The organism is Mesorhizobium sp. P160927, from assembly GCF_057766385.1.
Map to the genome: position 1 here is coordinate 395,705 of NZ_JBYMDW010000001.1, position 222,845 is coordinate 618,549.

Below are 222,845 nucleotides of genomic sequence, written 5' to 3' on the forward strand. Positions count from 1 at the left end.
CGGTCGGTTTCGACCTGACGCATGGCTCGCTGTCGGTATCGCACCATCCCTTCTGCGGCGGCGTGCCGAGCGACGTGCGCATCACCACACGTTACAAGACATCGGATTTCCTGTCGGCGCTGATGGGCGTGCTGCACGAGACCGGCCATGCGCTCTACGAACAAAACCTGCCCAAGACGTGGTCGCACTGGCCGCTGGGCAAGGCCCGCGGCATGGCCGTGCACGAAAGCCAGAGCCTGTTCGTCGAAAAGCAGATCGGCCGCAATCCTGCCTTCTGGCGTTGGGCGCTGCCGGTGGTGGAGAAGCATCTCGGCGAAGCCTGGTCGCTCGACGATATCCTGCCGCATGTGCATCGTGTCGAACGTGGCCTGATCCGCGTCGACGCCGACGAGGTGACCTATCCCTTGCATGTCATCCTGCGCTACGAACTGGAGCAGGAGCTTGTTTCGGGCAGCCTCGAAGTGGCTGATCTGCCCGAAGCCTGGGATGCCAAGATGCGCGACTATCTTGGTATCTCGACCATCGACAACCCCGCCGACGGGCCGATGCAGGACGTCCATTGGCCGGGTGCCGCCTTCGGCTACTTCCCGTCCTATACGCTGGGCGCGATGATGGCGGCGCAGCAATGGGCCGCGCTGACGCGCGAGCATCCTTCAGCCGACGAAGACCTTGCAAAGGGGAATTTCGAGGCGATCAACGGTTGGCGCCGCGAGAAGATCTGGTCGCAGGGATCGCGCTGGTCGACGCCGGACCTGCTTGAGCGCGCCACCGGCGAGAAGCTCAACGCAGTGTATTTCGTCAATCATCTGAAGCAGCGCTACGGCGGATGAGATGCCGCCTGGATGACAGTTTTCGTTTCGCCGAGACGAACTGAACCTGCTACTCCGCCGCGCCCCTGAAGGCGCTGGCGCCGGTCTCGAACTGCAGCTTGGCGAGCCTGGCATAAATGCCACCCTTGGCGACCAGGCTCTGATGCGTGCCTTCCTCGACGATGCGGCCGCCATCCATGACCAGGATCCTGTCGGCCTTCAGCACAGTCGCCAGCCGGTGGGCGATGACGATGGTGGTGCGCCCCTGCATCAGCCGCTCGAGCGCGGTCTGCACCAATGTCTCGCTTTCGGCGTCGAGGGCCGAGGTCGCCTCGTCGAGCAGCAGGATCGGCGCGTCGCGCAGGATGGCACGTGCGATCGCCACACGCTGGCGCTGGCCGCCGGACAGCGTCACGCCGCGCTCGCCGACCTGGCTGTCATAGCCGTTCTCGAGCCTGAGGATAAACTCGTCCGCCAATGCGTCCTTGGCCGCCGCCTCGATCTCGGCCTTGCTGGCACCTGGCCGGCCAAAACCGATATTGTCGCGCGCGCTCGCGGCGAAGATGGTGACGTCCTGCGGCACGATGGCGATGCGCTGCCGGACCGCGACGGGATCGGCCTCGCGCACGTCGACGCCGTCAATCAGGATCTTGCCTGTCTCGGGATCGTAGAAGCGCAGGATCAGCGAGAACACCGTGCTCTTGCCGGCACCCGAGGGGCCGACGATGGCCACCGTCTCGCCGGGCATGACTTGAAAACTCAGGCCGTGGACGGCGGCGCGATCGGGCCGCGCCGGATAGGAGAAGGAAACATTCTCGAAGACGATCGCGCCCTTGGCAACCGCCGGTAGCGGCTTCGGATCGGCCGGCGCCTGGATCGCCGGCGTCTCGGCCAGGATTTCGGTCAGCCGTTCGGCGGCACCGGCGGCCTGCGCGAGTTCGCCCCAGACTTCCGACAGCGCGCCGAGCGCTCCGGCGGCGAACACCGAATAGAGGAGGAATTGGCCAAGCGTGCCAGGCGATATCGTGCCGGCGAGCACGTCGCGCGAGCCGAACCACAACACCGCCACGACCGAGGAGAAAATGGTGAAGATGGCGAAGAACGTGAGGAGGGAGCGCGCGAAGATCGAGGCGCGCGCTGCCTCGAAGGCGGCTTCCACCGCGCCCGAGAATCGTCCGGTGACCAGTCTCTCATTGGTGAAGGCTTGCAGCGTGCGCACCGCGCCGATCTGCTCGCTCGCATAGGCCGTCGCGTCGGCAAGCGTGTCCTGGGCCTGCCTTGACTTGCGCCGCACCGAGCGGCCGAAGGCGACCAGCGGCAGCACGATCACGGGGATCGCCGCAATGACTAGGCCGGAGAGTTTCGGGCTGGTGATGACCATCATGCCCACCGCGCCGAGGCCGAGGATGACGTTGCGCAGCGCCACGGATGCGGTAGCGCCTACCGCCGACTTGACCTGCGTGGTGTCGGCGGCGAGCCGTGACACGATTTCCCCCGACTGGGCGGTGTCGAAGAAGGCCGGCGACAGCGTCGTCACATGGGCAAAGACATCGCGCCTGATGTCGGCGACAACGCGCTCGCCGAGCGTGATGACGAAATAGTAGCGGCCGGCCGACGCCGCAGCCAGCACGGCGGCCATCGCCACGAGGGCGCCGAAATATTCGGCGATGAAGGTAGTGCTGGCCGACGAGAAACCGTGGTCGATCATGCGCCGGACGGCCAGCGGCAGTGCCAATGTCGTTGCCGCCGCGATGGCCAGTGAGATAAGGGCGCCGATGACCAGCGTGCGATATCCGGCGATATACGGAAACAGGCGTCTGAGCGGCTTGAGCGAGCGTCGGCGCTCGTCTGCGCTGCTTGATTGCGCCATCTCGGTGTTTCCTCTAGCCACTTCAGCTCATGCGCTTCAATATGCGCTTGCCGCGGCCTTGTGATTCAATTCCGGCTGATGTATAGGCACGCCGACCGTTTTAGAAGCCGTGGCTCCTCAATAGCTGCGGCTTCGAGTTTTAAAAAGAGGCGCATCGACGCAGGCTTATGCCCGTCCGCCGCGCCGGCAAGCCAGGAACAGAGCCATGAAGAGCGCAATCCATCCCGACTACCACACCATCAAGGTCGTCATGACCGACGGCACCGAATACACGACCCGTTCGACCTGGGGCAAGGAAGGCGATACGATGAACCTCGATATCGACCCGACCACCCACCCGGCCTGGACCGGCGGCCAGCAGACCCTGCTCGACCGCGGCGGCCGCTTGTCGAAATTCAAGAAGCGCTTCGAAGGTTTCGGCCTCTAAGGCGAAGAGTTTTTTCGCGGATCAAGAGCCCGCCCTTGTGGCGGGTTTTTTGTTGCTTGGCCGAAGGCTGGGTTTTCGGCCCCTTATTCGGCCAGCAATTCCCTGAGTGCCATGCGCTTGTAGGCCGCGACCAGCCTGTCGCCCTCCTGCCGCTCGACCGAGATCGCCAGCCGCATGGCCGCCTCGCCCATCTGCCAGACCAAGAATGCCGTCGTGTCGAGCGCCACCGGATCGGCGTCGGGCCGCAGGCGCTTGAGCACCGCCATCAGAAATTCCGCGTTCGCGCGGCTGTCGGCGAGTTCTAGCTGGCGCAGCGCCTTGTCGGCCTGTGTGCCCGACCAGATATCGCGCATCACCGGCTCGGCCAGGAACAGGCCGTAATAGATATCGACTAGCTCGGAAAAGGCCCGCTTCAGGCCTTCGGCGTCGCTGATATCCTTCAGTGCCGCCGAAATGCACGCCTGGCTCTCGGCCGTGTAGCGTTCGGCCAGCGCCCAGACGATCGCCCGCTTGTCCGGAAAGAACTGGTAGAGCGAGCCTATCGACACCCCAGCCCGCTCCGCCACTTCCCCCATGCGCATGGCATCGCTGCCTTGTTCGGCAATTAGCGCCGAGGCGGCCGCAAGCATGCGCTCGACTCGCTCGCGGCTGCGCTGCTGGCTCGGCGCCCGGCGCGGCGAAGCGATCTGCTCGTTGGCCGGCGTTGCCCCCATGACTGTCTCCAACAAACGCGTCCGGTAAAATCACCGGGAATGACTTGACTTATAAAATACGAGGGTTTATCACATTCTGCAAATGTGAGACATACTCACATTTGCGGAGAGCAAACCGCCGCAACCAGCGTCTGGAGCAACTGAAATGACGAAGCTTCTTCCAACCCTCACCTTCGTCGCCGCGATCGGCTCGGGCGTCGTTGGCGGCGTGTTCTTCGCCTTTTCCACGTTCGTCATGGCAGCCCTTGTCCGGCTGCCCGTTCCAACCGGCATCGCAGCGATGAATTCGATCAACATCACGGTGATCACCCCGACCTTCATGACCGCGCTTTTCGGCACCGGCCTCATCTGCCTCGTCCTCATTGCCGCCGCTCTCTTGGGCTGGAGCCATTCGCGCACCTACTGGTTGTTTGCCGGCGCGGTGCTCTATCTGGTCGGCAACCCTATCGTGACCATGGCCTTCAACGTGCCGCTCAACGATGCGCTCGCCGCCGTCGATCCGGCCAGCAGCAACGGCGCGGCCGTGTGGGCGAACCACCTGAGCCAATGGGTGATGTGGAACCACGTCCGTACCATCACGGCCATCGTGGCGATGGCCTGCTTTATCTTCGCATTGCTCTAAAGAGGCTCTGCGAAACGCAAGAGGCCTTGCTCACGCCGGATCTTCTTGCGTGTCGCCCTTCGACCTATGGCCTTTGCGGTCGGCGTGACCGAGATCCCGATCCGGATCGATCACGTCGCGGACCAGCTGCTTGAGTTTCGCCGCGTCCGGAAAGCCGCCGTCGCGCTTGCGATCCCAGACCAGCACTTCATTGCAGGAGATGGTGAAGATGCCGCCGGTGCCCGGCACCAGCGTCACCTCGCCGAGATCGGTGCCGAAGGTGGAGAGCAGCTCCTGCCCCATCCAGCCGGCACGCAACAGCCACTGGCATTGCGTGCAGTAGGTGATGCGGATGGCCGGCAACTGAGCTTTACTCATGTCGGACGACCTTCGCTCACGCCGCGCTGAGCTTGGCCATCGTCTCGTCGTCGACTTCGAAGTTGGCGTACACGCTTTGCACGTCGTCATCGTCCTCGAGCGTCGCAACCAGCTTCATCAGCGACTGCGCCCGCTCTTCGTCGACCGGGACATTGTTCTGCGGCTTCCAGATCGCCTTGACCGATTCGGCCTCGCCGAGCGAGGTTTCAAGCGCCTTGGACACCTCGCCGAGAGTCTCGAAGGCGCAATAGATCGTGTGGCCTTCTTCGTCCGATTCGACATCGTCGGCGCCGGCTTCGATGGCCGCATCCATGATCTTGTCGGCGCTGCCAGCCGAGGCCGGATAGTAGATTTCGCCGGCACGGTCCCACATGAACGACACCGATCCTGTTTCACCGAGCGCGCCGCCGGCCTTGGTGAAGGCGGCGCGGACATTGGACGCCGAACGGTTGCGGTTGTCGGTCAGCGCCTCGACGATCACGGCCACGCCACCCGGCCCATACCCTTCGTAGCGCACGGCTTCGTAGTTTTCGGCGTCGCCCATCGAGGCCTTGTTGATGGCGCGCTGGATGTTGTCCTTGGGCATCGACACCGCCTTGGCGTTCTGGATCGCCAGCCGCAAACGCGGGTTCATCGATGGATCCGGCGTTCCGCTCTTGGCGGCGACGGTGATTTCGCGCGCCAGCTTGGCAAATATTTTCGACCGCACCGCGTCCTGACGACCCTTGCGGTGCATGATGTTCTTGAACTGTGAATGGCCAGCCATGGCACCCCTGTCGTGTTCGGCTAGAGCGTCTTGCCGCGAGATGCGTCATCTCGCCTTTGCAAAAGGCTCGAATTCAATTTCAGAGCGTCCCGATGCGTCCGGATGAACGTACGGCGCTCTGTGTCGGAATGGCCGGCTTATAGATAAATCGGCTCAATTCGTCCAGCCGCGCCGCGTTGCCGGGCACTCGGCATGCGGCGGCCCGGCAAGCAGGTTTCGCCCGGCCTTTGTCCTACCCTTCGAGATCGGAGGCCTACCCTTCCAGATCGGACATCAGCCGGTCGATGATACTGAGCGCATGGCCGTCATACTGGCTGATCAAGCGGTCGTGAATCTGCTTGATCGGCAACGCATTGAGATGTTTCCAGCGCTCGCGTCCGTCGCGGCGCGCGACGTTCAGGTCCGCCTCCTCCGGGGGCATTAGCCTCGCCCCGCGCCGATCGGTCTCAGTGCCGGTCGCCGGTTTTCGCTTTCTTGCGCCGCCGCGCCAGCATGTTGAGCCCCTCGACCAGCGCCGAAAAACCCATCGCCGCGTAGATGTAGCCCTTGGGCACATGATAGCCCATGCCGTCGGCGATCAGCGTCATGCCGATCATCAGCAGGAAGCCCAGCGCCAGCATGACGATGCTCGGATTCTTGGCGATGAAGTCCGCCAGCGGTCCGGCCGCCAGCATCATCACGGTCACGGCCGCGATGACCGCGATATACATGATGGCGATCTCGTCGGTCATGCCGACGGCGGTGATGATGGAATCGATGGAGAAGACGAGGTCGAGCAGCAGGATCTGGAAGATCGCGCCGGCAAGCGAGATCTTAAGCGTTTCGCCCAGCATCGTGTCCTGATGATCGTCGGGATCGACCGTGTGGTGGATCTCCTTGGTCGCCTTCCACACCAGGAACAGACCGCCGGCGATCAGGATCAGGTCGCGCCAGGAGAAGCCGTGGCCGAACGCCGTGAAGACCGGCGTCGTCAGTTGGACGATGATGGAAATGGTGGCGAGCAGCACCAGGCGCATGACCAGCGCCGCCGAGATGCCAAGACGCCGCGCGCGTGCCCTCTGCTCCACGGGCAGCTTGTTGGTCAGGATCGAGATGAAGATCAGATTGTCGATGCCGAGCACGATCTCGAGCACCACCAGCGTCAGCAGCGCGACCCAGGCGGTCGGGTCGGAAACGAATTGAAAATGCGGCGCCAGGAATTCGATAAGCTGCATGGAGGTCGTCCCCTACGATCTAGAGCAGTGTCGCCGGCAATTAGGTACTGCGAACCCCTATATCAATGTCACGCCCAGAAGGACGGAGCCGTTTCTTCAAGCCTTGGCCCGCGACGAAACGGCGCGATCTTCTCGGTGAGCCCCGTGCGGTCGGAAATATCGACGCCGACGCCGCACAATGTCGCCGGTCCCGTCGCTGCCTCGAAACGCCCTTTCGGCACTTTCGACAGGAACCGGTTGAGCGGTTCTTCCTTGTCCATGCCGAGCGATAAATCATAGTCACCGCACATGCCGGCATCCGACAGGTAGCCGGTACCGCCATTGAGGATCTGATGGTCGGCGGTGGGCTGGTGCGTGTGGGTGCCGACGACGAGACTGGCGCGTCCATCGACGAAATGCGCGAAGCACATTTTTTCCGAGGTTGCCTCGGCATGGAAGTCGATCACCACCGCATCCGCCTGCTCGCCGAGCGGACAGGCGGCAAGCTCGCGTTCGCCGGCCTGAAACGGGTCGTCGAGTTCCGGGTGCATGAACACCCGGCCCATAATGTTGGCGACTAGCACGCGCGCGCCGTTTTTGGCGATGTAGACACCGGAGCCGCGCCCCGGAGTGCCTCTGGGGAAATTGGAAGGCCGCAGGAACCGCTGCTCGCGCGGCGCGAAGGCCAGCGCGTCGCGCTGGTCCCAGACATGGTTGCCGGTGGTCACGACATCGCAGCCCGCCGAGATCGTCTCACGCAAGATCTCTTCGGTGATGCCGAAGCCGCCAGCTGCGTTCTCGCCGTTGACGATGACGAAATCGAGTTTGAAGTCGGAGATCAGGCCAGGCAGTTGTTCCCACACCGCGGTGCGGCCTGTCTTGCCGACCATGTCCCCGAGGAAAAGAAGTCGCATCTATGCGTGATCCCGAAAAGTTGCATGACTTTTCGGCAAAGATCATGCGTTTCAAAGAACTATCTACAATTTTGGCGCAAAGCGGCGCAACCCGCTCTCGGTGAGTATTTCCGGGATGACCACATCATGGGGTTCGTCTGGAACTTGCGAAACTTCTTGGCAGTCGAAGGCGATGCCGATGAGCCGGGGCGCGAACCCCTTGTCGACGAGCTTGCCGATCGCCCGATCGTAATAGCCGGCGCCATAGCCGATGCGGTGACCGCGCGCGTCGAAGGCGGCGAGCGGCACCAGCATGACTGCGGGATCGAGTACCTCGGCCTCCGCGTGGGGCCCGACCGTGCCAAAGCCCGTATCCACCATCGGCGCGCCGCGAACCAGTTCGCGAAAGACGATGGTGGTCTTGTCGAGAATGGCCGGCAGGCAGAGCCGTGCGCCCTTCTCTCGCAAGGCGAACATCAGCGGCCTGACGTCGACCTCCGAGCGCATCGGCCAGAAGCCGGAGACGATCTGACCGGGCCCGATCTCCAGATGGTCGCGCGCCGTCTCCGCCATTTCGAGCGCAGCCTCCACTCGCCAGAATGCATCGAGGCCGTCGCGGCGGGCGAGTGCCTCGAGACGCAGCTTTTTTTTCAGGTCTTTGGGAGAGGTCATGCGGCCAAGGTAGAAAAGGTCAAAGCTGTGCGGAGCCTCAAGTGCGACGTTTCCCACCGCATCATCCACCAAGATGCGTGGGACGCCTTGCGATAAGTGACGATCCACACAACCGGTGGAGAGAGCGATCCCGGGAACCTACAAAGTAGGTGGGCGCCGTGTGAGAAAACCCACGGGTCTTCCCAGGGACAGCTCCCTAAGGATCGTTAAGGCCCCGGGGAAAATGTTCTCCTGCCGGGAAGCACAGACCGTCCCCCCCAATATAGGCCGCTGGTGGCTCAAGCGCCAGAGAGTTGGCCCGTCCCGCTGGCTTTATTCACGACGTGCCTCTGCCACCAGACCAGCGCCGGCACCGCCATCAGTTCGACGAAGAGACCGGCGACGTGCCCCAGCGATGGCGCGCCGACCAACAGCAGCGAGACAAGCCGTGCCAAGCCACCGGCAAACGTGCAGGCGGCAAGCAGCCGGAACCGTTCCGCCTTGGTCTCGATGCTGGGAATGCAACTGTACCAGGCCAAGCCAATGGCCAGGAAAAACCCGGACAGGAAGCGGAAATGACTGTCGAGATCGACAGGCCATGGTGCGGCGACATGCAGGAATTCCGGGCCGGACACGATACCTTCCACGCCCACCAGAACCGGCGTTGCCGCCAACAGGCCAACCACGACCTGGAGCGCCGTCTTGCCTGACATCTTTTCGTTCATGCTCCCCGCCCCTCGGCCTGCCGAGCGGCCGTGCGCAGCAACGGGAATTTTTCGTCTCGGGTTTCAAGCCATTCGTCGCATCCGGCGCAACCCTTGCACAGCCGCGGCGGCGTCCTTACGGTCGCGTCAACCAACCAAGGAGCAAAAATGCGTTTCGAAGGCACGGCGGCCTATGTCGCCGACAAGGATCTGATGGTGGCGGTCAACGCGGCGATCGCACTGGAGCGGCCCTTGCTGGTCAAGGGCGAGCCCGGCACCGGCAAGACGGAACTCGCCCGCCAAGTGGCGGCGGCACTCGGCCTCGACCTGATCGAGTGGCACGTCAAATCGACGACGCGAGCGCAGCAAGGCCTCTACGAATATGATGCGGTGTCGCGGCTGCGCGACAGCCAGCTCGGCGATGTCAGGTTCAACGACATCAAGAACTACATCAAGCGCGGCAAGCTTTGGGAGGCATTCGCGGCCGGCAAGAAGGTCGTGCTCCTGATCGACGAGATCGACAAGGCCGACATCGAATTCCCCAACGACCTGCTGCAGGAACTCGATCGGATGGAGTTCTTCGTCTACGAGACCGGCGAGACCATTCACGCCTCCGTTCGCCCGATCGTCATCATCACCTCAAACAACGAGAAGGAGTTGCCGGACGCTTTCCTGCGCCGCTGCTTCTTCCACTACATCCGCTTTCCCGACGTCGACACGCTGCACAGAACCGTCGACGTGCACTATCCCGGCATCAAGCAGAACCTTGTGCGCGCGGCCCTCACCCAGTTCTATGAAATCCGCGACGTGCCAGGCTTGAAGAAGAAGCCATCGACCTCCGAGGCGCTCGACTGGATCCGCCTGCTGGTCGCCGACGACATCGCGCCGGAGGATTTGCGCGCCGACCCGAAGAACGCATTGCCCAAACTGCATGGCGCCCTGTTGAAGAACGAGCAGGACGTGCATCTATTCGAGCGGCTGGCCTTCATGGCGAGAAGACAATAGGCAGAAGCAGCGCTTTCCCCGGCCGTGGACCGTTGCCGCGGGCCGAAGAGAAGGTCAGTTTCGGCCAGAACCCTTCGGAGGAGATAAAATGTCTGAGATCGTTGTCCGCCCCCTCGCGCAATCCGACCACGCCGACTGGCACCGCCTGTGGACCGATTATCTAACCTTTTACGAAACCAAGCTGCCGGAAGAGGTCTATGCCATCACCTGGAAACGATTGTTCACCGAAGGCGAGTTCGAGCCCAAGGGTTTTATCGCCACCTCGGGCGGCAAGGCCGTCGGCCTCACCCATTATCTCTACCACCGCTCCGGCTGGTCGGAGAAAAACAACTGCTACCTGCAGGATCTGTTCGCCGATCCGGATGTGCGCGGCAAAGGCATCGGCGCTGCCCTTATCGAGGCGGTGAAACAGGAGGCCGCCAAGATCGGCGTGAAGAACGTCTACTGGATGACGCACGAAACCAATGCCACCGCCCGCAAGCTCTACGACCACGTCGCGCGCAGGACGGGCTTTATCGAGTATGATTTGCTGTAACCGGCCATGTTCATCCCCTTCTTCCTCGAGCTGAAAGCTGCCCGTGTTCCCGTTTCGCTCAGGGAATATCTGTCGCTGCTGGAGGGGCTGGACGCCGGGCTGGTCGATTACGACGTCGAGGGTTTTTACTATCTTGCCCGCGCCGCACTGGTTAAGGACGAGCGCCATATCGACCGCTTCGACCAGGTCTTTGCGCATGTCTTCAAGGGCGTCGAGGCGCTGGGCGGACCGGATGCGGTCGACGTCGCCAATATTCCCGAGGAATGGCTGCGCCGGCTGGCCGAAAAGCACCTGACCGAGGAAGAGAAAAAACTGGTCGTGGCGCTGGGCGGTTTCGACAGGCTGATGGAGACGCTGAAGCAGCGGCTCGAGGAACAGAAGGGCCGCCACCAGGGCGGTTCGAAATGGATCGGCACCGGCGGCACCTCCCCCTTCGGCGCCTATGGCTACAACCCCGAAGGCGTGCGCATCGGCCAGCACGAAAGCCGCAACCGTCGCGCCGTGAAAGTCTGGGACAAGCGCGAGTTCCGGAATTTCGACGATGCCGTCGAACTCGGCACCCGCAACATCAAAGTCGCGCTGAAGCGCTTGCGCCGCTGGGTGCGTGAGGGCGCGGAGGAAGAATTCGACCTGCCCGGCACCATCCACGCCACCGCCGAGCACGGCTATCTCGACGTCAAGACCAGGCCCGAGCGCCGCAATGCGGTGAAGCTCCTGATGTTCTTCGATGTCGGCGGCTCGATGGACGACCATATCAAAAGCGTCGAGGAGCTGTTTTCGGCCGCTCGCGCCGAATTCCGCCAGCTCGAATATTTCTACTTTCACAACTGCCTCTACGAAGGCGTGTGGAAGGACAATCGTCGCCGCCATGCCGAGACGATTTCGACCTTCGACCTCATCCACAAATATGGCCCCGACTATAAGGTCATCGTCGTCGGCGATGCCTCGATGAGCCCATACGAGATCGCCCAGCCCGGCGGCTCGGTGGAACACTGGAACCCCGAGGCCGGAGCCGTCTGGCTCGGCCGGCTGCTGCGGCAATGGCCGAACGCGGTGTGGCTTAACCCCGAGAGCGAAAAGAACTGGGGCTTTACCCATTCGATCGCGATGATCCGTGACATCTTCGGCGGCCGCATGTTCCCACTGACACTGACCGGATTGGAAGGCGCCACCAGGCAATTGTCGCGCAAACATTGAGAGTCCGAAGCGCTCGGGACTGGGCAGGTCTGTAACAAACCCCTATCTTGTCGCGAATATCCGGTTGCAACCAAGAACGAGCCGCCAAGGCTGAGGAGATGAAATGGACACCCATACCTACCCCGTCACCCGCACCGACGCCGAATGGCGCGCCAGGCTGACGCCGGAGCAATACGCCGTCATGCGCAACCATGGCACCGAGCGGCCGGGAAGCTGCGCCCTGCTGTACGAGAAGCGCGCCGGTACTTTTTCCTGCGTCGGCTGCGACCAGCCTTTGTTCCAATCCACGCTGAAATTCGAGAGCGGCACCGGCTGGCCGAGCTTCAACGATCCCGTGCCGGGCTCCGTCGAGAACACCGTCGACCGCAGCTACGGCATGGTCCGCACCGAATGCCATTGTGCCCGTTGCGGCAGCCATCTCGGCCATGTCTTCGAGGACGGCCCGCCGCCGACCGGTCTGCGTTACTGCATCAATGGCGTGGCGCTGAAATTCGAGCCGGCCGTCTGAACAAGGCGTCATGAATGCTTGCCAAGGGCGGCTCTGGCCGCCCTTTTTTCGTAAGGGCGGCTTCGTCAGACGACGATCGTGGCGATCAGCCAGAGCGCTGATCCCAGCATGAAAAGCGAAGCCTTGGCGCCACCTGCCTTGTCAGCCGTGCGCCAGACCGCCAAAGCCAGGAAGATGCTGTAGCCCACCGGTGCGAAATGCACCGCAAGGACAAGGCCGAGCGGCATCTTCAGTCCAAGCAGGATCAGCGCCGCGGCAGACGACGCAATATTGATCGCGGTTCCGACAAGCATCAGGTCGCGCCAGAACAGCCGGTCGATCGGCACCTCGCCAAGCCAACGCGAGCGGAAGAAATCCGAGATCACTTACCCCTGCCTCAGCACTTCGGTCACGGCGCACTCGACCCGCGAGCATTCCGTCACCAGCCAGTCGGTCATGGCAGGCCAGTTGTCCTCGGCAAAGCAGTTGACGCGCCACATCGAATTGATGCCAAGGCCTTCGCAGCTTTGTTCCGGCCGAAGCTTCAGCCTGTCTTCGATCGCCGGCCGGAACGGCTCCAGCCGCGACCAGCTTTGCGTGGCGCCGAACTTCTCGTTGCGGCCGAAGAAGACGCCGACATGGTTCTGCGCCGGCGCGACATACATGGAAAGCACCAGTGCGAAGTCGGGGAGCCCGCGCTGCCAGAACCAGGGCCCGCGCCGCGCTAGCCGGGCTCTTTCTTCCGGATGCCGTTCGGCAAACAGCGACCAGAAGCCGCGATGGCGGAATTCCAAGGCGCGGCGGCCGCCGAAGTCGAATTCGCTCATGGTTCGAACCGTTGTCTCCGGCAACCGCGTCGGGCACCGGCCGGTTAGTCTTACACCATGCCGAGGGCGGCCATGTACAGATCGAGGATGGCGTCCTCCTCCTGGCGCTCGGCCTGGTCCTTCTTGCGCAGACGGATGATGGTGCGGATTGCCTTGGTGTCGAAGCCGGTACCCTTGGCTTCGGCGAAGACTTCCTTGATGTCGTCGGAAATCGTCTTCTTTTCTTCCTCGAGCCGCTCAATGCGCTCGATCAAGGCACGCAGCTGGCCGGCGGCAACAGTCTGGCTGGTCTCGGTGATATCGTCGGCCATGTTTTTCTCCAAATCGGTTCCGCGCCGCGACTCGGGGAACGTGCCGCAGCGAATTTCAGCGGTTCGATGCCCGACCGGGGCCGGCGGGTCAAGCCGTTATCGAACAGCTCGCCAAGGCCTGCCGCCAAGCCGACGCCTGCCCGTTCGTTGCGAGCTCTCAGTTGAACGCGATCAGGAGATCCTTCGCATCGATCTGGTCGCCGGCCTTCACCAGCACCTCGGCGACCGTCCCGTCGCGCTCGGCGTGCAACGCCGTCTCCATCTTCATCGCTTCGATGGAGAGCAGCACGTCGCCAGCCTTGACGGCCTGGCCGGCGGCGACCGAAAGTGCGGAGACCACACCCGGCATCGGCGCCCCGACATGCGCCTCGTTGCCGGGCTCCGCCTTGCGGCGCGCCTTGGCCGCTGACGCACCATGCGCGCGGTCGGGCACCTTCACGCGCCGGGGCTGGCCGTTGAGCTCGAAGAACACCGTGACCATGCCCTTGTCGTCGACATCGCCGAACGCCTGGCAGCGCACGACCAAGGTCTTGCCCCTTTCGATATCGACGAAGATCTCGTCTTCCGATCTCATGCCGTAGAAATAGGTCGGCGTCGGCAGAACGCTGACCGGGCCGTATGTTTCCTGCGCGGCGACGAAGTCGGAAAACACCTTCGGATACATCAGCCACGAGGCGAACTCGTATTCCGACAGCTTGCGCTCGAGCTTGTCCTCGATCTCCTTGCGGCTCTTCTCAAGGTCAGCCGGCTTGAGCAATGAGCCGGGGCGCGCCGTGATCGGCTTGTCGCCCTTGAGCGCCTTCTTCTGCAGCGCCTGCGGCCAGCCGCCCGGGGACTGGCCAAGATCGCCGCGCAGCATCGAAACGACGGAGTCCGGGAAGGCGATGTCGCGGCCCGGGTTCTCGACGTCGGCGACTGTCAGGTCCTGGCTCACCATCATCAGCGCCATGTCGCCCACGACCTTGGAGGACGGCGTCACCTTGACGATGTCACCGAACATCAGGTTGACGTCGTGATAGGTCTGCGCCACTTCGTGCCAGCGTGTCTCGAGCCCCAGCGAACGCGCCTGTTCCTTCAAATTGGTGAACTGCCCGCCCGGCATTTCGTGCAGGTAGACCTCGGAAGCCGGGCCTTTCAGGTCGCTCTCGAAAGCAGCGTACTGATTGCGAACGGCTTCCCAGTAGAATGAGATCTTGCGGATCCATTGCGGGTCGAGGCCCGGATCGCGCTCGGTGCCCTTCAGCGCTTCGACAATCGAGCCTAGGCAAGGCTGCGACGTATTGCCGGAGAAGGCGTCCATCGCCGCGTCGATCGCGTCGACGCCGCTCTCCACCGCCGCCAGCACGGTTGCCGCCGACAGGCCCGACGTGTCGTGGGTATGAAAATGGATCGGCAGGTCGGTCGCCTCGCGCAGCGCCTTGAACAGCACACGGGCAGCACTCGGCTTCAACAGGCCGGCCATGTCCTTGACCGCGATGATATGGGCGCCGGCGGCCTGCAATTCCCTGGCGAGCCCCACATAATATTTCAGGTCGTACTTAGCCCTCGCCGGATCGAGAATGTCACCGGTATAGCACATCGCCGCTTCGATCAGCTTGCCCTCGGCGCCGACCGCGTCCATGGCGACGCGCATGTTCTCGACCCAGTTCAGGCAGTCGAAGACGCGGAACAAGTCGACGCCGCCCGACGCCGCCTGCTTGACGAAATGCTGTACGACATTGTCGGGATAATTGGTGTAGCCGACGCCGTTGGCGCCGCGCAGCAACATCTGCAGCAACAGGTTGGGGGCAGCCTCCCGCACCAGCGACAACCGCTCCCATGGATCCTCGGTGAGGAAGCGCATGGCGACGTCGAAAGTGGCGCCGCCCCAGCATTCGAGCGACAGCAACTGCGGCAAGGCGCGCGCATAGGTGCCGGCGATGCCGGCAATGTCGTGCGTGCGCACGCGAGTGGCCAGCAGCGACTGGTGGCCGTCGCGCATCGTCGTGTCGGTGACCAGCACTTCCTTCTGCTCGCGCATCCAGGCGGCGAACTTTTCCGGCCCGAGCACGTCGAGCTTCTGCTTGCTGCCGCTTGGGACATTGCCGTTGAGGTAGGGCACCACGGGCGCCGCCGCGTCGGCCTTTGGCGTCGGCCGGCCGCGCGTTTCGGGATGGCCGTTGACGCTGACATCGGCTAGGTAGTTGAGCAGCTTGGTGGCGCGGTCCTGGCGCTTGACCTGCTGGAACAGCTCCGGCGTCGTGTCGATGAACCTCGTTGTATAGGAATTGTCGGCGAAGTTCGGGTGATTGATGATCGCTTCGAGGAAGGTGAGGTTGGTGGCGACGCCGCGGATGCGGAACTCGCGCAGAGCGCGGTTCATGCGGGCGATCGTCTCGGCCGGCGTCGGCGCCCAGGCCGTGACCTTCTCCAGCAGCGGATCGTAGAAGCGGGTGATGACCGCGCCGGAATAGGCGGTGCCGCCATCGAGGCGGATGCCGAAGCCGGTGGCGCCGCGATAGGCGGTGATGCGGCCGTAGTCCGGAATGAAATTGTGTTCGGGATCTTCCGTGGTGATGCGGCACTGCAAGGCATGGCCGTTCAGCCGGATATCCCTCTGCGCCGGCACACCCGATTCCGGCGTGCCGATGACGAAACCGTCGAGGATGTGGATCTGCGCCTTCACGATGTCGATGCCGGTCACCATTTCGGTGACGGTGTGCTCGACCTGGATGCGCGGATTAACCTCGATGAAGTAGAACTTGCCGGTATCGGCGTCCTGCAGGAATTCGACCGTGCCGGCGCCGATATAGCTGGTCTCGCGCGCGATCTTCAGCGCGTAGCCGCAAAGCTCCTGGCGCAGGTTCTCGCTGAGATAGGGCGCCGGCGCGCGCTCGACGACCTTCTGGTTGCGGCGCTGGATCGAGCAGTCGCGCTCGAACAGGTGGACTGCATTGCCGTGCGTGTCGCCAAGCACCTGCACCTCGACATGGCGGGCGCGCTCGATCAGCTTTTCGAGATAGACCTCGTCCTTGCCGAAGGCGGCCTTCGCCTCGCGCTTGCCTTCCATGACCTCGCGGGCGAGGTCGGCCTCGGAGCGGATGGCGCGCATGCCGCGGCCACCGCCACCCCACGAGGCTTTCAGCATGACCGGATAACCGACCGTCTTGGCGAGTTCCTTGACCGCCTCCATGTCGTCCGGCAACGGATCGGTCGCCGGCACCACGGGCACGCCGACCTCGATGGCGAGATTGCGCGCGGCGACCTTGTTGCCCAGCCGGCGCATCGTGTCGGGCTTCGGGCCGATGAAGGTGATGCCCGCTTGCGCGCAGGCTTCGGCGAATTCGGGACTTTCCGACAGCAGCCCGTAGCCGGGGTGGATGGCATCGGCGCCCGAAAGTCTGGCGACGCGGATCACCTCCTCGATCGACAGATAGCTCTCTATCGGCCCCATGTCCTTGCCGAGATGCGGGCCGCGCCCGACCTGATAGCTCTCATCGGCCTTGAAGCGGTGCAGCGAGTATTTGTCTTCCTCGGCCCAGATCGCCACGGTTTTGAGGCCCAACTCGTTGGCCGCGCGAAAGACGCGGATGGCGATTTCGGACCGGTTGGCGACGAGTATCTTCGTGATGGCCAAGGACTGGGCTCCAGCAGCGGAAGGAACAGGAAATCGGGGCAATGATTAGCGGGAAAATGCTGCAGTGCAAACAAAATCGACGCTCATTTAAACCGATTTAGATCGATTATCCGGCCAACACTCGCACGCATCAGTTCGTACGGACGGAACAATGGCGACAATTTCGATCCTGGATGCGATCTTCCTGGCTAAGGAAGGCTCACCCACGACGCAACCTGGCTGCCGGCGCGCATCAAAGAAAATGCCCGGCGCGAGGCGCCGGGCATCGTTGGTTTCGTATCCGAATGAATTACGACTTCGGGAACCAGGAATACTTCCCGTCGTCCTTCTTCTTCCATTCGTACATGATGTAGCCTGGCAGCTTCGGATCGCCCTTGGCGTCATAGGCGAGATCGCCCAGAACGGTCGGGAACGGTCCGCTTTCATGCATCGCCTTGGCGACTGCCTGCGGATCGTTCGTCTTGGCGGCAGCGGCCGCCTCGGCGACCACCTGCACGGCGGCATAGGCGTAGAGCGTGTAGGCTTCCGGCTCGAAACCCTGCGCGCGGAACTTCTCGACGAGTTCCTTATTGGCCGGGATCAGACGCGGGTCGGGGCCGAACGTGTTGAGGGTGCCGGCGACGGCGTCGCCCGCAATGGCGGCGAGTTCGTCCGTCACGATGCCGTCACCCGACATCATCGGGGCCTTGAGGCCCTGGTCCGCCGATTGACGGATGATCAGGCCGGCTTCGGTGTGCAGACCTCCCCAGTAGATCAACGTGACGCCGGCTTCCTTCATCTTGGCGATCAGCGCCGAGAAGTCCTTGTCGCCGACATTGACGCCTTCATACATCACTTCCTTGACGCCCGCGGCGTTCATCGCCTTCTTGGTTTCGTCCGCGAGGCCCTGGCCATAAGGGGTCTTGTCATGGATCACGGCAACCTTGGCATCCTTGAAGTTAGCCGCGATATAGGCGCCGGCGATGCTGCCTTGCTGGTCGTCGCGTCCGCAGGTACGGAACACATTCCACAGGCCGCGCTCTGTGAACTTCGGGTTGGTTGCGGCCGGGGTGATTTCGACGATATTGTTTTCCGCGTAGACCTCGGAGGCCGGGATCGACACGCCGGAGTTGAAGTGGCCGATCACGAACTTGACGCCGTCGCCGACGAACTTGTTGGCGACCGAGATGCCCTGCTTCGGATCAGAGACGTCGTCGCCGACTTCGAGCTTGATCTGCTCGCCATTGATGCCGCCCTTGGCATTGATATCGGCGACGGCCGCTTCGGCGCCCTTCTGCAGCTGTGCGCCGAAGGCAGCGTTCGGGCCGGTGATCGGGCCGGCAACGCCGAACATTACATCAGCCCACGCGTTGCCGCCGAACGCGACTAGCGCGGTCAGGGCCACGGCGGACAAGAGTGACTTTTTCATTTAAACGCTCCCATTAACGGAGTGGGCGTGGATGAAGCTTTCATGCGATGCCCACCCTTATCGCAGAAAGCATAGTTTGCCGATTTTCAGGCACTTGTCACGCCGATTCATCCCTGACGCGGCGTTAATGATGAACGTCAACCTTTCGATTTCCAGCTCAAGATTGAAGCTCTTTCGTAGAGCCAATTATACTGTGTGACCATCTGGTTGGTTCGTGTGTATTGATAGCCGACGAAGCCTAGTATCATCAGCACGACGGTGTCGACGATATAGTAATGCAGCGAGAACATCGTGCCGTCGAACAGCGCGTGATGGATGAAGCGGATGCCGATGCCGAGCCCGAGCAGATAGGCAAACAGCTGGATGAAGCTGCGCCATGTCTGGGCACTGGCCTTGCCGGTCATCCATGCCGCCCATCCGCCGAGCAGGCAAGTGACGAAGAAGAACTGCCAGATCGACGGTTCCTCGTAGAGAATGCCTTGCATGGGAAGTCTCCTGAACTCAGTGATGTCCGCCTTCGAGATAGGCGGCGCGCACTTCCGGATTGGCGAGCAGCTCCTTGCCGGTGCCGCTCATCGTCACATTGCCGTTGACCATGACATAGCCGCGCGTGGCGAGCTTGAGCGCGCCGAACGCGTTCTGCTCGACCAGGAACACGGTCAGCCCTTGGGTGCGGTTCAACTCGCGGATGGCATCGAAGATCTGCTTGACGATCAGCGGCGCCAGACCCAGCGACGGCTCGTCGAGCAGAAGCAGTTTCGGCCGCGCCATCAGTGCGCGTCCGATCGACAGCATCTGCTGTTCGCCGCCCGACAGCGTACCACCACGCTGGGCGATGCGCTCCTTCAGCCTGGGGAACAGCGTGAACACCTTCTCGACGTCCTCGCCATAATATTTGAGGTTGTCGAGGCTGGCGCCCATCTGCAGGTTTTCCATCACCGTCATGCGCGGAAAGATGCGCCGGCCCTCGGGTGACTGGGCAATGCGCATGCGCGCGATTTCGTGTGTCGGCAACTGGGTGATATCGGTCCCGTTGAAAGTGATGGTGCCCGTGCGGGCGCGTGGAGCCCCGAAGATGGTCATCATCAGCGTCGACTTGCCGGCGCCGTTGGCGCCGATCAGCGCCACGATCTCACCTTGCTTGACGCTGACATTGACGCCGTTCAGCGCACGGATGTTGCCGTAATAGGTCTCCACGCCCTTGATATCGAGCAGCGTTGTCGTGGCCATCACTTGCCCCCTCCACGCTTGCCCTGAACGGGCTTGGCTGTGCTCGCCTTGGCTTTGCCGGAAACATGACTGGTCGCCACCTTGCCTGCATCGACGCGGCGTGAGAATTCCGTATCCTTGCCTTGGCCGAGCAGCTTAGCCTGCTTGACCCACTCCTCGCGCGCTATGCGTCCGTCAAAGGCGAGATAGGCCTCGACCGCTTCGACGTCCGCCTTCTTCCAGGCGCCGATCTGGTCGAAGTGGAAGATGCCGTGTTCGTTGAGCTTCTTCTCGTTGACCGTGCCGATGCCCTTGATGCGGGTCAGATTGTCGGCCTTGCCGCCACGGGGGGCAGCGAGCCGGTTCGAAAGGCCTTCGGCCTTCGCGGCGGGCGCCTTGGCGGCCGTCTTCCTTGGCGCCGCTTTCTTCGCGGCGGGCTTGGCCTGTGCCGGTGTCGGGGCGACAGGCCTGCTTGCCACGCTGGCGGCGCGGGCATCGACCTGCGCTGCCTTCGAGGCGCCTTTCGACACGGTTACGCGTTCGCCTTGGCTATGGCCGACGGTGTCGCTCACCGGCCCGGCCAGATACGAGGATGATGTCCCCGGGCCATGCGCGGAGTCGGGACCGATGTCGAGCTGTTCGATGACGTCCTCGTCGCCGACTTCGGTAAGTACGGTCTCGACTTCCTCGTCGTCGACGCCAAGATAGGCAGCGATGACACGCGGGTCGGTGCGCACCGACTGCGGATTGCCGTCGGAGATCTTGCGGCCATATTCCAGCACCACGACATGGTCGGAGATCTGCATGACCACCGACATGTCGTGCTCGATCAGGAGGATCGAGGTGCCAGTCGTGTGCTTGATCCCCATCAGCAGTTCGTTGAGAGCCGCCGATTCCTTCGGGTTGAGACCGGCCGCGGGTTCGTCGAGGCACAGAAGCTCGGGACCGGTGCACATGGCGCGCGCGATCTCGAGCCGCCGCTGTGCGCCGTAGGGCAGGTCGCCGGCCGGATCGTCGGCTCGATCGACGAGATCGGCCTTTTCCAGCCAGTGCTTGGCAAGCTCCACCGATTCGGCCGAGGCCTTGCGGTAGCCGCTGAAGCCGAACAGGCCCAGGATCGTATACCCGGATGCCTTCATCAGCTTGTTGTGCTGGGCGACGAGCAGGTTCTCCAGCAGCGTCATGCCCGAGAACAGGCGGATGTTCTGGAAGGTGCGCGCCACCTTGGCGCGCGCCGGGATCTCATGGTTGGGCAGCCGTTCCAGCAGGTAGCTGGAGCCATCGGCCCGGTTGAGCGTGATCATGCCTTCCGACGGCTTGTAGAAGCCGGTGATGCAATTGAACACGGTGGTCTTGCCGGCGCCGTTGGGGCCGATCAGCGCGGTGATTTCGCCGCGCCTGGCGGTGAAGGACAGGTCGCCGATGGCGACCAGGCCGCCGAACTTCATCGACAGATGATCGACCTGCAGGATGGAGTCGTTCATTTGTGCGTTCGCATTCATCAGCCGTGACCCTCCTTGGTGAAGGAGCTTGAGACAGCCCTGCGCTCCTTGAGGAAGGCTGTCGGTTCACGACTGCCGACAAAGCCGCGCGGCTTCCACAGCATGACGATGACCATGGCCATGCCAAACAGGAGCATGCGGTAGAGTTCGGGGGTGAAATCTTGCCCGAAGACCTGCTTGAGGAAGTCGAGCTCGCGCAGCGCCTCGGTGCCGCCGATCATCACCATGGCGGCGACGGCGATGCCGACCAGCGACCCCATGCCGCCAAGGACGACGATGGCCAGGATGATGGCCGATTCCAGGAAGACGAAGGATTCCGGGCTGACGAAACCCTGCCGCGCGGCGAAGAACGCCCCGGCAAAACCGCCGAACATGGCACCCGTGGCAAACGCCGTCAGCTTGGTCGTGGTGGTGTTGATGCCGAGCGAGCGGCAGGCGATCTCGTCCTCGCGCAGCGCTTCCCAGGCGCGCCCCACGGGCATGCGCCTCAGCCTGATGGTGACGAAGGCGGTGAGCATGCAAAGCGCCAGGATCAGGTAATAGAGGAATATCTTGTAGTAGGCGCTCGAGGTCGCGAGGTGCAGGACCTTGGCGATGTAGTTGGGGTCCGAGACGTTGAAGGTCATCAGGCCGAAAAAGGTGACCTTCGGAATGCCGGAGATACCGGCCGAACCGTTGGTCACATCGCGCCAGTTGATCAGCACCAGCCGGATGATCTCACCGAAGGCAAGGGTAACGATCGCCAGGTAATCGCCGCGCAGGCGCAGCACCGGAAAGCCGAGCAGCACGCCCCAGAAGGCGGCCATGGCGCCAGCCGCCGGAAGCAGTATCCAGAACGACAGGCCGTAGGTTGTGCCAAGCAGCGCATAGGCATAGGCGCCGACGGCGTAGAAGGCGACGTAGCCGAGATCAAGCAGGCCGGCGAGGCCTACGACGATGTTCAGCCCCCAGGCCAGCATCACGTAGATCAGGATCTGGATGCCGAAATTGTCGACCCATTTCAGCGAGCCCTGCAGTCCGGTGGCGACCGACCACGACATCAGCGACAGCACGACGACGACAAGGATCGGATAGAGCACCAGCGCGGCAATGCCGAGCTTGGTGAAGTTGGCGTGGATGAAGCCGCGGAAATAGTAGATCACACAGGCCAGCGCATAGATGATTGCGAGCGCGCGCAGGAACTGCAGGTAGCCGGCCGCCTCTGCTCCGACCCATCCGGCAAGCGAGCCGTTGAACACGAACAGCAGCACCACCGCGATGATCGCCACGACAAACGCCGGCAACAGGAAGAAGCGCGACGCCGCGCTGGCCGGCAACAGGCCGGTGGCGACATCGGCGATCTTCTGGTTGGCCATGAAGGGCTGACCATAGGCGACATAAAGGAAACGCCCGACAGCCGTGGCGATCACCACGGCGGCCAAGAGGCCCCAGCGCTTCACCAAGACCAGTTCGTTGGAGATGTTCTGGTCGGTCTTGAGGCCGATGAACAGCACGAACAGGCCAAGCGAGATGGCGCCGGCATAGAAGCCCTCGCGCAGCGCGCGCTGCATGGGGCTGGCGACAGTGTCGCGCTCTGGAGATACGGTCACGGCCATGGTCTCAGACCTTTTCGACTTCTGGCCGGCCCAATATGCCGGAAGGCAGGAAGATCAGCACGATTGCCAGGATCGAGAACGCGGCGACGTCCTTGTAGTCGATCGAGAAATAGGCCGACCACATGCTCTCGATGAAGCCGATCAGGAGGCCGCCCAGCACCGCACCTGGCAATGAACCGATGCCGCCGAGAACCGCCGCCGTGAATGCCTTGACCCCGGGGGTAAAGCCGTCCGAGAAGGCGATGACGCCGTAGTACATCAAGAACAGCGTGCCGGCGACGGCGGCAAGAGCGGCGCCCATGATGAAAGTGATCGAGATGGTGCGGTCGACGTCGATGCCCAGCAGTGCGGCCATCTTGCGGTCCTGCTCGCAGGCGCGTTGCGCCCGGCCAAGCGAGGTCTTGTTGACCAAGTACCAGAACAGCGCCAACAGCAAAGCGGTGACGATGACGATGATGATCTGCTTAAGCGACACGCTGACGCCGTTGATGTTGTAGACTTGGCTGACCATCGGCGGGATCGGCTTGTTGCGCGGGCCTTGCGTCACCTGGACGAAGTTCGACAGCGCGATCGACATGCCGATGGCGGTGATCAGCGGCGCCAGCCGGAACGAACCGCGCAGCGGCCGGTAGGCCACTTTCTCGATCGTCCAGTTGTAGAGGCTGGTGAGCAGCATCGCCACGATCATCATGACCAGCAGCGCGATGACCACGGGTACCGAATAAAACAGCGCGCCGAGGATGAGGAAGACGATCAGCGCCGAGAAAGCGCCCACCATGAAGATGTCGCCATGGGCGAAATTGATCATGCCGATAATGCCGTAGACCATCGTGTAGCCGATCGCGATCAGCCCATATATCGATCCCAGCGTCAGCCCGTTGATAAGCTGCTGGACAAAGTACTGCATGTGTACATGGCTCCCCTGGAATGTCGCCCATGCAGACGCATTCCTTTTCGTATTTCCCCTAGTCGTAAAGTTTCGAGCCCGGATTGCAACGTGATTTTTTTGACCGCCCCGCGTGTTCGCAAGTCACGTCTTCCCGATCGCCCGTTTTCGCACCCAGCCCCTGGACTATCGCGGACCCTATCATTGGCATAACGCAATGTCTTTGACGATTGAGCCGCATCGTGCGCTCGCTTTCGAAGAAATCACCGTCAAGATTAGGTGATGAGAGGAATCGTTGCGTTCCTGACACGTTTCGTTTTTCGTCACGCTCCTTTCCGCAGCGTCAGGATTCTCCTACTTGACCACGAAACCATGCGCGAACGGATCGCGGTCGTCGATGAAGATCGTGTTCAGTCCAGTCATGCGGGCCCAGCCGCCGATCGAAGGGATGATCGCCGGCTTACCGGCGACCGTGACGTCCTTTTCAACCTTGCCCTTGAACAGCGAGCCGATGATCAATTCATGGACAAACGCATCCCCCGCCTTGAGCTTGCCCTTGGCATGGAGCTGCGCCATGCGCGCCGAGGTGCCGGTGCCGCATGGAGAGCGGTCGATCGCCTTGTCGCCGTAGAAGACGGCATTGCGGGCATCGGCTCCCTCAACCGTCGGCTTGCCGGTCCACAGCATGTGCGATAACCCGGTGATCCCGGGATTCTCCGGATGCACGAAGGAATACTTCTCGTTGAGCCGCTGCCGCACCACCGGGCTCCAGGCGATGAAGTCGCCGGCGGAATAGTCGGCCATATCGCGATAGTTCGCCTGCGGCTCCACGATGGCGTAGAAATTGCCGCCATAGGCGACATCGACGGTGATCTCGCCGAGACTTGGACATTCGACCGTCAACCCTTCGGCGTGCAGGAAGGAGGGCACGTTGGTGATGCGTACTTCCTCGACATATTCGCCGACCTGCTTGTACTCGGCGATGACCAGCCCGGCCGGCGTGTCTAGCCTGAGCACACCCGGCGTCTTCGGCTTGATCAGCCCGTGCTCGATCGCCATCGTCACCGTGCCGATGGTGCCGTGGCCGCACATCGGCAGGCAGCCGGACGTCTCGATGAACAGGATGGCGATGTCGCAATCCTCGCGCGTCGGCGGGTAGAGGATCGAGCCTGACATCACGTCATGGCCGCGCGGTTCGAACATCAGGCCAGTGCGGATCCAGTCGTATTCGGCCAAGAAATGCGCCCGTCGCTCCATCATGGTCGAGCCCTGCAGCAAAGGGCCGCCGCCGGCGACCAGCCGCACCGGATTGCCGCAGGTGTGGCCGTCGATGCAGAAGAAGGATTTCTTGGCCATGTCGCTCCTTGAGATCAAAACCGTTGTGGACTGAAGGGGGCCAGATCAACGGACGAAGTCTGCCCCAGAACGAATTCCCTGATCAACCGCCCGGTTGCCGCGGCCTGCGTCAGGCCGAGGTGGCCGTGGCCGAAGGCGTAGATCACCGACCGGCTTCGCGCCGCCTTGCCGACGACGGGCACCGAATCCGGCAGCGAGGGCCGGAACCCCATCCATTCGCGCCCGCCCGAGGGATCGAGCCCCGGCAGGAATTCCCGCGCCTTCCGCAAGAGCGCTTTCGACCTGTTGAAATTGGGCGGCCGCTCGATGCCGCCGAGTTCCACGGCACCGCCGACACGCAGGCCGGTTTCGAGCGGGGTGATGACGAAGCCATGGCCGGAAAAGATCAACTGTCGCCTCACGTCGAAGGCGCTCGTCGGCAGCGTCGTGTTGTAGCCGCGTTCGGTCTCCAGCGGAATGCGATCGCCGAGCTGCCGCGCCAGCAGGTGCGACCAGGCGCCCGCGGCAATGATTATGTGTCCGGCTTGCCTGCTCGTGCCGTCGGCCAGTGTCAGTGTCGGGCCATCCTGATCCGCCGCGATGCGGTCGATGCGGGCCATCTCGAAGCGGGCCCCCTTGGACTGCGCGTACGCCCACACCGCCTTGCCGAGCAGTTTTGGATCGGCGACCGTCTTCCATCCAGGGACGAAAGTGCCTTTGACGAAGCGCGGTGACAGCCCCGGCTGCAGGTCCGCCAGGTCCTCGCCCTCGACATGGCGGAAGCCGATGCCGAAGCGCTCGCGCGCCGCCCAGCCCGACAGCGAGGCGCGGAACTCGGCCTTGCCTTCGTAAAGTTCGAGCGAACCGTCCTCGCGCAGCATCGGCCGGGTGCCTGAGCGATCGAGCAGATCCATCCATTCGGCCTCGGCAAGCTTCATCATGCCGGCCTGCGCCGTCAGGCTCGCTTCGTATTTCCCAGGCGCGCCGGCGCGCCAGAATCGGATCAGCCAGGGCAGCAGCTTCGGCAGGTAGGCGGGCGGAATGCTGAGCGGGCCGAGTGGATCGGCGAGCCATTTTGGCAGCTGCCGGATCATTCCCTTGTGCGCCAGCGGCAGCACGTCGGAGAAGGCAAAGGCGGCGGCGTTGCCGGAGCTCGTCTCCTCGCAGATGCCCGTGCGGTCGAAGACCGTGACGTCCAGTCCTGCCTCGGCAAGGAAGGCAGCAGCGCAAATGCCGATGATGCCGCCGCCGATGATGGCGATGTCTCTCCCTTCTCCTCGTTCACGGGGAGAAGGTGCCCGAAGGGCGGATGAGGAGCGCCGCCCCTCGTCTGTCGATTTGGACTTTCCTTGCACCTGGGCGCTGCCTCTCATCTGGCTGCCGCCATCTTCTCCCCGTGAACGGAGAAGAGAACCCTCTTTAGAACCGCGGCAGTGTCGGCCGCGCCGCCAGCGCATCCTTGATGATCTTCTCGACCGCTTTGCGGCGTTCGCCCGACAGCGGCATGCGCGGCATGCGCACGCGGTCATTGGTGTTGATTGCGAACACTTCGGCAAGCTTGATGTTCTGCACCAGATAGGTCGAGACATCGAGGTCGAGCAGCGGCCGGAACCAGCGGTAGATGGCGAGCGCCTCTTCGCGACGTCCCTGCTTCATCAGCTGGTAGATGGCGACGGTCTCGCGCGGGAAGGCGGTGACCAGACCGGCCACCCAGCCGATGGCACCCACGGACAGCGCCTCGAAGGCCAGATTGTCCACGCCGGTGAACAGGTCATAGCGGCTGCCCAGGCGGTTGATGATCTCTGTCGAGCGGCGGATGTCGTCGGAGGATTCCTTGATGGCGACGAAGCGCTTGTCCGATGCCAGCTCCTCCATCTGGTCGACGCTTACATCTACGCGGTAGGCGAGCCGGTTGGAATAGATCATGACCGGCACGTCGCCGGCTTCCGCCACCGCGCGCAGCGCCGCCACCGTCTCTTCCGCGTTGGTGTGGTAGATCGGGCTCGGCACCACCATCAGGCCATTGGCGCCTTCCTTGGCGGCGCGCTTGGCGATGCTGGCCGCCTCGCGAGTGCCAGCCTCGTTGACCGTCAGCAGCACCGGCTTCTTGCCAGCGATCTTCTGCGCGGTCTTCAGCACCTCGATCTTCTCGTCAGGTGACAGCATCGGTCCCTCGCCGAGCGAGCCGCAGACAATGATGCCATCGCAGCCGGCATCCATTTGCAGGCCGAAGCAGCGCTCCATCTCGGCGTGGTCGAGCCGATCGTCGGCGGTGAATTTGGTCGTGACGGCGGGGAAAACTCCGGTCCACATGGCTATCTCTCCATCTGATATATCAGCCGTATATCTGTTAGGAAAGCTGCTGTCAATACGGAATTTGTTATGATATATTCTAGATATATCAGGAGAGCACCTTTGATATCCATGGAAGCAAGCACCGTGTCCGAACCCGCGGCGACCAGGGCCTATCGCGTCCTCGAACACATGATCGTCACGCTCGAACTGGCCCCGGCGAGTTTTGTCACCGAGGGTTCCCTGATCGAGCGGCTGGCGCTCGGCCGCACGCCGGTGCGCGAGGCGATCCAGCGGCTGGCCTGGGAGGGATTGCTCGATGTCAGGCCCCGCGCCGGCATCGCGATCGCGCCACTGCACCCCGGCGACTGGCTGCGTGTGCTCGACGCAAGGCGCGGCGTCGAGGTGGTGCTCGCCCGTTCGGCCGCACGCTTCGTCACCCGCGAGGCCGCCGACATGTTCCACGAGGCGGCGCTCGCCATGCAGAAAGCAGTGATATCAGGCAATGTGCTCGCCTTCATCCAGGCCGACAAGGCGCTCGACGAGGCGCTGGCGCTGGCCGCCGACAACCCGTTCGCCGCCCGGTTGGCCGCCCCGCTGCAGACCCACAGTCGCCGCTTCTGGTTCCGCTACAAGGCCGACACCGGGCTGGCGGAATCCGCCGAGCACCATGTTGCATTGATCCGCTCGATCCTGGACGGCGACGAGGAAGGCGCCGCCAAGGACGCCAAGAAACTGATGACACTGCTGCGGGGCCATGCCGAGGTCGCCGCCACGCGCTAGTTGCAAGAGCGCAAAGGCAAATCGCTCAGGCGCCCGGCAAGGCCGCCTTGAGTGTCGGGCTGTCCCAGCCTTCGCCGACCGACAGGATACAACTCTGGCCTTTCGTGTCGGACGCCAAGACCGTCCAGCTGCCTTGTTCCGAAACGAAGACCTCGAGGACCACATTGGGGTTGATCAGGCCGCGCCCGGCTTCGCTTTCGTGGAAGTTCTCGCCGAGCGCTTTCACGATATCGGCGCGTGCCGCGCATTGCCCAGCTGCATTTGCCTGGGCAGCACCCAAGCACATCGCCATCGCCGCAACGAACATTGTCGCCGTAAGACGTCGTGTCATTTGACACCTCCTTGCGCCGGACGATGCAATGCCACCGGCCCGCCGTCGGCGCCCTGGTTGTCTGCCGCGCCTCCTCCACGGCAGGATTGCAGCCCTAAGTCGCGCAATCCCCACCGGTTCCATCACATTAGCGTTTGCAAAAACAAAAGGCCTAAGTCCGGAGACTTAGGCCTCAGGTTCAATCGATCTTCTCATCCGCCTTGCAGGGAGGAAGACCAGATAAAAAAGCGTCCGGTCAATTCATCGTGGGGATAACGAACTCGGCGCCGTCCTTGATGCCGGACGGCCAGCGCGACGTCACCGTCTTGGTCTTGGTGTAGAAGCGGAACGCGTCCGGGCCATGCTGGTTGAGATCGCCGAAGGAAGATGCCTTCCAGCCGCCGAAAGTGTAATAGGCGATCGGCACCGGGATCGGTACGTTGACGCCGACCATGCCGACCTGGACACGGCTGGCGAAGTCGCGCGCGGCGTCGCCATCGCGGGTGAAGATGGCGACGCCATTGCCCATCTCATGGTCGTTGGCGAGCTTGATGGCGTTCTCATAGGTCGGCGCGCGCACCACCGAGAGCACCGGCCCAAAGATCTCTTCTTTGTAGATGCGCATATCGGCCGTGACATTGTCGAACAGGCAACCGCCCATATAGTAGCCGTCCTCATAGCCCTGCATCTTGAAGCCGCGACCGTCGACGACAAGCTTGGCGCCTTCCTTGACACCGGTGTCAACGTAACCCTTGACGCGCTCCAGCGCCTGGGCGGTAACCAGCGGGCCGAAATCCGCTGCCGAATCCGTCGAGGGACCGACCTTCAGGCTTTCGACGCGCGGGATCAGCTTTTCCATCAGCCGGTTGGCGGTGTCGTTGCCGACCGGAACTGCCACCGAGATAGCCATGCACCGCTCGCCGGCCGAGCCGTAGCCGGCGCCGATCAGCGCGTCGACGGTCTGGTCCATATCGGCGTCGGGCATGATGATCATGTGGTTCTTGGCGCCGCCGAAGCACTGCACGCGCTTGCCGGCCGCCGTGCCGCGCGAATAGATGTAATGCGCGATCGGCGTCGAGCCGACAAAGCCGATGGCCTTGATGTCGGGATCGTCGAGGATGGCGTCGACGACATCCTTGTCGCCGTTGACGACATTGAGGATGCCGGCCGGCAGACCGGCCTCGATGAACAGTTCGGCAATGCGCATCGGCACGCCCGGATCACGCTCCGAAGGCTTCAGGATGAAGGCGTTGCCGCAGGCGATCGCCGGCGCGATCTTCCACAACGGGATCATCGCCGGGAAATTGAACGGCGTGATGCCGGCGACGACGCCGAGCGGCTGGCGCATCGAATAGACATCGATGCCGGGGCCGGCGCCGTCGGTGAACTCGCCCTTCATCATGTGCGGAGCGCCGATGCAGACCTCGACCACTTCCAGGCCGCGCTGGATGTCGCCCTTGGCGTCGGCGATGGTCTTGCCATGTTCGCGCGCGAGGATCTCGGCCAGTTCGTCATAGTCGCGGGCGACCAGTTCGAGAAACTTCATCAGCACGCGCACGCGGCGCTGCGGATTGGTCGCGGCCCATTGGGGCTGTGCGGCCTTGGCGTTCTCGACCGCCGCGCGCAATTCCGCCTGCGAGGCCAGCGCCACCGTGCCGCGCACCGTGCCGTCCATCGGCTGCATGACGTCCTGCTTGCGGCCGCTGGTGCCGGCGACACGCTTGCCGCCGATGAAATGACCGTAGTCGATCATGATTTCTCTCCCTGGTTTGTGATGTCGCATTGTCCGCCTTTGGCTGGCCGATGGCAACGCGAGGGAGAACGCAACCGTTGTGCGTAAAATAGATATCGTTTGACGCGTGAGCATCAATTCTCGCAAATACTCGCCTGGGATCGCTATCAGGGGAAGGCCATGAACTGGGATGACGCCCGCATCTTCCTCGCCGTGGCGCGGGCCGGCCAGATCCTTGGCGCCGCCAGGCGGCTTGAGCTGAACCACGCCACCGTCTCGCGCCGCATCGCGGCCCTTGAAGGCGCGTTACGCACGAAACTCTTCCGCCGGCTGACCACCGGCAGCGAACTGACCCCGGCCGGCGAGCGCTTCCTCGACATCGCCGAGCGCATGGAAGGCGACATGATCGCCGCCCGCTCGACCATATCGGGCGAAGGCGACGATGTTTCCGGAACCGTGCGCATCGGCGCACCCGACGGCTTCGGCGTCGCCTTCCTGGCCAAGCGGCTGGGCGAACTCACCGCCCAGCACCGCGAACTCACCATCCAACTCGTCCCGGTGCCGCGCTCCTTCTCCCTGTCGCGGCGCGAGGCCGACATTGCCATAACCGTCGAGCGGCCGACCGAAGGCCGGCTGGTGGCGGGGAAACTGGTCGACTACTCGCTCGGCCTGTTTGCCTCCCGCGGCTATGTCGACGCGCATGGCCTGCCCAAAACCGCCGCCGAACTTGGCCAGCACACCCTTATCGGCTATGTGCCTGACCTGATCGTCAGCCCGTCGCTCGACTACGCCGCCGAATTCAGCGCCGATTGGCGGACCAGCTTTGCCATCTCCTCCGCACTTGGCCAGGCCGAAGCCGTGCGCTCGGGCGCCGGCATCGGCATCCTGCACACCTTCGTCGCCCGCTCGATGCCGGAGTTGGTGGCCGTCGATGTGGTCGCGCCCATCCGCCGCGCCTACTGGCTGGTCTATCACGAATCGGTGAGGCCGCTGCGCCGCGTCCAGATCGTCGCCGGCTTCATCACCAAGGCGGTGGAACGGGAGCGGGGGTTGTTTACCTGATTTCCCTCAAATGCCTGCGGGTTTCGCGCCCTTCAGGCAGGGTGCCGACATCACAATAACGCGGGCCTGGATCACGCACGCCGCCTTTTCCTTGCCACAAAACCGACCAGTGTGGCATCAGGCGTGCGGTCGCCGGCCATGGGACAGGTCGTGGTGGGGCATCTTTCAGAAAGCTGGCGCGGATAGACATGCGAGCCGTTCTTGCCATCCTGCCGCTGCTGTTCGTTTCCGCATGCGCCAACCCGTGGACAAAAGTCCCGGAAGCCGAATTGCCGAAACCGATCCGCTTCGCCATGGCGCGTCCCTCGCCTTTCGTCATCGGCAATTATTGCGGTCCCGGCACCCGCACCGGCGATCTGTCGGCCCGACCTGTCGATCGCCTCGACGCCGTTTGCCGAACTCATGACGCCTGCTACATCGCCCGCCGCAACCATTGCGACTGCGACGGCGCCCTTGTCGCCTCCGCGAGGGCGATCCGCGATGACATGACGGCGCCGCGCAAGATGCGCAGCGAGGCGGAACTGCTGATCGCCACCTTCGCCATCCCTGTCTGCAAGGTTTTCCCGCAAGGTTTCATGCCGCCCCGCGACCCGGCGCAGTTGAGCGTCATGAAGACCGAGGCGGCGGGGTGAACATCAGCACGGCCATCCTCGCCCTGTTCGGGTTGGCCGCCCTTGCCGGCTGCGGTGCGGGCCGCAATGCCTGCGAGCTCCCGGCTGGGCAGGAGGCTTGCGCGCGGCCCTCGCTGTCGGCTGGCACGCCCGGGTCGCGGATCGCGGCTGAGCAGTTCTTCGGCAATGACGGCGGCAGCGACTATGAAAGACGGTTCCTGGCACTGCTCGCCCGCAACCAGCTCGGCGCCATGGACCGTGCCAACGGCACCGGCCCCTTCGGGCGCAACCGCCTCGATGTCCAGAACCGCGATTTCCAGGCGACCTATTCGACGCTCCAGCACCTGGCCGGACCGGTCGCCAACGCTCATCTGCCGCCGGCCGGTGGAGGCAGCGGCGACGGTTATTTCGAGGGCCGCTGGCGGGTGTCGCGGCAGACGCTCTATATCGATGCGGCGGCGCGGCCCTCGGCCCCAAGGATTTTCGATTTCTCCGGCTTGCAGACACACAGCACCGAGATCGTCGTGCGCCAGGCGGGCAAACAGCCGGCCGACATCGAAGGCAGTTGCGACGGCGCATTGGCGCTCCGCGCTGGCGCGGCCACACGCACCATCGCCGCCGGCGCGGCATTCGGCTTTCACCTCTCCGGCGAGGACGACTCGGTCAGCCTGTTCCCGGGCGACGGCCTGAACCGGTGCACGGCGAGGATCCGCTCCAGCCTTGCGCCCGCCAGTACACCGCTCACCATCCGGCGCGAAGAAACCGCGGATCCGGCGCTTGCCAGCTTGGACAGCCGCTACCAGCGCTGCCCAGTCCCCGGCGATGCCGGCCTCGATGCGCTCGAGCGCGCCTTCTATGCCAGCCGCTGGCTGTCGCAGACCTGCGCCATGCCGATCGGCGAGCCCAGGCTGCTGCGCAAGTCGCGCGACGGCTTCAACGCCAAGGTCGAGGCGTTAATGGGCGCCCCGCTGTCAGATGCGGCAATAGACAGAGGCGATCCGGAACTGCCGCTCGATTTCTCGAAGGCGCCGAGGCTGAAGCTGATCTATCTGTCCTCGCTGGAATTCAAGGCCGACTTTTCCGGCCGCGTCATCGAACGGCTGATCCGCCATCATGCAGCGCTTGGCACCAAGGTGCGCATCACGGTCACCGACGTGCTGGAGCGCGACAAGGACGACGCCATGCTGCACCGGCTGGCCGCCGAATTCCCCAATGTGGAGCTGCAGGAATATCGCTGGCGGGCGGACCACGGCGCGCCGATCGACGAGCAGATTTCACAACTGCACAAGGTGCATCATGTCAAGATGCTGGCGACGCTGGCGCAGGACCCCGCGCGCTCGCGCGTCATCATCGGCGGCCGCAACATCCATGACGGTTTCCTGTTCCACCAGCCGATCGATCTGACGCGCTATCCGGATCTCGAGCAATACGGCAAGACCGACGGGTTTTCGCTGAACTACTATTCGAACTGGAGCGACTTCGACATCGAGTTCGCCGACCGGGCGACGGTCGAGACGCTCGCCGCGCAGCTGTCGACGATATGGCTGCGCGACGCAGACACCAACCTGGCGCGCCCCTTCTCCATCCCGGTCCGCGGAGATGGCCCTCGGGGCAATGCCCGGCATTTCATCTCGGTGCCCTATGAGGATGACCATGCGCTGGAGGCCTATTTCGTCGAGCTGGTCGATGCCGCCCGGCACCATATCCAGATCGTCAACCCCTACCTCAATCCGACGCCGAGCCTCGCCAAGGCTTTTGACCGGGCACTCGCCCGCGGCGTCAGGATCGACATTGTCGGCCGCATCGACCTCAAGGGCGATATCGGCGGCAAGTTCCTCACCGCGCTCAACAAGCTGTTCGTCGAGAAATATGGCGACCGTATCAATATCCGCGAGTTCAAGGCGCCTGACGTGGTCCTGCATTCCAAGATCATGATGATCGATGAAAGGCTGGTCGCCATATCCTCGGTCAACCTCAACAACCGCAGCTTCTTCCACGATTCGGAGAACGGCATGATGGTGCTCGACCCCGCCTTCTACGCCAGGATGAAGCCGGTCTATGACGACTACCTCGCCCACTCGAACCCGGTCGCCACCAATGTGACGATCCCGTGGGCGTACCGGCTGCTGTTCGACGAGGCGTGGGTCAGCCAGGCGTTCTGATATCGCCCCGGTTCCGGGGCAACGATACAAGCACGAAAGGCGCGGCTGCTATTTCAGGTAACGCTCCTGCGCCAAGGCACGCACGTCGATGTCAGGCACCCGGTTCGAGATGATGTCGGAAAGCACCTTGGCCGAGCCGCAGGCCATGGTCCAGCCGAGCGTTCCGTGGCCGGTGTTGAGATAGAGGTTGGACAGCTCCGTGCGGCCGATCAGCGGCGGTCCGTCCGGCGTCATCGGCCGCAGCCCGCACCAGAACGTTGCCTCCCGCATCGCGCCGGCGCCCGGAAAAAGGTCGCCGACCGAGTGTTCGAGCGTGCGCCGGCGCAATTCATGCAGCCTGAGGTCGAATCCGGAAATCTCGGCCGTGCCGCCGACGCGGATGCGATCGCCGAGCCGGGTGATCGCGACCTTGTAGGTTTCGTCCATCACGGTCGACACGGGTGCGGCGGCGGCGTCCTTGATCGGCACCGTGATCGAGTAGCCCTTGACCGGATAGACCGGGATCGGTCGCTTCATCCGGCGCATGAAGTCCGCCGAATAGCTGCCCAGCGCCATCACATAGGCGTCGGCGGTCAGCCAGCCCTTGCTGGTGCTCATACTGTTGACGCGGTTGCGGCTGCGGATGACGCGCCATATCGTCGTGTCGTATTCGAACTTGACGCCGCGCGCCACGCAGAGCTCGGCCAGCCTGTCGGTGAACATCTTGCAGTCGCCGGTCTCGTCATGCGGCAGCCTCAGGCCTCCGACGAATTTCTCGCGCACCCCGGCCAGCGCCGGTTCCGCCGCGATGCAGCCGTCGGGATCAAGGACCTCATAGGGCACGCCATATTTCTTCAGCACCTCGACATCGCCTGATGTGCCGTCGAGCTGCTTTTGCGTGCGAAACAGTTGCAGCGTGCCCTGCGTCCGCTCGTCATAGGCGATGCCGGTCGCCTCGCGCAGCGCCTTAAGCGTGTCACGGCTGTATTCGGCCAGCGGCACCATGCGCGATTTGTTGATCGCGTAGCGCTCGGCGGTGCAGTTGCGCAGCATCTTGACCAGCCAGGTCCACATGTGCGGGTCGAACGCCGGCCGCACCACCAGCGGGCCATGCTTCATCAAGAGCCACTTGATCGCCTTGAGCGGAATGCCCGGGCCGGCCCAGGGCGAGGCATAGCCGGGCGAAATCTCACCGGCATTGGCGAAGCTGGTTTCCAGCCCCGGCCCTTTCTGGCGGTCGATCACAGTCACCTCATGGCCGGCCTCGGCAAGATAATAGGCCGTGGTCACCCCAATGACGCCACCGCCCAGCACCATGATCTTCATCGCATCACGCTCCACGCCGCCACGGACACCGGGCATGCCATCCACTGTCTGCCGGATTTTGCCGCACCCGCCAAGGGGTTAGTCCCAAGGGTTACCCGCCGATATAGCGCCGGTGAAACCGCGTTCCGAGGCTGGCCAGGATTTCGTAGCCGATCGTGCCGGCATGGCCGGCGGCGTCGTCGACGCTTTGCGAAGGGCCGAGTAGTTCGACGAGATCCCCTTCGCGAAGCTTGCCGGGCGGCAGGGCCGAGATGTCGAGAATGATCGAATCCATCGACACGCGTCCGAGGAAGGGCAGGCGCGTGCCCTCGAACCAGGCGGCCGACGCGGACCGGCGCAGCCAGCCATCCGCGTAGCCGAACGAGATCGTCGCCAGGCTGAGCGGCCCTTCCGCATGGTAGGTGTGGCCATAGCCGATGCCGGCGCCCTTTTCGACGCCGCGCGTCTGCGCCACCTTGGCCTGCAGCCGCACCACGGGCAGCATCGGGTTGGGTTCGGCAGGCGTCGGATTGATGCCGTAGAGCGCGGCGCCAGGGCGAGCGAGATCATAATAATAGGATGGTCCCAGAAAGATGCCGGAGGAATTGGCGAGCGAGGCGGGTGCCCCGGGCAGCATGGCCCGCAACCGCTCGAAGGCCCGCCGCTGCTGTTCGTTGGCGGGATGGTGCGGCTCGTCGGCGCAAGCCAAGTGGCTCATCAGATATCTGACGCCGATGCCATCGAACGCGGCGGTGTCGCCGGCCATCGCCTCGACGTCGGGCGGCGCCATGCCAAGTCGCGACATGCCGCTGTCGACCTGGATCGCGGCCGGAAGTCTTTGGCCAACGCGGTGTCCCGCCGCGCGCCAGGCTCTCAACTGTGCGCCACTGTTGATGACCGCGCGGAGACCAGACGCGACCGCTTCCCCCTCGGAGCCTGGCGGCAGACCGTTCAGCACATAGATCTCGGGTCCCGTCCCGATCGCCTTGCGGAGCGCAATTCCTTCGGCCAGCAGAGCGACGAAGAAGATGTCGCAGCCTTCTTTCATCAGCGCCCATGCCACTTGGCCCGCACCTAGACCATAGCCGTCGGCCTTGACCACGCCGGCACAGCGTACGCCACCCAGCCTTGCATTCAGCCGCCGGTAGTTTTCGCGGATCGCACCGAGATCGATGGTCAGGATCGCCCCGGCTGCCGCTTCGCTGATTGGCCCACCGGTGGCGGTTTTCGAAGCATCCCCGTTGACGGCGTCGTTCATGGCGAGCCTCGTTGCATCGACGACCAATACGACCACCGCACCGGCGCGGCAACCTCGGCCAGGGCCGCGCGGCTATCGCGCCAGATGTCTGAACGCCGCCACCACATCTTCATAGACCTTGCGCTTGAACGGCACGATCAGGTCGGGCAGGTCTTGCATCGGCCGCCATAACCATTTGTCGAATTCGGCTGTGTGGCCGCCCGGCGGCGGATTGATCTGGATCTCGCTGGCATCGCCATGGAAGCGGAAGGCGTACCATTTCTGCGTCTGGCCGCGATACCGCCCCTTGAAGGCGATACCGACCAGGTGGTCCGGCAGGTCATAGTTGATCCAGTCCGGCGCTTCCGCCAACAGCGAGACGCTGCGCATGCCGGTCTCCTCATAGAGCTCGCGCTCGGCGGCCTGCAACGGCTCCTCGCCCTTGTCGATGCCACCTTGCGGCATCTGCCAGAGCTGCGTTGTGCCGGCGAACTCGCTGTCGGGTTCGGCAATGCGATGCCCGACCCAGACCAGCCCTTCGCCATTGAGGATCATCAGCCCGACACAGGGTCGGTAGGGCAGCGTTTCGCGGTCGACTTTTTTCGTCTGCGGCATCACTCAGTCTCTCCAGTCGCCTTTCCGAAGGCCTTGGCTAACCCTTTTGCGGATCGACGGCCACCGCTGAAATCGGCACGATCTCAATGCCGCGCTTCTTGGCCTCGGCCACCCATGACGACACCGTGTCGACCGTCAGGTCGAAAGCCGAGCCGATGCCGACGGCCGTGCCTTTGGCACGCGCGGTCGCTTCGAGACTGTCGAGCTTCTTCAGGATGGCGCCGCGATCCTGCACCGCGTCGATCGCCGTGTCGCCGGCGACGAAAGGCACACCATTCCTCAGCGCCATGTCCGGAGCCAGGCTGCGCGCCGACGAGCCGTCGTCGATATAGGCGAGGCCCCTTTTGCCAAGTTCGGCCATGAACGGCTCCATGGCCGCGGAGTCGGCGGAAAACCGCGCGCCCATATAGTTCATGACACCGGTATAGTTCGTCGTCCGCGACAGCGCCCAGTGCAGGTTTTTCAGGTTTTCTTCCGCGCTCGCCGCCACCGTCAGCGTGTTGCGGCCGGGGTTGACCTTGGGATAGTCGAACGGCTCAAGCGGCACCTGCATGACGACCTCGTGGCCGCTCTGCCTTGCGGCCTGCATCCAACGGCCGATGCTATTACCCTGTGGCGCGAAGGCCAGCGTCACTTCCGCCGGCAGCTTGGCGATCGCCGCCTGGGTGCCGGTCTGTGAAACCGCGAGCCCGCCGATGATGATCGCCACACGTGCGCCACGCGTGCCGGACCATGGCCGCGCATAGACGTCGAAGGGTCGCCTTCCGTCGGCGGAGCGCATCGGCAAGGGCCCGGTTTCACTGGTTTCTATCATCGCCCTGTCGGGAATATGCGCGATCTTGAGGTTCTGGCCGACGGTCGATGGATCGCGAATGACAATTGCCGCCTTTGGCGAGCCATCGCCTTCTTCGGTCTGCACATGAATGATTTGCGGACCGCCCGTCTTGGCCGGCATCTCCACTTTTGGCGTCGCCGCCGGGGCCAATGCGGGAGGCGACGCGGCGGGCTCGGCCGCCGCGGTCACTTTCGGCGTCGAGACGGCGACTTCCTGCGGCTTTCGAAAGGGCTTTTCCCTGAACGCGATCGCGGCCGAGACGCCGACCACGGCAAGCACGATCGCGCTCATCGCGATCACACCGACGCTGATCTTGCCGGCGGCGCGAGGCGCCTGGACGGCCTGTCCAAGCGGGCGTTCGATGTCCTTGCCGATATCAGCCAAGCCCTGTCCCCGATGCACGGTTCCGAAGGCGACCTCCTTCCGCAACACATGCACGAATTCATCAATCCTGGCGCCCCTTGGCGCCGTATCTGGAGGCTTGGTCCTGCCCCCCGAATCAAACTGCCGGAACCTTTCGGTCCCGGCAGCATCGCATTGCTTCGTTCAACCGGCCAGACCGGTTGCCTTACTGGTTGAGCACGGCCTTTTCCGGATTGGGCGGGAAGGCCGGATCGGTCTTCTGGCCGCGCAGCAACTGCTCGGCATAGATGAGCTGCAGGTCGTCCTTCGGATCCGGCGGCACATAGGCTGCGGAACCCGAGCCGGTCTTGCTCTCGTCGGCGCCCTTGATATGGCCCTTGAGATCGGATTCGCCGCGCGTCAGATCCCTGCCCTGCAGTTCGGGCGGCAGCGGCTGGTCGACCTTGATGTCGGGCGTGATGCCCTTGCCCTGGATCGATTTGCCCGACGGCGTGTAATAGAGCGCCGTCGTCAGCCTGAGCGCGCCATTCTCGCCGAGCGGGATGATGGTCTGCACCGAGCCCTTGCCGAAGGACTGCGTGCCGACCACCGTGACGCGGCGCAGGTCCTGCAGCGCGCCGGCGACGATTTCCGAAGCGCTGGCCGAGCCGCCATTGACGAGCACGATCATCGGCTTGCCGTTGATGTCGTCGGTCTGCTTCGGCTTGGCGTCGAAGCGGGTGACGTCCTTTGGATCGCGTCCGCGCGTCGAGACGATCTCGCCGCGCTTGAGGAAGGCATCCGACACGCTCACCGCCTGGTCGAGCAGGCCGCCCGGATTGAGGCGCAGGTCGAGCACATAGCCCTTCAGCTTGTCGTCCGGCACCTGCTTCTTGATGGTCTCGATGGCGTTCTCGAGGTCGTCATAGGTCTTTTCGGTAAAGGAGGTGATCTTCATGTAGCCGATATCGTTCTCGACCCGGAACTTGACCGCCTTGACCTTGATGATGTCGCGCACCACCGTCAGCTCGATCGGCTTGTCGGCGCCCTGGCGCAGGATGGTCAGCTTGATCGGCGTGTTGACTAGGCCGCGCATCTTGTCGACCGCGTCGTTGAGCGTCAGGCCGCGAACCTCCTCGCCGTCTATCTTGGCGATATAGTCGCCGGCCAGCACACCAGCCTTGGCGGCCGGCGTGTCGTCGATCGGCGTGATCACCTTGACCAGGTCATTCTCCATGGTGACCTCGATGCCGAGGCCGCCGAACTCGCCCTTGGTCTGCACGCGCATGTCCTGCGCCTGTTCGGCGTTCATGTAGGAGGAGTGCGGGTCGAGCGAGGAAAGCATGCCGTTAATGGCGTTCTCGACCAGCGACTTGTCGTCGGGCGGGGTCACATACTGCGCCCGCACCCGCTCGAAGATGTCGCCGAAGATCGCCAGTTGCTTGTAGGTCTCCGACCCCGCAGCGTTCGCCGCCGAGCCGGGTGCGCCATAGACAAGGCTCATGGCGGACGCGCCCATCAGCGCACCGGCAAACAGAAGCGACAGTTTCCGCATCATTTCACGTCCTTCCAGAAAAACGGTCCGCCCACCATGGGGCCGGATCGACGGGTTTTCCATCCTTGCGGAACTCGACATAGAGCTCCGGCGTGGCATTTCCATTCTTCGAAACCGAGGTGCTTGCCACCCGGGCTTCTCCCATCGCGCCGACCGGCTCTCCTGCAAGCACCGACTGGCCAGTCGCGACGCTGATTCTGCTCATCCCAGCCAAGACGACATGATAACCGTCGCCGGCATTGAGGATCAAGAGTTGACCGTAGGAGCGAAACGGCCCCGCATAAAGCACATTCCCATCCGCCGGCGCGGTGACGATGGCTCCCGATTGTGTCGCAACCATGTCCCCAAGCATCAAGGCGCCGTTACCGTCGTCGGCGCCAAACCTGCGTTTGATGCGACCGGTGACCGGCAGGGCGACCTGTCCTTGCAGCGCCGAGAAAGGCGCCGCGGCGGTCAACCTGTTGCCTTCGGGAACCGGCAGCGATGCCGTCTGGTCGCCGCCGGGCTCGGTGCCGCCGGCCTGGCCAGCGGCGGCTGTCTTCGCGGCGTCCGCGGCCCTGCGGTTCTTGTCCGCCTGCGCTTCGAGCGAGGCGATCAGATCCTTCAGGCTACTGGCTTTGGCCGCCAATTGCTCGGAACGCTGCTGTTCGGCCGCCATCTGCGCCTTCGTGTCGGTCTCGAGCTTCTGCTTGGCTTCGAGCAGCATGCCGAGCCGCTTCTTTTCCGCCGTCTGATCGCCGACCGCCGCCGTCAGCCGCGCCCGTTCGGCCTCGATCGAAGCCGTCACCCGGGTCTGCTCCTTGAGATCGGCCAGCAGGCTGTCGGTCTGCTGGCGCAGCTCCGGCACCACGGCGCCTAGCAGGATGGCGCTGCGCACCGACGACAGCGCGTCTTCCGGCTTGACCAGGATCGCCGGCGGCGGGTTGAGCCCCATGCGCTGCAGCGCACCCAGCACTTCGGCCAGCACGTCGCGTCGCGCCGCCAGTGAAGCGCGAATCTTCTGCTGCTGGCCCTTCAGCCCTTCCAGCTTGGCGCCGATGTCCTCGATGTCCTGGCCGAGCTTCTGCTCGGTCATCGCCGACTGGATGAGTGCCGCCGTGATCGAGGCGTGGTCCTTCTTGACCGTTGCGATATCGGCGGCGAGCTTGGCCAGCCGTTCGGACGACAGCGTTATTTCCTTCGAAACCTGCTCGTATTCGGCACGGCTCTGGTCCGGATCGGGCGCCATATCGAGCGTATTTTCGGCCCGCACCGCATGCAGCGACAGAAGCGCCGCCGCGGCGGCGATACCGCAGCGCACGCGCCAGGAGCCCCCCGTCGATGAGCCCGTCGTCGATTTCCAGCCTTCAGACATTCGCGATCGATTCTATCCGCGCCTTCGTTAACGAATCATCAACCATGTTAGCGCCTTCGCCCAAAGGGTTCGCAATAACGCAATGCAACGGAAAAACAGGCCCACGTCGAATCTTGCGCGGCATTTGGGGCCAAATTCGGTGCGATCCGGTGGCTTTCAGGATCGGTGATAGGGATGACCCGACAGGATCGTCGCTACCCTGTAGAGTTGTTCACCCAGCATCACCCGCACCAGCTGATGCGGCCAGGTGAGCGCCCCGAACGACATCACCAGCTCGGCCTGGCCGCGCAGCGACGGATCGTGGCCGTCGGCGCCACCAATGGCGAGGACCAGCGCCTTGCGTCCGCCGTCGCGCAACTGTCCGAGACGGCCGGCGAAATCCTGTGAAGACAGGCTCTTGCCTCGCTCATCGAGCAGGATGAGGGCCGTGCCTGGCTGCAGCTGTGCCTGCAGCCGCGAACCTTCGTCGCGCTGGCGCTCGGTGGCGCTCTGCGCGCGGCCCTCGGCGATCTCGGTGATCCCGGCGAATTCGAGCCCCACGCCGGGGCCGCTCTTGGCGAAGCGCTCGAAATAGCGGTCGGCCAACTCCCGCTCGGGGCCGGCTTTCATTCGGCCCACGGCATGAACTGAAATCTTCATCCTCGCCTCTATAGCCGCTAATGCATGTCACCCGACAGAGGGAACCGGTTTACGGCAACGACATGCATCGAACACAATCGGCTTAGTGGAGGGTCTCTTCCTCGAGATCCGGCGCCTGCCACATCTTTTCGAGATTGTAGAATTCGCGGACTTCGGGACGGAAGACATGGACGATGATATCGCCAGAATCGATCAGGACCCAGTCGGCGCCTGACAGTCCCTCGACGCGCGCGGTGCCGAGACCGGCATCCTTGAGCGCCTTGAGGAGATGATCGGCGACAGCCGCGACATGACGGTGCGATCGGCCCGACGCAACGACCATGTAGTCGCCGAGGCTCGATTTCCCCTGAATGTCGATTGAGACAATGTTTTCGGCCTTGGAGTCTTCCAGACTGGCAAGGACTGTCTTGATGGCACGGGACACGGCGTCGTCTACGCTGATCCTGGCCGGCGAAGGCACGATGTCGGCCTTCTTCCGCAGTGCTGTTCTCAGTGTATTTCCTTTCGCAGCAAGAACAACCAAATCACCCCTTAAAGCAGGTGACACCACTTAGATAGGCAGAGTTCCGTTGCAGTTTCAAGACGGAGCCCCGATCGACGCGAACTCGCCGACTGGAATGTTGTTCCACGCGAGACGCAAAAACATCGGAACCCAGCCCTTCCGCAGCGATTACCGGCTGACCGACCAACCGGAATCCCGCCATGCCGATCGACCCGCAAAACACCTTTCTCACCGTCCAGACCGGCCTCGCGCAGCTGAGTACGCTGATCGTCTCCTATTCCTTTTCCGCCCTCGGCGCCGTCATCCTCCTGGTGGTCGGCTACAGCGTTGCCAACCTTGCCGAGCGCTCGATCTCGGCTGGCCTCGGCCATATCCATGGTTTCGACGCGACTCTGCGGCATTTCTTTTCGAAGATCGCGCGCTACGCCATTCTGATCCTCGTCGTCATCATGGTGCTAGGCCAGTTCGGCGTGCAGACGGCATCGATCATCGCCGCGATCGGCGCCATCGGCCTCGCCATCGGTCTGGCCCTGCAAGGCACGCTGCAGAACATCGCCGCCGGCATCATGCTGCTTGCTCTGCGGCCATTCCGCATTGGCGAATCCGTTGAGGTCGGTTCCATTGCCGGTTCGGTCGAGGAAATCGGCCTATTCGCCACCAAGCTCAGAACCGCCGACGGCATCTACATATTGGCGCCCAATTCGACGCTGTGGAATCAGCCGGTGCGCAATTTCACCCGCAACGGCGTGCGCCGCACTGACATCACACTCAGCATCGGCTCCTGGAACGACATGGACGGCGCCCAGAAGACATTGCTTGCCATTGCCGGTGCCGAGAAGCGCATCCGCCGCGAACCGGCGCCGATCGCCTTCGTGGCCGGGCTCGGCGATACGACCGTTTCGCTCACCTTGCGCTACTGGACCGCGGCGGCGGACCATTTCGCCACCGACATGACGAAACGCGCCAAGCAGGCCTTCGACAGCGAGGGCATCTCGATCCCGCAGCCGCCTCCGGAGGCACCGCCACCCGAGGCCCGCAAGCAGTAATCAGTCGCCCCTGTGGCGGACCGCTTCGTCCGGCGCGAAGGCGAGTTCGACCGGCAAGGGCGCATGCGCCGACATCGGCGCGAAACTGCCCGTGGCGGCCGCCGGAACGCGGCCAGCCGCGATCACCCGCCACAGCACGAAAAGGCAGAATACCGAGGCGATGACGATGCCGACATAGATGAAGGTTGCCGTGCCGAAGACGGCGGAAAGCGCCGTGACGATGCCTGGCACGATGAAGCCGGCGAGCGACCAGGCAAACAGCATCGAGCTCGACAGCGCCAGCAGTTCATCCTTCCTGGCGCGGTCGGCGGCATGTGCGCTGGAGAGCGCATAGATCGATTCCGCCGCCCCGTCCCAGATCAGGTAGATCACCACCAGAGCCATCAGAGCACCGCCGTCGAAGGCGATGGCGAGCACGCTGGCGACGACCGCCAGCGCCGCGGCGCCGGCAAGCACGTAGCGCCGATCAGTACGGTCGGAGAGCCAGCCGAGCGGTATCTGCAGGATCAGCGTGCCGACCGGCATTGCCGACAGCAGCAGCGCGACATCGGCTTGGCTGTAGCCCTTGGCCGTGGCGTGGATGGGCGCGAAGCCGGAAATGATCATCGACAGGCCGCCGACCGCCAGCATGCCGGCGACGCCGACCGGCGAAATCCGCCAGGCTTGGCGCAACGCCACCGAAGCAGCCTGCGGCGCCGGCGGCTGGGCAAGGCGTGTCATGCCGACAGGCAGGATCGACAGAGCGGTAAAGGCGATGCCGATCAGCGACGCGGCGGCCGTGTGAATGTCAATCACGGCAAGCGTCGCATAACCAACGCCAAGACCGGCAATGTAGGCGACATAGAACACAGCCATCACCCGGCCCCGGACGGCGTTCGGCAGTGCATCGTTGAGCCAGCTCTGCGCGACGATGAACAGGCCGCATATCGCAAAGCCGTAAAGCGCGCGCGCCACGATCCACAGCAGCGGGTGCGGTCCGGCGCCGATGGCGGCATTGGACAGCGCGATCAGCGCCGACAACACCATGAAGGCACGTGCGTGGCCGACCCTGCGCACCAGCGGGCCGGTCAGGATACAGCCGGCGAGGCCGCCGGCCGACAGGCCGGTGACGATCAGCCCTGCCCAGACTGGATCGAATCCCTCGATGCCGAGCCGGACGGGGATATAGGCGAACATCAGCCCGTTGCCGATGGCAATCAGCGCCATCGACACGATGACACTGGCAATCGCGATCAGCGGCGCAGGCGTGTTGCCCTGGTCGGGGCCGATCGTGGGATGGGTTTGCTTCTGAATCGCCATGGCTGATCAGCATCGCCCATGGGTCAGGCGGACGCCGCTGTAAAAACGACATGGCCGGATGGACGAGACGCTCAACCCTTCGTCATTTGCCGAATGGCGCTCGACGACAGCGAGGAACGCGGCCCGTGAATGAAGGTCCAGGCCGGCGCCTTCATCCGCGCCAGCCTTGGCGCGTCGCCTTCGTCGATGCGGGCGTAATCGAAGGTCTTGGCGACAACCGACGACAGAAAGGACAGCGTGGCGCCCGGTCGGTCGATGACCGCGATCGGAAAGGTCATGACGATCTCGCGCCAGCGCTGCCAGCGATGGAAGTCCCGCAGGGAATCGGCGCCCATGATCCAGACGAAGTCGACGCCGGGATTGCGCGCCTTGACCAGCGCCAGCGTGTCGGCGGTGTAGCGCACATTGTGTGCCGCCTCGAAGGCTGTGACCTTGATCTTCGGGTTCTTGGCGATCTTCTCGGAAAACGCGATGCGCTCGCCCAGCGGCGCCAGCTCGCGTGTGCTCTTCAGCGGATTGCCTGGGGTCACCATCCACCAAAGCTGGTCCAGCCCCAGACGCCGCAAAGCGATTTCGGCGACCAATGCGTGGCCGGCATGAGGCGGGTTGAACGAACCGCCGAACAGGCCGACGGCAAGGCCCTTCTCGGCATGCGGCATTTTCAGATAAGCGGAGGATATTGCCGGTTCAGAAGACGCCAGCATCGCCTCAGGCTCTAGCAACGAAAGACGTCAAGGCCTCACCTGTCCCGACCCGCGCACGCGGTATTTGAACGAGGTCAATTGCTCGACGCCGACGGGCCCGCGCGCGTGCATCTTGCCGGTGGCGATGCCGATTTCGGCACCCATGCCGAACTCGCCGCCATCGGCGAACTGCGTCGAGGCATTGTGCAGCAGGATCGCCGAATCGATCTCGTTGAAGAAGCGTTCGACGGTGTTGGCATCCTCGGCGACGATCGCCTCGGTATGATGCGAGGAGAAGGTTTCGATATGCTCGATCGCGCCACCGATGCCGTCGACCAGCTTCACCGCGATGATGGCGTCGAGATATTCGGTCACCCAGTCGGCATCGGTCGCCGGCTTGGCGTCGAAAAACACCTTCAGTACCTCGGCATCGGCATGGATCTCGCAGCCGGCGGCGCGAAGCGCGTCGAGGATCGGCATCAGATGGGTGGCGGCGACCGCACGGTCGACCAGCAGCGTTTCGGCGGCACCGCAGACGCCGGTGCGCCGCATCTTGGCGTTGACGGCGACCCGCACCGCCATGTCGAGCTCGGCGGAGCGGTCGATATAGAGATGGCAGATGCCTTCGAGATGGGCGAAGACCGGCACCCTTGCCTCGCCCTGCACCCGCCCAACCAGGCTTTTGCCGCCGCGCGGGATGATCACGTCGAGCGTGCCGCCAAGGCCCTTGAGCATCTCGCCGACCGCGGCGCGATCGGTGGTCGGCACCAGCTGGATGGCATCCTCAGGCAGACCGGCCGCCTTCAGTCCTTCGACAAGGCACGCATGGATCGCCGAGGAGGAATTGAGCGAATCCGAGCCGCCGCGCAGGATCACCGGATTGCCAGCCTTGAGGCAGAGCGCGCCGGCATCCGCCGTCACGTTCGGCCGGCTTTCATAGATCACGCCGACGACACCGAGCGGCGTGCGCACGCGCTCTATGTGCAGACCGTTCGGCCGCTCCCACGCGGCGATGACATCACCGACTGGATCGGGCAGGGCAGCGATTTCGCGAATGCCGTCCGCCATCGCGCGGATGCGTGCCGGATCGAGCTTCAGCCGATCCATGAAGGAGCCGGAAAGTCCGGATTCGTGGCCATCCGAGACATCGATGGCGTTGGCGTCGAGAATGTCCCGCTCGCGGGAAATGATCGCGTCGGCCATAGCGACAAGCGCGGCGTTCTTGTCGGCGGCGGTGGCGATGGCCAGCGGTCGGGCGGCAGCGCGAGCGCGGCGGCCGATATCGGCCATCAGCGCCACGGTGTCGTCCCCGGATTTTTCATGCAGCTTCAGCATGGCTCATCCTCCGCCTGTGTCGTCGCCGGCGTGACTTACGACGAGATCGTCGCGGTGGATCATCGCCGAACGCGCCTCGTAACCGAGCACGGTCTCGATCTCGCCCGTCTTCAGGCCTGCGATCCTTACGGCATCGGTGGCATCGTAGGCAACCAGCCCGCGCGCGATCTCGCGGCCCTCGGGCGACAGGATCGCCACCGTGTCGCCGCGGGAGAAATTGCCGCTGACCAGCTTGACCCCGGCCGGCAGCAGCGACTTGCCCGAAATAAGCGCCCCGATGGCGCCGGCATCGACGGTCAGCCGCCCGGCCGGTTCGAGCTGGCCGGCAATCCAGGTCTTGTAGCCCTTCACCGGATTGGCGCTGGGCTTGAAGAATGTCGCGCGCTCGCCGCGCTCGATCGCCATCAGCGGCGACAGCCTTGTGCCGGAGGTGATGATCATCGCCGTGCCCGCCGCGGTGGCGATCTTGCCCGCATCGAGCTTGGTACGCATGCCGCCGCGCGACAGCTCGGACGCGGCGGCTCCGGCCATCGCTTCGATGTCTGATGTGATGCGCTCGACCACCGGAATGAACTTCGCACCGGGGTCCAATGCTGGCGGCGCGGTGTAGAGCCCGTCAATGTCGGAGAGCAGCACCAAAAGGTCCGCGCCCATCATGGTGGCGACACGGGCCGCCAGCCGGTCATTGTCGCCATAGCGGATTTCGGAGGTCGCCACCGTGTCGTTCTCGTTGATGACCGGCACCGCCTTCATCTTGAGCAACGTCGATATGGTGGCCCGCGCGTTGAGATAACGCCGGCGCTCCTCGGTATCGCCAAGCGTCAAAAGGATCTGGCCCGATTTCAAGGCACCCTTGCCGAGCGCGTCCGACCATGCGCCGGCGAGCGCGATCTGGCCGACGGCGGCGGCGGCCTGGCTCTCCTCGAGCTTCAGGGCGCGCTTGCCAAGGCCAAGGATGGTGCGGCCGAGCGCGATGGCGCCCGACGACACGACGAGGATTTCGGCTCCTCCCTGGGCAAGCACCGCGATGTCGTCGGCGAGCGAGGCCAGCCAGTCGCGCTTCAGGCCGCTCGCGCGGTCGACGAGCAACGCCGAGCCGATCTTGACGGTGATGCGCCGGTATTTCCTGAGCGGCTGCATGACCTTACTTTTCCCAGCGCGTCTCGACCACGGGTGTGGTCTGCGCGCGCGCCTCCGCGATGACAGCCATCAACGCCCGCTGCACCGCCTCGACGCCTTCGCCGGTGACCGCCGACAGCAGCATCGGCGCGCGGCCGGCGGCACGCTTCAGCGAGGCGACTTTCTTCTTGCGCGCGTCTGCGTCGAGCGTGTCCACCTGGCTCAGCGCCAGGATCTCGGCCTTATCGGTCAAGCCATGGCCGTAGGCGTCGAGCTCGGCCCGCACGGTCTTGTAGGCCTTGCCCGGATTCTCCTCCTGCGCCGAAACCAGGTGCAAAAGCACGCGCGTGCGCTCGACATGGCCGAGGAAGCGGTCGCCGATGCCGACGCCCTCATGCGCGCCTTCGATCAGACCTGGAATGTCGGCGATGACGAATTCGCGCGCATCGATGCGGGCGACACCGAGGCCCGGATGCAGGGTCGTGAACGGATAGTCCGCGATCTTCGGCTTGGCCGCGGTGACCGCGGCCAGGAATGTCGACTTGCCGGCATTCGGCAGCCCGACCAGCCCGGCATCGGCGATCAGCTTCAGCCTGAGCCAGATATTGAGTTCTTCGCCGGGAAGGCCGGGATTGGCGCGTCGCGGCGCCTGGTTGGTCGAGGTCTTGAAATGCTGGTTGCCGAAGCCGCCATTGCCGCCCTTGGCCAGGAGAAAGCGCTGGCCGACGACGGTGAGGTCGCAGATCAGCGTCTCATTGTCCTCTTCGAAGACCTGCGTTCCGGCCGGCACTTTCAGCGTGACATCGGCGCCCTTGGCGCCGGTCATGTTGCGGCCCATGCCGTGGACTCCGGTCTTGGCCTTGAAATGCTGCTGGTAGCGATAGTCGATCAGCGTGTTCAGCCCGTCGACCGCTTCCAGCCAGACATCGCCGCCGCGGCCGCCATCGCCGCCATCCGGCCCACCGAACTCGATGAACTTCTCGCGCCGGAACGACACCGAACCGGCGCCCCCGTCACCGGAGCGGACATAGACCTTGGCTTGATCGAGAAATTTCATGGGACTGCGGTTTCTTTTATTGGCCTTGCGGCATTGCTCTAAACCTTGGGCCTTGCTCTAAACCAAGGCGCGGCGAAGGGCGAGGCCGTTTTGTGACGATGGCCGCGCGGGGTTGGCCGGAGAGACGTCGGAATGAAGCTTGTAACCTACAACATCCAGTACGGCATCGGTCTCGATGGACGCTACGATGTCGGGCGCATCGCCGACGCGGTGCGCGGCGCCGACGTCATCGCGCTGCAGGAGGTCACCCGCAACAATCCCCGGAACGGCAGCCGCGACATGGTGGCCGAGATCGGCGAGGCGCTGCCCGATTATTTCGCCGTCTATGGCAGCAATTTCGAGGCCAATATCGGCTCGCGCATCGAGGACGGCCGCGCCATCACCACGACCTTCCAGCTCGGCAACATGGTCTTGTCGAAAACGCCCATTCATCTGTCGCGCAACCTGTTGTTGCCGCGCAGCCGCAGCTTCGAGATGATGAACTTCCAGCGCGGCGCGCTGGAAGCCCTGATCGAGACGCCGCTTGGGTTCATCCGCTTCTATTCCATCCATCTCGATCACCGCAGCCCGATCGAACGCGCCAGCCAGATCCAGTTCCTGCGCCGGCGTCTGTTGAACTACGCGCTCGAAGGCGGCGCGCTGTCCGGCGTTGCCGAGATCGGCCTGCCGGAACTGCCGCATCCGGAAGCCTTTGTCGGCATGGGCGATTTCAACATGCTGGCCGGCTCGCCCGAATATGTCGAACTTGCCGGCCGGCCAGACCATGAATTCGGCATGCCGCTGACCGCCGATTTCGCCGTCGATGCCGCCCTGCGCCTCGATGTCGCTGGCGACGATCTCGTCTCTTGGGTCGATCCCAAGGACCCCACCAACGCCAGCCGCCACAAGCGCATCGACTACGTCTTCACCAGCGCATCGCTTGCTCGGTCGCTGAAGCGCCTGTGGGTCGACAGGCAGTCAGTCGGTTCCGACCACCGGCCGGTCTGGGTCGAACTGGGCTAAGCCCAAGTCTGCTCCCCAGCTGATTTTGTCCTGTTCCGCCCCATGTGCCAAGAGTGCCGAGATTCAGGTCAGGCCGGCCTCACCTGAATATCGACGCACCTAGAAGTGGATCCAATTGCGCAGGCTCGTCCAGGTTTTCCTGTCGAGCCGATAACGCTCGACGGGCACCTGGCCGGCAACGATCGAATTCAGCATGCCCTGGCCGGCATATTGGAAACCGCATTTGTGGATGACGCGGCGTGAAGCCGGATTGATGACCCTCGTCGAGGCCTGCAGCACCTGGATCGACGTCTTCTGGAAGGCGAGGTCGACCAGTGCGTGCGCTGCCTCCGTCGCGTAGCCCCTCTTCCAGTGGGGCTCGCCGATCCAGTAGCCGAGCTCAAGGCCGCGATCGGTGGTGTTCAGCCCGGCGCAGCCGACGAAAGTGTCGGTGCCTGCCAGCGTCAGCGCATAGGCGATGCCGGCGCGCCGCGCCTTGGTCATGGCGAGGAAAGCACGTCCCTCGGCCTCCCCATAGGGGTGCGGCATGCGCGCCAGCATCTCGGCAACGTGGCGGTTGTCGGCAAGCTCGACCAGTTGCGCGATATCCCGCTCATCGGGAGCGCGCATCACCAGCCGCTCGGTGACCAGCACCGGGCAATCTATCGCGTAACTTTCGTCTTCTGAGTCTTCCGCTTCGGCAACCATTTGAAGTCCTCCAGGCACAAGAAAAAGGGGAGATGGAAACCCATCTCCCCTGATCCTTTTCCTGGTTTTGCCAGACACCGGTCCCGAGATGGGCGCCGGTGTTTCTAGTGCGGAACCGGCTACTCCGCGGCTTTGGTAATCGGGTTGACCGATACGTAGGTTCGGCCGTTGGCTTTTTTGTTGAACGTCACGGCGCCGGTTTCGAGCGCGAAAAGGGTGTGGTCCGTGCCCATGCCGACATTGACACCGGGATGCCAGGTGGTGCCGCGTTGACGAATGATGATGTTGCCCGGGATGACGGCTTCGCCGCCGAACTTTTTCACGCCCAGACGCTTGGAATGCGAGTCGCGACCGTTGCGCGACGAGCCGCCAGCTTTCTTGTGTGCCATCTAACTAACTCCGATGCGCCCATGGGCGCTTGAATGGTCTTATGAACGCGTTCGCGTTCCGTTTCAAGTCCGATCCGGCGACGTTTCGCGCCGGTTCGCCTTACTTCTTAGCCAGTTCCTTGGCCTGCTCGCGCCAGTCCTTGATCTGGTCGGTGCTGAACGGCATGTTCTCGTCGATCTTGGCAACGTCCTTCTCGGTCAGCTTGGCGAGCTGCGCGAAGGTGATGATGCCCTGCTCGGCGAGATCCTTGGCGGCGACCGGGCCGATGCCCTTGATCACGGTCAGGTCGTCCGGTTCCCCCTTCGGCGCCTTGAACAGCGGCGCGGCGACGGCCTCGGCCTTCGCGTCTTCCTTGGGGGCGGCGTCCTTCTTGGCTTTGGCTTCCTTCGGCGCCGCCTCGGGAGCGACCGCAGCCTTGGCTTCCGCCTTGACGGCCGCCTTCTTGGCGGGCTTGGCGCCACCCAGCAGGATCTCGGAGATCCGCACGGTGGTCAAAAGCTGGCGATGGCCGATCTTGCGGCGCGAATTCTGGCGGCGACGCTTCTTGAAAGCGATGACCGTGCGGTTCTTGCCCTGCTCCACGACTTCGGCGGTCACCACGGCGCCATCGACGAACGGCGCGCCGAACGTGACATTCTCGCCCTCGCCATGGGCGAGCACGTGGCCGATCTCGACGATGTCGCCGACATTGGCTTCGACTTTTTCGATCTTCAGGAGATCGTTGGCGGCAACGCGATACTGCTTACCGCCCGTTTTAATGACTGCGAACATTTTTTGCCTTTCGCTGTTCGGTCGGCCTTGATGAACCGCCTCTAGCGGTTCGGCCGTCTTTTTGTCAGTCTGCGGGTTCAAAAAACAAGCGGCGTGGAAGAACCCTCCACGCCGATTGCGCGCTGTCCCTAACCGAAGGTTGCGTGGGAGTCAAGGCAGACAGCCGCGGAACTGTTATTGGCGGCCAAGCACGGGCCGGGTCGAGAAGACCGCACGACGCTCCCGTCCCCTGCAGCGCGAGGATGCGGGACGGCGGGAAATCCGCACCGGCCCCGCCGCAAGCACCGCTGTGAATCCGTGGCTTTTCCGGAAAGCCAAATAACTCACGGATTTGGCCTTGTAACCTGCCCGTTCAGCCGTTATCTAGTGCGCCGCGCCGGCAACGGCCGACCATGACCGCGGAGAGGTGGCAGAGTGGTCGAATGCACCGCACTCGAAATGCGGCATGGGTGCAAGCCCATCGGGGGTTCGAATCCCTCCCTCTCCGCCATTCCCCCAAGTTAAAAATGCCGCCGGCATCGGCTCACGCCAATTCGCTGGCTTGTCCCTGATTGGAGACAGGCGCTGGCATGCGTGCGGCAGGACGCGACCGGCTGTCGCGGATCGGAAAATAAGAAGCGATGCCGAGGAACCAAAGCATGTCCCTCAAGTTCGATATCCGTTTCCACGGAGATCGAGTTCAGCATGCAAGGTCGAGGGCCAATCAAGGCAGCACTTCGAGCACAGGCCGATGAGGTTCGCCTCCACATCGGCATTCTGCAGCAGGAGCTGACCACCAACCGCAAAAGCGTGGGAGGCACATTGCGGTTGGGGTACGAGATAAAGTCCAGGAAAGTTCTGCTCGCGCGTCTGGAAAGGGTATTGGCGCAGTACTCGCCGGGCTGCCTTGAGAACGTCCCGACGCTGGGGCGCTCCGAGAAAGGCCCGCGATCGCAAGGCTCCCATTGCAACCTCTGACGCTTCAGCCATTCGAGACAATGCCCAACCAATACGGATGGTCAGGGCCTGATGGCTCCCGCCAGACAACCGTGCTGCACGGCAGCCTTCGCCGACGCGCTCGCGGGAACCTGCGTTACCGTGGAAAGTTCCTGCTGATGGCAAATCACCCCATTACCGGCGCCCTCACCTCGATCGGCACGTGGACCTCCCGTCCGGCAGCATTCCTGGTTCTGCTGGCCTATGCGATCTTCTGGATCGTTTTCGATCGGCAAAGCTTGAACTGGCATGGCGCGGCCACACTCCTCACCTGGGCCATGACGCTCTTCATTCAGCGGGCTGAACATCGCGATACCCAGGCCATTCATGCCAAGTTGGACGAAATGCTGAGATCAAACAATTCTGCTTCGACCATCACCCGCATCGACGATGAAGAGCCCGAGGACATCGAAAAACATCGCGATCGCAAGCAGCAGGGCGACTGACATGCGCGCTACCGGTTTCGTGGCGTTGCTGAGAGGCGCGAAGCCAACGCGGTTGGGCCGAAAGTTCAGCCCGCTGCTCAAGACACTAAGCTATGTGGCCGTTGCGGTTGTCGCCGGTCTGGTCACGTTGGCGGCCATAAACCTGACCCCTGAACCGCGCGTTTTGCGGACGATCGTCGCGCATCGTTTCGACGCATCGGACCCCCAGTTCGCCAGGTCGATGAGCAGCTACTCGCTGGGACAGATGTCAAACGCGAACGCGGTGCAGACCCTTGTGAACGGCGACGAGATTTTTCCTTCGATGCTCCAGGCGATCGGCGCGGCCCGGTCCACCATCGATTTTGAGACCTATATATATTGGTCTGGGGACGTCGGAAATGAATTCGCACAAGCCTTGGCGGCCAAGGCGCGGCAAGGTGTCGAGGTCCGGGTGCTTGTCGACTGGGTCGGCAGTCTGCCTTTCGATGAAGATCTCATCCACATCATGACAGGAGCCGGCGTGAGGTTCCAACGCTACCGGCCGATCCATTGGTATACGTTGGACCGTGTGAACAACCGGACCCATCGCAAACTGCTCATCGTCGACGGACGGGTGGCTTTTACGGGTGGCGTCGGCATCGCCGACAATTGGCGCGGAGACGCCCGCAATCCGGATGAATGGCGCGATACGCACTATCGGATCGAAGGGACCGCCGTGCCTGCTTTCCAGGCGGCTTTTGCCGAAAATTGGTTGGAGACGACCGGTGAGGCATTGCAAGGTCAAAAGTTCTACCCTCCGCCCGAACCCGCGGGGTCGCTCGGCGCCCAGCTGATACTTTCTTCGCAGCCAAATGGCTCGGAGAACATGGAATTGATGATGCTGGCCGCGATAGCCGCCGCCAAGGATCACCTGCGGATCGGAATGGCCTATTTCGTCCCCGACGACATCGCCCTCCAGCAGATTCTGGACGCCAGGAAGCGAGACGTGTCTGTCGATGTGATCGTTCCGAACGCGCTGACGGACGTGCCATTGGTTCGGAAGGGCTCGCGCTATTTCTGGGGCGACTTGCTTAGGGCCGGTGTGCATATCTACGAGTTTCAGCCCACCATGTATCATCCCAAGCTGCTGATCGTTGACGACGTCTGGACGAGCTTTGGTTCCACCAATCTGGACGAACGCTCCTTGCGGCTGAACGATGAAGCCAGTCTGAACGTCTACGGCAGGGATTTCGCAAACACGCAGATCGACCTGTTCAACCAGGACCTTGGGAGATCCCGGCGGATCACCCTGGCTGAATGGGAAGCGCGTCCCCTGCGGGAAAAAATTTCGGACTGGCTGGCCAGCAGGCTGCGCTCCCAACTTTGATAACCTAGCCTATACTGCTCGTTGGATCAGCCAGATCAGCCCTCGCCGTCAAGCTTTCAACCAGCCTGTTGCGCCGCGATCGCGGCCAGAAAAATCGCGCCAAACTCCTTGAGCTTCGCCCCTCCCACGCCATTCACTTCGGCAAACGCATCGAGGTCGCGCGGGCGGCGGGCGGCCATGTCGATGAGCGTGCGGTCGGAAAACACCACATAGGCCGGCACCTGGCGCTCCTTGGCGAGCCGCAGCCGCAGCGACTTGAGCGCCGCCAGCAGCGAAGCATCGACGCCCTCGGCTTCCGCGGCGGCGCCTTCCCCGGGACGCTTCCTGCCCCGCACGAAAGGATCCCGCGTCTCGACGCGATACTGGAATGCAATCTCGCCACGGCCGAGCGCGCGGCCGCTTTCGGAGATGGCGAGACCGCCATGGCCCTCGGGATCCGGCATGAGGAACCCGCCGGCTACCAGTTGCCGGATCAGCGACAGCCACACTGTCTTCCTGTGCGCGGCGCCGGCGCCAAAACTGCTGAGTGTTTGATGAGCTCTCGCCAGCACCTTCTCGGTCTCGTGGCCAAGCAGGATATCGATGACATGGGCCGCGCCGAAGCGCTCACCGCTCTCTGCAATTGCCGCGAGGATCTTCCGTGCTTCGGTACTGCCATCGGCGCGCGGCGTCTGATCGAGGCAGTTGTCGCAATTGCCGCAGGCTTGAGCCTCTTCGCCGAAATAACCGAGCAGCACCTGGCGGCGGCATTGCGCGGTCTCGCAATAGCCGATCAGCGTGTCCAACCGGCGGTGCGACCGCCTCTTGTGCTCTGACGAGGCATCCTCGTCGTCGATGAACAGCCGGCGCATGCGGATGTCGCCAAGGCCGTAAAGCATATGCGCCTCGGCCTCGCGTCCGTCGCGGCCGGCTCGGCCGATTTCCTGATAGTAGGCTTCCAAGCTGCCCGGCATATCGGTGTGGAAGACATAGGCGACGTCAGGCTTGTCGATGCCCATGCCGAACGCGATGGTCGCCACCATGACGACGCCGGACAAGGTCATGAAGGCGTTTTGATTGGCTTCACGCGCCTCCTTGTTCATGCCGGCGTGATAGGCGAGCGCGGTGACGCCGTTGCGCTTCAGAAAGGCCGCCATCTCTTCGGTTTTCTTGCGCGACAAGCAATAGATGATGCCGCTCTTGCCCGCATGGCGCTCGATGAAGCCGAGCAGCTGGCGCTTGCTGTCCTGCTTGGGCGCGATGGCCAGCTTGATGTTGGGCCGGTCGAAACCCAGCACCAGCGTTTCGACCTGCTCGGCGAACAGGCGGGCGGCGATGTCGGTGCGCGTACTCTCATCGGCCGTCGCCGTCACCGCGACGATCGGCACATTGGCAAAGATACCGCGCAACCGGGAGAGATCCTCATACTCGGGCCGGAACGCCGGACCCCATTGCGAGATGCAATGCGCCTCGTCGATGGCGATCAAGCTGACGTGGAGCCTGGAGAGGGCGTCCAGCATGCGCTCGGTCATCAGCCGCTCCGGCGCCAGATAGAGCAGCCGCGTCTGGCCAGATGCCACACGGCGCCAGGCGGCGACGTTGGCCTCGCGGTCGAGCGAGGAATTGATCGTATCGGCCGCCACGCCGGCAAGCCGCAGCGCCGCGACCTGGTCCTGCATCAGAGCCACCAGCGGCGAGACGACGAGAGTGAGCCCGCCCAGAACCAGCGCCGGAACCTGGTAGCAGAGCGATTTGCCCGCGCCCGTCGGCATGACGGCCAGCACATGCCGCCCGGCCAGCAGCGCATCCATCACGTCGGCCTGGCCGGGACGAAAATCGTCGAAGCCGAACACGTCCTTCAGGACGCGCCGCTTGGAATCGCCGGCCAGCATGCTCGCCGCCTGTGCCGGCATCAGGCGGCCACCTGGCGGCAAGCGATATTTCGCGTACGGGAGAGATCGGGGAAGATGGTCAAGGGCGACTCCTTGTGAGGCATTGGAGTAGCCCACCGCTCATCCCACCACAACCGCCCGTCAATGCCCTCGGCAACACTGCCGGCGCCGCCTTCCCCAACGGCACACGCACCTCTGGTGGATTCCGCCACGTTGCGATGTAAGCTTGCCTTTGCCGACACGCCAGGGAGGGCGCGATGCTGCAGGTGAGACAGGATTTGCTGGGCGAACGGTTCCGGCTGCAGCGCGTCGCCTTCAAGGCACAACCATTTCCCGACCTTGGCGTCCGCAAGGATCGGCTGAAGCGCCTGCTGGCGCTGACCGAGCGGCACGAGACTGAAATCTGCGCGGCGATCGACGCCGACTTCGGCGGCCGCTCGGCGCATGAAACCCGCCTGGCCGAACTGTTCGTCGTGCGCGCAGGCATTCGCCATGCGCTCGCCCATGTCGGCGGCTGGATGCGGGAGCGCCGGATTGCCACCACCTTGCCGTTCCTGCCAGGCAGGAACCGCCTCGTGCCGCAGCCGCTCGGGGTCGTCGGCATCGTGTCGCCCTGGAACTATCCCTTCCAGCTCGCCGTCGCGCCGGTTACGGCAGCGCTTGCCGCCGGCAACCGCGTGCTGGTCAAGCCGTCCGAACTGACGCCGGCCTTCTCTGGGTTGCTGGCCAAGCTGGCCGGCGAACATTTCGCCCCGGACGAACTCAGCGTCATTTCCGGTGATGCCGATACGGGGAAGGCCTTCGTCTCGATGCCGTTCGATCATCTGCTGTTCACCGGTTCGACCGCGGTCGGCCGCCAGGTCGCGATCGCCGCCGCCGCCAACCTGACCCCCGTCACACTCGAACTCGGCGGCAAGTCGCCGGCGATCCTCGATCCCTCCTGCGATCTCGACACTGCGGTCGCCAGCGTCGCCTATGGCAAGTTGTTGAATGCCGGGCAGACCTGCATCGCGCCGGACTATTTGCTGGTGCCGAAGGGACAAGCCGGTACGGTCGCCGCGAAGCTCGCCATCGCCATGGCGCGGCTCTACCCCTCGCTGCGCGACAACCCCGACTATACCGCCATCATCAGCGACCGGCATTACCAGCGCCTGCGCGCCATGGTCGCGGAAGCCCGCGAGGCCGGCGCCGACGTCACCGAAATAAATCCGGCCGGCGAAGCGTTCGGCGCCACGAGCCGGAAGCTCCTGCCGACCCTGGTCAGCAACGCCGGCCCCGATCTGCGGCTGATGCGCGAGGAGATTTTCGGCCCGGTGCTGCCGATCGTCGAATACGCCACGGTCGACGATGCGATCGGCCATGTGAACCGGGCCGACCGGCCGCTGGCGCTCTACTGGTTCGGCAACGACAGCGGCAACCGCCAGCGCATCCTGCGTGAGACGGTCGCCGGTGGCGTCACCATCAACGACTGCATGCTGCATCTGGTGCAGGAGAACCAGCCCTTTGGCGGCGTCGGCGCCAGCGGCATGGGCGCCTATCACGGCGAATGGGGTTTCCGCACCTTCAGCAAGGAGAAACCGGTGTTCCTGCAGTCGCGCTTGAGCGCGGGGAGCCTTCTGCGGCCGCCCTATGGCAAGACGTTCGAACGGCTTTTCGGCCTGCTCAGGCGCATCACCTGACGTTCATTAAGTCTATCTTCACCATGATGCGGTAGCTTTCGCACCTGCGGTGATGTTTGGAGTACCGCGGGCTCCGTTGGCGCCCAGGCAACAAACCCGCGCTTCCTTGGAGGCGCGGGTTTTTTCGTTGGCCGAGAAATCGTCGGCGACGCGGTCAGGCGAGGAAATCGGCGCGGTGCGGCGTAAAACTGTCGACCAGCCGCCCCGCCTCGAGCGCCTTGACGCCGTGCACCAGGCCGGACGGCACGATGAAGCTGCCGCCGGTCTCGACGATTTCGGTCCGGCCGTCGATGGTCACCTCAAAGCGGCCTTCGGCGACATAGCTCGCCTGCACATGCGGATGCGAATGCAGGGCGCCGACACCACCCTTATCGAAACCGAATTCGACCATCATCAGTTCGTCGGTGGAGAGGAGAACCCGCCGGCGATTGCCGTCCGGGGTCGGGGTCCAGGCACCCTGGCCGGCATGCGCGAACATCTTCGGCTCGGTCATCGTCTTCTCCTCATCGCGCAAGCCATCCCCCGTCCACCGGCACCACCGCGCCATGCATATAGTTCGAGGCCGGCGCCAGCAGGAAGACGGCGGCATCGCCAATGTCTCCGGGCTCGCCCCAGCGGCCGGCGGGAATGCGCCCAAGGATGGCCGCGCTGCGGTCGGGATCGGCGCGCAGCGCCTGTGTGTTGTTGGTGTCGATATAGCCCGGCGCTATGCCGTTGACGTTGATGCCCTTCGCCCCCCACTCGCAGGCGAGCAGCCTAGTGAGGCCGAGCACGCCATGCTTGGAGGCCGTGTAGGACGCGACGCGGATGCCGCCCTGGAAACTCAGCACCGAGGCGATGTTGACGATCTTGCCCTGGCGTCCACCGGCAAGGACGCGCCGCGCAAAGGACTGACACAGCAGGAAGACGGACTTCAAATTGACGTCGATCACGTCGTCCCAGTCGGCTTCGCCGAGATCGACGGCATCGGCTCGCCGGATGATGCCGGCATTGTTGACCAGCCCGTCGATCGGACCGTTTTGGTCCCAGACGCGGTCCAGCATCGGTCCGACTGCTGCCGTGTCGGCAAGATCGATGCTCATCGCCTCGAATTGGCCGCCCACCGCGCCGACCTTGCTCACGGTGTCGTCCATCGACGAGCGGCCGACGCCGATCACGGCGCCACCGGCGCGCGCGATCGAGACCGCGATGCCTTGGCCGATGCCGGTGTTGGCGCCGGTCACCAGGATGCGCTTGCCGGCCAGGCTGAAGGCTGTGAGGTCGCTCACCGCAGCATGTCCATCGCCACCGGATCGACATCGGTGTAGTCGACATTGTCGCCGGCCATCGCCCAGATAAAGGCATAGTTGGAGGTGCCGGCGCCAGAGTGGATCGACCAGCCCGGCGCCAGCACCGCCTCCTCGTTGCGCATGACGATGTGGCGTGTCTCGTCCGGCTCGCCCATGAAGTGGAAGACGCGCGCCGCCTCGTGCAGGTCGAAATAGAGGTAGGCCTCCATGCGCCGGTCATGCACATGGCACGGCATGGTGTTCCAGATGGAGCCCGGCGCCAGCTGGGTCATGCCGACGACGAGCTGGCAGGTCTTTGTTCCCCCGGCATGGATGAACTGGAAGATCGAGCGCTCGTTGCAGGCCTCCTTGCTGCCGAGATCGAGGCGCTTGGCGTCATCGAGGCGGATCAGCCGGCTCGGATGAGCCTGATGCGCCGGCGCGCTGAGCAGATAGAACTTGGCGGGGTCGTTCTTATCGGCGGAAGCGAAGGAAACCGTGTCAGCGCCCATGCCGAGATAGAGCATGTCGCGCGCCCGCAGGCCGAAGGACTGGCCGCCGGCTTCGATCGTGCCGGCGCCGCCGATGTTGACGGCGATCAATTCGCGCCGGTCGAGAAACCCGTTGGTGCCGGTCGGCTTGATCGCTTCCAATGGCAATGCCGTTCCCACGGGCATGGCGCCGCCGACGATCATGCGGTCGTAGTGCGTGTAGGTCAGGCTGATGCGGCCGGGCTGGAAGAGGTCCTCGATATGGAAATTATGGCGCAGCTCATCCGTTCCCATGGCGGCGGCGGCCGCCGGGTCGATGGCGAAGCGCGATGTATAGTCGGTGTGGTTCTGGCTCATCTCTGTCCTGGCTTTCGGTGGATCATTCGCCCGCGGCCGCCTTGACCGAACTGGCGTAATAGGCCTGTCGCGCCTGCAGGCGCGCGCGATAACGCTGCTGGCTGGCGCCGAGATGGGCGCGCATCGCCTCGCGCGCGGCTTCGGCATCGCCGGCCGTGATCGCGTTAAGGATTACCAGATGCTCGCGCTGCAGCCCGCGCTGGTAGCTGTCGGACTGCGCCAGTTCGGTCGACCAGGGCGAGGTCACGTCGCATGGAATGGCGCGCCGGCCGAGCACATCGAGCATCTCGACATAGAACGGGTTGTTGGTGGCGCTGGCGATGGCGCGATGGAAGGCCAGGTCGGCCGGGCCGGTCGGCTGGCTGCCGAGCAGCAGCCGCTCGAACTCGAAGAAGGCTTCCTGGATCGCCGCCTCCTGCGCGGCGTTGCGGCGGATGGCGGCGAGCCCAGCCGATTCGATCTCGATCGCCAGCCGCACCTCGAGCACGTTGAGCGCGACCGAATCCTTGGCTCCCATGTCGGCGGCCAGCGCCCCGAACATGGTCGAAATATGCTCGGTGACGAACACCCCGGCGCCCTGCCGCGGCTCGACCAGACCGTCGGCGGCAAGCTTGGCCAGCGCCTCGCGGATGACTGTGCGGCTGACGCCGAAGGTTTCGGTCAGCTGACCCTCGGTCGGCAGCTTGTGGCCGGGCAGGATCTCGCCCACCTGCAGCTGCTTGCGGATCGCCCCCATGACGGTTTCCGACAGCTTGGGTTTTCTCTCGACCCTGAGGTCGTTTGCGGTATCGGACACCTCGGTGACCTCCTAAAGCAATTGCAGGACAAGCGCGTAGCGGTTTTTTCGTCGTGAATTGCGTAAAAACAAAGAGTTACGGTTCAGCGATTCTAACGATCGCTGAACCGCTCTAATGGAACAGGCCCGGCAGCCACAATGAGATTTCCGGGACGTAGGTGACAAGCATCAGCACGGCGAAGGCGGCGCCGTAGAATGGCCAGATCGAGCGCATCGCGGTCCAGATCGGAATGCGGCCGATCGCGCAGCTGACGAACAGAACCGCGCCGACCGGTGGCGTGCAAAGCCCGATGCCGAGATTGAGGATGAGGATGACGCCGAAATGCACGGGATCGACGCCATAGGCCATGACCACCGGCAGGAAGATCGGTGTCGTGATGATGATCAGCGGCGACATGTCCATGAAGGTGCCGAGGATAAGCAGGACGACGTTGATCAGCAGCAGGATCACCAGCTTGTTGTCGGACACCGACTGCAGAAAGGCGACCAGCGCCGCCGGCACCCTGAGATAGGCGAGCAGCCAGCCGAAGGCCGCCGCGCAGCCGATGATCATCAGCACCATGGCCGTGGTGCGCACCGAGGCCGTCGTCGCCGCGACGAAATCGCCCCAGCTCATCGAGCGGTAGATGATCAGCGTCACCAGGAACGCGTAGACGATGGCAATGCAGGAGCTCTCGGTCGCGGTGAAGACACCGGACCTGACGCCGCCGAAGATGATGGCGATCAGGATGAGCCCGGGAATGGCGGCGACAAGCAGCTGCAAGGCCCGGCCGAAGCCGGCGAAGGGCTCCGTCGGATATCCCCGGCGGCTGGCGACCCAATAGGCCGTTATCATCAGCGACAGCGCCAGCAGCAGACCCGGTAGCACGCCAGCCGTGAACAGGTCGGCGATCGAGATACGGCCGCCGGCGGAGATCGAATAGATGATCATGTTGTGGGACGGTGGAATGAGAAGGGCGATGATGGCCCCGACAGAGGTGATGTTGACGGCATAGTCGATGCCGTAGCCGCGCGCCTTCATCTGCGGAATCATCAGCCCGCCGACCGCCGACGCATCCGCCACGGCCGAGCCGGAGATGCCACCGAACATGGTCGATGCGGCGATGTTGACCTGCCCCAGACCGCCGCGCAAATGACCGACCAGGGAGCCTGCCAGCGCGACTAGCCGAGCGGCGATACCACCGCGCACCATCAGGTCGCCGGCGAAGATGAAGAACGGGATGGCCATCAGCGAAAACACGGCGACGCCGGAATTGAGCCGCTGGAACACGACGACCGGCGGCAGGCCAAGCGTGAGGATCGTGGCGAAGCTGGCGACGCCGAGACAGAAGGCGATCGGCGTGCCGATGACCAGCAGGAACACGAAGGTGCCGAACAGGACGATCAGGGCCATGGTTCAGGGCTCCTCGCCGGTTGCATGAATGTCGGCGTCGACGGGCAGGCCGGCAAAGCGCCCGGCCAGCCGTTCCAGCGAAAACAGGCAGACCAGCGCCCCACCCAGGATGACCGGCAGGAAGCTGGCGCCGCCCGGCAGGGCAAGTGACGGCATGACCGTGTTCCAGGTCAGCCTGGCCAATTGCACGCCATAGACGATCATGCCGGCGCCGAAGGCCAGCACGACAAGGTCGGAAATGCTGCGCAGCACCGCCTTGGCCGAAACAGGCAGGACATAGAGCAGCACGTCGAAGCCGAGATGGGTGCGTTCGCGCACGCCGACGGCGGCGCCGAGAAAAATGAACCAGCCCATCAGCAGTACCGAGAAGGGTTCCGTCCAGCTTGGCGAACGGTTCAGCACATAACGCGAGAAGACCTGCCAGAAGATGATGATCGTCATCAGCGTCAAGCCGGCGCCGCTGATCCAAAGCGCCAGCCTGGCAAGTCCCGACAGGACCCGCTCCGCACCCAGCCAGAATCCTCGCATGGCCGACGCGTCCGAAGGCAGCGCGGAGGTCTCCGCGCCGCTCGATCCATTGCCCCTGCCGTTCATTTCTCGGCCTGTATGCGGGCGGCCAGGTCCTTCAATTCAGGCGTCGACAAGTACTTGTCGTAGACGGGCTTCATCGCGTCGATCAGCGGCTGCTTGTCGATCTGGCTGACCTTGACGCCCGCGGCCTCGACGATGCCGCGCGACTTCTTCTCCTGCGCGTCCCACAGTTCGCGCATCTTGACGACGCTGTCCTTGGCTGCCTGGCGCACGATCGCCTGGTCTTCGGGCGAGAGCTTGTCCCAGCTTGCCTTCGACATGACCAGCACTTCCGGCACGATCTGGTGTTCGTCCATCGTGTAATGCTTGGCCACTTCGTAGTGCTTGGCGGATTCGAAGCTCGGCCAGTTGTTTTCGGCGCCGTCGATGACGCCGGTCTGCAGCGCCGAATAGACTTCGCCATAGGCCATCGGCGTGGCGTTGGCACCTAGCGCGTTGACCATGTCGACGAACACATCGGACTGGATGACGCGGAACTTCATGCCTTTCATGTCCGCCATCGAGGTAATGTCCTTCTTGGTGTTGTAGAAGGACCGAGCACCGAAATCGTAGAAGGCGAGGCCGACGAGATCATGCGCCTCGAAGGCCTTCAGGATCTGGTCGCCGACACCGCCGTCCATGACGTGGCGCATGTGCTCGACGGAGCGGAACATGTAGGGCAGCGACGGCACGGCGGTCTCCGGCACGATGCCGTTGAACGGTCCCATCGAGACACGGTCGAGGTCGATGACGCCGGCCTGGGTCTGCTCGATCGTGTCCTTTTCCTCGCCGAGTTGCGCCGAGTGATAGACCTCGATCGAATAGCGGCCGGCGGTGCGCTGCTTGATCAGGTCGCCCATGTACTTGACCGCCTCGACGGTCGGGTAGCCGTCTGGATGGGTATCCGAGGATCGCAGCACGGTTTCGGCGTTGGCAGCGCCGATCAGCAGCGAACCGATGGCGAATGTCGCGGCCGTCAATTTCGAAAAATGCAACATGACTTCCTCCCATTGAAAATCGAAACGCCCGGCTCAGAGCCGGTACGCATTCTTGGCAAGCGTGTAGGCAAGCTCCTTCGCGAGTTCATGCGCCTCCTCCTCACGCAGCCTGTGCTCGGCGACGAGACGCGCCAGGAACGCACAGTCGACCCGCCGCGCCACGTCATGGCGGGCCGGGATCGACGGAAAGGCGCGGGTGTCGTCGTTGAAGCCGACCGTGTTGTAGAAGCCGGCGGTCTCGGTGGTCATCTCGCGGAACCGGCGCATGCCTTCCGGGCTGTCGTGGAACCACCAGGCCGGCCCGAGCTTCAGCGCCGGATAGACGCCGGCCAACGGCGCCAGTTCGCGCGCATAGCTGGTCTCATCCAGCGTGAACAGGATGACGGTCAGGTCACGCTCCAGCCCGACGCAGTCCAGCAATGGCTTCAATGCCGTTGCATAGTCGGTCCGGGCCGGGATATCGAAACCCTTGTCCCTGCCGAATTTCTGGAAAGCAGAAGCCGAATGATTGCGCATGGAACCGGGATGGATCTGCATGACCAGCCCGTCGTCCCGGCTCATCTTGGCCATCTCGGTCAACATCTGCGCGCGAAACAATTTTCGCTCGCGCTCATCCTGCGAGCCGGCGCGGACCCGGTTGAACAGCTCCTGCGCCGCCGCGTCGGAAAGATTGGCGGTCTCCGCCGTCGGATGACCGTGATCCGACGACGTCGCGCCGAAGCTCTTGAAGAAGGCGCGCCGCTGGCGATGTGCGTCGAGATAACCGGCCCAGGTCCCGGTGTCGCAGCCGGTGATCTCGCCGAGCCGATCGAGATCGGCCGAAAAGCCTTCGAAATCCGGATCGACGACGGCGTCCGGCCGATAGGCGGTGACAACACGGCCCTCCCAGCCGCTGTCGCGGATCATCTGGTGCCATTTGAGATCGTCGAGCGCGCCTTCGGTCGTCGCGATGACCTCGATGTTGAAGCGCTCGAACAGCGCCCGAGGGCGGAAGTTCTCCCACTGCAGCAGCGTTGCGATCGTATCGTAATGACGGTCGGCGGTCGCGGCGCTCAAAGGCTCTTCGATGTCGAACAGATGCGCAAGGACATGGTCGAACCACAACCGGGTCGGCGTGCCACGGAAGAGGTAATAGTGTTCGGCGAACAGCCGCCAGATCGCCCTGCCGTCGGTCTCGACGGGCGCACCATCGAGGGTCGGCACGCCGAGAGCCTCCAGCCGCACGCCCTGACTGAACAGCATGCGAAAAATATAGTGGTCCGGCACGATGAGCAGTTGCGCGGGATCGGGGAACGGCTCGTTCAGCGCATACCAGCGCGGGTCGGTATGGCCGTGCGGACTGATGATGGGCAGGTCCTTGATGCCGGCGTAGAGAGCGCGGGCGACCGACAGCGGGCGCGCCTCGGCTGAAAACAGCAAATCCGCATTGGTCAGTGCCACGGCCATCCTCCGGCTCCATGGGTAGGATCGGTCAGAAATAATGTCAACATACAAAAATCTGGTTGTTGTATGATGACTCCTAAGCGAAGCTAAGCATTGTCGGCGGACGCCGTCAGTGTTACCCCGCAAACCGTTCCATGAGATGAGTGCCGAATTGATGACAGACCGCCGCCTTTCCAACCGCACGGCGCAGGCATTGCCGGTCAAGGTCGCCGCGCCTCGATATGATCGTGGCGCGATCACGCCGGGCATCGTTCATCTGGGCGTCGGCGCCTTTCACCGCGCCCACCAGGCCGCTTATATCGATGAATGCCTGGCGGCCGGCGAAACGGACTGGGGCATATCAGGCGTGTCGCTGCGCAGCGCCGATACGCGCGACGCGCTGGCGCCGCAGGACGGGCTATACACCTTGGCGGTGCGCGGCAGCGGCGGCGAGAAGCTGCATGTCATCGGCTCGATCGGCTCGCTGCTGGTGGCGCCGGAAGACCCGGAAGCGGTTCTGGCGGTGCTGGCCGATCCGCGGACCCGCATCGTGACGCTGACGATCACCGAGAAAGCCTATTTGCGGGCGGCCGGAGGCGGATTGGACGCGGCGCATGCCGACATCGTCCACGACCTTGACAACCCGCGAACACCGAAGACGGCGCATGGTTTTCTGACCGAAGCGCTCGCCCGGAGGCTGGCTGCTGGCACACCGCCCTTTACCGTGCTTTGTTGCGACAACCTGCCGGCCAACGGCGCCACCTTGCACCGGCTGCTGATCGAATTCGCCACGCGGCGCGATGCCGGTGCCGGTTCGGCGGCCGATGCCGGAATGGCCGACCACATCGCCGGTCACGTCGCATTTCCGTCAAGCATGGTCGACCGCATCGTGCCAGCCACGACCGATGCCGACAGGGCGCGGATAGCGGGCGAACTTGGTGTCGACGACGCCTGGCCGGTGATGACGGAACCCTTCCGCCAGTGGGTGATCGAGGACGATTTCCCGACGGGCCGGCCGGCCTGGGAAAAATTCGGCGTCACCATGGTTGGGGATGTCGCTCCCTTCGAGGACATGAAGCTGAGGCTGCTCAACGGCGCGCATTCGGGCATCGCCTATCTCGGCCTGCTCAGCGGCCACGCGACGGTCGACAGCGCCTTCGCCGATCCGGCGATCCGGCGGTTCGTCGACGCGCTATGGCAAGAGGCCATAACAACGTTGCCGGACGATGCCGGCCTCGACCCATCAGCGTATACGGCTGAGCTTGCGGAGCGTTTTTCAAACACGGCACTTGCCCACCGCACGGCGCAGATCGCCAATGACGGCAGCCAGAAACTGCCGCAGCGCATTATCGCCTCGGCTGTCGAGTGCCTCGAAGCCGGCACCGAGCTGGTCCATCTCACGCTGGTGGTGGCTGCCTGGATCGCCGCCTGCGCGGCGCGCGGAAAGGCGTTGCCGGAAGGCCATTTCACCGATCCGCTCGATGCGCCGATGACCGCGCTTTTGGACCAGCAGCTGCCGGCGAACGAAACCGTGACGGCGGTGTTTGACATGGCCGGCTTCGCCCGGGATCACGCCGAGCGCCAGACGCTGATGGAACTCGTGGCCGTCCATCTCGTCCACCTGCGACGAGACGGCCCGACTTTGACCTTCGCCGCGCTCGGCATAGAAGCTGAAGGACAGCAAGGCGCGAGCGGTACAGAACCTTGATTCGTCGTGCACCTCCAGCACCGCCGCCACACCAACTCTCACGCCACAATAGCCCGACAAACAAAAAAAGCGGGGCAAGGCCCCGCTCCAATCCGTCACCTTGAGACGAGTTTCAGGCCGGCAGGATCGCGCCTTCCAGCGTGGTGAGCTGGCTAAGGAATTGTTCGGCCTTGCTGCGCGACTGATCGTCCTTGGCGTCCGCGGCATCTTCCCTGGCTTCCTGGATGCGGCGGGTGAGATCGGCGCGGTCGACGTCCTTCACCGCGACAGCCGATTCCGCCAGCAGCGTGCAGCCGGCCGGGACGATGTCGGCGAAGCCGCCGAACACGACATAGCGTTCCTCGCTCCCCGAGGCGCTCTTCACCGTGACGACACCCGGCTTGATCGTGGTCATGACCGGCGCGTGATGAGCCATGACGGTCATCTCGCCTTCGGCGCCTGGAATAACGACGGATTCGACCTCGGCGGAAACCAGCAGGCGTTCCGGCGAAACCAGTTCGAACTTGAAAGCTTCAGCCATGTCAATTTAGCGGGTAGGGAATAGTGAGTAGTCGATAGTGATGGGAGCACGAAACGCCCAGGTCACGCCGCTATTCTCTTCTCGCTGCCCACTACTCCCTATTCGCTTGATTTACGCCGCTTCTGCCGCGAGGCGCTGTGCCTTCTCGACCGCTTCCTCGATGCCGCCGACCATGTAGAAGGCGGCTTCCGGCAGGTGGTCGTAGTCGCCGTTGCAGAGGCCCTTGAAGCCCTTGATGGTGTCGGCGAGGTCGACGAGCTTGCCAGGCGCGCCGGTGAACACTTCGGCGACGAAGAAGGGCTGTGACAGGAAGCGCTCGATCTTGCGGGCGCGGGCCACCGTCTGCTTGTCCTCTTCCGAGAGCTCATCCATGCCCAGGATGGCGATGATGTCCTGCAGCGACTTGTAGCGTTGGAGGATCGACTGCACCTGGCGGGCGACGCCATAATGCTCGTCGCCGACGACCAGCGGGTCGAGCATGCGCGAAGTCGAGTCCAGCGGATCGACGGCCGGATAGATGCCCTTCTCGGCGATCGAACGGTTGAGCGTCGTCGTCGCGTCAAGGTGAGCGAACGAGGTCGCCGGTGCCGGATCGGTCAAGTCGTCGGCCGGCACGTAGATCGCCTGCACCGAGGTGATCGAGCCCTTGGTGGTGGTGGTGATGCGTTCCTGAAGCGCGCCCATGTCGGTGGCGAGCGTCGGCTGGTAGCCCACGGCCGACGGGATGCGGCCGAGCAGCGCCGACACTTCGGAACCCGCCTGCGTGAAGCGGAAGATGTTGTCGACGAAGAACAGCACGTCCTGGCCCTGGTCGCGGAAATATTCGGCGACCGTCAAGCCGGTCAGGCCGACACGGGCGCGCGCGCCCGGCGGCTCGTTCATCTGGCCGTACACCAGCGCTGCCTTGGAGCCTTCGCCGCCGCCCTTCTTGTTGACGCCGGATTCGATGAACTCGTGATAGAGATCGTTGCCTTCGCGGGTGCGCTCGCCGACGCCGGCGAACACCGAGTAGCCGCCATGCGCCTTGGCGATGTTGTTGATCAGTTCCTGGATCAGCACGGTCTTGCCGACGCCGGCGCCGCCGAACAGGCCGATCTTGCCGCCCTTGGCATAGGGCGCCAAGAGGTCGAGCACCTTGATGCCGGTGATCAGGATCTGGGCTTCCGTCGACTGCTCGACATAGGTCGGCGCCGGCTGATGGATCGAGCGCATTTCGATTGCGTCGACCGGGCCTTCTTCGTCGACCGGTTCGCCGATGACGTTGATGATGCGGCCGAGCATGCCCGGGCCGACCGGCACGGTGATCGGAGCGCCGGTGTCGCGCACTTCCTGGCCGCGCACCAGACCTTCGGTGGAGTCCATCGCGATGCAGCGCACGGTGTTTTCACCCAGATGCTGGGCAACTTCGAGCACCAGGCGGTTGCCGACATTGGTCGTCTCGAGCGCGTTCAGGATCGCCGGCAGGTGATCGCCGAATTGCACGTCGACAACGGCGCCGATGACCTGCCGAACCCTGCCGACAACGCCGGTGGCTTTCGTGACCACGGCCTGCGTCTTGGCAACCACGGCCTTGGCCGGCGCTGCTGCTGCCTTGGCCGGAGCAGCTTTTGCCGCCGCCGCCGGAGCCCTGGCCGCCTTCACGGGGGCTGCTGCCTTGGGGGCTGCCGTCTTCGGAGTTGCCTTCTGGGGGGTCGCTGCTTTCGCCATCGTCTTTACCCTTTTCGTCCTTTGTTTCTCACGCGGTCCGGTTCGCGGGAAAGTCTCCCGCGGACCGCGCCTAGAGCGCCTCGGCGCCCGAAATAATTTCGATCAGTTCCTTGGTGATCTGCGCCTGCCGCTGGCGGTTGTAGGTGATCGACAGCTTGTTGATCATCTCGCCGGCGTTGCGCGTCGCATTGTCCATGGCGCTCATCTTGGCGCCCATTTCGCCGGCGGCGTTTTCGAGCAGCGCCCGGAAAACCTGCACGGAGATGTTGCGCGGGATGAGGTCGGAGAGGATTTCGCCCGGCTCCGGCTCATATTCATAGACGGCGCTGCCGCCATCCACCGCCGCGGCCGGAGCCGAAGCGACGCCGGCCGGGATGATCTGCTGCGCGGTCGGGATCTGGCTGATCACCGACTTGAACTGCGAATAGAACAGCGTGCAGATGTCGAAGGCGCCCTCGTTGAACAGATGAATGACCTTCTTGGCGATCGCGTCGGCATTGACGAAGCCGAGCGTCTTGACCTCGCGCAGATCGACGCGGTCGATGATCATCGATGCATAGTCGCGGCGCAGGATGTCGAAACCCTTCTTGCCGACGCAGATGATCTTGACCTGCTTGCCATCGGCCAGAAGCCGGCGGATGTGATCGCGGGCAAGACGTGCGATCTGCGAATTGAAACCGCCGCACAGGCCGCGCTCGGCGGTGCAGACCACGAGCAGATGCACGGCGTCCTTGCCGGTGCCCGTCATCAGCGCCGGGGCATCGCCGCCACCGCCGATCGCTTGGGTGATGTTGGCCAGCACGGAACCCATGCGCTCCGAATAGGGGCGCGCCGCTTCCGCCGCCTCTTGCGCACGGCGCAGCTTCGCCGCGGCGACCATCTGCATCGCCTTGGTGATCTTCTGCGTCGCCTTGACCGAGGCGATACGGTTACGAAGGTCTTTTAATGAAGGCATGCTTCAAACCTGATCCCGTCTTGTCTCATCCGGACTGGCGCTTCGCTCAGGCGAAGGTCTTGGCGAAGGCGTCGATCTCGGCCCTGAGCTTGGCGCGCAGATCGTCCGAAAGCGCCTTTTCCTTGCGGATGGCGTCGAGAACGTCCTTGCCCGCCGCACGCATGTGGCTGAGCAGGCCGTGCTCGAACTTGCCGACCTGGTTGACCGGCAGCTTGTCGAGATAGCCGTTGACGCCGGCGAAGATCACCGCGACCTGCTCTTCCGTCTTCAGCGGCGAGAACTGCGGCTGCTTCAGGAGTTCGGTCAGGCGCGATCCGCGGTTGAGCAGGCGCTGCGTGGCGGCATCGAGATCCGAGCCGAACTGCGCGAAGGCCGCCATTTCGCGGTACTGCGCGAGCTCGCCCTTGATCGAACCGGCAACCTGCTTCATCGCCTTGATCTGCGCGGCCGAGCCGACGCGGCTGACCGAGAGGCCGACGTTGACGGCCGGACGGATGCCCTGGAAGAACAGGTTGGTTTCGAGGAAGATCTGGCCGTCGGTGATCGAGATCACATTGGTCGGGATATAGGCCGACACGTCGTTGGCCTGCGTCTCGATGATCGGCAGGGCGGTCAGCGATCCGCCGCCCAGATCGTCGTTGAGCTTCGCGGCGCGCTCGAGCAAGCGCGAGTGCAGGTAGAAGACGTCGCCGGGATAGGCTTCGCGGCCTGGCGGGCGGCGCAGCAACAACGACATCTGGCGATAAGCGACGGCCTGCTTCGACAGATCGTCATAGCTGATCAGCGCATGCATGCCGTTGTCGCGGAAATATTCGCCCATGGTGCAGCCGGCGAACGGCGCCAGGAACTGCATCGGCGCCGGGTCGGAAGCGGTGGCGGCGATGATGATCGAGTATTCGAGCGCGCCGCGCTCTTCCAGAACCTTGACGAACTGCGCGACGGTCGAACGCTTCTGGCCGACGGCGACGTAGACGCAGTAGAGCTTTTCCTTTTCCGGGCCGTTATCGTGCACCGACTTCTGGTTGAGCATCGTGTCGAGGATGATGGCGGTCTTGCCGGTCTGGCGGTCACCGATGACCAGCTCGCGCTGGCCGCGGCCGACCGGGATCAGGGCGTCGATGGCCTTGAGGCCGGTTGACATCGGCTCGTTGACCGATTTGCGCGGAATGATGCCTGGTGCCTTGACGTCGACGCGCTTGCGTTCGGTCGCCTTGATCGGGCCCTTGCCGTCGATCGGGTTGCCAAGCGCGTCGACGACGCGGCCGAGCAGGCCGGGGCCGACAGGAACGTCGACGATGGCGCCGGTGCGCTTGACGATGTCGCCTTCCTTGATGTCGCGGTCGGCGCCGAAGATGACGACGCCGACATTGTCGGCTTCGAGGTTGAGCGCCATGCCGCGGATGCCGCCTGGGAATTCGACCATTTCGCCGGCCTGGACATTGTCGAGGCCATAGACGCGGGCGATACCGTCACCGACGGACAGCACCTGTCCGACTTCGGAGACCTCGGCCTCCTTGCCGAAATTCTTGATCTGATCTTTCAGAATTGCGGAAATTTCCGCGGCGCGGATGTCCATCAGCCGACCTCTTTCAGTGCAAGCTTGAGCGAATTGAGTTTGGTTTTGAGCGACGTATCGATCTGGCGCGAGCCCATCTTGACCACCAACCCGCCGAGCAGCGATGGATCGACGGTGACGGAAATGGCCACGTCCTTGCCGGCAACGCCCTTCAGCGCGGCCTTGAGTTCGGTCTGCTGGGCCGCGGTCAGCTCATGAGCCGACGTCACCTCGGCGGCAGCCTCGCCACGGTGCTCAGCGGCGATCTGGCGGAATGCCTTGATCATGCCGGGCACCGCGAACAGGCGGCGGTTCTTGGCGACGACGCGCAGGAAATTGCCGGTCAGACCGATGATGCCGGCCCTGTCGGCGATCGCCCCGATGGCCTTGGCCTGGTCCTCGCTGGAGAATACCGGGCTGTTGATCAGCCGGGTGAGGTCGCCACTGCCCGCGAGCATGGCCTCGAAACTGGTGAGATCGGCCTCGACCTTGGCGACGGAATTTGCCTGCGATGCCAGTTCGAACAGCGAACCGGCATAGCGTTCTGCGACACCTGAGATTGGCGATGACGATTGAGCCACGGACCGTCTTTTCTCTTGTCTGACAGGCCGCAGATTGTTGGCGCGAGCGAAAACTCTGGCTAAATCTTTGACCTTACTGCATTTTTTTAAGCACGGAGGCGCGGCTTCCGCTATCCCCGGCCGAAAGTCGATTGCCGTCTAGCACAGGCATTTTAAGACCGCAATGCGTCGTTCCGCATGGTTTTCAGGCACTATTGTCGCATCCGGCGAAAGATCAGCGTCCCGCGCGCCTGAATACCCCAGGATTCAGGGCACAAAGCCGAAGGCAAAGGCGAGCGGCAAGGCCGCGAGCGCCAATTCCACCACAATGGAAATCCAATTGAAAGGTGTATTGGCGCCATCCGACATCATCGACAGCAGCCGGCCGAAGGCGGTGAACAGCCATGAAAATCCGAGCGCCATGTAGACCAGCGGCTGCGCGAGCAGGATGCAGCACAGGCCGACTCCGAGATAAAAGCCCGACATGCGGCCGCGCCCCTCGGCGATCGCCGCCGCCTTCTCGGGTTTCGCCTGCAGGCGCAGGATACGGAACGCCAGCCCCGGCGCCAGGAAAAACAGAAGGCCGAGCAGCACGGTGAAGACCGCGCTCGACCAGGCCAGCCATTCGCCCTGGCTCGTCGGCCATGGAAGCGCAAAATCCATCGTGTCCCCTCGAAATGCCTGTTTTGAAAATCGCCGACATTCTAGCGAAGGAAAGACCCTGCGCCAGATGGCTTCAGCCACTTTAGGAAACGCGCATCAACCCAGTGCGAATTCCACCGCCGCCTCGGCATGGATGCGCGTCGTGTCGAAAACCGGAATGTCGAAATCCTCCTGGCCGATGAGCATGGTGATCTCAGTGCAGCCCATGATCAGGCTGTCGGCGGCTTCGTCGCGGCGCAAGCGGTTTGCCTCGGCGACATAGGCCGCCTTCGAGGCTTCTGTGACGATGCCCTGACAGAGTTCTTCGTAGATGACGCGATGCACCATGTCGCGCCCGGCCGAATCTGGCACCACTGGCGACAGGCCATATTTGTCGGCAAGCCGGCCCTTGTAGAAGTCCTGCTCCATGGTGAACCGCGTTGCCAGCAGCGCTGGCCGCCGCAGGCCGGCCTGCCTGACCGTGGCCGCGGTTGCGTCGGCGATATGGATGAGCGGGATCGACACAGCCGCCTGCACCTGGTCGGCCAGTCTGTGCATGGTGTTGGTGCACAGAAGCAGGCCCTCCGCACCGCCGGCCTCAAGTTTGTGCGCGGCATCGATCAGCAGCGCGCCGGCACCGTCCCAGTCGCCATCATGCTGCCGTTCGGCAATCTCGGCGAAATCGAACGACCAGAGCAGCAGCCTCGCCGAATGCAGGCCGCCCAGCCGCTCGCGCACGATCTCGTTGAGCAGGCGGTAGTAGATGGCACTCGATTCCCAACTCATGCCGCCGAGCAGGCCAAGGGTTTTCATGTGATCTTCCGATTCTCTCGTCGAGACAGCTGGAGTTGAATTCGCGTTCCTACAAAAAGCTTTGCGGATCGATGTCGACCTGCACCCGAACCGAGCCGCGCTGTTTCGGCCCGTTGGCCAGCATGGTGCGGATGAACCCCTGCATGTCGGCGCGCCGTTCGCCCTGGATCAGCAGGCGGAAGCGGTGGCGACCGCCGAGCAACGATAATGGCGCTTCCGCCGGCCCTAGCACGAACAGATCCGACGCCTCCGGTGCGGAGCGGCGCAGGCCGCGTGCATGGCCTTCCGCCTCCGCCCGCGTCACCGCGCTGACGATGACGCCGGCCAGCCGGCCGAAGGGCGGCAAGGCAGCGCGTTCGCGCTCTGAAATCTCGCGCTGGTAGAAAGACTCGGCATCGCCGGAGACGATCGCCCGCATCACCGGATGGTCGGGCTGGAAGGTCTGCAGCAGGCCAAGGCTCTTCTTGCCGGTGCGGCCCGCACGGCCGGTCACCTGGCTGAGCAGCTGGAAAGTGCGCTCGGCGGCGCGCGGATCGCCATTGGCAAGGCCTAGGTCGGCATCGACGACGCCGACCAGCGTCATGTTCGGGAAATTGTGACCCTTGGCGACCAGTTGCGTGCCGATGACGATATCGGCCTCGCCATTGGCGATAGCCTCCAGTTCCAGCCGCAACCGCCGTACACCCCCCATGATATCCGACGACAGCACGATGGTGCGCGCGTCCGGGAAATGCGTGACGACCTCTTCGGCGATGCGCTCCACCCCCGGCCCGCAAGCGACCAGATGGTCGAGCGTGCCGCATTCGGGGCAGGCTTCCGGCCGGCGCTCATTGTGACCGCAGTGATGACACACCAACTGGCCGCGAAAGCGGTGTTCGACCAGCCAGGCCGAGCACACCGGGCAGCCGAAACGGTGGCCGCAGACCCGGCATAGCGTCAGCGGCGCATAGCCCCGCCGGTTGAGGAACAGCAGCGATTGCTCCTTCTTCTCCAGCGTCTTGCGCATATGGTCGATCAGCACCGGCGACAGGAAGCCGCCACGCGCCGGCGGCGCGCGGCGCATGTCGATCGACTTGAGATCGGGAAGTGCCGCCTCGGCGAAGCGGGCGGAAAGCACAGCCCTGGCATAGCGGCCCTGGCTGGCGTTGACCCGGCTCTCGACCGAAGGCGTTGCCGACGCCAGCACGACGGGAAAGCCGCCAATATGGCCGCGCACGACAGCCATGTCGCGCGCATTGTAGAAAACGCGGTCTTCCTGCTTGTAGGCCGGGTCGTGCTCCTCGTCGACGACGATCAGGCCGAGCTGCTTGAACGGCAGGAAGAGCGCCGAGCGCGCGCCGGCGACGACACGCACGCCCCCTTCCGCCACTTGCCGCCAGACTTTTTCGCGCATCCTGGGCGGCAGGTCGGAATGCCACTCGGCCGGCTTGGCGCCAAAGCGCCCCTGGAACCGTTCGAGGAAAGCATGCGTCAGCGCGATTTCCGGCAGCAGGATCAGCACCTGTTTGCCCTGATCGAGCGCGGCGGCCACCGCCTCGAAATAGACCTCGGTCTTGCCCGAACCGGTAACACCATCGAGCAGCGAGACATTGAACGCGCCGGCCGCGACATTGGCGCGCAGCATCGACGCGGCGTCGTTCTGGTCCGGCATCAGGTCCGGCAGGGCATAGCTTGGGTCGGGTGCGGCCACCACAGGGCGCGGCGGGATCATCACCGTTTCGAACACGCCTTGCGCTTTCAGCCCCTCGATTACGGTCGACGACACGCCGGCGGCGTGCGCCAGCCCCGAGCGCGTCCAGGCAAGCCCTCCTTCGGCTGTCTCCAGCACCCGCGTCCTCGCATCGGTCATCCGATCCGGCATGACGAGTGTCCGCTGCAGCCCTTCGATCCAGGGTTCGGGATCGAAAGCTTCCGGCGCACGCAACAGCATGCGCGCCACCATGCCCGGCGCCGACAGCGTGTATTGCGCCACCCAGTCGACGAAGCGGCGCATGGCGCGGTCGATCGGCGGACAGTCGAAAACCTGTTCGATCGGGCGCAATTTCCTGGCATCGACCTGCTCGACCACGCCGTCCCAGACGATGCCGGCGACCTGGCGCGGCCCAAGCGGCACGCGCACGATCGAGCCCGGCACCACCCGCATGCCGGCCGGCACGGCATAAGTGTAGGGGCGTTCGGCCGGCATCGGCACCAGCACCGGTGCGGCTGCGACAAAGGGCGAATCTTCGATCATGAGGCGTGACCTTGCCCCGACTTTGGTCTAGATCAAAGAGCAAGGCTGAACGTGCCTTCCCAAGCACGACGAAATCGTCAGGAGACCCGCCATGAAATTTTTTGTCGACACCGCCGACGTCAAGGATATCCGTGAGCTGAACGATCTGGGGCTGCTCGATGGCGTCACCACCAATCCGTCGCTGATCCTGAAATCCGGCGGCAAGATCGCCGAGGTCACCAAGCAGATCTGCGACATCGTCAAAGGTCCGGTCTCGGCGGAAGTCGTGGCGAGCGAGTACAAGCAGATGATGGCCGAGGCCGAGGTGCTGTCCAAGATCGCGCCCAATGTGTGCATCAAGGTGCCGCTGACGCTGGACGGCTTGAGAGCCTGCAAGACGATCCGCACCGAGATGAACCGAATGGTCAATGTCACGCTGTGCTTCTCGGCCAATCAGGCGCTGCTCGCGGCCAAGGCCGGCGCATCCTTCATCTCGCCTTTCGTCGGCCGCGTCGACGATACCGGCGCGGACGGCATGGAACTGATCCAGGAGATCCGCCAGATCTACGACAATTACGATTTCCAGACCGAGATCCTTGTCGCCTCGGTGCGCACGGTGAACCATATCAAGCAGGCGGCGCTCATCGGCGCCGACGTCGTGACCGCACCGCCGGCGACACTGAAGGCATTGGTGAAGCACCCGCTTACGGACAAGGGTCTGGAGCAGTTCACCGCCGACTGGGCCAAGACCGGCCAGAAAATCGGCTGAGACTATTCAGCTCCAATGAAAAAGGCCGGGCAACCGGCCTTTTTGTTGGCGTCATGACAGCCTCCGCTCAATCCGCGTCGTCAGTGTCAGGCACGGCCGCCGGCTGGCGTTTGCCTGCCATGATCTCGCGCTTGCCGACATGGTTCGGTGCGCCGACCAGACCTTCCTTCTCCATCCGCTCGACCAGTGAAGCGGCGCGGTTGTAGCCTATGCCGAGGCGGCGCTGGATGTAGGACGTCGAACATTTCTTGTCGCGCAACACCACCTTGACCGCCTCGTCATAGCTGGAATCGCCATCCTCCGCGGCAACGGCTCCCTTGTCGAAGACCGCTCCCTGGTCGTCTTCCTCTTCCTCTTCATCCTCGTCGGCCGTAACGGTCTCCAGATATTCCGGGCGGCCCTGCGCCTTCAGATGCGCCACGACATGCTCGACCTCTGCGTCGGACACGAAGGGGCCGTGCACGCGGGCGATGCGCCCGCCGCCCATCATGTGCAGCATGTCGCCCTGGCCGAGCAGCTGCTCGGCACCCTGCTCGCCCAAAATGGTGCGGCTGTCGATCTTGGAGGTGACCTGGAATGAGATTCGGGTCGGGAAGTTGGCCTTGATAGTGCCGGTGATGACGTCGACGGAAGGCCGCTGCGTGGCCATGATCAGGTGGATGCCGGCGGCGCGCGCCATCTGCGCCAGGCGTTGGATGGCGCCTTCGATCTCCTTGCCGGCGACCATCATCAGGTCGGCCATCTCGTCGACGATGACGACGATATAGGGCATCGGCGCGAGGTCGATCTCCTGCTGTTCGAACAACGGCTCGCCGGTGCCCTTCTCGAAGCCGGCCTGCACGGTCATGACGACCGTCTCGCCCTTGTCGCGGGCGGTGGCGGCGCGCTCGTTGTAGCCGTCGATGTTGCGCACGCCGAGCCGCGCCATTTTGCGATAGCGGTCCTCCATTTCGCGCACCGCCCATTTGAGCGCGGTGACCGCCTTCTTGGGATCGGTGACGACGGGGGTCAGAAGGTGCGGGATACCGTCATAGACCGACAGTTCGAGCATCTTCGGGTCGACCATGATCAGCCGGCATTCTTCCGGTTTCAGCCGGTAGAGCAGCGACAGGATCATGGTGTTGATGGCGACCGACTTGCCGGATCCCGTGGTGCCGGCGACAAGCAGATGCGGCATCTTCGCCAGCTCGGCGATGACAGGTTCGCCGCCGATCGTCTTGCCAAGGCAAAGCGCGAGCTTGCAGCTGGTCTTGCGGAAGCCCTGCGATTCGATCAGTTCACGGAAATAGACGGTCTCGCGGGTCTCGTTCGGCAGCTCGATGCCGATGACGTTGCGGCCGGGCACCACGGCGACGCGCGCCGAGACCGCCGACATGGAGCGCGCGATATCGTCGGCGAGACCAATGACACGGGAGGATTTGACGCCGGGCGCCGGCTCGAACTCATAGAGGGTAACGACCGGACCAGGGCGAACATGGATGATCTCGCCTCGCACGCCGAAATCCTCCAGCACGCTTTCCAGAAGATCTGCATTCTGCTCGAGCCGCTCCTGCGACATGTAGAAGCCCTGCCCTTCCGGCGGTTGCTGTAGCAGCTCCTCCGAGGGAAGCTCGTAGCCTTCGCCCGTCACCCGCTGCACAACCTTGCCAGCCATGGGCAGCGACGGACGCGCTGCGAGATTGGTTTCCTCCACACGTTGCGCAAATGGCGCCCGGGCGGCGCTGGCTGCGGCAGGCGCCGTCGCGGCCGTTGTCCGAGCCAGCCGGGCGGTCCTGCCTGCCGGGACGCACGGCTCGACCACCACTTTGTTGGAGTTGGCCGGAAAGACGTCCGGCAGGGCGGGTGGAACCTGGCCAGGAAGGCATTCGATGACGCGGAACAAGGCGGTGACATCGGCCACCACCGGTCCGGAGTCACCGGCCCGCACGGCGGCAACCGGCGGAGCCGGGACCGGTGCACGTGGGACCGGGCTGACTTGGCGGGCCGGGGCCACGTCGACCAGAAGCGGCGCCAAGCCCTCGAAGAAAGCATGATCCGAAAGATAGGGCCGCCGGGCTTTTTCAGCGGGGGCTGCTTTGACCGGCGCGCCATTCCCGACAACGGGCGCCGGGCGCGTGGCCGCTCGTGCCGTTGCTGGCGCCTTTAGAGCCGCCGGCGCAACGCCTTGCGCCGTCTCCCCGCTACGCGCCGGCTGAGCGGGCCCGGCCGATGCCGGTCCGCGATGCATGACGCCAGGACCGACCTGCTGCGTCGGGAGCGCCTGCGGGTCGTCCTGCCCGGCAACTTCGTCCTGCGGTTGGCGGTGCTTTGGCTCATAGTCCGGCGTGCGTGTAAAACGCACATTGGGTGCAAGGAAAAAATACTCTTGCCAGGCAGGGCTTTCGGTGTCGCCACCCTGCGGGAAAGAAGCACCGGACTGGCGGACGTCGACCTTGCCGCGCGGGCCGCCGGAACGCTCTCCTTGGGGGTCATCGGGCGCAGCTGTGTGCAACGAATTGATCCGAGAAAAACGCCTGGCTTCCATGCTCAAGACTCACTGTGAAACGACTGCCGAGCAATAGGGAGCGAGTGGTTAACAGTTGCTTCCTGTCAGCGTCGCTGGAGCGATCGAGGCACATCTTTCGCGGCGAAGCGCTTGGCTGAAAAGCGGGCTAACCCTGGCCACGTGAAAACCCGCGGTCAGGCTTCGCATGGCCCCAAAGCCCGGCTGCCGGCGCGTTTCCATCGCCCTGACACAGGATAGGGATACCGAGAGAATGAGAGAGGGCGTTCGGCCCTCTTTTGAGACGGCGACCGTGCTAGCTGGCCGCCTTGCCGTGCCGGGCCAGATCCTGGGCGATCGACAGCTGCAGGGCTTCAGCCAGCTCGCGCGCGGCGCGGTTCTCGGCGTCGATCTGCGCCCGGTAGGAGGCAAACTCCTGACGCGGCCTGTCGAAGGACGAGGTGATCGCCCGCTTGCCGACGGCGATCACCGCGCCGGTTTTCGCATCGGTCAGTGTGTAGCCCGCGGTCAGTGTCACCGACCCAGCCGTCGGCTCGTCTTGATCGGTTCCATTCTGTACCAGCGCCGAGGATTCAACGCCTTCGGTCACGCCGAGGTCGAGCGAATAAAGCGGCGAGGCGGGCTCGCCGGCGCCGCGCCCGAACCCGAAGATCAGATTGTTACGCACCTGCTGGGCATAGCGCGTCCGGACCGGCTTGATGGCGATCGATGCCATCTCGGCATTGGCGGTCGAGCCCGTCGACAACGGCGCGCTCGAATAGAGCGGCCGCACCTGGCAGGCCGAAATGAACGCCAGCGAGCCGACGAGGCCGGCAAGCGCGATGCGGCGCAGCAGACGGCCCAGCTCTGTCTTTTCCCGGTCAGGCAACGACATTGACGATCCTCTGCGGCACGATGATCACCTTGCGCGGAGCCTTGCCTTCAAGTGCTTTCTGCACGAAGTCGAGAGCCAAGACCGCTTTTTCGACCGCACCTTGGTCCGCGTCGCGGGCAATTGTCAAATCCCCCCGCTTCTTGCCGTTGACCTGCACCGGATAGGTGACTTCGTTGTCCACGACCAGCGCCGGATCGAAGACCGGCCAGGGCCGTTCGGCCACCAGATCGACGCCGCCCAGCGTCTCCCAGCACTCTTCAGCCAGGTGCGGCATCACGGGCGCGATCAGATGCACCATGATCTCCACGGCCTCGCGGCAGGCGCTTTTCAGCGCCGGAACGGCCTTGCCTTCCGCCACTTCGTTAAGCGGGGCTGTCAGCGCGTTGGCCAGTTCATAGATGCGAGCAATGGCGCGGTTGAAGGCGAGCTTCTCGATGTCTTCGCCAACCGCCTTCAGGATCTTGTGCGCGGCCTTGGAAACCGCCCCGGCCTCGCCATCATTGGCCGCCTTGGGCGTGACCCCTACCAGCGTCTCGGCCGCCGTCGACACCAACCGCCAGATGCGCTGCATGAAACGATGCGCGCCGGCGGCACCGTCGTCGGTCCACTCGACATCGCGCTCGGGCGGCGAATCCGACAGCATGAACCAGCGCGCCGTGTCGGCGCCGTAGCCATCGGTGATGTCTTCCGGGCTCACCGTGTTCTTCTTCGACTTCGACATCTTCTCGAGCGGGCCGATGGTGACCGCCTCGCCGGTGGCGACGTCGATGGCGCGGCGCTTGCCGTCGACGTCTTCCAGACGCACCTCGGTCGGCGCCAGCCAGCGCCCATTCGACGCCGAGCCGACACGGTAGGTTTCGTGGACCACCATGCCTTGCGTGAACAGGCCCTTGAACGGCTCGGCCAAGGCAACATGGCCGGTCTCGCGCATGGCGCGGGTGAAGAAGCGCGAATAGAGCAGATGCAGGATCGCATGCTCGATGCCGCCAATATATTGGTCGACCGCCAGCCACTCGTTCGCTGCCTTGGGATCGGTCGGCTCATGCGCCCAGGGCGCGGTGAAGCGGGCGAAATACCAGGACGAATCCACGAACGTATCCATCGTGTCGGTTTCGCGCCGCGCGTCCTTGCCGCATTGCGGGCACTTCACATGCCGCCAGGTCGGGTGACGGTCGAGCGGATTGCCTGGCCGGTCGAAATCGACATCGTCGGGCAGCTTGACCGGCAGATCGGCCTTCGGCACCGGCACCACACCGCAATCCTCGCAATGGATCATCGGGATCGGGCAGCCCCAGTAGCGCTGGCGCGAAATGCCCCAGTCGCGCAGGCGGAAATTCACCTTGCGCTCGGCCATCGGCCGGTTGCCGATGGTCTTTTGCTCCAGCAGCCTGGCGACTTCATCGAAAGCTCTGTCCGGCGTCATGCCGTCGAGGAAGCGCGAATTGATCATCGCGCCATCGTCGACATAGGCCTCGTCGACGATCTGGAACGTCTTGGGATCGGCTCCGTCAGGCATCACCACTGGCACCACCGGCAGGCCGTATTTGTTGGCGAAATCGAGGTCGCGCTGGTCATGCGCCGGGCAACCGAAGATGGCGCCGGTGCCGTATTCCATCAGCACGAAATTGGCGACGTAGACAGGCAGCATCCAACTATCGTCGAAAGGATGGACGACGCGGATGCCGGTGTCGAAGCCTTTCTTCTCGGCCGTCTCGAGCGCCGCCACCGAAGTGCCCATATGGCGTACTTCGTCGATGAACTTCGCCAAGGCTGGATTGGTCTCCGCGGCCTTCTTGGCCAGCGGATGATCGGCGGCGATTGCCATGAACGAGGCACCGAAAATGGTGTCGGGCCTTGTCGTGTAGACTTCCAGCTCATGCTCGCCGGCGATTTCCGAGGCCAGCGGCCAGCGGATCAGCAGGCCTTCCGAACGGCCGATCCAGTTCTGCTGCATCAGCTTCACTTTTTCGGGCCACTCGTCGAGACCGTCCAACGAATCCAGCAAGTCTTGGGCAAAGTCGGTGATCTTGAAGAACCATTGCGTCAGCTCGCGCTGTTCCACCAGCGCGCCGGAGCGCCAGCCGCGCCCGTCGATGACCTGCTCGTTGGCGAGCACCGTCATGTCCTCCGGATCCCAGTTGACCTTGGAGGATTTGCGCGTCACCAGCCCCTTCTCGACGAAGTCGAGGAACAGCATCTGCTGGCGGTGGTAGTAGTCGACGTCGCAGGTGGCGAATTCGCGCGCCCAGTCCAGCGACAGGCCCATCACCTTGAGCTGCTCGCGCATGGCGGCGATGTTCTGGTAGGTCCATTCCTTGGGATGCACCTTGTTCTGCATCGCGGCGTTCTCAGCCGGCATGCCGAAGGCGTCCCAGCCCATCGGGTGCAGCACGTTGAAACCCTTGGCGCGCTTATAGCGGGCCACCACGTCGCCCATCGTGTAGTTGCGGGTATGGCCGATATGGATGCGCCCCGACGGATAGGGGAACATTTCCAGCACGTAGTATTTCGGGCGCGGATCGTCATTGTGCGCTTCGAAAAGCTTCTTCTCGGCCCAGGCCTTCTGCCATTTGGGTTCTGACGCGCGCGGGTTGTATCGTTCGGTTGCCATGGGACGTTTTTCACTTAAAAGCATGCGGACTGCGGGCAAGAGCCCGGCAGTTCATGAAATGTGGTCCGGGTGTTCACCATGGTTTGGCAAACCCGTCAACCATATGGACATCGCGGCTGACAAAAACGCGGATCAAAACAGCGGGATTTGCACATGGGCGACACCGTTCAGCAGTTTTTCACGGTCAAGGCGAAGATCGCCGCCGCCGAGCGGGAGGCGGGCCGTGAAGCCGGCGCGGTGACGCTGGTGGCGGTCTCCAAGACCTTCGACGCCGCCGACATAGGCCCGGTCATCGAGGCCGGCCAGCGCGTCTTCGGCGAAAACCGCGTGCAGGAAGCGCAAGGCAAATGGCCTGAACTAAAGGAAGCTTTCCCCGACATCGAACTGCACCTGATCGGCCCGCTGCAGTCGAACAAGGCGAAGGAAGCGGTGGCGCTGTTCGAGGTCATCGAGACGGTTGACCGCGACAAGATCGCCGTGGAGCTCGCCAAGGAAATTATCCGGCAAGGCCGTGCGCCAAAACTCTATGTCCAGGTGAACACCGGTTCCGAACCGCAGAAAGCCGGCATCGAACCGCGCGAGGCGGTCGCCTTCGTCAGACGCTGCCGGGAAGTGCACGGCCTCGGCATCGAAGGCCTGATGTGCATCCCGCCGGCGGACGAGAACCCCGGCCCCCACTTCGCCTTGTTGGGGAAACTCGGCGATGAAGCCGGTGTCGCCAAGCTGTCGATGGGCATGTCCGGCGACTACGAGACCGCGATCGCCTTTGGCGCCACTAGCGTCAGGGTGGGTTCGGCGATTTTTGGAAGCCGGTAGGCCGAATTTCAAGCTTGCCGCGTCGTGCGTCAATACTATATCTAGCCAGGCTAGCTAGGAGCATTCCATGAACTGGCACCTTCAGGACGCAAAAAACAATTTCTCCAAGCTGGTCCAACGCGCGCGCAGCGAGGGACCGCAGACGGTAACGCTGCGCGGCGAGCGTGCCGCGGTGGTACTCTCCGCCGAGGATTACGACCGCCTGGCTGGAAAGAAGAAATCCTTGGCCGAATATCTTTTGACAGGTCCGGTTTGGGACGATGATTTCGCCGAGGAGGTCAACCGGCGTCCGGAAACGATGATCCGGAACGTCGATCTCTGATGTATCTGCTCGACACGAACATCATTTCCGATCTGCGGAGGCAGCAACCCAGGCCGACTGAATGGCTGGCTTCGGTGGATCCAACATCAGTGAACCTCAGCGTCATTACCCTTGGTGAGATCGAGCGTGGGATCGTCAAGCTGGGCAAGGTCGACCCCGGAAAGGCGGCACGCCTCGATCTCTGGCTACGGGAGCTTCGGCATGACAACGCCGACCGTATTCTTGCTGTCACGGAAGATGTGGCACTCACTTGGGGCCGCATCACCGCCGGCCGAACACGAGGCAGCGCTAACACGCTCATCGCGGCAACCGCACTTGTCCATGATCTCATTCTGGTGACTCGCAATGTCGCCGACTTTGAAGACATTGGCTTGACGGTGCTCAACCCCTGGGCCGTCTAAGCGTCCCTATCTGCCCGGAGCGCGCCATTTTCGCCATGGCATATCGCTGGGCCTGATCCACAAGCGCCATTATACCAGCGCTATACCAGCGCTTGAAACGAAACGTACCGTTCCTATTTGCTTTGATGTCACCACACATCCTCCTGGAGTCTCACGATGCGTTACAATCAGCTTGGAAACACGGGGTTATTCGTCTCCGAACTTTGCCTCGGCACCATGACCTTCGGCGCCGCCGGCCAAAATGCCCAATGGGGCCTGATCGCCAGCCTCGACCAGAAGGGCGTCAACGAGATCGTCGGCCGCTCGATCGCCGTCGGCGTCAACTTCTTCGACACGGCCGACGTCTATTCCGTCGGTGAGTCCGAACGCCTGCTTGGTCAGTCGCTTAGGGACCTCGGTGTTGGCCGGTCAAACGTGGTCATCGCCACCAAGGTCCACGGCGCCATGGGTGAGGGACCAAACCAGCGCGGCTCCTCGCGCGGCCATATCATGGATTCGGTCGACGCCAGCTTGGAGCGGCTGCAGCTCGACCATATCGATCTCTATCAGTTGCACGGCACCGACGCGGTGACGCCGATCGACGAGACACTGCGGGCACTTGATGATCTCGTCTCCAGCGGCAAGGTCCGCTATGTCGGTGTCTCCAACTGGCAGGCCTGGCGCATCGCCAAGGCGCTCGGCATCGCTGACCGCAAGGGCTTTGCCCGCTTCGAAACCATCCAGTCCTATTATTCGATCGCCGGCCGCGACCTCGAACGCGAGATCGTGCCGCTGATCAACGAGGAGAAGCTCGGCCTGATGGTGTGGTCGCCGATGGCCGGCGGGCTGCTTTCCGGCAAATACGGGCCCGGCGCGCCGGGCAATGGCGAGGGCCGCCGCGCGTCCTTCAACTTCCCGCCGGTCAACGAGGAGCGTGCCTGGGCGGCGGTCGCCGTCATGCGCGAGGTCGCCGAGAAGCATGATGTCGGCGTCGCGACCGTGGCGCTCGGCTATGTCCTGGCCAAGCCTTTCGTGATGAGCGTGATCATCGGCGCCAGCCGCATGGACCAGCTCGAGCAGAACCTTGCCGCCACCAGCCTCAAGCTCGATGCCGACGATCTCGCCAAGCTTGACGAAGTGAGCGCACTACCCGCCGAATATCCCGGCTGGATGGTCGAACGCCAGGGCGCCGGCCGTCATCCGGCGCCTTTCGTGCCGAAGGCATAGCTCGTACCGCTGGCAAGCCAGTCCTTTGCAACGCCGCGCGTCGCATCGACGCGCGGCTTCGACTACAGCCGAACGGTCTCGGCAAGAAAGTCGAGAAAAGCCCGCACACGTGCCGGCAGGTGTTTGCCCTGGCCGACATAGACTGCATGCGTCGGCTCTTCGTCGCCGGGGTTGAAATCTTCCAGCAGCGGCACCAGCCGGCCGGCGGCAATGTCGGGCTCGACATGCCAGCGCGCCAGTCGGGCAATGCCGGCCCCGGCGACGGTCGTTTGGCGCATCGCCTCGCCATCGGTCAATGTCAGGTTTCCGACAACCGGGGTGATCACCGGCGCGCCTGCCGTATCGATAAAGGGCCAGCCGTCGATATGCCGCGCGAAACCGAAAGCGAGCATGTTGTGACGCCCGAGATCGGACAGCGTGCGCGGCGTGCCGTGTGCTTCGAGATAGGAAGGTGCCGCGACCACCACCATTCGGCTTTGACCGAGCTTGCGCGCCACCAGCCTCGATTCGCGCAGCGGCCCGGCGCGGATCGCGACGTCGGCCCGCTCTTCCAGCAGGTCGATCACGCTGTCGGTCAGCACAGCCTCGACGAAAATTTCGGGATAGCGCTCCAGAAAGCGCGGCAGCAGGTCCATCAGCCGGTGTTGGCCGAACGGCACGTAGCTGTTAACCCTCAGCCTGCCGCGCGGCGCGGCTCCTGCCGCGGCTTCTCGCTCGGCCTTATCCATGTCGGCGAGCACGCGCACGCCGCTGTCGTAGAACGCTGTCCCTTCCGGCGTGAGCTGGAGTTTGCGCGTCGAGCGGCTGACAAGCCGCGCCCCAAGCCGGGTTTCGAGCCGCGCTATCAGCTTGCTCACCGCCGATGGCGTCATCCGCAACCGCCGCGCCGCGGCCGAAAAACTGCCCGCCTCGACGACGCGCACGAAGACTTCGATCTCGCCGGAACGGTTGATTTCGGGCCTGGCCATCTGTGAATCTATTTCACAAGAAGTATGCCTTGGGCAAGTCTGGTTCACAACATGGCGGATCACGATCTTCCGGGCCAGGGCGCGGACTGAGCGTTCCTTTGCCGACAGATGGGACCATCGCCATGCCTCTTGCTCTTTATGCCCTCGCCGCCGGTGCTTTTGGCATCGGTGTTACCGAATTCGTCATCATGGGCCTGCTCATCGATGTCAGCAAAGACCTCGGCGTGTCGATCTCCGCCGCCGGCCAATTGATCTCGGCTTATGCGCTCGGTGTCGTCATCGGTGCCCCCTTGTTGACCATCGCCACAGGCAACTGGCCGCGCAAAACCGTGCTGCTTGCGCTGATCGCGATCTTCACGATTGGCAACCTCGCCTGTGCGCTGGCGCCCGACTACTGGACACTGATGGGTGCCCGCATCATCACCGCCTTCGCCCATGGCACCTTCTTCGGCGTCGGCTCGGTCGTCGCCACTGGTCTGGTCGCGCCCAACAGGAAGGCTTCGGCGATCGCGCTGATGTTCACCGGCCTGACCATAGCCAACATCTTGGGCGTGCCCTTTGGCACCTGGCTCGGCCAGGCCTTTGGCTGGCGTGCCACCTTCTGGGCGGTGACCGCCGTCGGCCTCGCGGCCTTCGCCGTCATCCTGGCCCTGGTGCCGCGCGGCCAGGCAGCGCCGGAGAAGAGCGATCTGCGCACCGATCTCGCCGTGCTTCGCCGCACGCCCGTCCTGCTCGGCCTCGCCACCACGGTGCTCGGCTATGCCGGCGTGTTTGCCGTCTTCACCTATATCGCCCCGTTGCTCACCGAGATCAGTGGCTTCAGCGAAGCCGCCGTATCGCCGATCCTGCTCGTCTTTGGCGGCGGCCTCATCGCCGGCAATCTCGCCGGCGGCAAGGTCGCCGATCGCTGGCTGGTGCCGGCGGTGCTCGGCAGCCTCGTGGTGCTGGCGCTGGTGCTTGCCACGATGAGCTTCGCCATCCACAGCCAGGTCATGGCCGTGATCTATGTCGGTCTGCTCGGTGCCGCCGCCTTCGCCACAGTGGCGCCGCTGCAGATGTGGGTGCTGGAAAAGGCGCAAGGCGCCGGCCAGAGCCTGGCCTCATCGTTCAACATCGCCGCCTTCAATCTCGGCAATGCGGCCGGCGCCTGGCTTGGCGGCGCGGTCATCGCCCATGGCCTTGGATTGGGTTCGCTCACCTGGGTCGCCGCCCTGTTGCCGCTCGCGGCACTCGCCGTGGCCGGACTGGCGCTGCGCCTTGATGGTGGCACCACATCAGGTGCGCCTGTCTCCGTCCGGTCGTGACGCCAGCCGACATCCGTATCGTCCGACCTCTTCACAAACCACCAGGAGCAAGAAAATGGACTATCGACGTCTCGGCGCATCGGGCCTGAAAGTCCCGGTGCTTTCATTCGGCGCGGGCACCTTCGGTGGCTCCGGCCCGCTGTTCAGCGCCTGGGGCAACAGCGACGCGCAGGAAGCGCGGCGGCTGATCGACATCTGTCTCGAGGCCGGCGTCAACCTGTTCGACACCGCCGACGTCTATTCGAACGGTGCCTCGGAGGAGGTGCTCGGCGAAGCGATCAAGGGCCGTCGCGACGCGGTGCTGATCTCGACCAAGACGGCGCTGCCGATGGGCGACGGGCCGGGCGACCACGGCTCCTCGCGCTCGCGGCTGATCAAGTCGGTCGACGCCGCGCTGAAGCGCCTCGGTACCGACTATATCGACCTGCTGCAACTGCACGCCTTCGATGCCGGCACGCCGATCGAGGAGGTGCTGTCGACGCTGGATGACCTTGTTCGCTCCGGCAAGCTGCGCTACGTCGGCGCCTCCAACTTCTCCGGCTGGCAAGTGATGAAGTCGCTCGGCCTGGCGGAGAAGCACGGCTATCCGCGCTATGCCGCGCATCAGGTCTACTATTCGCTGCTCGGCCGCGACTACGAATGGGAGCTGATGCCGCTCGGCCTCGACCAGGGCGTCGGCGCGCTGGTGTGGAGCCCGCTTGGCTGGGGCCGCCTGACCGGCAAGATCCGCCGTGGCCAGCCTCTGCCGGAAAAGAGCAGGTTGCATGAGACGGCTGATTTCGGGCCGCCGGTCGGGGACGAGCATCTCTACCGGGTCATGGATGAGCTCGACGCGGTGGCGCAGGAAACCGGCAAGACGGTTCCGCAGATCGCCATCAACTGGCTGCTGCGGCGCCCGACCGTTTCCTCCGTCATCATCGGCGCTCGCAACGAGGAGCAACTGCGCCAGAACCTCGGCGCCGTCGGCTGGACGCTGACGCCGGAGCAGGTGAAGAAACTCGATGAGGCAAGCGAAGTCACCGCGCCCTATCCGTACTTCCCCTATCGACGTCAGGAAGGCTTCGCCCGGCTGAACCCGCCGGCGGTTTGATGATGCGGCCGCTAACAGGCTAAGTCGCTGGACGGCGCCTGCCTAAACAGCCATCGCCGTCTTGCCATCTCAATGCAGCACGAACTCGCCATCCACCTTGCGCCATTCATTCGGCGCGATCAGCTTCTGGTGCGTGTAGACCACCGAATGCAGTGGCCCGTCGAGTTTGGCTTTCCAGAATTCGATGAACCGGATCAACACCGGAAACTTCGGAGCGATGTCGTAGTCCTGCCAGACGAAGCTCTGCAGGAGATGCGGGTGGTCGGGAAAATGATAAAGAATCTTGGCCGTGGTCAGGCCGTAGCCTTTGAGGATCAGGTCCATTTCAAGATGGTCGCGCATTATGGTCCCCTTGGGCGGTCCCCTGGTTGATTCTCCTTTCCTCCCAGCTGCCAATTGTGCGCGCCGTTACTTAACTGTCTATTGATTTTTCTTGATCTCAAAGGGAACTTTACCCGCGAAAACATGCGGTTAGCAGCGAACATCGTCGAGTGCTGACAGTTTCGAAAAGCGCCCCTGCGGCATCCCGCCGCGCGAATCCAACGTCTAATGTTGCCGTCGCGACGGAACTGGTAATAATGCCGCCGAATTCGCGGCTGCGTAGCTGCGATCCCGCAGGCGTTTCAAGCCGGCGGACTGGTTCGGGAGGAAAGCCAAGAATGTCCGAGGTTCATGTCCATCGCGTCCAGCCGGCGTGGAAGAAGAACGCCCTGATCGACAATGACACCTACCTCAAATGGTATGCCGACAGCATGAAGAACCCGGACAAGTTCTGGAGCAAGCACGGCAAGCGCATCGACTGGTTCAAGCCCTTCTCCAAGGTCAAGAACACCTCCTTCGACGGCAAGGTCTCGATCAAGTGGTTCGAGGATGGCCAGACCAATGTCTCGTACAATTGCATCGACCGCCACCTGAAGAAGCGCGGCGACCAGACCGCCATCATCTGGGAAGGCGACAACCCCTACGACGACAAGAAAATCACCTACGCCGAACTCTACGGGCACGTCTGCCGGCTCGCCAATGTGATGAAGAAGCACGGCGTCAAGAAAGGCGACCGCGTCACCATCTACATGCCGATGATCCCGGAAGCGGCTTATGCGATGCTGGCCTGCACGCGTATCGGCGCTATCCATTCGGTCGTCTTCGGCGGCTTTTCACCGGATGCCTTGGCCGGCCGCATCGTCGATTGCGAATCGACCTTCGTCATCACCGCCGATGAGGGCCTGCGCGGCGGCAAGCCCATCCCGCTCAAGGAAAACACCGACAAGGCGATCGACATCGCCGCCAAGCACCATGTCAAGGTCAAGACCGTCGTGGTCGTGCGCCGCACCGGCGGCAAGATCGGCTGGGCGCCGGGACGCGATGTCTGGTATCACGACGAAGTCGCGACGGTTAAGTCTGATTGCAAGCCGGAGAAGATGAAGGCGGAGGATCCGCTCTTCATCCTCTACACGTCGGGCTCGACCGGCAAGCCGAAAGGCGTGCTGCATACCACCGCCGGCTACCTCGTCTATGTCTCCATGACGCACCAATATGTCTTCGACTATCATGACGGCGACGTCTATTGGTGCACCGCCGATGTCGGCTGGGTGACCGGCCACAGCTACATCGTCTACGGGCCGCTCGCCAACGGCGCCACCACGCTGATGTTCGAAGGTGTGCCGAACTACCCCTCTCAGTCGCGCTTCTGGGAAGTCATCGACAAGCACAAGGTCAACATCTTCTACACCGCGCCCACGGCGCTGCGCGCGCTAATGGGTGCCGGCGACGCGCATGTGAAGAAGACCTCTCGCAAGTCGCTGCGCGTGCTGGGCTCGGTCGGCGAGCCGATCAACCCGGAAGCCTGGGAGTGGTATTTCAACGTCGTCGGCGACGGCAGGGTCCCGATTGTCGATACGTGGTGGCAGACCGAGACCGGCGGCATCCTGATCACGCCGCTGCCGGGCGCCACCGACCTCAAGGCAGGCTCGGCGACACGGCCCTTCTTCGGCATCAAGCCGCAGTTGGTCGATAGCGAGGGCAAGGTGGTGGAAGGTGCGGCTGACGGCAACCTCTGCATCACCGATTCCTGGCCCGGCCAGATGCGCACCGTCTATGGCGACCACGACCGTTTCGTGCAGACCTATTTCTCCGCTTACAAAGGAAAATACTTCACCGGGGACGGCTGCCGCCGCGACGCCGATGGCTACTACTGGATCACCGGCCGCGTCGATGACGTCATCAACGTCTCCGGCCACCGCATGGGCACGGCCGAGGTCGAATCGGCCCTGGTCAGCCATGACAAGGTTTCCGAGGCCGCCGTCGTCGGCTATCCCCATGATATCAAGGGTCAAGGCATCTATTGCTACGTCACCCTGATGGCCGGCGAGCAGCCGAGCGAAGATCTGCGCAAGGAGCTTTTCGCCCATGTCCGCAAGGAGATCGGCGCCATCGCCACGCCTGACAAGATCCAGTTCGCGCCCGGCCTGCCCAAGACGCGTTCGGGCAAGATCATGCGCCGCATCCTGCGCAAGATCGCCGAGGATGATTTTTCCGCGCTCGGCGACACCTCGACGCTTGCCGATCCGGCCGTGGTCGACGACCTCGTTGCCAACAGGCAGAACAAGAGGGGCTGATGCGGGAAGACGCGGCATTGGGCACCGTCACCCAGTTGTGGCGCTATCCGGCAAGTTCGCTCGCCGGCGAGCGCCGGGACACCATCCTGGTTGGACCGGTTGGCATCGAGGGCGATCGCCTGTTCGGTCTCGTCGATGTCTCGGACAATGAGATCGCCCGGCCCGATCGTGACGCCAAGTGGCACAAGGTGCCTCGCATCCGCACCCGGCTGGGCCGCGACAGCGAACTGGAAATAGCCGTTCCCGATGGCGACTGGCTTGCCGCACCCGGCGCCGAATGCGACCGCGCCGTGTCGGCCTATCTCGGCTTCGGCGCGTCGATCCGACCGTTCCGGGGGGAGAGCGCGGCCGGCTACGCCGGGCCGCTGACCGCGGAGCGCTACCGCAAGGCGCCGATCCATCTCCTGACCACGGCCTCGCTGGCACGGCTGAAGGCGCTCCATCCGGAGGGGGCCGCCGATCCGCGCCGTTTCCGTCCCAACATCGTCGTCGACATGGCCTCGGTCGACGGCTCGTTTCCCGAAACCGAATGGATCGGCAAGAAGCTCGCCATCGGCGACCTCGTCCTGACCATCTCCGAGCCGTGCCGCCGCTGCGGCTTCACCATCATCGCCCAGGATGGTTTCGACGATGATCCGGGCATCCTGCGCAATCTGGTCCGCCACAACGCCCACAATCTCGGCGTCTACTGCACCGTCGACCGGCCCGGCGGGGTCGGGATCGGCGCGCCGATGCGGTTCGTCTGACCTTCCGGCCCAAGCCTATCGATAAAGATCCGCCCGCGTCGGTGGCAGGCCGCTCGGGCCTCGCGCGCGTTTGGTGGCGACAGTCTGGAATATCTGCGCCGAGGCGCGTTCAAAGGTGATGGAGCAGCCGCTCAGGTAAAGCAGCCACAGCCGCGCCTTGGCTTCGCCGACCTCGGCGATCGCCTCGTCGAACCGCGCCTGCAGACGCTCGGCCCACAGCCTGCAGGTGCGGGCATAGTGCTCGCGCAAATTCTCGACATCGTAGACGAGGAAACCGTGTGCTTCGAGATTGCCCAATGTCATGCCGATCGTGTCGAGTTCGCCGCCCGGGAAGATGTATTTGATCAGCGCCTTGTATTCAGGCCCCTTGCGCAGGGTTTTCTTGATGTCGCCCTTGCTGCGCCTTGTGATGGCGTGATGCAGATAGATGCCGCCCGGTTTCAGCAGCCGGTGGACGGCGGAGAAATAAGTGTCATGGTTTGCCAGGCCCAGATGCTCGAACATGCCGATGGACGATATCTTGTCGAAGGTGCCGGTGAGTTCCGCGTAGGACTTTATCTCAATGGTTATCTTGTCCTCCAGACCCTCGGCGCGAATGCGCTCGCGGGCGAGTGAGGTCTGGGCTTGCGACAGCGAGACGCCGTGTCCGACGACACCATGGTTTTTCGCGGCGTGGATCAGCATCGCGCCCCAACCGCAGCCGATGTCGAGCAATCTTTCACCGGGTTTCAGCCGAAGCTTGCGGCAGATATGGTCGAGCTTGTCGACCTGCGCCTCGTCGATGCTGTTTGCGAAATCCTGGAAATACCCGCAGCTATAGACCATGCGCTCGTCGAGAAAGAGCCCGTAGAAGGCATTCGAGATATCATAGTGATGCTGGATCGCCTCCTTGCTGGAGCCGCTGACGAACGGGTTGCGACCGGCGAGATCAACCCGCGACGCCATCTGCTTTCTCGAAAACAGCACCGCCGGCAAGTCACGCAGAAGCGCCCGTTTGGGCAACGCCTTCAGCTTCGATCGCAGCTTGCCCGTCGAAGGCAGGGCATAGAAATCGAACAGCGATCCGTCCTCGATGTCGACTGCCTTGGATATCCACATCTCGATAAGGGTCGACAGGGACGGTCGGCGAACGATCTGCCAGACAATGTCATGGTCGTTGATGATCAGCACGGGGCCGGTGGCGGGGCCGATCCGCTCACCGGTCCACAGCCTGACCGCGAAGCCGGGCTTGACCGCCTCGACTACCGTTCGAACGATGCGCGCAGCTCTTTCGGTGGCATCCATGCCCTTCCCCACGGTCGATGACGCGATGTTGTCCTTTTGGGCCGCGGATCGCAAGCACGTCACGCTTTTTCCATCCGGCATCTTGTCATTTGCTGCAATGCACCCCATCATGAGTGTGTGTTCAACAAATCGAAAGGAGGTGATCCGATGTCGAGTGATTTCGTTTTCCAGAACGTGGGCTCAGCGGATTGCACTTTCGGGAAGCAGTCTTCCCGTTAAGGCGCGAGATGCGCGGTCGGTGACCTAAGCGTCACTACCATTGAGCCGCGCCATGGACGGAAACACGGAAGGCCGCCGGCTTGGAAAGAAGCGGCGGCCTTTTCCTTTTCACGGATTATTGGGTCAGTACGACCTTTTCGGTGTTGCGGATGATTTCCTGAAAGGCATCATCCAATTCCAGGCCGGTGGACACCTCGAAATAATGCCTCTCGGCGGCGGAGGCGTCTTTCGAAGAACAATCCTTCAGCACCGCCTTTGCCTGGTCCCTCTCGGTTGCCGACATATCCTTATCGTTCAGGTCGAAGCCGATGGTGAAAATCTCGATGCCGTCATTTTTCATGTTGCCGCACACCGTTTCAGCATTGCCGCGCGCAAGGTTGCCTTGGCTGTTGTATCTCCCAGCAACACCCGCGAAGGCGGTATTGAACTGGCCGTCGGTCATCAGGATCGCAACCTTGGCGACCTTCTTCGCATCGGCGTTCGAAGCGCCGTTGCCGAGACCGGCGTTCTTGATCGCAGCGCGCCATTGCGGCGACAGCATGTAATAGGTCCACTGAATGGCGATCGCGCCAGCCGTATAACCATCGGCCTGGAAGTCGTCGATCGAATCAAGCAATGCCTCCGAATCCGCGGTCAGCGGGATCACTTGCGCGTCAGGACATTTGTTCATTCCCTCGTCGCTGAGATGATCATCCCGATTTACCAGGGCATAATATTTCTTACCGTTCCTGTCTGTGCGAACCGTGTCTGGACCATCCGCGCTCAAGTCGGCATCGCCGTTCTTGCTTTTGCGCTCTGTAGCGCAGTTGTCCGGGTGTGGCATGGCCGCCCCAACAATGGAGATGTAGTCGCTGAAGGACGGCAGCAGATTTTTGCCCGTCTTGGCAACAAGAAGCGAACTGCCGGCGACGGGTGGCAGTTCAGAACTCCCTTGCTTCTCGGCATAGACGTTTTCGGCCAGTTTTCCGGCGTTCACGCCAGATGCATAGGGCACAATCGCGACCCGGACGCGGGGGTTCTTCGGGTCTTGGTTCTCGAGCATCGTCTTGACGGCATTCGTCGCAGCGACTTTCAGGTCGCCGATCTTATTGACGTTGCCCCGCTTGGCCATCGATCCCGTTATGTCGAGCATCATGGCCACCTCTATCTGCTTGTCGGAATAGAGCGCTGTGGTGGAAGCGCCGACGCGCTGCATGTCACCGGTGCTGAACAACGGGAAGTAGAGGCCGACATCGACATGGGCATCGGCCTGGACCGTGTTGGCGGTCCTGTCGACGATCAGCCTGTCGAGCACGATCTGGCCAGCGTGCAGAATGCCCGCCGCGCCGTTGGCGTCGAGAAAGGCCTGCACGGATTTGGTTGCGTCGGCCTCGTTGATGGCGCCGGTGGTCAGGTCACGTGCCGTCGATGTCACCGCCGCGTCGATGACGCCCTGCAGGCTCGATCTGGCGTTGTAGAGCTGCGTAATATTGACCGAGAAGCCCGCGGCCAGCGCCAAGACCGAGGCAGCAAAGCCGAACAGAACCGCGAAATTTCCACTGCGGTCTCCGGCGAAGCCGCCGACCGCGTGAACAAGACCCCCGTAATTCCGCATCCAACAGCCTCCACTTGCCTCGGCCTCGTCGCCGCATCGGGGGGAATGCAGGATTCCAGCCGGAACGAGAGGCGACCCGATCCGCGATCGGGAATTAACCAGCAGAACATTGTTTTTATTGGATTTTCACGGGGTAAGAAGGTGAACGGCTGGTAAACGTCAGCGAATATTACCGCGCACCTTTACCGGACGCTTACCATGCCCAGATCGATGTGCTGGTCCGGTGTCGGCGATGTCTTGTTGCGGCACAGCATCTTTGTCCCGAAGCGGGCCAACTGTCCCAGGATTGCGAAGCACGCCGGGGCACAAACTCGGACACGTGTGTTGAGATCCAGGTCAGGCCAGCCATTTGCCAGGCCGGCCTCCCCTGGATATCAACGTAGCTAGGCCAGCATCCGCGCGCTGACCGTCCTGTCAATGCCGTGATAGGGTGGATTGGACAGCCTGCCTTCCTGTTCGTAGGTCCATACCTTGAACAAGCTGAGTCGGTGCGGGCCGAAACTGTGCAGCAAGGGAACGTCGGTGGCGTCGCGGCCGCGCGCAATGACGACGCGACCGGTCCTTGGCCGGTTGTGGCGCGGGTCGAACGTATACCACTTGCCGTCGAGGAAGGCCTCCATCCAGGCCGAGAAATCCATCGGTGCGGGATCCGCCGGCACGCCGATATCGCCGAGATAGCCGTTCACGTAGCGCGCCGGAATGTTCATGCAGCGGCAGAGCGTGATCGCCAGATGGGCAAAGTCGCGGCATACCCCGACACGTTCCTCGTGCGCCTGCGCGGCGGTGCGGGTCGAACGCGCATAGCCGTAGCCGAAGGACAGGCGGTTATGGACATAGTCGACGATCGCCTGCACCCGCGCCCAGCCGGAAGGAAGATGGCCGAAAAGCTGCCAGGCGAGGTTGCTCAGATGGTCTGTCTCGCAATAGCGGCTGCCCAGGAGGTAGAAAAGCACCTCGTCGGGCAGCTCGGCGACCGGCATTTCCCGGGCCAGCGTGTTGACCTCATCCGTCTCACCGCTGTCCTCCACGACGGCGTCATAAAGGATGCGAAAGCCGCCGGCCGGCGCCGTAAAGCGGCGGCAGGCATTGCCGTGCAGATCGTGGTAGAGCCTGGTCGGCACCGAAGGCGAGGTCAGGACCCGCGTCTGCCGCTTGATGTCGGCCTGCCTGTCCTTGTGAATTTCGAGCAGCGAAATGACCGGAGTGGCCTCGGCGCATTCGATGGCAATCTCATAGCCGAGGCGTATCAGCATGGGTATCGTCCCTTGGTTCGCGTGGTGGGAATTGTACGTTTGAAACGTTGCAAGGTGACGGTGGTTCCCTGCATCGCCCCCCAAATGCGCTCGCGCGCCTTTTCATGTCGGCGGCTTGGCGCTACGGTTGCGTCCTCCCTCGACCCCTCCCCCGCACTTCAAGGAAAATCATGTTTGCTGGCAGAAAATTCGCCGCCTTCCTCTTCGATATGGACGGCACGCTCATCAATTCCATCGCCTCGGCTGAGCGGGTCTGGGGCGATTGGGCGCGGCGTCACGGCCTCGACGTTGCGGCCTTCCTGCCGACGATCCACGGCGTACGGGCCATCGAGACAATCACCGCCCTGGCGCTTCCGGGCGTCGACCCGAGACACGAAGCGGATCAGCTGCTGAAGGCCGAGGCCGACGATCTCGAGGGTATTGTCCAGATCCCCGGCGCCGTGGCATTCCTCAATTCGCTGCCGCCGGAGCGCTGGGCAATCGTAACCTCGGCGCCACGCTCCCTGGCGCTTGCCCGCATGAAGGTCGCCGGCATTCCTGTCCCCGCGGTCCTCGTCGCGGCGGAGGACGTTTCCCGCGGCAAGCCGGCGCCCGATTGCTTCCAGCTCGGCGCAAGACGGCTTGGCTTCGACGCGCGCGACTGCCTGGTGTTCGAGGATGCCCCGGCCGGCATCGCGGCGGCGGAGGCGGCGGGTGCTTCGGTCATGGTGATCAACGCCACGCACCAGCATCCCCTGGCAACACAGCATGCCGCGATGTCAGGTTATGACGCAATCGGCATCACCGTCGACGAGCGAGGCTGCGTTGCGCTCGAGCAGCAGCGCAACGCAGCTTGAGATCAGTCGCTAGAAATCACTGGCCAGGCCTTTGACCTCCCAGTCACCATAGCGGCCGGGCTCCTTGCCGCCACGGCCGCCGATCTCCCGCGGAAGTGCTGCTTCCTTGCGGCGGTAGTCATGCCGCCTTGCTTCGGCTTCCTGCAGCGCGCGGCGGGCGGCGGGCGTCAGCTCCTGTGGCGGCGTGCCATCGTCCGTGCCGGGCGGCGTTTTACTGGTTTCGTCGTTCATGCGATATTTCCAGTGGATTGAAACGGGAACGGGCGTTTCCCATCATATAGCGATGACCTCGCGAGGATCGACCCTTTTTCACCACCATCCGGACAGGAGCAGACGATGAACACCATTCGCACCGCCATGCTTCTCGCCGCAATGACGGCGCTGTTCATGGGCGTCGGCTTTTTGATCGGCGGTTCGGGCGGCATGATGATCGCCTTGCTGGTCGCTGCCGGCACCAATTTGTTCAGCTACTGGAATGCCGACAAGATGGTGCTGTCGATGAACCACGCCGTCGAGGTCGACGAGAACAATGCGCCGGAATATTACGCCATCGTCCAGGCGTTGGCCAAGCAGGCCGGCTTGCCGATGCCCAGAACCTATCTGATCGACAATCCGCAACCGAATGCCTTTGCCACCGGCCGCAATCCGCGGAACGCGGCGGTCGCCGCCTCCACCGGCCTGCTGCAGCGACTGACCCATGAGGAGGTCTCCGCCGTGATGGCGCATGAGCTTGCCCACGTCGAGCACCGCGACACGCTGACCATGACCATCGTCGCCACCTTTGCCGGCGCCATCTCGATGCTCGGCAATTTCGCCTTTTTCCTCGGCGGCAGCCGCGAAAACAACAATCCGTTCGGCTTTGTCGGCGTGCTGGCGGCGATGATCGTGGCGCCCTTCGCCGCCATGATCGTGCAGATGGCGGTCAGCCGTACTCGCGAGTACGAGGCCGACCGGCGCGGCGCCGAAATCTGTGGACACCCGCTGTGGCTGGCCTCCGCGCTTGACAAGATCGCCCGCGGGGCCGAACGCATTCCCAATCCCGATGCCGAGCGCAATCCGGCTATGGCGCACCTCTTCATCATCAACCCCCTGCATGGCGAGCGCATGGACAGTCTGTTCTCCACCCATCCGAGCACCGACAATCGTATCGCCGCGCTGCAGGCGATGGCACAGCGGATGGGCGAAGGCGCTCCCCGAGCCACGCAGCGCCAGGCGCCGATGTCAACGCAGGCTGACGAGCCGGAGATGACCGGACCGTGGGGCAAGCCAACCGCGCCAGAACCGGCGACCGAGCCGGCCAGGCCAAAATCCAATCCGTGGGGTCGCAATCCGACCGGGCCCAAGGGCCGGTGGTCGTGAGCGTCGCGGGCAGGGCGGCACCTCGACGCACGGTTTCAGGCGATCAGGATCACAATGCCGGCGGCGAATTCTTTGCCGGCCTCGCCGCGCGCAAGGCGGCGGCACGGCTGCTGGCCGCCGTCATCGACGCTCGCACGCCGCTCGACGGTCTGACCGATCACGAGAACGGCCATCCGCAATATAAGGCGCTCGACCTGCGCGACCGTGGCCTGGTACGCGCCATACTGGTCACCGCGCTGCGCTACCGCATGACCATAGCGGGGCTCCTGGCGCGGCGCCTGGAAAAGCCGCTGCCGCCCAACGCGACCGCCTTGTCGCATATTCTGCATGTAGCGGCGGCGCAGATCCTGTTCCTCGATATTCCCGACAGCGCGGCCGTCGACCTCGCGGTGACGCACGCCAAGTCCGATCCGCGTACGCAGCGCTTTTCCGGCCTGGTCAACGGTGTGCTGCGCACGCTCGCGCGGGCCAAGGAATCCGAGCTTCCGGCCGCGCTTGCCGCCGCCGACGAAGCGCCGAAATGGTTTTCCGACCGGTTGAAGGCCGCCTACGGCGCCGAGAAGGCCCGGCAGATCCTGGCTGCCCACCGCCACGAGGCGCCGGTTGATTTCTCGGTCAAGGCCGATCCCGAACTCTGGGCCGAAAAGCTTGGCGGCATTGTCCTGCCGACGGGCACGGTTCGGGTGGAGAAGCTTGCCGGCGCCGTCACCGAATTGCCGGGCTTCGCGGAGGGTGCATGGTGGGTCCAGGACGCGGCGGCCAGCTTGCCGGCAAGACTGTTCGGCGATGTCAGCGGATTGCGCGTCGCCGATCTCTGCGCCGCGCCCGGTGGCAAGACCGCGCAGCTCATTCTCGCCGGTGCCAAGGTCACCGCCCTCGACACTTCGAAGAACCGGCTGGCGCGGTTGACGCGGAACCTTGCGCGCCTCGGCCTCTCCGCCGAAATCGTCCAGGCCGACCTGCTCAAATACGAGCCGGCGGAGTTGTTCGACGGCGTGCTTCTCGACGCGCCATGTTCCTCGACCGGCACCGTGCGGCGACATCCCGACGTGCCGTGGACCAAGACGGCGGCGGACGTCGAAAAACTCGCCGACCTGCAACGCAGGCTGCTAGCCCGCGCCGTTATGCTGGTCAGGCCCGGCGGCCGGATCGTCTTTTCCAATTGTTCGCTCGATCCGCGGGAAGGCGAGGAACTCTGCCGCGCCTTCCTGGTCGACAATCCGGGGGTGACCACCGATCCGATCCGGCCGGGTGAATTTGCCTGTCTCGACCAGTTCCTCACATCTGATGGAGCGCTGCGCACCACGCCCGCCGACATGGTGCTGGGCGCACCCGCGATTTCCGGCCTCGACGGCTTCTACGCAGCCCGCATGCGACGCGTCGGCTAAAGCAATCCCAGGAAAAGTGTGTGACGGTTTTCCGTCCGGAATTGTGCGATAACAAAGAGTTAGAGCAGGCGGCGATCCCATCGAACGCTGAACGCTCTAGACTAAAGCATGTCATCAAGGCTCCAATGATTGCCCCAGCGGGCATCGATTTCGTCGTCGACATTCTGGTAGCGGATATCCGTCGACAGCCGGATCAGCCCATCGAGGCTTTGGTTGGTCGTGGAGGCATGGATCATGTAGGGCGAGTGAAGGACGATGTCGCCCGCTTCGAAATCCGCCATCAGCCAGCGCGTGTCGAACCGCTCCGCCATATCGGGCAGGTCCTTCGACACCCAGCCGCCCTCACTCATGTTGCGATTATAGGCACTGATGCGCTCCTGCGAACTGAGAGCGGAATTGTCCTTGTTGAACTGTCTCTCCAGGGCGGCGCCGACGGCATGTGATCCCTCCAGGTAGACCAGACCGCCCATGTCGACGGTCGTGTCGCCGATCGGTATCCAGGTCGTGACCACCCGGTTGGTGCCTCCGCGTAGATAGACGAGATCGTAATGCGCGGGCGTCGCTATGGCCGTTCCGGGCAAGGTGAAGCGCATGATCTTGCGTTTGTGCAGATAGGATAGGCCGCCCACGAAAGCGTCCATCAAGCGCGCTAGGCGCGGCTGCGCGCAAAAGCCCTCATAACCGGTTGACCGAACCACCGACATCAGCCGGCGCTCGGCGTGCTGACGGTCGACGGCACGACCCGAAGCGATGCCCAGCGAGGGATCCGTACCGGGTTCCAAAAGTCCGCTCTCGGCAAGATGGGAAAGCACCCAGCCACGAAAATCAATCACTTCCCTGCGGGGCAAAAGGCCCTTCAGCCAGACATAGCCTTGGGTCGTATAAAGATGCCGGATGGCTTCAATGCCGACGGACGGGTCGGTCGCGGAAAGGTATCCGAGCCTGTTCGGCATTGTCGACAGCCGCTTGCCGTCGGCTGTGAGGGCAACCGGCGGGATGTCCGGAAATGCCTGCTCATCCGTTGATACCGACATCTCATCACCTCGATCGTTTCGACCTTGGCCGGAGAATACCTTATCATTCGGACCGCTCCCATGGATAGGAAACCGACCTCTGTTTGTTCACGCCTTTCAGCCCTGCATCCTGTTCGCCGGGCAATTGCTGGCGGTATCGATTCGATCGAAACGGTTGCGACGAGGGTCGGGATCGGCGATGCCTTCCGCGTCCCGCGGCTCTTTCGGGAGCGCGAAAACGGCTGGCCCAGCGCGTTTGGCCGCCTCGCCAAGAAGACATAAGTTGCAGGGCAACCGGCTGTATGGCCCGGAAAAGACGTGACTTTTTTAGGGGCGACCCGGCCGCGGCCCCGTTAGGCGCCTTACCGAGGCGAAATCCGCCTTCGCATAAGTTCTTGAATCATATAAGCTTGTGCTTGGGATAGAGGACGACCAGGAGGGGTTTTGGCACTTGCTGCCGGCAACACGACGCGTCTGTGGACGCTGGTCGCGAAGGAGTTCTGGCGCAAGACGCGCCGGCGCCTGCGCGCCGGGCCGGTCTATCGCTGGCGCTATTCGGGCCGCACGCCCGAACGTGTCCTGATCGCACCGCCGGACCTGCGCCTCGCCGATCCGCAGATCGCGCTCGAGATCTACTACGGCCGTTATCCTCTGTCCGGCCACCTGGTCGAGACCGGCGGCAAGTCCCCTTTCCAGATCAATGTTCCCAACCACGGTTGGCAAAAAACGCTGCATGGCTTCCGCTGGTTGCGCCATATGCGCGCCGCCGGAACCGAGCTTGCCGCCGCCAATGCCCGTGCCCTGGTTTCGGACTGGATCGCCATGCATGGCAATCATATTTCGGGCGTTGCCTGGGAGCCAGGCACGACGGCCAAACGCATCATTGCCTGGCTGCAGCACTCCTCCATTGTGCTGCAGGGTGCCGAGTTCCCCTTCTACCGCGCTTTCCTGAAATCGCTGGCCATGCAGATCCGCTATCTCAGGTCGATGGCGCGCGAAATGCCCGACGGCAAGGACCGGCTGCGCGCCCGCATCGCGCTGGCCTTCGCGGCGCTGTCCCTGCCGGCGCCGGCCTCGGCGCTGCGCGGCGCCACCCGCAACCTCGCCGGGGAACTCAATCGCCAGATCCTTGCCGACGGCGGCCACATCTCGCGCAACCCGATGGCGGTGCTGGAAATCCTCGCCGACCTCCTGCCGCTGCGCCAGACCTATGCCAACCAGGCCGAAGCGCCGCCGCAGGCGCTGATCGGCGCCATCGACCGCATGCTGCCGGCACTGCGCTTCTTCCGCCACCAGGACGGCAGCCTTGCCCGCTTCAATGGCATGGGCGCCACAATCCATGACCGCATCGCCACCATCCTGCGCCATGACGACACCGCCGGCGCGCCGCTGCTGCATGCGCCGCATTCGGGCTATGAGCGGCTGGCGATGGGCGGCACCACCGTCATCGCCGATACCGGCCTGCCGCCACCGGTCGACGTGTCCAATGCAGCGCATGCCGGCTGCCTCGCCTTCGAACTGTCGTCGGGCCGCCAGCACTACATCGTCAATGCCGGCATCGACACCTACGGCGCCGCCGAGTTCCGGCCGCTGGCCCGCGCCACCGCCGCGCATTCGACAGCTACCATCAACGACACGTCTTCGGCGCGTTTCACCCACGCGCTGCGGGTAAACGACCAGTTGGGTTCACCGTTGATCGGCGGCCCGCAGCAAGTGCAGTGCAAGCGCATCGACCAGAAGGGCGTCCACGGCTTCATCGCCCGTCATGACGGCTATCTCCAGCGTTTCGGCTTCCTGCATGAGCGCGAGCTGAAACTCTCCTCGGACGGCAATGTGCTGGCGGGCCGGGACCGGTTCCAGCGGCCCGGCAGCACTGCGATCCGCAACAATGGCCGCGATTTCATCACCGTGCGCTTCCACGTCCACCCCGACATCAATCTGCTGCAGGACGAGCAGGAGCGGCTGGTCCTGACCGGCGATCAGGCCGATACGTGGGTGTTCACCTCTAGCGAAGTGGCGCCCGAAGTTGAGGAATTGATCTATTTCGCCGGTCTTGGCGGTCCGCGCCGCAGCCGCCAGATCGTGCTCGCCTTCAAGGCGTCCGAAGTTGCCGAAGTCCACTGGCAGCTGACCCGGACAAAGATCGCCGGTTATCCCGAGAACAATTGAGCTTGCGGCGGCAATGGCACGCCGCAAAATAAGCCAACGCTTGATTTCCGAGCCTCATGTGCTACGGCGCGGGCACGCTCCTCCAGACATGAAAGGCCGCCAGCCATGGCCGTTCCTGCCAAGAACATTCCCGCCCCCGACCTCGTTCCGGTCCGCCGTGCGCTGCTCTCCGTCTTTGACAAGACGGGCTTGATCGACTTTGCCAGGGCACTGGCCGCGGCCGGCGTCGAGCTGGTCTCCACCGGTGGCACGGCAAAAGCGATCGCCGAGGCCGGCATGGCGGTGCGCGACGTCTCCGAGCTCACCGGCTTCCCCGAGATCATGGATGGCCGCGTCAAGACGCTGCACCCGTCCGTGCATGGCGCGCTGCTTGGCGTGCGAGACGACCCCGAGCACGCATTGGCGATGCGCAAATACGGCATCGAGCCGATCGATCTCGTCGTCTCCAATCTTTACCCGTTCGAGGAAGTCCGCCGCTCCGGCGCCGACTACGCGTCGATCGTCGAGAACATCGACATTGGCGGCCCGGCGATGATCCGCGCCTCGGCCAAGAACCACGCCTATGTCGCCATCGTCACCGATCCCGGCGACTACGCCGCGGTGCTCAACGCGCTGGAGATGAACATTGGCTCTCTGTCGCTGGATTTCCGCAAGAAGCTGGCGGCCAAGGCCTTCGCCCGCACCGCCACCTACGATGCGGCGATCTCGGGCTGGTTCGCCGAGGCGCTGGAGATCGAGCATCCAACATGGCGCGCTTTCGGCGGCAGGCTGGCCGAGGTGATGCGCTACGGCGAGAACCCGCACCAGGGCGCCGGCTTCTACGTCAATGGCGACAAACGGCCAGGCGTCGCCACGGCGCGGCAGCTGCAGGGCAAGCAGCTATCCTACAACAACATCAACGACACCGACGCCGCCTTCGAACTGGCCGGCGAATTCGATCCGAACCGCTCGGCCGCCGTCGCCATCATCAAGCACGCCAACCCGTGCGGCGTGGCCGAAGGCACATCGCTGAAAGCGGCCTACGCCAAGGCGGTCGCCTGCGATCCGGTCTCGGCGTTCGGCGGCATCGTCGCCTTGAACCGCACCCTTGACGCCGAGGCAGCCGAGGAAATCGTGAAAACCTTCACCGAGGTGATCATCGCGCCCGACGCCACCGACGAGGCTGCGGCAATCATAGCTGCCAAGAAGAATTTGCGCCTGCTCGTCACCGGCGGCCTGCCGGACCCGCGAACGGCCGGCACGACGGTCAAGTCGGTTTCGGGCGGCCTGCTCGTCCAGGGCCGCGACAATGCCGTGGTCGACGACCTCAACCTGAAAGTGGTGACGAAGCGCGCGCCGACGCCGGCTGAAATGGCCGATCTCAAATTCGCCTTCCGCGTCGCCAAGCACGTCAAGTCGAACGCCATCGTCTACGCCAAGGACGGCGCCACGGTCGGCATCGGCGCCGGCCAGATGAGTCGGGTCGATTCCTCGCGCATCGCCGCGCGCAAGGCGATCGACGCGGCGGAGACCGCAGGCATGGCGGAGCCGTTGACTAAGGGCTCGGTGGTCGCTTCGGACGCCTTCTTCCCCTTCGCCGATGGCCTGCTGTCGGCCATCGAAGCCGGTGCCACCGCCGTGATCCAGCCGGGCGGTTCGATGCGCGACGACGACGTCATCGCCGCCGCCGACGAACACGGCATCGCCATGGTGTTCACAGGCGTGCGGCATTTCCGGCACTAACCTGCCGCTCGGCGTTGAGATGCTTCACGAATTCGCTCCGCTGAGTCGACTGGTGCGGTTTTCGAGAACCGAGCGGAGCGGACATTGGTATCCGTGAGCGCGGAAAATCGCGGCAGGGCGGCCAGTATGGTGAATTATCGAAGGGTCTACTCCGGCCGATCCGCCGGATACGGTGTGCGAACCAGGATCGCCATGCCGATGGCCAGGAACAAAATAATCGCCGCCATGCCAAGCCGGGCCGAGCCGCTGGTTGCGGTAATCGTCGCCACCATGAACGGAGCCAGGAAACTGGTTGCCCGACCGGCCAGCGCGTAGATGCCGAAATAGCGGCCGGATTCGGCTGCGGTCACGCTGCGCGCCATGTAGGAGCGCGACGAGGCCTGCACCGGCCCGAAGGCCAGGCCAATCAGCAGGCCGTACATGATATAGGCCTTTTCGGCCGCCGTACCGAACAGGCCGCCTGAGTCGGCGGTCGAAAGCTGGATCAGGCCGAGCAGCGTGAATCCAGGCCCGGTCGAGACCACGCCGATGGTGGCGATGGACAGCATGACCAGCGAAATCATCACCACCGCCTTGGAGCCCAGCGCGGTGTCCAGACGGGCGGCGACCCAGCAGCCGAAGATGGCGACGACATTGAGGATGATGCCGAACATCCCGATCTCGGTGATCGACCAGTGGAACATGCCCGCCGCGAAGGTGCCGCCCAGCGCCAGCAAGGCATTGACGCCATCCTGGTAGATCATGCGGGCGACGAGAAAGCGGAAGATGCCGCCCCGCTTGCGCACCTCGGCCAGCGTCGATTTCAGCTCCGACAGGCCTTCGCGCACCGCCGGCCCGATCGGGATGCCCTTGATGGCATCGGGCGTAAAGAAAAACATCGGCAGGATAAACAGGAAATACCAGCCGGCCGACAGCGGCCCGGTGGCGCGGGCATCCTCGCCCAGCTGCGGATCGAGCCCGAACAGCGGGGTGATGCCGATTATCGTCTTGCCGGTCTCCGGCGAGCCGGCCAGGCACGTGACGACGAAGATCAGTGCGATCATGCCGCCAAGATAACCGAGGCCCCAGGCCACGTTGGAGACGCGGCCTATCTCGCTCTTCGGCACCAGCCGCGGCATCATGGAATCGTTAAAGACAGTGGAGAACTCCGCTGCCACCGACGCCAGCGAGAACAGCGCCACGACCAGGAACAGGTTGGAACCCGGCGCGGCGAACCAGAGCAAGCTAAGACTGGTGACCTTGATCGCCGCGAAAAACGCGATCCATGGCTTGCGCGGCCCTGTCTGGTCGGCGATCGAACCGAGGATCGGCGACAGCACCGCGATGACCAGCCCAGCCGCGGCGATGCCATAACCCCAGACGGCTTGGCCCGTGGTCGGATCGTCCGCCATGCGCGAAACGAAATAGGGGCCGAAGATGAAGGTGGTGACGACCGTGAAGAACGGCTGCGCCGCCCAGTCGAAGAACATCCACCCCCAGATGCCGCGCCCGGATGCCCGCTGCACTGTCTCTACCGCCATAGTGATTCCCTCGGCGTCCGCTCCGCCCATTTCGGGCGCCATGTCTGCATGTTTCGAATGATCATGCAAACGGACAACCGCTGGCTCACATCCCCGTCAGATCGCTCATTAGCCCCGACGCAACCGACAGTCGCGACACGGTGATGTCGCCGCCCTCCGTCAACGCCTGCAGCCGTTCGCGGATGCGCGCCACCCGCTCGCCACCCGCTTCCAGCCAGGCCGCCACCGGATCGGCCGCCTTACTATGGCCGGTAAGCGCGGCGATAGCGATGCCGCGCCGCGCCGCGCCGATCGTGTCGGTGGCGCGGGACAGAGCGAGCTGGTCATAATAGTCCGATGGCGTGATCGAGCGCGCCGCATCCTCGACGCGCGGGATGCGGAAGGCATCGCTGACGGCGAAGAACGCCTTGGCCGCCGCGACAATATCGGCACCGGCGGTGCGGGCCGTCAGCGCGACGTCGGGGATGAGCTCCGCCGCCTCGCTCATCGCCAACTGCTCGGCCAGCTTTTCCGGGGCGCCCGCCTTGAACAGCCCGTGCCGCTTCTCCTCGATCCGCTCGCGCGAAAAAGCCGGCAGCAGCGAAACAAGCTTGGGCTCCAGCGCCGTGCGCGCATCCTGCAGTTCGGCTATGCGCTGGCCGAGCGGTGCCGTCCCGGCATCGTTCTTCAGATACCAGCCGCTGCTCATATAGATAAGCCGGCTCAGCATCTGATAGAGATCGAGTTGCACCTGGCCGTCGACTTGGTTGTCGAGCGCGTCGATCTCGCGATAGAGCGCGGGCAGCGCAAAGCCATCGCGCACCACGGCGAAGGTGCGCACCACATCGGCTGCGGTGCGCCCCGTCGCTTCCTGCAGCCGGTTGACGAAGGACGGCCCGCCGCGATTGACCAGGTCGTTGGCGACGACGCGGGCGATGATCTCGCGGCGCAGCCGATGGCCGTGGATCTCGGAAGCGTATTTCTTCGCCATCCGGTCAGGGAAATAACCCATCAGGTCGCGGTCGAAATGCGCATCGTCAGGCACGTCGCTGGCGACGATGTCGGAAAACAGCACGATCTTGGCATAGGCGAGCAGCACGCCGAGCTCGGCCCGGGTCAACGGCTCACCGCGCGCCTCGCGCTCGGCAAGGGCTGCCGGCGACGGCAGTGTTTCCACGACACGATCGAGCAGGCCGCGCGCCTCCAGCGCCGTCATGAAGCGGCTCTGATGCGCGATGTCGGCGAGGCCGCGTTTGCGGGCGATCGAAAGCGCCAGCGTCTGCTGGTAGTTGTTGGACAGCACCAGGGAGCCGACCTCTTCGGTCATCTCGGCTAGCAGCTTGTTGCGCGCCGGCCGCGTCAGCGATCCCTTGCGCATCGCCGACGCCAGCGCGATCTTGATGTTGACCTCGACGTCGGAGCAGTTGACGCCACCCGAATTGTCGATCGCGTCGGAATTGCAGCGGCCGCCATTCATGCCGAACTCGATGCGCGCCCGCTGCGTCACGCCCAGATTGGCGCCCTCGCCGATCACCTTGGCGCGCACATCCAGCGCCGTGATGCGGATGGCATCGTTGGCGCGGTCGCCGACCTCGGCATTGGTCTCGGTCGATGCCCTAAGATACGTGCCGATGCCGCCGAACCACAAGAGGTCGACCGGCGCCTTGAGGATGGCGGTCATGATCTCGACGGGTGTAGCGGTCGTCTTGGCGAGGCCTATCGCCGCCGCCGCGGCAGCCGGCAAGGTGATCGATTTCTGGCTACGCGAAACGATCACGCCGCCGTCCGACAGCTTGGTCTTGTCATAGTCCTGCCAGCTCGAACGCGGCAACGCGAACATGCGCTCGCGCTCTCCCATCGAGGCCGCCATATCGGGATCGGGATCGATGAAGATGTCGCGATGGTCGAAAGCGGCGATCAGCCGCGTTTTCGGCGACAACAGCATGCCGTTGCCGAACACGTCACCCGACATGTCGCCGACGCCCACGACAGAGAAGGGCGAGGTCTGGATGTCGCGGTTGATCTCGCGGAAATGCCGCTTGACCGCTTCCCAGGCTCCCTTGGCGGTGATCCCCATCTTCTTATGGTCGTAGCCGGCCGAACCGCCGCTTGCGAAGGCGTCGTCGAGCCAGAAGCCGTGCTTTTCGGAGATGGCGTTGGCGGTGTCGGAGAAGGTTGCCGTGCCCTTGTCGGCGGCGACGACGAAATAAGGATCGTCCTGGTCGCGGCGCACGACACCCGCCGGCGGAATGACGCCGTCGAGGCCGATATTGTCCGTGATCGACAGCAGGCTGGAAACGAAGTTCTTGTAAGCCGATGTGCCGGCCTCGAAGATCGCGTCACGTCCGGCGCTCATCGGCAGTTTCTTGGGATAGAAGCCGCCCTTGGCGCCGACCGGTACGATGACGGCGTTCTTGACCTGTTGTGCCTTGACCAGGCCGAGCACCTCGGTGCGATAGTCCTGGGCGCGGTCGGACCAGCGCAAGCCGCCACGCGCCACCGGGCCGAAGCGCAGGTGCAGGCCTTCGACCTCCGAGCCGTAGACGAAAATTTCCCGCCATGGCCGCGGCGCTGGCAATCCCTCGACCGCCTGCGACTCGAGCTTGATCGCCAGCGATTGGCCTTTTTCTTTCGTATCGGCAACGAAATGATTGGTGCGCAGCGAGGCTTCGATCAAGTTGAGGTAGCGGCGGATGATGGTGTCGTCGTCAATGTTGGGCACATCCTCCAGCGCATCCCTGATCTTTGCCTTGAGGTGCTTTGCCGCCACCACGCCTTCGGTTTCGGCCGTGGGACCGAGCCGGGCGATGAACAGCGCGTGCAGGCCGCGCGCGATCTCGGGATAGCGGTTGAGTGCGGCGGCGATGAAATCCTGGCTCTGCGGGATGCCGACCTGCTGCAGGTAACGGCCATAGGCACGCAGGATGGTGATCTCGCCCGACCACAGGCCGGCGGTCTGGGCAAGGCCGTTATAGCCGTCATTGTCGACGTCGCCGCGCCACACCGACAGGAAAGCGTCCTCGAACAGCGCGCCGCCGTCGGCGAGGTCGATCGGCTTGCCGTAGCTGTTCTCCAGTTCCATGTCGTGGATGAAGACCAGGCCCGACTGGTCGTCGCCGACTTCGAAAGTCCGCTCGCTGATGACGCGGAAGCCTATGTTCTCCAGCACAGGAACGCGCCGCGACAGTGCCACGGGGCTGCCATGGTGATAGATCTTCAGCGCCGCCTGGTGGGGCTTCTGCTCGGCATGCCGGTAGTAATCGATGGCGATCGGATTGCCGGCGCTGATCTTGGCGATGCGTCCGGCATCGGCCAGCGCAACGCCAGCGCTGAACGTATCCCGGTAGCTCTCTGGCAGCCGCGCGGCGATGGCTTTCAACGCCGGGTCGCTGCCGCTGGCTTCGGCCGCATCGGCAAGCGCATCTTCCCAGGTGCGCACGATGTCGCGGATCGCCGCCTCTATCGTCGCCTGCTCGACCTTCGGCGTCTTGCCGCCGGAGCGGCCGATGATGAAGTGCACGCGCGCCAGCCCGCCTTCCGGGAAAGCCGGGTAATAGGCCGACAGCCGGCCCTCGAACGCGGTTTTCAGATAGGCGCCGATCTTCTCGCGCACGACGCTGTCGTAGCGGTCGCGAGGCACGAAGACCAGGATCGAGACGAAGCGGTCGAACTGGTCGGCGCGCACCAGCGCCCGCACGCGCGGCCGCTCGACCAGGCCGAGAATGGCAGCGGCATGCTTGCGCAGGATCGGCACCGGCACCTGGAACAGCTCGTCGCGCGGATAGCTTTCCAGCACGTTGATCAGCGCCTTGCCGGAGTGGTCGTGGCGGTCGAACCCCGACTTGGCGATGATGGTTTCGGCCTTGGACCTGAGATACGGGATCTTCATCACCGAGCGTGTGTATGCGGTCGAGGTGAACAGTCCGACGATGCGCAGTTCGCCCGCCAACGCACCCTTGGCGCTGTAGGTCTTGACGCCAATATAATCGAGATAGATGCGCCGGTGCACCAGCGACTTGGCATTGGCCTTGGTGACGATCAGCGGCTCCGGTCCGTGCAGGAAGGCGCGGATTTCAGGCGTCGTCGTCACGGCCTCGGTGCCGCGCCTCAGCACCAGCACGTCCGGGTCGGTCAGAATGCCGAGGCCCGGTTTTTCGGCGCGCTCCAGATTGCCGCTTTCCTCGCCGCCGGTGTACTTGAATTCACGCATGCCGAGGAAGGTGAAATTATCGTCGCGCAGCCACTCCAGGAAAGCGATAGCCTCGGCGACGCTCTTCTTGTCGAGCGGCACCGCCGAATAGCGGAATTCGGAGATGGCCTGATCGAGGCGGGCCAGCATCGGTCGCCAGTCGTTGACGGCGGCATGCACCTGGCCGAGCATCTTGCGCAGCCGCTCGGTCAAGCCATTTGCTTGTTCGGGCGTCAGCCGGGGAATATGCACATGGATCACGCTCAGCCGGTCGTGGCTGCCGTCATCCCTGGCGAAATTGCCATCCCCGAGGATTTCGTCGACGCCCGTCTTGCCGTGGCGAACCGTGACCACCGGATGGGTGACCAAGGTCGGTTCACCGGCGGTTTCTGTAACCTCGCCGAGAATGGAATCGAACAGGAAGGGCATGTTGTCGTTGACGACCGTGATGACGGTCACCGGGCGGCCTTCGCGAACCACGCCCGAATCGGCTTCGACGGCGACGACGCACTCACCCTTATTGTGGGCGGCGACCGCCTGACCGGCCAGATCGGCGGCACGCTCGAGGTCGGCCACGTCATAGGCGGCGATATCCTCCGCCGGCGCGCGGGCGAGCAGGTAATCGGCGAGCCTGGCCGGCCTGTCGTCGGCCTTAGCCGCAGGTGCCTTCTTCTTCGACTTAGCTGCGGACTTCACGCTGGCCATGACGCTTCTTCCCTCCCGTCGCATGCTTTTGCGACTATGGTAGCAGATGACCGCTGTTTGGCGACAAAGGTTTGACGGCTTGCCAAGAATTCTCGGAATTCGGCGGCAAGGCTTCGCATGACGAGGAGAAATGACACGATGACCGGCAAAATCACCGCGCTAGACCTGGCCGCCGGAGAGCTGATCGAGCCGACAAAAGCCTATTTCGCCAAATGCGAGGAAAAGCTCGGCCTCGTCCCCAACGTGCTCAAGGCCTATGCCTTCGACGACAAGAAGCTGCGGGCCTTCACCGACATGTACAATGACTTGATGCTGGGCGAGTCCGGCCTGTCGAAACTGGAACGCGAGATGATCGCGGTCGCCGTCTCCTCGGTCAACCATTGCTACTATTGCCTCACCGCGCATGGCGCGGCGGTGCGCCAGCTCTCGGGCGATCCCCTGCTTGGTGAGATGATGGTGATGAATTTCCGCGCCGCCGATCTTTCGCCGAAGCAAACGGCAATGCTCGAATTCGCCGTCAAGCTTACCGAGGAGCCGGCCAGGATCGTCGAGGCCGACCGCGCTGCCCTGCGCCAAGCCGGCTTCAGCGATCGCGACATCTGGGATATCGCCTCGACCGCGGCCTTCTTCAACATGTCGAACCGTGTCGCGTCCGCGATCGATATGCGGCCGAACGACGAATACCACGCCATGGCGCGATAGGGCCACGCGCGTTCCACCATCGGTCCTACTTCGCATCAAGCGTTGACAGGCGAATGCCGCCAGCTAGTTTTCCGGAAACAATATTTCCAAGGGGTGAAACTTGATGCCCGAGGCCAACGCTTCGTGAATGGGATCCCCTATGCTTGATGCAATTGCCAAACCCGGGATTTTTCTCCGCGCCCTGAGCATGACGCTGGCGCTCGCCGCTCCACCCGCTCACGCCTTCGAGGCGTCATCCGTCTACCAGCCCATTTTCGAGACAGCGGCGGCCAAGACAGTAACCTTGACCGGCCACGACCTGACCGTCGAACAGGTCATCGACATCGCCCGCAATGGCGCCAAGGTCGAGCTCAGCCCCGAGGCGCTGCAACGTTCGACGGACGCTTATGGCCTGCTGCTCGAAGGTGCCGCCGAGGGTATCACCATCTACTGGTTCAACCGTGGCGCCGGCGACCAGCGCGAGACGGTGATCTTCTCGGGCGATCCGACGACGCCCGAAAACAGCAAACTGCTCAAGGATCAGCAGCTCGCCCGCTTCAAGGGTGGCGTCAACAGAGGCTACGGGCCGGAGCTGCAGGAAGAAGCGCTGGTGCGCGCCATCATGGCGATCCGCGCCAACACCATGTCCTACGAGGCTGCCAGCCCGCAGCTGACGCACCTGCTGGTCGACATGCTGAACAAGCGGGTGACGCCGGTCGTGCAATCGCGCGGCACGTTAGGCGAAGGCGACCTCGCGACGCTGGGCAATATCGGTGCGACCATGGTCGGCGAAGGCGAAGCCTATCTCGATGGCGTCCGCATGCCGGCCACACAGGCCCTTTCCCAGGCCGGTCTGAAGCCTCTCGAACCTTTCGCCGCCGACCAGGCCGCGCTGATCAGCACCAATGCCTACGCACAGGCACAGGCGGTGCTTTTGCTGGAGGACGCGCGAAAACTGCTGGAGTGGACCGACCTCAGCTACGCCATGGGGCTGAACGGCATGAATTCCAGCGTGACGCCGATTTCCGCACCCGTGCAATCCATGCGGCCTTACCCATGGCTGACATGGGATGCCGCGCGGGTCATGGACATGATCAAGGGCAGCTATCTCTTCGATGAGGACCAGACCCGCATCATCCAGGATCCGGAAAGCATGCGTGCCTCCAGTCAGCGCCAGGGCTCCGCCTGGCAGGCCTGGGCGGATCTGCGTCAATCCGTGCTGCTCTCCATCAATTCGTCGGATCACAATCCGGCCGTGCTGCCGGGCCTGACGCCGCAGAGCTCGCCTGAGCTGAGCACGCCGCAATTCATGAAATATTATATCAAGGGCGGGCCGCTGAGTGGCGGCAAGTCCGGCTATATCTTCTCCAACGCCAACTGGGATCCTTATCCCATGGCCAATCAGGTCGAGGCTTTCACCATCTCGCTCACCAATCTCGGTGTCGCGGTGGCGCAGCGCATCGAGCGCTTCCGCAACCCCTTCTTCACCGTGGTCAAGCCGGCCGATGTGCTGAAGCCCGACGAGCGCAAGGACATCCCGACCTTCGATGGCTATCTGCCGACCGATCTCTGGCAGGAACTGGCCGACCTGGGCACGCCGGTGACGCCGAATGGCCAGGCGATCGTCGCCACCGTCGAGGACCTGGAAGGGCAGACCCGCATCAAGACGCAACGCGCCCGCGAGGCGGTCGACATATCCTTCCATCTCTTGGCGCAGGACCTGTTGACGGCGAGCTATTGGATGGAAATCCGCAAAGCGCAGAATCCGCAGCGGAAATTCGGTGAGGCGCCAACCGCGGCGCTCGAGGCGCTGCGCCAGGTGATCCCCTGGCATCAGGAGGCATCGGAACGGCAAAAGCGGCCGCTCGGCATGGTCGCCTACGATTTCATGCAGGAGAACCCGGCCTCGAAATTCTATTCCGGCGGACCGCCGGCACCGACGGCCGCCGCCATGCCCGCGGCCGGCGTCTTGCCCAGATAGCCTTACCGCGCCGCGATGGCCGCCGCCGCACCGGCCATCGTCGTGGCGCTGACGCGGTTGGCGATCTTCATGGCGCGCTTGCTCCTGAGGAGCTTGCGCGCCTGCGAGGCGGCGAGCACCCAGGCGAGATCGATGGCGATCAGCACCACCGCCATGGTCGCCGTCAGTTCGACCCAGCCGACGAGACTAACCGAAGCGAGGTCGATGATGGTCGGCAACAGCGCCAGGTAAAACATCATGATCTTGGGATTGCCGAGCGTGACGGCCATGCCGGCGAAGAAAAGCTTGCCGGCCGAATCCTCACGCGGCATCTCGCCGTCCTTGGCGTCGACCGGCGCCGTCCACATCTTCCAGGCAAGATAGGCCAGGTAGAGAACGCCGACCCATTTTACGACGACGAAAGCGAGATGGAAGGTCTGTGCCACCACGGCCAGCCCAAACACCGCCAGCGACAGCCAGATGCCTTCGCCGATCCACATGGCAAGCAGGAACGGAAACACATCGCGAAACCCCTTCGAGATAACGCGCGCGACAAGCGCCGCGATCGATGGGCCAGGCGAACCGGCGGCCACGAACAAGGCGGCGGCGAAGATCAGCAGCGAGGCGAGGTGCATGGCGAGGGTCTCTGCGTCAGGGCTCCATCAATCACAATAACCCGACAGCTGGGTCTCTGGCAAAGGCAAGACAATATGGACCATGGCCGCTGTCTCTACAGCGTGGCTTGGGGAGCCCCTTGCAGCCCCAGCGTCACGCCGCTAGAAGGGCCGCCGCGAAACAATTTCGAGCTTCACTTTGCCCCAGTAACCACCGGTCTCGTCAACTCCCCCGACACACCTGCATGGCGCCGGATCAGCGGTGCCCGTTTGCAATTTTCATGTGTTCCTCTGGGCGGCGGTTCGAGACCGGTTTGGCATTGCTGAACCGCTGTCGCTCGGCTTTCCGCTAGCGACACCTGACATCACAATCTCCGCAGCCACCCGCCACGCCGCGCCCACATGGGCATCTCGATAGCGCCGACCGGATGAACTTCCCAACGGGAAGGACTTACCGGCATGTCTTCGGCCCTGCGCATCCACTGGACGATCGCGCCTGAAATCGCACCACGCCCCCTGATCAACTGCAATCGCTGCGGCTTCGTGAAAGCCTATCGCTGCAGCGAGAAATTCCGCGTCAACGCCAACGGCAAGCGCATCGACGTGTGGCTGATCTATCGCTGCGTCGACTGCGACAATTCCTGGAATTTCGGCATTCTCGAGCGCTGCAACCGGCGCGATATCGCGCCGGCACTGCTGGCGGCGCTCGAAAGCAATGATCCCTCACTGGTCCGGAGCCATGCCTTCGACATCGTCGCCCTGCGCAACCAGGTGGGACGCGTCGAAGAGTTTCCTGACGCCGTCGTGCGCAAGCGGGTGATCGGCGGGATTAAGCGAGGCGCGATGGCGCTGGAACTTCGGCTCGGTCTGGAAGTACCGGTATCGTTGAGGCTCGACCGGCTGCTTGCCAACGAACTCGGCATCTCGCGGTCGCGGCTTCAGGCGTTGGACGAGCGGAGGCTGCTGACCATCGAGCCGGATGGAGCAAAGGCCCTGCGCAAACCGGTCCGAGAGGGAGTGACAATCCGCATCGATCTCGCCAGCGAGCCCGACCGGCGGACCATCATCTCGGCCGCTGGTGGATGAACGAAAGAAGGCGGAGCACAAGTGCTCCACCCTCTCAAACTCGGAAAAGCAAACCTTACGCCGCGCCGACCGCCTTCGACGACTTCTCGAAACGCTTGCGCTCGTTCGGGTCGAGATAGAGTTTGCGCAGGCGAATGGTCTTCGGCGTCACTTCGACCAGTTCGTCGTCCTGAATCCAGGCCAGCGCGCGCTCCAGCGTCATGCGGATCGGCGGGGTGAGCTTGACCGCCTCGTCCTTGCCGGCGGCGCGGATGTTGGTCAGCTTCTTGCCCTTCAGCACGTTCACTTCGAGATCGTTGTCCCGGCTGTGGATGCCGATGATCATGCCCTGATAGACCTTGACGCCGGGATCGATGACCATCGGGCCGCGGTCTTCGAGGTTCCACATGGCGTAAGCCACCGACTCGCCCTGTTCGTTGGAGATCAGCACGCCGTTCGTGCGACCAGGCAACTCGCCCTTATAGGGCTCGTAGGCATGGAACAGCCGGTTCATCACGGCGGTGCCGCGCGTATCGGTCAACAGTTCCGACTGGTAGCCGATCAGGCCGCGCGTCGGCGCGTGGAACACGATGCGCTGGCGATTGCCGCCCGAGGGACGCAACTCGACCATTTCGGCCTTGCGCTCCGACATCTTCTGCACGACGACGCCGGCATGCTCCTCGTCGACGTCGATGACGACTTCCTCGACCGGCTCCAGCAATTCGCCGTTCTCGCCCTTCTGCATGACGACGCGCGGACGCGAGACGGCGATCTCGAAACCTTCGCGGCGCATGGTCTCGATCAGGACGGCGAGCTGCAATTCGCCGCGGCCGGAAACGAAGAACGAATCCTTGTCGGGCGATTCTTCGATTTTCAGCGCGACATTGCCTTCGGCCTCGCGCAGCAGACGGTCACGGATGACGCGGCTGGTGACCTTGTCGCCTTCGGTGCCGGCCAACGGGCTGTCGTTGACGAGGAAGGACATGGTCACGGTCGGCGGATCGATCGGCTGTGCATGCAGCGCCTCGGTCACCGCCAGGTCGCAGAACGTGTCGGCGACGGTTCCTTTCGACAGGCCGGCAATGGCGACGATGTCACCCGCCTGCGCTTCTTCGATCGGCTGGCGCTCGAGGCCACGGAAGGCAAGTATCTTGGAGATGCGGCCTGTCTCGATCTGGGTGCCGTCATTGTGCAGCACCTTGACCGCCTGGTTGGACTTCAGCGTGCCGCTCTCGATGCGGCCGGTGATGATGCGGCCGAGGAACGGGTTTGCTTCCAGGATGGTGCCGATCATGCGGAACGGGCCGGGATGAACGGTCGGCGCCGGCACATGCTTGATGACGAGGTCGAACAGCGGCGCAAGCTGCTGGTCCTTCGGGCCTTCCGGATTTTCCGACACCCAGCCATCGCGGCCCGAACCATAGAGGATCGGGAAGTCGAGCTGCTCGTCGGTGGCGTCGAGCGCGGCGAACAGGTCGAACACCTCGTTGACCACCTCGACATGGCGCGCGTCCGGCCGGTCGATCTTGTTGATGACGACGATCGGCCTCAAGCCCACCTTCAGCGCCTTGCCGACGACGAACTTGGTCTGCGGCATCGGGCCTTCGGCGGCATCGACCAGCACGATTGCCGAATCCACCATCGACAGGATGCGCTCGACCTCACCGCCGAAATCGGCGTGACCGGGCGTGTCGACGATATTGATGCGCGTGTCCTTCCAGTCGACCGAGGTCGCCTTGGCCAGGATGGTGATGCCGCGCTCCTTTTCGAGATCGTTGGAATCCATGGCACGCTCGGCGACGCGCTGGTTGTCGCGGAAGGAGCCGGACTGTCTCAAAAGCTGGTCGACCAGGGTGGTCTTTCCATGGTCGACGTGCGCGATGATCGCGATATTACGGAGGTTCATGATCTGGTCTCGGAAGCGTTGCAGGCAGCAGGCCAAAGGCGCTGCCTCTTTCGGTTGCGCGGCTCATACAGGGTTTTTCGCAGTTGCGAAAGGGGACGCGCGACACCAAATACTCATCAAATCTTAAGCATCTGCGTGTGAAATGATTTTGTTAACCAAGGCGGGAACCTTTTCAGGGCCCGGACAGTTCGAACGTCATGACCGATAGACTCAACCGATTTTGGCCGCTTATCGCTTCCGCCGCCTTTGCGATGCTGCTGGCGGCCAACGCCGCGCAGTCGGCCGCGACGCTGAAGGAAACGCGGCACGTCTTGCCGGATAACTCGCCTTCCGCGCAGCAGGCCTTTGCCGACGCGCCTGACGGCGTCGACCCGGTGGTGACCGGCCCGGTCAGTGCCGCCTTCAAGCAGAGACAGGCCAGCGCAAACTGCGATAGCGCGGTTTGGCCCAACATTCCAATGGTCTGCTACCCCGATTGATCGTTCGCGCCTGTCCTTAGACGCTGAGATGTGTTGAGGTTCAGGTCAGGCCGAGCCGAAAATGGTGGATTAGAGAACCGGAGCGGAGCGTACATTTTGTACGTGAGCACAGTTCTACTGCAACGCAGTAGAACTGGAAGCGCAGGAAGCCGCCGTTTGCAGGCCGGCCTTACCTGAACATGGACGCGCCTCAAGCCGGCTGCGGTTCCGGATCGAAGGCCGGCCGGCTGGTGTTGATCAGGAGCGAAATACAGGCCGCCGCGATCGCCGTCATGCCGGCGATCAGGAACGCCAGTTCGTAATTGCCTTGCAGTTCACGCATCGTGCCGCCGAAGGCGGCGGCGGTGGCGGCACCCACCTGATGGCCTGCCACGATCCAGCCGAACACGATCGGCCCGCTGCGGTCGCCGAAGGCTTCGTTGGCGAGCCTTAAAGTCGGCGGCACGGTGGCGATCCAGTCGAGACCATAGAGCACGGCGAAGATGATCAGGCTGGTTGCCGAGAAGCCGGAATAGGGCAAATAGATCAGCGACAGGCCACGGATGGCATAGTAGACGCCGAGCAGTTTGCGCGGATCGTAACGATCGGTGAGCCAGCCGGACAGCGTCGTGCCGATCAGGTCGAAAATACCCATCATCGACAACAGGCCGGCCGCCTGCACCTCGCCGATGCCCATGTCGCCGCAGAAGGCGATCAGATGCGTGCCGACCAGCCCGTTGGTGGTGAAGCCGCAGACGAAGAAGGTGGCGAACAGGTACCAGAAAACCCGCGTCCCGGCGGCGCGGCGCAGCGTGTTGAGCGTATGCGCCAAGAAATTGCCCTGTGACGCGGGCGAAGTCGGCGGCACATCATCCGCCTCGGCGCCATAACGCACCATGCCGATCGAGGACGGGCGCTCTGGCACCAGCAACCAGACCAGAGGGATCAATGCCGCGGTGGCGATCGCGACAGCGATGACGACAGGCCGCCAGCCGCCTGTCTGGGCAAGCGAGGCGATCAGCGGCAGGAAAATCAGCATGCCGGTGGCGCTGGAGGCCGACATCAACCCCATGACAAGACCGCGATTGGTCTTGAACCAGCGGTTGACGATGGTGGCACCAAGGACGCTGGCGACAGCGCCGGATCCGATGCCGGAAAAAACGCCCCAGGTGATGAACAGATGCCATGGCTTGGTCATCAGCAGGCTGAGCGTGGTCGAGGCCGACATCACCACCAGTGACGCCAGCAGCGTGCGGCGCAGGCCAATGCGTTCCATGAGCGCCGCGGCGAACGGACCGGTCAGCCCATAGAGCAGGATGCCGACGCCCGCGGCGAGCGAAATGACGTCGCGCCGCCAGCCGAAACTGTTTTCGAGCGGCAGCATCATGACCGAAGGCGCCGAGCGCAGGCCGGCCGCGATCAGCAAGCAGAGGAAGATGACGCCCACCACGACGAAGGCGTAGCGCTGGCCAAAGGGACGGGATTGAGCTATCATGTTACTGACCGGTACGTTGCAAGGTGGGAGCATGTATACGTACCGACCGGTAACATTGTCAATCGGGTCCCATCATGCCAAGCGACAAAAATATTGAACCGACCATCAGCGACGGTCATGCGTCGGCGCCACCCAAGGCCGCTAAGAAGATCCTCGACGTGGCCTATGACCTGTTCTACCGGCGCGGTATCCGGGCGATCGGCGTCGACGAAATCGTCAAACGTGCCGGCGTCACCAAGCCCAGCCTCTATCGCAGCTTTCCCTCCAAGGACGAGCTGGCTGCCTCCTACCTCAGGCAATACGATCTTGAATATTGGGAGCGTTTCGACGAGGCCGTCGCCGCCAATCCCGGTGACCCGCGCGCTCAGATCAAGGCTTTTCTGACCCGCATCGGCAAGCGAACGCAAGTGGCGGACTATCGCGGCTGCGGAATGACCAATGCGGCGGTCGAATATCCCGACCACAGTCATCCGGCTCGCGTCGTCAGCGAGGCCAACAAGCAGGAATTGCGCCGCCGCCTGCGCGCCATGGCGGCTGCGATGGGCGCGCAAGACCCTGACACGCTGGGCGACGGGTTGCTGCTGCTTATCGAAGGCGCCTATATCAGCGGCCAGCTGTTCGGCCTCGGCGGACCCGCGCAGTCGGTTGCCCGCAACGCCGACTTGCTGATCGAAGCCAGCTTGAAGAAATAGCGATTGGCGATACGCTGGGGCGACCTCCAAGAGAGATCTCCGCCATGCGCAGCCTGTTGATCCCGCTCACCTTCGCCGGCCTTTGCCAGGCGGCACAGGCCGGCGACATATCCAGCACCTACACCGACCTCGACTGGAAGAAGGACTGCGTGACCTATGCGCGGGCCGAGCAGGGCGACGGCGACTGGGCCGACCTCGCCTGCTCCGGCTATCGAGGCTATCCCGTACTGGTCGGATATGACGACGCCCGCGAATCGCTGTTCTATGGTTTTCCGCCCGGCGGCGACATGACGTCCGCCTGGGAAAGTTTTTCCGCCTTCAATTCGTCCGGAGCCAAGGTCGAGTGGCGCGTCGAAACCAATGGCGACAAAGCCGTGCCGTTCGCGGCCATCCACCGTCGCTCGATCAGCAATGGCGAGGACGAGACCAAGAAGACCGAGGTGCTGCTCGTCGCCAAGGTCGCCCAGATGGACGCCCGCGAAGGCTGCACCGTCGGCCTGGTGCTGGCCACCGGTAACCCCGCCGCCAATGACCAAGCGCGCAAGATCGCCGACGAGAAGGCAAAAGGCTTCGCCTGCGGCAAGGACAAACGCGTGGTTATTGGCGACGTGCCGGCTTTCGGCCGGGTCGATAACTGACCGCTCGAGCTACTTGCTCGTCTTCGCCCGGTCGATCGCGTCCATGATCATCTTCTTGGCGTATTTGGAATCATGCCAGCCTTCGATCTTGACCCATTTGCCAGGTTCCAGATCCTTGTAGTGCTCGAAGAAGTGCTGCACCTGCTGGCGCGTGATGTCGGGCAGTTGCGTGTATTCGGTGACGTTCTCGTAGCGCAGTGTCAGCTTCGGCGACGGCACCGCGATGATTTTTTCATCCTGGCCGGCATTGTCTTCCATGATCAGCACACCGATCGGCCGCACGTTGATCACGCAGCCCGGCACAAGGGCGCGTGTGTTGCAGACCAGCACGTCGATCGGGTCGCCGTCGCCCGACAGCGTGTGCGGCACGAAACCGTAATTGCCGGGATAGCGCATCGAGGTGTGCAGGAAGCGGTCGACGAACAGCGTGCCGGCCTCCTTGTCCATCTCGTACTTGATCGGCTCGCCGCCGATCGGCACTTCGATGATGACATTAACGTCCTCAGGCGGATTCTTTCCGGTGGCTATGGCTTCGATGCGCATGTCTTTTGTCCCTCTCTCGATTGGCAGGAGATAGCGGGCGGCGCAAAATGGTGCAATGCGGCGAATGGTGCTTACATGCGTCCGGCGAGACGCGATGGCGTTCGACGAGTTCAATCATCGGCACAAGATGTTTCAGCGTCGTGATGTGCGTGAGCCCGCGACCACGCCTTCCGCGATCATCCCCCAGGCGGTCAGTCCCAGACGAAGGCGACCTTCTTCAGCGCCTTCTGCTCGAAAATCTCGACCCCTTCGGCGATGTCGCGGCCGCCGGCCCCGGCATAGAAGGCAAGTGCGTTCTGGTTGTCTTCCAGCGCCCACACCACCATGCCTTTCAGTCCATGGTCGGCGAGACGAGCCCTGGCCGCCGAAAACAGCCGCCTGCCGAGCCCTATGCCCTGATATTCAGGGCGAAGGTACAATTCGTAGATCTCGCCCTGCTGCTTGAGCTCCTTGGCGCGGTTCTTGCCGATCGTCGCATAGCCGGCGATCGTGCCGCCGATCTCGACGACGAGGACGGTGGCGGCGCGGCGGATGGCGTTGGCCCACCAGTCGCTTCCGCGACGGTTGATCATCGATGTCAGCGTGCGGTGCGGAATGATTCCGCTATACGCGCCGCGCCAAGCCTCGAGGTGCACTTCGGCGATGGCGCCGGCATCGCGCGGGTCTGCCTTCCGAATGTCGATCGTCAGCGTATTCATGATTAGTTAACCATAAACCCGCATCGCCCGATTGCAAGAGTCCGGGCGGCCCATGGTCCGCTTTCGCACAGACGATCATGACACTGCCGACATTGGCCAAAGCCTGCCTGAAAACGCGCTCAGCCGAGGCGGATGGCGTGGCTTTCGAGTACCCGGAGCGCAGCGGACTTTTAGGGTTTGTGGCATCGGAAGCCCAGAAAGCCGCGTCGGGCGTTCGGCTGAGTAGCATTTGCTAGGTAGGCTTTCAGATTTCGACCAGATGGTCGTCGAGCTCGTTGGTATCGCCCGAAGTAACCGGAAAGTGCTCGGCCAGCACTGCCCCGACCCGCTCGATCGCCTTGACGAAACCGTCGGCAAGCCGATCGTCGCCGGCATGCGCGGTCAGATCGCGCACCACGCCGTCCCAGACATGCTGGCCGACCTTGGCGTCGATGCCCGAATCGGCGACCACTTCGGCGTAGCGCTCGGCGATCGATACGAAGATCAGGACGCCGGTGCGCGCCGTGGTGCGATGGACGTTGCGGGCGAGGAACTGCTTGACCGCATTGGCGTGCGCAGCCTGATAGCGCAGCCGACGCGGCACCATATGGATGCGCAGGCCGGGGAGCGCCCACAACAGGGCCAGCACGCAGGCCAAGGCCAGCAACTCAGCGATGACGAAATGCGGCAGGCGGATGGTGAGCCACCAGGCCTCCAGCCCATAGGCGACCGCCAGGCTGACGGCCAGCATGCCGAGTGTCGCCATCAAGGCCGCGGGAGCTAAGTAGCCCTCGCTGGCATGCGCCACGACGCAGTAGATCTCGCCGTCGGTTTGCGCTTCGGCCGCGCGGATCGCAGCGGCGATGCGCTCATGATCCTGCGGGCTGATCGGTCGTGTTGCCATGATCTTGTCTCACCAGCTTCCTGAAGAACCGCCACCGCCGGACGAGCCACCGCCACCGGAAAACCCGCCGCCACTGCTTGACCCCGACGACCAGCCACTGCCGGAACCGCCCGAGGACCAGCCGCCGCCCGACCACCTCGTCCAACCGCTGGTTCCGGATGATCCACTCGCACCCTGGCCATAACGAAACGTCATGCCCAGCCATCGATACACGCCTGGCGACAGCTTTGTGCCGAACATCGGCGGCAGGAAGGCCATTGCCAGGCCACCCAAGAACATCGTCGCCCACAGGATCAGGAACACCGCGACGACCGGATCCATGGGAGTGCTGCTGCCGGAGGGATTGCGCTGGCCGCGCGCCTCCAACTCCTCCGGATTGCCGTTCAGCACCATGATCATGTCGTCGACGGCCTTGGAGATGCCGCCCGGGAAATCGCCGGCGCGGAAAGCCGGCACCATGTCGTTTTCGATGATCAGCTTGGTGTGCAGGTCGGTCAGCGTGCCTTCCAGCCCGTACCCGACCTCGATGCGCATCTTGCGGTCGTTTGGCGCAACCAGGAGCAGGACACCGTTATTCTCCTTGGCCTGGCCGAGCTTCCAGAATCGGAACAGCCGGTTGGCGTAGGGCTCGATCTCCTCGCCGCCGAGGCTGGGGATGGTGGCGACGACGATCTGGTCCGAGCCCTTGGTTTCGAGGTCGGCGAGTTTTTGGGTGAGCGTGGCACGTGTGCCGGCATCGATGATGCCGGCATTGTCGACGACGCGACCTGTCAGAGCCGGATGGTCGGCAGCGAAGGCGGCGATCGAGGCAAGCAGCACAGACGCCAGGATGATTAAGGCCAGGCGCAGCCGCGAAGCGCATTGGCACATTGAAGAGACGGCAGCTCTGACCATGGCGTTACCAGCTTCCCGAGGAGCCGCCGCCGCCGGACGAACCGCCGCCGCCCGAAAAACCGCCACCGGAGGACCCTCCGCCGGAGGACCAACCGCCTCCACCGGACGACCAGCCGCCGGACGATGATCGCCGGTGCGGCTCGAAGGTCATGCCAAGCCAGCGATAGCGCCCGGGCCCTAGTTTCTGGCCGAAGATCGGCGGCAGCACCGAGGCCGCGATGCTGCCGAAGAAAATGATCGCCCAGATGCCGATGAAAATGGCGAAGAACAGGTCGTCGGAATTGAACGGTGCTTGCTCGTTCCGTTTGCCGCGCGCTTCCAGTTCTTCCGGATTGCCGTTCAGCACCATGATCATGTCGTCGACGGCCTTGGAGATGCCGCCCGGGAAATCGCCGGCGCGGAAAGCCGGCACCATGTCGTTTTCGATGATCAGCTTGGTGTGCAGGTCGGTCAGCGTGCCTTCCAGCCCGTACCCGACCTCGATGCGCATCTTGCGGTCGTTTGGCGCAACCAGGAGCAGGACACCGTTATTCTCCTTGGCCTGGCCGAGCTTCCAGAATCGGAACAGCCGGTTGGCGTAGGGCTCGATCTCCTCGCCGCCGAGGCTGGGGATGGTGGCGACGACGATCTGGTCCGAGCCCTTGGTTTCGAGCTCGGCGAGTTTTTGGGTGAGCGCGGCACGTGTGCCGGCATCGATGATGCCGGCATTGTCGACGACGCGACCTGTCAGAGCCGGAAGGTCGGCAGCGAAGGCGGCGAACGGGAGGAAGAGGATGCCGGCAAGAAGGCCAAGGAAGGAAAGGTAGGCGTTCCGCAGCGCCCCGCGTGAGGGGGAGATGTGCAGCAGGACAGAGGGGGGTGTTTGCACGCCGGCGGTCCGTCTTTTAGCGGAATTTGTTCCGGTGACGGTCGCCGTTCACCCGCCCTGCTTCGTGCCGAAATCGACCTTCGGCGGCTGCATCTTGTCCTCGTCGACAGTGAAGTTGGCGAAGGGCTCGTTGCCGCGGAACCAGAATGTCGCCCACAGCACCGACGGGAAGGTCTTCAGTGTCAAATTGTAGTCCCTGACGGCCTGGATGTAGTCGCGGCGGGCAACGGCGATGCGGTTCTCCGTCCCTTCGAGCTGCGCCTGCAGCGCCAGGAAATTCTGGTTGGCCTTAAGGTCGGGATAGGCTTCCGACACTGCGATCAGCCGCGACAGCGCGCTAGTCAGCCCGGCCTGGGCATCCTGAAACTTTTTGAGGGCTTCCGGGTCCTTCAGCGTTTCCGGCGTCACCGTGATCTGCGTTGCCTTGGCGCGCGCTTGGACAACGGCGTCGAGCGTGTCCTTTTCATGCGAGGCATAGCCCTTGACCGTCTCGACCAGATTGGGAATGAGGTCGGCGCGTCGCTGATACTGGTTCAACACCTCGCTCCATGCCGCCCTGGCGTTTTCTTCCGCCGTCGGGATCGTGTTGTAGCCGCAGCCGGCAAGCAGCGGCAGCACGATTGCCATCATCAGGAAGGCGGGCAGCGTGCGAAATGTCGATGGTCGAGCAAGGCGCTGGGCAAGCATGAAGGGATCCCTCGATAGAAAGTTGCATCCGAAGCATTACCACAATCGGCGCGCAAGAAAACGGACTCGGTCTCTGAAGCAGACTCGGCATGAATTGTGCCCCGCCCCAAGGCCCTGTGATTGGCCCGGTGAACACGATAAGGTTCGATCAGAACGGGATATCACCATGGCGAAACGCCAGGACAGCGACAGTGAATCGCGCCGTATCCTCCAGCGCGTCGCGCAGGAGACCGATCCGGCCGGCAATTCTTTCGTGGCACGGACGACGAAAGGCGTGCGCGACCACGTCTCGGCGGCCGATGCCGACCGCACGGATCCGATTGAAGTCTGGGGCACGCGCGTTGGCAGGATACTCGGCCTGCTTCTGGCGCTGGGCCTGATGGTCTGGCTCGTGCTTTTCCTCACCCGGGGCAGCTAGGAATCAAGAAACAATGAGCGCCGAAAAAACCGACGCGCCGCGCGCGGTCATCGTCATATCCAGCCATGTCGCCCGCGGCTCCGTCGGCAACCGCGCGGCCGTCTTCGCGCTGGAGACACTGGGCTTTCCGGTCTGGGCCGTACCTACGGTCACCCTGCCCTGGCATCCCGGCCATGGCCGCGCGACTCGCATCGTGCCGCCGCTCGACCAGTTCAAGGCGCTCATGGCCGATCTGGAGCGCGCGCCGTGGCTGGGCGAGGTCGGGGCCGTGCTGTCGGGTTATCTCGGCGAGGCCGGCCAGGCCGAGGCGGTCGCCTCGCTGGTGGCCGCGGTCAAGGCGAGGACGCCCGATGCCGTTTATATCTGCGATCCGGTGATGGGTGATTCCGGCGGCCTCTACGTGCCCGAGCCCACCGCCGCCGCCATGCGCGACTGGCTGATGCCGATCGCCGACATCGCTACCCCCAACCGCTACGAGCTGGAATGGATGGCCGGCGCGCCGCTGGCCGATCTGAAATCGGTGATCTCGGCCGCACTCCATGCCGGACCGTCGACCATGCTGGTCACCTCGGCACCGTCGATGATGTCAGGCGGCACCGGCAATCTGCTGCTCGACGGCACCCAGGCGCTGCTGGCCGAACATCGCCTGATCGACAAGCCGCCGAACGGCCTTGGCGACCTGACCGCGGCGGTCTACCTGGCGCGCATCCTGTCCGGCCAGCCGGCGATCAAGGCCCTGCAGTCCACGACGGCGGCGGTCTACGAGATCCTGGCGCGCACGGCAAAACGCGGCGGCGACGAGTTGCAGCTCGAAACCGACGCGCAGAGTTTGTCGCACCCGATGGCCATGGTCCAGCTTCGTCACCTCACGCATCCGGGGCGGGACCGCCGGGCGTGACCCCGGCCAAGGTCGTGCTCGTCGGCGCCGATGGCTGCAAGGCCGGCTGGATCGCCGTGCGGAGCGAACCCGGGCCGACACTTCGTAACCCGGACGCCGCGCCTTCGGTCGATGTCTTCCCTTCGTTCGCCGCCCTGCTGGCGGCGATCCCCGATGACGCGATCGTCGCCGTCGACATGCCGATCGGTCTACCGGAATTTTCGCAAAAGGGCGGGCGCGGGCCGGAAGCGCTGGTGCGGCCGCTGCTTGGGGCTCGCCAGTCCAGCGTCTTTTCGATCCCGTCCCGGGCCGCGCTCTATACCGACACCAGCGGCTTCACCACGATCAAAGCCTGGTACGCGGCGCATATCAGGGCAAGCGAAGTGGCCAAGGCCACATCCAACCCGCCGCGCGGCGTTTCCATCCAGGCCTTCGGCATCTTTTCGAAAATCCGCGAGATCGACACATTGCTGATCGTCCGGCCCGAACTGCGCGGTCGCATCTTCGAATCGCATCCGGAAGTCGCGTTCTGCCGCCTGAACGACGATCAGGCCATGCGGTTGCCGAAGAAGATCAAGGGCAGCGTCAATCCGGCCGGCATGGCGGAGCGCAAGGCGCTGCTTTGCCGGCATGGCTATGACATGGATTTCCTCGACCGGCCGCCGCCAGGTGGTGCGGCCGCTGACGATTTCCTCGATGCGGCCGCCATGATGCTGATTGCCGGCCGCATCGCCAGCGGCGACGCGAAGCCGTTTCCCGACCCGCCTAGCGCTGACGGTTTTGGCATACCGGTCGCTATCTGGGCGTGACAATGTCAGCGCGCGTCCCGCTTTGGCGCATGGCATTTATGGCTAGCTCCTACAATTCCGCATTGCTCGTAGCGGGCTTTTGCCGTTAGAGGCTTTCCTCGACCGCAACGAGCTGCCGCCTCCAACCCGGAAAGGCCTTAGCCGCCCATGCCTCATCTTCCCGAACACCTCCTCGCCGGCTACCGCAATTTCATGAACGGCCGCTACCTCACCGAGAGCGGCCGCTATCGCGAGCTCGCCCGCGAAGGCCAGGCGCCCGAGACCATGATCGTCGCCTGTTGCGACTCGCGATCCGCGCCCGAGGCGATCTTCGACGCCGGCCCCGGCGAACTCTTCGTCTTGCGCAATGTCGGCAATCTGGTGCCGCCTTACGAGCCGGACGGCGAGTTCCATTCGACCTCGGCCGCGCTCGAATTCGCCGTGCAGAGCCTCAAGGTCAAGAATATCGTGGTCATGGGCCACGGCCGCTGCGGCGGCATCCGGGCCGCGCTCGACCCCAACTCCGCGCCGCTGTCTCCCGGCGACTTCATCGGTAAATGGATGAGTCTGATCGCGCCGGCCGCCGAGACGGTGTCGGCCAGCACCTTCATGACGGCGACGGAACGCCAGACCGCCCTGGAGCGCATTTCGATCCGCTACTCCCTCGCCAATCTCAGGACCTTTCCCTGCGTCTCGATCCTCGAGGGCAAGGGGCGGCTGTCGCTGCATGGAGCCTGGTTCGATATTTCGACCGGCGAGCTCTGGGTGATGAACAAGGAGACCGGCGATTTCGAGCGGCCGGTGCTGGAATGAACGGTACGGCGCGCCAGGCAATGAACGTCCGGCCGGTCGTTTTCACGGCGGCCGCGCTGATGATAGCGATCGTTGCTGCTCGCGCCGATGACCGCGCCATTATAAGCCGCTGGTATTCGGCGCTGCTGGTCGCCGATCGCACCGAGCTGGCGGACCTGCTCGCCGACGACGTCCGCATCAAGCTTGACGACCTCGGCGTTGTCCAGAGCAAGCAGGAATTCATCGCCTCGCTCGACGAATGGAAAGGTGCGGTTGCGGGAGCCGCGATCCGCCATCGCATCGAGAGGACCGAAAGCGGGGTCACCACCGTGATCGCCTGCTACGACTTCCCCAACAACGACATGCTGGTGCAGGAAACCTTCGCGGTGAGCGACAACCGAATCACCGCCAATTCTCAGGCGGCAATCGCTGAAAACTGCGAGGGCTACTGAGGCGCAGCGGCCACTGGCATATTGCGGGCTCGCGAAGCGCGCCCTACATCGGTGACACCCTCCTTCCTGACGCCAGCGAAAGACCCTCCATGCCCTCTACGAATGCCGTCGATCTCGCCGCTCATCCGCTGACCGCGTGGCGAGGGCCGCTCGGCCTGCCCGATTTTGCCCATATTGGCGACTGTGATTTCTCCGCCGTCTTCGACGCCGCGCTGAAGGCGCATGAGGCCGAGATCGACGCGATATCAAGCAACAAGGCTACGCCGAGCATCGAGAACACGCTTGCCGCGCTTGAGCTCGGGGGCGAGGCGCTGGATCATGTCTCGTCGATCTTCTGGTGCCGCGCCGGCGCCTACACCAACGAGACCATCCAGGCGCTGGAGCGTGACATTTCGCCGAAGATGTCGCGGCACTTCTCGGCCATCTCGATGAACGAGAAGCTGTTTGCCCGCATCGACGATCTCTACCAGCGCCGCGAGAGCCTAAACCTCGATCCAGAGACGCTGCGCGTCCTGGAGAAGACCTGGAAAGGCTTCGTCCGTTCCGGCGCCAAGCTCGACGCCGACGGCAAGACGCGGCTGGCCAAAATCAACGAGGAGCTGTCGTCGCTCGGCACGACTTTCGGTCAGAACGTGCTGGCCGATGAGCGCGACTGGGCGCTGTTCCTCGACGAGGCCGATCTCGCCGGCCTGCCGGATTTCGTGAAGAGCTCGATGGCCGAGGCCGCCGAGATGCGCGGCCGGAAGGGCCGCTACGCCGTAACCCTGTCGCGCTCGATCTATGAGCCGTTCACGACCTTCTCCGACCGCCGCGACCTGCGCGAGATCGCCTATCGTGCCTTCACCATGCGCGGCCAGAACGGCGGTGCGTCAGACAACACGTCCGTGGTGCGCGACATGCTGAAGCTGCGCGCCGAAAAGGCGAAGCTGCTCGGCTACGCCTCCTTCGCCGCGCTCAAGCTCGACGACACCATGGCCAAGACACCGAAGGCGGTGCATGCGCTGCTCGACCCGGTCTGGGAAAGGGCACTGGAAAAGGCCGCCGCCGACCAGAAAGAGCTGGAGCGTCTGGCCGCCGAGGCCGGCAGCAACGAAAAATTCGCCGCCTGGGACTGGCGCTTCTACCAGGAGAAGCTGCGCGCCGAGAAGTTCGCTTTCGATGAGGCGGAGCTGAAACCCTATCTGCAGCTCGACCGCGTCATCGACGCCTGCTTCGACGTCGCGACACGGTTGTTCGGTATCACGTTCGAGGAGAAGAAGGGCATCGCCGCCTGGCATCCGGACGCGCGCGTCTTCGTGGTCAAAAATGCCGACGGCAGTGAGCGCGGCCTGTTCCTCGCCGACTATTTCGCGCGGCCGTCAAAACGCTCCGGCGCCTGGATGAGCGCGCTGAAGTCCGGTTATAAGCTTGGCCATGGCTCGAAGCCGGTGATCTACAACATCATGAACTTCGCCAAGCCGCCAGCGGGCGAACCGGCCCTGCTGTCCGTCGACGAGGCGAAGACCTTGTTCCACGAATTCGGCCATGCGCTGCATGGCATGCTGACCGACGTCACCTGGCCATCGGTGTCGGGCACCTCGGTCAGCCGCGACTTCGTCGAACTGCCCTCGCAGCTCTACGAGCACTGGCTGACGGTGCCGGCGGTTCTGGAAAAGCACGCGCTGCATGTCAAGACCGGCAAGCCGATGCCGAAAGCGCTGCTCGACAAGATGCTGGCCACGCGCACCTTCGGCGCCGGCTTCGCCACCGTCGAGTTCACCGCCTCTGCCTTGATGGACATGGCCTACCATGCACGGCCCGACGCGCCGGAAGAGCCGCTTCGTTTCGAGGCCGAAACGCTTGCGACCCTGCATATGCCGGATACCATCGCCATGCGCCATCGCACCCAGCATTTTGGCCATGTCTTCGCCGGCGAGGGCTATTCGGCCGGCTACTATTCCTACATGTGGTCGGAGGTGCTGGACGCCGATGCTTTCGCCGCCTTCGAGGAAACCGGAGACCCCTTCAACCCGGCGCTGGCCGAGCGGCTGAGGAAGAACATCTACGCCGCCGGCGGCTCGAAGGATCCGGAAGAGCTCTACACCGCGTTTCGCGGCAAAATGCCGTCGCCGGCAGCGATGATGGTCAAGCGCGGATTGGTGTGACTAGCAATCATGCCGTTCGTGGGGGAGATTGGCAGCGTCGCCCGCGGCACCCTTCCAGGGATCGGCCACCCTTGGCCACACTAGCCGCGCCAGCTTCGTGTAATTCGTCGCCGCCGGATTGCTGGGATAGGAACTCGGCGCCGCGACATAGATGATCTCGGCGGCGATCGGCTCGAAGCCGGCGTAGAAATGGTTTGTCGACTTGATCAGCAAAATGTCTTTCGACAGCGGATCGATGCCGATGTTGGAGAAGACATCTGGCTCGAAGGTCTGGGTGCGATTGGTATTCAGGATCACATCGACTTCGGTGCCCTCGATGCGCACCACCGCTGATGGCCCCAATGTCACTCGGCTCGGGCCGAAACTCTGCCAACCCTCGGCAACCGCTTTCAGCACCTTGACGCGTGCGTCGATCGGTTCGCCCGCCTGGGCGCCAGCTTTGCCGCCGAAGCGCAGGTCGATGACCGCGCCCTCGCCGGCAGCCTGACAGAAAGTCACCGCGATCGGATCCCAGATCGTCGCCACGCCGAACTTGTCCAGGCCCCGCGCCAGCATCTGGCGCAGCACGACGGTGCCGTCGCCGGGAACGCCGCCGCCGGGATTGTCCCAGATATCGGCAATGACCACCGGCTTGCCCGGCTTTTCCTTGCGCACGGCCAGAGCCCGATCGATGCCGTCGGCCGTACTCAGCATCGTCATCGCGGTCGTTTCGCGCATGGCATAGAGCTCGCGTCCAAGCCGCTCCGCCAGCGCATCGCCCTTGGCCTTGTCATTGTCGGTGACGACAAGGAGACGCGTGCCCATTTCGGGCACGTCGGCGGCCATGAAGCCGTGGATGACCGAGACCGACAGCACGCCGTCCTTGCCGTGCAGCGCCTTGATGCGGTCGACGAAGGAGCGCATCGGTTCGCGGCTGGTCGGCAGCACCTGGATCATGCGGCAGTCGAAAGTTGAGATGACCGGCTTGATTTCGCCGCGCGCCGCAGCCAGGCCAAGCTCGACGACATGCTCGCCGCGCTCGTAGAAATCAGTGTGCGGGAATTCGAGGAAATAGGCCATGATGTCTGACGCCGCCACGCGCTTCGGCGTCAGATGGCTGTGCGGATCGAACTCGCAGGCAATCACCACCTCAGGCCCGACAATGCCCCGCACGCGCTCCAGCAGGTCGCCCTCGCAGTCGTCATAGCCTTGCGCCACCATGGCCCCGTGCAGGCCCAGAATAACGGCATCGACCGGCAATGCAGCCTTCAGTTGATCGAGGATCTCATCGCGCAGCGCCTCATAGCTCTGCCGCTGCACGAGGCCGCCAGGCTCGGCCCAGGTGGCGGTGCCCTCGATCACGGTCAGGCCTTCGGCGGCCGCGCGGCGGCGCAGCGCCACGATCGGCGAGGAGCACAGGGTCGGCGTTTCCGGATGCTTGCCCGGCCCGGCATAGAACGCCATCTCGAAAGAGGCCCGGTCGGTTGGCACAGGCGAGAAGGTGTTGGTTTCCGTCGCCAGCGAGGCGGTGAAGATACGCATGAAAACTCCGTGGACTTCTTGTTGTTTCGCAATTCCGGACGGAAAACCGCTGGGCACTTTTCCTAGAGGTGCTGGGATTGCTATTTGACAGCCCCGAGCGCCAGCCCCCGGACGAGATAGCGCTGCAGCCAGATGAACAGGATCGCCACCGGCAGCGTCGCCAGCAGCGTCGCCGCCATGACGTGGTGCCATTCGATCGTGTAGCGCCCGGCAACCAGCGAGAACACCTGGATCGGCAGCGTATAGCTCTCCTGGCTACGCAGCATGGTGAGCGCCACGACGAATTCGTTCCAGGCATTGATGAAGGTGAAGATCGCCGTCACCGCGATCGCCGGCAGGCAGAGCGGTAGAAACACTTTTCGTAGCGTCAGCCAGCGGCCGGCGCCTTCCATCCAGGCCGCCTCCTCAAGGTCGCGCGGAATGGTGTCGAAATAGCTCTGCAGCATCCAAACGGTGAAGGCGACGTTGAAGGCCATGTAGATGAAGCCGAGCGCGGTGGTCAATTCGACCAGTCCCCAGGCAGCCATCAGCCGGAACAGGCCGAGCACCAGCACGATCGGCGAGATCATCTGGGAGATCAGCAGGAACTGGCGGAACGCTCCATAGCCGGCAAAGCGGAAGCGCGACATTGCATAGGCCGCCGGGACGGATATGAGGATGGCGCCGACGGTGGCGATGACAGACACATAGAGCGAATTGGCCAGCGCCCGGCCGAAGCCGGTCGCCACCCACATGTCGGCAAAATTCGACCACCGGAACTCGCTCGGCCACCAGGTCGGCGTCAGCACTTCGGTACGCGGCTTGACCGCTGTCAGGAACATCACCGCGAAGGGAAAGATCGTCACCACGATCAAGGGAGCCAGCAGCAGCCAGGCGATGACGGTGCGCTTCAGCTTGGCCTTCATGCGCGTTGCTCCCGCATGGCAAGGCGCACATAGATCATGGTGAAGATCAGCAATATGGCGAACATCACCAGCGAGACCGCCGAAGCCTCGCCGAGCTTGCCGATACGGAATGCCAGCTTGTAGAGGTGGGTGACCAGGATGTCGGTCGAGTTGGCCGGCCCGCCCTGCGTCATCACCCAGATGATCGGGAACGAGTTGAAGACGTAGATGGTGTTGAGCACGATGGCGATGTTGATGAAGGGTTTCAGAAGCGGAAAGGTGATCTCGCGGAACTGCTGCAGCGGCGTTGCCCCTTCGAGCGCCGCCGCCTCATAGAGATCGTCCGGGATCGAGGACAGGCCGCCGAGAAAGATCGTCGTGGTGAACGGCACCGTCACCAATATGCCGATCAGCACCTGCATTGGAAACGCCGTCTCGGCGCTCGCAAGCCACTGGATGTTGTGGTCGATCAGGCCAAGTCCGATCAGCGCCGAATTCAGCATGCCGCTTTCACCGCTCAGCGCCCAGCGCCAGACCACGGCCGTCATGGTCAGCGACACTGCCCATGGCAGCATGATGATGACGCGGGCAAGGCCACGGCCATAGAAATCGGTATTGAGGATCATCGCCACCGGGACCGAGAGCAGCAACGCGCCGCAGACCACCAGCACCGTCCATAGCCCTGTGCGCCAGAGGGCGGCGACGAAGTCGGGATCGGCTGTCAGCGCGGCGAAATTGGCAAGACCGCTGAACTCGCGCAGCTGACCAAAGCGATTGACGTCATGCGTGGCGATCTGGATCAGGTCCCAGACCGGCCAGAAGATGACCACCGCCGCCAGGAACAGACTGGGCAAGGTCAGGAGATAGGGCAGGAGGCGATTTTGCATCGGCTGATTTTGGGACCATGTTGCGAGGTATTGGTGGCGCTGGCTCGCCCAGTTGGCCCTAGGCGCTCGGTTTCGAACTCTTTCCGACGTCAGTGCCGCCCCTCACCTGCCTGCCGGCATCCTCTCCCCGTATAGTGACGGGAGAGGGGCGCCGTCGCCACCGCTTTCGCCAATCTCCGGCCTCGCAGGAATGGCGCCGAGGCTGCCGCCAGGCCTTTCTCCCAGTCACTATACGCGGAGAAATGCCCGGCAGTGCAATGAGGGGCGGCGCCGACATCGCCGATTTTGTCCTTTGCCTGAGGGATTGCCCTATCGACCTTCGTCGCTTGCACGCGGCGAGCCGTTGCATGTTAGAAGAGTGGCGCGCCCCGCCTGAATTTGGCGCGCGCCACGGACGCAGGGAGATACGCCCTACTTCTTCAGCACTGCGTTGGCCTTGGCCGCCGCTTCCTTCAAGCCTGCCTCGGGATCGCCGCCAAGATAGATCTTCTGCATGGCATCCGACGTGATCTGGGCAACTTCTTCCCAGCCCGGGATGACCGGCGCGAAGCGGGCATCAGGCAAGAGCGCGGTGAAGGCGGCCAGATCCGCGTTGTTGATGTAATAGTCCATCTTGGCCTCTTCCTTGTTCACCGGCAGGAATCCTTCGCCCTGCGTGAACTTGGCGCGCTGTTCCGTGGTGAACAGGAAGTCCATCAGCTTCCAGGCCTCATCCTTGTTCTTGGAGTTCTTGAACATGATCATGGAGTCGGTGACGCCGTAGGTGCCGCGCGCACCGGTAGGACCGGCCGGGATGGCGGCAACGCCATATTTGAGGCTCGGCGCCTCGTCCTTGATCTGGTTGGACAGGAAGGGCGCCGTGATCATCATGCCGACCTTGCCCTGCTTGAACAGGTTCTGCACGTCCTCGCGATTGTTGGAGGTGACGCCGGGCTCCGTCAGCCCCTCGTCGATCATCGACTTGTAGAGCTTCGCCGCTTCGAGCGCGCCCGGCGTGCTCAGGCCCGACGTGCCGTCCTTGTTGAGGATCTCGGTGCCCTGCGACCACATCGCGTAGTAGTAATAAACGTCGGTCTCGATCTCCTTGCCCTGAAGGCCGAAACCGAAAGCACCCTGCGCCTTGATCTTGCGAGCATCCTCCTGCAATTCGGTCCAGGTTGCCGGTGGCTTGGCTATGCCGGCCTTCTCGAACAACTCCTTGTTGTAATACATGGCGCGCGCCGAGGCGGCGATCGGCAGGCCGTAGGTCTTGCCGCCCATGATCGAGGGCGACAGGAAGGTGTCGATGAAGCGACCCTTGAAGTCAGGCGTGATGTAGCTGTCGAGCGGCTCGGCGACGTCCTGCTGGACGAAGTCGATCAGCCAGCGCGTGCCGATAATGGACAGATCGGCGTTGGTGCCGGCGGTGAGGTCGGTGGTTAGCTTCTGCAAGAGCACATCCCATGGCACCACCTCGAACTTGACCGTGATGCCAGGGTTCTTCGCCTCGAACTCCTTCTTGACCTGCTCGAAATACGGACCGGTCTTGGCGCTATATTCGGCGACGGTGACCCGCACTTCGCCGGCCTCTGCCTGCGCCGCGAAGGCCAGAATGCCCATTCCGGCCATCAGGCCGGCAGTCCATTTCGCAAGGTTCATCCGATCTCTCCCATTGTTTCGCGCATTCGCCGCCGGCACAAGATTTATGTGACTTTCCTACATTATCGATGAATTCGCCGCGCGCAAGCGGATTAATATGTTGCTAAATTACATCCTGGTCTTTAGCCTCTCCGGCATCTACGTGACTTGAGGAGGAGCAAGCGCCGTGGTTTCGAGAGCCGAATTCGAAGGCAGGACCGCCGTCGTCACCGGCGCCGGTGGCGGCCTTGGCTCTGCGATTGTCGCAGTGCTGGCCGGCAGGGGCGCGCGGGTGGTCGGCTGCGACCAATCCGGGGAGGCGCTGGCGAGCCCGCACCTTGCCTCGCGGCATGTTTTCGACCTTCTCGACCGGGCTTCCATCGAGGCGGGGATCGCCGCTGTTCTCGACCGGGACGGCGTGCCCGATATCCTGATCAACAATGCCGGCTGGACGCGCGCCGAAACGCTCGATGCGCTGACGGCGGACACGATCGAACATGAGCTCGACCTCAACCTGACCGGTGTGATGACTTTCGCCGACCCGCTGGTTAAGGCGATGGCTGCACGCGGTTCGGGCAGCGTCGTCTTCATTTCTTCCGTCAACGCCATCGCGCATTTCGGCAATCCGGCCTACGCCGCCGCCAAGGCCGGCATCAACGCCTATGCCAAGTCGATCGCCGTCGAACTCGGCCGTAGCGGCGTGCGCGCCAATGTCGTCTGCCCCGGATCGATCCGCACCGCCGCCTGGGACCATCGCCTTGCCAAGAACCCTGACATCATCGGCAAGCTGCAGCGGCTCTATCCGCTCGGCCGCATCGTCAACGCCTCGGAAGTCGCCGAAGCGGTGGCTTTCCTTGCCTCGGACCGCGCCTCGGGCGTAACAGGCGTGGTGATGCCCGTCGATGCGGGATTGACCGCCGGCTGCCTGCCGTTCATCGACGACATATTGGGAGCGTGACCATGACCGACGTCCTGTTTCGCAACCTCTCGAAATCCTTCGGCCAGCACAAGATCCTCGAGGAGATCAGCCTCGACATCAAGAGCGGCGAGTTCGTCGTGCTCGTCGGCCCGTCCGGCTGCGGCAAGTCGACCTTGCTGCGCATGCTGGCGGGCCTGGAGACCATCAGTTCCGGTGACCTCCTGATCGGCGGCACGCGCGCCAACGACCTGCCGCCGCAGCAGCGCAACATCGCCATGGTGTTCCAGTCCTACGCGCTGTTCCCGCATCTGAAGGCTTCCGACAATATCGGCTTCGGTCCGAAAATCCGGGGCGAGAGCCGCACCGCCATCGACCAGAAGGTCAAGAAGGCGTCCGGCGTCCTCAACCTGTTCTCCTATCTCGACCGGTATCCCCGCCAGCTCTCGGGCGGCCAGCGCCAGCGTGTCGCCATGGGCCGCGCCATCGTGCGCGAACCCTCGGTGTTCCTGTTCGACGAGCCGCTCAGCAATCTGGACGCGCAGTTGCGCGTGCAGATGCGCACCGAGATCAAGGCGCTGCACCAGCGGCTGAAATCCACCATAGTCTACGTCACCCACGACCAGATCGAGGCCATGACCATGGCCGATCGCATCGTCGTGATGGACCGCGGCAGGATCCAGCAGGTCGGGCCGCCGCTGGAGCTCTATGACAGGCCGGCCAACAAGTTCGTCGCCGGCTTCCTCGGCTCGCCGTCGATGAGTTTTGTGTCCGGGGCACTGAAGACGACGCCCGGGACGACCTGGTTCGAGTCGGTCGGCGGCGGCCGGCTTGCGCTTGCCGGGGACCCGGTGCCGGCAGGCAGTGCCGTTGAGGCGGGCATCCGGCCGGAGCATTTCATCGTCGGTGAAGCCACTGATACCATGACGCTCAAGGTTGACGTGGTCGAGCCGACCGGTTCCGAAACCCATGTCTACGGCGCCATTGGCACTGATCCGGTGCGCGCCGTGTTCCGCGACCGGGTGCCGGTGCGGCCGGGCGACCTGCTGCCGGTCTCGGTCGACCCAGGCAACATCCATCTGTTCGACACGGCGACGGGCCTGCCGCTGAGATGACGACGGAAACTCGGACATGAAGACGCCGGCCGACATCATCACGCGGCTGCAGCTGATGTCGCAGGACGGCACCAAGTCGGATCGCCGCCTGGCAAACCTCGTCCTGTCCGACCTCGACTTCGCCTCCAAGGCCGCGATCTCCGACATCGCCGCGCGGGTCAGCGTCAGCGAACCGACGGTCACCCGCTTCTGCCGCAATCTCGGCTGCGAGGGGTTGCGCGACTTCAAGTTCTATCTGGCCCAAGCCATCGCCATCGGCGGCCAGGATCTGTCGCCGGAGCCATTGAGCCGCGACGCCCGCGAACAGCGCATTGCGTCGGCCATCACCGAAGCGGCTGTTTCAGCCATCCAGCGCGCCAGCGAGAACCTCGACATGACGACGCTGGTCGACGTCGCCGCGCGCCTTGCGGCATCAGGCAATGTGCTGTGCATAGGTTCGGGTGGCATTTCCTCGATGATGGCGACCGAAATGCAGAACCGGCTGTTCAGGCTCGGCCTGTCGGTTCTGGCACAGATCGACGGACAGCTGCAGCGCATGTATGCCGCCGTTGCCACGCCAGACACCACCGTGGTCGCCTTCTCGGTCTCCGGCTATGCGCGCTCGGTCATTGAGGCGGTGCAGGTCGCGCAACAATATGGGGCCGCCACGGTGGCGGTCACCGCGCCCGACTCCGCACTGGCCAAGGTCGCCGACACTGTCATCCAGCTACAGCCGTTCGAGGACGGCAACATCTACAAGCCGACATCGTCACGTTACGCGTTGCTGGCGATCGTCGACATGATCGTGACCTCGGTCGCCGAGACACGCGGCCCGAAGGTGCTGGAGAACCTGCGCCGCATCAAGCAGAGCGTGAACACGCTGAAGGTCGACGACCCGCGTTTGCCGCTGGGCGACTGACGAGCCGGCGCCGAAAAAATCTGCCAATTCGCCCCAAGCGGGTGAGGACTGGTCCGCGCAGTGGACGGAAAGCCAATTGGCTTGCTTTCCGAACGACGAACGCCCGGAGCGACAGCGCAGGACCGCGTCCGGCAGGACGGAGGGGGCGCTGTCCCGCCTGCATCTCAATTTTGGAAAAGCGCTCCGACAGCTGTCACCAGCGCCTCCGGATCGCCCAATATCCGCAACGTCTTGAGGCGGGCCGTACCGCCGGCAACGACCGAAACGGCCGATGCCGGAACACCCAGCGCCCTGGCGACCAGCTTCTCCAGCGCTTGATTGGCGGCGCCATTTTCCGGCACGGCGCGGACCCGCGCCTTCACGTGACTGCGTCCGTCCGCCAATGTTTCGACGAGGTCGAGCCGGTCCATGGAAGACTTAGGCGTCAGCCGCACGAACAGATCGACGCCGTTCTCGCGCATGCGGAACGGCGCGCTCATGCGATCGTCAGGCCAGCAGCAGCGGCGCGATCGTGGTGAGAATGAACTGCCTGAGGAAGAACAGGATCAGCAACAAGATGATCGGTGAGATGTCGATACCGCCAAGGTCGGGCATGAAGCGGCGGATCGGCCGCAGCGCCGGCTCGGTCAGGCGGTAGAGCATGTTCCCGATGCTGCCGACGAACTGGTTGCGCGAGTTGACGACGTTGAAGGCATAGAGCCAGGAAAAGATCGCCGAGGCGATGATGACCCACCAATAGAGGTCGAGCGCCATGACGATGGTTTGAATGAGGGCGAGCATGCCGGACTCCAATTGTTGCCGACATGTAGCCATTACGCGCCAAACCGGCAAGGGCAGGGTTCCGCCACGCGACCGGCAGCCGGTTTTTCAGTGAAGCGCCGCCTTGACAGGAAACCGCGGCGCCCGATAAATGCGCCATCCGCTGGACGGGGCTGTAGCTCAGCTGGGAGAGCGCGTCGTTCGCAATGACGAGGTCAGGAGTTCGATCCTCCTCAGCTCCACCAGCGGAATTTAGAAGGCATATCTCACAGTAAAATCAGTAAGATAGCCGAAAGGGCCTCTTTCGTTTGGCCCACGTTTCAGGCCATCCCGGCTCCATCGTCGCCGGTGTGTGCCCTTCGCCTTTGTTCCAACCACTCCGAAATCCTATCAGGCATTCAACAATTTCTCTGTCTATGATCACCGGCATATCGGATCAATCGCGAGGCAAGTCATGGCAAATTGGGATTTGCGGCGTCAGGTCAGGATGTGGCTGCTGATCGGTGTGCCTCTCGTCGTGGGCGGCACTCTTATTCGACACTACAGTTTTCACACCTTCGAGCTTGTCATGTTCGGGTTCTCGTTCGCCATGACCCTTTTCTCAATCTGGCTTGTCTACCGTAGTTGGCCCAGCAGAGAGCAACAACTTGAAAGCAAGACCAGCGCTGCCTATGGAGGCGTGATCATGGCCTCATTCCTTCTTATTGTGTCCCTCTACGGCAACTACATCGTACTACCCGTGGTAACCGGCTAAAGCGCGACCTCTACGGGCAGGAGACGATTATCTCAACTCGCTAAGCCTCTCCCACCTCAACGAACCTGACCGGCAACCCTGCGGCGATCTCCTCAGCCATCCCCGGCAAATGCCGTTCAAGGCCCTGACGGGTCCGACAGTAGGACTGAGGTCGCCATGAGGGGTGACCGCCGCGCGTTCCTGACTTGTACTGAATGATCCATTGGATTTGGTTGCGACACTCGATGATTCGGGTCGCCTTGGCCTCGCTGAAGTCCCATCTCAGGACCACGCGGGAATAGTTGTCTGCTTCCTCGCAAGTCGGGTTAAGAGCGCGCGGGGTTCTGCTTCTGCTCACTGTCTGAATTACCTTCCTGTTGAATTGATGTTTCCCGGCCCACCGAGGCTGCGCTGAACGTGGTGAAGCAATCTGGGCGCACGATGTGCCTCCAGACCAAAGCGCCGCTGCGCGCAGGGTACTTGCCTGTTAGGGGAGAGCCCGAAGGGGGCTGTGAGCTTGGGGCAAATGGTTCACCGGAGATGGCGACCTAACCCCCCTTCGGGATGGTGGTGCTGCTATATGCCGAGGTCGAGACGCATCTTCGCAGCAGCCTGAGCATGTCGGGTGAGCAACGCCCAGTCCCCACGCACAACGGCCCGCCTGAACTCTGGCAACTCGGCCTCGTCGATGTGCTCAGACCAGCTTTCGAGGGTCAGCCCGAGTGGCGCAAGGACTCTCCTAACGAGCCGTGAACGCAGCCTCGACCACCTGGGCCTCAAGCTGGTCCACGCCTGCCGCTTCAAAGTCGATGACCCCTGTTTCCGCGAAGGTGTCGACCACGGCCTGTTGAACTTCAACCGGCTGCGCTTCCGCCCATCGGTTCAAGGCCCTGTCAGCGCCATCAGAAAGCTCTTGATGGGTCTTCTCCGCCTTCTGCTCTGGCGTCAGGTCGTCGCCCGCGTCGTCATCAGCATCATGCTCAACCGCCACCTCGGGATTGTCACCCCGAGGCTGTTCTTGGACGGTCGAGCTTATCGGAAAGACCCATAGCCATAAGGCGCAACGGCCCGCGCGACCGCCTCGCCGTAGTCCTCCATGCTGATCTCGCCATCTTCAGCCATCTGCCGGGCCTGCTTGGTCCAAGCTGAATGCCGCCGATGGTCACCCGAAGGCTGTCGACAAAGGCGCGCGGCGGGACGGCAAAGGCGCTGCTATTGGAGGGAGGAGCCTTGGCATTAAGCTGCTCCACAGTGGTCTGGCCGTTGGTGACGGAGACGCGCTGGCTGAGTTGGCCCCGCTGCTGTGCCTGATACCAATGGTTGCCGGCTAAAGAGACCTCGGTCGCTGCTGCAATCTGGGCCTTCATGCGGGCCTCTTTCTCTAGGTGGGTCGCTCGGGCCGCGTCATAGCGCATCCGGTCAATAAGCTCCTCTCGCTGGGTCGTGGACATCGCCATCAAGGCTCGTTCCTGCTCGGTCGGTTCGCTGTAGGTGTGGCGTGCGCTGCCGCTCATCTGTTCTTCGCTGTATCTGGACATAGGTTGTTCCTTCAAAGTTGGTGGTCCCCGCGACATGATTGTTGCGAGGTTCTGGTAAGTCATGGTGGTGGTGTTGGAGCCGTCAGCGGCGAGGCTGGAGACCATAGCCATGAGCGGGTGGTGCTGGAGTGTGATCGGCCTCTGGAGGCGCTGGGGGAAGCAAAAAGTGTCCATTCGCGAGAACCTCGCTGCAAATCTCAGGCGGCTCTGCAAGGGCCAAGCTGATCTGCGACTACCTGCACGTCGAAGAAGCCGAACTGTACCGGGACCCCGGCATCCCCGAGCCGGCGGCTCTCGGCCTGCCGCCGATTTTCGAAAGCCTGTCACCCAGATGATCCGCCCACCCGCCCCGTCGATCGCCGGCGGCATCTATCTCACCTATTTTTCAATTCCGACCCGCTCCGATCTGCTGATGCGGTCGGTGACCTTCGTGCGGCGTGAGGCCGAGCTGGGCACGTTCCGCAGGGTCACCGGATGGTCGGAGCATCGTGGCTCGGCATGGGCGCGGGGACGCGGCAATCATTGTGGGGTGGCGATCTCGCGCCTTAACTGGATCTATTTCAGCGGCGTCAACCGCCGCCAGACAGGCGAGCCGTCGCTGATCTCGGTGCAATGGGCGCCTATCGCCGAACCGGTGCTGACGGGCAAGGCCATGCTTCTGACCGAAGCCGGGCCGGCATTCGTGTCCGTCATCATGCGGCAGGATAGGTCCAATATCAGGCCCAGGCATGCGATCCGCATGGCGCATGCCGTCAGGCTCGACGATCCCAGCCTCGACCAGCTCGTCGTCGGCCTCGCTCGGGACGGGCTGGCCTAGCCGCTTGCTTACGCTGGATAAGAACAAGAATATCCCGAAAAAGCGTATGCTAGCGATTGCCTACTCCATGGCCGAGTAAAATCGATTTTTTTAGACTTTCCCACAAGAAAGATATTTTAGCTGATATTGGATTTACTACAATTTTAACAGATCATTAACTCTCCCGACCTTACCTTTCTTCTCGCGGATCCCTTTCCGGGATCTTTCGACAAATCCCTTGGGGTCGGGAAATGTGGGAAAATGACCAAGAAGTGAACAACGCGCCATGCCCGTGCCTGATCCTGCGTTATGCCAGGCTCGACCGCACGATGTGGAAACATGGTGACGCCAACGCCCACCGCGTCGTGCTGATCGAGGCGGGCCACATTGGCCAGAACATGATGCTGGCGGCGACCAGGCACGGCTTGTCGGCCTGTCCGACGGCGGCGCTGAGCCATTCGGCGGTCAAGCGCCTTCTGAGCCTCGACCGCCTCACCGACCCGCCCATTCAGTTGACCCTCTCAACCCCGGAACTTGACACCGCATTCGGCCGGTCGACTAGCCGACCTAATATGTCCAGTTCAGCCAGTACGCATTCCTAGAGTTCCATCCGATGACAGGAGCAGAACATGTCAAATCAGGCCTTACGTCAGTCAGAGCTCGATAGTCTTCAATATATCGCGACGATGACCAATGAGCTGGTGCAGATGGCCGAAGCAAGCCGCTTCCCCATGATCTCCTATCTGCTCGGCATGGCCTATGCCGAGGCCTTCGACGTCTTGCGCGGCGCACGGCCAGCACGACATGCGCAACTCAGCGGCAACCCGATGCACCCCAAGGCACACGCGAAAGACAACCACGCTCAGCCAAGAACAGCGTAGCGAGACGCAATTGTCGGCCTTGCGGCACGGCTGGCTCGCGGCCGAGCCGTTGGGAGACGCTCGATACGCTGCAAAGCTTGCTGCCGCTGCTGAGAAACGCGGCCGCCGACCCACATGCATTAGTCCCGCAAACTGAACACGAATGGCGCTGTACGGCTGACGCGCGGGCCGAGTTCCGCCGGCGGCGCCGGCACGGTCGCGCCCTGCAGCACCGCCAACGCGGCTCGGTCGAGCTCGGCATCGCCGGACGAACGGGCGACCCGGGCCGACAGGACCCGGCCGGATGGGGCCATTGTGAAAGTCACGTTCACATTCCCCTGCGCGCGCCGGGATTTCGCGGCGCTTGGGTAGCGCTTGTGGCGATTGATCCACGCCGTCAGCCGCGATTCCCATTTGGCCGGACTGACACCCGAGAACCCGGCCGCCGATCTCGGCGCCGCCGCCTTGGCCGCAGGCTTGGCCTCGGCGCTCGCGGCACTTGCCGTCTTCGGTGGCTCGGCCTTTTTCTTCTTCGGCCTTGGCCTTGGCTTGTCGACCGGCTTTTTGACCTTGGCTTCGGCCGGTTTCTTTTGCTTGCGCCGCTCCGTCGGCTTTGCCCGCGGCAGCGGAACGACAGCCTCCGGCGCGACGGTCTCGACAATATCGGGGACGACCTCTTCCAGCGGCGGCTGTTCGACCGGTTCGGCCTTCGTCATCTCCGTGGGCTCATTGGGCGGGACCATCTCGGCCTCGGCAACAGGCTCCGCTTGCTCGGCCACCTTGTCAGGCTCGGCCTCGGCTGCCTTCTCGGTCTCTTCGACCGGCTCGGTCCGGTCGGGAATGGCCGCGTCGGGGATCGCGGCCTGTTCGGGCACCACCGGCGTTACCATCATCGGCGCCATTTCGATCACCAGGGCCGGTGGCGCTCCGCCATCCGACAGGTCGACCGGACTGAAATTCCGCACGGCATAAGCGACCGCGAAATGAGCCCCAAGCACAAGCACCGCCGCGGATGCCCATAGGCCAAGGTCGCGCCAGTCGAAGCGCGACAGCACCACCGTGGGCGAGGCGGCCGATTGCGTCATGGAGCGGCCGTTTTGCCTGGCGCCGGCGCGGCGATATCACCGGTCGGCGCGGCCTCCAGACCGACCAGCGCGATCTTCAGATAGCCGGCTGCCCGCAGCAGGTTCATCGCCTCCATCAGGTCGCCATAGGCGACCGCCTTGTCGGCGCGCAGGAATATCCGCGTCCGCTTGTCGCCCTTGGTACGGCTGCCGAGCGTGGCGGCAAAAGCCGGGCGCGGCACCGTGTCGTTGCCGATCGTTAGGCTGAGATCGTCCTTCAGCGTCAGGAACAGCGGCGTCTCCGGTCGCGGCGCCGGCGTCGCGGTCGAGCCGGGCAGGTCGACATTGACATCCACCGTCGCCAGCGGTGCGGCGACCATGAAGATGATCAGGAGCACAAGGATGACATCGATGAAGGGCGTGACGTTGATCTCGTGGCTTTCCTCGAGGTCGTCGTCCAGCGTCTGTCGAATTCTGCTCCTCATGGCGTCGCTCCCGCTACTCCGCCGCCAAGGCTGTCGCCGGCGCTATCGCGCGGAAGTCGAGGTCGCGGCTGACCAGCCGTTCGACGCCGGCCGAGGCGTCGGCGAGGATCTGCCGGTAGCCGGCTATCGAGCGGGCGAAGACGTTGTAGATCACCACAGCTGGGATGGCCGCGACGAGACCCATCGCGGTGGCCAGCAGCGCTTCGGCGATGCCCGGCGCGACCACGGCGAGATTGGTGGTCTGGGCCCGCGAGATGCTGATGAAGGCGTTCATGATGCCCCAGACGGTGCCGAACAGGCCGACGAAAGGCGCGGTGGAACCAATCGTCGCCAGAAGGCCAGTGCCGCGCGACATGCGCCGCGACGCAGCCGCCTCGATGCGCGACAGGCGCGAGCTGACCCGTTCCTTCAGTCCGTCACCGCCGACATGGTCGAGCGCATCGGCCGAAAGCGCGGCCTCTTCTTCCGCTGCCCGCACCAGGAGCGCGCCGGGGCCGCCACCGCGGTCGAGCGCGCGGCTCGCCTGCTTCAGCGTCGCGGCATCGCCGATCGCCAGGACGGCACGGCGGAGGCGCAGCTTGCCGTCGAAAATCTCCAGCGATTTGGCCAGCCATGTCGTCCAGGTGACGAGCGACGCGAAGGCCAGTCCAGTCATCACCGCCTTCACGATGATGTCGGCCGCCTTGAACATGCCCCATGGCGACAGGTCATGCGGCAGGTTCAGGTCCATCGCTCCGGCAGGCGCGGCCTCGGCCGGCGCTGTCGCGCTCGGCTGGCCGGCTGGCTGCGCGGGCGCCATGGCAGCTGGTGCTGCTTGTACCGGCGCGGCAGGGGCCTCAACCGCTGGAGAAGAGCCGGCCGGTTGCTCCTGGGCCATCGCCCCGGTTGTCCCCAGGATAAGCGATGCGACCACCGCCGCCAACAAACCATGTCTCGACATGAGCTTCTTCCTTGTTCTCACGGCGGCCAGCCGCTTGCTTGGTTCCTGCAATCGCTGGCGACGACTTCACCGCACATGGCCGACGGGTTGGCCGGTGACGGGATGCGCGAACACACCTATCTCGACGCAGAAAATGTCCTTGAGCACATCGCTCCGCATGATTTCGTCCGGTGTGCCGCGCGTCAGCAGCTTGCCGTCCTTCAGCGCGATCAGCTCATCGCGGTAGCGCGCCGCCATGTTGGGGTCGTGCAGCACCACGACGACGCACAGGTCGCGCTTGCGGCTGAGCTCCCTGACCAGGCCCAGCACCGCGACCTGATGTGCGAGGTCGAGCGCCGAGATCGGCTCGTCGAGCAGCATGACGCCGAAACGCCCAAGCGCGCCGTGCCATGGATAGCGTCCAAGCGTTGCCAGCTCGCGCACGGTCAAGCCCGTCGCCGCCGGCGTCGTCCGCGGCAGATAGGCAAGAGCCCGCGCCAGCTCGCGCGCGCCCCATTGGGATAGCGGCCGCGCGGCGAAAGTGATGGCGCCGGAGCTTGCCGGCTGCTGGCGCGCCAAAAGCTTGATCAGCGTCGATTTGCCCGAACCATTATGGCCGATCAGCCCGTAGACGCGCGTGCGCCGCAATTCGAGCGAGACCGGACCGAGCAGCGTCCGCCCGTTGACGGCGAAACACACTGCATCGATATCGAATGCTGTCTGGCTATCGGCTTCGCCCATGGTCACGGCATTTCTCCAGCCCGGCCGCCGCATTCCGATCCTGGCTGCGGAGGCAGGTGCCCGGTTGACTATGAAACATGAACTTGATAGTCAAGATTTAAGGTGACCGCAACACTCGGCAATTTGGGAATGCGCCGCAAAACTGAAACGCTCCAGGGCGGGCGTCATTGTTGCCGCGTACGGACCGTCGTTCGCGCAGCCGGCCGATCCGCGCCGGCGATCTCCGGCCCGGGCCGCATGTCGGCACCAGGTGTCGCCGCATCGATGCGGACGCGCTAGGGTGAGCCGGCGGCAAGGAGCTCCGGATGATCAACGCGACACCCTTCGACTACCCTTATGACGGCCGGCTGGTTGCCGAAAACACCGCGCTGGTCGTCATCGACCTGCAACAGGATTTCCTGTCGACATCGGGCTATTTCGCCAGGAAGGGGTATGACCCCTCGCCGCTGCGGGCGATCCTGCCCGTCGTGAACCGCCTGATCGCCGCCGCGCGCAAAGCCGGCGTCAGGGTCATCCACACCAGACAGGGTTACCGCGCCGACATGGCCGACATGATGCCCTACGAGAAATGGCGCCGCAAGCGTTCCGGCCTCGACGGCACCGACGTCCTGCTGCGCTCAGGCGCTGGGTTCCAGATCGTTCCGGAGATCGACGTCGCGCCGCACGACATCATCGTCGACAAGACCTGCAACAGCGCCTTCACCTATACGGATTTCGAGCTTGTGCTGCGTGCGCAAGGCATCACACATCTGATGTTTTCCGGATGCACGACGGATGTCTGCGTCCACACCACGCTGCGCGAGGCCTGTGACCGCAATTTCCAGTGCCTGACGATTTCGGACGCCTGCGCCAGCGGCGACAGACAAGCGCATGAAGCGGCGTTGCACATGGTGACGGTCGAGGACGGCGTCTTCGGCGTGCTGGCCGATTCGGACGCTGTCATTAAGGGCCTGTCGCGGCTTGGCGACAGGCCTGAAGCAACAGACGATTGATGGGCTTCACCCCGCTGCTCGCGTCTCCAATCCTGGGCGAGGCGCATAAGCTCCAGGCTGGAACTCGCTGGCCTCCCGGCGCGCCAGCGAGTTGCGCAGCAGCGCCAATGTTTCCCGGCCGGCCGTCGCGATCTCGCGCGGCGTGTCGACGCCGACGATCATGAACTCATCGATTCCGAGCCCGGCATAGGCGAGCAGCGACAGCGCGACCTGGGCCGGCGGGCCGGATAGGTCCACGGCCTTGTGGCCGGCGGCGGAAACACCCTGGTGGATCCTGACCGGAAGCGCGAAGCGCAGTTTGCCGGCACGGCCATGTTCGGCCGCGGCGCCACGTGCCCGCTCCATTAATTGCCTGATATCGTCGATCGGCCCCGGCGCCAGTTCGAAGACATCGGCATGCCGGCCGGCCACCTTCAGCGCCGTTCCGGATTGCCCGCCCATGCGCACCAAGAGGTCGGCGCCATGTGGGCCCTTGCGCGGCACATAACCGTTTTTGATGCTGTAGAACGCGCCTTCGTGATCGAAGGGCCGGTCGTTCGACCACAGCCGCTTCAACAGCACCAGATATTCGTCGATGCGCTGCCAGACGACGCCATGTCCGACCGGCCGCGTCTCGGCATCGTCGTCGTTCAAGGGCTCGCTGATCATCCTGAGCGCCAGCCGTCCGCCGCTCTGCCTGTCGATGGAGGCCAGCTGGCGGGCAGCCACCGTCGGTTCGATCACGCCGGCCCAGTGGGTGAGCACCACTTCCAGCGAAGCGGTGCGGTTGAGCACCTGCGACGCAAGATCCATGTTGGTCAGCAGCCCGGCCGAATCGTCGACGACGATCTTCTGGAAACCGCCGTCCTCGATCAGCCCGAGCTTGGTCGAGGTCTCGGCGAAGTCATAGAAAAAGGGAACCGCCGCGTCGGCGGTCTTGCCGGGTATATGCGTGAATTCGATCGGCATTGTCATCTCCTCCATCACTGGAATCACTGATGCTGTGAAATGCAAATCCTCAGGCGCGCGAAAACGCTCCGGGATCCGGCTCATTCAACTCCGATTGCCTGCAACTCCGATTGCCTGAAAGCTGTGGGGCAGCAGCCCCTGTCGATCCCGTGCCTTAGGGAATAAGGCCCAGCACGACTGCCCCGGTGAACACGAACGCAAGGGCAAAGACGAGATAGGCGAAAGCGCCGGCAAAGGCCGGGCGAAAGCCCTGGGCATTGGCCACTCGCTGGCCGTTGCTGTCGGTCTGGGCGTTCTGCAAATAGGACATGTCGACCTCCGTCTTGCCGATTAATCTATAAAATTTGTAGACTTTGTCGATTGCTATTTTCGCGCAACTGGCAGAATTATTTTCTCATAGAGAGCCAAAAATTGGTGTGAAGTTGCTGTTGGCATGGGTCCCGGCAACCGATCGGAAGAGCACGGCGGCATCGCTCCATGCGCATGGAGGGACCTATGTGCTTGTCATTGCTGCGCCTATTCGTGCATTGGCCAGTCGGTTCAGGAGGGGATAGCATCGCTGCCAGTCAACCTGATTATCCAAACGAGTGGGAGCAGAAAAATGGGCACAAGACTGGCCGGCAAGGTCGCCATCATTTCGGGCGGCGCGACGGGAATGGGGGGCGCGGCCTCGGAACTGTTCGCCGCCGAAGGCGCCAAGGTGGCGATCATCGACCGCAACGGTGCGGCCGCCGCGGCAACCGCGGCCGCGATACGCGCGCGGGGACACGTAGCCGAACACTGGGTGGCCGACGTGTCTGATGAGGCCCAGGTCGCGGCTGCGGTTACAGGGGCGACCGAAAAGCTCGGACCTGTCACCGTGCTGTTCAACCATGCCGGCACCATCGTGATTAAGCCGTTCCTGGAGACGACGGTTCAGGAATGGGACTGGCTGCACGCCGTCAATGTGCGCTCGATGTTCCTCATGACGCGTGCCGTGCTGCCCGGGATGATCGCGGCGGCCGGGGGCTCGATCGTCTGCACCTCGTCGATCTCGGCGGTGGCGGCAACGCCGAACGAAGTGCTCTACGACACCACCAAGGGCGCCTGCCACATGTTCGCCCGCGCCATCGCGGTGGAATTCCGCGACCGCAACATCCGTTGCAACGCGGTTTGCCCCGGTTTCATCCGCACGCCGCACGGTCTGCGGGAAGTTGCCGATCTCGGTAAGCTCGGCGTCGATGTATCCGATGCCGCACTTGCGGCGCAGCAGGGCCGCATCGGCGAGCCTGAAGAGGTGGCGAAGGCAGCGCTTTACCTGGCCAGCGACGAGTCCAGTTTCGTCAACGGCACGCATCTGTTTGTCGATAATGGGTTTACAGCGATGTGAGGCGTCCCAAGGTCCAGTCTTCATCCCGGGACAGCTTGACGCCCTTCCTCTCCCCCTCCGGAGGGATAGGAAGGACACCCAATCCTGAGTCTATCGCTCTTCCCTTCGAAACGGCTTGAGCAGCGCTGACGGCGCCATCGCGTTGCGCGACATGACGGCCATGGCGACGATGGTGAAGATGAACGGCAGCATCAGGAACGCCTCGTAAGGGATGTGGCCGAGGCCGCTCGCCTGCATGCGCAATTGCAAGGCATCGACGAAGGCGAACAGCAGCGCGGCCCCTGCCGAGCGCCAGGGATCCCAACGGCCGAAGACGACCAGCGCGATCGCCACCCAGCCGCGCCCGGAAACGACGCCGAAGGTGAAGGCGTTGAACTGCGCCATCGAAAGGAAAGCACCAGCGAACCCCATCAGGGCGCCGCCGAGAATGACGGCCTGGAAGCGCGTGGCAATCACGCTGACGCCGGCAGAGTCGGCCGCGCGCGGGTTCTCGCCGACCATGCGCACCGACAGCCCCCACGGGGTGCGGTAGAGGATGAAGGCGGCCAGAGGAACGGCCAGGATGGCCATGTAGACCAACACAAACTGATTGAACACCGCGGGTCCCAGCACTGGAATGTCCGAGAGAACCGGGATCGGCAGCGTCTGAAAACCCTTGATGCTCGGCGGCACCGGTTGCTGGCCGAAGATCAGCCGGTAGAGGAAATAGGCCAGCCCCGACGAGAACAGCGTGACGCCGATGCCGCAGACATGCTGGCTGAGGCCGAGCACCACCGTGAACAGCGCATGCAGCGCGCCCATCAGCATGCCGGTCAGCACCGCCACCAGCACACCGAGCCACAGGCTTCCACTGAGGCTGGTGGCGGTGAAGCCGGTCATGGCGCAGAGCAGCATGATGCCTTCGATGCCGAGATTGAGCACGCCGGCCCGTTCGGAGAACATTTCGCCGAGCGTCGCAAAGGCTAGCGGCGTGGCGATGCGGATGATGGCGGCGAGAAAGCCGACCTGAAAAATCTGTTCGAACACCGCGCTCATCCGACGGCTCCGACGCGACGGATGCGATAGGCCGTGAACAGCAGCGCCACCAGCATGGCAAGCAGCGCCGTGCCCTGGATGACGTCGCTGAGGAAGGCCGGCACGCCGGTGGCGCGCGACATCGCCTCGGCGCCGGTCATCACGGCTGCGAGGAAGATCGCCGCCGGCACGACGCCGAGCGGGTTGAGCCGCGCCAGCATGGCGACGACAATGCCGGAATAGCCGTAGCCCGGCGAGATATCGCTCATCACCTGGAAATGCACGCCGCCGACCTCGCCGACGCCGGCCAGCCCCGCCAACGCGCCCGACAGCAGCGCCGTCGACAGCAGCACGCGCTCGACATGGATGCCGCCATAGCGTGCCGCTTCCGGGTTTTCGCCGGTGACCCTGATCCGGAAGCCCAGCGTCGTGCGCACGATCAGGAACCAGACCAACGGGGCCGCGATAAGCGCCGCGACGACACCGAGATGCAGCCGCGTGCCTTCGACCAGCACCGGAAAGTTCGCCGAATCCTCGATCGGCGGCGAGATCGGATAGCCGCTGAAGCTGTCCTTCCACGGTCCCTCGATCAGCGCCATCAGGGCATAATAGATGACCGAATTGAGCAGCAAGGAGCTCACGACATCGTCGACCTTGAACTTTACGCGCAGCGTCGCAGGCACCAGCGCGACCGCCGCGCCCGCGGCCGCGCCCGCCAGAGCCATGAAAAGCATGGCAAGCGGTCCTGGCATCGGGATCGCACCGACGAAACAGCTCGCCACCGCGCCGGCCAGCAATTGCCCTTCCGCGCCGATGTTCCAGAACTTTGCGCGGAAGGCGACCGCCACCGCCAGCCCGGTAAAGATCATCGGGGCGGCACGGACCAGCGTTTCGGTGATGGCGTAGCTGTCGCCAAGCGAGGCCGTGAACATCACGCCGTAGGACTCGAACACCCCCGCCCCGGCCAGCGCGATCAGGCCGCTGCACAGGATGAGCGTAGCGACAATCGCCAGCAGCGGCAGCGCGAGGTTGAACCAGGCGGGCGTGGACGTGCGGACTTCGAGGCGGAACATCAGTGGCCCTCCGCGCCCGTCATCAGCAGGCCGAGCCGGGCGACGGTCGCGTCGGCACTGTCCAGCGTGCCGACGATGCGGCCCTCATACATCACCGCGATGCGGTCGCACAGCACCAGCAGTTCCTCCAGATCCTCGCCGATGACGATGATGCCGCAGCCCTTGGCGCGCATGTCGAGGAATTTTTCATGGATGAAGCGCGCCGCACCGATGTCGAGGCCACGTGTCGGCTGTGAGACGATCAGCACCTTCGGATCGAAAGCAAGCTCGCGCGCCAGAAGCGCCTTCTGCAGATTGCCACCGGACAGCGCGCCGGCGCGCGTCATCGGCCCGGGACATCTGATGTCATAGGCCTTGATCTGTTCTTCGGCGAAAGCGCGGATCGCATCCGGCTTGAGCAGGCCCTTGGCGGAAAAGGCTGAAGTACCGATGCGCGGCAGCACCATCGAATCGGCGAGCGGCAAATTGGTGACCAGCCCCGTCGTCATGCGATCTTCCGGGATGCGGCCAAGGCCGAGTGCCTGCACTTCGCGCGGCGAGAAGCGCACGACCTGTTTGCCGGCTATTGTCATTTGACCGCTGTCGGGCGCACGCGTGCCCGAGATAGTCTCCGCGAGCGCCCGCTGACCATTGCCGGAGACGCCGGCGATGCCGAGGATTTCGCCGGCACGAACCGCGAGTGAGACATCGCGCAACGCCGTGCCGGAATGCTTCGAGGTTGAAATGCCTTCGAGCGTCAGCACATCGGCGCCGGGCGTCGACGATCCTCTTGCCGGCGGCACGATCTCATGGCCGCACATCAGTTCAGCCATTGCAGCCGACGTCGTGTTGGCTGGGTCGTCGACACGGCCCGCGACGCGGCCATGCCGCAGCACGGTGCAGCGATGGGTCAGCGCCCGCACCTCGTTGAGCTTGTGCGAGATGAAGATGATGCCCAGGCCTTGCGCCGCCATCGAGCGTAGGGCCGAAAACAGTCCGTCGACCTCGCTCGGCGCCAGCACCGCCGTCGGCTCGTCAAGGATCAAGAGCTTGGCGCCGCGAAACAGCGCCTTGACTATTTCGAGCCGCTGTTGCTCGCCGACCGACAGCGCCGAGACCGGCTGATTGGGATCGAGAGTCAGCCCGTGCTGGCTGCTGATTTCAGCAAGCCGCGCCAGCCCGGCGCTGCGGTCGATTCGTCCCGATTTGCCAGGAATACCGATGAGCAGATTTTCCAGCACGGTGAGCCGTGGCGCCAGATGAAAATGCTGATGCACCATGCCGATGCCCGCGGCCAGCGCATCGGCCGAGCTGGGGATCCTGACTGGCTGGCCCTGGATCAGGATCTCACCGGCATCCGGCGCGTAGGCACCGAACAGCACGTTCATCAATGTCGTCTTGCCGGCGCCGTTCTCGCCGAGCAGCCCGAGGATTTCGCCCGGCGCCACGCTGAGATCCACAGCCTCGTTCGCCTTGACGGCGCCGAAGGTCTTGGTGATGCCGCGCATTTCGATGAGTAGGGCGGACGTCGGCAAGGGGTCTCCTGACTTTGCGATCCAGCTTAGCCCCCCGGAGAGCGGCGCTGCACCCCCTCTGGCCTGCCGGCCATCTCCCCCTCAAGCGGGGAGATCAGATGTCACTTCGGCTCTCGGCACCACCAGCGTTTGGAGAGACAAGCACTGCCGGCGAGCTGCAATCTCCCGCCTTGAGGGGGAGATGGCCGGCAGGACAGAGGGTGGCGCCACGCGCCAGCCCCTCAACCATTAGCGTCAATCCGAAACCGGCGTGTTCTCGTCGACGTCGACGCGGAAATTGCCTTCCAGGATCTCGGCCTTCTTCTTCTCGACCAGATCCTTGACCTCGGCGGGCAAGGTCTTGTCGAACTTGTGGAAGGGCGAAAGATACGAACCGCCCTTGGCCATGCGCGAGAAATCGCCATAATCCTGCGCCGTGTAGACACCGGCCTTGACCAGCTTGATCGCCTGCTCGACCGTCGGGTACATGTCCCAGACCGGACCGGTGATGACGGTGTCGGGGCCGAGACTCGACTGGTCGGACATGTTGGAGATGGCGAAGATCTTCTTTTCCACCGCCGCCTCGATGACGCCGAAGCGCTCGGCATAGATGACATCGACCCCGGCATCGATCTGCGCCACCGCGGCTTCCTTGGCCTTGGGCGGATCGAAGAAGGAGCCTATGAAGGCGACCTTCTTCTTGACGTTCGGGTTGACCTCCTTGGCGCCGGCGAAGAAGGCGTTGACCAGCCGGTTCACTTCCGGAATGCCCATCGCCGCCACCGCGCCGACCGTGCCTGACTTCGACATCTTGCCGGCGATCATGCCGGAGAGATAGGCGGGCTCGTGGATCCAGTTGTCGAACACGCCGAAATTCGGCTCGGCCGGCCCGGCGCCAGAGCCGAACAGCCAGGCTGTCTTGGGAAACTGCTTTGCCGTGCGGCGCGATTCACGCTCGGCGGCGAAGGCATCGCCCAGCACCAGCTGGTACCCGCCCTGCGCACATTCGCGCATGACGCGGCTGAAGTCGGCGGTCTGGACCTTTTCCGACCATTTGTATTCGATGCCCAATTCCTTCTCGGCCTTCTGCAAGGCGACGTGGATCTGGTTGTCCCAGGGTTCCTCGATCGGCGTGGCGAAGATCGCCGCAACCTTCAGTTTTTTGCCCGCCGCGAAGGCCGCACCCGGCAGCATCGTCGCGGCCAGGCCAAGCGCGCCGAGCTCCAGCACGTTGCGCCGCGACAGCCCTTCGCGCATCGAATGAGATCTGTTCTTCCGGTCTTCCATTGAAGTGCCCCTCTGTTTGACAGCCGTGTCGAGCCGGCCGTTCCTGAAATCAGACAGGGAACTATGGAACGGGTCCGGACTTTTGTCCACATGGTCAAATTTGGCAGGCTCGAGCATATCCACTCTCCTGGCCCAGCCAGGAAGGGCGATTGTTCAGGCCCGTTCGAGCGCGATGGCAATGCCCTGGCCGACGCCGATGCACATGGTGGCCAGCGCGTAGCGGCCGCCGCGCTCACGGAGCTCCAGCGCCGCCGTGCCGGATATGCGCGCGCCCGACATGCCCAGGGGATGGCCAAGTGCGATGGCGCCGCCATTCGGGTTCACGTGCGGCGCATCGTCGGCAATACCGAGCTGGCGCAGCACGGCGATGCCTTGCGAGGCAAAGGCTTCGTTGAGTTCGATGACATCGAATTGTTGCGGCGTCAGGCCAAGCCGCGCGCAGAGCTTCTGCGTCGCTGGCGCCGGACCGATGCCCATGATGCGCGGCGCGACCCCGGCGGCGACCCCGCCAAGAATACGGGCGATCGGCGTCAGCCCGTATGTCTTCACCGCCGCTTCCGAGGCAACGATCAGTGCCGCCGCGCCGTCATTGACGCCCGACGCATTGCCGGCCGTCACCGTGCCACCTTGCCGGAACGGCGTCGGCAATTTGGCCAGCGCCTCGACGGTTGTGCCGGCGCGAGGATGTTCATCCTTCGACACGATGACCGCATCGCCCTTGCGCTGCGGGATGGTCACCGGGGTGATCTCCTTCGCCAGCCGGCCATTGGCTTGTGCGGCGACAGCCTTGTCCTGGCTGTGCACGGCAAAGGTATCCTGGTCCGAGCGGGAAACCGCGAAGTCTTCCGCCACATTCTCGCCGGTCTCCGGCATGGAATCGACGCCATACTGCCTCTTCATCAGCTGGTTGACGAAGCGCCAGCCAATGGTGGTGTCGTAAATCTCGGCATTGCGCGAGAAGGCAGCGTCGGCCTTGGGCATGACGAACGGCGCGCGGCTCATCGATTCGACACCACCCGCGATCATCAGTTCCGCCTCGCCGGCCTTGATGGCACGCGCCGCGATGGTCAGCGCATCCATGCCCGAGCCGCACAGGCGATTGACCGTCGAGCCCGGTATCTCCTTCGGAAGTCCAGCCAGCAGCAAGGCCATGCGTGCCACGTTGCGGTTGTCCTCGCCGGCCTGGTTGGCGCAACCATAGACGACGTCGTCGATCCGCTGCCAGTCGATGCCGGGATTGCGTTCGGCCAGCGCCTTCAAGGGGATGGCAGCAAGGTCGTCGGCACGAACCGAAGACAGCGAACCGCCGAAGCGACCGATCGGCGTGCGGATGTAGTCGCAGATATAGGCCTGGGCCATTTTATGCAGCCTTTGTTTTTCCGGTTCCCTCATGCGCCGCCTTGGTGCGGGCCTGCAGGTCGCGCAATGTCGCGAGTTCGAGTTCGCTTGGCGCCGGTGTTTCGTCAAGCGCCTCGGCGAACTTAACAACCCAGCCACAGCTCTCCTGCACCTGCTGACGGGTGACCCCGGGATGCAGAGAGACAACGGTGAATTCCTTGGTCACCGGATCCGGCTTCCAGATGGCGAGATCGGTAATCAGCAATGTCGGGCCGGATGTATGGATGCCCAACCGCTGTCGGTGGTCGCCGCCCTCGCCATGGCCGAAGGAGGTGAAAAAATCGATCTTCTCGACCATGCCGCGCTCGGTTTGCGCCATGGTGATGTAGATCTCCTTCGACGACGTCGCGATCTCCGGTGCGCCACCGCCGCCGGGCAGTCGGGTCTTGGGATGGAAATAGTCGCCGATGACCGTGGTGTTGATGTTGCCGAACTTGTCGAGTTGCGCCGCGCCCAAAAAGCCGATCGAAATGCGGCCGCCCTGCAGCCAGTAGCGGAACATCTCCGGCACGGCTACGGTGGTGACGGCGGTTTCGCACAATTCGCCATCGCCGATCGACAGCGGCAGCACGTCGGGCGCCGTCCCGATCGTGCCGCTCTCATAGATCAAGGTCATGTCGGGCGCATGCGTCAGCCGCGCGACGTTGCAGGCCGCGGACGGCGCGCCGATGCCGACGAAGCAGACGTCGTCATTCCTCAGCGCCCGGCTTGCGGCGATGGTCATCATCTCATTGGGGGTGAAGCCGAGATGATTGTCGCTCATGCCGCTTTCCTCAAATGATCCACCCGGGCCGCGAAATCGTCGGCGCTCTTCTCGATCACGTTGGCCTGCATCCAGGCCCGGAATTTTTCGCGGTCGGCGGCAATCTCGTCCCATTCGAGATAGGCCGCGTTGTCGCGCGCGTAATAGCCATGGGCATAGGAGGGGTGCGAACCGCCCGGCACGACCGAGATCGCCGCGATCGCCCAACGCGGCAGCACGGTCAGATTGGGATGGAGATCGTCAAAATTGTCGACCACCTCCTCGACCGTCACCACGGCGCGTTTGGCCGCCAGGACCGCTTCCTTCTGGATGCCGATGATGCCCTCTACCAGCACATTGCCTTTCCGGTCGGCTTTCTGCGCATGGATGAAAGTGGTATCGGGCCGGATGGAAGGCACGGCCGCCAGCACCTCGCCGCTGAACGGACAAGTCACCGATTTGATGTTCGGATTGACATCAGTCAGCCCGGTGCCGCGGTAGCCGCGGAACACCGCGCAGGGCAGGCCGGCCGCGCCCGCCTCATAGGCATTGGCCATGCCGGCATGGCTGTGTTCCTCGACCTCGATCGACCGGGGAAACCCGTTCTCGATCGCATCGCGGGCGCGCCGCAGCAGGCCGACACCGGGATTGCCGAGATAAGAGAAGACGATCTTCTTGGCCATGCCCATGCCGATCATCTGGTCGTAGATCAGGTCCGGCGTCATGCGGATCAGGGTTAGGTCGCGAAACCCCTGGCGGATCGCCTCATGCGCTGCGGCTGTCGGGATCAGATGGGTGAAGCCTTCGAAGGCGACCACGTCGCCATCGTTGAGGTTCTCCGCAACGGCCTGCTTGAGCGGCAGGAATTTGACCATTGATCGGGCTCCGATTCAAAAAGGCCGTCCCGCCAGGGTCTGAAAGTGGCGAAACTACACACCCCTCAATGCTTGATCCTATCCCGCATCGCGTACCAAAGCATGCCCAGCACATAGAGCGGCCCGCGCAGCGCCGTGCCTCCCGGGAACGGCATTGGTGTCAACGTCGAGAACAGGTCGAGCCGTGAGGCGTCGCCGGTGATCGCCTCGGCCAAAAGCTTGCCCGAGAGCGTCGACAGGATGACGCCCTTGCCGGAATAGCCGTGCGCGAAATAGACTTCGCCATAATGCCCGACATGCGGCAGCCGCGAGGTCGTTACCGACACCAGCCCGCCCCAGGCATGATCGATGCGGCAGCCCTTGAGTTGCGGAAAGGTGCTCTCCATGTGCGGCCGCACGAAACCGGCAATGTCGGCCGGCGGTGACGGCGTGTAGCGCTCGCCGCCGCCGAACAGCAGGCGTCCATCCGCGGACATCCGGTAATAGTTGACGACGAAGCGTGTATCGGACACCGCGACATTGGCCGGGATGACGTTTCGCGCGCCCTCCAGCGGCTCGGTAGCGACAATGTAGTTACCGACCGGCATGATGCGGCTGTTGACGCGCGGCTCCAGCCCGTTGAGCAGCGCGTCGCCCGCCAGCACGACATGTCGGGCCCGCACCGATCCCTTTGCCGTCGAGACCCGGATCGAGGGTTCGCGCTCCAGCTTCACGGCCACCGAATTTTCGTGGATGAACACGCCGGCCGCCACAGCCGCGCGGGCAAGCCCAAGCGTGTAGTTGAGCGGGTGCATGTGGCCGCCGAGCGGCTCATACATGGCGCCATGATAAGGCGTGTCGACCTTGGCCCGAGCCGCCGCCGCCGAGAGTATCTCGACCTCGCGGAATTTCATCGCGCTCTCGAGGCACTTGGCCTCTTCTTCCAGATCCCTGAGATCGGATCCGTTGACCGCGCCGACCAGATGGCCGGTCAGCCTTAGATCGCACTCGATGGCATTGCGCTCGATGAGCTCGAGCACCAGGCCGCGCGCTTCGAAAGCGAGATCGAACAGCATCTTGGCCCGCTCGGCTCCGTAGATCTTGACCAGACCCTTGGCGCCTTTGCGCAGGCCGGGGATCATCTGGCCGCCATTTCGGCCCGATGCGCCCCAGCCGATCTTGCCGCCTTCGAGCAGCACCACCTTCAGCCCGCGTTCGGCGGCGTGAAGGGCGGCCGACAGCCCGGTGCAGCCGCCGCCGACGACGACCAGGTCGGTTTCGACATCGCCGACGAGCGCCGGATGGTCCGGCGCCGGATTGGCGGTGGCGACGTAGTAGGATTTGCCGATATCGAGACCGGAATTGAACCCCGTTAAAGATTCCATCATCACACCTTCAGCAAGAGGTGATCGCGTTCCCAGCTCGTCACCACGCTTTGGAATAGGTCGAGTTCGACGCTCTTGACGCGCAGATAGGTCTGGAAGAAGTCCTCGCCGAGCAATTCGCGTACCGGGCCGCAGGCGGCGAAGCGGTCGAGTGCCTCCTCCATGGTCTTCGGCAGCGTGCTCCTGATCTTGTAGGCGTTGCCCGACGCCTCGGCCGAGCGCGCCAGTTTCTGCTCGACGCCCAGATAGCCGGCAAGCAGAGACCCGGCGATCGCCAGATAGGGATTGCAATCCGCCCCAGGCAGCCGGTTCTCCACCCGCCGCGCGGCGCGTCCTCCCGCCGGCACGCGCAGGCCGCAGGAGCGGTTGTCGTGCGACCACTCGATATTGGCGGGTGCGCTGTGGTTGGGCCTTATGCGGCGGAAAGAGTTCACGTTTGGCGCGAACAGCGGCATGATTTCCGGAACATATTTCTGCAAGCCGCCGATGAAGTGTCCAAACATCCCGGTATCGGCATCGTCGCCGCTGGCGAAAAGCGGGTTGCCGGCCTCGTCGACGACCGACATGTGCAGATGCATCGAGCTGCCGGCTTGCGCCGTGATCGGCTTGGCCATGAAAGTCGCATGCATGCCGCATTGCTGCGCGGCCTGCCGCGTAAACCGCTTGAACAAAAGCACCTGGTCGGCCAGCGGCAGGGCGTCGCCATGCAGCAGGTTGATTTCCAGCTGCGCCGTGCCCGATTCATGGATCAGCGTATCCAGCGGCAGACCGGCCGCCGCTGAATAGTCGTAGATGCGCCGGATCACCGGCTCGAATTCTTCCAGCGCTGCCATGTCATAGGGATGCTGCACACCCTCGGCGCGACCATTGGCGCCGACCGGGGCGGTCAGCGGTTTGTCCGGATCGGGGTTCGGCGCGATCAGATAGAATTCGAGTTCCGGCGCCACCACCGCGCGCCAGCCGCGCTGGCGATAGAGATCGAGCACGGCGCGCAGCACGTGGCGTGGCGAGGCCATCCATGGCCTGCCGTCCATGTGGAACGCGTCGGCGAAGACATAGGCCTTGCCCGCCCCCGCACCCGGCGCCAGGCACAGCGTCGAGACATCGGGCACCATGCGCATGTCGGGGTCCGAATAAGCAAAACCCTCGTCGATAGAGCCGGAATAGCGACCGTCGATGCTGACCAGGAAGGCGCTGCTCGGCAGATAGAGCGCGCGGTCTTCCAGCGCCTTGAGGAGTTTGGCGGTCGGCAGCGCCTTGCCGCGCAACACGCCGTTCATGTCGGGCACCAGGCATTCGACCTCGGTGATGCCGTGCTGCGTGAGCCAGGCCTTGGGGTCGTTGGTCGCGGTGTTAGTGTTTTTGTCGGGCATTTCGTTCAAGTCCGTATCAGAGAGAGAGTATGGCTTGCGCGGCCATTTCCGTTCCGGGTTGCAGCGCCATCCGGGCTGCATTGTCCCTGAGGCGGGCGCGCATGGCGTCATCGGCCAGCAGGCCGAGAATGGCTCTCTTCAATCCCCCTTCGGTCCAGCCGTCGCGGCCGATATGATCGCCGACGCCGGTTTCTCCGGCGCGTGGCGCATTGTCGTGCCCGTCCCAGCAATAGGGCATGATCAGCGACGGCACGCCGAAGCGCAGCGCCTCGCAAAAGCTGTTATTGCCGACGTGGATGAACAGGTCAGACTTCGGCGCCACCGAGGGCTGCGGAACCCAGGCGTCGACGTAGACATTATCGGGCACCGCGCAATGGTGGATGAAGGCTGGACGCCCCGGGCGCGCAAGGCCTGTGCGATGCCAATGCAGTTCAGCGCGGCGCCAGGGCCCGCCTTGGAAAACAGCGCGACGGTCGGGCTGGCTTTACGCGTCAATTCATCCTCTTCAATCCGGCCGGCTGATCACGCCGAACAGTGCGGCTCCGTGCCTGGCCGCCTGCGGTCGCCGGCTGCGGGAGAGGCGCAGGTGGATGCGAAACAGATCGGCACCCAGTTCATATCGCCGGTTGTCGAGATGGTCGAGTGTATTGAGGTGCTCGCGCAACGATTGCTTCAGCCGGAAGACGTTGATGCATGAGTCGGAGCGGCTGGGTGTGTGTAAAACCGGCGGCGCGGCAGAGCCGCGCCGTTCGACGTCGCTCCGGCTCGATCCGGTCGAGTCTCGTCGCCGTATCGCCGATCGAACGCAGATAGGTCGTCAGTCGCGGCAGTGCGCCAAGGACGCCGGCAGCAGATTGGCCGCGCCATGCAATTGCAGGAAAAATGTCTAGCGATTTTCGCCGGCAATCGGGCCGAAGCGAGGAGCGGTTCTGCGTTGTCGTTGAACGGCAGCGGCTCCAGGAGGACAACAATGCCGCCGGGCCAAGCCCAGCGGCATCTCCTTTGGTGACTACTGCCTTTTCAGCGACGAACCGCTACGGCGTCGTTCCCGCCTGAAGCTTGGCCGCCGTCTGGTCGATCTTGCCGGCAAGAACACCTTGGGCCCAGGCCGTGACCCCGGCGTCGACCGGTTTGTTGGCCATGTCCGTCAGCGCCGCGTCGAGCGATGCATCATCGGTGCCTACCGCTGCAGCGGCAGCCGCGGCCACGGCCTCATCGGCCGCCGTATTGTCGGCGTCGACCACCGCCTGCTGGGCGGTGATGTCAGCCTGCAGCGCCGATATCTGGCCGGGCAGGGCCGCCTGCTGTTCAGGTGTCATGGCGTCGATTTCGGCCTGAGACAGCGACGTCAGTGCGCTCAACTGCGAATTCAGCGTATCCAGTTGAGCCTGGGCCGCAGCAGCCGTAGCAGCGGCCGCCGCAGCCGCGGCCTGCGCATTCTTGGCTTTCGCGGACTGCGTCACGAATGCCTGAATGGCGGCGAACTTCTTGCTCTTGGAGTGCGTATAGGCGTTGACGTTGCGCTGCAGCGAGTTCAGCCGGCCGAGCTTGGCGTGGATGTTCTTGTCCTTGGGTACGGATGAGACCTTTGTGTCCGTGTCAACCGTGGTGTCGGCCGTTGTGTCCGTTTCCGTCTTGCCTGCCCGGCCCGGTGCCGACGACGACTTGCCGTGCGAAGCACCGCTGTTGCCGTTGCCATTCCCATGGGTGCCGCCATTGCCATTGCCATTGCCGCCGCCATTGCCTCCAGCATTGCCGCCGCCATTGCCATGCCCATTGCCGGCGAGCGCCGGAGACGCCAGAAGCGCCAATGCGGCAACGGCCGCGAACAGTGTTTTCCGGTTTGTCATGGTAATCTCCTCGGGAATCGCCGCACTCGCCCACCGCTGAACCACCTGCGTATGAGAAATCGCTAATGATACCCGGTAAACTTTAGACAAATGCGGTCTCAATCCGAGAGCGCGCGCTGTGCCGTACGCATAACAAGTTGAAAAGAAACAGAAAAACACCCTGTGACCTAGCATGGCACTGAAGTCCCATGCCCGCTAGACCTTGGTCTTGTGCCGTCCGGCATCCAGCGAAACGACAGAAAAAGCGGCTTAAATGGAAAGGTCGATCGATGAAAGCAGCGTCAGCCGATGCTCTCGCCGCCATCTATCACCAGCGCCTGCCCGGTCATGAAGGATGAACGGTCCGAGACGAGGAACAGGATCGCCTCGGCGATCTCTTCGGCCACCGCCCAGCGCCCCATCGGGATCTTGGTGCGGACATAGGTTTCGATCGCCTCGCGTCCGCCCATCTGGGCGATGAACGGCTCGTTGAATGGGGTGTCGACCCAGCCCGGGCAGAGCGCGTTGACGCGCACATTGTGCCGGGCATAGTCGAGCGACATCTGCCTGGTCATCGCCACCACCGCGTGCTTCGACGTCGCGTAGGCGATCATCTCGCGGTCGTAGAACACACCCGAATTCGAAGCCGTGTTGAGGATGACGCCGCCGCCTTGCGCGATCATCGACGGCATGACGATCCTCGCCGCGAGGAATTGCGCCCGCACATTGACCCGCCAGGAGGCGTCCATGCCGGCGGTCTCGACCTCGGTCAGCGTGCCGCCGACCTGGATGCCGGCATGATTGTGCAGGATGTCGATGCGTTGATATCTGTCGAGCGTACCGACGATGAGCTGGTCGACCGCATTGTCGTTCGAGACGTCGGTCGCGATCGCCTCGGCCCGGCCGCCTGCCGCCCGGATATCCGCGGCCGTTGCCTCGCCGGCGGCCTCATCCCTGTCGGCGATAATGACCACCGCGCCTTCCCTGCCCATGATCATGGCGCCGGCACGTCCGATGCCGGAGCCGGCGCCTGTCACCACGGCGATGCGGTCTTTGAGGATCATGGAGCGGCTTTCAGTTTGACGGCTTGCGCTGGCGCAGCTGCCATTGGGCAAGCACCACGAGCAGGACGGAGGCGACGAGCACGATCGTCGCGATGGCGTTGATCTCCGGCGTTACGCCGCGCCGGATAGAGGCAAAGACATATATCGGCAGCGTCGTCTGCGCGCCGGCGACGAAGAAGGCGACGATGAAGTCGTCGAAGGAGAAGGTGAAGGCGAGCAGGAAACCGGCGACCACCGCCGGCATGATCTGCGGCAGGACGATCGAGCGGAAGGTCGTCAACGGCGTGGCGTATAGATCGCTGGAGGCCTCGACCAGATTGCGATCGAGGCTGCCGAGCCGCGTGCCGACGATCATCGTCACCAGCGCCATCGAGAACAGGCCATGCGCGGCGATGATCGAGCCGTAGCCGAGCGACAGGCGCGGCGGCTGGTCGCCCGGCCAGACCGAGGCGAGGAACGGATTGACGACCGCGAACAGCTGAACGAGTGCAACCAGCGTCGAGATCCCGATGACGACGCCCGGAACGACGATCGCCGCGCCAAGCAGCCCGTCGAAGACCGCGCGGGTTCTGGCGCCGACACGCGCCAGGCCAAGCGCCGCCGCGGTGCCGAACACCGCCGCCAGCAGGGCGCTGGTGGTGGCGATGAACAGGCTGTTCTTCAGCGCCTCGACCAGGAACGGGTTGGACAGGGCCTTGCCGTACCACTGCACCGAGAAACCGGTGAACTCGCTGGCATGGTGGCCGGCGTTGAAGGAAAACAGCACGACCAGCACGATCGGCAGGTAGAGGAACGCAAAGACGGCAATGACGAAGGCGCGCATCAGATGAGGTCCACCCGGCGAGCGCCCGCAACGCGGTTCGAAATGCGGTTGGCGACAATCAGCACCACCACCGAGACCAGCACCAGCGTGATCGCGATGGCCGACCCGAACGGCCAGTTGCGCGACTGCAGGAAGAGGTCGACCAGCGCGTTGCCGATGAAGAACACCTTGCCGCCGCCGAGCAGCGTCGGGATCAGGTATTCGCCGAGCAGCAGGATCATGACCAGCGAGAAGCCGGTCATCACGCCCGGCAGCGACAGCTTCAGGGTCACGCCGACAAAGGTCGACAACGGCGTCGCGCCGAGATCGGCGGAGGCCTCCAGCAGCCTTCGGTCGAGCCGTTCGAGGCTGACATAGATCGGCAGGATCATCAGCGGCAGATAGCCGTAGACGATGCCGAGCAGGACTGCGCCCGGCGTGTTGATCAACCTGACATCCTCGATGCCGGCAAAGGCGAGCAGCGCCGGGATGCCGCGTCCACCCAGAATGTACATCCACGCATATGTCCGCATCAAAAGGCTGGTCCAGAACGGAATGACGACCAGCGCGAGCAGGATCAGCCGCCAGCGCTGCGGCGCCTGCAAGGCGAGGTAATAGGCGACCGGATAGGCGACAAGCAGGCAGGCGAGCGCGCCAACTGGCGCCAGCACCATCGTGTTCCAGAACGCGGTCGCCCGTGCCGGGAGATTGGCATATTGCGCCAGCGTGAAGGCTGCCTGGTAGCCGCCCTCCGGCGCCCGCTCGCCGACGCTGAACACGGCGATGGCGATGAATGGCAGCACCAGGAACACCACCAGCCATGCCGTCGCCGGCGCGAGCAGCAAGGCGGTCAGAAAATTACGCCGAAATCTGTTGCCGTGCATCGAAACCGCCCCGGTGCCGGCGGGCATGGGCCCGCCGGTCGATTGTCTTTATCCAGGCCACTCTCAAGCCGATTTGAAGCGCGCCATCAGTTCGGCACGGCCCGGGTCGGTCAGCGTTGCCGCCGCGCCGAATTCGAGCGGCGTCAACAGCTCCACCGCCGGATAGAGAATCGGATTGTCGAGCACTTCCTTGGGCAGCAGCTTGTTGACGCGCGCATCCGTCGAAGGCGCGCCGTTGGCGAGGTGCTCCTTCACCGCGACCTGCGGGTTCATCAGATAGTTGAGCAGCGCATAACCGGCGGGCTTGTTGGGCGCGTCCTTCGGGATCGCATAGAAATCGGTCCAGATCTCGCCGCCCTCCTTGCCCAGCACATAGGCGATCTCGGGAATGTCGCGATGCAGCTGCGCGCCGTCATTGGTCCAGCACATCGTCATCCACGCGTCGCCCGCACGCATACCGGGCTGGTAGTCGGACGAGACGGCGAACAGATGCGGCTTGACCTTCAGCAGCAGTTCCTCTGCCTTGGCGAGCTCGTCCTGCTTCAGAGAATTGAACGAATAGCCGTAATATTTCAGCGCGTTGCCGATGGTGGTGAGCTGGTAGTCGTGCACCATGGTGCGGCCATCGCCCTCGGCCATGGCGGTATCCCAGAACTCCTTCCAGCTCGTCATCGGCTTGGTCAGCTTCTTGGTGTTCACTGCAAAGCCTGTGGTGCCCCAGTTCTTCGGCACGGCGTAGATCACCTTGTCGATCGTGCCCTCGGAGGTGAAGCGCGGATCTTCCTGGGTGCCGTCGAAATTCGGCAGCTTCGCCATCTCCAGCGGCTCGATGATGCCGAGCTTCTTGTAGGTCGAGATCGTATAATTGGTCGGCACGAACAGGCTCCAGCCCGAGGCGCCGGCCTGCAGCTTGGCCAGCATCTCCTCATTGGAGCCGAACACGTTGACCTCGACGGCGACGCCGGTGTCCTTCTTGAAGTTCTCGAAGGTCTGCGGGTCATGGTAATTCGGCCAGGTGGCGATCGACATGCGGTCGCCAAGGCTTTCGGCGGCGAAGGCAGGCGTCGGCATGATGCCGATCTCGCGCGCCATCACCGCCGTTGCGATGCCAAGGCCGGTGAGGCCAAGGAAGTCGCGGCGGCCGATCGAGCCGCGCTTCAGGCGCATCAGCTGGTCGACGAAATTCTCCGGGCTTATCGGCAGTCCGTCACGATATGATTTCGACATGTTTGTTTACCCTCTGGTTGGTCCCGTTGTTCTTGGTTTCCGGAAACGCCAGCGGCGTTCCCGTGGCATAGCCGATGGCGACGGGTTCACCCGGCTTGAAGAGATTGCCTTGGCCGATCAGGTGATCAGCCTTGGCGAGCAAAGTGCCGATGCCCTGCACTTCGATCGCGTATTCCGCGGTCGAGCCGAGGAATATCCGGTTGCGGACGATGCCCTTGAGCGGACCGCTTTCGGGAGCGCCAAGGCTGAGCAATTCAGGGCGCAGACTGACCGAGACGGTCTCGCCTTGTAGAAGCGCGGTTCGCTTGCGCGCCGCGACCACAGTGCCGTCCGCCAGCGCCACGTCCACCAGGTCGCCCGTGTGCCCGGCGACGGTGCCGCTCAACAGATTGGTCTTGCCGACGAAATCGGCGACGAACAGGTCGGCCGGCTCATCATAGATCTCGCTCGGCTGGCCGAGCTGGACGATGCGCCCGCCATTCATGACGCAGACGAAATCGCTCATCGACAGCGCTTCCTCCTGGTCGTGGGTCACCAGCACGAAGGTGATGCCGATCTCGCGCTGCAGGTTCTGCAGCTCGATCTGCATGTCGGTGCGCAGCTTCTTGTCGAGCGCCGCAAGCGGCTCGTCGAGCAGCAGCACCGCCGGCTTGTTGACCAGCGCGCGCGCCAGCGCGACACGCTGCTGCTGGCCGCCGGACAGTTCGTGGATCTTGCGGCCGCCATAGCCGGCGAGCCGCACCATTTCGAGCGCTTCGCCGGCCCGCCGGCCGATATCGCGCGACGACAGCCGTGGCCTTGCCTGGCGCAGCCCATAGGAAACGTTGGCTTCGACATCGAGATGCGGAAACAGCGCGTATTGCTGGAACACCATGTTGACCGGCCGTCGGTAGGGCGGCGTGCCGGCCATGTCCTGGCCACGGATGAACACCTGGCCTTCGCTCGGCTGTTCGAACCCGCCGATCATGCGCAGGCAGGTGGTCTTGCCGCAGCCGGACGGTCCAAGCAGCGCAACGAAGGCGGAGGGCGGCACGGCAAGGTCGATGCCGCTGACCGCGGTCACCGCGCCATAGCGCTTGGCGACGCCGCGAAATTCGATGTCGGGCACTGCGGTCAAGGCTGCGGGCTCCAGGACGATGCGATTTCAAGACGCTACCAGAGCCAATGGCATCTAGTATATACCTCGTAGGTGGTATATCTGATCTATTTTCCCGTTTAAGGGGGTATTGGATTGAGCGTTTCCCGCAGCGACGAATACAGCCGGCTCGCCACCCTTGTCGCGGCGACGCGGGAGACGAGCGGGGATCTCTTCGGTCAAGCGATGGTCGATTGGCTGCGGCAGCATGTCGGCTTCGACCATTGCGTGGTCTTCGGCTATCGGGGTGCGGCGCGCCCGCCACTGCTGTTCGAGACCTTCACGCCGACCGAAAGCCACGTCTTCGTCGCGCTCTACCAGGAAGGCCCCTACCTGCTCGACCCCTTCCATCACGCGGCGGTCGAGCGCAAGGAAGGCTTCTGGCGCATGCGCGAACTGGCTCCTGATCGCTTCTACGCCAGCGAATATTTTCGCTCCTATTACAGCCAGACCAGACTGGCCGAGGAAGTCGGCTTCTTCGTGCCGCTGCCGGGCAAGGACGCGCTGGTGCTGTCGCTGATGCGGCTAAGCGCTTCCGGTCCGTTCGGCACCGCCGATGCCAGGCTGCTGCGCGACATGGCGCCGGCGGTGATCAGCTTCACCAGGCTGCGCTGGCCAACCCTTCCCACCGAGGAACCGGCCGAGACGAAGCAGGACGAGGAAATCACCGAGGTCAACGAGTTCGACCGCGCCCATATCTGGAAAAGCCTGTCGCTGACGCCACGCGAAAAACACGTCGTCGACCTAGTGCTGCAGGGCCATTCGACAGAATCGATCGCCAGGGCCATGCGCATCGTGCCGGGAACCGTGAAGGTCCATCGCCGCAACATCTACCGCAAGCTCAAGATCAAGTCGCAGGCCGGCCTTTTCGCCCGCTTTGTCGAGATCATCGATGCGCGGATACGGTGATTCCCGCAGGCCGCTGACTACCTCGGATCAGACTTGCCATGAGCCGGTTTCGGCCATCCGCTCGAGCAAAGGAGCCGGTTTGAAAACATCCTTGCCTGTCCGCTCATGCCAATACCTGAGTCGCCCGACGATCCTGGCCGCGCCTTCGAGGCCGGCCCAGAACATCGGGCCGCCCTTGCCGACGGGAAAGCCATAGCCATTGACCCAGACGACATCGATGTCGGACGCACGGGCAGCGATTCCCTCCTCCAGAATCTTCGCCCCCTCGTTGATCAGGGGATAGAGTGTGCGCTCGATGATTTCGTCGGCGCCTATCGTGCGCGGCACGATGCCCTTTTCCGCCGCCTTGCCGCGAATTAGCGCCTCGACCTCGGGATCGGGCACCGGCATTCGCGAACCGTTCTCGTAGAGATAGAAGCCACGGCCGGTTTTCTGGCCGAAACGCCCCTGTTCGCACAGTGTGTCGGCGATGACGGCCGTCAGGCCCCGCGCCTTGCGGTTGCGCCAGCCGATGTCGAGACCGGCAAGGTCGCCCATCTGGAACGGACCCATTGGCCAGCCGAAATCGGTGAACGCCTTATCGATCTGGCTGGGGGTAGCGCCTTCGAGCAGCAGCGCCTCGGATTCCGAGCCGCGCGCGGCCAGCATGCGGTTGCCGACGAAGCCGTGGCAGACGCCGACGACGACAGCCACCTTGCCGATCCGGCGTGCAAGGTCGACCACGGTCGCCAGCGCATCGGGTGCCGTTTTTTCGGCGCGTACGATCTCCAGCAGTTTCATGACGTTGGCCGGCGAGAAGAAATGCAGGCCGAGGACATCCTGCGGCCGCGAGGTCGAGGCGGCGATTTCGTCGATGTCGAGATAAGAGGTGTTGGTGGCGAGGATGGCGCCCGGCCTCGCCACCGCGTCAAGCTTCCCGAAGATTTCTTTCTTGACCGCCATGTCCTCGAACGCTGCCTCGACGATCAGGTCGCAATCGGCGAGATCGGCATGGTCGACCGTGCCTTTGAACTGGGCGAGCCGCTGCCGCTTGGCATCCTCGCTCAAGGAGCCGCGTGCAACCGAGACGGTGTAATTCTTCTCGATCGTCGCCAGCCCGCGCCGCAGCGCCTCCTGGCTGGTTTCCAGCAAGGTGACGGGAAAGCCGCCATTGGCGAATGCCATGGCAATGCCGCCGCCCATTGTGCCGGCGCCGATGACACCGACGCGGGCGATCCTGCGCTTGACGACATCCTTGCCGGGAAGCTTGGCCGCCTCGCGTTCGGCGAAAAACAGATGCCGCTGGGCGCGCGACTGGTCGCTGGCGACGAGCTTGACGAACAGCGCCCGCTCCTCCGCCAGCGCCTCGTCGAAGGGCAGCGTGACGGCATTGCGCACCGCCTGCGCACAGGCAACAGGCGCTTCGAGGCCACGCGCTTTGCGGGCAAGATCCGCGACCTCGGCATCGAAGGCGGCAAGGTCGGTTTCCTTGAGGACGTCGTCGCGGTCGCGTACCGGCGTGAACGGACCACCCTTGCGGGCCATCTCGCGGACGAAATTGACGACGTGGGTGGTCAGATCGCCTTCGAAAACGGCATCCACCAGGCCGGCGCCGTATGCCTCATCGGCACCGATCGGTGTACCGGAAACGATCATCTTCAATGCCTTGGCGGCGCCAACTAGGCGCGGCAGCCGCACCGTGCCGCCGCCACCGGGCAGGATGCCGAGCTTCACCTCGGGCAGGCCGAGCCTTGCGCCTTGATCGGCAACGCGGAAATGGCAGCCGAGCGCCAATTCCAGCCCGCCGCCGAGCGCGGTACCCTGGATGGCGGCGACGGTCGGCTTGGCAATGGCTTCCAGCACCGCCACGATGGCGCGCAATTCCGGGTGCTGCATCGGCTTGCCGAATTCGGTGATGTCGGCACCGGCAACGAAGGTCCGGCCGGCGCAAGCAATGACGATTGCCGCGACCGATGCGTCATCGCGCAAAGCGGCCAGAGCCTGCATCAGCGGTTCGCGGACGTGGAAACTCAGCGCGTTTACCGGCGGATTGTCGATGGTGACGATGGCGACGCCACCCTCGTTCGCGACGCTGACAGAACTGGACAAGTGGGGGCCTCCCAAGACCGACTGAGATCGGGGACCGGTTTACAAGGCCACGCCGCGAATGGGAACCGGCTGGTCCAATCGTTGGCAAGACAGGCTGCGGTCGCGCCGGAGACGTTGCGGTCAGCGCACCGCCTTCTCGCCGCCCGCAGCCGTGATCACCCCTACGATGATAAGCCCGGTCAGCAAGAGCCGCACCCCGGCGCTGACGCCGAATGTGTTGAGCATGGTGAGCAGCAGCACCAGGAACAGCGCCGCCCCCCAGACGCCGGGCACATTGGCCTTGCCGCCCGCCACCGACGTGCCGCCGATGACGACCACGGCGATCGAAGCGAGCAGGTATTCGTTGCCGATGTCGACGTTGGCGCCGCGGAAATAACCGGCGAGCAGCGCGCCGTCGATGCCGCCGAGCGCGCCCGACAGCGTATAGGTGAGGAAGCGGATGCGCCCGACATTGACACCGGCGAGCCAGGCGGCGCGGATATTCTGGCCGATCGCCAGCACCGAGCGGCCATAGATCATGCGCTGCAAGGCGATGGCCGCTGCGATGGTGAACAGCACGGTGAGGATCGCCAGCACGGGTACGCCCAGCACCTGCCAGTTGGTGAAATCGGCGAAGCCAGGCGGCGGCTTGATCTGCAGTCCGCGCCCATAGCTGATGTCGACCGACTGGATGATGAAGCTCGCTGACAGCGTGGCGATGATCGGCGGGATGCGCAGCGCCCAGATCAGTAGATAGTTGATGGCCCCGATCGCGGCGCCACAGGCGAGCGCCGCCAGCAATCCGACCAGGATCATGGCATCGCTGCCGCCCATCACCTTCATGGCGACCGCGCTGGCGAGGCCGATATTGGCCGGCAGCGACAGGTCGACATTGCCGGGTCCAAGCGTGATGACGAACATCTGGCCGACACCGACGATGACGGTGAACACGGCAAGCGACAATGCCGCCGTGACCATGCCGCCGCCGCCATAGCCCCCGGTGAAGGCAATCGTCGCCAGCCACACCAGCAGCGCACCGACAAACGACCAGATCCAGGGTTTTGTGAGCAGGGTCTTCAGCGAAGCCATCGCTTACCTTTCCCTGCGGCTGATCAGCACCCGCGCCGCAAGCACGATGATCAGGATGGCGCCGTTGGCGGCCACCTGCCAGTCGGGCGGAATGTGCATGAAGGTGAGCAGCGGCGAGGCGGCCAGCGCCAGCGTCAGCGCGCCGATGACGGCGCCGATTGGCGAGACCCTGCCGCCGACGAACTCGCCGCCGCCGAGGATGACCCCGGCGATGGCCAGCAGCGTGTAACCATTGCCGATATTGGCATCGGCGGAGGTGGTGATGCCGATCAGCGCCATGCCCGACAGAACGCCGAACAGGCCGGCCAGCGCAAACAGCACGATCTTGGTCCTGAGCAGCGACCAGCCGGCGCGCTTGAGCGCCGCCGGATTGCCGCCCGAGCCGCGCAGGATCACCCCATAGGAGGTACGCATCAGGCCGAAATGCACGACGGCCGCGATCAGCAGCGCGGCGATGATCGGAAACGGAATGAAAGGCGGCTTGAACGACATGATCGCCAAAAGCCAGTCCGGCGCCTTGCCGCCCGGTTTTGGCAGGACGAGAATGGCGAGGCCCTGCCAGACGAAGCTCATGCCGAGCGTCACCACGATGGAGGGCAGGTTGCGCAGATGGATCAGCGCGCCGAGCAGCGCATAGATGCCGATCGATCCGGCGAGAATAAGGACTCCAATGAGTGGCGCATCCTTCAGCCAGGTCGCGGTGACGCAACCGACAAAACCGACAAAGGTGCCGATCGAGAGATCAAGCTCGTTGCCGGCGATGACGAACATCTGCGCAATCGTCGCCAGCGCGATCGGAATCGCCAGGTTCAACATCAGGCTGAAGCCGAAATAGCTGATGGCGCGCGGATTGAGCCAGGCGATCGCGAGCAACACCAGCGCCAGGGATAGCGCGGGCAGCAGGCCGCGCAACAGCCGCGCCCGCGCCGCCGCATTGCGTGCCGCCGATCCCTTGAAGCCATTGTCGATTGGCGTCGCCGTCATCTCAGGCCGCATCGCCGAAGGAGGACTGGATGATCTTCTCTTCGGTCAGCTCGTCGCGCGTCAGATTGGCGACGATGCGGCCGTTCTTGAAGACATAGATGTGGTCGCAATTGTCGAGCTCTTCGGTTTCGGTCGTGTACCAGAGGAAGGAGCGTCCGCGGCCCGCCTCCTCGCGCACGAGATCGTAGACCTCCAGCTTGGTACCGATGTCGACGCCGCGCATCGGGTCGTCCATCAGCACGATCTGGGCATCGGAGCCGAGCGCCCTGGCGAACAGCGCTTTCTGCTGGTTGCCGCCCGAGAGCGAGAAGATGTTGTTGTTCATGTCAGGCGTGCGGATGCCGATCTTCTTCTGCCAGAACGCGGCCAATTCGGCCTCACGCTGGGGTGAAATCAACAGCCCGTTGCGCAAGCGCGCCAGCGAGCGGATGCCGATGTTTTCGGCAACCGACCATTGCGGGAAAATGCCATCGGACTGGCGGTCGCCCGCCACCAGCGCGACCGGCGCCGTCACCTCGATGCCGGGCTTGGCGCGTGCGGCGGCGTCGAAGATACGCAGCAGCAAGTCGGTCTGTCCGTGACCGGCCAGCCCGGCAAGGCCGATGATCTCGCCCGCGCGCGCGACGAGATCCTTGCCATCCGCCTGTCCGGCGGGCCGCGCCCGGACGCGAAGCGGATTGGCGCCTGTCTTGGCGGCAGCGGCCTGCGCGGCGGTCTTCGCGCGCGCCTCGGCTCCGCCCATCACGGTCACCAGCCGGTCGCGATCGAACGCACCAGCCGCTTCCGACGCCACCACCTTGCCGTCACGCATCACCACGATCCGGTCGGCGTTCCGCAGCACCTCGCCCAGCACGTGCGAGATCAGGATGCAGCTTTTGCCGCCGGCGACGAAGCGGCGCACGAAGGCCAGCAACTGGCCCGATGTGTGCGCGTCGAGCGACGAGGTCGGTTCGTCGAGGATGACCAGGTCGAGCCGGTCCTGAGTCACGGTGAAGGCACGCGCCACCTCGACCATCTGGCGCCGGCCGATCGACAGATCGCTGACAACGTCCCAGGCCGAGATGCCATGGTCCGGAAAAATTTCGTCCAGCTTGGCGGCGATCAGCTCCGCCGCCTTGCGCCGCCAGCCGAAGCCGGTGAGCGAAGCATGATTGATGCGCGTGTTTTCGGCGACGCTGAGATTGGGGCACAGCGACAGTTCCTGGAACACGCAGCGTATGCCAAGCTGCTGCGCCCGCGACACCAAGTAGTTGTCCTCGATGCCGCCATGCACGGTGATCGTGCCGCCGTCGGGCGTCGAGGTCCCGGCCACCATGTGCATCAGCGTCGACTTGCCGGCGCCATTATGGCCGACGAGGCCGACGCACTCGCCGGGCCCGACATGGAAATCCACCCCGCCTAGCGCCCTGACGGCGCCGAAATGCTTTTCGGCACCGTCAAGTCTTACGATGTCAACGCTGACGGCGCCGAATTGGTTTTCGGCGCCGCCCTGTCTGATGATGTCCGCGTCGCCTGCAGCCATGCTCAACGATATCCGCTCGATGATGCCCGCGGCAACGCGTCTGCGACTTTCACTTGATATTGGCTTTGATCGCCGCGATGGCATCTTCCTGCGTGTATTCGTGGGTGGCGACACCGCCCTCCTTGATCTTGGGCAAGGCCGCCTCGAAATCGTCCTGGGTGAAGGCCAGATACGGCACCAGCAGATCGTGCGGAATGTCCTTGCGGCCATCGAGCACCTGCTGCGCCACCCAGAAGGCGAGCGTCGATACGCCCGGCGCGATCGAAGCCGACCAGGTCTGATAGCCGTCCTTGTCCTTCTGCTCCTTCCACCACTTCAATTCGTCCTGCCGGTTGCCCATGATGATGGTCGGGCGCGGCTTGCCGGCGGCGGCGAAGGCTTGCGCGGCGCCATAGCCGTCACCGCCCTGGTCGACGATGCCGACGACGTCGGGCAGCGACGGCAGGATGGTCGCCACCGCCTTCTGAGCCGTGGTCTGGTCCCAGTCGCCGGTGACAGAACCGACGATCTTGAATTCGGGATGCGCGGCCACGCCTTCGAGGATGCCTGCATGGATGGCATCGTCGATCGAGGTGCCGGCAAGCCCCCGGATTTCAAGCAGATTGCCGCCCTTGGGCTGGAACTTGGCCATGTGCTCGACTTCCTGCTTGCCCATGTCCTTGAAGTCGACGACGACGCGATAGGCGCAAGGCTCGGTGACGGTGCCGTCGAAGGAGACGACGGTGATGCCGGCATCGCAGGCCTGCTTGATGGCGCCGTTGAGCGCATCCGGCGAGGCGGCGTTGATGACGATGGCGTCATAGCCCTGCAGGATCAGGTTCTGCACCTGGGCGGCCTGGGTCGGCACTTCCTTGTCGGCGGTGGTGAAGACATCGGCCGCGCCGACGACCTTGTCGTCGACGGCCTTCTTGGTGACGATGCCATAGCTGTCGAGCATCGCCTGCCGCCACGAATTGCCGGCATAATTGTTGGAGAACGCGATCTTCTTGCCGCTGGTGTCCGCAAAAGCCGTACCGGCCGCGAGCACCGCTGCAAGCGTGCTGAGAACCAATAGTTTCTTCATGTGATACTCCTCCCGAGAGTTGCTGATCAGTTTGATTGTCGACGAATTTCGCGATTGCGATCCTGTTTTTTATCTATTGTCAGACAAAAGTGCAGAAGGCCGGCGGGCTGTCAACTGCAATCCGATGTGCGCCGGCGATCAACTTGCGGTGCGCTGATTGAAATGGCGTCGTTTGATGGCTAGGCATGCGGGCCAGGAGAGCGAACAAGCATGGCAGTGACGCCGACTGTGCCGCCGGGCGCACCGGGAATTCCCGCGCGCTGGACCTCAAGCGCCAAGAGCGGAGTCGGCTCGGCGCTTTCGCCGTCCAGCCGCGTCTGGTTCTCCATCAGCCACGGGATCCTGAACGAGGTGTATTACCCGCGCGTCGACAGCGCCTGCACGCGCGACCTCGGCCTCATCGTCACCGGCAGGGATGGCTATTTCTCCGAGGAGAAGCGCGATGCCTCGCACGGCATCGGGCCGTTCGAGGACGGCGTGCCCGCCTACAGGCTGGCCAATACAGCCGATGACGGCGCCTACCGGATCGAGAAGCGTATTCTGGCCGATCCGGCGCGTCCGACCTTGGTGCAGGAAATCACCTTCAGCCCGATCAAGGGCTCCGCGGCCGACTACCGCGTCTACGCGCTTCTGGCGCCGCATCTGGTCAATGCCGGCATGGGCAACACCGCCTGGGTCGGCGAGTACCAGGGAAAGCCTGTCCTGTTTGCCTCGGGGCGCGGCACCTGCCTGGCGCTGGTCTCGTCCCTGCCCTGGCGGGATTGCTCGGCCGGCTATGTCGGCTTCTCCGACGGCTGGCAGCAACTCAACAATACCGGCAAGCTCGACACAGCTTGCCGGCGTGCCGAGGACGGCAATGTCGCGCTGACCGGCGAGATCGGCTTCACCGCCGCCAACACAAAAACCGTGCTGGCGCTGGGTTTCGGGACGACACCGGACGAAGCCGCCGAAAACGCCTTCGCCAGCCTGAAGCAGGGTTTTGAACCGGCGGCGAAATTGTACGTCGAACAATGGCGCAAATGGCAGGCGGGGCTGCTGCCACTGGACCGCCACGCGGTCCCCGGAGTGAACAGCTACCGCGTCTCCACCGCAGTGCTGGCAACCCACCGGTCGTCGGCAATGCCCGGGGCGGCGGTGGCCAGCCTGTCGATCCCATGGGGATTCAACAAAGGCGACGATAATCTCGGCGGCGACCATCTTGTCTGGCCACGCGACCTGGTCGAAACGGCGGGCGGCTTTCTCGCCGCCGGCGATGCCGCTTCGGCGCTGCGGATCCTGGAATATCTCCGCTTCATCCAGCAGCCGGACGGCCATTGGCCGCAGAACGCATGGCTCGATGGCTCCGCTTATTGGCCTGGCATCCAGATGGACGAATGCGCCTTTCCCTTGCTGCTGGCGGATGCCCTGCATCGCGCTGGCCACTTGCCGCGTGCCAGGCTGAAGGCCTTCCTGCCGATGATCGAGCGCGCCGCCTCCTATGTCGTGCGCAATGGTCCGGTCACCGGCGAGGACCGCTGGGAAGAAGACGCCGGCTATAGCCCGTTCACGCTGGCCGTCGAGATCGCGGCACTGCTTGCCGGCGCCGACCTGCTCGACGCCTGCGGCAAAGCGGCGGAGGCGGCCTACCTGCGCGAAACAGCTGACTGTTGGAACGACCAGGTCGAACGCTGGACCTATGTCAGCGGCACCGCCATCTGCAAGACCGTCGGCGTCGGCGGCTATTATGTCCGCATTGCGCCGCCCGACGACCCCGACGCCGGCTCGCCGAAGGACGGCTATGTGCCGATCAAGAACCGCCCACCCGGCGACACGGACCGGCCGGCCGAGGAAATCGTCAGCCCGGATGCGCTGGCGCTGGTGCGCTTTGGCCTGAGAGCCGCCGACGATCCGCGCATCGTGGACACCGTCAAGGTCATCGACACGCAGCTGCGCTGCGAACTGCCGCAAGGGCCGCTCTGGTACCGCTATAACAGCGACGGCTATGGCGAGCATGAGGATGGCGCGCCCTTCGACGGCACCGGCCAGGGCCGGCCCTGGCCCCTGCTGGCCGGCGAAAGGGCGCATTACGAGCTGGCCGCCGGGAGCAAGGACAAGGCGGCCAGCTTGCTCGATGCGCTGGAACGGTCGGCCGGGCCTGGCGGCCTGCTGCCCGAACAGGTGTGGGACGGCGCCGATATTCCCGAACGCGAGTTGCTGCATGGCAAGCCATCGGGCAGCGCCATGCCACTGGTCTGGGCGCATTCCGAACACATCAAGCTGCTGCGCTCGCTCCGCGATGGCGCCGTCTTCGATATGCCGCCGCAAGGCGTGAAGCGCTACATCCAGGACAAGACCGTATCGTCGTTCAGGGCGTGGCGCTTCAACAACAAGATTCGCGCACTGCCCGAGGGCAAGACATTGCGCGTCGAGCTGCTGACGGCGGCCACCGTCCACTGGAGCACGGACAATTGGGCAACCGCCCACGACAGCCGGACAGCGGAAAACGCTTTCGGCCTTCACCTTGTCGATCTACCCACGGCCAGCCTCCTCAACGGAAGCACACTGCTCTTCACTTTTTTCTGGCCCGGAACCGGCGATTGGGAGAATGTCGACTTCTCCGTCATGTCAGGCGCGCAGGACAGCCAGTAGATCCTTCCTCGACAACCCCAGAAAATCTCTAGGAAACAGGGACGAAACCATGCAGATCGGAATGATGGGACTGGGCCGGATGGGCGCCAACATGGTGCGGCGGCTGATGCGCGACGGCCACGAATGCGTCGTCTATGACATCAACCCGGCCAGCGTCGCGGCGCTTGTGAGCGACGGCGCCTTGGGGGCGGCATCCCTGGAAGAATTCGTCGGCAAGCTGGCCAAGCCGCGCTGTGTCTGGCTGATGCTGCCGGCGGCGATCACCGGCAGGATCATCGATCAGGTCGCGGCGCTGATGGAGCCCGGCGACATCGTCATCGACGGCGGCAATTCCTACTATCACGACGCCGTCGACCAGGCCGCGAAACTGGCCACCAAGGGCATGCATCTTGTCGATGTCGGCACCAGTGGCGGTGTTTGGGGGCTGGAGCGCGGCTACTGCCTGATGATCGGCGGTCCCGACGTGGCGGTGCAGCACCTCGATTCGGTCTTTGCCACACTGGCGCCTGGCGCTGATGCCGGCGCGCCCACCCCGGACAAGACCGCCGGCACCGCGCCCTATGGCTACCTGCATTGCGGACCGAGCGGCGCCGGCCATTTCGTCAAGATGGTGCACAACGGCATCGAATACGGCGTCATGGCCGCCTATGCCGAAGGCATGAACATCCTGAAGTCGGCCAATGCCGGCAAACGGCAGCGGACGGCCGACGCCGAGACAAGCCCGCTGGAAAACCCGCAATACTACCAGTTCGACATCGACCTTCCGCAGGTGGCCGAGGTGTGGCGGCATGGCAGCGTCATCGGCTCCTGGCTGCTCGATCTCACCGCCGGCGCGCTGAAGAGCGATCCGGGTCTGGCGCAATTCGGCGGCCGGGTCTCGGATTCCGGCGAGGGCCGCTGGACGCTGAAGGCGGCGATTGACACCGGCGTGCCGGCACCGGTGCTGTCGTCGGCCCTGTTCGACCGCTTCTCCTCGCAAGGCGAATCCGAATTCGCCGACAAGCTGTTGTCCGCCATGCGCTATGCCTTTGGCGGGCACATCGAAAAGCCGAAGGGCGGCAAGTGACGGCGACAGGGGAGACGCTCGCATGAGCCAGGAACGGTCCGATACGCTGGTGCTCTTCGGAGCGACCGGCGACCTCGCCCACAAGAAGATATTTCCAGCGCTTTACCAGATGGTCGCCAAGGGCACGCTCACCGAACCGGTGATCGGCGTCGCCTTCGATGCATGGGACTTGAAGCAGTTGCAGGACCGCGCCCGCGACGGCATCGTCCATGCCCTCGGCGCCGTCGATGAGACGGTCTTCGCCAAGTTCGCGTCGCTGCTGCGCTATGTCAGCGGCGACTATCGCGATCCCACAACCTTCGAGAAGCTGAAGACGGCACTCGGCAGCGCCCAGCGGCCGCTGCATTACATGGCGGTGCCGCCGTCCATGTTCGAGACCGTCGTGCAAGGGCTGGAGCAATCCGGCACCGCGCATGGCGCGCGGCTGATGGTCGAAAAGCCGTTCGGCCACGATCTGCAGTCGGCGCGCTGGCTGAACCGGGTGCTGCACCTGGTGTTCGACGAACAGTCGATCTTCCGCATCGACCACTATCTCGGCAAGGAGGCGATCCAGAACTTGCTCTATTTCCGCTTCGCCAACTCCCTGCTGGAGCCGATCTGGAACCGCAATTACGTCGAGAGCGTGCAGATCACGATGGCCGAGGATTTCGGCGTCGAGGGGCGCGGGCGGTTCTATGACGATGTCGGCGCCATCCGCGACGTCATCGAGAACCATCTGCTCAACATACTCCTGCTCCTGGCCATGGAGCCGCCGGTCGGCCGCTCCGCCGACGACCTGATCGACGAGAAGGTGCAGGTGTTGCGCGCCATCCGGACATTGACGAAAGACGATGTCGTGCGCGGCCAGTTCACCGGCTATCTCGCCGAGCCCGGCGTGGCGCCGAACTCGCCGGTCGAGACCTTCGCGGCGGTACGCTTTTTCGTCGACACCTGGCGCTGGCAGGACGTGCCGTTCTTCATCCGCGCCGGCAAGAACATGCCGGTGCATGTCACCGAGGTGGTGGTGCGGCTGAAACGGCCGCCGCTCGATGTCTTCGACCCGATCAAGCCCGCCGACCAGAATTACGTCCGCTTCCGCATCGACCCGCAGGTGATGATTGCCATCGGCGCCCAGCGCAAGGCGCCCGGCGACGACATGATCGGCGAGCAGGTGGAACTCACCGCGCTCGACGATTCGAAGGGGGACATGCCGCCTTATGAACGGCTGATCGGCGACGCCATGAACGGCAACGGCCAGCTCTTCACCCGCCAGGACGCTGCCGAACTCGCCTGGCGCATCGTCGGTCCGGTGCTCGGCGACACCACACCGCCGCATCTTTACGAGCCGAGGACGTGGGGGCCAGCGGACGCCATGGCCGGCTTCGGGCCGCCCAATGGCTGGATCGACCCGGTCGCATGAGTGGAGGGGACGAGATGGCCAAGGTGGTTAAGAAGGCTGCGTCGGACACCGGGCAGGTCGTGCTGGCGATCGACATTGGCGGGTCGCACGTCAAGATCCTGACCAGCGACGGTGGCACCGAGCGCCGGACGGATTCCGGGCCTGACCTGACGCCAAGGCAGATGATCGACAAGGTGAAGAAGCTCGCTGACGGCCTGACCTACGACGTTATCTCGATGGGCTATCCGGGCCCCGTGCGTCAAAACAAGCCGGTGCTCGATCCCATGAATCTCGGCAAGGACTGGGCCGGCTTCGATTTCACCGCTGAGTTCGGCAAGCCGGTCAAGGTGGTCAACGACGCGCTGATGCAGGCCCTCGGCAGCTATGAGGGCGGGCGCATGCTGTTCCTCGGCCTCGGAACCGGCCTCGGTGCGGCGATGGTCCTCGACAATGTCGGCCAGCCGATGGAACTCGCCCACCTTCCCTACAGAAAAGGCCAGAGTTTCGAGGACTATGTCGGTGAACGCGGCCTCATAAAGCGCGGCAAGAAGAAGTGGCGCGGTCATGTCTTCGACGTCGTCAACCGGCTACGCGCCGCCCTTCAGCCAGACTATGTCGTCATCGGCGGCGGCAATGTCGACAAGCTCGACGAATTGCCCCCTGACTCCAGGCGCGGTGACAACACACGCGCCTTTGAAGGCGGATTTCGTCTGTGGCGCGACAAGGCGCTGATCGTCTGATATTATTACAGTTTAGTATAGTTGTTCAAAATGCCGTGTGATGTCGCGCCGATAGATTGCATTGTGCAGATTTGCCGACTAGGAAGTCAGCCCGACTACATCGCGTCGCGCGCGACGCTCGAGACGACTCACTTTAATTTTGCGCATCATCCTTTTTGAAAACGGCCCCATTTTCGAGGTTATGCGCCATGGATGGAGGAAATAGATTGACCGACGAAAACAGCCACGCCAGCAAGACCCTCGACCTTCTCGAACTGACGGCCCATATCGTATCCGCCTATGTAGAGAAGAATCGCCTGCCTGCGTCCGGCCTTCCCGAGCTGATCGCCAGCGTTAGCGCCTCGATCAGCGGGCTCGGCCAGCCGGTCGCCCCCGTGGCGGCACCGCTGGTCCCGGCCGCCAACCCGAAGAAGTCGGTGACGCCGGATTTCATTATCTGCCTCGAGGACGGCAAGAAATTCAAATCGCTGAAGCGTCATCTCGGTGTGCATTTCGGCCTGACGCCGGACGCCTATCGCGCCAAATGGGGCCTGCCTTCGGACTATCCGATGGTTGCCCCCAACTACGCGGCTTCGCGCTCCGAACTGGCGAAGTCGATCGGCCTCGGCCGCAAGGCCGCCGTGGTCGCCCCCGTCAAAGGCAAAGGCCGGAAGGCCAAAGTCCTGGCCTGAGGCGATTTGGAAGATGAGCCAATCGTTAGGACGACTGGAACAGAAGCCTGCCGGCGAATTCGCCTTGGCAGGCTTCGTGCTTTTGTGGCTTGGATAACCTGGGACAAGACGATCTGGGGGAGCCATGAACTACACTAGAATGGTGATCGAGAAAGAAGCGCCGGAGGAGTACGGTTACGACCGTATCCGTTACAACCTCTCCGAAAGTTCGATCGCCGATCAGAAACTTCCCGACATCGGCCTCTCGCTGCCTGATCTGACCCTTTTCTATGGCGAGCATCGCGGCGACAGGGAATTGCGCGGGCTGATCGCCGCGCAGGATGCTGGCATCGCGCCCGACGATGTGCTGGTCACGGCGGGTGCGGCCGGCGCGTTGTTCATCATCGCCACCTCGCTGCTCTCGGCCGGCGATCACCTTGTCGTCATCCGGCCCAACTACGCCACCAACATCGAAACGCCGCGGGCGATCGGCTGCGCCATCAGCTTTGTCGACCTAGCCTTCGACGAAGGCTTCGCCATCGACGTCGAGCGCGTCAAGGCCGCGATGCGGCCGAACACGAAGCTGATCAGCGTTACTTGCCCGCACAATCCAACCGGCACCATGATGAGCCGTACCGAATTGGACGCGCTGGTCGCGCTCGCCGAGGCCAGCGGCTGCCGTCTGCTGGTCGACGAAACCTATCGCGATCTCTCCTATGGCAGGCGGCTGCCTTCGGCGGCCTCGCTGAGCAAAAAGGCCATCAGCGTCTCGTCGCTGTCGAAAGCCTTCGGCATTCCCGGCATCCGCATCGGCTGGCTGATCACCAGGGATGCGGCCCTTCAGGAGACATTTCTGGCCGCCAAGGAGCAGATCGGCATCTGCGGCAGCGTCGTCGACGAAGGCATCGCGCGCGGCGTGCTGGAGGGCCGCGACGCTTTCCTGGCGAAGCTGCTGCCCGAAATGGCAGCCGCCGGGACATCGTCCAGGCCTGGATCGACCGCGAGCCGCTGGTCGACTGGGTGCGGCCCGACGGCGGTGTCGTCGGCTTCCCGCGCCTCAATGTCGAACCCGGCTTCGACTTCGACGGCTTCTATGTCAGGCTGCTGGAAGATCACCGCACCTATGTCGGGCCCGGCCACTGGTTCGAAATGGAAAAGCGCTTTTTCCGCGTCGGCTTCGGCTGGCCGACGGAGGCCGACTTGAAAGGCGGGCTGGAAGCGATTTCAGCTGCGCTGCGGCAGTAACTTCCGCGTGCTATCGGTGGTGCGGATCGAAAGTCGCTTGATCCGGGTTTGATTTTAAAGCATATCCGCCCCGAACTTTACCAAGTTCCATTGGTCGAACAGCGCCCATTCGGGAAGTGCCCCGCGCGCCGATGCCCACAGCAACGGGGCCTCACTGCATGATACCAGAACAAACCTTGCCCGAGCAGCGTTACGCGGCTTTCCGGCACAGAGCCTTCCTCAGCTACTGGACGGCGCGCTTTCTCACCACTTTCGCGACCATGATCGTTTCAGTGGCCGTAGGCTGGCAGGTCTATGATCTGACGCGCGACCCGTTCGATCTCGGCATTGTCGGCATCGTCCAGTTCCTGCCGTCTCTGCTTCTGGTGCTGGTTACAGGTGTCGTCGCCGACCGTTTCGGCCGCCGGCTGATCATGACGCTGGCGACCTTGGTCGAAGGCGCCTGCGCGCTGGCTCTGCTGTTTCTGACCCTGCGCGGCCTTACGACCCCGCTGCCGATCTTCGCCGTGCTGGTCATGTTCGGCATTGCCCGCGCCTTCTACGGGCCGGCTTCGTCCTCCCTGTTCGCCAATCTCGTGCCGCAGCGCGATTTCGCCAATGCCATCGCCTGGAACTCCTCCGCCTGGCAGACCGCGACGATTGTCGGCCCGGTCGCCGGCGGCTTGCTCTATGGCGTGTCGGCGGAAATGGCCTATGCGACCGCCGCGGTCCTGATGCTCGCCGCCGCGTTGCTGATCTTCACCATCCCCAAGCCCGCGCAACAGACCGCCACCGACAAGCCGACAATGGAGACGCTGTTTGCCGGATTCCGCTACATTTGGAGCGAGAAGATCGTGCTCGGCGCCATCTCGCTCGACCTCTTCGCCGTGCTTCTGTCCGGCGCCTCGGCGCTGCTGCCGGTCTATGCCCGCGATATTCTGCAGCTTGGCCCCTGGGGCCTCGGCCTGCTGCGCTCGGCACCGGGGATCGGCGCGATCTGCGTCGCCGTCTGGCTTGCGGGCCATCCTATCCGCGACCGCGCCGGCAAGATCATGCTGAGCTTCGTGGCGGCGTTCGGCGCCTGCACCGTGCTGTTCGGCCTGTCGACCCTCACTTGGCTCTCGATTGTGGCACTTGCCCTGCTCGGCGCCACCGACATGTTCAGCGTCTATATCAGGGAAACGCTGATCCAGCTGTGGACGCCCGACGAGGTGCGCGGCCGCGTCAACGCCGTCAACCAAGTCTTCGTCGGCGCCTCCAACGAGGTCGGCGAATTTCGCGCCGGCACCATGGCGGCGCTGATCGGCACGGTTCCGGCGGTTGTGATCGGCGGCGTCGGCGCCGTCGCGGTTGCCGGCCTGTGGGCCTATCTGTTCCCGGCGCTGCGCAAGGTGAGGCACCTCAAAGGACGAAACTGACGGGGCAGCGAATTTATGCTAAGCCCCCGCCGAACCAACCAAAGGACGACACAAGTGAGCGAACCGACCGTGGCCGAAGCGACCGAAAATATCTACGCGTCGCTCCGGGCGGACAATGCCGACATCGATGTCCATATCGCGACGCTCAAGGCAGCGCTGGGGCGAGAAGGGATAAAACAGGCGGTGTTCGATCCTGCCAAATTGGCGCAGAGCAACCGCTCGGGCCGCAAGTTGATGCAGGCTTATTTTCGGCAGCGCGGCGTGAGCGTAACGTTTTCGGACTAGTTTTTAGGCTCGAAGGCCCGCTGTCATAAGTCGGCGGTCAAAGCGCCGGCCCAGGCACTACCGCGCCACAGGTTCGCCAAAAATCGTGCGCAAAAACTCGTCGAGCCAGCGCTTCAAATGCATGTCCCATATCAGCCGGCCGCCGAGGTGGTCGCGGCCGGGCTGAGCGCCCGGCAGTTCGAAACGATGGGCGCCGCGCACTACCCAGCGCTGCATCATCACTCGGGTCAGTTCGCCGTGGAACTGGATGCCCCAGGCATTATCGCCATAGCGGAAGGCCTGATTGGGATAGGTCTCGTTCGTGGCCAGCAGCGTCGCGTCGCACGGCAGCGAAAAGCCTTCGCGATGGAACTGGTAGACCATCTCCGGCCAGTGCATCAGTTTCTTGCCAGCCTCGGTCGCTTTCAGCGGATACCAGCCGATCTCGACCAGCCCTTCGCCATGGCCCTCGACCTTGCCGCCGAGATGATTGGCCAGCATCTGCGCCCCAAGACAGATGCCGAGCAGTGGCCGGTTCTCCCTGAGTGGAATCTGCAGCCAGTTGGTCTCGCGACGGACGAACTCGTCCTCGTCATTGGCGCTCATCGGACCGCCGAAGACGACCGTGCCGGCGTGGCCATCCAGTGTCCCCGGCAAGGCGTCGCCGAGCGGCGGGCGGCGGATGTCGAGATCGAAGCCCTCTTCGAGCAGCATGTGGCCGACGCGTCCGGGGCTCGAATTCTCCTGATGCAGCACGATCAGGATTTTTGGTTTCGACCTCGTCTGGCGCGGCATGGGACGGCGAAAATCCTATTCGTCCGAGGATGTTCCGGTGGCGCCCGGCGCGTGCGCCGCCGCCTTGCGCCGCGCCTCGACGCGGTCGTGGCGTTCGACACCGATCAACTCGGCGACACGCCACACCGTGTTGTCCTCCAGCTCATGCAGTTCGCCATCGGCATAAACGATCTCCCACATCAGGCCGATGAACGCCTTGCGCCCCTCCGCGTCAAGGTGGCGCTTGAGCACGCTGGTAAAGGCGTAGAGGTCGATCGCCTCGTTGTCAGCCCGCTCGCCGGCGGCGGCGAGTGCTTCGAGTTCGGCGCCGCTGATCGAATAGCTTTGCGCCAGCACCGCCTTGAACCGCTCCCATTCGACATCCTGGCGCACGCCGTCGGCATTCATCACATGGTAGAGCAGCGCCGAGGCCGCGACGCGCGGATCGTCCGTGCTGGCATGGCTGCCGGAGCCGGCCGGCAAATCCCTGAGAAACGACAGAACGCGCTCGAACATCAATTCATTCCCAAACGGCCCAACGGCCTGCCCAAAATCAAAACAGCCGGAACCGGCGGGGCGACTTTTCCGCCTCGTCGTCCGGATCGACGCCTGGATCGTCCGGCAGCCGCGCCAGTTCTTCCGCCGGCTCGACGGCCTCGGCGTCGGCGGGCACCGCGGCAAAGGCGGCGGCCGTGACCGGTGTGACATGATCCTCGCGGCTTTCGGCGTCCTTGCCCGTCGCCTCGTCGCCCGGTGCGGCGTGATCGATCACCTCGACCGGCCTTTCCGGCCTGCCCGGCGCCTCGATGGCCACTGCCGGGGCGTCCGGCTCATCGCGGCTGTCGATCAGCTGGCCAAGCCGCTCCATCGGCGCGCGCCATTCGAACGCGTCAAGCCGGCCGGTGACCGGCGAGACCGGCGCCCAGCGCTCGGAGATAACGCCGTCGGCGACCCAGGCGGGATCGCGCGGGGCTCGCACCGCCTTGGACAGCAGCTGCCGCACCTTGCCCTGATCGCCGGTCTCGGCCTCCTCGATGTCGGCGAGCAGCAGATAGGCGCCCTCGCGTCGGTCCATCCGGATCGCGGCCTCTGCCTCACGGCGGGCGGTTGAAAAATCCTGCGCGTCGAGCGCGGCACGCGCCACCGTCATCGACGATTCGGCGTGGTTCTTCTTCATTTCCTGCAGCTTCTTTGCCCGGTTCAGCCGATCGAGCACGGCGTCACCCGGCCTCGCATGGGTGTAGAGCTCGGCAATTTCGGGATGCGGGTCGGCCTTCCACGCCGCTTCGAGGATCTTCGAGCCCTTGCGCACGTCATTCTGTTTGAACAGCGCCGCGGCGGCGGCAACGGCGGCGGGGGCGAAATCCGGTTGCAATCTGTTGGCTTCGATCGCCGCTGTCCTGGCAGCCGCGGGATCGCTGTCGGCGAGCGACTGCGCCTTGGCGGTCAACAGCACGGCGCGGCGGCGGTTGGCGGCGTCACGCTCGATCTGCCGCGTCGACTTCTGCGCGTCGACCAGTTTCAGTGCACCATCCCAGTCGCCGCGCGCGGTCAGTTCCTCCAGCGTCGATTCGGCCGCCCAGGCCAGTTGCGGCGCCACTGCGGCGGCACGGCCGGCGTAGTGCCGGGCGGCGTTGCGGTCGCCCAGGCGTTCGGCTTCCAGGTAAAGCCCACGCAGGCCGAGCAGCCGCATTTCGGGATCGTCGAGCATGCTCTCGAATTTTTGGCGCGCGCCTTCATGGTCGCCTTCGAGCAGCGATGCCTGTGCTTCGAGCAGATGGATCAGCGGCTCCTGGTCGGAGCGGATCAGCTTGGCTGCTTCCTTGGTCTTCTTGCGGGCAAGCGCCCCGTCGCCGGCGCCGGCGGCGATCATGCCGGTCGACAGCGCCTGATAGCCACGGTCGCGGCGGCGCACGCGGAAATAGCGCGAGATGGTGTAGGGGCTGTTCCACAGCGACTTGATGAGCCACCAGACAATCATCACCGCGGCGACGACAGCGACGACGGCAACCGCCGCCACCATGAGGCTCACCTGGTACTGATAGCCGTTGAAGGTGACGACCATGTCGCCCGGCCGATCGGCCAGCCAGGCAAAGCCCAGCCCGAGCGCGAAGACGACGATGAGGAAGGCGAGCAGGCGGATCATCGTGTTGCCCTCATGCCTTCATCGCGCCGGAGATCAGCGCGTCGACCTGGGTTTCGACCTCGATGCGCGCCTTCAGTTTGCCGGCAAAGTCGGCGCCCGCGGCCTTCGCGGCTTCAGGCAGCGTGTCATATTCGCTGAGTGCCTTGGCATAGTCGCCCTCGGTGACCGCAACCTCCATGCGCGCCACGATTTCCGGTGCGCCGGCGCCTTCGACAGCACCGATCGGCCGGACCTTGACCAGCGATTCAGCGCTCGACATCAGGTTCTGAAGGAAGCCGGCATTCTGATCGACCGGCGTGGCGGCGGCGACCATGGCATTGGCGGCGGCATCCATCTTCGAGGCGATCTCGGTACGGGTCGGCACGCCCTTTTCGGCATAGGGCCGCAAGGTCGCGAGTTCGGGCGCATCAGGCGAAATCGTGGCCAGCGTATCGAGTTCGGCCGAAAACGGCGCGCCGCGGTCGAGCGCCGCCTTCAGCGCCGAGGCCGCGATGGCGAGTGCGATCTTTGGCTGCGACGCTTGCGCATCGACCTTGCCGGAAAGCTGCGACACCGACTGCTCCAGCGCGGAGAGACGGCCTTCCTGTGCCTTCGCCGACTCGCCCGTCGACTTCACCAGCGCATCGAGACCCGCCAGCTTTTCGTTGAGCGGGTCGAGATCGACAGGCGCCGCGCTGCCGGCCTTGCCGAGGGCTGCCACCGTGGTTTCGATCTGCTTGACTTTGTCGCCCAGCGCGGCAAGCCCGGCATTGTCGCCCGCACCACCCTGTTCGACCGCTGATTTCAGCGCCGCGACATCACTCTTGACCTGATCCAGCGCCGACGACAGGCCGTCGACCTTGGCCGATCCACCGCCGCTGCCGCCGGCTTCCCTCATGTCCGCGATTTCGCTCTTCAACGAGGCGATCTCGCCATTGACGCCGTCTAGCGAGGCACCGGGAGCGGCACCCGGCGCACCGAGCACGCCGGCAAATTGCAGGCCACCGGCCCCGACCAGGGCGATGACACCACCGATGATGCCGGCGGCGATGCCGTTGAGGCCGCCCCGCTTCGGCTGCGTGGCCATCGGTTCGCTCCTTGAATTGGTTTTACCGAAAGCCGCCTTGGTCTCGGCGGTTTTGGCGTTTGCATCCTCGAAATTGTAGTCGGAAGCCTTGGCGCGGTTGGGGGATGTATCCGTACCGGGATAAGGCATTTCCGGCTCAGTGGCTTTGGCCTCGGCTTGCGGTGGCACTTCGGTGCCAGGCTGCCCGGCGGCGGCATCGCCATGCTCCCAAGGTTCGAGATCGGTCTGGTCGTCATGTACCGGCTCTTCCGGGGGCTCTGGCCGCGAGGCGTTCGCCGCCTCCTCGGCCTTCGCCTCGTCGGTCTGAGCGGTATTCTTGGCGGCATCCTCGTCGACGATGCGTGAGACGGCGCCCGGATCGAGATCGATGGTCACCGGCTCGCGGCGGCCTTTCGAGTGTCGCATCTTCGGCGTCTTGACCATGCAGGGGCTCCGCAATTTCGCTTCGTCTCAACGCCTGGCGGCGCGTGATGGTTCAGAAAGGGTCTAGCACATCACCAAGCGGTGAAAAGGGGCGGTGTGATGACGCGGGTCAGGGCCGTGCCCGCAAAAGTGCCAGCAGCGCCTCCTCGTCGGGCCGCGCGGCAACGTGCATTGCTTTGCCGGTGCTGTCGCCGAAAGCGACGGCAATCCGCGCGGAAAGGGCGAAAAAGTGCGTCTTTTCAAAGGTCTGATGCAGGGCCGGTCGCCTGGCCAGAATCTGCATTTCGGCAGCCGCCTTGGCCGAATAGAGAAGCACCGCATCCACGGATTGGCCGGATATCAGCTGAAGGACCGCTTCCTCCGAATGGGTTACCGCAAGCGTGCCATAAGTCGCGACCGCATGGACCTGGACATGAGCAGCTTTCAGTCTCTGCTCGAAGGCATGAAAGCGCACACGCCCGCAGAGATAGACGATCGTTTTGCCGGAAAACGCGATTGCCATGCCGTCGGCCAGCGCCTCGGCATCGCCGGGCCCCTCATTGACCGAGAGAAAGCCGGCTTTGCGCGCGGCCTCCGCGGTCCTCCTGCCGACCGCATAACAGGGCAGGTTGGACAGGACCGCAATGATATCCCTGGGGGCATGGCGCACCGCATTAGCGCTGGTGATGGCGACGGCGGCCACGTCGTCCGGAACCCCCTTGGCATCGACCGGCAACGCCATCGTCTCCGTCAAGGGCAGGAGAAGAGGCTCAAAACCCGTCTCCTCCAGCTTTCGCGCGGTGCGAGACGCACCCGGCTCCGGTCTGGTGACCAGGACGCGGAGCATCTTCAGAGCCAGCCGTCGAAAAACTTTTCGCCGGCCTCGGCACGCACCGTCCGCGCTGCCTCATCACCGATGCGGGCGGCGTCCTGTGCCGGCCCTTGTAGCTCGACCGTGTGCGACTGCGTACCGTCGGGCGATATGATCAGCCCGGCGAAAGAGAGCTTTCCGGCCTCGAACGCGGCGTAGCCGGCGATAGGCGTGCGGCAGGAGCCATCGAGCGCCGCCAGGAAGGCGCGCTCGCAGGCGAGTGCCTGCCCGGTCGCCACATCGTGGATCGCCACCAGCATCTTCTCGACCTCGCGGTCGCCGATACGGGTCTCGATGCCGATCGCACCCTGGCCTGGCGCCGGCGGGAAGCTGTCTAGCGGCATCAAGTCGGTGGCAACATCTTCCAGGCCCAGCCGCTTCAGGCCGGCATAGGCAAGGATGGTGCCGCTCGCGACCCCTTCGTCCAGCTTGCGCAACCGCGTCTGCACATTGCCGCGGAACATCACCACCTCGAGGTCCGGCCGCATGCGGCGGATCAACGCCTGCCGCCGCAGCGACGAGGAGCCGACTTTCGCCCCTTCCGGCAGTTCGGCGATCGTCTTCGCCGCCTTGCCGACAAAGGCATCGCGCGCATCCTCGCGCGGCAGGAAGGCGGAGAGTTCCAGGCCGGGCGGCAATTGCGTCGGCATATCCTTCGACGAATGCACGGCGATGTCGATCGCTCCGGCGAGCAGGGCTTCCTCGATTTCCTTGGTGAATAGGCCTTTGCCGCCAGCCTCCGACAGGGGCCGATCCTGGATGCGGTCGCCGCTGGTCGAGATGACGACGACCTCGAACGCCTCCGCCGGCATGCCGTGCGCGGCCATCAGCCGCGCCTGTGTTTCATGCGCCTGCGCCAATGCCAGCGGGCTGCCGCGTGTTCCGATTTTCAAGATTGTTTGCATGGCGCGCGGTCCGTGATAACCCCCGGCTGGCTTTGCGTTTCCGGGCACTCTCCTAACGAGGAACGCCCTGACATACAATCTCTGGAGACAGCGACGAATTGATCCGCGTTCTAGGCATTGAGACGAGTTGCGATGAGACCGCCGCCAGCGTCGTGGCGCTGGAGGGCGATGCCGCGCCGAAAATCCTGTCCAACATCGTGCTCTCCCAGATCGAGGAACATGCCGCCTTCGGCGGCGTCGTGCCGGAGATCGCCGCGCGCGCCCACGTCGAGGCGCTGGACGGCATTGTCGAGGCCGCACTCGCCGATGCGGGCGTGGCGCTGGCCGATCTCGATGCGATCGCCGCCACCGCCGGGCCAGGCCTCGTCGGCGGGCTGATCGTCGGCCTGATGACGGCCAAGGCGATCGCCGCGGCGGCCGGCAAGCCGCTCATCGCCGTCAATCACCTCGAAGGCCACGCCTTGACCGCGCGGCTGACCGACGGGCTCGAATTCCCCTATCTATTGCTGCTGGTCTCCGGCGGCCATACGCAGATTCTGGCCGTGCGCGGCGTTGGCGACTACCAGCGCTGGGCCACCACCATCGATGACGCGCTCGGAGAAGCCTTCGATAAGACCGCCAAGATGCTCGGCCTGCCCTATCCCGGCGGTCCCAATGTCGAGAAGGCAGCGCTGTCGGGCAATGCCTCGCGCTTTGCCTTCCCACGGCCGATGAAAGGCTCCGTACAGCCCGATTTCTCCTTCTCCGGCCTGAAGACCGCCGTGCGCCAAGCGGCGACCGCCATCGAGCCGCTAAGCGACCAGGATGTCGCCGACATCTGCGCCTCGTTCCAGGCGGCCGTCGCCGATGCGCTCGCCGAACGTGTTTCTCGCGCGCTGGAACGCTTTCGCGAAACATTCCCTGGCAGGGGAAATCCGGCGCTGGTCGTCGCCGGCGGCGTCGCCGCCAACCGCACGGTCAAGGCAACGCTGGAGCGGCTTTGCACTGATGCCGGTTTCAGCTTCGTCGCGCCACCACTGAAGCTTTGCACCGACAACGCGGCGATGATCGCCTGGGCCGGTATCGAACGCCTGCGAGAAGGCGTGGCGCAGGAGAACGGCTTCGATTTCGTGCCGCGCTCGCGCTGGCCCCTGGACAGCGTCTCGGCGCCAATGGTCGGCTCCGGCCGTCGCGGAGCCAAGGCATGACCGATCGAGCCATGAAGAGCGGGGGTCTGGGCAAAAGCGATTGGCATGTCGCCGTGCTCGGCGGCGGCGCCTGGGGCACGGCGCTGGCGCTGGCCATGCTGCGCGCCGGCCATACGGTGCGGTTGTTCGCGCGTGATCCTGAAACCGTCGCCGCGATCGGCCGGGGCGAGAACCCACGCTATCTCCCGGGCATCGCCATCGCGCCCGGCATCGAGGCGACGAGCGACATGGAGGCAGCCCTCACTGGGGCCGATTGCGTGCTGACGGTGACGCCGGCTCAGGCGTTGCGGGCCACGCTGGCCGCCGCGAGGGATCATATGCCGGCCGGCATTCCGCTCGTGCTCTGCGCCAAGGGCATCGAGCGCGACACCGGCGCCTTGCTGTCGGCAATCGCTGCGGAAATCGTGCCGCCAAACCCGGTTGCCGCCCTGTCGGGGCCGAGCTTTGCCAGCGATGTCGCCCGCGGCCTGCCGACGGCCGTGGTGGTGGCCGCTGGCGACGAGGCGCTTGCCGCAAACCTTGCCGCCCGTTTTTCGGCTGAAAACCTGCGCTGCTATTCGAGCGACGACTTGATCGGCGTCGAGATCGGCGGCGCCTTGAAGAACGTCTTCGCCATCGCCGCCGGCGCTGTCACCGGGGCCGGACTCGGGGCCAGCGCACAGGCGGCCATGGTGACGCGCGGCTTCGTCGAACTGCGCCGCATCGGTGCCGCCTTCGGCGCCAGGCCCGAGACCCTGATGGGGCTTTCCGGCCTTGGCGACCTGCTGCTTACCTGCTCGTCGGCGCAGTCGCGCAATTTCGCCTATGGGCTGGCGCTCGGACAGGGCAAGGCTCTTTCCGGATTGCCGCTGGCCGAGGGGGTGCCGACCGCGGCGATCGCCGCCCGCATCGCCACCGAGCGCGAAATCGATGCGCCGATCATAGCCGCGGTCGCTGCCATACTGGACGGCACCATCACCATCGGGCAGGCCGTGACGGCGCTGATGACCCGGCCGCTGAAGACCGAAACCAACGATTGATGCCCACACTCTGATCCAATCACCCAGGAGAAAGACCATGCTGTTTGCTCTGATTTGCAAGGACAAGCCAGGAAGCCTGCACGTGCGCCTCGACACGCGGCCCGAGCATGTCGCCTTTCTCGAAGGGCTGAACGGCGACAAGAAATTGGCCTTTGCCGGTCCGTTCCTCGACGCCGACGGCAAGCCCAATGGCAGCCTCGTGGTGGTCGAGACGCCCGATCTGGCCAGCGCGCGGGCTCTGTCGGCCGCCGACCCCTACGCAAAGGCCGGCTTGTTCGAAAGCATCGAAATCCGCCAGTGGAACTGGACGTTCAACAAGCCGGCGGCTAGTTAATTCGCGGCGCCCGCGACTGAGCCGCAAGGAGGAGAGAAAATGAACTACTGGCTGTTCAAATCCGAACCCTCGGTTTTCTCCTTCGAGGCGTTGAAGGCCAAGGGCAAGGCCGGCACGCAATGGGACGGCGTACGCAACTACGCCGCCCGCAACAACATGAAGGCCATGCAGGTCGGCGATCTCGGCTTCTTCTACCATTCCAACGAGGGGCTGAACGTGGTCGGCATCGCCGAGGTCTGCGCGCTGGCCCATCCCGACACCACGTCGGATGATCCGCGCTGGGAATGTGTCGACATCCGCGCCGTCAGTGACATGCCGAACCCGCCGACGCTGGAAGAAGTCAAAGCCAATCCAAAACTGGCCGAGATGGCGCTGGTACGGCTCGGACGGCTTTCCGTGCAGCCGGTGACCCCGGCCGAATGGAAGGAAGTCTGCCGTATGGGCGGCCTGACGCCTGCGCCGTGACGGCACTTACACCCGATAGCGCCAAGCAATTCGTTCTCGACAACACGGCGCTGATGGCGCCGCCGCATGTGCCTGAGATTCGTCTCCACCTCGCCGACGAAGCGCATGATCTCTGGCAGCGGACAGAGGATGAACTGGTCGAGATCGGCCTGCCGCCGCCCTTCTGGGCGTTTGCCTGGGCGGGCGGCCAGGGCCTCGCCCGCTATGTCCTCGACAATCCCGATTTGGTGCGAGGCAAGCGCGTGCTCGACTTCGCTTCGGGCTCCGGCCTCGTCGCCATCGCCGCCGCCAAGGCGGGCGCTGCCGAGGTAACCGCCGCCGACATCGACCCGTTCTGCGCCACCGCGATCCGCCTCAACAGCGAGGCCAACGGCGTCGGCGTCGGGTTCCTCGGCACGGACTGTGTGGGCACGGACGCGGGCTGCGACGTGGTCCTGGCAGGCGACGTCTTCTATGACAAACCCTTTGCCGACCGGCTGATGCCGTGGTTTTCGACGCTCAAACGGCGTGGCGCCGACATTCTGGTTGGCGATCCCGGCCGGTCCTATCTGCCGCGATCGGGGCTGGAGCCGCTTGGCGTCTATCAGGTGCCGGTGACAAGGGCGCTCGAGGATGCCGAAGTCAAACGCACCACGGTATGGCGACTCCTTGACGCTATCGCCGAACAGGCGTTTCCATAAAAACCAAACAGGAGGGGGAACTCATGGATTTTTCAGCAGTGAATTGGCTGGCGGTGATCGCCGCCGCCGTCGTGGCCTGGCTGTTCGGTGCCGCCTGGTACATGGCGTTGAGCAAGCCCTGGCTGAAGGCCGCCAAGCTCGATCCGGCGACGATGAAGAAATCGCCGCTGCCCTTCGTCATCTCCTTCATCGCCGAACTGCTGATGGCCTACATCATGGCCCTGGTCGTCGGCGCGATGACGGGTGGTGAGCCGACCTGGCTGGCCGGGCTGATCTTCGGCTTCGTGCTTTGGCTGGGTTTCGTCGCCACGACGCTGTCGGTCAACCATCGCTACGAGAATTTCGGCTGGGACCTGACCCTCATCGATGGCGGTCACTGGCTTGGCGTGCTGTTGATCATCGGCGCGGTGATCGGCTGGTTTGGCGCCGCAGCAAGCTGACGGTGCGTTGACGATGGCGGACGAGTCCGGATTTCCCCGCGACCTGGTGTTCACCAGGATCTGCCACGTCAAGCAGGGCTACGACGACCGGCGCCGGCACATCGTGCGCGAGTTCGACCGGCGCGGCGTGCCGGTCACCTTCTACACCGACTGGGACAGGGCGGAAATCACCCCGGAGATTCGTGCTGACTTGGTCGCTCCCGATTTTGTCCACCCGGCGCAGGTCTCGCTGGCGCTGAAGCATGTCGGCATCTGGCGCGACTTCCTCGAAACCGACCTGCCCTATTGCCTGGTCTTCGAGGATGACGTCTTCCTCGCGCGCGACTTCGTCGCCAAATTCCGGCAAGGGCTGGCCGAACTCGGCAGCCCGATGCGCAAGGCCGTCATCTATCTCGGCAACGGCAGCAACTACTACACGCCGAGCTGGAAATTGCGCAGGGGCCAGAGGCTCTACCCGGCGCTGCATGCCAGGTGCGCGGATTCCTATCTCATCACCCGTCCGGTCGCCGAAGCCCGCTGTGCCTGGATCGATCAACACAAGATCTACACCGTGATCGACCACCAGATCGAGCAGATGGACGAGAAACTGGGGGTTGAGATGCTGTGGTTCGAGCGGCCAATCGTCGAGCAAGGCAGCGAAAACGGCGCTTTCCAGACTTCCGTCGCCGGCAAGATGCAGCCGCTGCTCTACAAGAAGCTGAAATGGAACGTGAAGAAGTACCGACGCATGATCTTCGGCCACAACGCCCGGTCCTGACGGTCTAAAGTTTGTCCGCCGTTCGCGTCCTGGAAACTTCCTCTAGGATCCATTCGCGGAAGGCGACAATGCGGGGATCGTCGGCCATGGCCTGGGGATAAACCAGGAAATAGGCGTATTCCGGCGCAACCCTGATGCTGAGTTCGAAGGGCCGCACCAGCCGGCCCTCGGACAGGTCATTGGCCACCATGGCGAAATCGGCGAGCGCGACGGCATTGCCGTCGAGCGCTGCCTGGACCGCATCCGTCGATGTGCCGAAAACGACTGTGCGGCTGTCGTCGAAATCGTTGATGCCGGCCGCCGCCATCCACATGCGCCAGTTCGGCCATGTCACGCCCTGGCGGGCCCATTCGATATGAGCAAGCGTGTGGTTGAACAAGTCGCGCGGCTCGCGCAGGGGCGGCCCGGACGTCAGCAGGCCCGGACTGCACACCGGAATAATGATGTTGTCGAACAGGCGGTGCGCGCTGAGCCCCGGATATTTGCCGGCGCCGAAGCGGATGCCGACATCGACGTCGTCGAGATCGAAATCGCGCAGGCCATAGGCGATGTCGAACCTGAGTTCGATGCCTGGCCGCTGCTGGCGGAAATTCTCGACGCGCCGCATCAGCCATTTCGCCGCGAACTGCGCGTCCAGCGTCACCTTCAGAAATTCGGTGCCGCGCGCCATCTTGCGCGCCCGCATCACGGCACGGCCAAGCAGGTCGAGCGTGTCGGTCGCCGCCTCGTAAAGCACCGCGCCCGCCTCCGTCAGCCGGATGGTGCGGCTGGTGCGGGTGAACAGCACGATGCCGAGCTGATCCTCGATTTCCTTGATCTGGTGGCTGACGGCGGCGGGCGTCAGGCCGAGCTCATCGGCGGCGCGGGTGAAGTTGAGGTGCCGCGCCGCCGCCTCCAGCGTCCTGAGCGCCCGCGTTCCCGGCAAGAGCGCTGCCATCAGCGTGCGACCTGATCGAAGCGGCTCATGGAGCCTCAATCCTCAAATAAAACTTGACGATGAGAAAAGAACTACTCGTTTCCCGTTTGTTTTTCAATACGGCATGATTGCGGCATCAAAGACACCATCAAACCGGATTTGATGTCCGGAGAATACGGATCACCTCATGTCTCACATCGCTCTTCGCCCTGCATACATCGCCCGGCCAGACTGGATGTCGGCTGCCCGTACCTGGCTGCGGCAGGCCAGGGTCGCGATCAACCTTCCCTACGAGATCAACCTTCCCCACCAGAACGTCGAGGACCTCTCCGATCGCCAGTTGCGCGATGTCGGGGCCGCCCGCAGGGACATCGCCCGGGCCATGGACCGCGAGACAGGCCGGTTGGGCCTTCTCGACATCGGCTGGCAGCGGAATAGGAAGGGATAAGCGAGCATGGGAGTAGGATGATGCGACTTTAGCGTGTCTGCTGCCGCCAAGACTTCCCTATTCCCCCTATCTCACCACCCTTACCACTGTCCGGTCCGACAGGAGCGGCAAGAGCCGCGCCATCGTGCGCGCGGTTACCGCCACGCAGCCTTCCGTCGGCGTGAAGCCGGGACGCGCCAGGTGGAAGAAGATGGCGCTGCCGCGCCCGCGCCGGCGCGGCGCGATGTTCCAGTCGAGCACCAGGCAGGCGTCATAGAGCCGGTCGTCGCGCCGCATGCGTTCGTGGCTGGCGCCGTAGGGAATCTTGACCGGCCTGTTATAGTTGCGATCGTCCGGCACTTCGCACCAGCCGAGGTGCGGCCCGATCGGCGCCATCGCCAGGCGCGTTCTGCGGCCGGCGGCAAACTGATCCTCCCGGAAATAGCCCGCTAGGATGCGCATCGAGGCGAGCGGCGTGGCGCCGTCGCCTTCGCGCTTGCCGGCCGAGATGCCGCCGCGCCCCAGCGCGCACGCAAACACCGTTTTGCCGGCCTGCAGCAGGCCTTGGCTTGGATGGCCGGGCCTAGCCCGCACGGTCAGCACGCGCAGCCGTTTTGCCAAAATTGCGCCGGCTGCATTGCGATCGCGTTTTTTCTTGTATGATCGTGCCACGGAACAAATCACTGTGATCGGCTATTGTGCCGGCCAGCTTCCGCATAAATACGCAGCGGTCAACTGAATTCACTTTTCAAAACAACGGATTGATCCATGACCTCACGTACCATCCTGATCGTCGATGACGATGACGACCTGCGCGGCACGCTGGTCGAGCAACTGTCCCTCTACGAGGAATTCGATGTGCTGCAGGAAGCGACTGCGGCAAAAGGCGTCACCGCTGCGCGCGGCGGGCTCATCGACCTGCTCATCATGGATGTGGGCCTGCCCGACATGGACGGCAGAGAAGCGGTGAAAATCCTGCGCAAGGGCGGCTACAAGGCGCCCATTATCATGCTGACCGGCCACGACACCGATTCGGACACGATTTTGGGTCTCGAGGCCGGCGCCAACGACTATGTGACCAAGCCGTTCCGGTTCGCGGTGCTGCTTGCCCGCATCCGGGCACAGCTGCGCCAGCATGAGCAGAGCGAGGACGCGACCTTCTCGGTCGGCCCCTACACCTTCAAGCCCAGCCAGAAACTGCTCATCGATCAGCGCGGCGGCAAGGTGCGGCTGACGGAAAAGGAGGCCTCGATCATCAAGTATCTCTATCGCGCCGACCAGAAGGTGGTGACGCGCGACGTGCTGCTGGAGGAAGTGTGGGGATACAATTCCGGCGTCACCACGCACACGCTGGAAACCCATGTCTACCGTCTGCGCCAGAAGATCGAGCGCGATCCTTCCAATGCTGAAATTCTTGTGACAGAAAGCGGCGGCTACAAGCTGGTTCCTTAAACATTTCACCATTCAAATGAGCGGTTCGGGCGGGGCCGCTTTCGGGTACGATCCTGTCGAAGGGGGATTCTGGGACCGTACCGCAGAGGAGGGATTGGACTGACCGTTCGGGGACACAGCTAGATGGCGCTGGATGAGGACATCCGCATCCTGTCCGCCGTGAGGCTTTTCGAAGGCTTCACGCAGGAACAGTTGCGCCTGCTCGCCTTCGGTGCCGAGGCCACTTTGGTGCAGGCCGGCCACAAGCTTTATCGCGAGGACGATGTGGCCGACTCGGCCTATGTCGTGGTCAGCGGGCGTATCGTGCTCTATCGCGAGCAGGATGGCGAGCGCATCCCGATCGGCAAGGTCGGCCCCGGCACGATGCTCAGCGAGCTGGCGCTGATCGCCGATACCAACCGGCTGACCAGCGCCTCGGCCGAAATCGACTCGGAAGTAATAAGGCTGAGCCGCAAGATGTTCCGGCGCATCCTGGAGGAGTATCCGGAATTAGCGGTGAAACTGCATCAGCGCATCTCCGAGGAATTTCACGACATGATCCGACGCATCGAGGAATTGGCCCCACGCTTTTCGGGTTGACCTGGCATTTGGCGTCGTAGGGGTCGCGATTCAGGTCAAGCCGGGGCGAAGACGGTGGATTCCGAGAACCGGAGAGGAGCGTCCTTGAAGTACGTGAACACCGGAAGCTCAGGAAGCCGCCGTTTGCAGGCCGGCTTCACCCGAATATCGATACACCCTAACCCAGATCGAACCGGGCAATAATTGGCACATGGTCCGACGGCCGGTCCCAACCACGGGCGGCTCTAAGGATCTCGTAGCCGGCAAAACTGGGCACCAGGTTTGCCGACGACCAGACATGGTCGAGCCGCCGGCCGCGGTTGGACGCCTCCCAATCCTGCGCCCGATAACTCCACCAGGTATAGAGCTTCTGCTCCGATGGCACGTTGTGCCGCATCAGGTCGACCCAGCCGCCGGCGCGCCGCATCGCCTCGAAGCTTTCGGTCTCTACCGGCGTGTGGCTGACCACGTTGAGCAATTGCTTGTGCGACCAGACATCATGCTCCAGCGGCGCGATGTTGAGGTCCCCGACCAGCACCGACGCCGACACCTCGCCGTGTTCGGCCCGGATGGCGTTCATCTCGGCGACGAAATCGAGCTTGTGCCTGAACTTCCTGTTGATCTCGGGATCCGGCTCGTCGCCACCCGCGGGCACGTAGAAATTGTGCACCAGGATGGTCTTGCCTCCGGCCTGTACCGTCACCGACAAGTGGCGACTGTCCTCGATGTCGCAGAAGCGGCGCTTTTCGACCACCTCGATCGGCCGCCGCGCCACCGTCGCCACGCCGTGATAGCCCTTCTGGCCATGGAATGCGATGTAGGGATAGCCGACCTTGCGAAAGGCTTTTTCGGGAAACAGCTCGTCCGGGACCTTGGTTTCCTGCAGGCAGAGCACATCGGGCGCGTACTCATCGAGCAGGCGTTCGACAATCGGCATGCGCAGGCGCACGGAGTTGATATTCCAGGTGGCGATCGAAAAGGGCATGCGGAGGGGGTCCGGCAAGAGATCGCCATTCTACTGCCAGTCGCGCGCCGCAAAAACAAGCCAGCCCGCTCCGCTACAGGCCTGGCTATATCGGCGGGCCTACCGCGTCTTGGTGTTCAGCTCGCGATTGGCCGTATAGTCGATGGCAAAGGTATCGGGCGCGAAGCTGACGCCTTCCTTGGTGTTGAAGATCATCACCGTCGTGTCCTTGCCCTGCGCGTCGGTGATCGTCCACTGCCGCAGATCATAGGTTTTCGGGTCGAACATCATGGTGATCCGCGCGTTGCCGAAAACCGACTTGTCGGAAAGCTGGATGGTTGTGAGGTCGTCTTCTTCCTTGACGCTCTTGACGCGGTTGCCGGAGAGGTCGATGTGGTCGTCGAGCAGCAGCTTCAGCGGCGTCTTCGACAGCGGATAAAGGTCCGACGTGTTCAGTTTCTTGTTGAGTATGGCAACCGATCTGCCGTCGGAAATCACCCGGAAATTCGAAGACCCGTCGTAGTTGAAGCGGATCTTGCCCGGCCGTTCCAGGAAGAATTTTCCGCCGGTCTGCTCGCCCTTGGGACCGAACTGCACGAATTCGCCGCTCATCGACTTGACCGCCGAGAAATGGTCGGCGATCTTCTGTGCCGCCGCCGGTACGGCCGCTTGTGCCGAGGCGAGCAACTCGAATCCGGGCACCACGTTGAGGGCGGCGGCACCCGCGAACACCAGGCCGAGGCCGAGCAATTGGCGGCGTGTCGGGGCAAAATCGCTGAGCGCTGAAAGATCGTTTTTCATATCGGTCACTCTCGTCCGGTTCCTGATTTGGTCGCTGTCGTGAACCCCCAGTTGGGCTGAAGTTTGGCGAGGCGATCGCTGCTCAGTCGGTGAACGCGCCAAAAGGTTCAAAGTTGCCGCGAACTCTCCACTGTCAGAACTTGTCGTCTTCGGTCGGCACCAGGATTTCGCGTTTTCCGGCATGGTTGGCCGGGCCGACAATGCCTTCCTTTTCCATCTTCTCGATGATCGAGGCAGCTCTGTTATAGCCGATGCCCAGACGCCGCTGGATGTAGCTGGTCGAGGCCTTGCCGTCCCGCAGCACCACCGAAACCGCCTGATCATAAGGGTCGTCGGAATCCTCGAAATTGCCGCCCCCCCCGCCGCCCGAACCGCCCTTGCCGGACGGCTCGTCGTCGTCCTCGCCGTCGTCCTCGGTGATGGCGTCGAGATATTCCGGCACGCCCTGCAGCTTCAGGTGCCCGACGATCTTCTCGACCTCGTCGTCAGAGACGAACGGCCCGTGCACGCGCTGGATGCGGCCGCCGCCCGCCATGTAGAGCATGTCGCCCATGCCGAGCAGCTGCTCGGCGCCCTGCTCGCCCAAAATGGTGCGGCTGTCGATCTTGGACGTCACCTGGAAGGAGATGCGGGTCGGGAAATTGGCCTTGATGGTACCGGTGATGACGTCGACCGACGGACGTTGCGTCGCCATGATGACGTGGATGCCGGCCGCACGCGCCATCTGCGCCAGCCGCTGCACCGCGCCTTCGATGTCCTTGCCGGCGACCATCATCAGGTCGGCCATTTCGTCGATGATGACGACGATATAGGGCATTGGCTCGAGATTAAGGTCCTCGGTCTCGTAGATCGCCTCGCCGGTCTGGCGGTCGAAGCCGGTCTGCACGGTGCGCGAGATCTTTTCGCCCTTCTTCTCGGCCTGCTGCACGCGGGCGTTGAAGCCGTCGATGTTGCGCACGCCGACCTTGGACATCTTGCGGTAGCGGTCCTCCATCTCGCGCACGGTCCATTTCAGCGCCACCACCGCCTTCTTCGGGTCGGTCACGACGGGCGTCAGAAGATGCGGGATGCCGTCATAGACGGAGAGTTCGAGCATTTTCGGATCGATCATGATCAGCCGGCACTCCTGCGGGGTGAGCCGGTAGAGCAGCGACAGGATCATGGTATTGATGGCGACCGACTTGCCCGAACCGGTGGTGCCGGCGACCAGCACGTGCGGCATCTTGGCGATGTCGACGATGACGGCCTCGCCATTGATCGTCTTGCCCAGCGCCAGCGCCAGCTTGGCCTTGGTCGTCTCGAAGTCGCGGCTGGCCATGATCTCGCGGAGGTAAACCGTTTCGCGCTTGGCGTTGGGCAGTTCGATGCCGATGGCGTTGCGTCCCGGCACCACGGCGACGCGGCAAGCGATCGCGCTCATCGAACGGGCGATGTCGTCGGAAAGGCCGATAACCCGCGACGACTTGATGCCCGGCGCGGGCTCGAGTTCGTAAAGGGTGACGACCGGACCCGGGCGAACGGCAATGATCTCGCCCTTGACGCCGAAATCCTCCAGCACGCCTTCGAGCAGGCGTGCATTCTGTTCCAGCGCGTCCTTGGAAAGACTTGGGTCGCGCGCGACATTCTTCGGTTCGGACAGGAAATGCAGCGACGGCATTTCGAACCTGTCGGAGCCGATCAGCGAGGTTTGCGCCTCGCGTTGGACGCGCGCGCCCGGCACGGGCCTCGCCGCCGGCGCCTCCACCCGGGTGGCGGCATCGGAACGGAACTGCTGGACCTTGGTCTGAGCGCGCCGCTGGGCGACGGGCTCGTCATCGAAATCCATATCCACGTCGTCGCGGCCGAACACATCGTCGTCGTCCGGGTCGACGGAGACGCTGCGGTCGTTGACCATGGCGGCGAAGAATTCCGGTTCGACACGGGCGCGGCCGTCATGGCTCATGCGCTGCTCGGCGAACTCGGCCGACTCGACGCGTTCGGCGGCGCGGCGCCAGGCGCTGGCGCGCGGCTCCATCTCCGGTTCGAACTCGTCGTGCTCCTGCCTGCGGCGCACCGCGCGACGATGCATCCACGCGCGGAATGAAAGCCACCAATGGGTGATGGCGCCCAGCGCCAGTATGCCCTCGTCGCCCTCGTCCTCGTCATTGTCGAACAGAAGCTCGTCCTCGCGCGGGTCCGCGGCGGCCGGTTCTTCCATCACGGCGAAGCCGTTCTTGCGCCCGAGCAGCGCGGCGCCATAGGCGAACAGCCAGAGCGCGGGCGCAGCCAGCACTATGGCGAGCACGCTGGCCACCAGCCCGCTCGGATAGCCGCCGATGAGGACACCGGGGATCTTGAGCACCATGTCGCCGAAGACGCCGCCGAGGCCGGTGGGCAGCGGCCAGGTCTTGGGCGGAACGATGCAGCCGGCGATGGCGGCGGCCAGCAGCGCGAAACCGAACCAGAACAGCCCGCGCCTGGGCAGCCGGTCGACACCGCGCGCCGAAAACAGGAGGTATCCCCAGATCACCGCCGGAACCAGCGCGGCGACCGCGGCAAGGCCGAAGAACTGCATGGCGAGGTCCGAGAACACCGCGCCGGCATAGCCCATGGCGTTGGTGACGGTGTTGGCGGTGGCGTGCGAGAAGCTGGGATCGGCGACGTTCCAGGTCGCGAGGCTGGCGACGGCGAAGGCCGTGAACGCGAACAGGCCAGTGCCGATCAGCCGGCCGACCTGGCGCCGCGCGAATGCCTGGATGCCGTGCCCCGTATCGGTCAGCGCGAGCGGTGCTGAAGCCCCTGAACGCATGCTCTTCCTCGTCAGTGATTGCCTGGCAGGAGCGCATGACGCACTCCGGCAGATTCGGATGCCAGACTAGGCGTGGGAAGGTTAAGGGCGCATTAACTATAAGACCGGGGGCGACCGCCCTTTTTGGCACCGACATCTACCAGTGGCCGGACCATATGAAAAATGGCGGGCGCCCTTGCCCGCCATCCATTCGTTGGGTCGGGCAGCGTGCTACTTGCTGCCGCCGAGCATTTTCACATTGGCGCAGAACTCGGCGTGCGGCTTGCTCATCGCCGCGTCCTGGCATTCCTTCATCATGGCGTCCTGCTTCTCCTTCGGCATGGCCATGAAAGCTGCCTTGAATTCCTCCATCGGCTTCATGGTTTTCATGCTGGAATCGGTGAAGAACGGCGCCATGTTGTCCGGCTCGTCCAGCGCGCCGGCAAATGCAAAGCCGCTGACCATGGAAAGTGCGAGTGCCCCGAGGCAGACATTCTTGAGGTTCATGAGAAAAATTCCTTCCCTGTTTCAAAAACAAGAGCGTCAAAACGACGATCGCCTCCTGAGTTCGGCGACAGAGCGGTCGATGTTTCCTCGAAAAGCTTCTTCACGCGAACGTGATTGCGCGGACTCGGACGAAGCGAGAACGAATTTGCAAAAAAAGAGGCCCGGAGCGATCCGGGCCTCAAGGCGTGAACTCCTTGCGGGAGCGTCACGACGGGATGCTTTCAAAGCAATTCCAGAAAAAAGGGATTCGCGGTCCCTCCGGAACTGCGCGGCAAACATGGGGCCGGCGGGAGGAGGGTTCCGCCGGCCCCGTTGGCAAGGATGCCTTACGGCACCACTTCGCCATGCTGAGAGATGTCGAGGCCTTCGACCTCTTCCTGGGTCGTCGGACGCAGGCCGACCAGCGCCTTGACGACGTAGAGGATGACGAAGGTGGCAACCGCCGTCCAAATAATGGTGACGGCGACACCGTAGATCTGCTTGCCGAGCGAAGCGCCCGACGAGAGGCTGTTGATCGCAGGGTCGGCAAGCACGCCGGTCAGCAGAGCGCCGACCACGCCGCCGACGCCATGCACGCCGAAGGCATCGAGCGAGTCGTCATAGCCGAACATGTGCTTCACCTTGACCGCCGAGAGGTAGCAGACGACGCCAGCGACGATGCCGACGATGAAGGCGCCGGTCGGGTTGACGAAACCGGAAGCCGGTGTCACCGCGACGAGGCCTGCGACGGCGCCCGAGATGATGCCGAGCACGGAAGGCTTCTTGGCGATGATCCATTCGGCGAACATCCAGGCCAGTGCCGCAGCGGCGGTGGCAACCTGGGTGTTGAGCATGGCGGCACCGGCAAGGCCGTCGGCCGCCAGTTCCGAACCGGCGTTGAAGCCGAACCAGCCGACCCACAGCAGCGATGCGCCAATGACCGAATAGACAAGGTTATGCGGCGCCATGTTGGTGGTGCCATAGCCTTCGCGCTTGCCGAGAACCAGAGCGCAGACGAGGCCCGCGACACCGGCATTGATGTGAACGACCGTGCCGCCGGCGAAGTCGAGCACGCCAGCCGTACCGAGGAAGCCGCCACCCCAGACCCAATGCGCGATCGGCACGTAGACGATCAGCAGCCACAGCGCCATGAAGATCAGCAGTGCCGAGAACTTGAAGCGTTCGGCGAAGGCGCCGGCAATCAGCGCCGGCGTGATGATGGCGAAGGTCATCTGAAACATCGAGAAGACGAATTCAGGGATGTTGGCCACACCCGGCAGCCACAGGCTGGCGGTGGTGATGCCGTGGTGGAAGAATTTCGAGGTGCCGCCGAGATAGGCATTCATGCCGCCGCCGTCGGAAAAGGCCAGCGAATAGCCGAACATGAACCATAGCACCGTCACCAGGCAGGTGATGGCGAAGCTCTGCATGACGGTGGCGAGCACGTTCTTCTTGCGCACCATGCCGCCGTAGAACAGCGCTAGGCCCGGGATGGTCATCATCAGCACCAGCGCCGTGGAGGTCAGCATCCAGGCGGTGTTGCCGGTATCGAGAACCGGGGTGGGCGCGGCAGCAGGTGCCGCTGCAGCGGCAGCGGGTGCGGCTTCCTGCGCGAAGGCGGCGACGCTGCCCAGCGCTGCGAGAGCGAGCGTGCCCAGAAGGGCCGCCCGTCCCGTCGTCTTCAAGGTGGAAGGAATATTCATTGAACTCTCCATTGGAATACGTGTTCGCCGCTCAGAGCGCGTCGCTGTCTGTTTCGCCGGTGCGGATGCGCACCGCCTGGTCGATGCCGAAAACGAAGATCTTGCCGTCGCCGATCTGGCCGGTCTTGGCAGCGGCTGTGATCGCTTCGACGGCCTTGTCGACCATGTCGGCCGCGACCGCGACTTCGATCTTGATCTTCGGCAGGAAGCTGACCGCGTATTCCGCCCCCCGATAGATTTCCGTATGCCCCTTCTGACGCCCGTAGCCTTTGACTTCGGTGACGGTCAGGCCCTGGATGCCGACGGCGGTAAGCGCTTCGCGTACCTCGTCCAGCTTGAACGGCTTGATGATTGCCATCACGATTTTCATAAGGTTCACCCTTTGCTGTTGCGGTGCCCCGCGTTTGCACGACTTCACCGATCCCAAAGAGCCGGAGAGTGCCCCCAAGGATTCAAGCTCCGTGCCAAGTGCCGAAGCAGGGTGTTAAGCTGTTGTAAACAATAGGAATGGAGCGACAGTCATTAATAGCTGTGTGCGTATGCGGCGCGCCACGTGCTCAAAATTTAAGCATTTTTGCGAAATTGCCTAATTTGCCGGCTTTGAGCATGATCAGGAAAATGGAATCGGCTTTCTCAAAGAATCTTGCTCAAAGAAAACAACGAATGCTCAACGCTTGAGCCGGATCAACCCTTCCTGTGCCATCGAGGCGATCAGCGTGCCATCACGGGCATAGAGCGTGCCGCGGCTGAAACCGCGCGATCCCGAGCTCGACGGACTGTCCTGCGCATAAAGAAGCCAGCCGTCGAGCGAATGCGGCCGATGGAACCACATCGAATGGTCGAGGCTGGCTGCCTGGATGTCGGGATCGAACAGACCGCGCCCATGGGCGAAGGTCGAGGTGTCGAGCAGCGTCATGTCGGAGAGGTAGGCGAGCAGCACCGACTGCAGCGCGCGGTCGTCGGGAACCGGCCCGGCAAGTCGGATCCAAACATTCTGCCGGGGGGGGCAGTTTGTCGCGGCTTTCATAGTGCTGGAGGTTGACTGGCCGCAGTTCCAGCGGTCGCTCGCGCGCCCAGAAACGGCGAACCGCCTCCGGCACCCGGTCGGCCGTTTCGAGCAGTTGGCGCTGCGTCTTCAGCCCTTCCGGCGGCGGCACGTCGTCAGGTAGCGCGAACTGGTGCTCGAGCCCCTTCTCGTCGACCTGGAACGAAGCTTCCAGCGAAAAGATCGCCTGTCCGTGCTGGATTGCCAGCACCCTCCGCGTGGTGAAGGAACCGCCGTCGCGGATGCGATCGACCTCGTAGATGATCGGCACCTTGATGTCGCCGGGGCGCATGAAATAGCCATGCAGCGAATGCACGAAACGGTCCGGCTCCACCGTTCGCTGCGCCGCCACCAGCGCCTGCGCGATGGTCTGGCCGCCGAACACGCGCTGCCACTCCACCTGGGGGCTGCGACCACGATACAGATTGTGTTCCAGCCTCTCGAGGTCGAGAATGCGCAGAAGCTCGTCGATCGCCGCCGTCATGTTTTGTGACCTCGCCGCAAAATTGCTATGGCGGTTTCCGACAGGAAGAACGAGCCGTCAAGGCCGCAAGCAAGGGCGCAGGCCCGTCGGCACGCAAGGAGCCAAGACAATGGAACGCAAGGCGGACGCCAAGGCCAGATCCGGGCTCGATGTCCTCGTCGCCGGTGCCGGCTATGTCGGCCTAGCCGCCGCGGTCTCGCTGAAACAGGCCCGCCCGGGCCTCGCCGTGGCGCTGGTCGACGCGGCGCCCGCCGGTTCCTGGGAAAGGGATGGCCGCGCTTCCGCCATCGCCGCGGCGGCGTGCCGCATGCTCGACCAGCTCGGTATCTGGGCCGAGATCGCGCCGCAGGCGCAGGCGATCACCGAGATGATCATCACCGATTCACGCAGCGCCGATCCGGTGCGCCCGGTCTTCCTGACCTTCGGCGGCGAGGTGGCGCCGGGTGAACCCTTCGCGCGTATGGTCGCCAACAGGGCGTTGAACGGCGCCTTGCGGGCCAAAGCCGAAAAGCTCGGCATCGACATCATCGAAGGCGTGGCGGTGCAAGGTTTTGAGACCGATGGGGCCGGCATGTCGGTGCATCTGGCCGACGGCGCCACGTTGGCGACGCGGTTGCTGGTTGCCGCCGATGGCGTCAATTCCAAACTGCGCGATATGGCCGGCATCAAGACAGTCAAGTGGGAATATGGTCAGTCCGGCATCGTCTGCACCGTGGCACATGAACGCCCGCATAACGGCCGCGCCGAAGAGCATTTTCTGCCCGCCGGCCCGTTCGCCACGCTGCCCCTTACACCCGGCGAGGACGGCACCAACCGCTCGTCGATCGTCTGGGTCGAACGGGCGGAAGATGCGAAAACGCTCGTCGAAGGCGACGATCTCGTCTTCGAACACGAACTTGAACAGCGTTTTGGGCTGAAGCTTGGAGAGATCCGCGTCGCCGACAAGCCGCGCGCCTGGCCGCTGGGTCTCACCATCGCGCGCGCCTTCGTGGCACCGCGCATAGCGCTTGCCGGCGATGCCGCTCACGGCATCCATCCGATCGCCGGCCAGGGCCTCAATCTCGGCTTCAAGGATGTGGCCGCTCTTGCCGAGGTGATCGTCGAGGCCGACCGGCTAGGTCAGGACATCGGCGCGCTCGACGTGCTGGAACGCTACCAGCAATGGCGGCGTTTCGACACCGTGCAGATGGGCATCACGACCGATGTGCTGAACCGGCTGTTTTCCAACGACATCACCCCGCTGCGCACCGTCCGCGACATCGGTCTCGGTCTCGTCGAGCGTATGCCACGGCTGAAGGAGTTCTTCATCCGCCAGGCATCGGGACTGTCGTCCGGCACGCCGAGGTTGCTAAAGGGCGAGGCGATCTGATCGTCTCGCTGACTTAACGTCGCGGGCTGTGGCCTGCGCCGCGTCGCTCCGCTCCTTGCTCCGCCATGGGATGACTATGCGGCGGGAGTTTCGCGCCAATCGCCGAGGCGATCTCAGTTCACTTCAAAACCAAGCTTCTGGCGCAGTCGCAGCATGCGCTGGTCGGGTATCTTCAGGCTCTGCTCTCCGCCCTGAGCCACCCGGTTCAGCATTTGCAGCAGATCGTCCCGTTCGTTCGGGTCGAGGCGTTCGCGCAGGAAGGGCGCCAGCTTGTCGATGACGATGGTGGTGTCGTCTATCTGCGACGCGGCCCACTTGGCGTAGACGACCGCCTCGTCGGTCTTCTTCGGCCCGGCCGCGATCTGCGAAATCACCTCGCGAATGACGGCCTCGCGCCGCGGCAGAACAGGGCCATCTTCCGAAACGATCGCGGTGATCAGCGTCGCGGCCGCCACGACCGGATCATCGATCGCCGTCAGCGGCGAGAGTGCGGCCTGCTTGCGCAGCTTCTTGCGCCTGATGTTGCCTTGAACGCGCCCGACGACTTCGGCGACCTCCCGCGCGGCGTCGTTCATCGCCTTCATCCGGTACCACCACAATGCCGCCGCTCCGAGCACGCCAAGGACAGCAATCAGGAAAGGCATGTCCAAATCCCCTAAAGTCTTGGGGCGACGATAGGAGAACTCGTGGCTTGCTTCAACACGCAAGAAATTGAGCCCCGGCAAGACGGGACGTTCGCTCAACAGAACGTACTGGTTTCCAAGTGAGCGCATGACAGGGAATTATGACCCCGGCACATTGTAGATCGCGCGCACCTCGATCGTGCCGATTTCGGCCAGGGGAATCTCACTGGCGATGTCCAGCGCCTCGTCGAGATCCTGCGCTTCGATCATGACGAAACCGAGCAACTGCTCCTTCGTTTCTGCGAACGGCCCGTCGGTGATCAGCTGCTTGCCCTTGCGCCGCCGTACGGTCTTCGACGTCTTCACCGATTGCAGTGCCTGCGCGATGATCAGCTTGCCTTGTTGATCCAATGACCTGTCATAGGCCAGCGAGTCGGCATCGAGCTTGGCGGCACCCTCGGCGGTCAGCGCATGCAGGTCTTTTTCCTCACCGTAGACCAGGCAGACATATTTCATCTCGAGCTTCCTTCTTGTGACAAACCATAGGCTGCGGCGACAACCATGTCAGCCTTGCCCGCGACCGTTGCCGCATGGTCGAGAAGGCATTCCGCGACCGTGATGATGGCAAGGGCCGCCAGCAGCCTGCCGAGGCCGGACGCCGGCGGGTCCAGCCAGAAGTCCTCCTGTCGCTCAGGCCCGCGGCCTGGCCTCTTCCATAGCGCGAAAAACAGATTGTCCATGTGAACCTCCATCCGGCCACAAATCCCGTGGCCGCCCGCAGGACGAGCGGCCCGGATGGAAGCCGACATTTTTGCATGGGTATTTTTTCGGCGGAAAAGGCCGTCATCGTGCCGTGGTCCAAACAGCGCAGTGGTCTTCGCCCACGTCCGCGCTATAGTTGGCCGGACGCTGGCTCACCCAGGACAAGTTCACGACAACCCAGGAGGACTTCATGGACCGCACCGCAAACGCCGTCTGGAAAGGCAATTTGAAAGAGGGCAAGGGCACGCTCGACACGCAGAGCGGAACCCTGAAGGGTACGCCCTATTCGTTCAAGGCGCGCTTCGAGGACGAAAGCGGCAAATCCGGCACCAATCCGGAAGAACTGATCGCGGCCGCCCATGCCGGCTGCTACGCCATGCAGCTCTCGCATTTCCTCGCCGAAAACGGCACGCCGGCGCAAGAACTCGACGCCAAGGCCGTGGTCACGCTGGTTCCCGGCACCGGCATCACCGGCAGCGCCATCACCCTGGTCGGCAAGGTGCCCGGCATCGATGCGGCGAAGTTCAAGGAATTGGCCGAGAAGGCCAAGGCCGAATGCCCGGTCTCTCAAGCGCTCGGCGCGATCAAGGTTTCGCTCGACGCCAGGCTTGGCTGAAGGGTTTGGCCTGAAGTGACAAACGCCGGCTCCAGGGCCGGCGTTCCTGCATCGGAGATTGGCGGGGCGGTTGCAGCATCCAATCTGGCCCATCGTGAGGGAGATGCCCGGCAGGACAGAGGGCGCCGTCCCGTCGACGTCTCGGATTGGCGGCCTCAACCGCCCAGCGCGTCAAGCCGGGCGCGAAGGGCCGCGACTTCCTGCTCCAGCGCCTCCAACCTCGCTTCCAGATTGGAGGCAGGCGCGGCCGGCGCACTGCGCTGAGCCGAGAGGACGGCAACATCCACCGGACCGGCGAGGAGATGCACGTAGCGGTCCTCGCGTTGGCCTGGCCCGCGCGGGATTTCCTGGACCGATGGCGGCCGGCGGCCGATCAGCATGTCGAGTTCGCCGCGCAGGTCTTCGATCGATGAAAACCGCGCCATGCGCTCAGCGCGCGCCAGGAGCTCATGTGCCGTCTGAGGTCCGCGCAGCAAGAGCAGACCGAGCAACGCGGTCTGCGGCGTGGTCAGCGAGAAACGCTGCGCCATCTGATGCTCGTAGCGCTCCACGCGCGAACCGAACATCTGCCGTACAAGTCCCTTCTGCTCAAGCAGTTTCAGCGCCCTATGCACCTCCGTCTGTTCCAGCGCCATGACCGGCTCACGCGCCGTCTTCTGGTTGGCGGCGGCAAGTGCGGCATTGAGCGTCAGCGGATAGACGTCCGGCGTCAGCTCTTTCTTCTCGATTAGGCAGCCGAGCACGCGGGCTTCGGCAGGAGAGAGGGTGGGAAGGTCTTCGCTCATGAGATTGGCTATGCTTTCGAGTTTGGCGGGACAGCGTCCTCCGTGCTGCCGGACTAAACCCTTCTCTCCACCATCATCTTCTTGATCTCGGCGATCGCCTTCGCGGGATTGAGCCCCTTCGGGCAGGTCTGCGCGCAGTTCATGATGGTGTGGCAGCGATAGAGCCGGAACGGGTCTTCGAGATTGTCGAGCCGTTCCCCCTTGGCCTCGTCGCGGCTGTCAATCAGCCAGCGATAGGCCTGCAGCAGCGTCGCCGGGCCGAGATAGCGGTCGCCGTTCCACCAGTAACTCGGGCACGAGGTCGAGCAGCAGGCGCACAATATACACTCGTAGAGCCCGTCGAGCTTTTCGCGGTCCTCGTGGCTCTGCAACCATTCCTTGGCCGGCGTTGGCGACACCGTCTTCAGCCATGGCTCGATGGAGGCGTGCTGGGCATAGAAATTGGTAAGATCGGGCACCAGGTCCTTGATAACGGGCATATGCGGCAGCGGGTAGATCTTGACCGCGCCCGATATGTCGTCGCAGCCCTTGGTGCAGGCGAGCGTGTTCGAACCGTCGATGTTCATGGCGCAGGAACCGCAAATGCCTTCGCGGCAGGAGCGGCGCAAGGTCAGCGTCGGGTCGATCTTGTTTTTGATCCACAGCAGCGCGTCGAGCACCATCGGCCCGCAATCGTCCATGTCGACGAAATAGGTGTCCATGCGCGGGTTCTCGTCGTCGTCCGGCGACCAGCGATAGATGCGGTATTCTCTGAAATTGGTGGCGCCCTCCGGCTTCGGCCAGGTCTTGCCCTGCTGGACCTTCGAGTTCTTTGGGAGTGTGAGTTCGACCATTACCTCAGGTCCTTTCGGATGACGAGCTTCAGCCCGGACCAGATTTCGTTCACGGCGGCGACCTTGACGTCGACAAGATCGAGCTTGAGCGCTTCAGCGCGGACAACGCCCTCGGTGACGTCGGCGGCCACTTTCGAGGCCTTCTTTGGCCAGGAGACCCAGACCATGCCGTCGCGCTTGATCGCCGTCTCGAGTGCGCCGAGGCGCTCCTCGATCTCGGCGCGCTGTCTCGTGAAGGCGTGGACGGCGTCGTATTTCAGCACCGCGCCCGAAATGTCGGACCAATCGGCCAGCCGGTCGACGTAGGCAAAATCGACGGCCTCGGCGAGGTGCGCGAGTTCGGGCGGCAGTGCGATGAAGGCGGCAATCATCCCATCCTTCAGGCCGAGCTTGGCCGCAAGGGGCGTACCGGAATATCCCGCCGCCGTCGCCATCCTCAGTACACCCTGGCCTTCGGCGCAATCTTGGCCAGACTGATGCCACCGTCCTTTTCGGCCAGCAGCGGTTCGGTGTGCACCGGCCGATAGGTCAGCGTCACCGTGCCGTCCTCGCTGAGATGGGCGAGCGTATGCTTGCGCCAGTTGGCGTCGTCGCGTGCGGAAAAATCTTCCCGAGCATGCGCGCCACGGCTCTCCTTGCGCGCCTCGGCGCCATAGACGGTGGTGATGGCGTTGGCCATCAGGTTTTCCAGTTCCAGAGTCTCCACCAGGTCCGAGTTCCAGATCATCGAGCGGTCGAAGACTTTGAGATCCTTGAGCTCGGTCCAGATTTCCGAAATACGCTTGCAGCCGCTTTCGAGAGATTCCTGCGTGCGGAACACCGCGGCATCTTCCTGCATCGCCTTTTGCATCTTTTCACGAAGGACAGCCGTCGGCGTCGAGCCGTTGGCGTGGCGGAGCCGGTCGAAGCGATCCATGATCTTGTCGACCGAAGCCTGGTTGGGCGACGGGATCGCCGCCTTGCGGTCAATGACCTGGCCGGCGCGGATCGCCGCGGCGCGGCCGAACACCACGAGGTCGATCAGCGAGTTCGAGCCAAGCCGGTTGGCGCCGTGCACGGAAGCGCAACCGGCCTCGCCGACCGCCATCAGGCCGGGCGAGACCCGGTCGGGGTTGTCCGCGGTTGGATTGAGCACCTCGCCCCAATAATTGGTCGGCACGCCGCCCATATTGTAGTGCACCGTCGGCAGCACCGGGATCGGCTCCTTGGTCAGGTCGACGCCGGCGAAGATTTTCGCCGACTCCGAAATGCCTGGAAGCCTTTCGTGCAAGACCGCCGGATCGAGATGATCGAGGTGCAGGAAGATGTGGTCCTTGGCCTTGCCGACGCCGCGGCCCTCGCGAATTTCCAGCGTCATGCAGCGCGAGACGACATCACGCGAGGCGAGGTCCTTGGCCGACGGTGCGTAGCGCTCCATGAAGCGTTCGCCCTCGGAGTTGACGAGATAGCCGCCCTCGCCGCGCGCGCCCTCGGTAATCAGGCAGCCGGCGCCATAGATTCCGGTCGGGTGAAACTGCACGAACTCCATGTCCTGCAACGGGAACCCCGCCCGCGCCGCCATGCCGCCACCGTCGCCGGTGCAGGTGTGCGCCGAGGTCGCCGAAAAATAGGCGCGCCCATAGCCGCCGGTCGCCAGCACCACCATCTTGGCCGAGAAGCGGTGGATGGTGCCGTCGTCCAAATTCCACGCTACGACGCCTGTGCAGGTGCCGTCCGGTTCCATGATCAGATCGAGCGCGAAATACTCGATGAAGAACTGCGCGTTGTTCTTCAGCGACTGGCCGTAGAGCGTGTGCAGGATGGCATGGCCGGTGCGGTCGGCGGCCGCACAAGTGCGCTGCACCGGCGGCCCGTCGCCATAGTTCATCATGTGGCCGCCGAACGGCCGCTGGTAGATCTTGCCCTCTTCGGTGCGCGAGAACGGCACGCCGTAATGTTCGAGTTCGTAAACGGCGGCCGGGGCTTCACGCACCAGATATTCCATTGCATCGACATCGCCCAGCCAGTCCGAGCCCTTGACGGTGTCGTACATGTGCCACTGCCAGGAATCCGGGCCCATGTTGGACAGCGACGCGGCGATGCCGCCTTGCGCGGCAACCGTGTGCGAGCGGGTCGGGAACACCTTGGTGATGCAGGCGGTGCGCAGGCCCTGTTCGGCCATGCCAAGCGTGGCGCGAAGCCCGGCGCCGCCGGCGCCGACGACGACCACGTCGAACTTGTGATCGACAAAGGTGTAGCCTGATGTGTTGGCTGATTTCGTGTCCTGGGCCAAGACTTCAGCCTCCGAATGCCAGTTTCAGCAGGGCGAAGAGCGAAGCGACGCCGACCGCTATGGTGAAGAATGTGTTGAGGGCGATCAGCGCCAGCTTCATGCCTTCGCCATGCACATAGTCCTCGATGATCACCTGCATGCCGATCCGCATATGGTAGAGCGGCGAGATGAGCACCAGGGCCATGACCAATGCCACGAACGGGTTGGCGAGCGCTGTCCGCACCTGCGCATAACCGGCACCGTTGAGCGCGATCAGGAACCCGGTGAAAAACAGGATCAGCGGGATGTTGGCGATCGCCGTCAGCCGCTGGCGCCAGAAATGCCCGGTGCCTTCGCGGGCCGAGCCCAGGCCGCGCACCCTGGCCAGCGGGGTGCGCATGTCGGTGTTCTTCGCACTCATCACAAAGCTCCCCGCGCCATGGTGCCGGCGACCCAGATCAGCAGCGTGAGCAGAATCGAGCCGGCAAGCGTCGCCCAGGCGATCCTCGAGGCGGCGTGCTTTTCAAGCCCGGCGCCGGTGTCCCAGATCAGATGGCGGACACCGCCGAGCATGTGATGCATCAGCGCCCAGCTATAGCCGAACAGGATCAGCCGCCCGAGCCATGTGCCGAAGGCCCAGTTCACCCAATCGAAAGCCGGCTGCGAGGATGCCGCCGCCATCAGCCAGACGGCAACCAGCAGCGTGCCGAAGTAAAGCGCGCCCCCGGTGATGCGGTGGATGATCGACATCGTCATGGTGATCGGCGGCCGGTACACGCTCAGGTGCGGCGACAGCGGCCTTTCGCGTCTGGCTTGGGTGGCTGGTGATTTGCTCATGGCTGCCCCAGTTCGGCGTCTGCCGCTCAGGTGGAAATGCGGCATTGCCGCTTCCGGTTGCGACTTCGGACAGCCGGTTTCTAATGCTCTTTTTGCACCGCGTCAAAGCCAGAAAACCGTTTCGAAAACGTAATTTAGTCTGACTAAAAGGTCGGATACGGCTTCAATCGATTAGCGGGTGGAGCGGCCGAAGCCGGCTCGATATCGCTGCAGTGCAGCATATCTGGATAGGGGCGCGGCCGTGTCGAGATTTGTGTCTCACCGGGTGCAGGTCCGCGGTGTGGACCCCCTCTTCATCACCAGCGCCTCGCGTCCGTCGATCACGATTGCGTCATGCGTGACCGCTTGGTACCGGCTGCTCTGGTTTGCCGGTGACGCCGCGAACTCCTCGGTGACGCCCTCCTGGCCGACCACGCGCAGCGACGTGCCGAGGTTTTGAATGGTGATCATGCCGCCATTGCCGCATCTGTAGGTGGCAGTGCCCGTGGTGAAGCGCGGGGCGGTGAGATCGGTGGTGATCTTGGTCGCCGGTCGCGCGGACTGTTGCTGGACGGGAGCGGCAGGCGCCACCAGGGGTGTCGCTGTGTTGGCGGCCTTGGGCGCGCCGTCCTCCGGCACACAGGCTCCAGCCGCGAGAAGCAGCGGAATAGCGAACGACACCCGAAGCGTTCGGTCAAACATCATGTGCTGCCCCCTCATGGCCGGCACGCTAGCCACGCGGCGCGCCAAGATCAAGTTTACCCCGGATTAGACCGGCCATGTCGACCCATTGGGGACATCGGCGGCGCCCGTGAAATTAACCATGTTCATTAAGAAACGGTCGTCGGGCCGCTCCTCCCCTTAACAAAGGTTAAGAAAAGGTTAATTTCCGATTCGGATCAGATCGGGGCGCGATCTCTCTCGCGCCGACACAGGGAGAGCGACATGCGGTCGAAATCAGAGCGGGCCAAATCAGTGCGGACCAAATCAGTGCGGACAAGCCTCGCGGCCCTCACGCTGGCAGCGCTTGCCGTCACCGTGGCCGCGCCGGCCGAGGCCGGCTTGCGCCATCATGACCGCGTCTACGCCGATTCGTTCGGCAATCTCGTCATCGACAGCGCAGCCGGCTACAAGCGCATCATCGTCGGCGAAGGCAAGCTGGCCAGGCAATTGTCCGACTACACCAGCGCCGGCCAGCCCAAGGTGATCTACCAAGACGAATCCGACGACATATCGGGCGAAGGGGACTGCTATCGCCCACCAGTGTTCGTCAAGGGCCGCTCCTATATGTACGGCCTGTCCGACGGCGAAATGCCGGAGCTCAGCCCCTGCCGTTGATGCGGGCTTGGCCGATTTTGACCACCGCCAGCCCATCGGCTGGCCCGGTGGAGACACGTACGCAGTCGCGCCCGGCGTTCTTTGCCAGGTAGAGCGCTTCATCCGCGCGCCGCATCAGGTCGGAAAAGCCTTCGCTCACGTGGAGCTCGGCAACGCCGAAGCTCGACGTGCAGCGGTTGTCGGCCGGCAACCCGCTGATAGGCAATGCGCCGAAGGCGTGGCGGGTGCCTTCCGCGAACAGCCGGGCGGCTGCAAGGTTGGCGCCTGTCAGGATAACGGCGAACTCCTCGCCACCGATGCGGCCAAGCACGTGATGGCCCTCGGCCGCTTCTCGCAGCAGGCCGGCAAAGGCCTCGATCACCCGGTCGCCGGACGCATGGCCGAAGCTGTCGTTGACGGACTTGAAATGATCGAGATCGGCGATGACCATCGCCACCGGCACCCCCAGGCGCCTGGCGTCGTGTACGGCCAGCTCCGCATGACGCGTGAAGCCGCCACGGTTGAGCAGGCCCGACAGCGTGTCCACCTCCGACTTCGACGTCACTTCGGCAAGCACATCGCGAACGAGAATGCCCAGCGTCAGCAGCGCCAGCGCCAAGGCAAAGACAGTGCCCAGCGACTGCGACACCAGCGCGTAGCTGCTTTGCAGATAGGCCTGCGGATTGGCGCCCCAGCCGCCGAGCGCATGCGCGATGAACGGCTTTGAGGCAAACTGCAGGCCGCTGGCCGCCAGCACCGCCATCAAGATCAGATCGAGCCGACCGCGGCTTTGCCTGGACGTCCAGACGATGCCAAGGCCAACGAACTGCATGGCGGCGTAGGGCAGCTGGTAGGCCATGATGCGGGTGAGCGACTGGCGCGGCAGATCCTGCACGAAATAGACCGCGATGGTGGTTGCGGCCAGGAAGAACAGCATCGGCGTCCATGGCGGCGCCACGCCATATTTGCGGGCAAGTCCGCCGTTGAAGGCAATGGTGGCGCCGAGGAAGACGGCAAAGGCCGTAACCACGGCAAGCCGCGCATCGTTGAAGGCCGGAATGCTGAATTCGATCGCTGAATAGACCACGCCGAGGACATAGGCTGACGCCAGCCAGCGCGCCGGCGCGCGGCCGGCATCGTGGAACGAGACAGCCATGAAGGATGCCGCCAGCAGCCCGGCAACCGCCAGATTGATCAACAGGATGAAGTTGGCGCCGCTCATCTATCCTCAGACCCCCGCCGACAGCTAAACATCGACGGGCGAAAAAGACGTTAACGCGAAGCGCGGACGCGGCGGTCAGCTGGCCTTGAGCGGCTCCGGCACGAACACCGTCTCCGGTCGCTCATAGGAGAGGCGCACGCTGTCGCGACCGTTTTTCTTGGCCTTGTAAAGCGCCTCGTCGGCCCGTCGCATCAACGGTTCCAGCGTCTCCTCGCCGCTGCGGGCCGCCACGCCGAAGCTGGCGGTGACCTTGGTGCCGGCGGGAAGCCCGTCGACGCCGCCAGCCGAATAGAGTGTGCGCACCGCCTCGGCGAACAGCCGCGCCGCGGCGAGATCGGTCAGCGGCAAAAGCACGGCGAATTCCTCGCCGCCGATGCGCCCCGCGGCACCTCGTGCTCCCGTGGCCGAGCGCAGCTTCCCGGCAAAATCCGCGATCACGCGGTCGCCGGCGGCATGCCCGTGCATATCGTTGAGCGCCTTGAAATGGTCGAGGTCGGCCAGCACCAGCGCCACCGGGAATTTGGCCGCGGCGCAACGCTGCAGCAGCATGGCGGCGCGCTCCTCGAAACCCCGGCGGTTGAGCAGCCCCGAAAGCGGATCGGTATGGGTCTCGGTCTTCAGCGCCTTCATCACGTCGAGCGCGGCGGCGGTGAAGAGGCAAAGCGCGATCAGCAGCGACAGCAGCGCGTGCGACAGCAGCGCCGTCGTCCAGTAGGACGAGCCGTAGAAACCGTCATAGCTGGCGAAGGGCCCGTGCGCGATGACGACCGCCAGGGTGCGCACGAAGAAATTGACGCCGGACAGCAGCGACAGCACAAACAGGATCTTTTCTGTCGGACCATTGTTGCGCACCGGACGCAGTTCGGCGGCGACGAGCAGGCTGACGCCGCCGAAACCGAAATTCATCGCCAGGATCCGCCAGGTGAGATCCGGGGTGACGAACAGGAACCACGCGAATGCCGCAAGGCCGCCGCCCGCCAGCACGGCGATCCCCGCGCCGGGCACCTTCCTGCCGTAGCGGGCGATGATGGCGCCGGACAGGCAACAGGCGGCAATGGTGAAGCAGAGGTTCGAGACCAGCTTGGTCAGCGTCACACCGATGGGCAAGGTGAAATATTGGAACAGGAAGCCGGGCGCCGAGACGCAGTAACTGAGCGCCAGCACGGCCAGATAGGGGCGATGACGCTGGTGGAACCACAGCATGAGGAAGGCCGCGCCGAGCGCCAGCGCGATCGTCGGATTGAGCAACGCTATGAACAGGCCGGTGTCCAAAGGGCCGTGACTTCCCCTCTGCTGACGTCGCGGAAGACCTTATCGGGCAAGCCCAAACAAGCCGTTAAGCCTGGGCTGTCGGCGCCGTATGTTTGCGGGAACCCGGTGCTGTCGGAAGCGTTCCTGAATCCACAATCCAGGAGCAGGCCATGGCCGACACGATCACATTGACCGACCACGATGCAATCCGTTCATGGGCTGCCGGGCGTGCCGGCTTTCCCGCAATCGTCGACATATCGCCAGAGGCTGGGACGCAGCCCATGCTTAGGCTGGTCTTCGGCCAGCACGCCTATCAGGACCAGGACCAGCCGGAACGGCCCGTCAACGCCGGCGGCTATGAGCTTGTCGAATGGGACGAGTGGTTCAAGCTCTTCGACGAAGAGCAGTTGGCGCTCGTGGTCGCGGCGGACGAACCTGGTCGCCGCGAGGAATTCCACGAACTCATCCGGCGCGACAGGAAGACTTGACCCGAGCCGCAAGGTTCGGGTCAAGTCCAGCCTGGCTTATTTCCAGTCGCGAATGTCGACGAAGTGGCCGGCAATCGCCGCCGCCGCCGCCATGGCCGGCGACACCAGGTGGGTGCGGCCCTTGAAGCCCTGGCGGCCCTCGAAATTGCGGTTCGAGGTCGAGGCGCAGCGCTCATGCGGCTTCAGCCGGTCGTCGTTCATGGCCAGGCACATCGAACAGCCCGGCTCGCGCCAGTCGAACCCGGCGGCGCGGAAGATCTTGTCCAGCCCCTCGGCTTCGGCCTGCTCCTTGACCAGGCCGGAGCCCGGCACGATCATGGCATCGACATGCGGGCTGACCGTCTTGCCCTCGACCACCTTGGCGACGGCGCGCAGATCCTCGATACGACCGTTGGTGCAGGAGCCGATGAAGACGCGGTCGAGCGTGATGTCGGTGATCTTCGTCCCCGGCGTCAGGCCCATATAGTCGAGCGCGCGCAGCTTGGAGGTGCGCTTGTTCTCGTCGGTGATGTCTTCCGGGTTCGGCACGATGCCCTGCACGGAGACGACATCCTCGGGCGAGGAGCCCCAGGAGACGATCGGCGGCAGCTTGGCCGCGTCGAGCACGATCACCTTGTCGAAATGCGCGCCTTCGTCGGTCTGCAGCGTCTTCCAGTATTCGAGCGCCGCGTCCCAGGCAGCGCCCTTCGGCGCGCGCGGCTTGTCCTTGACATAGGCGAAGGTGGTCTCGTCGGCCGCGATCAGGCCGGCGCGCGCGCCGCCCTCGATCGACATGTTGCAGATCGTCATGCGGCCTTCCATCGACAGCGCACGGATCGCCTCGCCGGCATATTCGATGACATAGCCGGTGCCGCCGGCGGTGCCGATCTCGCCGATGATGGCAAGGATGATGTCCTTGGCGGTGACGCCTTCCGGCAGCACGCCATCGACGCGCACCAGCATGTTCTTGGCCTTGCGCTGGATCAGCGTTTGCGTTGCCAGTACATGCTCGACTTCCGACGTGCCTATACCATGCGCCAGCGCGCCGAAAGCGCCATGCGTGGAGGTGTGGCTGTCGCCGCAGACGATGGTCATGCCGGGCAAGGTAAAGCCCTGCTCGGGGCCGATGATGTGGACGATGCCCTGGCGGATATCGTTCTCCGAATAATATTCGACGCCGAAATCCCTGGCGTTCTTGGCCAGCGCTTCGACCTGGATGCGGCTTTCCTCGTTCTTGATGCCGAACTTGCGCTCGGGCGAGGTCGAGACGTTGTGGTCGACGACAGCCAGCGTCTTTTCCGGGTGACGGACTTTCCGGCCGCTCATGCGCAGGCCTTCGAAGGCCTGCGGGCTGGTCACCTCATGGACGAGGTGGCGGTCGATGTAGAGCAGGCAGGTGCCGTCGTCCTGGCGGTCGACGACATGGTCGTCGAAAATCTTGTCGTAGAGGGTGCGCGGTGCGCTCATGTGCGTAAATCCGTCGATATGAGAATGGGAAAGAGCTGATGCCGCAAGCCCGCGGCCGGCCGTCAGGGATCAGCGAAGTCGGCTGGTCAGGGCGCCGGACACGCGCGCGGAAAAGCGCGACGGCAGGCGTTTTCTGTCCTGCAGCACGAAACCCTTGTAGGCCGGATCGCTGAAAAGCTTTTCCATGGCGGGCTAGATAGCAATGTTTTGGCTTTTCGGCAATTGCGGCGTGTCGCCAGCACTTCTCCCTCGGCTTACATCACCTCGAACACAAAAGTCTTCACCAGCGCATCCGGCTCGGCGATCGCATAGCAGCGGAACCACGGACTTTGCTCGACCGGCCGCCATTTTCTCGCCTGCTCCAATTCGTCGAACACGGCCTGAAATCCGCCGCTCTCAAACACCTGGTCGCGCACGGTGAAGATGGCGTGGCCGCCCTTTCGCGTGATGCGGACAAGCTCGCGCAGGCCGGTGGCCGCCGCATGGCTGATGGTGAACACACCGGTGGAGAAGAAGGCGCGAAAGTGCCCGTCCGGCCAGGGCAGCGGACCGCCGAGCATCGCCTTTTTCAAATCCCTGTAGGCATTGCGGCTGCCGGCGATCTTGAGCATGTCGTCGGAGAGGTCGAGCCCGGCGATCTCGCCGTAGCCCAGCGCCTTCAGCGACGGCGCCGACAGGCCGGTGCCGCAGCCGGCATCGAGCAGCGGGCCTTCGCCCGCCGGCACATGTCGCGCCACCCAGGCGGTGATCAGGAACGGCAGCAGATACCCGAGCGAAGCGGTCTCGCTGTCATAGGTCGCTGCCCAGTCGGCATAAGCCTTGGCCAGCCCTTCCGGTGTGTCGGCCGAATAGACCGAATCCAGTGCCGCGTTGGCCTTGTCGACATTCATCGCCTGCATCCTCCCGAGCGTCTCATGGCGATCGTAGCCCGGCCCGCGCCGGACTTCTATCGCTCGTGCTGGCGGCGCAAACGCCGCTCCAGCGCCCTGAGCGCCAGCGACAGGCCAACGGTGAGGATGAGATAGATGTAGGCTGTTATCGAATAGGTCTCGAAGAAGCGGAACGAGCCGGCGGCGTAGATTTTGCCCATCTGCGTGATGTCGGCGACGCCGAGCACCGAGACCAGGGAGGAATCCTTGACCATGGCGACGAAGTCGTTGCCGAGCGGCGGCAAAATGGTGCGGATGGCCTGCGGAAACACGATCAGTCGGAAACGCTGCGTGCGCGAAAGCCCGAGTGCCTTGGCCGCCTCGATCTGACCTTTCTCGACCGACTGGATGCCGGCGCGAAAAACCTCGGAGATGAAAGCGGAATAGCCGATGGTCAGCGCCATGATGGCGCGCCACAGTAACGACACGTCACGCACCAGCAATTCGCCGAGGACGCCGGCATTCTGCAAAGGCGCGGTCAGCCCGTTCCAGGCCGCGACGAAGGCCGGCGCGCCGGCAAAGGCTATCCAGAACAGCAGCACCAGGATCGGCACGCCCCGAATGATCTCGACATAGAAGCGCGCGATCTGCCGCAGCCAGGCCGAACCCGACAGTCCCATCAAAGCGATGCCGAGGCCGATCACCGACGCCAGGACGAAGGCGATCACGGTGACGAAGACGGTGATGCCGATGCCCTTGGCGACAGTGGCGAAGACCTGCGCATAGAGATCGCTGGCGGCGATGGCGAGGGCAGCGGCCAGCGCAAGGATACCGGCAACAGCGAGCCACCAGGGGAAGTCGGGTTTGGAGATGGTGGGGGCTGCCATTAGGCGGCGTAAAGAGTATCGAAGGATGGCGCCCAGGCGTCCCCCAGACGCAAACTCGGCGCGAGTTCCCTCACGCGCTCCGCCCGCGTCAAGACGGCTCACTGCCCCATCTTGTAATCAAGGAACCACTTCTTGTTCAGCGCA

217 protein-coding genes, 2 tRNA genes, 1 other RNA gene and 3 pseudogenes (2 of these 223 running past the window's edge) are annotated in these 222,845 nt (G+C 63.8%); 78 read left to right on the top strand and 145 right to left on the bottom strand.

All coding sequences use genetic code 11. The annotated features are described in order from the left end of the window. Nucleotides 1-830, top strand: partial view of a carboxypeptidase M32 gene (locus AC3CB8_RS02005; RefSeq protein WP_352564037.1) — the 3' portion only. Its footprint begins 655 nt before the window's first position; only the last 830 of its 1,485 coding nucleotides appear in the window; its start codon lies beyond the left edge, outside the window; its stop codon occupies nt 828-830. A 49-nt stretch (nt 831-879) separates the two neighbouring features. Here the strand turns inward: AC3CB8_RS02005 and AC3CB8_RS02010 are convergent, their stop codons facing one another. Continuing rightward, nucleotides 880-2,679 (bottom strand): ABC transporter transmembrane domain-containing protein, encoded by a 1,800-nt coding sequence (locus AC3CB8_RS02010; RefSeq protein ID WP_352564036.1) that lies wholly within the window; start codon nt 2,677-2,679, stop codon nt 880-882. A 205-nt stretch (nt 2,680-2,884) separates the two neighbouring features. Here AC3CB8_RS02010 and rpmE point away from each other — a divergent pair, with 205 nt between their 5' ends. Then, nucleotides 2,885-3,106 (top strand): 50S ribosomal protein L31, encoded by a 222-nt coding sequence (rpmE, locus tag AC3CB8_RS02015; protein ID WP_010912060.1) that lies wholly within the window; start codon nt 2,885-2,887, stop codon nt 3,104-3,106. 83 nt (nt 3,107-3,189) lie between these two features. On the opposite strand, the gene AC3CB8_RS02020 is transcribed toward rpmE, so the two are convergent. Next, nucleotides 3,190-3,819 (bottom strand): TetR/AcrR family transcriptional regulator, encoded by a 630-nt coding sequence (locus tag AC3CB8_RS02020; protein WP_352564035.1) that lies wholly within the window; start codon nt 3,817-3,819, stop codon nt 3,190-3,192. A 145-nt stretch (nt 3,820-3,964) separates the two neighbouring features. Here AC3CB8_RS02020 and AC3CB8_RS02025 point away from each other — a divergent pair, with 145 nt between their 5' ends. Further along, nucleotides 3,965-4,441, top strand: a complete 477-nt coding sequence (locus AC3CB8_RS02025) for an anthrone oxygenase family protein (RefSeq protein WP_352564034.1) — start codon at nt 3,965-3,967, stop codon at nt 4,439-4,441. A gap of 30 nt (nt 4,442-4,471) precedes the next feature. Here the strand turns inward: AC3CB8_RS02025 and AC3CB8_RS02030 are convergent, their stop codons facing one another. The 8 genes from AC3CB8_RS02030 to AC3CB8_RS02065 all read right to left on the bottom strand — a co-directional run bounded on the left by AC3CB8_RS02030 (nt 4,472) and on the right by AC3CB8_RS02065 (nt 9,026). Beyond that, nucleotides 4,472-4,798, bottom strand: a complete 327-nt coding sequence (locus AC3CB8_RS02030) for an Rdx family protein (protein ID WP_023771705.1) — start codon at nt 4,796-4,798, stop codon at nt 4,472-4,474. 16 nt (nt 4,799-4,814) lie between these two features. Beyond that, complete coding sequence (locus AC3CB8_RS02035; RefSeq protein ID WP_352564033.1) at nt 4,815-5,564, bottom strand: YebC/PmpR family DNA-binding transcriptional regulator; 750 nt, start codon at nt 5,562-5,564, stop codon at nt 4,815-4,817. A 253-nt stretch (nt 5,565-5,817) separates the two neighbouring features. Further along, nucleotides 5,818-6,120: a hypothetical protein gene (locus tag AC3CB8_RS02040; RefSeq protein ID WP_435053035.1), complete on the bottom strand. Its 303-nt coding sequence runs from the start codon at nt 6,118-6,120 to the stop codon at nt 5,818-5,820. Next, nucleotides 6,011-6,778, bottom strand: a complete 768-nt coding sequence (locus AC3CB8_RS02045) for a TerC family protein (protein WP_031241363.1) — start codon at nt 6,776-6,778, stop codon at nt 6,011-6,013. The genes AC3CB8_RS02040 and AC3CB8_RS02045 overlap by 110 nt, the downstream gene beginning before the upstream one ends. 68 nt (nt 6,779-6,846) lie before the next feature. Next, nucleotides 6,847-7,671, bottom strand: coding sequence for a TIGR00282 family metallophosphoesterase (locus tag AC3CB8_RS02050; RefSeq protein WP_488377257.1), 825 nt, complete (start codon nt 7,669-7,671; stop codon nt 6,847-6,849). Nucleotides 7,672-7,734: 63 nt separating this feature from the next. Further along, nucleotides 7,735-8,322 carry a 5-formyltetrahydrofolate cyclo-ligase gene (locus AC3CB8_RS02055; RefSeq protein ID WP_352564051.1) on the bottom strand — a complete coding sequence of 196 codons (588 nt, stop codon included), beginning with the start codon at nt 8,320-8,322 and terminating at the stop codon, nt 7,735-7,737. A 97-nt stretch (nt 8,323-8,419) separates the two neighbouring features. Further along, a non-coding RNA gene (ssrS, locus tag AC3CB8_RS02060) (6S RNA) lies at nt 8,420-8,575 on the bottom strand. Between the two features lie 25 nt (nt 8,576-8,600). Beyond that, on the bottom strand, nt 8,601-9,026 hold the full coding sequence (locus AC3CB8_RS02065) for a DUF4345 domain-containing protein (RefSeq protein ID WP_198030251.1): 426 nt from the start codon (nt 9,024-9,026) through the stop codon (nt 8,601-8,603). 147 nt (nt 9,027-9,173) lie between these two features. On the opposite strand from AC3CB8_RS02065, the gene AC3CB8_RS02070 reads away from it, so the two are divergent. From AC3CB8_RS02070 to msrB, 4 genes are all read left to right on the top strand, one after another. After that, nucleotides 9,174-10,010, top strand: a complete 837-nt coding sequence (locus AC3CB8_RS02070; protein ID WP_352595822.1) for an AAA family ATPase — start codon at nt 9,174-9,176, stop codon at nt 10,008-10,010. An 88-nt stretch (nt 10,011-10,098) separates the two neighbouring features. Continuing rightward, complete coding sequence (locus AC3CB8_RS02075) at nt 10,099-10,545, top strand: GNAT family N-acetyltransferase (protein WP_023771713.1); 447 nt, start codon at nt 10,099-10,101, stop codon at nt 10,543-10,545. A gap of 6 nt (nt 10,546-10,551) precedes the next feature. After that, nucleotides 10,552-11,742, top strand: a complete 1,191-nt coding sequence (locus tag AC3CB8_RS02080) for a vWA domain-containing protein (protein WP_023784255.1) — start codon at nt 10,552-10,554, stop codon at nt 11,740-11,742. A 103-nt stretch (nt 11,743-11,845) separates the two neighbouring features. Further along, a complete protein-coding gene (msrB, locus tag AC3CB8_RS02085; protein WP_023771715.1) occupies nt 11,846-12,250 on the top strand; it encodes a peptide-methionine (R)-S-oxide reductase MsrB in 405 nt (134 codons plus the stop codon). A gap of 65 nt (nt 12,251-12,315) precedes the next feature. Here the strand turns inward: msrB and AC3CB8_RS02090 are convergent, their stop codons facing one another. The 13 genes and pseudogenes from AC3CB8_RS02090 to AC3CB8_RS02150 all read right to left on the bottom strand — a co-directional run bounded on the left by AC3CB8_RS02090 (nt 12,316) and on the right by AC3CB8_RS02150 (nt 27,231). After that, nucleotides 12,316-12,615 carry a hypothetical protein gene (locus AC3CB8_RS02090; protein ID WP_023771716.1) on the bottom strand — a complete coding sequence of 100 codons (300 nt, stop codon included), beginning with the start codon at nt 12,613-12,615 and terminating at the stop codon, nt 12,316-12,318. Further along, nucleotides 12,616-13,056, bottom strand: a complete 441-nt coding sequence (locus AC3CB8_RS02095; protein WP_023771717.1) for a hypothetical protein — start codon at nt 13,054-13,056, stop codon at nt 12,616-12,618. A gap of 50 nt (nt 13,057-13,106) precedes the next feature. Beyond that, nucleotides 13,107-13,367, bottom strand: coding sequence for a DUF2312 domain-containing protein (locus tag AC3CB8_RS02100; RefSeq protein ID WP_015315223.1), 261 nt, complete (start codon nt 13,365-13,367; stop codon nt 13,107-13,109). Nucleotides 13,368-13,524: 157 nt separating this feature from the next. Beyond that, entirely contained in the window at nt 13,525-16,983 is a 3,459-nt protein-coding gene (gene pyc, locus AC3CB8_RS02105) for a pyruvate carboxylase (protein WP_352564031.1), read from the bottom strand. A 289-nt stretch (nt 16,984-17,272) separates the two neighbouring features. After that, nucleotides 17,273-18,391 (bottom strand): branched-chain amino acid ABC transporter substrate-binding protein, encoded by a 1,119-nt coding sequence (locus tag AC3CB8_RS02110; RefSeq protein WP_023771718.1) that lies wholly within the window; start codon nt 18,389-18,391, stop codon nt 17,273-17,275. A gap of 137 nt (nt 18,392-18,528) precedes the next feature. Continuing rightward, on the bottom strand, nt 18,529-18,876 hold the full coding sequence (locus AC3CB8_RS02115; RefSeq protein WP_023771719.1) for a DUF6867 family protein: 348 nt from the start codon (nt 18,874-18,876) through the stop codon (nt 18,529-18,531). 16 nt (nt 18,877-18,892) lie between these two features. Then, nucleotides 18,893-19,621, bottom strand: a complete 729-nt coding sequence (locus AC3CB8_RS02120) for an ABC transporter ATP-binding protein (RefSeq protein ID WP_015315220.1) — start codon at nt 19,619-19,621, stop codon at nt 18,893-18,895. After that, nucleotides 19,621-21,102: an ATP-binding cassette domain-containing protein gene (locus tag AC3CB8_RS02125; protein ID WP_352564030.1), complete on the bottom strand. Its 1,482-nt coding sequence runs from the start codon at nt 21,100-21,102 to the stop codon at nt 19,621-19,623. The genes AC3CB8_RS02120 and AC3CB8_RS02125 overlap by 1 nt, the downstream gene beginning before the upstream one ends. Further along, a pseudogene (livM, locus tag AC3CB8_RS02130) lies at nt 21,102-22,607 on the bottom strand (high-affinity branched-chain amino acid ABC transporter permease LivM); the annotation flags it as partial. The pseudogene livM and the gene AC3CB8_RS02125, both read right to left, overlap by 1 nt. 94 nt (nt 22,608-22,701) lie before the next feature. Continuing rightward, nucleotides 22,702-23,604 carry a branched-chain amino acid ABC transporter permease gene (locus tag AC3CB8_RS02135; protein ID WP_023784250.1) on the bottom strand — a complete coding sequence of 301 codons (903 nt, stop codon included), beginning with the start codon at nt 23,602-23,604 and terminating at the stop codon, nt 22,702-22,704. 333 nt (nt 23,605-23,937) lie between these two features. Next, the gene (locus AC3CB8_RS02140) at nt 23,938-24,939 is read right to left on the bottom strand and encodes a 4-hydroxyproline epimerase (protein WP_488377258.1); all 1,002 of its coding nucleotides are present in this window, start codon (nt 24,937-24,939) and stop codon (nt 23,938-23,940) included. A 14-nt stretch (nt 24,940-24,953) separates the two neighbouring features. After that, nucleotides 24,954-26,291, bottom strand: a complete 1,338-nt coding sequence (locus AC3CB8_RS02145; protein WP_352553229.1) for an NAD(P)/FAD-dependent oxidoreductase — start codon at nt 26,289-26,291, stop codon at nt 24,954-24,956. A gap of 46 nt (nt 26,292-26,337) precedes the next feature. Then, a complete protein-coding gene (locus AC3CB8_RS02150; protein ID WP_352553227.1) occupies nt 26,338-27,231 on the bottom strand; it encodes a dihydrodipicolinate synthase family protein in 894 nt (297 codons plus the stop codon). 69 nt (nt 27,232-27,300) lie between these two features. Here AC3CB8_RS02150 and AC3CB8_RS02155 point away from each other — a divergent pair, with 69 nt between their 5' ends. After that, the gene (locus tag AC3CB8_RS02155; RefSeq protein WP_352564028.1) at nt 27,301-27,993 is read left to right on the top strand and encodes a GntR family transcriptional regulator; all 693 of its coding nucleotides are present in this window, start codon (nt 27,301-27,303) and stop codon (nt 27,991-27,993) included. A 25-nt stretch (nt 27,994-28,018) separates the two neighbouring features. On the opposite strand, the gene AC3CB8_RS02160 is transcribed toward AC3CB8_RS02155, so the two are convergent. Continuing rightward, complete coding sequence (locus tag AC3CB8_RS02160) at nt 28,019-28,324, bottom strand: hypothetical protein (protein WP_023771727.1); 306 nt, start codon at nt 28,322-28,324, stop codon at nt 28,019-28,021. Nucleotides 28,325-28,559: 235 nt separating this feature from the next. Next, nucleotides 28,560-30,056 carry a CoA-acylating methylmalonate-semialdehyde dehydrogenase gene (locus tag AC3CB8_RS02165; RefSeq protein ID WP_023771728.1) on the bottom strand — a complete coding sequence of 499 codons (1,497 nt, stop codon included), beginning with the start codon at nt 30,054-30,056 and terminating at the stop codon, nt 28,560-28,562. 159 nt (nt 30,057-30,215) lie between these two features. On the opposite strand from AC3CB8_RS02165, the gene AC3CB8_RS02170 reads away from it, so the two are divergent. From AC3CB8_RS02170 to AC3CB8_RS02180, 3 genes are all read left to right on the top strand, one after another. Further along, nucleotides 30,216-31,097: a LysR family transcriptional regulator gene (locus tag AC3CB8_RS02170; protein ID WP_352564027.1), complete on the top strand. Its 882-nt coding sequence runs from the start codon at nt 30,216-30,218 to the stop codon at nt 31,095-31,097. A gap of 188 nt (nt 31,098-31,285) precedes the next feature. Next, nucleotides 31,286-31,729 carry a phospholipase A2 family protein gene (locus AC3CB8_RS02175; protein ID WP_023784245.1) on the top strand — a complete coding sequence of 148 codons (444 nt, stop codon included), beginning with the start codon at nt 31,286-31,288 and terminating at the stop codon, nt 31,727-31,729. Then, entirely contained in the window at nt 31,726-33,870 is a 2,145-nt protein-coding gene (locus tag AC3CB8_RS02180; protein WP_352564026.1) for a phospholipase D-like domain-containing protein, read from the top strand. Before AC3CB8_RS02175 ends, AC3CB8_RS02180 begins: the two co-directional genes overlap by 4 nt. 48 nt (nt 33,871-33,918) lie before the next feature. Here the strand turns inward: AC3CB8_RS02180 and AC3CB8_RS02185 are convergent, their stop codons facing one another. The 8 genes from AC3CB8_RS02185 to rsfS form a co-directional block, all read right to left on the bottom strand. Beyond that, nucleotides 33,919-35,175 carry a D-amino acid dehydrogenase gene (locus AC3CB8_RS02185; protein ID WP_488377368.1) on the bottom strand — a complete coding sequence of 419 codons (1,257 nt, stop codon included), beginning with the start codon at nt 35,173-35,175 and terminating at the stop codon, nt 33,919-33,921. Between the two features lie 91 nt (nt 35,176-35,266). Continuing rightward, complete coding sequence (alr, locus tag AC3CB8_RS02190) at nt 35,267-36,412, bottom strand: alanine racemase (protein WP_352564025.1); 1,146 nt, start codon at nt 36,410-36,412, stop codon at nt 35,267-35,269. Between the two features lie 72 nt (nt 36,413-36,484). Further along, on the bottom strand, nt 36,485-37,006 hold the full coding sequence (locus AC3CB8_RS02195; protein WP_352564024.1) for an RNA pyrophosphohydrolase: 522 nt from the start codon (nt 37,004-37,006) through the stop codon (nt 36,485-36,487). A 37-nt stretch (nt 37,007-37,043) separates the two neighbouring features. After that, nucleotides 37,044-38,225: a divergent polysaccharide deacetylase family protein gene (locus tag AC3CB8_RS02200; protein ID WP_352564023.1), complete on the bottom strand. Its 1,182-nt coding sequence runs from the start codon at nt 38,223-38,225 to the stop codon at nt 37,044-37,046. 184 nt (nt 38,226-38,409) lie between these two features. After that, nucleotides 38,410-39,741 carry a S41 family peptidase gene (locus tag AC3CB8_RS02205; protein ID WP_015315201.1) on the bottom strand — a complete coding sequence of 444 codons (1,332 nt, stop codon included), beginning with the start codon at nt 39,739-39,741 and terminating at the stop codon, nt 38,410-38,412. 1 nt (nt 39,742) lies between these two features. After that, the gene (locus AC3CB8_RS02210; protein ID WP_023794834.1) at nt 39,743-41,092 is read right to left on the bottom strand and encodes a murein hydrolase activator EnvC family protein; all 1,350 of its coding nucleotides are present in this window, start codon (nt 41,090-41,092) and stop codon (nt 39,743-39,745) included. Nucleotides 41,093-41,248: 156 nt separating this feature from the next. Then, complete coding sequence (gene rlmH / locus AC3CB8_RS02215; protein ID WP_023784239.1) at nt 41,249-41,731, bottom strand: 23S rRNA (pseudouridine(1915)-N(3))-methyltransferase RlmH; 483 nt, start codon at nt 41,729-41,731, stop codon at nt 41,249-41,251. A gap of 82 nt (nt 41,732-41,813) precedes the next feature. Further along, nucleotides 41,814-42,191, bottom strand: a complete 378-nt coding sequence (gene rsfS / locus AC3CB8_RS02220; protein WP_015315198.1) for a ribosome silencing factor — start codon at nt 42,189-42,191, stop codon at nt 41,814-41,816. A 242-nt stretch (nt 42,192-42,433) separates the two neighbouring features. On the opposite strand from rsfS, the gene AC3CB8_RS02225 reads away from it, so the two are divergent. Beyond that, nucleotides 42,434-43,279, top strand: coding sequence for a mechanosensitive ion channel family protein (locus tag AC3CB8_RS02225; protein WP_352564021.1), 846 nt, complete (start codon nt 42,434-42,436; stop codon nt 43,277-43,279). Here AC3CB8_RS02225 and AC3CB8_RS02230 read toward each other — a convergent pair whose 3' ends face one another. From AC3CB8_RS02230 to obgE, 5 genes are all read right to left on the bottom strand, one after another. Next, nucleotides 43,280-44,578, bottom strand: a complete 1,299-nt coding sequence (locus AC3CB8_RS02230) for an MFS transporter (protein WP_352564020.1) — start codon at nt 44,576-44,578, stop codon at nt 43,280-43,282. A gap of 71 nt (nt 44,579-44,649) precedes the next feature. Beyond that, complete coding sequence (locus tag AC3CB8_RS02235; RefSeq protein WP_435053040.1) at nt 44,650-45,237, bottom strand: nicotinate-nucleotide adenylyltransferase; 588 nt, start codon at nt 45,235-45,237, stop codon at nt 44,650-44,652. Between the two features lie 72 nt (nt 45,238-45,309). After that, a complete protein-coding gene (locus tag AC3CB8_RS02240) occupies nt 45,310-46,596 on the bottom strand; it encodes a glutamate-5-semialdehyde dehydrogenase (protein WP_352564018.1) in 1,287 nt (428 codons plus the stop codon). A gap of 3 nt (nt 46,597-46,599) precedes the next feature. Continuing rightward, nucleotides 46,600-47,736 carry a glutamate 5-kinase gene (gene proB / locus AC3CB8_RS02245; protein WP_023771741.1) on the bottom strand — a complete coding sequence of 379 codons (1,137 nt, stop codon included), beginning with the start codon at nt 47,734-47,736 and terminating at the stop codon, nt 46,600-46,602. Between the two features lie 4 nt (nt 47,737-47,740). Continuing rightward, a complete protein-coding gene (gene obgE, locus AC3CB8_RS02250; protein WP_023771742.1) occupies nt 47,741-48,772 on the bottom strand; it encodes a GTPase ObgE in 1,032 nt (343 codons plus the stop codon). 132 nt (nt 48,773-48,904) lie between these two features. Between obgE and AC3CB8_RS02255 the strand changes: the two genes are divergently transcribed. Then, entirely contained in the window at nt 48,905-49,774 is an 870-nt protein-coding gene (locus AC3CB8_RS02255; protein WP_352548867.1) for an endonuclease/exonuclease/phosphatase family protein, read from the top strand. A gap of 99 nt (nt 49,775-49,873) precedes the next feature. On the opposite strand, the gene AC3CB8_RS02260 is transcribed toward AC3CB8_RS02255, so the two are convergent. The 3 genes from AC3CB8_RS02260 to AC3CB8_RS02270 form a co-directional block, all read right to left on the bottom strand. Next, nucleotides 49,874-50,461 carry a GNAT family N-acetyltransferase gene (locus AC3CB8_RS02260; RefSeq protein WP_352564017.1) on the bottom strand — a complete coding sequence of 196 codons (588 nt, stop codon included), beginning with the start codon at nt 50,459-50,461 and terminating at the stop codon, nt 49,874-49,876. Between the two features lie 119 nt (nt 50,462-50,580). Further along, nucleotides 50,581-50,850 (bottom strand): 50S ribosomal protein L27, encoded by a 270-nt coding sequence (rpmA, locus tag AC3CB8_RS02265; RefSeq protein WP_015315190.1) that lies wholly within the window; start codon nt 50,848-50,850, stop codon nt 50,581-50,583. 100 nt (nt 50,851-50,950) lie between these two features. Next, nucleotides 50,951-51,622: a 50S ribosomal protein L21 gene (locus tag AC3CB8_RS02270; RefSeq protein ID WP_352564016.1), complete on the bottom strand. Its 672-nt coding sequence runs from the start codon at nt 51,620-51,622 to the stop codon at nt 50,951-50,953. A 400-nt stretch (nt 51,623-52,022) separates the two neighbouring features. Between AC3CB8_RS02270 and AC3CB8_RS02275 the strand changes: the two genes are divergently transcribed. The 3 genes from AC3CB8_RS02275 (at nt 52,023) to AC3CB8_RS02285 (ending at nt 54,388) form a co-directional block, all read left to right on the top strand. Then, nucleotides 52,023-52,112, top strand: a tRNA-Ser gene (locus tag AC3CB8_RS02275). A gap of 604 nt (nt 52,113-52,716) precedes the next feature. Then, complete coding sequence (locus AC3CB8_RS02280; protein WP_023771747.1) at nt 52,717-53,043, top strand: low affinity iron permease family protein; 327 nt, start codon at nt 52,717-52,719, stop codon at nt 53,041-53,043. 1 nt (nt 53,044) lies between these two features. Beyond that, on the top strand, nt 53,045-54,388 hold the full coding sequence (locus AC3CB8_RS02285) for a phospholipase D-like domain-containing protein (RefSeq protein WP_023771748.1): 1,344 nt from the start codon (nt 53,045-53,047) through the stop codon (nt 54,386-54,388). Nucleotides 54,389-54,444: 56 nt separating this feature from the next. Here AC3CB8_RS02285 and recQ read toward each other — a convergent pair whose 3' ends face one another. Next, nucleotides 54,445-56,280 carry a DNA helicase RecQ gene (gene recQ / locus AC3CB8_RS02290; RefSeq protein WP_352564015.1) on the bottom strand — a complete coding sequence of 612 codons (1,836 nt, stop codon included), beginning with the start codon at nt 56,278-56,280 and terminating at the stop codon, nt 54,445-54,447. A 236-nt stretch (nt 56,281-56,516) separates the two neighbouring features. Here recQ and AC3CB8_RS02295 point away from each other — a divergent pair, with 236 nt between their 5' ends. After that, the gene (locus tag AC3CB8_RS02295) at nt 56,517-57,938 is read left to right on the top strand and encodes a coniferyl aldehyde dehydrogenase (RefSeq protein ID WP_352564013.1); all 1,422 of its coding nucleotides are present in this window, start codon (nt 56,517-56,519) and stop codon (nt 57,936-57,938) included. A 154-nt stretch (nt 57,939-58,092) separates the two neighbouring features. Here AC3CB8_RS02295 and AC3CB8_RS02300 read toward each other — a convergent pair whose 3' ends face one another. From AC3CB8_RS02300 to uxaC, 8 genes are all read right to left on the bottom strand, one after another. After that, entirely contained in the window at nt 58,093-58,431 is a 339-nt protein-coding gene (locus AC3CB8_RS02300; RefSeq protein ID WP_023771751.1) for a cupin domain-containing protein, read from the bottom strand. A gap of 10 nt (nt 58,432-58,441) precedes the next feature. After that, a complete protein-coding gene (kduD, locus tag AC3CB8_RS02305) occupies nt 58,442-59,206 on the bottom strand; it encodes a 2-dehydro-3-deoxy-D-gluconate 5-dehydrogenase KduD (protein WP_023771752.1) in 765 nt (254 codons plus the stop codon). Beyond that, a complete protein-coding gene (gene kduI / locus AC3CB8_RS02310; RefSeq protein ID WP_023784231.1) occupies nt 59,203-60,054 on the bottom strand; it encodes a 5-dehydro-4-deoxy-D-glucuronate isomerase in 852 nt (283 codons plus the stop codon). The genes kduD and kduI overlap by 4 nt, the downstream gene beginning before the upstream one ends. Nucleotides 60,055-60,076: 22 nt before the next feature. Further along, entirely contained in the window at nt 60,077-60,850 is a 774-nt protein-coding gene (locus AC3CB8_RS02315; RefSeq protein ID WP_352564012.1) for a FadR/GntR family transcriptional regulator, read from the bottom strand. Nucleotides 60,851-60,962: 112 nt separating this feature from the next. Continuing rightward, nucleotides 60,963-62,243 carry a TRAP transporter large permease gene (locus AC3CB8_RS02320; RefSeq protein ID WP_023784229.1) on the bottom strand — a complete coding sequence of 427 codons (1,281 nt, stop codon included), beginning with the start codon at nt 62,241-62,243 and terminating at the stop codon, nt 60,963-60,965. 3 nt (nt 62,244-62,246) lie between these two features. Next, nucleotides 62,247-62,771, bottom strand: a complete 525-nt coding sequence (locus tag AC3CB8_RS02325) for a TRAP transporter small permease (RefSeq protein ID WP_023771756.1) — start codon at nt 62,769-62,771, stop codon at nt 62,247-62,249. A gap of 62 nt (nt 62,772-62,833) precedes the next feature. Continuing rightward, nucleotides 62,834-63,811: a TRAP transporter substrate-binding protein gene (locus AC3CB8_RS02330; RefSeq protein WP_488377259.1), complete on the bottom strand. Its 978-nt coding sequence runs from the start codon at nt 63,809-63,811 to the stop codon at nt 62,834-62,836. A 33-nt stretch (nt 63,812-63,844) separates the two neighbouring features. Then, nucleotides 63,845-65,257, bottom strand: a complete 1,413-nt coding sequence (gene uxaC / locus AC3CB8_RS02335) for a glucuronate isomerase (RefSeq protein ID WP_352564010.1) — start codon at nt 65,255-65,257, stop codon at nt 63,845-63,847. 151 nt (nt 65,258-65,408) lie between these two features. Here uxaC and AC3CB8_RS02340 point away from each other — a divergent pair, with 151 nt between their 5' ends. After that, nucleotides 65,409-66,941, top strand: a complete 1,533-nt coding sequence (locus tag AC3CB8_RS02340) for a mannitol dehydrogenase family protein (RefSeq protein WP_352595834.1) — start codon at nt 65,409-65,411, stop codon at nt 66,939-66,941. Nucleotides 66,942-67,053: 112 nt separating this feature from the next. Here AC3CB8_RS02340 and AC3CB8_RS02345 read toward each other — a convergent pair whose 3' ends face one another. From AC3CB8_RS02345 to AC3CB8_RS02380, 8 genes are all read right to left on the bottom strand, one after another. Beyond that, nucleotides 67,054-67,461 (bottom strand): F0F1 ATP synthase subunit epsilon, encoded by a 408-nt coding sequence (locus AC3CB8_RS02345; protein WP_023771760.1) that lies wholly within the window; start codon nt 67,459-67,461, stop codon nt 67,054-67,056. A gap of 111 nt (nt 67,462-67,572) precedes the next feature. Then, on the bottom strand, nt 67,573-69,168 hold the full coding sequence (atpD, locus tag AC3CB8_RS02350; RefSeq protein WP_352564008.1) for a F0F1 ATP synthase subunit beta: 1,596 nt from the start codon (nt 69,166-69,168) through the stop codon (nt 67,573-67,575). Nucleotides 69,169-69,238: 70 nt separating this feature from the next. Further along, nucleotides 69,239-70,123, bottom strand: a complete 885-nt coding sequence (locus AC3CB8_RS02355) for a F0F1 ATP synthase subunit gamma (protein ID WP_023771762.1) — start codon at nt 70,121-70,123, stop codon at nt 69,239-69,241. 46 nt (nt 70,124-70,169) lie between these two features. After that, on the bottom strand, nt 70,170-71,699 hold the full coding sequence (gene atpA, locus AC3CB8_RS02360; protein ID WP_352548825.1) for a F0F1 ATP synthase subunit alpha: 1,530 nt from the start codon (nt 71,697-71,699) through the stop codon (nt 70,170-70,172). Continuing rightward, nucleotides 71,699-72,259 (bottom strand): F0F1 ATP synthase subunit delta, encoded by a 561-nt coding sequence (locus AC3CB8_RS02365; protein ID WP_023771763.1) that lies wholly within the window; start codon nt 72,257-72,259, stop codon nt 71,699-71,701. The genes atpA and AC3CB8_RS02365 overlap by 1 nt, the downstream gene beginning before the upstream one ends. Before the next feature lie 246 nt (nt 72,260-72,505). Then, nucleotides 72,506-72,901 carry an AGROH133_08824 family phage infection protein gene (locus AC3CB8_RS02370; protein ID WP_023771764.1) on the bottom strand — a complete coding sequence of 132 codons (396 nt, stop codon included), beginning with the start codon at nt 72,899-72,901 and terminating at the stop codon, nt 72,506-72,508. A 96-nt stretch (nt 72,902-72,997) separates the two neighbouring features. After that, a complete protein-coding gene (locus AC3CB8_RS02375) occupies nt 72,998-73,693 on the bottom strand; it encodes an aspartate/glutamate racemase family protein (RefSeq protein ID WP_352564007.1) in 696 nt (231 codons plus the stop codon). A 49-nt stretch (nt 73,694-73,742) separates the two neighbouring features. Then, complete coding sequence (locus AC3CB8_RS02380; RefSeq protein ID WP_352564006.1) at nt 73,743-75,926, bottom strand: primosomal protein N'; 2,184 nt, start codon at nt 75,924-75,926, stop codon at nt 73,743-73,745. A gap of 91 nt (nt 75,927-76,017) precedes the next feature. Here AC3CB8_RS02380 and fsa point away from each other — a divergent pair, with 91 nt between their 5' ends. Then, nucleotides 76,018-76,674, top strand: a complete 657-nt coding sequence (gene fsa / locus AC3CB8_RS02385) for a fructose-6-phosphate aldolase (protein ID WP_023771766.1) — start codon at nt 76,018-76,020, stop codon at nt 76,672-76,674. 67 nt (nt 76,675-76,741) lie between these two features. Here fsa and AC3CB8_RS02390 read toward each other — a convergent pair whose 3' ends face one another. From AC3CB8_RS02390 to leuS, 3 genes are all read right to left on the bottom strand, one after another. Continuing rightward, nucleotides 76,742-79,198 carry a DNA translocase FtsK gene (locus tag AC3CB8_RS02390; RefSeq protein ID WP_352564005.1) on the bottom strand — a complete coding sequence of 819 codons (2,457 nt, stop codon included), beginning with the start codon at nt 79,196-79,198 and terminating at the stop codon, nt 76,742-76,744. 274 nt (nt 79,199-79,472) lie between these two features. Next, entirely contained in the window at nt 79,473-80,051 is a 579-nt protein-coding gene (locus tag AC3CB8_RS02395; RefSeq protein WP_352564004.1) for an LPS assembly lipoprotein LptE, read from the bottom strand. Further along, the gene (leuS, locus tag AC3CB8_RS02400; protein ID WP_352564003.1) at nt 80,038-82,662 is read right to left on the bottom strand and encodes a leucine--tRNA ligase; all 2,625 of its coding nucleotides are present in this window, start codon (nt 82,660-82,662) and stop codon (nt 80,038-80,040) included. Before leuS ends, AC3CB8_RS02395 begins: the two co-directional genes overlap by 14 nt. A gap of 153 nt (nt 82,663-82,815) precedes the next feature. On the opposite strand from leuS, the gene AC3CB8_RS02405 reads away from it, so the two are divergent. The 4 genes from AC3CB8_RS02405 (at nt 82,816) to AC3CB8_RS02420 (ending at nt 85,407) form a co-directional block, all read left to right on the top strand. Beyond that, nucleotides 82,816-83,478: a YggS family pyridoxal phosphate-dependent enzyme gene (locus AC3CB8_RS02405; RefSeq protein ID WP_352564002.1), complete on the top strand. Its 663-nt coding sequence runs from the start codon at nt 82,816-82,818 to the stop codon at nt 83,476-83,478. A gap of 67 nt (nt 83,479-83,545) precedes the next feature. After that, nucleotides 83,546-83,800 carry a type II toxin-antitoxin system Phd/YefM family antitoxin gene (locus AC3CB8_RS02410; protein ID WP_023771771.1) on the top strand — a complete coding sequence of 85 codons (255 nt, stop codon included), beginning with the start codon at nt 83,546-83,548 and terminating at the stop codon, nt 83,798-83,800. After that, nucleotides 83,800-84,201 carry a type II toxin-antitoxin system VapC family toxin gene (locus AC3CB8_RS02415; RefSeq protein ID WP_352564001.1) on the top strand — a complete coding sequence of 134 codons (402 nt, stop codon included), beginning with the start codon at nt 83,800-83,802 and terminating at the stop codon, nt 84,199-84,201. Before AC3CB8_RS02410 ends, AC3CB8_RS02415 begins: the two co-directional genes overlap by 1 nt. A 156-nt stretch (nt 84,202-84,357) precedes the next feature. Beyond that, entirely contained in the window at nt 84,358-85,407 is a 1,050-nt protein-coding gene (locus AC3CB8_RS02420; protein ID WP_352564000.1) for an aldo/keto reductase, read from the top strand. A 62-nt stretch (nt 85,408-85,469) separates the two neighbouring features. On the opposite strand, the gene AC3CB8_RS02425 is transcribed toward AC3CB8_RS02420, so the two are convergent. After that, nucleotides 85,470-86,375 (bottom strand): LysR family transcriptional regulator, encoded by a 906-nt coding sequence (locus AC3CB8_RS02425; RefSeq protein WP_023771774.1) that lies wholly within the window; start codon nt 86,373-86,375, stop codon nt 85,470-85,472. Nucleotides 86,376-86,497: 122 nt separating this feature from the next. Here AC3CB8_RS02425 and AC3CB8_RS02430 point away from each other — a divergent pair, with 122 nt between their 5' ends. Continuing rightward, nucleotides 86,498-87,679, top strand: a complete 1,182-nt coding sequence (locus AC3CB8_RS02430; protein ID WP_352563999.1) for an MFS transporter — start codon at nt 86,498-86,500, stop codon at nt 87,677-87,679. Nucleotides 87,680-87,734: 55 nt separating this feature from the next. Further along, a complete protein-coding gene (locus AC3CB8_RS02435) occupies nt 87,735-88,769 on the top strand; it encodes an aldo/keto reductase (protein ID WP_352563998.1) in 1,035 nt (344 codons plus the stop codon). Nucleotides 88,770-88,838: 69 nt separating this feature from the next. Here AC3CB8_RS02435 and AC3CB8_RS02440 read toward each other — a convergent pair whose 3' ends face one another. Next, entirely contained in the window at nt 88,839-89,111 is a 273-nt protein-coding gene (locus AC3CB8_RS02440) for an usg protein (RefSeq protein ID WP_023771777.1), read from the bottom strand. Between the two features lie 317 nt (nt 89,112-89,428). Here AC3CB8_RS02440 and acs point away from each other — a divergent pair, with 317 nt between their 5' ends. Both acs and AC3CB8_RS02450 read left to right on the top strand, forming a co-directional pair. Further along, nucleotides 89,429-91,384, top strand: a complete 1,956-nt coding sequence (gene acs / locus AC3CB8_RS02445; protein WP_352563997.1) for an acetate--CoA ligase — start codon at nt 89,429-89,431, stop codon at nt 91,382-91,384. Next, nucleotides 91,384-92,130: an MOSC domain-containing protein gene (locus AC3CB8_RS02450; protein ID WP_352595837.1), complete on the top strand. Its 747-nt coding sequence runs from the start codon at nt 91,384-91,386 to the stop codon at nt 92,128-92,130. Before acs ends, AC3CB8_RS02450 begins: the two co-directional genes overlap by 1 nt. A gap of 15 nt (nt 92,131-92,145) precedes the next feature. On the opposite strand, the gene AC3CB8_RS02455 is transcribed toward AC3CB8_RS02450, so the two are convergent. From AC3CB8_RS02455 to AC3CB8_RS02465, 3 genes are all read right to left on the bottom strand, one after another. Continuing rightward, a complete protein-coding gene (locus AC3CB8_RS02455) occupies nt 92,146-93,414 on the bottom strand; it encodes an SAM-dependent methyltransferase (protein WP_023794825.1) in 1,269 nt (422 codons plus the stop codon). Nucleotides 93,415-93,748: 334 nt separating this feature from the next. Continuing rightward, nucleotides 93,749-95,227: a TadE/TadG family type IV pilus assembly protein gene (locus tag AC3CB8_RS02460; RefSeq protein ID WP_352563995.1), complete on the bottom strand. Its 1,479-nt coding sequence runs from the start codon at nt 95,225-95,227 to the stop codon at nt 93,749-93,751. A gap of 383 nt (nt 95,228-95,610) precedes the next feature. Further along, nucleotides 95,611-96,480 (bottom strand): transglutaminase-like domain-containing protein, encoded by an 870-nt coding sequence (locus AC3CB8_RS02465; RefSeq protein WP_023771780.1) that lies wholly within the window; start codon nt 96,478-96,480, stop codon nt 95,611-95,613. A 170-nt stretch (nt 96,481-96,650) separates the two neighbouring features. Here AC3CB8_RS02465 and AC3CB8_RS02470 point away from each other — a divergent pair, with 170 nt between their 5' ends. After that, on the top strand, nt 96,651-97,316 hold the full coding sequence (locus tag AC3CB8_RS02470) for an HAD-IA family hydrolase (RefSeq protein WP_352563994.1): 666 nt from the start codon (nt 96,651-96,653) through the stop codon (nt 97,314-97,316). A 9-nt stretch (nt 97,317-97,325) separates the two neighbouring features. On the opposite strand, the gene AC3CB8_RS02475 is transcribed toward AC3CB8_RS02470, so the two are convergent. Then, nucleotides 97,326-97,547: a DUF1674 domain-containing protein gene (locus tag AC3CB8_RS02475; RefSeq protein ID WP_023771782.1), complete on the bottom strand. Its 222-nt coding sequence runs from the start codon at nt 97,545-97,547 to the stop codon at nt 97,326-97,328. Nucleotides 97,548-97,652: 105 nt separating this feature from the next. Here AC3CB8_RS02475 and htpX point away from each other — a divergent pair, with 105 nt between their 5' ends. Continuing rightward, entirely contained in the window at nt 97,653-98,675 is a 1,023-nt protein-coding gene (gene htpX, locus AC3CB8_RS02480; protein WP_352563993.1) for a zinc metalloprotease HtpX, read from the top strand. Further along, nucleotides 98,672-100,063, top strand: coding sequence for an RsmB/NOP family class I SAM-dependent RNA methyltransferase (locus AC3CB8_RS02485; protein WP_352563992.1), 1,392 nt, complete (start codon nt 98,672-98,674; stop codon nt 100,061-100,063). Before htpX ends, AC3CB8_RS02485 begins: the two co-directional genes overlap by 4 nt. 101 nt (nt 100,064-100,164) lie before the next feature. On the opposite strand, the gene AC3CB8_RS02490 is transcribed toward AC3CB8_RS02485, so the two are convergent. Then, nucleotides 100,165-101,097 (bottom strand): phytanoyl-CoA dioxygenase family protein, encoded by a 933-nt coding sequence (locus tag AC3CB8_RS02490; protein WP_352563991.1) that lies wholly within the window; start codon nt 101,095-101,097, stop codon nt 100,165-100,167. A 423-nt stretch (nt 101,098-101,520) separates the two neighbouring features. Here AC3CB8_RS02490 and AC3CB8_RS02495 point away from each other — a divergent pair, with 423 nt between their 5' ends. Further along, entirely contained in the window at nt 101,521-103,245 is a 1,725-nt protein-coding gene (locus AC3CB8_RS02495) for a heparinase II/III family protein (protein ID WP_488377261.1), read from the top strand. Nucleotides 103,246-103,350: 105 nt separating this feature from the next. After that, nucleotides 103,351-104,967: a bifunctional phosphoribosylaminoimidazolecarboxamide formyltransferase/IMP cyclohydrolase gene (gene purH / locus AC3CB8_RS02500; RefSeq protein WP_023771788.1), complete on the top strand. Its 1,617-nt coding sequence runs from the start codon at nt 103,351-103,353 to the stop codon at nt 104,965-104,967. Between the two features lie 146 nt (nt 104,968-105,113). Here the strand turns inward: purH and AC3CB8_RS02505 are convergent, their stop codons facing one another. Further along, nucleotides 105,114-106,487 carry an MFS transporter gene (locus AC3CB8_RS02505; protein ID WP_352563989.1) on the bottom strand — a complete coding sequence of 458 codons (1,374 nt, stop codon included), beginning with the start codon at nt 106,485-106,487 and terminating at the stop codon, nt 105,114-105,116. Nucleotides 106,488-106,572: 85 nt separating this feature from the next. Further along, entirely contained in the window at nt 106,573-111,360 is a 4,788-nt protein-coding gene (locus tag AC3CB8_RS02510; RefSeq protein ID WP_352563988.1) for an NAD-glutamate dehydrogenase, read from the bottom strand. 138 nt (nt 111,361-111,498) lie between these two features. On the opposite strand from AC3CB8_RS02510, the gene AC3CB8_RS02515 reads away from it, so the two are divergent. Both AC3CB8_RS02515 and AC3CB8_RS02520 read left to right on the top strand, forming a co-directional pair. Beyond that, complete coding sequence (locus AC3CB8_RS02515) at nt 111,499-112,062, top strand: peroxidase-related enzyme (RefSeq protein WP_352563987.1); 564 nt, start codon at nt 111,499-111,501, stop codon at nt 112,060-112,062. Between the two features lie 139 nt (nt 112,063-112,201). Then, nucleotides 112,202-114,022: an aromatic amino acid ammonia-lyase gene (locus AC3CB8_RS02520; RefSeq protein ID WP_023771791.1), complete on the top strand. Its 1,821-nt coding sequence runs from the start codon at nt 112,202-112,204 to the stop codon at nt 114,020-114,022. A 2-nt stretch (nt 114,023-114,024) separates the two neighbouring features. Here the strand turns inward: AC3CB8_RS02520 and AC3CB8_RS02525 are convergent, their stop codons facing one another. Then, the gene (locus tag AC3CB8_RS02525; RefSeq protein ID WP_023784204.1) at nt 114,025-114,636 is read right to left on the bottom strand and encodes a LysE family translocator; all 612 of its coding nucleotides are present in this window, start codon (nt 114,634-114,636) and stop codon (nt 114,025-114,027) included. Between the two features lie 438 nt (nt 114,637-115,074). Here AC3CB8_RS02525 and AC3CB8_RS02530 point away from each other — a divergent pair, with 438 nt between their 5' ends. Next, nucleotides 115,075-115,701 (top strand): DUF1062 domain-containing protein, encoded by a 627-nt coding sequence (locus AC3CB8_RS02530; protein WP_352563986.1) that lies wholly within the window; start codon nt 115,075-115,077, stop codon nt 115,699-115,701. 55 nt (nt 115,702-115,756) lie between these two features. Here AC3CB8_RS02530 and typA read toward each other — a convergent pair whose 3' ends face one another. Continuing rightward, nucleotides 115,757-117,586 carry a translational GTPase TypA gene (gene typA / locus AC3CB8_RS02535; protein WP_023771793.1) on the bottom strand — a complete coding sequence of 610 codons (1,830 nt, stop codon included), beginning with the start codon at nt 117,584-117,586 and terminating at the stop codon, nt 115,757-115,759. 197 nt (nt 117,587-117,783) lie between these two features. Here typA and AC3CB8_RS02540 point away from each other — a divergent pair, with 197 nt between their 5' ends. Beyond that, complete coding sequence (locus AC3CB8_RS02540; RefSeq protein ID WP_031247846.1) at nt 117,784-118,065, top strand: hypothetical protein; 282 nt, start codon at nt 117,784-117,786, stop codon at nt 118,063-118,065. A gap of 190 nt (nt 118,066-118,255) precedes the next feature. Here AC3CB8_RS02540 and AC3CB8_RS02545 read toward each other — a convergent pair whose 3' ends face one another. Beyond that, a complete protein-coding gene (locus AC3CB8_RS02545) occupies nt 118,256-119,539 on the bottom strand; it encodes an MFS transporter (RefSeq protein ID WP_031247847.1) in 1,284 nt (427 codons plus the stop codon). A 74-nt stretch (nt 119,540-119,613) separates the two neighbouring features. On the opposite strand from AC3CB8_RS02545, the gene AC3CB8_RS02550 reads away from it, so the two are divergent. Both AC3CB8_RS02550 and AC3CB8_RS02555 read left to right on the top strand, forming a co-directional pair. Continuing rightward, a complete protein-coding gene (locus AC3CB8_RS02550; protein WP_023771795.1) occupies nt 119,614-120,231 on the top strand; it encodes a TetR/AcrR family transcriptional regulator in 618 nt (205 codons plus the stop codon). A 44-nt stretch (nt 120,232-120,275) separates the two neighbouring features. Beyond that, entirely contained in the window at nt 120,276-120,869 is a 594-nt protein-coding gene (locus AC3CB8_RS02555; protein ID WP_023771796.1) for a hypothetical protein, read from the top strand. Nucleotides 120,870-120,878: 9 nt separating this feature from the next. Here the strand turns inward: AC3CB8_RS02555 and ppa are convergent, their stop codons facing one another. The 6 genes from ppa to AC3CB8_RS02585 all read right to left on the bottom strand — a co-directional run bounded on the left by ppa (nt 120,879) and on the right by AC3CB8_RS02585 (nt 125,442). After that, the gene (gene ppa / locus AC3CB8_RS02560) at nt 120,879-121,412 is read right to left on the bottom strand and encodes an inorganic diphosphatase (RefSeq protein WP_023771797.1); all 534 of its coding nucleotides are present in this window, start codon (nt 121,410-121,412) and stop codon (nt 120,879-120,881) included. Between the two features lie 191 nt (nt 121,413-121,603). Continuing rightward, the gene (locus AC3CB8_RS02565; protein WP_023771798.1) at nt 121,604-122,110 is read right to left on the bottom strand and encodes a GNAT family N-acetyltransferase; all 507 of its coding nucleotides are present in this window, start codon (nt 122,108-122,110) and stop codon (nt 121,604-121,606) included. Nucleotides 122,111-122,354: 244 nt separating this feature from the next. Then, entirely contained in the window at nt 122,355-122,993 is a 639-nt protein-coding gene (locus AC3CB8_RS02570) for a TPM domain-containing protein (RefSeq protein ID WP_023771799.1), read from the bottom strand. A 9-nt stretch (nt 122,994-123,002) separates the two neighbouring features. Further along, nucleotides 123,003-123,863: a TPM domain-containing protein gene (locus AC3CB8_RS02575; protein ID WP_435053039.1), complete on the bottom strand. Its 861-nt coding sequence runs from the start codon at nt 123,861-123,863 to the stop codon at nt 123,003-123,005. A gap of 28 nt (nt 123,864-123,891) precedes the next feature. Further along, nucleotides 123,892-124,731 carry a TPM domain-containing protein gene (locus tag AC3CB8_RS02580; protein WP_435053038.1) on the bottom strand — a complete coding sequence of 280 codons (840 nt, stop codon included), beginning with the start codon at nt 124,729-124,731 and terminating at the stop codon, nt 123,892-123,894. A gap of 72 nt (nt 124,732-124,803) precedes the next feature. Next, nucleotides 124,804-125,442: a LemA family protein gene (locus tag AC3CB8_RS02585; RefSeq protein ID WP_015315127.1), complete on the bottom strand. Its 639-nt coding sequence runs from the start codon at nt 125,440-125,442 to the stop codon at nt 124,804-124,806. A gap of 166 nt (nt 125,443-125,608) precedes the next feature. Between AC3CB8_RS02585 and AC3CB8_RS02590 the strand changes: the two genes are divergently transcribed. The 6 genes from AC3CB8_RS02590 (at nt 125,609) to AC3CB8_RS02615 (ending at nt 130,913) form a co-directional block, all read left to right on the top strand. Next, entirely contained in the window at nt 125,609-125,860 is a 252-nt protein-coding gene (locus AC3CB8_RS02590) for a hypothetical protein (protein WP_023771802.1), read from the top strand. Nucleotides 125,861-125,873: 13 nt separating this feature from the next. Beyond that, complete coding sequence (gene pdxY, locus AC3CB8_RS02595; protein WP_352563983.1) at nt 125,874-126,758, top strand: pyridoxal kinase PdxY; 885 nt, start codon at nt 125,874-125,876, stop codon at nt 126,756-126,758. Then, nucleotides 126,755-127,546 carry a DUF429 domain-containing protein gene (locus AC3CB8_RS02600; RefSeq protein WP_023784196.1) on the top strand — a complete coding sequence of 264 codons (792 nt, stop codon included), beginning with the start codon at nt 126,755-126,757 and terminating at the stop codon, nt 127,544-127,546. Before pdxY ends, AC3CB8_RS02600 begins: the two co-directional genes overlap by 4 nt. 147 nt (nt 127,547-127,693) lie before the next feature. After that, on the top strand, nt 127,694-128,338 hold the full coding sequence (locus tag AC3CB8_RS02605; RefSeq protein WP_023771805.1) for a carbonic anhydrase: 645 nt from the start codon (nt 127,694-127,696) through the stop codon (nt 128,336-128,338). Further along, nucleotides 128,335-128,769 (top strand): nuclear transport factor 2 family protein, encoded by a 435-nt coding sequence (locus tag AC3CB8_RS02610; RefSeq protein WP_023784195.1) that lies wholly within the window; start codon nt 128,335-128,337, stop codon nt 128,767-128,769. Before AC3CB8_RS02605 ends, AC3CB8_RS02610 begins: the two co-directional genes overlap by 4 nt. A gap of 89 nt (nt 128,770-128,858) precedes the next feature. Then, a complete protein-coding gene (locus AC3CB8_RS02615; protein WP_352563982.1) occupies nt 128,859-130,913 on the top strand; it encodes a M3 family metallopeptidase in 2,055 nt (684 codons plus the stop codon). Here AC3CB8_RS02615 and AC3CB8_RS02620 read toward each other — a convergent pair whose 3' ends face one another. The 4 genes from AC3CB8_RS02620 to AC3CB8_RS02635 form a co-directional block, all read right to left on the bottom strand. Then, entirely contained in the window at nt 130,914-132,434 is a 1,521-nt protein-coding gene (locus AC3CB8_RS02620) for a M81 family metallopeptidase (protein WP_023784193.1), read from the bottom strand. It lies immediately after the preceding gene. Nucleotides 132,435-132,514: 80 nt separating this feature from the next. Next, entirely contained in the window at nt 132,515-133,339 is an 825-nt protein-coding gene (locus AC3CB8_RS02625) for a carbohydrate ABC transporter permease (protein WP_488377262.1), read from the bottom strand. Next, the gene (locus AC3CB8_RS02630; protein WP_023771810.1) at nt 133,336-134,205 is read right to left on the bottom strand and encodes a carbohydrate ABC transporter permease; all 870 of its coding nucleotides are present in this window, start codon (nt 134,203-134,205) and stop codon (nt 133,336-133,338) included. The genes AC3CB8_RS02625 and AC3CB8_RS02630 overlap by 4 nt, the downstream gene beginning before the upstream one ends. A gap of 411 nt (nt 134,206-134,616) precedes the next feature. Beyond that, nucleotides 134,617-135,843 carry an ABC transporter substrate-binding protein gene (locus AC3CB8_RS02635; protein WP_352563981.1) on the bottom strand — a complete coding sequence of 409 codons (1,227 nt, stop codon included), beginning with the start codon at nt 135,841-135,843 and terminating at the stop codon, nt 134,617-134,619. A gap of 166 nt (nt 135,844-136,009) precedes the next feature. Here AC3CB8_RS02635 and AC3CB8_RS02640 point away from each other — a divergent pair, with 166 nt between their 5' ends. From AC3CB8_RS02640 to AC3CB8_RS02650, 3 genes are read left to right on the top strand one after another with little or no spacing between them, the layout of a single operon-like run. After that, nucleotides 136,010-136,780: an SDR family NAD(P)-dependent oxidoreductase gene (locus AC3CB8_RS02640; protein WP_023784191.1), complete on the top strand. Its 771-nt coding sequence runs from the start codon at nt 136,010-136,012 to the stop codon at nt 136,778-136,780. Between the two features lie 2 nt (nt 136,781-136,782). Next, nucleotides 136,783-137,853: an ABC transporter ATP-binding protein gene (locus AC3CB8_RS02645; RefSeq protein ID WP_023784190.1), complete on the top strand. Its 1,071-nt coding sequence runs from the start codon at nt 136,783-136,785 to the stop codon at nt 137,851-137,853. 16 nt (nt 137,854-137,869) lie between these two features. Then, nucleotides 137,870-138,751 (top strand): MurR/RpiR family transcriptional regulator, encoded by an 882-nt coding sequence (locus AC3CB8_RS02650; protein ID WP_352595845.1) that lies wholly within the window; start codon nt 137,870-137,872, stop codon nt 138,749-138,751. Nucleotides 138,752-138,915: 164 nt separating this feature from the next. Here AC3CB8_RS02650 and AC3CB8_RS02655 read toward each other — a convergent pair whose 3' ends face one another. After that, nucleotides 138,916-139,230, bottom strand: a complete 315-nt coding sequence (locus AC3CB8_RS02655; RefSeq protein WP_023771815.1) for a DUF167 family protein — start codon at nt 139,228-139,230, stop codon at nt 138,916-138,918. A 7-nt stretch (nt 139,231-139,237) separates the two neighbouring features. After that, nucleotides 139,238-139,531: a YggT family protein gene (locus AC3CB8_RS02660; protein ID WP_023771816.1), complete on the bottom strand. Its 294-nt coding sequence runs from the start codon at nt 139,529-139,531 to the stop codon at nt 139,238-139,240. Between the two features lie 148 nt (nt 139,532-139,679). Between AC3CB8_RS02660 and AC3CB8_RS02665 the strand changes: the two genes are divergently transcribed. Both AC3CB8_RS02665 and AC3CB8_RS02670 read left to right on the top strand, forming a co-directional pair. Next, nucleotides 139,680-139,755: transfer RNA gene (locus AC3CB8_RS02665), tRNA-Ala, on the top strand. A 209-nt stretch (nt 139,756-139,964) separates the two neighbouring features. Then, nucleotides 139,965-140,264: a hypothetical protein gene (locus tag AC3CB8_RS02670; RefSeq protein WP_352563980.1), complete on the top strand. Its 300-nt coding sequence runs from the start codon at nt 139,965-139,967 to the stop codon at nt 140,262-140,264. Nucleotides 140,265-140,982: 718 nt separating this feature from the next. Here the strand turns inward: AC3CB8_RS02670 and AC3CB8_RS02675 are convergent. After that, the gene (locus AC3CB8_RS02675; RefSeq protein WP_352595848.1) at nt 140,983-141,234 is read right to left on the bottom strand and encodes a hypothetical protein; all 252 of its coding nucleotides are present in this window, start codon (nt 141,232-141,234) and stop codon (nt 140,983-140,985) included. A 10-nt stretch (nt 141,235-141,244) separates the two neighbouring features. Continuing rightward, the gene (locus tag AC3CB8_RS02680; RefSeq protein ID WP_352563979.1) at nt 141,245-141,781 is read right to left on the bottom strand and encodes a hypothetical protein; all 537 of its coding nucleotides are present in this window, start codon (nt 141,779-141,781) and stop codon (nt 141,245-141,247) included. Nucleotides 141,782-141,947: 166 nt separating this feature from the next. Here AC3CB8_RS02680 and AC3CB8_RS02685 point away from each other — a divergent pair. From AC3CB8_RS02685 to AC3CB8_RS02695, 3 genes and pseudogenes are all read left to right on the top strand, one after another. Then, nucleotides 141,948-142,598, top strand: a pseudogene (locus tag AC3CB8_RS02685) (XRE family transcriptional regulator). Nucleotides 142,599-142,849: 251 nt separating this feature from the next. Further along, nucleotides 142,850-143,179, top strand: coding sequence for a nitroreductase family protein (locus tag AC3CB8_RS02690; RefSeq protein WP_352563978.1), 330 nt, complete (start codon nt 142,850-142,852; stop codon nt 143,177-143,179). Between the two features lie 27 nt (nt 143,180-143,206). Then, a complete protein-coding gene (locus tag AC3CB8_RS02695; RefSeq protein ID WP_023771823.1) occupies nt 143,207-143,458 on the top strand; it encodes a hypothetical protein in 252 nt (83 codons plus the stop codon). Between the two features lie 119 nt (nt 143,459-143,577). On the opposite strand, the gene AC3CB8_RS02700 is transcribed toward AC3CB8_RS02695, so the two are convergent. From AC3CB8_RS02700 to AC3CB8_RS02715, 4 genes are all read right to left on the bottom strand, one after another. Then, nucleotides 143,578-144,522, bottom strand: coding sequence for an energy transducer TonB (locus tag AC3CB8_RS02700; RefSeq protein ID WP_352563977.1), 945 nt, complete (start codon nt 144,520-144,522; stop codon nt 143,578-143,580). Beyond that, on the bottom strand, nt 144,519-144,986 hold the full coding sequence (gene exbD / locus AC3CB8_RS02705) for a TonB system transport protein ExbD (protein WP_023771825.1): 468 nt from the start codon (nt 144,984-144,986) through the stop codon (nt 144,519-144,521). The genes AC3CB8_RS02700 and exbD overlap by 4 nt, the downstream gene beginning before the upstream one ends. A 13-nt stretch (nt 144,987-144,999) precedes the next feature. Continuing rightward, nucleotides 145,000-145,926, bottom strand: coding sequence for a tonB-system energizer ExbB (gene exbB, locus AC3CB8_RS02710; RefSeq protein ID WP_023771826.1), 927 nt, complete (start codon nt 145,924-145,926; stop codon nt 145,000-145,002). Between the two features lie 66 nt (nt 145,927-145,992). Beyond that, entirely contained in the window at nt 145,993-146,646 is a 654-nt protein-coding gene (locus tag AC3CB8_RS02715; RefSeq protein ID WP_352564049.1) for an ATP-binding cassette domain-containing protein, read from the bottom strand. Nucleotides 146,647-146,951: 305 nt separating this feature from the next. Between AC3CB8_RS02715 and AC3CB8_RS02720 the strand changes: the two genes are divergently transcribed. After that, on the top strand, nt 146,952-147,638 hold the full coding sequence (locus AC3CB8_RS02720) for a cysteine hydrolase family protein (RefSeq protein WP_023784180.1): 687 nt from the start codon (nt 146,952-146,954) through the stop codon (nt 147,636-147,638). A gap of 6 nt (nt 147,639-147,644) precedes the next feature. Here the strand turns inward: AC3CB8_RS02720 and AC3CB8_RS02725 are convergent, their stop codons facing one another. Both AC3CB8_RS02725 and AC3CB8_RS02730 read right to left on the bottom strand, forming a co-directional pair. Further along, nucleotides 147,645-148,586 carry an LLM class flavin-dependent oxidoreductase gene (locus tag AC3CB8_RS02725; RefSeq protein WP_023784179.1) on the bottom strand — a complete coding sequence of 314 codons (942 nt, stop codon included), beginning with the start codon at nt 148,584-148,586 and terminating at the stop codon, nt 147,645-147,647. A gap of 154 nt (nt 148,587-148,740) precedes the next feature. Beyond that, nucleotides 148,741-148,896, bottom strand: coding sequence for a hypothetical protein (locus tag AC3CB8_RS02730; protein WP_352563975.1), 156 nt, complete (start codon nt 148,894-148,896; stop codon nt 148,741-148,743). A gap of 291 nt (nt 148,897-149,187) precedes the next feature. Between AC3CB8_RS02730 and AC3CB8_RS02735 the strand changes: the two genes are divergently transcribed. Beyond that, the gene (locus AC3CB8_RS02735; RefSeq protein WP_023771830.1) at nt 149,188-149,955 is read left to right on the top strand and encodes an SDR family NAD(P)-dependent oxidoreductase; all 768 of its coding nucleotides are present in this window, start codon (nt 149,188-149,190) and stop codon (nt 149,953-149,955) included. 90 nt (nt 149,956-150,045) lie between these two features. Here the strand turns inward: AC3CB8_RS02735 and AC3CB8_RS02740 are convergent, their stop codons facing one another. The 10 genes from AC3CB8_RS02740 to AC3CB8_RS02785 form a co-directional block, all read right to left on the bottom strand. After that, entirely contained in the window at nt 150,046-150,990 is a 945-nt protein-coding gene (locus AC3CB8_RS02740; protein WP_352552996.1) for an ABC transporter permease, read from the bottom strand. Continuing rightward, a complete protein-coding gene (locus tag AC3CB8_RS02745; RefSeq protein ID WP_352563974.1) occupies nt 150,987-152,042 on the bottom strand; it encodes an ABC transporter permease in 1,056 nt (351 codons plus the stop codon). Before AC3CB8_RS02745 ends, AC3CB8_RS02740 begins: the two co-directional genes overlap by 4 nt. Beyond that, the gene (locus AC3CB8_RS02750; protein ID WP_435053037.1) at nt 152,042-153,529 is read right to left on the bottom strand and encodes an ABC transporter ATP-binding protein; all 1,488 of its coding nucleotides are present in this window, start codon (nt 153,527-153,529) and stop codon (nt 152,042-152,044) included. The genes AC3CB8_RS02745 and AC3CB8_RS02750 overlap by 1 nt, the downstream gene beginning before the upstream one ends. Before the next feature lie 261 nt (nt 153,530-153,790). Next, nucleotides 153,791-154,822 (bottom strand): BMP family protein, encoded by a 1,032-nt coding sequence (locus tag AC3CB8_RS02755; protein ID WP_352563973.1) that lies wholly within the window; start codon nt 154,820-154,822, stop codon nt 153,791-153,793. A 153-nt stretch (nt 154,823-154,975) separates the two neighbouring features. Beyond that, nucleotides 154,976-156,181 (bottom strand): 3-oxoadipyl-CoA thiolase, encoded by a 1,206-nt coding sequence (gene pcaF / locus AC3CB8_RS02760; protein ID WP_352595851.1) that lies wholly within the window; start codon nt 156,179-156,181, stop codon nt 154,976-154,978. A 1-nt stretch (nt 156,182) separates the two neighbouring features. Beyond that, nucleotides 156,183-156,983, bottom strand: a complete 801-nt coding sequence (locus AC3CB8_RS02765; RefSeq protein WP_352595854.1) for a CoA-transferase subunit beta — start codon at nt 156,981-156,983, stop codon at nt 156,183-156,185. Then, the gene (locus AC3CB8_RS02770) at nt 156,980-157,837 is read right to left on the bottom strand and encodes a CoA transferase subunit A (RefSeq protein ID WP_023794804.1); all 858 of its coding nucleotides are present in this window, start codon (nt 157,835-157,837) and stop codon (nt 156,980-156,982) included. The genes AC3CB8_RS02765 and AC3CB8_RS02770 overlap by 4 nt, the downstream gene beginning before the upstream one ends. 65 nt (nt 157,838-157,902) lie before the next feature. Continuing rightward, nucleotides 157,903-159,201 carry an NAD(P)/FAD-dependent oxidoreductase gene (locus AC3CB8_RS02775; RefSeq protein WP_352564048.1) on the bottom strand — a complete coding sequence of 433 codons (1,299 nt, stop codon included), beginning with the start codon at nt 159,199-159,201 and terminating at the stop codon, nt 157,903-157,905. A gap of 2 nt (nt 159,202-159,203) precedes the next feature. Continuing rightward, nucleotides 159,204-160,574 (bottom strand): glutamine synthetase family protein, encoded by a 1,371-nt coding sequence (locus AC3CB8_RS02780; RefSeq protein ID WP_023784171.1) that lies wholly within the window; start codon nt 160,572-160,574, stop codon nt 159,204-159,206. A gap of 16 nt (nt 160,575-160,590) precedes the next feature. Further along, entirely contained in the window at nt 160,591-160,941 is a 351-nt protein-coding gene (locus tag AC3CB8_RS02785) for a glycosyltransferase (RefSeq protein ID WP_023771840.1), read from the bottom strand. Between the two features lie 6 nt (nt 160,942-160,947). Here AC3CB8_RS02785 and AC3CB8_RS02790 point away from each other — a divergent pair, with 6 nt between their 5' ends. Continuing rightward, entirely contained in the window at nt 160,948-161,271 is a 324-nt protein-coding gene (locus tag AC3CB8_RS02790) for a hypothetical protein (protein WP_023771841.1), read from the top strand. Between the two features lie 337 nt (nt 161,272-161,608). On the opposite strand, the gene AC3CB8_RS02795 is transcribed toward AC3CB8_RS02790, so the two are convergent. From AC3CB8_RS02795 to AC3CB8_RS02820, 6 genes are all read right to left on the bottom strand, one after another. Next, on the bottom strand, nt 161,609-162,424 hold the full coding sequence (locus AC3CB8_RS02795) for a hypothetical protein (protein WP_023771842.1): 816 nt from the start codon (nt 162,422-162,424) through the stop codon (nt 161,609-161,611). A 281-nt stretch (nt 162,425-162,705) separates the two neighbouring features. Then, the gene (locus AC3CB8_RS02800) at nt 162,706-163,467 is read right to left on the bottom strand and encodes an SDR family NAD(P)-dependent oxidoreductase (RefSeq protein WP_023771843.1); all 762 of its coding nucleotides are present in this window, start codon (nt 163,465-163,467) and stop codon (nt 162,706-162,708) included. A gap of 10 nt (nt 163,468-163,477) precedes the next feature. Next, nucleotides 163,478-164,290 (bottom strand): ABC transporter permease, encoded by an 813-nt coding sequence (locus AC3CB8_RS02805; RefSeq protein ID WP_023771844.1) that lies wholly within the window; start codon nt 164,288-164,290, stop codon nt 163,478-163,480. After that, nucleotides 164,290-165,180, bottom strand: a complete 891-nt coding sequence (locus tag AC3CB8_RS02810; protein ID WP_198019198.1) for an ABC transporter permease — start codon at nt 165,178-165,180, stop codon at nt 164,290-164,292. Before AC3CB8_RS02810 ends, AC3CB8_RS02805 begins: the two co-directional genes overlap by 1 nt. Before the next feature lie 36 nt (nt 165,181-165,216). Then, nucleotides 165,217-166,380, bottom strand: coding sequence for an ABC transporter substrate-binding protein (locus AC3CB8_RS02815; protein WP_023771846.1), 1,164 nt, complete (start codon nt 166,378-166,380; stop codon nt 165,217-165,219). Next, nucleotides 166,361-167,497 carry an ABC transporter ATP-binding protein gene (locus AC3CB8_RS02820; RefSeq protein ID WP_488377263.1) on the bottom strand — a complete coding sequence of 379 codons (1,137 nt, stop codon included), beginning with the start codon at nt 167,495-167,497 and terminating at the stop codon, nt 166,361-166,363. The genes AC3CB8_RS02815 and AC3CB8_RS02820 overlap by 20 nt, the downstream gene beginning before the upstream one ends. 114 nt (nt 167,498-167,611) lie before the next feature. On the opposite strand from AC3CB8_RS02820, the gene AC3CB8_RS02825 reads away from it, so the two are divergent. Continuing rightward, nucleotides 167,612-168,424, top strand: a complete 813-nt coding sequence (locus AC3CB8_RS02825) for a response regulator transcription factor (RefSeq protein ID WP_023784167.1) — start codon at nt 167,612-167,614, stop codon at nt 168,422-168,424. Nucleotides 168,425-168,451: 27 nt separating this feature from the next. Here the strand turns inward: AC3CB8_RS02825 and AC3CB8_RS02830 are convergent, their stop codons facing one another. From AC3CB8_RS02830 to AC3CB8_RS02850, 5 genes are all read right to left on the bottom strand, one after another. Continuing rightward, entirely contained in the window at nt 168,452-170,512 is a 2,061-nt protein-coding gene (locus AC3CB8_RS02830; RefSeq protein ID WP_352595860.1) for a 3-hydroxyacyl-CoA dehydrogenase NAD-binding domain-containing protein, read from the bottom strand. A gap of 120 nt (nt 170,513-170,632) precedes the next feature. Further along, nucleotides 170,633-171,580, bottom strand: coding sequence for an ABC transporter permease (locus AC3CB8_RS02835; RefSeq protein ID WP_023771850.1), 948 nt, complete (start codon nt 171,578-171,580; stop codon nt 170,633-170,635). A 3-nt stretch (nt 171,581-171,583) separates the two neighbouring features. Further along, on the bottom strand, nt 171,584-172,564 hold the full coding sequence (locus tag AC3CB8_RS02840; RefSeq protein WP_023784165.1) for an ABC transporter permease: 981 nt from the start codon (nt 172,562-172,564) through the stop codon (nt 171,584-171,586). Between the two features lies 1 nt (nt 172,565). Next, nucleotides 172,566-174,086: a sugar ABC transporter ATP-binding protein gene (locus AC3CB8_RS02845; RefSeq protein WP_352563969.1), complete on the bottom strand. Its 1,521-nt coding sequence runs from the start codon at nt 174,084-174,086 to the stop codon at nt 172,566-172,568. Between the two features lie 49 nt (nt 174,087-174,135). Continuing rightward, a complete protein-coding gene (locus AC3CB8_RS02850) occupies nt 174,136-175,149 on the bottom strand; it encodes an ABC transporter substrate-binding protein (RefSeq protein ID WP_023771853.1) in 1,014 nt (337 codons plus the stop codon). Between the two features lie 210 nt (nt 175,150-175,359). On the opposite strand from AC3CB8_RS02850, the gene AC3CB8_RS02855 reads away from it, so the two are divergent. From AC3CB8_RS02855 to AC3CB8_RS02890, 8 genes are all read left to right on the top strand, one after another. Continuing rightward, the gene (locus AC3CB8_RS02855; protein WP_352595862.1) at nt 175,360-177,777 is read left to right on the top strand and encodes a glucan 1,4-alpha-glucosidase; all 2,418 of its coding nucleotides are present in this window, start codon (nt 175,360-175,362) and stop codon (nt 177,775-177,777) included. Between the two features lie 49 nt (nt 177,778-177,826). Beyond that, nucleotides 177,827-178,843, top strand: a complete 1,017-nt coding sequence (gene gnd, locus AC3CB8_RS02860; protein ID WP_140618400.1) for a phosphogluconate dehydrogenase (NAD(+)-dependent, decarboxylating) — start codon at nt 177,827-177,829, stop codon at nt 178,841-178,843. 22 nt (nt 178,844-178,865) lie between these two features. After that, complete coding sequence (gene zwf / locus AC3CB8_RS02865) at nt 178,866-180,242, top strand: glucose-6-phosphate dehydrogenase (RefSeq protein ID WP_015315078.1); 1,377 nt, start codon at nt 178,866-178,868, stop codon at nt 180,240-180,242. Between the two features lie 14 nt (nt 180,243-180,256). Beyond that, nucleotides 180,257-180,961 carry an ROK family protein gene (locus tag AC3CB8_RS02870; protein ID WP_023771855.1) on the top strand — a complete coding sequence of 235 codons (705 nt, stop codon included), beginning with the start codon at nt 180,257-180,259 and terminating at the stop codon, nt 180,959-180,961. Nucleotides 180,962-181,149: 188 nt separating this feature from the next. Beyond that, nucleotides 181,150-181,632: a Ros/MucR family transcriptional regulator gene (locus AC3CB8_RS02875; RefSeq protein ID WP_435053033.1), complete on the top strand. Its 483-nt coding sequence runs from the start codon at nt 181,150-181,152 to the stop codon at nt 181,630-181,632. A gap of 124 nt (nt 181,633-181,756) precedes the next feature. Next, nucleotides 181,757-182,815 carry a pyridoxal phosphate-dependent aminotransferase gene (locus AC3CB8_RS02880; RefSeq protein ID WP_352595866.1) on the top strand — a complete coding sequence of 353 codons (1,059 nt, stop codon included), beginning with the start codon at nt 181,757-181,759 and terminating at the stop codon, nt 182,813-182,815. A 199-nt stretch (nt 182,816-183,014) separates the two neighbouring features. Then, on the top strand, nt 183,015-184,253 hold the full coding sequence (locus AC3CB8_RS02885) for an MFS transporter (RefSeq protein WP_352563965.1): 1,239 nt from the start codon (nt 183,015-183,017) through the stop codon (nt 184,251-184,253). A gap of 15 nt (nt 184,254-184,268) precedes the next feature. Further along, nucleotides 184,269-184,538, top strand: a complete 270-nt coding sequence (locus AC3CB8_RS02890; protein WP_051407630.1) for a hypothetical protein — start codon at nt 184,269-184,271, stop codon at nt 184,536-184,538. Between the two features lie 57 nt (nt 184,539-184,595). Here AC3CB8_RS02890 and AC3CB8_RS02895 read toward each other — a convergent pair whose 3' ends face one another. The 6 genes from AC3CB8_RS02895 to hemC form a co-directional block, all read right to left on the bottom strand. Beyond that, nucleotides 184,596-185,312: a glutamine amidotransferase gene (locus AC3CB8_RS02895; protein WP_023771860.1), complete on the bottom strand. Its 717-nt coding sequence runs from the start codon at nt 185,310-185,312 to the stop codon at nt 184,596-184,598. 15 nt (nt 185,313-185,327) lie between these two features. Further along, nucleotides 185,328-185,807 carry a tellurite resistance TerB family protein gene (locus tag AC3CB8_RS02900; RefSeq protein WP_015315071.1) on the bottom strand — a complete coding sequence of 160 codons (480 nt, stop codon included), beginning with the start codon at nt 185,805-185,807 and terminating at the stop codon, nt 185,328-185,330. A 37-nt stretch (nt 185,808-185,844) separates the two neighbouring features. Then, nucleotides 185,845-187,437 carry a heme biosynthesis protein HemY gene (locus AC3CB8_RS02905; RefSeq protein ID WP_023771861.1) on the bottom strand — a complete coding sequence of 531 codons (1,593 nt, stop codon included), beginning with the start codon at nt 187,435-187,437 and terminating at the stop codon, nt 185,845-185,847. 10 nt (nt 187,438-187,447) lie between these two features. Beyond that, on the bottom strand, nt 187,448-188,926 hold the full coding sequence (locus AC3CB8_RS02910) for a COG4223 family protein (protein WP_352563964.1): 1,479 nt from the start codon (nt 188,924-188,926) through the stop codon (nt 187,448-187,450). A 109-nt stretch (nt 188,927-189,035) separates the two neighbouring features. Beyond that, nucleotides 189,036-189,752, bottom strand: a complete 717-nt coding sequence (locus tag AC3CB8_RS02915) for a uroporphyrinogen-III synthase (protein WP_352563963.1) — start codon at nt 189,750-189,752, stop codon at nt 189,036-189,038. Nucleotides 189,753-189,754: 2 nt separating this feature from the next. Continuing rightward, complete coding sequence (gene hemC, locus AC3CB8_RS02920) at nt 189,755-190,681, bottom strand: hydroxymethylbilane synthase (RefSeq protein WP_352563962.1); 927 nt, start codon at nt 190,679-190,681, stop codon at nt 189,755-189,757. A gap of 101 nt (nt 190,682-190,782) precedes the next feature. Here hemC and tsaD point away from each other — a divergent pair, with 101 nt between their 5' ends. The 7 genes from tsaD to AC3CB8_RS02955 are packed head-to-tail and all read left to right on the top strand — an operon-like array spanning nt 190,783 to nt 195,563. Continuing rightward, nucleotides 190,783-191,868, top strand: coding sequence for a tRNA (adenosine(37)-N6)-threonylcarbamoyltransferase complex transferase subunit TsaD (gene tsaD, locus AC3CB8_RS02925; protein WP_352564047.1), 1,086 nt, complete (start codon nt 190,783-190,785; stop codon nt 191,866-191,868). Beyond that, nucleotides 191,865-192,887, top strand: coding sequence for an NAD(P)H-dependent glycerol-3-phosphate dehydrogenase (locus AC3CB8_RS02930; RefSeq protein WP_023771866.1), 1,023 nt, complete (start codon nt 191,865-191,867; stop codon nt 192,885-192,887). Before tsaD ends, AC3CB8_RS02930 begins: the two co-directional genes overlap by 4 nt. 37 nt (nt 192,888-192,924) lie before the next feature. Beyond that, nucleotides 192,925-193,221, top strand: coding sequence for a YciI-like protein (locus AC3CB8_RS02935; RefSeq protein WP_023771867.1), 297 nt, complete (start codon nt 192,925-192,927; stop codon nt 193,219-193,221). A 39-nt stretch (nt 193,222-193,260) separates the two neighbouring features. Continuing rightward, complete coding sequence (locus AC3CB8_RS02940) at nt 193,261-193,686, top strand: EVE domain-containing protein (protein ID WP_023771868.1); 426 nt, start codon at nt 193,261-193,263, stop codon at nt 193,684-193,686. Beyond that, nucleotides 193,683-194,366: a class I SAM-dependent methyltransferase gene (locus AC3CB8_RS02945; RefSeq protein ID WP_023784152.1), complete on the top strand. Its 684-nt coding sequence runs from the start codon at nt 193,683-193,685 to the stop codon at nt 194,364-194,366. The genes AC3CB8_RS02940 and AC3CB8_RS02945 overlap by 4 nt, the downstream gene beginning before the upstream one ends. A 23-nt stretch (nt 194,367-194,389) precedes the next feature. Beyond that, nucleotides 194,390-194,806, top strand: coding sequence for a DUF1761 domain-containing protein (locus AC3CB8_RS02950; protein WP_023771870.1), 417 nt, complete (start codon nt 194,390-194,392; stop codon nt 194,804-194,806). Nucleotides 194,807-194,819: 13 nt separating this feature from the next. Next, entirely contained in the window at nt 194,820-195,563 is a 744-nt protein-coding gene (locus AC3CB8_RS02955; RefSeq protein WP_023771871.1) for a glycosyltransferase family 25 protein, read from the top strand. A gap of 4 nt (nt 195,564-195,567) precedes the next feature. On the opposite strand, the gene gcvA is transcribed toward AC3CB8_RS02955, so the two are convergent. Then, a complete protein-coding gene (gcvA, locus tag AC3CB8_RS02960) occupies nt 195,568-196,500 on the bottom strand; it encodes a transcriptional regulator GcvA (RefSeq protein WP_352563961.1) in 933 nt (310 codons plus the stop codon). A 166-nt stretch (nt 196,501-196,666) separates the two neighbouring features. On the opposite strand from gcvA, the gene AC3CB8_RS02965 reads away from it, so the two are divergent. Further along, nucleotides 196,667-196,927: a hypothetical protein gene (locus AC3CB8_RS02965; protein ID WP_023771873.1), complete on the top strand. Its 261-nt coding sequence runs from the start codon at nt 196,667-196,669 to the stop codon at nt 196,925-196,927. A 66-nt stretch (nt 196,928-196,993) separates the two neighbouring features. Here AC3CB8_RS02965 and AC3CB8_RS02970 read toward each other — a convergent pair whose 3' ends face one another. Next, a complete protein-coding gene (locus tag AC3CB8_RS02970; protein ID WP_198019203.1) occupies nt 196,994-197,530 on the bottom strand; it encodes a L,D-transpeptidase family protein in 537 nt (178 codons plus the stop codon). Between the two features lie 144 nt (nt 197,531-197,674). Between AC3CB8_RS02970 and AC3CB8_RS02975 the strand changes: the two genes are divergently transcribed. Both AC3CB8_RS02975 and AC3CB8_RS02980 read left to right on the top strand, forming a co-directional pair. Next, nucleotides 197,675-198,358 carry a response regulator transcription factor gene (locus tag AC3CB8_RS02975; protein ID WP_015315056.1) on the top strand — a complete coding sequence of 228 codons (684 nt, stop codon included), beginning with the start codon at nt 197,675-197,677 and terminating at the stop codon, nt 198,356-198,358. A 123-nt stretch (nt 198,359-198,481) separates the two neighbouring features. Then, nucleotides 198,482-198,937, top strand: a complete 456-nt coding sequence (locus tag AC3CB8_RS02980; RefSeq protein ID WP_352563960.1) for a cyclic nucleotide-binding domain-containing protein — start codon at nt 198,482-198,484, stop codon at nt 198,935-198,937. 157 nt (nt 198,938-199,094) lie between these two features. On the opposite strand, the gene AC3CB8_RS02985 is transcribed toward AC3CB8_RS02980, so the two are convergent. The 7 genes and pseudogenes from AC3CB8_RS02985 to tesB form a co-directional block, all read right to left on the bottom strand. Then, the gene (locus tag AC3CB8_RS02985; RefSeq protein WP_352563959.1) at nt 199,095-199,901 is read right to left on the bottom strand and encodes an exodeoxyribonuclease III; all 807 of its coding nucleotides are present in this window, start codon (nt 199,899-199,901) and stop codon (nt 199,095-199,097) included. Between the two features lie 99 nt (nt 199,902-200,000). After that, nucleotides 200,001-200,681: an outer-membrane lipoprotein carrier protein LolA gene (locus tag AC3CB8_RS02990; RefSeq protein ID WP_023771877.1), complete on the bottom strand. Its 681-nt coding sequence runs from the start codon at nt 200,679-200,681 to the stop codon at nt 200,001-200,003. A 133-nt stretch (nt 200,682-200,814) separates the two neighbouring features. Continuing rightward, on the bottom strand, nt 200,815-203,469 hold the full coding sequence (locus AC3CB8_RS02995) for a DNA translocase FtsK (protein ID WP_023784150.1): 2,655 nt from the start codon (nt 203,467-203,469) through the stop codon (nt 200,815-200,817). Nucleotides 203,470-203,679: 210 nt separating this feature from the next. Further along, nucleotides 203,680-203,955 (bottom strand): hypothetical protein, encoded by a 276-nt coding sequence (locus tag AC3CB8_RS03000; protein ID WP_023784149.1) that lies wholly within the window; start codon nt 203,953-203,955, stop codon nt 203,680-203,682. Between the two features lie 326 nt (nt 203,956-204,281). Then, a complete protein-coding gene (locus AC3CB8_RS03005) occupies nt 204,282-205,637 on the bottom strand; it encodes an ammonium transporter (protein ID WP_023784148.1) in 1,356 nt (451 codons plus the stop codon). A 31-nt stretch (nt 205,638-205,668) separates the two neighbouring features. Next, on the bottom strand, nt 205,669-206,007 hold the full coding sequence (locus tag AC3CB8_RS03010) for a P-II family nitrogen regulator (RefSeq protein ID WP_015315049.1): 339 nt from the start codon (nt 206,005-206,007) through the stop codon (nt 205,669-205,671). A 297-nt stretch (nt 206,008-206,304) separates the two neighbouring features. After that, nucleotides 206,305-207,166: pseudogene (gene tesB / locus AC3CB8_RS03015) on the bottom strand (acyl-CoA thioesterase II). 109 nt (nt 207,167-207,275) lie between these two features. Here tesB and AC3CB8_RS03020 point away from each other — a divergent pair. Further along, complete coding sequence (locus tag AC3CB8_RS03020; RefSeq protein ID WP_352563957.1) at nt 207,276-208,535, top strand: ubiquinone biosynthesis hydroxylase; 1,260 nt, start codon at nt 207,276-207,278, stop codon at nt 208,533-208,535. Between the two features lie 113 nt (nt 208,536-208,648). Here the strand turns inward: AC3CB8_RS03020 and AC3CB8_RS03025 are convergent, their stop codons facing one another. The 3 genes from AC3CB8_RS03025 to AC3CB8_RS03035 all read right to left on the bottom strand — a co-directional run bounded on the left by AC3CB8_RS03025 (nt 208,649) and on the right by AC3CB8_RS03035 (nt 209,898). Beyond that, nucleotides 208,649-209,179 (bottom strand): hypothetical protein, encoded by a 531-nt coding sequence (locus AC3CB8_RS03025; RefSeq protein ID WP_023784146.1) that lies wholly within the window; start codon nt 209,177-209,179, stop codon nt 208,649-208,651. 138 nt (nt 209,180-209,317) lie between these two features. Continuing rightward, entirely contained in the window at nt 209,318-209,674 is a 357-nt protein-coding gene (locus tag AC3CB8_RS03030; RefSeq protein ID WP_023794798.1) for a YciI family protein, read from the bottom strand. Further along, nucleotides 209,671-209,898 carry a hypothetical protein gene (locus AC3CB8_RS03035; protein ID WP_023784144.1) on the bottom strand — a complete coding sequence of 76 codons (228 nt, stop codon included), beginning with the start codon at nt 209,896-209,898 and terminating at the stop codon, nt 209,671-209,673. Before AC3CB8_RS03035 ends, AC3CB8_RS03030 begins: the two co-directional genes overlap by 4 nt. Nucleotides 209,899-210,110: 212 nt before the next feature. Between AC3CB8_RS03035 and AC3CB8_RS03040 the strand changes: the two genes are divergently transcribed. Next, nucleotides 210,111-210,536, top strand: a complete 426-nt coding sequence (locus AC3CB8_RS03040; RefSeq protein WP_023771884.1) for an OsmC family protein — start codon at nt 210,111-210,113, stop codon at nt 210,534-210,536. Nucleotides 210,537-210,691: 155 nt separating this feature from the next. Here the strand turns inward: AC3CB8_RS03040 and AC3CB8_RS03045 are convergent, their stop codons facing one another. The 7 genes from AC3CB8_RS03045 to AC3CB8_RS03075 all read right to left on the bottom strand — a co-directional run bounded on the left by AC3CB8_RS03045 (nt 210,692) and on the right by AC3CB8_RS03075 (nt 215,926). Further along, nucleotides 210,692-211,321 (bottom strand): YceH family protein, encoded by a 630-nt coding sequence (locus tag AC3CB8_RS03045; RefSeq protein ID WP_352563956.1) that lies wholly within the window; start codon nt 211,319-211,321, stop codon nt 210,692-210,694. A gap of 53 nt (nt 211,322-211,374) precedes the next feature. Then, nucleotides 211,375-212,154 (bottom strand): succinate dehydrogenase iron-sulfur subunit, encoded by a 780-nt coding sequence (locus tag AC3CB8_RS03050; RefSeq protein ID WP_352563955.1) that lies wholly within the window; start codon nt 212,152-212,154, stop codon nt 211,375-211,377. Beyond that, nucleotides 212,154-212,588 carry a DUF3052 domain-containing protein gene (locus AC3CB8_RS03055; protein WP_352563954.1) on the bottom strand — a complete coding sequence of 145 codons (435 nt, stop codon included), beginning with the start codon at nt 212,586-212,588 and terminating at the stop codon, nt 212,154-212,156. Before AC3CB8_RS03055 ends, AC3CB8_RS03050 begins: the two co-directional genes overlap by 1 nt. Nucleotides 212,589-212,590: 2 nt before the next feature. Further along, nucleotides 212,591-214,426, bottom strand: a complete 1,836-nt coding sequence (sdhA, locus tag AC3CB8_RS03060; protein WP_023794796.1) for a succinate dehydrogenase flavoprotein subunit — start codon at nt 214,424-214,426, stop codon at nt 212,591-212,593. A gap of 4 nt (nt 214,427-214,430) precedes the next feature. Further along, a complete protein-coding gene (gene sdhD, locus AC3CB8_RS03065) occupies nt 214,431-214,826 on the bottom strand; it encodes a succinate dehydrogenase, hydrophobic membrane anchor protein (RefSeq protein WP_023784142.1) in 396 nt (131 codons plus the stop codon). Beyond that, on the bottom strand, nt 214,826-215,242 hold the full coding sequence (gene sdhC / locus AC3CB8_RS03070; protein ID WP_023771890.1) for a succinate dehydrogenase, cytochrome b556 subunit: 417 nt from the start codon (nt 215,240-215,242) through the stop codon (nt 214,826-214,828). The genes sdhD and sdhC overlap by 1 nt, the downstream gene beginning before the upstream one ends. 258 nt (nt 215,243-215,500) lie before the next feature. Continuing rightward, on the bottom strand, nt 215,501-215,926 hold the full coding sequence (locus tag AC3CB8_RS03075; protein ID WP_023771891.1) for a hypothetical protein: 426 nt from the start codon (nt 215,924-215,926) through the stop codon (nt 215,501-215,503). A 240-nt stretch (nt 215,927-216,166) separates the two neighbouring features. On the opposite strand from AC3CB8_RS03075, the gene AC3CB8_RS03080 reads away from it, so the two are divergent. Continuing rightward, nucleotides 216,167-216,559 carry a hypothetical protein gene (locus AC3CB8_RS03080; RefSeq protein ID WP_435053032.1) on the top strand — a complete coding sequence of 131 codons (393 nt, stop codon included), beginning with the start codon at nt 216,167-216,169 and terminating at the stop codon, nt 216,557-216,559. On the opposite strand, the gene AC3CB8_RS03085 is transcribed toward AC3CB8_RS03080, so the two are convergent. Together AC3CB8_RS03085 and AC3CB8_RS03090 are read right to left on the bottom strand one after the other, a co-directional pair. Next, the gene (locus AC3CB8_RS03085) at nt 216,543-217,760 is read right to left on the bottom strand and encodes a GGDEF domain-containing protein (RefSeq protein ID WP_352563953.1); all 1,218 of its coding nucleotides are present in this window, start codon (nt 217,758-217,760) and stop codon (nt 216,543-216,545) included. The two genes, AC3CB8_RS03080 and AC3CB8_RS03085, sit on opposite strands and share 17 nt — an antisense overlap. Before the next feature lie 75 nt (nt 217,761-217,835). Next, nucleotides 217,836-219,032 carry a GGDEF domain-containing protein gene (locus AC3CB8_RS03090; RefSeq protein ID WP_352563952.1) on the bottom strand — a complete coding sequence of 399 codons (1,197 nt, stop codon included), beginning with the start codon at nt 219,030-219,032 and terminating at the stop codon, nt 217,836-217,838. Between the two features lie 149 nt (nt 219,033-219,181). Between AC3CB8_RS03090 and AC3CB8_RS03095 the strand changes: the two genes are divergently transcribed. After that, nucleotides 219,182-219,499, top strand: coding sequence for a hypothetical protein (locus AC3CB8_RS03095; protein WP_023771895.1), 318 nt, complete (start codon nt 219,182-219,184; stop codon nt 219,497-219,499). Nucleotides 219,500-219,535: 36 nt separating this feature from the next. Here the strand turns inward: AC3CB8_RS03095 and leuC are convergent, their stop codons facing one another. The 4 genes from leuC to AC3CB8_RS03115 form a co-directional block, all read right to left on the bottom strand. Further along, nucleotides 219,536-220,945, bottom strand: a complete 1,410-nt coding sequence (gene leuC / locus AC3CB8_RS03100) for a 3-isopropylmalate dehydratase large subunit (RefSeq protein ID WP_023771896.1) — start codon at nt 220,943-220,945, stop codon at nt 219,536-219,538. Nucleotides 220,946-221,199: 254 nt separating this feature from the next. Next, nucleotides 221,200-221,835: a class I SAM-dependent DNA methyltransferase gene (locus tag AC3CB8_RS03105; RefSeq protein WP_352563951.1), complete on the bottom strand. Its 636-nt coding sequence runs from the start codon at nt 221,833-221,835 to the stop codon at nt 221,200-221,202. Nucleotides 221,836-221,891: 56 nt separating this feature from the next. After that, nucleotides 221,892-222,701, bottom strand: coding sequence for an amino acid ABC transporter permease (locus AC3CB8_RS03110; protein ID WP_023771899.1), 810 nt, complete (start codon nt 222,699-222,701; stop codon nt 221,892-221,894). A 98-nt stretch (nt 222,702-222,799) separates the two neighbouring features. Continuing rightward, a protein-coding gene (locus tag AC3CB8_RS03115; RefSeq protein ID WP_023771900.1) for a transporter substrate-binding domain-containing protein crosses the window boundary here: on the bottom strand, nt 222,800-222,845 show its end. Its footprint extends 752 nt past the window's final position; 46 of the gene's 798 nt are visible here — the last part of the coding sequence; its start codon lies beyond the right edge, outside the window — the gene reads right to left on this strand; the stop codon is at nt 222,800-222,802.

What these genes read in the sequence shown, in the direction of transcription:
- AC3CB8_RS02355 (WP_023771762.1), bottom strand. Translation starts at nt 70,123, where the DNA reads ATGCCTTCATTAAAAGACCTTCGTAACCGTATCGCCTCGGTCAAGGCG.
- AC3CB8_RS02810 (WP_198019198.1), bottom strand. Translation starts at nt 165,180, where the DNA reads ATGCCCGCCGGCACCGGGGCGGTTTCGATGCACGGCAACAGATTTCGG.
- AC3CB8_RS02590 (WP_023771802.1), top strand. Translation starts at nt 125,609, where the DNA reads ATGGCGAAACGCCAGGACAGCGACAGTGAATCGCGCCGTATCCTCCAG.
- AC3CB8_RS02835 (WP_023771850.1), bottom strand. Translation starts at nt 171,580, where the DNA reads ATGGCTTCGCTGAAGACCCTGCTCACAAAACCCTGGATCTGGTCGTTT.
- AC3CB8_RS02425 (WP_023771774.1), bottom strand. Translation starts at nt 86,375, where the DNA reads ATGGCCAGGCCCGAAATCAACCGTTCCGGCGAGATCGAAGTCTTCGTG.
- AC3CB8_RS02455 (WP_023794825.1), bottom strand. Translation starts at nt 93,414, where the DNA reads ATGGATGCCACCGAAAGAGCTGCGCGCATCGTTCGAACGGTAGTCGAG.
- AC3CB8_RS02525 (WP_023784204.1), bottom strand. Translation starts at nt 114,636, where the DNA reads ATGCACCTCGCCTCGCTGCTGATCTTCGCCGCCGCCTTGTTCGTGGCC.
- AC3CB8_RS02120 (WP_015315220.1), bottom strand. Translation starts at nt 19,621, where the DNA reads ATGGCCACGACAACGCTGCTCGATATCAAGGGCGTGGAGACCTATTAC.
- pcaF (WP_352595851.1), bottom strand. Translation starts at nt 156,181, where the DNA reads ATGGCCCAGGCCTATATCTGCGACTACATCCGCACGCCGATCGGTCGC.
- AC3CB8_RS02040 (WP_435053035.1), bottom strand. Translation starts at nt 6,120, where the DNA reads ATGTGCCCAAGGGCTACATCTACGCGGCGATGGGTTTTTCGGCGCTGG.
- AC3CB8_RS02415 (WP_352564001.1), top strand. Translation starts at nt 83,800, where the DNA reads ATGTATCTGCTCGACACGAACATCATTTCCGATCTGCGGAGGCAGCAA.
- recQ (WP_352564015.1), bottom strand. Translation starts at nt 56,280, where the DNA reads ATGCCGGCACAGGCGGCGAGCATGCTGGCCGGCGATTCCAAGCGGCGC.
- AC3CB8_RS03010 (WP_015315049.1), bottom strand. Translation starts at nt 206,007, where the DNA reads ATGAAAATCGTGATGGCAATCATCAAGCCGTTCAAGCTGGACGAGGTA.
- AC3CB8_RS02395 (WP_352564004.1), bottom strand. Translation starts at nt 80,051, where the DNA reads ATGTCGTTGCCTGACCGGGAAAAGACAGAGCTGGGCCGTCTGCTGCGC.
- AC3CB8_RS02470 (WP_352563994.1), top strand. Translation starts at nt 96,651, where the DNA reads ATGTTTGCTGGCAGAAAATTCGCCGCCTTCCTCTTCGATATGGACGGC.
- AC3CB8_RS02935 (WP_023771867.1), top strand. Translation starts at nt 192,925, where the DNA reads ATGCTGTTTGCTCTGATTTGCAAGGACAAGCCAGGAAGCCTGCACGTG.
- AC3CB8_RS02160 (WP_023771727.1), bottom strand. Translation starts at nt 28,324, where the DNA reads ATGACACGACGTCTTACGGCGACAATGTTCGTTGCGGCGATGGCGATG.
- rlmH (WP_023784239.1), bottom strand. Translation starts at nt 41,731, where the DNA reads ATGAAGATTTCAGTTCATGCCGTGGGCCGAATGAAAGCCGGCCCCGAG.
- AC3CB8_RS02450 (WP_352595837.1), top strand. Translation starts at nt 91,384, where the DNA reads ATGCGGGAAGACGCGGCATTGGGCACCGTCACCCAGTTGTGGCGCTAT.
- AC3CB8_RS02950 (WP_023771870.1), top strand. Translation starts at nt 194,390, where the DNA reads ATGGATTTTTCAGCAGTGAATTGGCTGGCGGTGATCGCCGCCGCCGTC.
- AC3CB8_RS02285 (WP_023771748.1), top strand. Translation starts at nt 53,045, where the DNA reads ATGCGCGCTACCGGTTTCGTGGCGTTGCTGAGAGGCGCGAAGCCAACG.
- AC3CB8_RS02695 (WP_023771823.1), top strand. Translation starts at nt 143,207, where the DNA reads ATGTCAAATCAGGCCTTACGTCAGTCAGAGCTCGATAGTCTTCAATAT.
- AC3CB8_RS02380 (WP_352564006.1), bottom strand. Translation starts at nt 75,926, where the DNA reads ATGATCGAAGATTCGCCCTTTGTCGCAGCCGCACCGGTGCTGGTGCCG.
- AC3CB8_RS02260 (WP_352564017.1), bottom strand. Translation starts at nt 50,461, where the DNA reads ATGGTTGCCGAAGCGGAAGACTCAGAAGACGAAAGTTACGCGATAGAT.
- AC3CB8_RS02320 (WP_023784229.1), bottom strand. Translation starts at nt 62,243, where the DNA reads ATGGCCCTGATCGTCCTGTTCGGCACCTTCGTGTTCCTGCTGGTCATC.
- AC3CB8_RS02185 (WP_488377368.1), bottom strand. Translation starts at nt 35,175, where the DNA reads ATGAAGATCATGGTGCTGGGCGGTGGCGTCATTGGGGTGACCACGGCC.
- purH (WP_023771788.1), top strand. Translation starts at nt 103,351, where the DNA reads ATGGCCGTTCCTGCCAAGAACATTCCCGCCCCCGACCTCGTTCCGGTC.
- AC3CB8_RS02545 (WP_031247847.1), bottom strand. Translation starts at nt 119,539, where the DNA reads ATGATAGCTCAATCCCGTCCCTTTGGCCAGCGCTACGCCTTCGTCGTG.
- AC3CB8_RS02735 (WP_023771830.1), top strand. Translation starts at nt 149,188, where the DNA reads ATGGGCACAAGACTGGCCGGCAAGGTCGCCATCATTTCGGGCGGCGCG.
- AC3CB8_RS02645 (WP_023784190.1), top strand. Translation starts at nt 136,783, where the DNA reads ATGACCGACGTCCTGTTTCGCAACCTCTCGAAATCCTTCGGCCAGCAC.
- AC3CB8_RS02110 (WP_023771718.1), bottom strand. Translation starts at nt 18,391, where the DNA reads ATGAAAAAGTCACTCTTGTCCGCCGTGGCCCTGACCGCGCTAGTCGCG.
- AC3CB8_RS03085 (WP_352563953.1), bottom strand. Translation starts at nt 217,760, where the DNA reads ATGAGCGGCGCCAACTTCATCCTGTTGATCAATCTGGCGGTTGCCGGG.
- AC3CB8_RS02975 (WP_015315056.1), top strand. Translation starts at nt 197,675, where the DNA reads ATGACCTCACGTACCATCCTGATCGTCGATGACGATGACGACCTGCGC.
- AC3CB8_RS02045 (WP_031241363.1), bottom strand. Translation starts at nt 6,778, where the DNA reads ATGCAGCTTATCGAATTCCTGGCGCCGCATTTTCAATTCGTTTCCGAC.
- AC3CB8_RS02255 (WP_352548867.1), top strand. Translation starts at nt 48,905, where the DNA reads ATGAAGCTTGTAACCTACAACATCCAGTACGGCATCGGTCTCGATGGA.
- AC3CB8_RS02515 (WP_352563987.1), top strand. Translation starts at nt 111,499, where the DNA reads ATGACCGGCAAAATCACCGCGCTAGACCTGGCCGCCGGAGAGCTGATC.
- AC3CB8_RS02745 (WP_352563974.1), bottom strand. Translation starts at nt 152,042, where the DNA reads ATGTTCCGCCTCGAAGTCCGCACGTCCACGCCCGCCTGGTTCAACCTC.
- AC3CB8_RS03050 (WP_352563955.1), bottom strand. Translation starts at nt 212,154, where the DNA reads ATGGTCGAACTCACACTCCCAAAGAACTCGAAGGTCCAGCAGGGCAAG.
- AC3CB8_RS02075 (WP_023771713.1), top strand. Translation starts at nt 10,099, where the DNA reads ATGTCTGAGATCGTTGTCCGCCCCCTCGCGCAATCCGACCACGCCGAC.
- atpD (WP_352564008.1), bottom strand. Translation starts at nt 69,168, where the DNA reads ATGGCGAAAGCAGCGACCCCCCAGAAGGCAACTCCGAAGACGGCAGCC.
- AC3CB8_RS02540 (WP_031247846.1), top strand. Translation starts at nt 117,784, where the DNA reads ATGACCGATAGACTCAACCGATTTTGGCCGCTTATCGCTTCCGCCGCC.
- AC3CB8_RS02700 (WP_352563977.1), bottom strand. Translation starts at nt 144,522, where the DNA reads ATGACGCAATCGGCCGCCTCGCCCACGGTGGTGCTGTCGCGCTTCGAC.
- AC3CB8_RS02145 (WP_352553229.1), bottom strand. Translation starts at nt 26,291, where the DNA reads ATGAGAGGCAGCGCCCAGGTGCAAGGAAAGTCCAAATCGACAGACGAG.
- AC3CB8_RS02205 (WP_015315201.1), bottom strand. Translation starts at nt 39,741, where the DNA reads ATGATGCGGAAACTGTCGCTTCTGTTTGCCGGTGCGCTGATGGGCGCG.
- AC3CB8_RS02660 (WP_023771816.1), bottom strand. Translation starts at nt 139,531, where the DNA reads ATGCTCGCCCTCATTCAAACCATCGTCATGGCGCTCGACCTCTATTGG.
- typA (WP_023771793.1), bottom strand. Translation starts at nt 117,586, where the DNA reads ATGAACCTCCGTAATATCGCGATCATCGCGCACGTCGACCATGGAAAG.
- AC3CB8_RS02280 (WP_023771747.1), top strand. Translation starts at nt 52,717, where the DNA reads ATGGCAAATCACCCCATTACCGGCGCCCTCACCTCGATCGGCACGTGG.
- AC3CB8_RS02755 (WP_352563973.1), bottom strand. Translation starts at nt 154,822, where the DNA reads ATGGAAGACCGGAAGAACAGATCTCATTCGATGCGCGAAGGGCTGTCG.
- AC3CB8_RS03040 (WP_023771884.1), top strand. Translation starts at nt 210,111, where the DNA reads ATGGACCGCACCGCAAACGCCGTCTGGAAAGGCAATTTGAAAGAGGGC.
- AC3CB8_RS03005 (WP_023784148.1), bottom strand. Translation starts at nt 205,637, where the DNA reads ATGAATATTCCTTCCACCTTGAAGACGACGGGACGGGCGGCCCTTCTG.
- leuC (WP_023771896.1), bottom strand. Translation starts at nt 220,945, where the DNA reads ATGAGCGCACCGCGCACCCTCTACGACAAGATTTTCGACGACCATGTC.
- AC3CB8_RS02575 (WP_435053039.1), bottom strand. Translation starts at nt 123,863, where the DNA reads ATGTGCCAATGCGCTTCGCGGCTGCGCCTGGCCTTAATCATCCTGGCG.
- AC3CB8_RS02435 (WP_352563998.1), top strand. Translation starts at nt 87,735, where the DNA reads ATGGACTATCGACGTCTCGGCGCATCGGGCCTGAAAGTCCCGGTGCTT.
- AC3CB8_RS02995 (WP_023784150.1), bottom strand. Translation starts at nt 203,469, where the DNA reads ATGCGTTCAGGGGCTTCAGCACCGCTCGCGCTGACCGATACGGGGCAC.
- AC3CB8_RS02565 (WP_023771798.1), bottom strand. Translation starts at nt 122,110, where the DNA reads ATGAATACGCTGACGATCGACATTCGGAAGGCAGACCCGCGCGATGCC.
- rpmA (WP_015315190.1), bottom strand. Translation starts at nt 50,850, where the DNA reads ATGGCACACAAGAAAGCTGGCGGCTCGTCGCGCAACGGTCGCGACTCG.
- leuS (WP_352564003.1), bottom strand. Translation starts at nt 82,662, where the DNA reads ATGGCAACCGAACGATACAACCCGCGCGCGTCAGAACCCAAATGGCAG.
- AC3CB8_RS02390 (WP_352564005.1), bottom strand. Translation starts at nt 79,198, where the DNA reads ATGGAAGCCAGGCGTTTTTCTCGGATCAATTCGTTGCACACAGCTGCG.
- AC3CB8_RS02505 (WP_352563989.1), bottom strand. Translation starts at nt 106,487, where the DNA reads ATGGCGGTAGAGACAGTGCAGCGGGCATCCGGGCGCGGCATCTGGGGG.
- AC3CB8_RS02870 (WP_023771855.1), top strand. Translation starts at nt 180,257, where the DNA reads ATGGCCAAGGTGGTTAAGAAGGCTGCGTCGGACACCGGGCAGGTCGTG.
- AC3CB8_RS02615 (WP_352563982.1), top strand. Translation starts at nt 128,859, where the DNA reads ATGCCCTCTACGAATGCCGTCGATCTCGCCGCTCATCCGCTGACCGCG.
- zwf (WP_015315078.1), top strand. Translation starts at nt 178,866, where the DNA reads ATGAGCCAGGAACGGTCCGATACGCTGGTGCTCTTCGGAGCGACCGGC.
- AC3CB8_RS02885 (WP_352563965.1), top strand. Translation starts at nt 183,015, where the DNA reads ATGATACCAGAACAAACCTTGCCCGAGCAGCGTTACGCGGCTTTCCGG.
- AC3CB8_RS02370 (WP_023771764.1), bottom strand. Translation starts at nt 72,901, where the DNA reads ATGGATTTTGCGCTTCCATGGCCGACGAGCCAGGGCGAATGGCTGGCC.
- AC3CB8_RS02985 (WP_352563959.1), bottom strand. Translation starts at nt 199,901, where the DNA reads ATGCCCTTTTCGATCGCCACCTGGAATATCAACTCCGTGCGCCTGCGC.
- AC3CB8_RS02050 (WP_488377257.1), bottom strand. Translation starts at nt 7,671, where the DNA reads ATGCGACTTCTTTTCCTCGGGGACATGGTCGGCAAGACAGGCCGCACC.
- AC3CB8_RS03075 (WP_023771891.1), bottom strand. Translation starts at nt 215,926, where the DNA reads ATGATGTTTGACCGAACGCTTCGGGTGTCGTTCGCTATTCCGCTGCTT.
- AC3CB8_RS02530 (WP_352563986.1), top strand. Translation starts at nt 115,075, where the DNA reads ATGTCTTCGGCCCTGCGCATCCACTGGACGATCGCGCCTGAAATCGCA.
- AC3CB8_RS02915 (WP_352563963.1), bottom strand. Translation starts at nt 189,752, where the DNA reads ATGCTCCGCGTCCTGGTCACCAGACCGGAGCCGGGTGCGTCTCGCACC.
- AC3CB8_RS02910 (WP_352563964.1), bottom strand. Translation starts at nt 188,926, where the DNA reads ATGGTCAAGACGCCGAAGATGCGACACTCGAAAGGCCGCCGCGAGCCG.
- gcvA (WP_352563961.1), bottom strand. Translation starts at nt 196,500, where the DNA reads ATGGCAGCGCTCTTGCCGGGAACGCGGGCGCTCAGGACGCTGGAGGCG.
- msrB (WP_023771715.1), top strand. Translation starts at nt 11,846, where the DNA reads ATGGACACCCATACCTACCCCGTCACCCGCACCGACGCCGAATGGCGC.
- AC3CB8_RS02410 (WP_023771771.1), top strand. Translation starts at nt 83,546, where the DNA reads ATGAACTGGCACCTTCAGGACGCAAAAAACAATTTCTCCAAGCTGGTC.
- AC3CB8_RS02765 (WP_352595854.1), bottom strand. Translation starts at nt 156,983, where the DNA reads ATGAGCGACAATCATCTCGGCTTCACCCCCAATGAGATGATGACCATC.
- AC3CB8_RS02880 (WP_352595866.1), top strand. Translation starts at nt 181,757, where the DNA reads ATGAACTACACTAGAATGGTGATCGAGAAAGAAGCGCCGGAGGAGTAC.
- AC3CB8_RS02740 (WP_352552996.1), bottom strand. Translation starts at nt 150,990, where the DNA reads ATGAGCGCGGTGTTCGAACAGATTTTTCAGGTCGGCTTTCTCGCCGCC.
- AC3CB8_RS02550 (WP_023771795.1), top strand. Translation starts at nt 119,614, where the DNA reads ATGCCAAGCGACAAAAATATTGAACCGACCATCAGCGACGGTCATGCG.
- atpA (WP_352548825.1), bottom strand. Translation starts at nt 71,699, where the DNA reads ATGGACATCCGCGCCGCGGAAATTTCCGCAATTCTGAAAGATCAGATC.
- AC3CB8_RS02965 (WP_023771873.1), top strand. Translation starts at nt 196,667, where the DNA reads ATGTCTCACATCGCTCTTCGCCCTGCATACATCGCCCGGCCAGACTGG.
- AC3CB8_RS02170 (WP_352564027.1), top strand. Translation starts at nt 30,216, where the DNA reads ATGAACTGGGATGACGCCCGCATCTTCCTCGCCGTGGCGCGGGCCGGC.
- AC3CB8_RS02295 (WP_352564013.1), top strand. Translation starts at nt 56,517, where the DNA reads ATGCTGCAGGTGAGACAGGATTTGCTGGGCGAACGGTTCCGGCTGCAG.
- AC3CB8_RS03045 (WP_352563956.1), bottom strand. Translation starts at nt 211,321, where the DNA reads ATGAGCGAAGACCTTCCCACCCTCTCTCCTGCCGAAGCCCGCGTGCTC.
- AC3CB8_RS02115 (WP_023771719.1), bottom strand. Translation starts at nt 18,876, where the DNA reads ATGCAAGGCATTCTCTACGAGGAACCGTCGATCTGGCAGTTCTTCTTC.
- proB (WP_023771741.1), bottom strand. Translation starts at nt 47,736, where the DNA reads ATGCAGCCGCTCAGGAAATACCGGCGCATCACCGTCAAGATCGGCTCG.
- AC3CB8_RS02905 (WP_023771861.1), bottom strand. Translation starts at nt 187,437, where the DNA reads ATGATCCGCCTGCTCGCCTTCCTCATCGTCGTCTTCGCGCTCGGGCTG.
- exbB (WP_023771826.1), bottom strand. Translation starts at nt 145,926, where the DNA reads ATGTCGAGACATGGTTTGTTGGCGGCGGTGGTCGCATCGCTTATCCTG.
- AC3CB8_RS02940 (WP_023771868.1), top strand. Translation starts at nt 193,261, where the DNA reads ATGAACTACTGGCTGTTCAAATCCGAACCCTCGGTTTTCTCCTTCGAG.
- AC3CB8_RS02125 (WP_352564030.1), bottom strand. Translation starts at nt 21,102, where the DNA reads ATGAATGCGAACGCACAAATGAACGACTCCATCCTGCAGGTCGATCAT.
- AC3CB8_RS02070 (WP_352595822.1), top strand. Translation starts at nt 9,174, where the DNA reads ATGCGTTTCGAAGGCACGGCGGCCTATGTCGCCGACAAGGATCTGATG.
- AC3CB8_RS02430 (WP_352563999.1), top strand. Translation starts at nt 86,498, where the DNA reads ATGCCTCTTGCTCTTTATGCCCTCGCCGCCGGTGCTTTTGGCATCGGT.
- gnd (WP_140618400.1), top strand. Translation starts at nt 177,827, where the DNA reads ATGCAGATCGGAATGATGGGACTGGGCCGGATGGGCGCCAACATGGTG.
- AC3CB8_RS02630 (WP_023771810.1), bottom strand. Translation starts at nt 134,205, where the DNA reads ATGCAAAATCGCCTCCTGCCCTATCTCCTGACCTTGCCCAGTCTGTTC.
- AC3CB8_RS02655 (WP_023771815.1), bottom strand. Translation starts at nt 139,230, where the DNA reads ATGAGCGCGCCGTTCCGCATGCGCGAGAACGGCGTCGATCTGTTCGTG.
- AC3CB8_RS02405 (WP_352564002.1), top strand. Translation starts at nt 82,816, where the DNA reads ATGGGCGACACCGTTCAGCAGTTTTTCACGGTCAAGGCGAAGATCGCC.
- AC3CB8_RS02010 (WP_352564036.1), bottom strand. Translation starts at nt 2,679, where the DNA reads ATGGCGCAATCAAGCAGCGCAGACGAGCGCCGACGCTCGCTCAAGCCG.
- AC3CB8_RS02730 (WP_352563975.1), bottom strand. Translation starts at nt 148,896, where the DNA reads ATGTCCTATTTGCAGAACGCCCAGACCGACAGCAACGGCCAGCGAGTG.
- AC3CB8_RS02715 (WP_352564049.1), bottom strand. Translation starts at nt 146,646, where the DNA reads ATGGGCGAAGCCGATAGCCAGACAGCATTCGATATCGATGCAGTGTGT.
- AC3CB8_RS02475 (WP_023771782.1), bottom strand. Translation starts at nt 97,547, where the DNA reads ATGAACGACGAAACCAGTAAAACGCCGCCCGGCACGGACGATGGCACG.
- AC3CB8_RS02155 (WP_352564028.1), top strand. Translation starts at nt 27,301, where the DNA reads ATGATATATTCTAGATATATCAGGAGAGCACCTTTGATATCCATGGAA.
- AC3CB8_RS02585 (WP_015315127.1), bottom strand. Translation starts at nt 125,442, where the DNA reads ATGCTTGCCCAGCGCCTTGCTCGACCATCGACATTTCGCACGCTGCCC.
- AC3CB8_RS02055 (WP_352564051.1), bottom strand. Translation starts at nt 8,322, where the DNA reads ATGACCTCTCCCAAAGACCTGAAAAAAAAGCTGCGTCTCGAGGCACTC.
- AC3CB8_RS02375 (WP_352564007.1), bottom strand. Translation starts at nt 73,693, where the DNA reads ATGAAAACCCTTGGCCTGCTCGGCGGCATGAGTTGGGAATCGAGTGCC.
- AC3CB8_RS02555 (WP_023771796.1), top strand. Translation starts at nt 120,276, where the DNA reads ATGCGCAGCCTGTTGATCCCGCTCACCTTCGCCGGCCTTTGCCAGGCG.
- AC3CB8_RS02720 (WP_023784180.1), top strand. Translation starts at nt 146,952, where the DNA reads ATGATCAACGCGACACCCTTCGACTACCCTTATGACGGCCGGCTGGTT.
- AC3CB8_RS02890 (WP_051407630.1), top strand. Translation starts at nt 184,269, where the DNA reads ATGCTAAGCCCCCGCCGAACCAACCAAAGGACGACACAAGTGAGCGAA.
- AC3CB8_RS02605 (WP_023771805.1), top strand. Translation starts at nt 127,694, where the DNA reads ATGCCTCATCTTCCCGAACACCTCCTCGCCGGCTACCGCAATTTCATG.
- AC3CB8_RS03020 (WP_352563957.1), top strand. Translation starts at nt 207,276, where the DNA reads ATGGAACGCAAGGCGGACGCCAAGGCCAGATCCGGGCTCGATGTCCTC.
- AC3CB8_RS02025 (WP_352564034.1), top strand. Translation starts at nt 3,965, where the DNA reads ATGACGAAGCTTCTTCCAACCCTCACCTTCGTCGCCGCGATCGGCTCG.
- uxaC (WP_352564010.1), bottom strand. Translation starts at nt 65,257, where the DNA reads ATGGCCGTGGCACTGACCAATGCGGATTTGCTGTTTTCAGCCGAGGCG.
- alr (WP_352564025.1), bottom strand. Translation starts at nt 36,412, where the DNA reads ATGAACGACGCCGTCAACGGGGATGCTTCGAAAACCGCCACCGGTGGG.
- AC3CB8_RS02460 (WP_352563995.1), bottom strand. Translation starts at nt 95,227, where the DNA reads ATGCGGAATTACGGGGGTCTTGTTCACGCGGTCGGCGGCTTCGCCGGA.
- AC3CB8_RS03095 (WP_023771895.1), top strand. Translation starts at nt 219,182, where the DNA reads ATGGCCGACACGATCACATTGACCGACCACGATGCAATCCGTTCATGG.
- AC3CB8_RS02725 (WP_023784179.1), bottom strand. Translation starts at nt 148,586, where the DNA reads ATGCCGATCGAATTCACGCATATACCCGGCAAGACCGCCGACGCGGCG.
- AC3CB8_RS02210 (WP_023794834.1), bottom strand. Translation starts at nt 41,092, where the DNA reads ATGTCTGAAGGCTGGAAATCGACGACGGGCTCATCGACGGGGGGCTCC.
- obgE (WP_023771742.1), bottom strand. Translation starts at nt 48,772, where the DNA reads ATGAAATTTCTCGATCAAGCCAAGGTCTATGTCCGCTCCGGTGACGGG.
- AC3CB8_RS02065 (WP_198030251.1), bottom strand. Translation starts at nt 9,026, where the DNA reads ATGAACGAAAAGATGTCAGGCAAGACGGCGCTCCAGGTCGTGGTTGGC.
- AC3CB8_RS02790 (WP_023771841.1), top strand. Translation starts at nt 160,948, where the DNA reads ATGGTGGATGAAGGCTGGACGCCCCGGGCGCGCAAGGCCTGTGCGATG.
- AC3CB8_RS02770 (WP_023794804.1), bottom strand. Translation starts at nt 157,837, where the DNA reads ATGGTCAAATTCCTGCCGCTCAAGCAGGCCGTTGCGGAGAACCTCAAC.
- AC3CB8_RS02900 (WP_015315071.1), bottom strand. Translation starts at nt 185,807, where the DNA reads ATGTTCGAGCGCGTTCTGTCGTTTCTCAGGGATTTGCCGGCCGGCTCC.
- AC3CB8_RS02195 (WP_352564024.1), bottom strand. Translation starts at nt 37,006, where the DNA reads ATGCCGCAGACGAAAAAAGTCGACCGCGAAACGCTGCCCTACCGACCC.
- AC3CB8_RS02795 (WP_023771842.1), bottom strand. Translation starts at nt 162,424, where the DNA reads ATGACAAACCGGAAAACACTGTTCGCGGCCGTTGCCGCATTGGCGCTT.
- AC3CB8_RS02855 (WP_352595862.1), top strand. Translation starts at nt 175,360, where the DNA reads ATGGCAGTGACGCCGACTGTGCCGCCGGGCGCACCGGGAATTCCCGCG.
- AC3CB8_RS02020 (WP_352564035.1), bottom strand. Translation starts at nt 3,819, where the DNA reads ATGGGGGCAACGCCGGCCAACGAGCAGATCGCTTCGCCGCGCCGGGCG.
- AC3CB8_RS02570 (WP_023771799.1), bottom strand. Translation starts at nt 122,993, where the DNA reads ATGGCAACACGACCGATCAGCCCGCAGGATCATGAGCGCATCGCCGCT.
- AC3CB8_RS02510 (WP_352563988.1), bottom strand. Translation starts at nt 111,360, where the DNA reads ATGGCCAGCGTGAAGTCCGCAGCTAAGTCGAAGAAGAAGGCACCTGCG.
- AC3CB8_RS03025 (WP_023784146.1), bottom strand. Translation starts at nt 209,179, where the DNA reads ATGCCTTTCCTGATTGCTGTCCTTGGCGTGCTCGGAGCGGCGGCATTG.
- AC3CB8_RS02330 (WP_488377259.1), bottom strand. Translation starts at nt 63,811, where the DNA reads ATGTTGCATTTTTCGAAATTGACGGCCGCGACATTCGCCATCGGTTCG.
- ppa (WP_023771797.1), bottom strand. Translation starts at nt 121,412, where the DNA reads ATGCGCATCGAAGCCATAGCCACCGGAAAGAATCCGCCTGAGGACGTT.
- AC3CB8_RS02635 (WP_352563981.1), bottom strand. Translation starts at nt 135,843, where the DNA reads ATGAACCTTGCGAAATGGACTGCCGGCCTGATGGCCGGAATGGGCATT.
- AC3CB8_RS02240 (WP_352564018.1), bottom strand. Translation starts at nt 46,596, where the DNA reads ATGCTGAAGCTGCATGAAAAATCCGGGGACGACACCGTGGCGCTGATG.
- sdhC (WP_023771890.1), bottom strand. Translation starts at nt 215,242, where the DNA reads ATGAGCAAATCACCAGCCACCCAAGCCAGACGCGAAAGGCCGCTGTCG.
- kduI (WP_023784231.1), bottom strand. Translation starts at nt 60,054, where the DNA reads ATGAGCCAGAACCACACCGACTATACATCGCGCTTCGCCATCGACCCG.
- AC3CB8_RS02165 (WP_023771728.1), bottom strand. Translation starts at nt 30,056, where the DNA reads ATGATCGACTACGGTCATTTCATCGGCGGCAAGCGTGTCGCCGGCACC.
- htpX (WP_352563993.1), top strand. Translation starts at nt 97,653, where the DNA reads ATGAACACCATTCGCACCGCCATGCTTCTCGCCGCAATGACGGCGCTG.
- AC3CB8_RS02035 (WP_352564033.1), bottom strand. Translation starts at nt 5,564, where the DNA reads ATGGCTGGCCATTCACAGTTCAAGAACATCATGCACCGCAAGGGTCGT.
- AC3CB8_RS02990 (WP_023771877.1), bottom strand. Translation starts at nt 200,681, where the DNA reads ATGAAAAACGATCTTTCAGCGCTCAGCGATTTTGCCCCGACACGCCGC.
- AC3CB8_RS03000 (WP_023784149.1), bottom strand. Translation starts at nt 203,955, where the DNA reads ATGAACCTCAAGAATGTCTGCCTCGGGGCACTCGCACTTTCCATGGTC.
- AC3CB8_RS03055 (WP_352563954.1), bottom strand. Translation starts at nt 212,588, where the DNA reads ATGGCGACGGCGGCGGGATATTCCGGTACGCCCCTTGCGGCCAAGCTC.
- AC3CB8_RS02780 (WP_023784171.1), bottom strand. Translation starts at nt 160,574, where the DNA reads ATGCCCGACAAAAACACTAACACCGCGACCAACGACCCCAAGGCCTGG.
- acs (WP_352563997.1), top strand. Translation starts at nt 89,429, where the DNA reads ATGTCCGAGGTTCATGTCCATCGCGTCCAGCCGGCGTGGAAGAAGAAC.
- AC3CB8_RS02800 (WP_023771843.1), bottom strand. Translation starts at nt 163,467, where the DNA reads ATGATCCTCAAAGACCGCATCGCCGTGGTGACAGGCGCCGGCTCCGGC.
- AC3CB8_RS02805 (WP_023771844.1), bottom strand. Translation starts at nt 164,290, where the DNA reads ATGCGCGCCTTCGTCATTGCCGTCTTTGCGTTCCTCTACCTGCCGATC.
- AC3CB8_RS03105 (WP_352563951.1), bottom strand. Translation starts at nt 221,835, where the DNA reads ATGAATGTCGACAAGGCCAACGCGGCACTGGATTCGGTCTATTCGGCC.
- AC3CB8_RS02175 (WP_023784245.1), top strand. Translation starts at nt 31,286, where the DNA reads ATGCGAGCCGTTCTTGCCATCCTGCCGCTGCTGTTCGTTTCCGCATGC.
- AC3CB8_RS02465 (WP_023771780.1), bottom strand. Translation starts at nt 96,480, where the DNA reads ATGCTGATACGCCTCGGCTATGAGATTGCCATCGAATGCGCCGAGGCC.
- AC3CB8_RS02100 (WP_015315223.1), bottom strand. Translation starts at nt 13,367, where the DNA reads ATGGCCGACGATATCACCGAGACCAGCCAGACTGTTGCCGCCGGCCAG.
- AC3CB8_RS02845 (WP_352563969.1), bottom strand. Translation starts at nt 174,086, where the DNA reads ATGGCTGCAGGCGACGCGGACATCATCAGACAGGGCGGCGCCGAAAAC.
- AC3CB8_RS02340 (WP_352595834.1), top strand. Translation starts at nt 65,409, where the DNA reads ATGACAGACCGCCGCCTTTCCAACCGCACGGCGCAGGCATTGCCGGTC.
- AC3CB8_RS02300 (WP_023771751.1), bottom strand. Translation starts at nt 58,431, where the DNA reads ATGACCGAGCCGAAGATGTTCGCGCATGCCGGCCAGGGTGCCTGGACC.
- AC3CB8_RS02325 (WP_023771756.1), bottom strand. Translation starts at nt 62,771, where the DNA reads ATGCGAGGATTCTGGCTGGGTGCGGAGCGGGTCCTGTCGGGACTTGCC.
- AC3CB8_RS02440 (WP_023771777.1), bottom strand. Translation starts at nt 89,111, where the DNA reads ATGCGCGACCATCTTGAAATGGACCTGATCCTCAAAGGCTACGGCCTG.
- AC3CB8_RS02850 (WP_023771853.1), bottom strand. Translation starts at nt 175,149, where the DNA reads ATGAAGAAACTATTGGTTCTCAGCACGCTTGCAGCGGTGCTCGCGGCC.
- AC3CB8_RS02930 (WP_023771866.1), top strand. Translation starts at nt 191,865, where the DNA reads ATGACCGATCGAGCCATGAAGAGCGGGGGTCTGGGCAAAAGCGATTGG.
- AC3CB8_RS02840 (WP_023784165.1), bottom strand. Translation starts at nt 172,564, where the DNA reads ATGACGGCGACGCCAATCGACAATGGCTTCAAGGGATCGGCGGCACGC.
- AC3CB8_RS02225 (WP_352564021.1), top strand. Translation starts at nt 42,434, where the DNA reads ATGCCGATCGACCCGCAAAACACCTTTCTCACCGTCCAGACCGGCCTC.
- AC3CB8_RS02650 (WP_352595845.1), top strand. Translation starts at nt 137,870, where the DNA reads ATGAAGACGCCGGCCGACATCATCACGCGGCTGCAGCTGATGTCGCAG.
- AC3CB8_RS02680 (WP_352563979.1), bottom strand. Translation starts at nt 141,781, where the DNA reads ATGTCCAGATACAGCGAAGAACAGATGAGCGGCAGCGCACGCCACACC.
- AC3CB8_RS02625 (WP_488377262.1), bottom strand. Translation starts at nt 133,339, where the DNA reads ATGAAGGCCAAGCTGAAGCGCACCGTCATCGCCTGGCTGCTGCTGGCT.
- rpmE (WP_010912060.1), top strand. Translation starts at nt 2,885, where the DNA reads ATGAAGAGCGCAATCCATCCCGACTACCACACCATCAAGGTCGTCATG.
- AC3CB8_RS02235 (WP_435053040.1), bottom strand. Translation starts at nt 45,237, where the DNA reads ATGCCGCATGCCGAGAAGGGCCTTGCCGTCGGCCTGTTCGGCGGTTCG.
- AC3CB8_RS02875 (WP_435053033.1), top strand. Translation starts at nt 181,150, where the DNA reads ATGGATGGAGGAAATAGATTGACCGACGAAAACAGCCACGCCAGCAAG.
- AC3CB8_RS03035 (WP_023784144.1), bottom strand. Translation starts at nt 209,898, where the DNA reads ATGGACAATCTGTTTTTCGCGCTATGGAAGAGGCCAGGCCGCGGGCCT.
- AC3CB8_RS02135 (WP_023784250.1), bottom strand. Translation starts at nt 23,604, where the DNA reads ATGCAGTACTTTGTCCAGCAGCTTATCAACGGGCTGACGCTGGGATCG.
- AC3CB8_RS02750 (WP_435053037.1), bottom strand. Translation starts at nt 153,529, where the DNA reads ATGCGCGGCATCACCAAGACCTTCGGCGCCGTCAAGGCGAACGAGGCT.
- hemC (WP_352563962.1), bottom strand. Translation starts at nt 190,681, where the DNA reads ATGCAAACAATCTTGAAAATCGGAACACGCGGCAGCCCGCTGGCATTG.
- AC3CB8_RS02775 (WP_352564048.1), bottom strand. Translation starts at nt 159,201, where the DNA reads ATGGAATCTTTAACGGGGTTCAATTCCGGTCTCGATATCGGCAAATCC.
- AC3CB8_RS02980 (WP_352563960.1), top strand. Translation starts at nt 198,482, where the DNA reads ATGGCGCTGGATGAGGACATCCGCATCCTGTCCGCCGTGAGGCTTTTC.
- AC3CB8_RS02420 (WP_352564000.1), top strand. Translation starts at nt 84,358, where the DNA reads ATGCGTTACAATCAGCTTGGAAACACGGGGTTATTCGTCTCCGAACTT.
- AC3CB8_RS02030 (WP_023771705.1), bottom strand. Translation starts at nt 4,798, where the DNA reads ATGAGTAAAGCTCAGTTGCCGGCCATCCGCATCACCTACTGCACGCAA.
- AC3CB8_RS02670 (WP_352563980.1), top strand. Translation starts at nt 139,965, where the DNA reads ATGGCAAATTGGGATTTGCGGCGTCAGGTCAGGATGTGGCTGCTGATC.
- AC3CB8_RS02895 (WP_023771860.1), bottom strand. Translation starts at nt 185,312, where the DNA reads ATGCCGCGCCAGACGAGGTCGAAACCAAAAATCCTGATCGTGCTGCAT.
- AC3CB8_RS02610 (WP_023784195.1), top strand. Translation starts at nt 128,335, where the DNA reads ATGAACGGTACGGCGCGCCAGGCAATGAACGTCCGGCCGGTCGTTTTC.
- pdxY (WP_352563983.1), top strand. Translation starts at nt 125,874, where the DNA reads ATGAGCGCCGAAAAAACCGACGCGCCGCGCGCGGTCATCGTCATATCC.
- AC3CB8_RS03080 (WP_435053032.1), top strand. Translation starts at nt 216,167, where the DNA reads ATGCGGTCGAAATCAGAGCGGGCCAAATCAGTGCGGACCAAATCAGTG.
- AC3CB8_RS02815 (WP_023771846.1), bottom strand. Translation starts at nt 166,380, where the DNA reads ATGTCGAAATCATATCGTGACGGACTGCCGATAAGCCCGGAGAATTTC.
- AC3CB8_RS02150 (WP_352553227.1), bottom strand. Translation starts at nt 27,231, where the DNA reads ATGTGGACCGGAGTTTTCCCCGCCGTCACGACCAAATTCACCGCCGAC.
- AC3CB8_RS03110 (WP_023771899.1), bottom strand. Translation starts at nt 222,701, where the DNA reads ATGGCAGCCCCCACCATCTCCAAACCCGACTTCCCCTGGTGGCTCGCT.
- AC3CB8_RS03030 (WP_023794798.1), bottom strand. Translation starts at nt 209,674, where the DNA reads ATGAAATATGTCTGCCTGGTCTACGGTGAGGAAAAAGACCTGCATGCG.
- fsa (WP_023771766.1), top strand. Translation starts at nt 76,018, where the DNA reads ATGAAATTTTTTGTCGACACCGCCGACGTCAAGGATATCCGTGAGCTG.
- AC3CB8_RS02620 (WP_023784193.1), bottom strand. Translation starts at nt 132,434, where the DNA reads ATGCGTATCTTCACCGCCTCGCTGGCGACGGAAACCAACACCTTCTCG.
- AC3CB8_RS02095 (WP_023771717.1), bottom strand. Translation starts at nt 13,056, where the DNA reads ATGAGCGAATTCGACTTCGGCGGCCGCCGCGCCTTGGAATTCCGCCAT.
- AC3CB8_RS02490 (WP_352563991.1), bottom strand. Translation starts at nt 101,097, where the DNA reads ATGTCGGTATCAACGGATGAGCAGGCATTTCCGGACATCCCGCCGGTT.
- AC3CB8_RS02345 (WP_023771760.1), bottom strand. Translation starts at nt 67,461, where the DNA reads ATGGCTGAAGCTTTCAAGTTCGAACTGGTTTCGCCGGAACGCCTGCTG.
- AC3CB8_RS02270 (WP_352564016.1), bottom strand. Translation starts at nt 51,622, where the DNA reads ATGTTCGCAGTCATTAAAACGGGCGGTAAGCAGTATCGCGTTGCCGCC.
- AC3CB8_RS02230 (WP_352564020.1), bottom strand. Translation starts at nt 44,578, where the DNA reads ATGGCGATTCAGAAGCAAACCCATCCCACGATCGGCCCCGACCAGGGC.
- exbD (WP_023771825.1), bottom strand. Translation starts at nt 144,986, where the DNA reads ATGAGGAGCAGAATTCGACAGACGCTGGACGACGACCTCGAGGAAAGC.
- AC3CB8_RS02080 (WP_023784255.1), top strand. Translation starts at nt 10,552, where the DNA reads ATGTTCATCCCCTTCTTCCTCGAGCTGAAAGCTGCCCGTGTTCCCGTT.
- AC3CB8_RS02140 (WP_488377258.1), bottom strand. Translation starts at nt 24,939, where the DNA reads ATGGCCAAGAAATCCTTCTTCTGCATCGACGGCCACACCTGCGGCAAT.
- AC3CB8_RS02520 (WP_023771791.1), top strand. Translation starts at nt 112,202, where the DNA reads ATGCTTGATGCAATTGCCAAACCCGGGATTTTTCTCCGCGCCCTGAGC.
- sdhD (WP_023784142.1), bottom strand. Translation starts at nt 214,826, where the DNA reads ATGAGTGCGAAGAACACCGACATGCGCACCCCGCTGGCCAGGGTGCGC.
- AC3CB8_RS02955 (WP_023771871.1), top strand. Translation starts at nt 194,820, where the DNA reads ATGGCGGACGAGTCCGGATTTCCCCGCGACCTGGTGTTCACCAGGATC.